Genomic DNA, 230,686 nt, shown 5'->3' with positions numbered 1-230,686 from the left:
ACCGTATTGCCTGATGGCGCTACGCTTATCAGGCCTACAATCCTCCGCGAATCAATCCTCCCATGCCACGGCGCTCCATAAAGGCCGCCACCTGATGGCGTACTTCTGTCGCCATCTGCGCTTCCAGGCTGCGCTGAGCCAGCGTTTGCGCCTCATCAAAATCGATGTGGCGCAGTAGATATTTAACGCGAGCCACTGAACGACCGTTCATTGATAAATGGCGAAAACCCAGGCCAATTAGAATGGCCACGCACATCGGGTCGCCCGCCATTTCACCGCACAAGCGCAAATCGATGCCGCTTCTTTCGGCTTCCTGTGCAATCATCGCCAGTGCGCGTAACATCCCCGGATGCAGGCTGTCATAAATGCTGGCTACCCGCGTATTGTTACGATCGACAGCCAGAATGTACTGGGTGAGATCGTTGGTCCCAACCGAGATAAAATCGATCCTGTTTGCTAAATGCGGCAGCATAAACACCATCGACGGGACTTCCAGCATGATGCCAATGCGTGGTTTTGGGATCTCGTAGCCGATCATCTCTTCCACTTCGCGTCCGGCACGTTCTATCAGGCGTCGCGCTTCATCCACTTCATCAATACTGGTCACCATCGGCAGTAAAATGCTCAGGTTTCCGGTTGCCGCATTCGCGCGCAGCATGGCGCGAACCTGGATCAAAAAGATCTCCGGTTGATCGAGCGTGATGCGGATCCCACGCCAACCAAGACACGGGTTTTCTTCGCTGATGGGCATGTACGGCAGTTGTTTATCGGCCCCGACATCCAGCGTACGCAGGGTCACGGGCTTGTCGTTAAACATTTGCAGCATGCCCTGATACTGCGCAACCTGCTCTTCTTCCGAAGGAAAACCGCTTTGCAGCATAAACGGAATTTCAGTGCGATACAGGCCAATGCCGTCGATCCGGCTACCCAGCTTCTCTTCATGTTCAGGGCTGAGACCCGCATTGAGCATCACCTTCACGCGCTCGCCGCTTTTCAATTGTGCTGGCTGGTTGACATCGTCTTCCGCCAGGCGGCTCAGTTCAACTTCTTCACTGATAAGACGCTGATATTCCTGGATCAATACCGGTTCCGGATCGACCAGCAATTCACCGCGATAACCGTCCACCACCAACGTACGGCGATGCAACACCGACGGCTGGATATCAGCCCCCATTACGGTCGGGATCCCCAGCGCACGAACCATAATTGCCGCATGAGAGTTGGCTGCGCCATCCCGGACAACCACGCCGACTAACCGGTCCTGAGGAAGTTCCGCCAGCGTGGTCGCGGAAAGCTCATCTGCCACCAGCACAAAGCGTTCCGGCCAGGCGTTCGGTCCCTGGATCGCGTCATCAAGATGGAACAGCAGACGCTGGCCCAGCGCGCGCAAATCCCCGGCTCGCTCTTTGAGATAGTTATCGCTCAGCGCGGCGAACTGTTCGGCAAACTTTTCGATAATCGTTTTAACGGCCCACTCGGCCACCGAACCATTATCCACTTCCGCAAATAACTCGCGGCGCAAACGGGTATCGGAGAGCAGGTGCGAATAGAGATCAAAAATTGCCGCCGTCTCTTTCTGTGCCCCGGCAGCAAAACGCTTACTATAGCGGCGAAATTCATTCGCGGCTTCTTCCAGTGCGCCAGTCAGACGTTCACGCTCAAGCACCGGATCCAACGTTGAAGCCTGATACACCTGCTCCATCAGCGGCAGCGTGGCATCCTGCCAGCCTTCCGCGATCGCCACACCGGGTGCTGCAGGCAATGCGCGGATACGCGTTTGCCGGTATTGCCCAAATAGTGCGGTTAACTGCGACTGAGACAGAATAGCGGCCATTTGTGTGGCAAGCGTGACCAGAAATGATTCTTCGCTTTCGTCGTACTGGCGCAACTCACGTTGCTGTACCACCAGGACGCCTAATAACTGGCGTCGCTGGATGATCGGTACGCCTAAGAACGCACGAAAGCGTTCTTCTTTCACCGAAGGAATATATTTAAAGCTGGGGTGTTTTTGCGCATCGGCAAGGTTGATAGGTTCCGCCAGCCTGCCAACCAGGCCAACGATCCCTTCATCAAACGCCAGTGCAACAGTGCGACCGCGTGGTTTTTTCAGTCCTCGGGTCGCCATGAGGTAATAACAGCGTCGGTCGTGATCGGCCAGGTAGACCGAGCAGACCTCTGTATCCATCGCAAGACAGATGTCAGTAACCAGAATATTCAACGCCTCATTGAGACGTGGAGCACTGGCCACCTTTTCGACTATTTCGCGCAGGCGGGTGAGCATAATTTGCGTAGCTTAACCTCTTTTACGTCTGTACGCAGGTGCGCTTTGCGGCTTAGGAGTGCTCTCCTGAAGCGCCATCACAACACTTGCGAATTCTTTCATCACCCTGCGATAGACATCGCGTTTAAATGACACCACCTGTCGAACCGGATACCAGTAACTCACCCAGCGCCAGCCGTCGAACTCAGGTGTACTGCTGGTTTGCATATTGATTTCAGCATCGCTGCTGACCAACTGCAGAAGAAACCATTTTTGTTTCTGGCCGATACAAACCGGCTTTGTGTCCCAACGCACCAAACGTTTCGGTAACTTGTAACGCAACCAGTTACGAGTAGAAGCAAGGATCCGCACATCTTTACGGCTCAGACCTACTTCTTCAAAGAGTTCCCGGTACATCGCCTGCTCTGCTGTCTCTCCTGCATTTATCCCGCCTTGCGGGAATTGCCAGGAGTGCTGACCAAATCGCCGGGCCCACATGACCTGCCCCTGGCGGTTACAAATTACTATCCCTACATTCGGGCGGTAGCCATCGTCATCAATCACCGGACTACCTCAACATAAACCTTATATACAAACGATTGTTTCACACTCCAGAGGGGCGGTAAACCACTCTGTTAAGAGCGCGATATTCTAATAACAATTGAATAACTCACAGCAAAGGGCCGAGTTATAAACAGAAGATACGCTACATAGGCGATTTTATTCACCTTTTCTGTGGATATAGTTGTGAAGAAGTACGGAATTACTATGGGAAAACCCGGAACAGTCTGAATAAGACATCCGTCACAATCCAAAAATAGTCTTATATATTCATTAAGTTAAAAGTAATAACTGTAGCTAAACCTGCAGAAGTGTGATGCACATCACGCATACGATCTTCGAGCTGATGAAAGATCGACCAGCGTTGGTTTTATCCACAGATTATGCCAATAAGTTAGGCACAATTTGTGTGAAAATTCGATTTTCGTCGCACGTCAAGGCTGTAAATTGAAACAGTAGTGGGGGTTTTTCACAGTTATCCCATCTTTCTGTGGATAACATGGTGTAAGATCCTGTTCATTGTCAGTGACCAGAATTGGAAAACCCGGCTTTCTGTTGCGCAACCCTCTACATCAAAATATAAAAACCACTATAAATCATGCAATTGGATAAAATATGTGGAAAAAGATAAACTCTGTCCACACGGTGTAAAATCATTGCTCATTTTTTAACCCAAGGGTAACCCTGATGCCAGAACTCCATCCATTGCTTTCTCCTCCAGAATCCGAAGCCCAGTTGCTGCACCAGGCACGGCAACTTTCGGGCTACACGCTGGGAGAACTGGCGGCGATGGCAGGACTCGCCACGCCAAAGGATCTGAAGCGGGACAAAGGTTGGATTGGCGTGCTGCTGGAAATTTGGCTTGGGGCCAGTGCGGGCAGTAAACCGGAGCAGGATTTTGCCGCGCTGGGCGTGGAGTTAAAAACGATCCCTGTAGATAGCCTTGGCAAACCGTTGGAAACGACCTTTGTCTGCGTAGCACCGTTAACCGGCAATACTGGCGTGACCTGGGAAACCAGCCATGTTCGACACAAGCTTAAACGCGTGTTGTGGATACCCGTAGAAGGTGAACGCAGCATCCCTGTGGCTGAACGGCGCGTTGGCTCTCCACTACTGTGGAGTCCGAATGAAGAGGAAGATCGACAGTTACGTCTGGACTGGGAAGAGTTGATGGACATGATAGTGTTAGGCCACGTCGAACGTATCACCGCCCGTCATGGTGAAGTTTTACAACTACGCCCAAAAGCCGCCAACGCCCGGGCGCTTACCGAGGCCATTGGCGCTCATGGCGAACCCATCCTCACCCTGCCCCGCGGTTTTTACCTGAAAAAGAACTTCACCCGCGCATTGCTGGAACGGCATTTTCTATTCCAGGCTCAATAACACACCCTGACCTTTCGCCCGTCGCGTTACGCGCCTATAATTACCGCTTCTTTTTTTTGGCAGGACTTTGTTCGATGTTATTTGCATGGATAACCGATCCTAACGCCTGGCTGGCGCTCGGTACGCTGACGCTGCTGGAGATCGTTCTCGGGATCGACAATATTATTTTCCTTTCTCTGGTTGTAGCAAAACTCCCAACAGCACAACGCAATCATGCCCGACGAATCGGGCTGGCGGCAGCGATGGTGATGCGTCTGGCGCTGCTGGCATCCATCGCATGGGTAACGCGGCTCACGAACCCGTTATTCGAACTGTTTGGCGAGGCGATTTCAGCGCGCGATCTGATCCTTCTGCTCGGCGGATTGTTCCTGATCTGGAAAGCGAGTAAAGAGATCCACGAGTCCATTGAGGGTGAAGAGGAAGGGCTGAAAACCCGCGTCTCTTCTTTCCTGGGCGCGATTGTGCAGATCATGCTGTTGGATATTATCTTCAGTCTGGACTCTGTAATCACCGCAGTAGGCTTGTCCGATCATCTGTTTATTATGATGGCAGCCGTCGTGATTGCCGTGGGCGTAATGATGTTTGCAGCCCGCCCAATCGGTGAGTTTGTTGATCGTCACCCTTCGGTAAAAATGCTGGCGCTCTCTTTCCTGATACTGGTTGGCTTCACGCTAATCCTGGAAAGCTTCGATGTCCATGTGCCGAAAGGATACATTTACTTCGCTATGTTCTTCTCTATCGCTGTAGAGACCCTGAACCTGTGGCGCAATAAAAAAAATCCGCTCTGACTGACACTCTCGCTCCCCGCATGGGGAGCGAATACTCCCCGCGCACCTTCCTTCTCTCACAGATTAAGATTTTACTGCTTTCGCCCTGCACAACTTCGCGTTATTACTAAACTAGTGTCAGACGCAGGCCATTGAGGATAAGCAGATGAAAAAATGGGCAGTTTTAATTTCCGCCGTCGGGCTGGCTTTTGCCGTTTCCGGATGCAGCAGCGATTATGTGATGGCAACAAAAGATGGGCGAATGATCCTGACCGATGGTAAACCAGAAATTGACGATGATACCGGTCTGGTGAGTTACCACGATCAGCAAGGCAATGCGATGCAAATTAACCGCGACGAAGTCTCTCAAATCATTGAGCGTTGATGGTTAAGGTCAGCCACGCTGCTGGCCTTAACAATTTTGCTTCCCTTTTTCCCTTCCCTCAGCCATTTTTATAATCCTTATGTCGTGATTATAAAAAGGAAACGGCTATGCAATATCACCGTATACCCCACAGCTCGCTGGAAGTCAGTACACTGGGGCTGGGCACAATGACGTTTGGTGAACAAAACAGCGAAGCCGACGCACATGCACAGCTCGACTATGCCGTTGCACAAGGCATAAATTTAATCGACGTTGCCGAGATGTATCCGGTACCGCCGCGTCCAGAAACCCAGGGACTCACCGAAACTTACGTGGGCAACTGGCTCGCCAAACACGGCAGCCGCGAAAAACTGATTGTTGCCTCTAAAGTTAGCGGCCCGGCGCGTAACAATGACAGCGGTATTCGACCGAATCAGGCGCTGGATCGTAAAAACATCCGTGAAGCACTGCACGACAGTCTGAAAAGACTGCAGACCGATTATCTCGATCTCTATCAGGTCCACTGGCCGCAGCGTCCGACAAACTGCTTTGGTAAGCTGGGATATAGCTGGGCGGATTCCGCGCCGGTCGTTTCCCTGCTGGATACGCTGGACGCGCTGGCAGAGTTTCAGCGTGCAGGTAAGATTCGTTACATCGGTGTTTCCAACGAAACGGCGTTTGGCGTAATGCGTTACCTGCACCTGGCAGACAAACATGACCTGCCGCGTATCGCCACCATCCAGAACCCGTACAGCCTGCTAAACCGCAGCTTTGAAGTTGGACTGGCCGAAGTGAGCCAGTATGAAGGCGTTGAGCTACTGGCCTACTCGTGCCTTGGTTTTGGCACCTTAACCGGTAAATACCTGAACGGTGCGAAACCTGCCGGCGCACGCAATACGTTGTTTAGCCGCTTCACGCGCTACAGCGGCGAGCAAACGCAAAAAGCCGTCGCAGCCTATGTGGATATCGCCAAACGCCATAACCTCGATCCTGCGCAGATGGCGCTGGCATTCGTGCGTCGTCAGCCGTTTGTCGCCAGCACCCTGCTGGGCGCCACGACGATGGAGCAGCTAAAAACCAACGTTGAAAGCCTGTATCTGGAGTTGAGTGAAGAAGTACTTGCAGAGATTGAAGCGGTGCATCAGGTGTATACCTATCCTGCACCATAATTTTTAGTGCCTGATGACGCAGCGTTTATCAGGCCTACAAATTGTTCGTCCTGTAGGCCGGATAAGACGCTTGCGTCGCCATCCGGCAATGTTACCGGCGGCGCTGCCAAATCCACAGCGCCGCAATCGCCAGCGCAAACAGCGCCCCAAACCCAATACCAATCGCGACCGCCGGGATCCCCACCAGCACCGCCAGTGAGTAAATACCCAGCATCAGCAACATCGCACTGTTTTCGCCCAGGTTTTGCACCGCAATCGCATTGCCCGCGCCGACGCTTTTCTTGCCCCGCTCCTGCAGTAACGCATTTAGCGGCACAACAAAGAACCCACCACACACGCCGATAAGCAGCAGCAACACGTAGGCCGGAAGCAGCGAATGTTGAAGAGAGAAAATCAGCACCACGATGCCGATCAGTATCCCCGCAGGCATACAGCGCGACACGGTTTCCAGCGTCACCAGTTTCGCAGCCGCCCCCGCGCCGACAACAATCCCGATCGCGACCATGGCATTAAGGTAGGTCGGCGTGGCGTTATCGGTGATGCCGAGCGCCACCGGAACCCACAGCACCAGCAGAAAACGCAGCGTAACACCCGCACCCCAGAAAAGGCTGGTTCCGACCAATGAGAAACGCGTTTCACCGTTGCGCCACAGTGAGGAGGCGGCACAGAAAAAACTGCGCGTCATTTTGCCCAGATGCCACGACTGACCGGGGCGAGCCGCAGCCAGTTTCGGGATATACAGGTTAGCCACCACGGCACCAGCATAAGCCAGGGCGCAGGCGGAAAGCGCAGCAATGACATGCCAGTCGGCCAGCACACCACCAGCAACAGAACCCAACAAGATAGCGGCAATGGTTGACGCCTCCATCAGGCCATTCGCTTTCACCAGTTTATCGCCGGTCGTCAACTCACCCAGGATGCCATACTTGGCCGGAGAATAAGCCGCTGCACCAATACCCACCAGCGTATACCCCAGAAATGGGTTAACGCCAAAACAGATACTCGCCGCCCCCAGTAGCTTGAGACCGTTGGCGAACATCATCACTCTGCCTTTCGCAAAGCTATCCGCGACCTGCCCGACAAAAGGAGCAAATAGAATGTAAGCACCCACAAACACCATTTGCAGGATTGGCTGGCTCCAGTCCGGGTAGAACTGCGCCTTGAGCAAAGCCAGGGTAGCAAACAACAACGCGTTATCGCCAAACGCTGACAAAAACTGCGCGGCGATAACGGACATCATCCCTTTTGACCAGATTGAAGTGCTAGTGTGTACTGACTCACGCATGTTGTTTTTCCGGTTCATCGACCCAGTTTTTCAGTGTCACAAAATCTGGCTTACCGCTGCCGAGCAGAGGGAGTTGTTTCAGGTGGCGGATATCACGCGGTACGGCAAGCTCTGGAATGCCGTGGATGCGCGCATACTGGAGTAATTTTTCACGGGTCAGCTCGCCGTCGGTAGTAAACAGCACCAGCGCTTCCCCTTTATTGGCATCGCTCTTGATAGCCGTGGCATGCATTTTTTCAGCAGATACCGCCAGCGCCAGCTGTTCAACCATCTCCAGTGACACCATCTCACCGGCAATTTTGGCAAAGCGCTTGGCACGTCCCTGAATCTGTACAAAGCCATTTTCATCAAAGCGTACAACATCACCGGTGTCGTACCAGCCGTGTTCTATCTGACCCTGCGCATTTTCTGCGGTTGGGACTTCCAGTACACCAGGTTTTTCGACGCGCAGATAGCCGCTCATAATATTAGGGCCTTTCAGCTGTAAACGCCCGCCATCTTCAATACCAGGCACCGCCAACAGTCGGGCATCCATACCAGGCAGAATGCGCCCTACCGTTCCCGATTTCGCCGCCATCGGTACGTTGATAGACACCACCGGCGCACATTCCGTCACGCCATAGCCTTCAAGGACGCGCAGGCCAAATTTCTCCTGCCACAACTGTTTCGTGCTGTCCTGCAGTTTTTCCGCTCCCGCTACCACATAGCGCAGACGGTGGAAATCGTACGGATGAGCAAACCGCGCGTAGTTGCCGAGGAACGTTGACGTACCAAACAACACGGTGCAGTTCCTGTCGTAGACCAGCTCCGGCACAATGCGGTAATGCAGCGGACTGGGGTACAAAAACACTTCAGCACCGGTCAGTAATGGCGTGAACAATCCTACCGTCAGGCCAAAAGAGTGGAACAGCGGCAGCGCCGACATAAAGCGGTCATCGGCGGTGAAATCGGCAATCGTCTTAATCTGCTCGACGTTCGCCAGAATGCTCTTATGGCTGTGTACGACACCTTTCGGGTGGCCTTCTGATCCCGAGGTAAAGAGGATCACCGCAGCCTCTTCCGGCTGCTGCTTCACCTGTGCCAGGTGTGGAGCCAGCAGATGTGAAAAAATCCACAGCTTATCGCCAAAGGTCACATCGGCCTTCAAGTCCTCCAGATACACCCAGCGCACTTGAGTAAGTTGTTCCGGTAAATGCCAGAGTTTGCCTTTATCGAGAAACTGCCGGGAAGTGAAGATCGTTTTGATTTCAGAGGCAGTAATGGCGCTGGTCAATCCCTTCACGCCCGCGGTGTAATTCATCATGGCCGGAATGCGTCGACGCGCAATGGCGCCAAAAATAACCGCCGCGCTGATTCCCGCATTTGGCAGCATCAGGCCGATTCTTTCACCCTCGGTGCTGTATTTTTCCAGAATACGCGCGACAAACAGCGTTTTCGTCAGCAGTTTGCGATAGCTGTCCGGAGTGAAATTAATATCTTCAATGCAGTTTTTGCCTGCGCCAAACCGATATTTTGCCGCCAGCAGAGACTCGTATAACGTTTCACGCGGGCGTACCGCCATACGCGCTTCCATCATAATCTGGTGCAACATTTCACCGGCGATTTTGCGGCGTTCGCGCGCGCGCGGCGCTTCCGGCATCGGCAATACCGTTGGCGGTAGAATATGGAGTCTGATTTGCGGAAAGAAGCGCTGTTTAACCAAACCTTTCAGACGGCTGAAATGGGTCAGTTCTGCACCTTCTATACGCACAGGCACCACCGTCGCCTTTGATTTTGCGGCAACGAACCCGGCACCGTCGTAGATTTTCATCAGTGAACCGGTGGTAGAAATACGTCCTTCCGGGAAAATAACCACCGGGCGCCCCTGTTCGACCAGACGAACCAGATGCTTAATCGACATCGGTTTGGTTGGGTCTAACGGCACGAAATCAATCAGCGGGGTTAGCCAGCGCATATACCATTGCTGACTAATAGAGGTGTAAACGGCAAACACAGGGCGAATCGGTAAAAAGAGCGCCAGCAGGATACCATCGATAAATGAGACATGGTTGGGCGTGATTAAGACGCGTTCTCCCCGTAGCGCGCTGACATCGCCCGTAACGCGAACACGAAACAGCACGCGAAACAGATTTCGAAAAAAGCCAAATAGCATCTCAACTCCCTGTGCCATTAATTATATAACCATCAATGGTGGGAGAGTATACGAGTTGGAGAAGGGGCGCGACAGATAACGGGTAAATAGAGTCCGAAAAAAAACCTGCGCATCCGCGCAGGTCGGTGCAAGAGACAGGTACGAAGTGCGTACCGAATAATCTCACCAATCAATACCTCTGGGATCTTGATTGTGGTCGTCACCGCGCCGTTCCGCCAGTTGGAAAACGCAAAGGAATGAACCCAAGTGCAACGAGTTGTGTAAATTATCGGTTACTGTTACAGATACGCTGGACGCAAAAAAAAACCTGCGCATCTGCGCAGGCTGGTGTAAATTTTGTGATCAACCCGAAAGTTGATTTCACCTATCAATACCTCTGGGATCTCAACTCTATCAATCCGCTCTCTCACCTCACCAGCGAACAATCGCAACAGCACATCGCAAAGTGTAAGCAAAGGTTTTCATTTTCTATTTTCTGTCTTACTTCGCTCGTGTCCGCTCACATTTGCGACGTCCTGACGGGCAATCTGCTTGAACAGGCAGCCGTTTTCCGTAACACTGGCGAGATGTAAGCGTTTACCCACAACAGGTACTATCATGGCGACCATAAAGGATGTAGCCCGACTAGCTGGTGTATCAGTCGCCACCGTTTCTCGAGTGATCAATGACTCCCCCAAAGCCAGCGACGCATCGCGTCTGGCTGTAATGAGTGCAATGGAATCACTCAGCTACCACCCCAACGCCAACGCGCGGGCGCTGGCACAACAATCTACTGAAACCGTCGGTCTGGTAGTCGGTGATGTGTCCGATCCGTTCTTTGGGGCAATGGTTAAAGCTGTCGAGCAGGTGGCCTATAATACCGGTAACTTTTTACTGATTGGCAACGGCTACCATAACGAGCAAAAGGAACGTCAGGCGATTGAGCAACTTATTCGCCACCGCTGCGCAGCCCTCGTGGTCCACGCTAAAATTATCCCGGATGCCGAGCTGACATCATTGATGAAACAAATCCCCGGAATGGTCCTGATCAACCGAATTTTACCGGGATTCGAACAACGCTGCGTTGCGCTGGACGACCGTTACGGTGCCTGGCTGGCAACCCGTCATCTTATTCAGCAGGGCCATACGCGCATCGGTTATCTGTGTTCCAACCACAGCATTTCAGATGCGGAAGATCGTTTGCAAGGCTATTACGACGCGCTGGCGGAAAGCAATATTCCGGTAAACGATCGACTGGTCACGTTTGGCGAGCCCGATGAAAGCGGCGGCGAGCAGGCAATGACTGAGCTGCTTGGTCGCGGCAAAAACTTCACGGCTATCGCCTGCTATAACGACTCAATGGCGGCGGGCGCTATGGGTGTATTAAATGATAACGGCATTGATGTGCCGGGAGAAATCTCGCTGATTGGTTTTGATGATGTACTGGTTTCACGCTACGTGCGTCCACGGCTGACGACGGTACGCTACCCTATCGTGACGATGGCAACCCAGGCCGCCGAACTGGCGCTGGCGCTGGCCGAAAAACGCCCGGTCCCGGAAATCACTCACGTCTTTAACCCAACGCTGGTACGCCGGCATTCCGTTTCGGCGCTGACTGAGCCGGGAAATTCTTCGTCAAACGATTAATCAGGATTGCGTCATGACAACGATGTTAGACGTTTCACGACATGCTGGCGTATCGAAAGCGACCGTTTCACGCGTACTTAATGGTACGGGGCAGGTAAAAGAAAGCACGCGCCAGAAAGTCTTCAACGCCATGCAGGCACTCGATTATCGGCCCAATTTTTTAGCGCGCTCACTGGCAAACCGCACCAGCAACAGCATTGGTCTGGTGGTATCTACATTTGATGGATTCTACTTTGGTCGTTTGCTGCAACAGGCATCGCGCCAGACGGAGTCTCACGGCAAACAGCTGATTGTCACCGACGGCCATGACACACCAGAGCGAGAGCAGGAAGCCGTTCAAATGTTGGCCGACCGACAGTGCGACGCCATTATTCTCTACACTCGCTACATGAGCGAAAAGGCGATTATGTCGCTGATGACCCGCATTGATATGCCCTTGCTGGTCATTAACCGCGACGTCAGCCAGGCCCGCGACCGCGCGATTTTCTTTGAACAGGAAGACGCGGCGTTTCAGGCAGTCGATTACCTCATCTCGCAAGGACATCGTGATATTGCCTGCATCACCGTACCCGGCCATACGCCAACCGGTAAATCCCGGTTGATGGGATATCGTAAAGCGCTGGAAAAAAACGGTATTCCCTGGGAACCCGCCAGGGTCAAATACGGTGATTCAACGATGACCAGAGGCTATGAAGCCTGTCGTGAACTATTGGATGAAGGGGTGATATTCAGCGCGCTGTTCGCCTGTAACGATGATATGGCGTTAGGTGCATCGAAAGCATTACATCAGGCTGGACTAAAGATCCCCGAAGATGTTTCGTTGTTTGGTTTTGATGATGCGCCCAGCGCGAAATGGCTGGAGCCAGGACTCTCTACCGTCTATCTGCCGATCGATACCATGATAACCACGGCAATCGATCAGGCTATTCGTCTGGCTAATGACGAAGACGTTGAACCCATTCCGCCGTTTACGGGCACCCTGGTGTTGCGGGAATCGGTGACAACAGGGCCGTATTATAAGTAATTCTTAATCAGATGCCGGATGGCGGCTTCGCCTTATCCGGCCTAAAGACCCCACCGTTAATTTCGTAGGCCGGATAAGCGTAGCACCATCCGGCATGCAATCAGATAAGCTCCAGCGCTAACAGCTCTTCAATGGTCTGACGACGACGAATCAGTCGCGCCACGCCGTTATCAAACAGCACTTCCGGTAACAGCGGGCGGCTATTGTAGTTCGACGACATCGACGCGCCATACGCACCGGTATCATGCAATACCAGGTAATCTCCCGGCACTACCGCAGGTAATAGACGGGTTTCGACTTTACCGCCTTCCTGTTGGGTAAAAACATCGCCCGATTCGCACAGTGGACCGGCAACCACCGTCTCAATCTGCGCCGCATTATCCAGCGAGCGGCCATCCCCGGCCAATGCGGAGATATGGTGATAGCTGCCGTACATTGCTGGCCGCATCAGATCGTTAAAGCCAGCGTCGATCAACACGAAGTGGCGACTGCCCATCTCTTTCACACTGCGCACCTGCGCCACCAGCACACCCGCTTCCGCCACCAGAAAACGTCCTGGCTCGATCTCAAGCTTCACCGGATGCCCCAGATGTTTGGCTATTTGATCGCGTGCCGCGCTCCACAAACCAACGTAGTGATCGGTGTTGATCGCCTCTTCTCCTTCGCGATACGGGATCGACAAACCTCCACCCGCAGATATAGCTTCCAGATCCTGACCTAATTCAACAACCTGACGCACCATCGCGCCACACACTTGCTCCAGATGGCCGTAGTCCACACCGGAGCCGATATGCATGTGAATGCCCACCAGTTTCAGTTGATAACGCTGAATCACCTCCAGCGCCGCCGGAAGGTCGCTATACCAGATACCGTGCTTGCTGTTCTCGCCGCCGGTATTGGTTTTCTGGCTATGCCCGTGACCAAAACCCGGGTTGACGCGCAGCCATACACGATGCCCTGGCGAAACCTGGCCCAGTTGTTCCAGCATATCAACCGACCCGGCGTTTACTGGAATACGTAGCTCATGCACCCGGGCCAGCGTCGCCTGGTCAATCATATCGGCGGTAAAGACGATCTCATCATTCTCCGGCACAAAACCTGCCGCCAGCGCACGTTCAATCTCACCCAGCGAGACGGAATCCACCTTCACGCCCTGCTCACGCATCAGACGCAAAATATGAATATTCGAGCAGGCCTTTTGGGCAAAACGCACCACATCAAACTGACTCAGTTTGGCTATCTGCGCGCGGATAATCTGCGCATCGTAAACCCATACCGGACAGCCGAATTCGGCGGGCAGACGCAGCAGGTTATCTGCGGTCAGGTCAGTATCAGTGCTGTTGAGTGGACGTGGCATGGTGTGCTCCGGTATTGGCTTTTTTATGATTACGCCACAGCACGAAGAGAATAAAAAATATCGTTTTATCGCGAGTCTATGCAAAAATGATATGGGATGTTTATTTGAGGATCGCCAATGCCCGCCGTTAACTTGCGCCACATTGAAATTTTTCACGCCATTATGACAGCAGGCAACCTGACGGAAGCCGCACGGATGCTGCACACGTCGCAGCCTACCGTCAGTCGCGAGCTGGCAAGATTTGAAAAAGTTCTGGGGTTAACACTGTTCGAACGTACGCGAGGCCGGCTGCATCCTACAGTGCAAGGGCTACGCCTGTTTGAAGAGGTGCAGCGATCCTGGTATGGCCTGGACCGGATCGTCAGCGCCGCCGAAAGCCTGCGTGAATTTCGTCAGGGCGAGCTGTCGATTGTCTGCCTGCCAGTGTTCTCACAGTCCTTTTTACCGCCGTTGCTGCAACCCTTCCTCACCCACTACCCGCAGGTTAACATTCAGATTGTGCCGCAGGAGTCGCCGCTGCTGGAAGAGTGGCTATCAGCACAACGTCACGATCTCGGGTTAACTGAGACCCTGCATACCCCCGCCGGGACTAAACGCACTGAATTACTGTCGCTGGATGAAGTTTGCGTGCTGCCGCAGGGACATCCCCTGACCGGGAAAGCAGTATTAACACCGCAGGATTTTCAGGGGGAAAACTATATCAGCCTGTCGCGCACCGACAGCTATCGCCAGTTGCTGGATACCCTGTTTAATGATCATCAGGTCAAGCGCCGAATGGTCATAGAAACGCACAGTGCCGCATCAATTTGTGCGATGGTACGTGCCGGCGTGGGGATCTCAGTAGTAAACCCGCTGACCGCCCTGGATTACGCAGGCAGCGGGATTGTAATCCGGCGTTTTAGTGTTTCGGTGCCTTTTACCGTCAGCCTGATTCATCCACTGCATCGCCCGGCATCCGCGCTGGTTGATACTTTTACAGCACATCTACAGTCCCATCTCCACCGGCTTACCGACCCGCTGGAGGCTATTTTGCAGTCTCAGGTGAAAGCATAAACGTCACGGCATCCTGCGCATGGATCGCCGCGGTATCGAAGACCGGCAACGGGCTCATTTCAGTGGGAACCAGCAGGCCAATTTCGGTGCAGCCGAAGATCACTCCTTGTGCCCCCTGACGGGCCAGTTGCTCAATCACGCTCAGGTAATAATCACGGGATGTTTCGCTAAATTCACCAAGGCACAGTTCCTCGAAAATAATCTGGTTTATTTTCTGTCGGTCGTCAGCATCAGGGATTAGCGTGCTAATGCCAAATTCCGTCTGTAAACGCCCACGATAGAAATCCTGTTCCATGGTGTAACGCGTGCCCAACAGCGCGACGTTACTCATCTTCTGCTGTTGTATGGCTCGTCCTGTTGCATCGGCAATGTGCAAAAACGGGACATCGCAGGCCGTTTCAATGGCCTCGGCCACTTTATGCATGGTGTTAGTACACAGCACAATTCCCTCAGCCCCCGCTTGCTGTAGCCCCACCGCCGCCTGCGCCAGGATCTCCCCTGCCCGCGGCCAGTCACCGTTCGACTGACACGCTTCAATCTCATGGAAATCGACGCTATGCAGCAGAATTTTCGCAGAATGCAGACCGCCCAGACTCTGCTTAACCCCTTCATTAATCAGACGATAATAGGGAATAGTGGATTCCCAGCTCATTCCGCCTAACAGACCGATCGTTTTCATCATTTGCCCTTATTCGTGGTTGTCCTCCCAGTGAACCAAAGATGTGATCAACTTTCCACATCTGTCGGCGCACATTTCCTTTTTTCATTTTCTGATATAAATTTAATGAAATAATGTTTCATTTTACTGCGGGAATACCGAATGTTTATTTTTCATAAAGAAACCGCGCTTGAAGATCTGGGTAACGGCGTTACCCGGCGTATTCTGGCTCACGATGGCAAAATGATGGCCGTGGAAGTTAATTTCGAGCAGGGCGCAGTTGGCCCAATGCACAACCATCCGCATGAACAACTCACGTACGTTTTATCGGGTGAGTTTGAATTTACGATTGGGGAAGAAAAGCATGTCGTCCATGCAGGTGACACCCTGTACAAGCAACCCAATATCATGCACGGCTGCGTCTGTTTACAGCCGGGGACATTGCTCGATACCTTCACCCCGGTGCGCGAAGACTTCCTGCAGGCGTAATCTCTCCATTCTCAAACCTTGTTATACAAAAATGCCGGGTATCGCTTACGCTTACCCGGCCTGCACAAGACGTCATCCGACACTGCGTCTCACTATTTACACCCCAATATCTCTTAACTTCTCGCCAGCCATCAGCTTACGTTCGATATGCTCAAGCGTAACGTTTTTGGTTTCAGGAATAAGCCAGAAGGTAATACCAATAAATACGACGTTCAGTGCGGTATAAAGCCAGAACGTACCCGCGGCGCCAATACTGTCGAGCAACGTCAGGAAGGTTGCGCCGATAATCATGTTCGACACCCAGTTGGTGGTGGTGGAGCAGGTGATGCCAAAATCGCGACATTTCAGCGGCTGGATTTCCGAACACAGGATCCACACCACCGGTGCGGCGCTCATTGCATAACCGGCAATACACATCATGGTCATGCCGACTGACAGCCAGGAAAGTCCACTGGATGCGGTGCCGTTATCAAACTGCATCAGGCAATAGCCGAGCACCAGCGTCCCAATGGCCATCACGCTGAAACCAATTTTCAGCGCCGGTTTACGCCCGGCTTTATCTACTGTAAAGACAGCGATAAAAGTCGCGAACATAAACGTTAAGCCAACCACCAGCGTGGCAATCATCTGCTGCTCTGTGGTGGTAAAACCGGCCATTTTAAAAATGCGCGGCGCGTAATACATAATGATGTTCATCCCGGTGAACTGCTGCATTGCCTGCAACAACATCCCGAGGAAAACCGCGCGCCGTACGTTACGGTTAATTTTAAACAACGCCCAACCGCCCTGCTTCAGCTTCAGGCTTTCACGAATTTCATTCAGCTCATCGCGGGCTTTTTCTGACGTATCACGCAGCATACGTAATACTTCTTCGGCTTCGATGTGGCGGCCTTTCTCCGCCAGCCAGCGCGGGCTGTTAGGTAAGAAAACGACCAGAGCAATCAGCAACACCGCCGGGAGCGCCAATACACCCAGCATAGCGCGCCAGTTACCGCTGTAGCTAAACGCGGTATCGGATAAAAAGGCCAGCACAATGCCCAACGTAACCATCAGTTGATACATACTGATCATCTTGCCACGCACATTCTCACTGGCCATTTCAGACAAATAGAGTGGCGCAGTGTAGGAGGCGATACCTACGGCAACGCCCAGTACCACGCGGGCAAAAATGAGCATTTCCACGCTGGAAGCAAATGCCGACCCCAGGGAACCGACGACAAACAGGATCGCCCCGGCCATCAGGCTGTATTTGCGTCCCAGTCGGAATGACAACCAGCCGTTAAACAGCGCACCAATCGCCGCGCCAAGCATCATACTGCTCACCACCCACTCCTGCAGACGGCTGGTCAATACAAAGTGATCGGTGATAAAAGGCAACGCGCCGGCAATTACGCCGATATCGAGGCCAAATAACAACCCTGCGACAGCCGCAGAGATCGAAACAAACATATTCATACGTCGCGTATCGCGCACAGTGCGCGGCGCTAAAGCAGCATCATTATTTATTGAGACCATTTTTTCCTGCCAGATACAGAGTAAGCCATGTCGATGAAAGTAAGGGATCCCTTGCAGGAAGCGTCAGGCGGGAAACGGCAAAAACATGGATAAAATTGCTGCACCACATCGTTATGTGATGGATATTCCAATTTTAAAATTTACCGCTAATTACTCAATTAAATTTAAAGCAATGATATTAAAGAATATTAAAAATAAAGAATCCATATACAGGGAAATAAATATGGAATAATTTATAACCACAATATGGATTTTAATGATCCAAATATGAAAAAAAACCCTGCCAGATGGCAGGGTTTATCGGTGCTGGAAGGCGGATTAACGCGCCAGCCAGCCGCCGTCTACCGCTACGGTATAACCGTTGATGTAGTCAGAGGCGCTGGATGCCAGGAACACGACAGGCCCCATCAGGTCACTCGGCAGCCCCCAACGACCCGCCGGGATACGATCGAGGATTTCGGCGCTACGCTGTTCATCAGCACGCAGCTGTTGAGTGTTGTTCGTCGCCATGTAACCCGGGGCGATCGCATTCACGTTGATATTATGTTTTGCCCACTCGTTGGCCATCAGACGCGTCACGCCCATTACGCCGCTTTTTGACGCGGTGTAAGACGGCACACGGATGCCGCCCTGGAAGGAGAGCATAGAGGCGATATTAATAATTTTACCGCCGTTACCCTGGGCAATGAAGTGCTTCGCCGCCGCCTGAGACATGAAGAACACGCTCTTAATGTTCAGGTTCATCACGTCGTCCCAGTCTTTTTCGCTGAAGTCGATCGCATCTTCACGACGGATAAGACCGGCGTTGTTCACCAGAATGTCGATATGACCGAATTCTGCGACCGCACGCTCCAGCAGTGCCGGAATACCATCAATTTGACGCAGATCGGCGGTCAGGCTTAAAAAACGGCGGCCCAGTGCGGTAACACGTTCGATGGTTTCAGTCGGCTCAACAATGTTGATACCCACGATATCACAACCTGCTTCCGCCAGACCCAGCGCCATCCCCTGACCCAAACCGGTGTCACAACCCGTCACAACGGCGACTTTACCTTCAAGAGAGAATGCATTCAAAATCATTGTAAATCCTTATTTTTTATAATGCCCGTCACAGACAGGCTGAGTAGCCGCCCGCGACTAGCGCAGATCTTTGACTGCAACGTGGTCCATATCATCAAAGACCTGATTTTCGCCAACCATACCCCAAATGAAGGTATAGGCTTTCGTACCAACGCCAGAATGGATAGACCAGCTCGGAGAAATTACCGCCTGCTCATTGTGCATCACAATATGACGCGTTTCCTGAGGTTGCCCCATCATGTGGAAGACACAGGTGTCTTCTTCCATATTGAAGTAGAAATAGACTTCCATACGGCGTTCATGGGTATGGCACGGCATGGTGTTCCACAGGTTGCCCGGCGCCAGTTCGGTCAGGCCCATGCTCAGTTGGCAGGTTTCCAGTACGTCCGGCACAAAATACTTGTTGATGGTACGGCGATTACTCGTGAGATCATCACCCAACGTCACTGGCGCAACGTCGGCTGGGGTCACTTTTTTGGTTGGATAAGTCATGTGTGCCGGCGCGCAGTTATAATAGAACTTGGCGGGTTTTGCTGGGTCAATGCTTGCAAAAACCACTTCTTTGGCCCCTTTACCGACATACAGCGCATCGCGATGACCAATTTCATAGCACTGGCCGTCAACAGTAATCGTGCCCGGTCCACCGATGTTGATCACGCCTAACTCACGACGCTCGAGGAAGTAGGTTACGCCCAGCTGTTTGCCAACTTCACCACCTACAGAGACGGTTTTACCCACTGGCATAATGCCGCCAACAATAATGCGGTCAATGTGGCTGTAGACCATGGTGTATTCGTCAGCAACAAACACTTCTTCTACCAAAAACTCATTACGCAGCGCCTGGGTATCCAGGGTTTTAGCATGCGCACTATGGATGCTTTGTCTTACGTCCACATTTACCTCCAGTGATAAATTGACCGTGAATTCTTGAGCGATAGCAAAACGCCGTTCCGTTTTACCTAATGCGTTCATGATATCCCTCCCGGAACGGGTTTTCAATTATAACTAAAACGATGTTTCACTTTTTCCGCATCTTATTATCAAAAGTGTAAGTGCGATCACGTCAGCGCGTATAAATAGCGAAATGTGTTTAAATAAAATGATTTAATAACAATAAGATAAATTGATTCATTCATTAGAGGTGGGGATAAAAAATGAAAAATTCAGCCGAGATCATCGGCCGATAAGACACCTTTTCTAACAAAGTGCGCAGTTAATCACATGAAATGAAACAATGTTTTGATAAGTTAACGGTGTTTAGAGTGTATGTTTCTGTAACTGGCCTTGCCCTCCTGCTGGAGGGCTTTTTTACAGGTGCAGCGAAAACACTTAGAAAGGCGTTTAAGACGGTAAATCTAAGATCGTTAATCTCGTTCGATAGCGAGTGCCACACCCTGGCCACCGCCGATACACAGCGTTGCCAGGCCTTTGTGCGCCCGACGTTTCACCATTTCATGCACCAGTGAAACCAGAATCCGGCAGCCTGATGCGCCAATCGGGTGACCGAGCGCAATGGCTCCGCCGTTCACATTCACCCGCCGTTCATCCCACTCCAGCATTTTCCCAACGGATAATGCCTGCGCGGCGAAGGCTTCATTGGCTTCAATCAAATCGACATCCGCCAGTTGCCAGCCGACGCGCTCAAGGCAGCGACGCGTCGCGTACACTGGCGCAATCCCCATGAGCGCGGGGTCAACGCCGACACTGGCAAAGGCGCGAATGCGCGCCAGTATGGGTAAATTCAGCGCCTGTGCTTTGGCTTCGCTCATCATCATCACCGCGGCGGCACCATCATTGATAGATGACGCGTTGCCCGCCGTAACCGAACCAAGTCTGTCGAAGGTAGGATCCAGGCGCGCCAGCCCTTCGGCGCTGGCATCGGTGCGCGGCTGCTCGTCGGTATCCACCACAAAGGATTGCCCATTACGCTGGGTCACCACCGGCACGATCTCATCTTTAAAGCGCCCGGCATCAATTGCCATCCGCGCTTTATGCTGCGAATGAAGCGCGTAGGCGTCCTGTAATTCGCGGCTGATACCATATTCCCGCGCCAGATTTTCTGCAGTGACGCCCATATGATAATCGTTGAAAGCATCCCACAGCCCATCATGCACCAGGCTGTCGACCAGTTGACTGTTACCCAGTTGCGCCCCGGTGCGGCTGTCGGTGAGGACATGCGGCGCGCGGCTCATATTCTCTTGCCCGCCCGCAATCACAATGTCAGCTTCGCCGCACTGGATAGCCTGGGTCGCCAGATGCAGCGCTTTCAGACCCGAACCGCAAACATCGTTAATGGTGATAGCGGAAACGGTATTGGGCAACCCACCATTGATGGCGGACTGACGCGCCGGGTTCTGCCCGGCACCTGCGGTAAGCACCTGACCGAGGATCACTTCATCCACAGCGTGAACGTCCACGCCCGTGCGTTCCAGTAACGCCCTGACCACCATACTACCTAATTCAACGGCAGAGTGGCGCGCCAGTGTCCCCTGGAAGCAGCCAATCGGTGTCCTTAACGCCCCGACTATCACAACCTCTTTCATCACCACCTCAGCGCAAAATAACACCGCAATAGTAGATGATTGTTAAAAAGAGTTATCAAGGTTGTTTAAAAACGGTGATTTTTATCACAAAGGAAATTCGTATCATTTATTGGTCATCTGAACGCCACTCTGCTGTAAATGGTCGCGCAGCCAACTTCCCGCCACGCCAGGCGGGGATTTCTTATTCCACAACAGATCGATAGAGATAGCCTTTGGCCAACCGGGCAGCGTCAATGGAACCAGCGGCTTTTCTGCCGCAAATTCTTCTACCAGCGCGCAAGGCAGCGCGCACCAGCCGAATCCCTGAACCGCCATACTCAGCAGTAACAAATAGTTGGGAGCAGACCATACGGGGCCGCGCGCCACGTTGGTGCGGCTTTCCAGATAGGTATTCAGACGCAGCTCGCGCCAGGTGTGGAGCTGTTCCCACTGCAGTTTTTCCTGGCCCGCCAGCGGATGCGAAGCCGCGACATATAATCCCATCCAGGTTTGCATCGGCAGACGCGTGACGCCCATGTCGGTCGGGTAATCCTGCCGCGCTTCGATCAACCCCACCTGAGCACGTCCTTTTTGCAGCAGATCGATCACGTCCTCGTCTTCACCAATCAGACATTCAAACTCGGTATGGGGAAACTTGCGGTCAAACTGCACCATCAGTTCTTCCAGCACATCCGGATGCAGCGTATCTGACAACACGAAGGTCAGACGCGCTTCCGTTTCACCCGACAGCGAAATCGCCGCTTCGTCCAGACGATCGCTCGCCGACAGAATCGCCTGCACATAACCCAGCACCCGCTTACCTTCTTCGGTCAGCGTTGGCTGGCGTGATGAACGGTCAAACAGCGCAAAACCAAGGTCGGCTTCCAGATGCGCAATGGCCGTACTGATGGTGGACTGGCTTTTGCGCAGTCGCCGGGCCGCAGCCGAAAATGAGCCGCAGGAGACGGTCTCTACAAATGCCGTCAACGCTTCAGGAGAGTAACGCATGAACTATCTACTTTATCGATGGATACTATCTTTTAGATATCACATAAAACGATAAAATTGCCACCATTCCGTTATCCAGGCATCAAAGAAGGTTTAGGTTATGCAACACGATACAGTCCAACGTCGCTCGTTAATGGAGCGCATTTTTCATGCCGTCTGCTTTGAAGGCATTGCCACCGCGATCCTCGCACCAACCACCGCATGGTTAATGCAGCGCTCGGTGCTGGAAATGGGCGGACTGACTATTATTCTCGCTACCACGGCGATGATCTGGAATATCATTTATAACGCCCTGTTTGACCGCTTATGGCCGTCACATCTGGTGAAACGTACGGCAAAAGTCCGCGCATTCCACGCCTTAGGTTTCGAGAGTGGTTTTATCGTCATCGGGGTAAGCATCGTGGCGTATGTGCTGAACGTCAGCCTGCTTCAGGCATTCACGTTGGAAATAGGTTTCTTCCTCTTCTTCCTGCCGTACACCATGTTCTATAACTGGGCGTATGACACATTGCGCGAGCGCGTAATGAAGCGTCGTCAGCAGCGCGTTACTGCCTGATAATTCAAACAATAGTCGGAATTTTCTCAATTCCGGCTATTCATCCATTCACCAGCCCACTTGTTCACACTTCCCCCAGCCCCTCTCATTTGTGGTAAATTGCGCTTCTTTTTGTTTATTTTATAGTTGATACGTTCAAATAATGTCGAAATTTTGGTCAAAAGAAGAGACTCTCTGGAGCTTCGCACTATATGGGACTGCCGTCGGCGCAGGAACCCTCTTCCTTCCCATACAGCTGGGTTCTGCAGGCGCGGTGGTGCTGTTTATCACCGCACTCGTCGCCTGGCCTTTAACCTACTGGCCGCACAAGGCGCTGTGCCAGTTTATCCTGTCATCAAAAACCTCTGCAGGTGAAGGGATCACCGGCGCGGTCACCCACTATTACGGCAAAAAGATAGGTAGCCTGATTACCACCCTCTATTTTGTTGCTTTCTTTGTGGTGGTGCTGATCTACGCCGTGGCGATAACCAATTCACTCACCGAGCAGCTGGCAAAACATATCGCGATAGATCTTCGCGTGCGTATGCTGGTCAGTCTGGGCGTGGTGCTGGTACTGAATTTAATTTTTCTGATGGGTCGACAAGCCACCATCCGGGTGATGGGCTTTCTGGTGTTCCCGCTCATCGCGTATTTTTTATTCCTTTCGCTGTACCTGACCGGAAGCTGGCAGCCGACGCTACTCACCGGCCAGATGTCTTTCGATCAGCACACGTTACATCAGGTATGGATCTCTATCCCCGTGATGGTTTTCGCTTTTAGCCATACGCCCATTATCTCCACGTTTGCCATCGACAGACGTGAGAAATACGGCGAGCAGGCCATGGGTAAATGCAAAAAAATCATGAAGGTCGCCTACGTCATCATCTGTCTGAGCGTACTGTTTTTCGTCTTTAGCTGTCTGCTTTCGATTCCGACAAACTATATCGAGGATGCAAAGAATGAAGGCGTGACCATCCTGTCAGCACTGTCGATGATGCCAAACGCGCCGGCCTGGCTGTCAATCTCCGGGATTATTGTTGCCGTCGTGGCGATGTCAAAATCGTTCCTCGGCACCTACTTTGGCGTGATTGAAGGGGCGACAGAAGTCGTAAAAACGTCGCTGCATCAGGTGGGTGTGAAGAAAAGCCGGGCCTTTAACCGCGCCCTGTCCATTATGTTGGTCTCAAGCATCACGTTTATCATCTGCTGCATTAACCCTAATGCCATTTCAATGATTTACGCGATCAGTGGGCCGCTGATTGCCATGATTCTGTTTATCATGCCGACGTTATCGACCTATCTGATCCCGGCGCTGAAGCCGTACCGTTCAGTGGGTAACCTGATAACGTTGATTGTCGGTCTGTTGTGCGTATCCGTGATGTTTTTTGGCTAAATGACGTTATCAACGGCTCATTCATCAGCGCGTGGATGAGCCGCACTCCGCCTTACTTGATGTAAGAATCCAATACCTTCAGGACAACGTCCAAATCCTCTTCACGCTTTATTTCATCGCCCTGATGCACAATATGCTCGGTCAGATGGCCTTTAATCACCTCACGCATTAATCCGTTTACCGCACCGCGGATCGCCGCAATTTGCTGCAATACAGCCGCGCATTCATGCGGTTCATCCAGCATGGTTTTCAACGCCACTACCTGGCCCTGAATCTTACTGGCACGGGCTTTCAGCTTTTGTTTGTCGCGGATCGTATGTGACATAGCATTACCTTAATTAACGTAAATCCGTAGCGACAATACCATCGACATTCTACTGGGGGGTAGTATTTGATACTGGGGGGGAGTAGAATCAGGCAAAATTAGACAACTAAGAATCATTCTCATGGGTGAATTTTCTACGCTTCTTCAGCAAGGCAACGCCTGGTTCTTCATTCCCAGTGCAATTTTATTGGGGGTGTTACACGGCCTGGAACCGGGGCATTCGAAGACAATGATGGCGGCGTTTATTATTGCCATAAAGGGGACTATCAAGCAGGCGGTGATGCTGGGGCTGGCGGCTACCCTGTCGCATACGGCCATAGTATGGCTGATTGCACTTGGCGGAATGTATATCAGTAAAGCGTTCACGGCCCAGGCCGTCGAACCCTGGCTACAGTTTGTCTCGGCGATCATTATTTTAGGCACTGCATTCTGGATGTTCTGGCGGACATGGCAAGGCGAGCAGAACTGGCTGACTCAGACACATCACGACCATCATCATGATCACGATCATAACCACGATCACCACCACCATCACGAACATGACCACCACCACGACCACGATCATAACCATGCCGCGTTGGCAGGGCTGAGCGAGGGTTCGAAAGAGTATCAGGACGCGCACGAACGCGCACATGCCAACGATATCCAGCGCCGCTTTGCGGGCAAAGAGGTCACCAACGGGCAAATTTTGCTGTTTGGTCTGACCGGTGGTCTGATCCCGTGTCCTGCGGCTATTACCGTCTTACTGATTTGTATCCAGCTCAAAGCCTTTACGCTGGGGGCAACGATGGTGCTGTGCTTTAGCCTCGGACTGGCGATAACGCTGGTAACGGTAGGGGTTGGCGCGGCTATCAGCGTACAGCAGGCGGCAAAACGCTGGAGCGGATTTAACACGCTGGCGCGTAAAGCACCCTATTTTTCCAGTGCACTCATCGGCATGGTCGGCATATATATGGGGATTCACGGCTATCTGGGGATCGCCGGTTAACGGTAACAGCGCGCAGCAGCAATTGCCGCTGCGCGGAAAACCAAACTAGCTTGCGACATTCCCCCACACCAGTTGGCCTTTATGGAAGGTCGCGGTGCGAGGGGAAATCCTCGCGACCGCTTCCGCAGAGCAGGACGCATCGACCAGCACAAAACTCGCGTCATCCTGTGCTTTCGGCCACACACGTTCGCCTTTATCGTTGAGCGGCAGCACATCGCCAGTGGCGAGGAACAGCGCTCGCGACAGGTTAAGCTCATTAGGGCGAATATAGAGCTGCGCGTACAGATTCGCCTTCTCCAGCATGTCTCCCAGGCCATACGGCGACCAGTGGTCAATTACGCTGTCGGTGCCGGTAATCACCTCCACGCCTTTATCGCGCAGCTGTTTCAGCGGCATGTGCATCGTGCCAATCGGCACCGTCGAAGCAATGGTAATTTGCTGCGCCGCCATGCGGGTTGCGAGTTCATCCACCTGCTGTTCGTTCAGCGTAGACAGCGCAAACGCGTGGCTGATGGTCAGTTTTCCCTTCAACTGCGGGGTTTTCTCTACCGTCTCCACCATGTAATTCACCGCCGCCACGCCCGCCGGACTGGTTTCATGCAGATGAATATCCACGCCTTTGTTGTAATCCAGCGCAATCTGGAACATGGTGTCGAGGGATTTCTCCATCGCCCCGTCCACACTGGTTGGGTCCAGGCCGCCGACGTAATGCGCCCCCGCCTGCATCGCTTCACGCATCAGCGGTTCAGACTTCGATAACAACAGGCCATGTTGTGGAAACGCCACGATTTCGCAGGCAAAACCCGGCTGACGACGCGCCAGTACCGCCTGCAGGTTTTCCAGGTTTTTCAGCCCGGAAACTGGCTCAATATTGCAGTGGCTGCGGGCAATCGATGTCCCTTTTGATTGCAGCAGATCGATAAGCTTTTCCGCCCGCTCCTGAGTATAAGGCTGCAGCTCGGGTAGCAGCTTTTGTTCCAGGCGGATCATATCCTGAATGGTGGTGCCCGCCGGACGGTTCAGAGAACGCCAGGGGCCACCGTAAAAGGTTTTATCCAGATGGATGTGCATGTCGCGCATGGCGGGCAACATCAGCTTTCCACCCGCATCGTAGTGCGGCAGCGTCGCATCCGGATGCTGCTTATTCTCGCGTAGCGCAACAATCTTCCCATCCTGAATTTCAACGGTTTGCAGTGCAGTACGGGTATGTACCACCACGGCATTTTCGTAATCAAATCCCGCTTCCAGCAGAACGTTATCGAGGTAGTAGTGTTTATCGTTAATCGTCATCGTGCTCTTCGACCCGCAGGTGTTCCCGACAGGATTAGCAGCATACGTGACCGGAGCCACTGCGCCAAACAGCGCAGCAGCAGTGACCATTTTTCCGCTCTGACTTAAAAACTCGCGGCGGCTGTTACTTTCCTTCATTCGCATCTCCTCTCAGGAATGGACAATGTGGGTACCCGTTTCACCGCGCAGTGCGGCGGGCAGGCATTCCGGCGTAGTGATGATCACCCGCTTACCGCCACGTGCCAGGAACGTCAGGCTGGCGATAATTTTGGGTAGCATGCTGCCCGGCGGGAAGTGACCTTCCTGCATGTAGCGGGTCATTGTCGCAATATCCACAGTATCCAGCGCCTGCTGGTTGGGCTTACCGAAGTGAATACACACTTTCTCTACGCCAGTAGTGATCACCAGAATGTCAGCGCGGATCTCCTGCGCCAGCAGCGCAGTGGAGAGATCTTTATCAATCACCGCATCCACGCTGTGATAATCCCCGTGCTCGCTACGTACAACCGGGATCCCACCGCCGCCCGCGCCAATCACCACAAAACCTTGCTGAGTCAGCGTTTTGATCGCCTCTGCTTCAACAATACGTTTTGGTTCAGGGGAGGCCACAACCCGGCGGTAGCCGCGTCCGGAATCTTCCACAAAATGCCAGCCCGGATTGACCCGCAGCAGCTCATCGCGCTGCGCTGCGCTAAAGAAGGCGCCAATCGGCTTGGTTGGATTCGCAAACCCTGGATCGTTCTTATCGACCTCTACCTGCGTGACCACCGTCACCGCCTTCTGCTCACCGCGTCGCGCCAGGCGGTTATTCAGCGCCTGTTGGATCAGGTAGCCAATACCGCCCTGAGTATCAGCGACGCAGTTTGCCAGCGGAGTGAGCGGCAAACCTTCACGTTCGTGCGCGATTTCAGCACGCCGGAGATCCAGCCCCACCTGCGGTCCGTTACCGTGTGTCAGCACAATGTTGTAGTCCGATGCCAACATCTCCAGCACCGTGTCCGCCACCGCTTTTACCGCTTCAGCCTGGTGCTCAATCGACTGGCTGGCGTTATCTTTGATAATGCTGTTGCCGCCAATGGCAACGACCACAAGTTCTTTCATAGTGTTATCTTCCGCTTACAGGCGATTCAGGTCGTTTTCGTCGGTTCCTGCTCAGGCGCAGTCACCGCTTCACGGCTATCAAGAACATGCTTGAGGACAAACATGCCGCTCATCATCAGGTAGGCCACAACAAACATCATCGAGCTGCCCTCAGCAAAGCCGACTGCCGGGGAGTGAATCACACCAAACAGCGACAGCAGTGCACCGAAGGCAGCGGCAATCGCCCCACGTAACGGCTTGTTCATGATGGCGAAGATAGCGACGCAGCCCCACAGCATACTGGCCAGCGGCGCACCGCTTCCCAGATGCACCAGTCCGTCGTAATAGACACCTTTGCTGTGCAGCAGATCGCTCCCCAGTTTCCCCGCAGATGTTCCGGCGGCCCCCATCACGCTGTTAACGATGGTCAATGCCCAGTTGGCAATCCACGGGAACAAGCAGATGAAGATAACGGGAACCTCGACTTTGGGCGTTTCTCGTACCACCTGGTTAGCGGTCACCACGCCGATAAACACCAGAATCGGCACGATCGCGGTCATCGGAATAATGGCGAGCATAAATGCGCCCAGGCCAAACAGCGGTACCAGGAACATGGTGATACCAGATGCCAGGGTATAACCGATGCTGGCGCCCATTGCTTTCCAGCCCGCATGCCCAACATACACGGTCACCGGGAACGGGTTGCCCAGCATGCAGCCAAGCATGGAGGCAAAACCGTTCGCCATCATCACCTTACGGGTGTTGTACTCATCCCCCGCCGCGTGCGCACTTTCAATGTTCTCAAGGTCAAAAATATAGTTCGCCAGACCCAGCGGAACTGCAGAAGCCAGATACGGCAACGCATGCGGTAATCCTTGCAGGAAGCTGTCGACATGAATTTCCGGCGGGTTGAAGCCAAAGGAAGACATCGACGCTTTAATGGCTTCCGGGCTTTGTAAACCGGAGATCCACGCCAGGGCCGTACCGGCAATCAGCAACAGCAAACCGGTAGGAATGCGAGCAAAAATCGGCTTCTTACCGAACCAGTTGATGAAAATCAGCAACAGGACGATGAAAGAAACGGTCGGCGCTTCAAACGCCTGCAGCATGGGGTTCATCGCCAGCAGCAACAGTCCCAGGCCGGACAGACAAGAAAGCAGTACCGTACGTGGAATCATCTTGCGGATGGTCTCGCCCAGGAAGGAGCCGCCCACCAGGATCAACGCTTCCACAAAGCACCATACCAGTGCTATCTGGATGGCGAAGTTGGCATCTTTGGTTTGCTGATAAACCGGCATCAGCACCAGGAACGTCACGGTAAAGATTGACGGTGCGCTGGGCCCGGACGGCAACGCCGTCACATCATTACGGCCGGTGTGTTTTGCCATCTGCAAGCCAAACCAGGCATAGCAGACGCTGGCCACCAGCACCGCCAGACCAAAGGCTGGCGCAATGCGGCCGTAAACTATTTCAGTCGGGATGCCGACAACAAAAATGAGCAGCCCCATCATTGTCAGCAGGTTAGTCAGGTTGTTGGTCATCAGCCCGAAGTAAGCCGCCCAGTCACCACGTTTCCATTCTAGTTTTATGCTGTTCATGGAATATCCTTCACAGGTTAAGCATCGTTTGCGATCTCAGGGATCGCCCAGCCCTGCAGGTAAGCAACGTTTTTCGCTTCGCTACCGTGGGGCTAACGCAGTTAGCCCCGATTGTTGTTATTGGCAGTAGCGGTCGCGCCAGTTGAGGATCGCCTTTTCAAAACAGGCGAATGGCGGGTGGACTATTCCGGCGCCGATCATGCCGATCCCCGCGTCTTTATGCGCAATTGCGGTGTTAATCACCGGCAGAATACCGGTGCTGCACACGCGCGTAATATCTATCGCGGTCGGTACGCCCATAAAACCCAGCAGTGGAATGGTGACGTTGGGGTTTTCACCGAGGGTGATTTCACGCATCTGGCGAGAGAAATCGACCGCTTCTTCAACTGTTCCCCCCACCAGCGCCACGATAGCTGGTGCCGTCGCCATGGCGAAACCGCCAATGCCGTAGGTTTCGGTAATCGCGCTATCGCCGATGTCACGACCGGAATCTTCCGGCTTATAGCCCGCAAACATCGGACCTATCACCTGTTGCGCCGGACCGGTAAACCACTGACCCGGTAAGCCGCTGATGCGCAGACCAAACTCAACGCCGTTACGCGCCATCGTCGTCACCACGGTGCTGTATTCGATACCGTGGGCGGCGTCCATCGCCGCTTTACACATCGCCATCCAGGTCGGCCCGGAGAAGTAATCGCTGCTGAGGACGAATTCAAACACTTCCCGCTGTTGCTCAACCGGATAACCGGTCTGAATGATCCACGGCGTCAGCGCCTGAATCAGTAGCGCAGTCCCGGCATTGTTGCGGTTATGACACTCATCCCCCATGTGCAGCGCCTGCGCCAGCATCAGGCGCAAGTCGATTTCTCCCGCCAGCTTCATGGCATCGCGCAGCATTGGGCCCATCACATCACGCATCCAGTTCAGACGATCGATAACGCTTTGATCGTTCGCCCCCATGCGCAGGATCTTCGCCATCTGCTCGCTCATATTGGTATATGCGCGGTTGCCGTAGGTTTTGTTCTCAACGACGTGCATAAACATGGATGCTGACGTCACACCCGCCATCGAGCCAACGCAGTCATGCTCGTGGCACGGAGAGAAGATGATTTCGCCAGAAGCCGCCAGTTCTGCGGCTGCATCCAGATCTTTCGCCAGCCCTTCAAACACCAACGCACCGGTGACTGCGCCCTTCATTGCGCCGCACATGTTTTCCCAGCGGATCGGCGGCCCGGCATGCAGGATGGTGTTGCGGGTCATCCCCGGCACGACATTGATTGCCTGGTCATAGCCAATCAGCACCGGATGCGACTGGATAATGCGTTCCAGCGCCAGCTGATTAGCGGCAGTAATTTTGTCTGCCAGCGGAGAATCGGCAATCTGATCCAGTGCAGCAACCACCTGCATGTTGCCCTGGCCCGGCGGCGTCCAGTCGAGTTGGGTCACAGGTACGTTTTGCTTTTTCAGGTCATCGCTGAACATCGCAATGCCAACGTTAATCACATTCAGCGGCTGGTTAAACAGCGTCTGGCTCATCAGGCTTCCTCCCCTTTACAGATAAATTCACGCGCCAGCAATCCGGTGTTGGTGCTACTGCTCGCCCAGATAACCCCGGCATCGGTCAGCATCTGGCACTGTTTTTCCAGCGACGGCGTATCCTGATCGGTTCCCAGCACATAGCCGAGGATCTCCAGCGGACGCCCCTCTGCAGCGGCGATCGCTTTGGCTTCAACGATCGCGTCGAGCATCACGCCGACCGGATCTTCATGCGATCCAAAGCCGAGGACGAAATCCATCACGATCACGCCGACTTCAGGATCGCGCGCCTCCTGCAACAGACGACTAATGCGGTTGGTGGGATCGATCATCGGGTGCGGTTTACCGTTGGTGAAATCATCATCACCGAAATCGAGGAAGGTATGCGCGACGCTGCGGTTAAGATCCTGCAGGCGGAACGCCGGATCCGGATGGATGTTGCTGTACACTTCGGCATGTTTTTCCATCGCGGTAAACATCGCTTCATCGCACAGTGTGCCGCCGCAGAACAGCCCACGAATGTACTTTTGCTGTGGCGTCAGACGGGCGCGAACCTCTTCAATCAGCGGCCAGTTGAGCGGATGCAGATCCAGGCTCTCTTTTTTCACGCCGGTCAGCAGCACTGCTTTCAACGCCGCCTCTTTAGTACCGCGTGCAAACTGCAGGCCTTTTTCATCCGCAGGCGCAGCTTCACGTCCAAGGAAACACACCACAACAGGCTTATGGCAAGCGCGCGCGCGTTCCAGCACCTTGCGAGCCACCGCTGGCGCAGGCGGTTTGGAGATAAGCGCAATGATCTCGGTTTGTGGATCGGCTTCCAACATGCCAATCGCGTCAAGCATCATCAGACCACCAATTTTCTCGCTTAGATCGCGTCCACCCGTGCCGATCAGTTGGGAAACACCGCCGCCAAACTCATGAATACGCACGCTCAGTTCCTGGCTACCGGTACCGGATGCCCCCACAATACCAATGTTGCCGCGACGTACTGCATTACCAAAACACAGCGCCGCGCCGTTAATAATGGCGGTCCCGCAGTCTGGCCCCATCATCAACAGTCCTTTTTCGTGTGCCAGCTGCTTAAGCGCCAGTTCGTCCTCAAGAGAAACGTTGTCCGAGAACAGCATCACATTGAGGTTATTTTGCAGTGCCTGACGTGCCTCACGTGCGGCAAACAGACCGTTAACCGAGATAACCGCCAGGTTACTGTCAGGTACGTGCTTTTTAGCACTGGCAAGCGTGGCGTAGCGCGCTTCATGCTGGCCGCCCTGCTCTTTATGCGTGAACAGATCCTCAATCGCTACCAGCGTCTGCTCGTTCGCCGCTTCACTCGCGCCTTTAATGACAATCATCAGATCGCCACTCTTCGCGTCTTCCAGCTCAGGCGTGAGCAAGCCAAGATTCTTCAGCACGCCCTTGTTCATTTCTGTCGCCATTGCCACGAACGCCTGCTCCACACCATCGAGCTTATTTGCGCGTGTTGAAATAGACATCAGTGAGACAGAATCAAAATACGTATTCTTTTTAACAACTATCCTGATCGACATAATTCCCTCCGGACCTGTGGCTCAGGGCGCAGGCATCCGCCATGCCGTATAGCATGTCGCAGCCAGAACTTGAGCCGATATTTTTAATATCAGTTATATATTGCGTAGAAACGGGTTGTTGCTCATTAATAATATGGTTCAGCAGTCGTGCGACACTTTCCCGATAGCGCTGATGAAAAGCCTCCTCCAGCGTAATTTTACTGAGCAATGTCGTATTATTTCCGTCACGCTGCAAGGCGGCGAAAAACTCTCCCCGATATTTTCCCAGCGGGTGTCCTGGAATAAATAAGATGGTACTTAGACCCACTAAATAATCATCGGATGATGGCGTCAGCCCAATACCCAGGCCAATTAAACGGCTGACGGCAGCAGAGATATTTTCTCCTGTGTTCAGCGCCGTCATTAATGTCTGGCGACGCTGGAGTAGTTCACGGGTGATTTCCTGATAAAACGGGTTGTCACCCTGGTACAGAAATAAGGTGTCGTCGTTTTTAAGCTGTTGGCGGAGACACTCTTCCCAGCGATGCCACCGAATAGCCGCAAACGCTGTTGCATCTGGCGTCCACTGTGGCATTCGCCACGGCAGGCACCCGGAAGTCTCTATCCACTTATCCTTACCAACGACAATCCCTGATTCGGTAAAACTGACCGGCTCACCGGGATGAAACAGGTCTTCACAATGCGTCAGCGCCAGCCGACAGCTATTGGGCGCGTTATCACAGCCTTCACTCAGTAACGTCAATAATCGCTGCTGCTCGGGTATGAACAGATTCACCGCGCGGGAAAAAACCTGTTCGACTCGCCCGGTACCCCGGAATGAAAGAAACGCGCCGTCAGCGGTTAGCGCCCGAACGCATCGCCGTGATGGCGTGGCGATAGCGGCGCTCCTCTGTCAGGCTCCGGCGGCAATCAGCAGCTCGGCGATTTCGTGATACCCCTTTTCCCTCGCCAGCTCTAGCGGGGTTTTACCGTATTTATCCGTCATGTGCGGGTTCGCGCCATGGTCGAGCAACAGCTTGACGATCTCCTGCTGCTTCGCGCCACCGTCGTTAAGTACGATAGCTTCCAGCAGCGGCGTCCAGCCAACGAAATTGGTGTGGTTGACGTTAATATCGGTACGCAGCAGCAGCTCGCGCACGATCTCTACATGACCTTTCTCACTGGCAGGCGTAATGCCGACACCGCCAAAACGACTCAGGCGCTCAAGATCCGGGTTAGCCGGTAATACCGTGCGCAGCAGTGTTAAATCATTTGTCAGGCAGCTAATCAGAAATGGATTAAAACAGGTTTGATCTTGTTTATTAATATCAGCACCGGCAGCAATCAATAAAGAAACGCAGTCATAATGTTTATTCAGGCTGGCAATAATAATGGCAGTACGGCCCTGGCGGTTGGTGGCATTAATATCCACATTTTTTTCCAGACAGGATTTTAATCCTTCGGCGTTACCCTGTTCTGCCGCCAGCAGAAATTCAGTAATAAGTTCTTTCTCTGACATAATCACTCTCCTGCAGTTTTTTAGACTCTTCATATTTCCGATAACCTGAGAATAGCAACAGAGTTTAGAGAATAACATCCGCTTAAATTTCATTCATCGTAAGCGTGTCGATTGTTGAATCAAATTTAATAATGAGGGTAAAACGTGCTGTAGTGCAATCTTTCCCTTATGACGGAAGCCGTTTTAGCGATGAATCAGAGCCTGGGGAAATCAGGCGGTATGCAGCACGGATAGTGGGTCGCAACTAAAATACAGAAGTGTGATTGCCTTCAAATCAAATGTAACTCTAGTGTTAAATTCTGTTCAAAACTGATTGCTCTCGATAAGGATTACAAATACATTCAACAATCATCGTATCGTGGGCATCGCAGCATGGCCTGAGGGGAGAACGGATGAATTCAATTTTTACCGAGGAAAACCTGCTGGCCTTTACGATGGCAGCGCGCTATAGCAGTTTCAGCAAGGCCGCAGAGGAGCTTGGCTTAACAACGTCGGCCATCAGCTACACCATCAAACGCATGGAGATGGGGCTCGATGTGGTACTGTTTACTCGCAGTACCCGCAGCATTGAGCTCACCGAGTCCGGTCGCTACTTCTTTCGCAAAGCAACCGACCTGCTGAATGACTTCCACGCCATCAAGCGCAGCATCGATACCATCGCCCAGGGTATTGAAGCCAGGGTACGCATTTGCATTAACCAGTTGTTGTATACCCCACAGCATACTGCACGGCTGTTACAGGTACTCAAAAAGCAGTTTCCGACCTGCCAGATAACCGTCACCACCGAGGTGTATAACGGCGTCTGGGATTCGATCATCAACAACCTCGCCAACATCGCTATTGGCGCGCCCGATACCCTGCTGGACGGCGGCGGGATTGATTACACCGAAATCGGTGCGATCCGCTGGTCGTTCGCTATCGCACCGGATCACCCACTGGCGTTTATGCCTGAGCCGATTTCAGAAAGTCAGTTGCGTCTGTACCCGAACATTATGGTGGAGGACACCGCGCACACCATCAACAAGAAGGTCGGCTGGTTGCTGCACGGGCAGGAGTCGATTCTGGTTCCTGATTTTAATACCAAGTGTCAGTGCCAGATTCTGGGTGAAGGCATCGGTTTTCTGCCGGACTATATGGTGCGCGAGGCCATGGAAAAGTCGCTGCTGGTCACGCGACAGATCCATAACCCTCGTCAGGATTCACGCATGCTGTTGGCAACCCAGCACGCGGCAACCGGTCGCGTAACGCAGTGGATTAAAAAAGAGTTTGGCCCACAAGGGGTACTGACGGGGATTTATCAGGATCTGCTGCATCGGCAGTGATGTGCCGGATAAGACTATCCGGCGAAAATCAGTCTTCAGGCGCGAATATCGTCGTACTCGCGAGTTTTATCAAACTCATGCCGGGCAAACGGACACAGCGGGATCACTTTGCGGTTTTCGGCGCGCATTTTCTCCACCACCTTCGCCACCAGCAGCTTACCCACGCCCTGACCTTTCAGACTAGGGTCGACATCAGTATGCTCAATGATGCTCAGATGCTCGCCCGTCGGCACAAAAACAATCTCGGCGACCTGCCTGCCTTCAGCATCGTTAACATAAAATTTGTTGTGGCCTGCAAGAATTTCCATGGTTCCCTCACTTATTTCTGGCGATACTTCAGTGCACCACTCGGACAGGTATCAATAACCCTGATAACCGTCGCAACATCGACTTCATCCGGGATGATCCACGGTTTACGCTTCAGGTTGAAAAGTTTTGCGCTTCCTCGTACGCAATTGCCTGAATGTTGGCACATCCCCGTGTTGAAATAGACATCAATCTTCTCGCCGGTATAGGCCCGGTAACCTGCATCCAGTAGTTCCTTATCCACGACATTGCCTAACATTTTTTTATTGTCTGGGTCTAATCATAGACCGATGCGAGGCTGAAGGAAGCCGCTGAAAGCAGAAATATCACTCAGACCGTCTCTGCCACGACGGCTGCTGCTCTGGTGGCAAATACTCCAGCATCGCAGGCGTCGGTGGCGGCAGACGGTTATCGGCGATATCCCTGTCCACATCGATATGACTGATCTCACCACTTTCATGATGGTGAACCGTCAGCACCCTCGCCTTGTTCAGCTCTGTCACCAGCTCGCGGGTAATGCGTAAACTTTCCGCCAGCTCATGATCTTCCAGACCCGGTCTGCGACTGCGGCGTTCCACCCGGAAACGAAACTGGTTGTACTTAGCCCAACCAATAAGCACCAGACCATTGACCAGGGCAATAAGAATGTAAAACGTCACCGTATCCAGGGTCGTGAAAAAGGGGCGAACCCCCATATGCGGTGAATGCGCCAGTGCGACGATCAACCCTTTATAAATCAGGTATAAGAACCCAATCCAGGCAACAAGCGTCAACACGACGTCGATCACCCGCGGCAGCAGACGCCGTTCGGTAAAAATCAGCGGTTGGTTCATGATTCAATCCTCCCGATACCACGATCAGGACTGACCCAGCGTGCCCTGCCGCGTTTGCGTTTGAGCATCACTTTGGGGAACGCCACCAGCGTGGTGAACAGACTCAGCATCCAGTACACCACCGGGAACCAGATGATCCAGAACAATGAGGCCCCAATCCCTTTTTCATAGCGCCGTTCAATCATCAGGCTCACCGCGAACTGCAACAAGCAGACTACGCCGAGGATAAGCCCAGTGAAGGCTGGCGGGAACAGATGCTGAACATACAGCGTGTCTGGCATCGGGAATAGCAGCCCTAACAGGAACAGCACGATACTAACCGCATACGCAAATGCCCAGGCGGTAGAGAAACAGAACTCAAGGAACAGTGGCCACATACGGCGGAATTCCCACGACCACAGGCGGCGCATGTTAACGATAAACACCTCCGCACCACCTTGTGCCCAGCGCAGGCGCTGTTTCCACAGTCCTTTCAATGTTTCAGGCATCAGGATCCAGCACAGGGCACGCGGCTCAAAGAATACCGACCAGTGGCGCAATTGCAGCTTCCAACTGATGTCGATATCTTCGGTGATCATGTCCGGGCTCCAGTAGCCAACTTCAGCCAACGCCCGGCGACGAAACGCGGCAACAACACCTGAAACGGTAAATATCTGCCCGTAGACTCGCTGAGTTCGCTTGATCAAGCCGATAATCGACGAGAACTCGCCGACCTGTACACGGCCAATTAACGTCGAGCGGGTACGAATACGCGGGTTACCGGTCACCGCACCAACGCGCGGGAACTGGATCAATGGGGCCACAATATAGGCGACAGCATCACGATCCAGTAACGCATCCCCATCGATGCAGACCAGGTAATCACTGCGCGCTGCAGCTGCACCGGTTTTAAGAGCCAAGGCTTTCCCCTGGTTTTCCGCTAAGTGAATCACTCGCAGGCTTGGGTACTCTGTTGCCAGCTGTTCCAGAACATCGTGCGTGTCATCTGTCGAACCATCATTGATGGCAATAACTTCAATATTCTTATATCGCTGAGCCAATGCAGCCTCGATCGTCTCGCGCGCGTTGATCCCTTCGTTAAAACACGGGATCAAAATCGAGACCAGCGGATTTCCCTCCAGAGTTGGCGGCGGCGTTTCATCTCCCCATTTCCAGTGACGCTCACGGTAAAACCAGAAATAGACCCCGCCGCTTATCCACAATGCAGACATGAACAAGGGCCAGAAGAAGACAAAGTTCAACATCACTTCACCCGTGAAGACAACAGCCACGCCAAACGGCAGGCTGAACATCAGGCAAAGTATCAGGAAAGCAATTATGCGATCGGTCATTTTTGCGGGTACCAGTATGAGGAGAACGTCGAACGAATCTCTGACATCTCAGGTTTATCGCTGATGAAATCATCCGGGTAATAGCCGTAGTTGCCTGCGCCGCTTAACTTAAGCTGACGCATCCATTCGGCGAGTTGTTTACCGCTGATTTCGGCCTGTTCCCCGGATTTACGCCAGTCGCGTGCCTGCAGTTCAAACACGGTTTTATCCAGCGCGCCGGGCGTCTGTGCGACAGCATTCACCAGTCGATCAAGCCAGGCATTAGCATCATTGGCCGGAATTTTCTCCATGAATGGCATCGCCATGGGGGCTGTCCAGTCATAGGTATTCAGGAAATCATTCAGGTTTTGCGCAAACCAGGCTTCACTTTCAGGTTCCAGTACCGGCATAGCATAGATATTACGGGCGGTTTGTACCTGCGGACCGCGAATATTGCGTACCGATTGCGTCAACTGCTTAGTGAAGTCGATCAACATCTTACTTTTCAGGCGAGTCCAGCGCTCAAACGCCTGAGGGTTATTACGGATTTGCTCAATGCTTCCCGGAAGTCCTGCGGCACGGTAGGCGGCTAACGCCTCCGGCGACGCATCTTCAAAATCCGTCAGGAAGGCATCGTCATGGAACAAGATGCCTTTGAAGCTGGCGTGCTTCGCCAGGTCTTCGTAGATCTCGGTAATGCGCTGACGCGCTTCACTGCTCCAGGGTGAAAGACGGACATAGTTCTCGCGGTTGATCGCGGTACGTCCGGTTTTCGGATCCCATGCCGTTACACGCGGAATTGAGGCGTCCAGATCGAAAGCCAGCACCGGCATCCAGGCGTACACGGTAACCCCTGCACGGGTTTGTAACTGCCAGGAGATATAGTTAAACAGATCGGCGCGCATCGGCAGCCAGCGGTTAGGGAAATAGACCTCGCGAATATTCCCGTCGCCCTGCGGATCGGCATACGCCTGCAGGAAGACATGAGAGATACGCATGTCATAGACACGCTGAATCAGCTTATCGATGTTTCTCTTTTGCTGGGCGGGGTCTTTGTCATAGACGTAATCCAGATCGACATGCATCACGCGCATCGTCTGCGGCTCACGCACCTGAGCAACCTGACTGGCAAAACGCTTGAGCGATGGGTTATCAGAAATCAGTACACGCGGGATATCATCAAGGAATGCCGCATTCGCCAGCCCTTCATTGAGCGTAAACGCCATCTTATAACCTTGCTCTTTGGCCAGATTTAAGGTTGTACCGCTGGCGGCACCGTAAGGCCAGACCCACGCACGTGGCGATTTCCCCGTTACCGCTTTAATTTTATTGGTGATCAAAGAGATATCGGTATTAATACGGCGATAGTATTGCTCGTCCGTTTCGTAATTGCCGGTTTTCTTATCGTAAAGACGGTTTGCCACAGCAGGTTCTTTACTTCCTTGCGGGTTCGCCTCAGCACCGAAGTGCGAGTTCCAGGTATGCGCGCCGATTTCCACCAACGGCGATTTGCCCATTTCCTCGACCATCTTCCAGGTGGCGAATTTGTCGCGCGCCGTCATCAGGCCACCAAAATCGACTTTTTTGTCCGCAGGGGCATCCACCCAACTTCCAACAGGTGCCCAAAGGGCTGGCCAGTTGTAGGCTTTCAGCAGCGGCCAGACACGGGTATAGAAACTGCTATATCCATCATCAAAGGTGAGCAGCACCGCTTTTTCCGGCAACACGATTTTACCGTCATGAGCATCCAGAATTTGCTGAACGCTGATCGGGTTATAGCCATTATCACGGAGCCAGGCTATTTGATCGCTCAGCGCGCTGGTTCGCACAGAGAGGTAGCGCTGATCGGCTGCATCATCTTCTACATCGTGATAGCCCAGAACCAAAAAACTATTTTTCGGCCACGGGTGATCTGCCGTCAGCGGCGTTCTCTCATCAGGAGGAACATAGCGAGGCGTCGTATTGTGCGCACTGCTGCACGCGGTAATCATCAACCAGCCAGCGATGAGTGCGCTAAGCCATAGGCATCTTTTCAGCATGAACAATCCTTAAAACCTGACATTCAAATCGAAAGCGAGGGAGATATTCCGCTCACGTTTACCGTCGTAGGGGCGTTTATCCCACACCAGCATCACCCCGCCATCTACGACGTTGTTCCATTTAAGCCGTTGACCGTAACCCAACTGGACGATAGCCCCCGCGTCTTCACCTTGTTGCCAGTAGCCGCCCACGCCAGCCACTCCCTGCTGTGTCCACACGGTGTCATAGTGTCGGTAAAGCACCTGCTCCGCGGTTAAGCCAGGTACCACGGAGAAATCACTTTTGGGGTTGTAATACGGCACATTCTCTTTGGTGTTGGTGCTACCGCCGATACCCGGGGTAAAGTCCAGCGTGAAGCGCGGTGTCGTCCACATACGCTCTTTTCCGCTAAGCCCGTATTCGATACGATCGTTACCATCCGAGAAATGTGAGGCTGCAAACGACAATTGATACTCTCGCCGTTCGTTTTGGTACCAGCGGACATACATATCGCCGCCGTTTGCATATACGCCGCTACGCAGCGCACGCAGTGGCGTATTGCGGGAAAGACGCTCTGCTGACCCACCCACACGCCAGTTATCATTGAAGTCATGCCAGGCTGAAAGACGGCCCCCCATTTTCTGCCCGTCGCCATAATTACGGCCAGACAGTTCCATTTCGGCCCAGTAATCACGTGAAGTCCATTCAGCACCAGCCGCCAGATCGCGGCTGATGCCTTTTCCTTCTTCAAACTCGCCGGTGGCAAAGTTGAAACCGGTAAACAGTCGCCAGTTGTCATTAATCGGCGGGCTGTAAATCGCAGTATTGATGTTAAAGTCATTCTTACCGCTGACCGGACTATCGGAGGAAATCCCCTGCGTACCGCTGATACGCAATTCCGACATTTTGTGCACATCACGAATACGCGCCAGACGCAGGGTCGCTTCATCATCCGGGCTACGGACGATGACATCATCGGTCAGCTCGTCGGCCTGCTTCCACTCCTGAAGATCCAGCGCCACATAGGCCTGCTGACGCTCCAGCTCCAGGTTGCTGGGCTCAATCACTTCCGCAAGCTTTAGCTCTTTTTCCGCCGCATGTGGCAATCCACGGGCTTCCAAAACGGAGGCATAAGTTATGCGCAGCCCCTGGTTACCGGACCCCGTTCGTGCCAGATGTTCTGAGAGTTTTTCTGCCTCTGGCAGTTCATTGGCAGCAAGATGATATTGCGTCAGCAGCGTCTGCCCGAGCAGCCAGTTATCGTTAGGCTGTGGCGTTGGCGAGCCATAGATACGGCGCAGGTACGGGCTATCTTTGATCAAGTCATCGACTTGTTTTTTAGCGGCATCAAAGTTTTCATTATCAATATGCGCATAGAACAGATCCTGTTGATCTTCAGGACTGAGCGGCGTCACAGGGATAGGTCCGTTCGGGTAATAGATGCTCGTCAGCATTGCTTCGGTCTTTTCCGGCTGACGTTCGCTGAGCCACGCCGAAGCCACCCAACGTTTGGCATAGTTGGGCACTTCACCGTCCGCTGAAAGGGATTCGTACTCCTGAATCACGTCGGCAGTACGCTTACGCACCAGCAGGGCGCCCATGCGGTCAATTCTCGCCCGACGCACATCGCCCTGGGCTGCGGGATCATCTTTCCAGGCTGCCAGCAACTGGTCATAGCGAGCAAGCGCTTTATCCGCCACGATAAAACGCTCATCTTCATTTCGTGCAGAGGTATAAGAAGCGCGCACCTTTTCGGCTGCAGCATCAAGCGCCAGACGCCGCTTAACGGGATCAGATGTCGGAACCACTTCCGTCAGCCCCAACGCCGGTTCAGCTACACGGTTGGCTGACAGCGCTGACAACAGCGTGGATTTCGCATTTTTGTTACCCGGATCGACTTCATCCGCCTCGCTGGCGACTAACAGCGCATCCCAGTTTTTACCCTGTGAATGATACACATAGGCAAGCAGTGCATCAGATTCAGCCCCCGGATGCGCGCGTGCCCATTTATTCGCTTCAGTCAGGGCCTGCTGATTGTAACGTGCATCCGCCAGCGTCATGATCCAGCCAGTACGCACATCGGCGTTTTCAGGCTCTTCCTGTACAACGCTTTCCCAGAGGGCTAATGATTCATTCCAGCTCTTCTGATTGCGGTACGCACGTGCAGCGGCCACTTTGCCACGTGCGGGCACTTCCATCTGCCCATGATACCTTTGCCAGATATCAATGGTTGCTTTATCGTTGTTATCAACCCAACTGGATACCTGCAGCCAGTCAGCCACCTGATTTGGCGTTAACGCACTTTTCTTTCCCTGCTCCTCAAGGTAGCGCAATAGCGGTGTGCTATTACCACCTCGCGCTTCAATAATCAACGCATCATAATCTGATACTGCTGCAGAGGCTTGCATTGGGAAAAGAACGCTTGCCGTAAATAAACAGGTTACTGACTTGAAGCGTTTAATAAAGTTGGCATGTCGACGCATACTGAACATATCTGCCCTTATATCTTACATCATAGTAAAAATAAGCGTTTTCAATAAGTTATAGTCATTCCCTGACGGTTGCCGACCATGTAAAGTGCACTGCCGCTTATTTCGTAATATGGCTAAAAATCATTTAATTCTTTCGCCTTATTGACTCCCTGTGACTCGTCCACTCGTCGTTGAGAGGCTGGCGAAAGCTCAGGAATTTTATCACTCAGTGTGGGGTCTTGCTATGTTATAAGAAAACTCTTAGGCAAAAAAAGTATTTTAAACCAAATTATCCTAATACTCTTGGGATCGAATACTGGATTTAGATTAAGTTTCCGTGACGAAACCACGTAACGATGATAACTATTATCAGCAAATATAGAAACACCAGGTAACTGTTTGCCTGATAAGCATTTTGAAAATTGACAGGAAAAAACTGATAATTAACAGTAACTGATAACACTATAAATAACATCAGTTAATTTTAAACGGCTAAGTTTCAGGGTTAAATGGGCAACATGACACCAGGCAAAAAGAATTAGATAAAGATATAACAAAATGAAACTAAAGGGCTTTATGAACAGTAAGTTTATCACCTACCAAAAATGGCATTGTGGAATACCTCAATGAACGACCACAGGTAATTGTTAATTCCACTACGCCCTGGTGTATTTATCATTCCGCAAAACTGTACTTATCTATTTGTTAAATTATTGGCGATATCAACGACAATCAATTTTTACCCTTACAAAATACAAGCCTAATGTTATTGAATGATGTCCATTGAACCATAAGCTTTTACGCTTACCCTTTGCGCATTCTTTCAGGTAATCTGGCAAAAGACGCCAATGGGAGCTGGGAGCTGGGAGCTGGGAGCTGGGAGCTGGGAGCTGGGAGCTGGGAGCTGGTCAATGAAAATCGTTAACGCAGAAGAAAAGCACATCCCCGCTATCCATACTATCTACGCACATCATGTTCTTCACGGGACGGCCAGCTTTGAGACTGACCCGCCAGATACTCGCGAAATGCTTGTTCGCCTGACTAAGATCCGCGAGCTGGGGTTGCCGTGGGTTGTGGCCCTGCAGGACGAAAAAGTCATCGGTTACTGTTATCTCACCCGCTACCGTGAACGCTATGCCTATCGTTATACGCTCGAAGACTCGATTTATATTGATCCGACAGCACAACGTCAGGGCGCGGGCAAAGCGCTACTACACCATGTTATTACATGGGCAGAAATACACGGCTACCGACAGATGATTGCCATCGTCGGCGACAGTAATAATCAGGGATCGCTGAAAGTCCACCAACAGGTCGGATTTACGGAGGTCGGCACGCTAAAGAATATTGGCTTCAAGCATGGTCGCTGGCTCGATACCGTATTGCTACAACGTAATCTGGGTGAAGGTAACAGCACACTGCCGCCCGATACTGGCGTGATACTTTGAGGGAAAACGGAGGCCCCCCCCTTAATACTTATTTCAGTCGTTTACCTGCTTTATCTACCAGCTACTCGCCATCTTCCTTTACGAAAGTGCCTTTTTGCGCATTCGGGAGGATTTCCAGCACTGAAGTGGTTTACTGAATTTGGCCACCTGAATAGAGGTGATATGCTAAATCTTCGCATTGCAGCCCACAGCCCCGCAAGAACCAGGGCTACCATGCTCTGAAACGTGGGGTAAGGGCATAGCTCACAGGCTGTTACGCTGGCATACTGCGGGATTATGGAAAAGATATTGAAGACGTATTCCAGACTATCGACTACTGATGACCGTTTACGATTTTGCTATGCAAATCGCAACGCGACTATTGAGACTACTACTTTGAAGAAAATTTTACTTTTTGTGCTGGTCCTGCTGCCGCTGGCGGCTCATGCAGGAAAAATAACCATGAGCAACCCAGACGAACAGGAATTACAGGGAGGGAAGCGTCTTTGCACTTATGAAAACAGCATTTACCTGTTTACGCTGGTGACGCGCTCGCAGTCCTGCCCGTACTCTCGCACGTTCTCCACCTCGGACAGCGAAAAGTAAATGGCACAATGCCCGACTTAGTCAGGCAGTATTACGAGAAAATCCATACCACCTTCAGAGTTTTTGTTCACTTTATCTACAGAAAATCCTTTTTCATCGATAAACTTCAATAAGCCTTCATCAGTATAAAACCCCTGAATTCGTTCTTTGGTCTCAGCACTGACTAAGAAGAATTTCTTGGCTATATTTTGAGTCTCGTTCTCCGCAACTTTTTTAGGTTGAGTATTTGATGAGAGAGACCAAACCAAACAGACTAACCAACCAAGAAAGGTCCAGCCAAGGAAGATATTTAAAGCAAAAATAGGCTTAAAGTTTCTGTGCCATCTTCTGTAAGCAATAACAGATGGGATGAGATAAAGAACCAGCAGTACAGCAAGAAACATAAATCCATTAAGCGAAGAATAATCGTTCATCCAAAAAATCTCGTCAAATTATGTTATCAAGTATTAGCTTACTTAATTTCTCTTAGTTGCAACAGCATCATTTGCTGATGATGTGGCTACAGGCTTTGAGAGGATAGTCGTGAACGTTTCAAGGGTGTGTTACGAATTTCAGGGTGTTAAGAAATGTTGTAACAGATAGATTGGATAGCAGCGTTCATGGTAAACCACTCCGGCGCATCAAATCTCCTGGCAATAATTTAAGGTTTGGTATTGGACATTTTGTTACCCTCAACCATTTGCCAGATCAGACACTATGAAGAAGGTTTAAAAAGAATTTGGGGTACTGCTACCTTTTTTAAGCTGTCCAAAACTTAGGCCGGTGCGGGCGTAGAACAATGGGTAGTTTAAGTTGTACCTGCTAAGGTGGGGTAAACGTTACTAACTGATAAATCATAACTTGTTGATTTATAAGGAAATTGGAGCGGGCGAAGGGAATCGAACCCTCGTATAGAGCTTGGGAAGCTCTCGTTCTACCATTGAACTACGCCCGCGAAGAGGTGCGTGGGTCATTATAGACCTTACGCACCCTCTGACAAGCCCAAACTATGCTAACTGCTGATAAAATAGCCTTTTAGCACTTAGGTTTACTCCCCTGCGGCGGTAAATAACGCAGCGGATCAATCGCCGTTGCACGATAGCGAATCTGGAAATGCAGGCGTACAGATGCCGCATCTGTACTACCCATGGTGGCAATTTTCTGCCCAGCCTTCACGCTCTGCCCGTTGTTCACCAGTAGCGTATCATTATGCGCATAAGCGGTAATGTAATCCTCGCTGTGCTTAATCATGATGAGGTTGCCATAGCCCCGCAACTGGTTGCCGACATATACTACCTTCCCTGCCCCCGCCGCATAAACCGGTGTGCCGCGCGCAGCTGAGATATCAATACCCTTGTTGCCGCCATCCGCCGTTGAATAAGGCAGGATCACTTTTCCGCTGGCTGGCCACAACCAGCAGCGTTGTCCCACCGGCGGCCAGGATGACTGCGGTACGGAGGACGACGGTCTGACTGCCGCTGTTTTTGTGGAAGATTTTGTGGTGGTCTTGCCGGAAGTCGGGCTGGTTTTCGTGCTACCGCTAAGCTTCAGCCTTTGCCCTACTTCGATGGTATAGGGAGGAGATATATTGTTGAGACGGGCGAGATCCCTGACGCTGGTACCGGTAGAGCGCGAAATCGCGTACAGCGTGTCACCACGCTTCACGGTATACGTAGAGCCGGAATTAGATGAACTGGAACATCCTGCAACGATCAGGCTGCCCACCAACATTATCAAGATAGAAAAGCGTTTACTCATCAGACATTCTGCACTAAACACGAACGTTCACCTCCAAACCAGAGGCAATTATCATACCAGCCAGCCGGACGATCCCCAATCGCTTCGGTTCAACCTGGTGTATTAAACGGATATCCCTGCGCAATAATATCCATCAGCGCGGGTAAATCAGGCATGGACGGTAATTTCACTAGCGTCGGATAAAATATTTATGGCGAAGGGAATACATCCACCACGTAGCACTGGCTGAATTTATCCGCGTCGACTTCTGAAGAGGGTAGCAATGCCGCGGCTTCCAGGCCGGACTCCAGCCAGTCGAGGATCACCCCGGCAGTGGATATGCATGATCATCCAGGCGTTCACACCAGAGTTACACGGTGATGACCATTGCTATCCCGCAAATTATTATCCAGGTCGCGCTGGCGATGCTGGCGGTGGTTATTCTGCCGATGATCGCCCCAGACATGATGGCGGATTGCTAATGGTCGCGACCGGATTGCGCATCTGCAACATTAAACTATTTCCGGTCGCCAACATGCTGCCAGGGCTTGTTTTGATAATGCCTTTGTCCCATTTATGGGCTACCCTAGTGGCCTGAGTACATGACCCGGCGGGTTTGTACCGGGTTATTTTTTCTTTTCAGGAGTTGTCATGGCCGGGGAACATGTCGTTTTGCTGGATGAGCAAGATATACCTTCAGGTATACTCGAGAAGTATGCCGCCCACACCCACAATACCCCTCTACATCTCGCGTTTTCCTGTTGGATTTTTAACGACCAGGGCCAGCTGTTAGTTACCCGTCGTTCACTGCACAAAAAAGCCTGGCCAGGTGTCTGGACAAACTCGGTGTGCGGTCATCCACAATCAGGGGAAACAACTGAAGATGCCATTATCCGTCGCGCCCGCTTCGAGTTGGGTGCTGATATTCGCGCACTCACGCCCGTATACGCGGATTTTCGCTATTGCGCAGCAGATCCGAGTGGAATTGTGGAAAATGAAGTTTGTCCGGTATATGCCGCACAGCTAATCAGCACGCTGCAGCCGAATGCGGAGGAAGTGATGGATTATCGGTGGAGCAATCTTGAGGATGTGTTATGCGGGATTGACGCTACACCGTGGGCCTTCAGCCCATGGATGGTAATGCAGGTTTCAGACGATAAGGCGCGAAAATTGTTGCGCGCATTTTCCAGCGGCCATTAATTAATTGCCGGATGACAACGCAAACGCGTTTTATCCGGCCTACGAATAGTCTTCCCCGTAGGCCGGACAAGGCATCAGCCGCCATCCGGCAGTTCACATCTTACTTAACCGGACGCATTGCCGGGAACAGGATCACATCGCGGATGGTGTGGCTGTTGGTGAACAGCATAACCATACGGTCGATACCAATACCCAGGCCCGCAGTCGGCGGCAAACCGTGTTCCAGAGCGGTAACGTAGTCTTCGTCGTAGAACATCGCTTCGTCATCACCCGCATCTTTGGCGTTAACCTGATCCTGGAAACGCTGCGCCTGATCTTCGGCATCGTTCAGCTCGCTGAAGCCGTTACCGATCTCACGTCCACCGATGAAGAATTCGAAGCGATCGGTGATTTCCGGGTTTTCATCATTACGACGCGCCAGCGGAGAAACCTCTGCCGGATACTCGGTAATGAAGGTTGGTTGAATCAGGTGCGCTTCCGCCACTTCTTCAAAGATCTCGGTCACAATACGACCCAGACCCCAGCTCTTCTCAACCTTGATGCCGATAGATTCAGCAATCGCTTTCGCTGAGTCGAAGTTATCCAGATCGGCCATGTTGGTTTCCGGACGGTATTTCTGAATCGCTTCGCGCATGGTCAGTTTTTCAAACGGCTTACCGAAGTCGAAGACTTCTTCACCGTAAGGCACTTCAGTCGTTCCGAGAACGTTCTGCGCCAGAGTACGGAACAACGATTCAGTCAGTTCGATCAGATCTTTGTAGTCCGCATAAGCCATGTAGAGTTCCATCATGGTGAACTCTGGGTTATGGCGAACAGAGATTCCTTCATTACGGAAGTTACGGTTAATTTCAAATACGCGTTCGAAACCGCCAACCACCAGACGCTTGAGGTACAGTTCCGGCGCAATACGCAGGTACATGTCCAGATCCAGCGCGTTATGGTGGGTGATGAACGGACGTGCTGCCGCACCGCCGGGGATCACCTGCATCATCGGGGTTTCAACTTCCATAAAGCCACGGCCCACCATGAACTGACGGATACCCGCCATGATCTGTGAACGCACTTTAAAGGTGTTGCGGGATTCATCGTTAGAGATGAGATCCAGGTAACGCTGGCGATAGCGCGCTTCCTGATCCTGCAGACCATGGAATTTATCCGGCAGCGGACGCAGGGCTTTGGTCAGCAGACGCAGTTCGGTGCAGTGGATAGACAGCTCACCGGTCTTGGTCTTGAACAACTTACCTTTCGCGCCGAGGATATCGCCCAGATCCCATTTTTTGAACTGCTCGTTGTAGACGCCTTCCGGCAGGTCATCGCGAGCAACGTACAGCTGAATACGGCCGCCAACATCCTGCAGCGTAACGAATGATGCTTTACCCATAATACGACGGGTCATCATGCGGCCAGCAACGGATACCTCAATGTTCAGCGCTTCCAGCTCTTCGTTTTCTTTCGCGTCGAAGTCAGCGTGCAGTTGGTCTGAGGTATGATCGCGACGGAAATCGTTCGGGAACGGGATCCCCTGCTCACGCAGGCTCGCCAGCTTCTCACGGCGCGTTTTCAGTTCATTGTTAAGGTCGGCTACCGCGTCAGCGCCCTGTACGTGTTGTTCAGACATGTTGGTTCCTCATAACCCTGCTTTCAAACTTGCTTCGATAAATTGATCCAGGCTGCCATCCAGCACCGCCTGCGTGTTACGGGTTTCAACCCCGGTACGCAGATCTTTGATGCGGGAGTCATCAAGGACATAAGAACGAATCTGGCTACCCCAGCCGATATCTGACTTGGTGTCTTCCATCGCCTGTTTCTCGGCATTCTTCTTCTGCATTTCCAGTTCATAAAGCTTCGCTTTCATCTGCTTCATGGCCTGGTCTTTGTTCTTGTGCTGGGAACGGTCGTTCTGGCACTGCGTCACAATCCCGGTCGGGATGTGGGTAATACGCACCGCAGATTCCGTACGGTTAACGTGCTGACCGCCCGCACCCGAGGCGCGGTAAACGTCAATACGCAGATCCGCTGGGTTGATATCGATATCGATATCATCGTCAACTTCCGGATAGACAAACGCAGAACTGAACGACGTATGGCGACGGCCGCCGGAATCGAACGGGCTCTTACGTACCAGACGATGTACACCAGTTTCCGTGCGCAACCAACCGTAAGCATATTCTCCAGCGATTCTGATGGTCACGGATTTAATACCCGCCACTTCACCTTCAGACTCTTCAATAATTTCCGTCTTAAAGCCGCGCGCTTCAGCCCAACGCAGATACATACGCATCAGCATGCTTGCCCAGTCCTGCGCTTCGGTACCGCCGGAGCCAGCCTGAATATCGAGATAGCAATCCGCGCTGTCATATTCACCGGAGAACATACGACGGAATTCCAGCTGGGCCAGTTTATCTTCCAGCGTATCGAGTTCTGCTACGGCTTCGTTAAAGGTTTCTTCGTCGTCGGCTTCTACAGCCAGTTCCAGCAGGCCGGAGACATCTTCCAGGCCCTGGCTCATCTGATCGAGCGTATCAACGATGGCCTCAAGGGAAGAACGTTCTTTACCCAGCGCCTGAGCGCGTTCGGGTTCGTTCCACACGTCCGGCTGTTCCAGCTCGGCGTTTACTTCTTCCAGACGCTCTTTCTTGGCATCATAGTCAAAGATACCCCCTAAGAACGTCTGAGCGCTCCGTGAGGTCCTGAATGCGGTTATTTACCGGATTAATTTCAAACATGGTCTGATTTCTTTTATTGGACTAGTCAAAATGCGGTGATAAGAGCGGGATTGTACCGGATCCCGGCTCAATTTTATACACACTAAATTCGTCAAACTGGCCAGATATTATCGATAATAATCTGCAGGCTGCGGTTGCCACGAAACTCGTTAATATCCAGTTTGTAGGCAAGCTGAACTTCGCGAACACCGTTATCCGGCCAGCAGGTGGTATCGACATTAAACGCAATTCCGTCCAGCAGTGGGCCGCCGCCAACAGGCTCCACCATCACTTTCAAGTGACGCTCACCGACCAGGCGCTGCTGAAGCAGTCGGAAGTGCCCGTCAAACAGCGGCTCCGGGAACATTTGTCCCCACGGACCGGCATCGCGCAGCATTTGCGCGACCTCCATGGTCATCTCTGCCACACTCAGCGGACCATCAGAGACTACCTCACCCTGTAATAAAGCGGGGTCAAGCCACTCGGTTACCAGTTCGCCAAAACGCTGCTGGAAATGCTCGAACTGCGCTTCTTCCAGCGACAGACCTGCTGCCATCGCATGTCCACCAAACTTAATGATCATGCCGGGATAAAGCGTATCCAGACGCTCCAGCACATCACGCATATGCAGTCCCTGGATCGAACGTCCGGAACCTTTTAAGGTGCCATCCCCCGCAGGAGCAAAGGCGATTACCGGACGATGGAAACGCTCTTTAATACGCGATGCCAGAATGCCGACCACCCCCTGGTGCCATTCGGGATGATACATCGCCAGGCCCCCCGGGAGTGTGTCACTACTGCGCTCCAGTTTTTCACACAGGGCCAGTGCTTCTGCCTGCATCCCCTGTTCAATCTCTTTTCGCGTCTGGTTGAGAGCATCCAGTTCATTGGCCAGCATACGCGCTTCACCAATGTTGTCGCACAGCAGCAGCGCCACGCCGACGGACATATCATCCAGACGACCTGCCGCGTTCAGCCGAGGGCCAAGCGCAAAACCTAAATCACTGGCGGCCAGTTTGAGCGGGTCACGATTGGAAATCTCCAGCAGCGCTTTAATGCCAGGGCGGCACTTTCCAGCACGAATGCGGCTTAAACCTTGCCACGTCAGGATACGGTTATTGGCATCCAGCGGCACCACGTCTGCTACTGTGCCCAAAGCAACCAGATCAAGCAAATCGGCCAGGTTCGGCGGTGCAATGCCGCGTTCATCAAACCAGCCTTTGTCACGCAGGAAGGTGCGCAACGCCAGCATCAGGTAGAAGGCCACACCAACGCCTGCCAGCGATTTCGACGGGAATTCACAGTCGGGCAGGTTAGGGTTGATGATAGCCTCTGCGCCCGGCAGCGTGTCACCGGGCAGGTGGTGATCGGTCACAACGACCGGGATCCCCAACGTTCGGGCATGTTCAACGCCCGCGTGGGACGAGATACCGTTGTCCACAGTAACGATCAGCTGAGCGCCCCGGGCATAGGCCTGATCCACCACTTCCGGGCTTAAACCATAGCCGTCTTCAAAACGATTAGGCACCAGGTAGTCAACGTTGCTGCAGCCCAACGCACGCATCGCCAGGATGCTCAGCGCCGTGCTGGTCGCACCATCGGCATCGAAATCCCCCACCACAATGATGCGGGTTCCTTCGCGAAAGGCGTTATAGAGGATCTCAACCGCTTTTTCGACGCCGTTCAAATGCTGCCACGGCAACATCCCTTTCACGCTACGTTCAAGCTCCTGCGCATTGCGCACGCCACGACCAGCGTACAAACGACGCAACAAGGGAGGCAAATCCGCTGGCAGTTCGGCTGTCTCGTCGGCTTCGCGCCGACGGAGTTGTATCTGTTGTTTCACGCGAATTATTTACCGCTGGTCTGTTTTTCGTGTGCGTCGAGGAATTCTTTCATCTCTTTCGGCCCCTGATAGCCCGGAACAACATAGCCGTTGCTCAGGACAATCGCCGGTGTGCCACTGACGCCAAACTGCACGCCCAGTGCATAATGATTCGCGATATCCACATCACAGGTCGCCGCTTTCACGTCTTTGCCCGCCATTGCATCGTCAAAGGCTTTGTTTTTGTCCTTCGCACACCAGATAGACTTCATGTCCTGCTCCGCCTGGCTTTCCAGCCCTTGTCGAGGGAAGGCCAGATAACGGACGGTGATCCCTAACGCATTGTAGTCTTTCATCTCTTCATGCAGCTTGTGGCAGTAGCCACAGGTGATGTCGGTGAAAACGGTGATGACGTGTTTTTCTTGCGGCGCTTTGTAGACGATCATCTCTTTTTCCAACGCATTCAGATGCTTCATCAGCAGTTGATTAGTGACATTCACCGGACTTGCGCCACTTACGTCATACATCGGCCCCTGAATAATATGCTTGCCGTCTTCAGTCACGTACAGCACACCGCTATTGGTCAGTACGGTTTTCATGCCCGCAACCGGAGCAGGTTGAATTTCGGTGCTCTGCACGCCCAGCTTCGTTAATGACTGGCGAATAGCTGCATCGTCTGCATGCACCATGCCCGAAAACGCTGTAGCCAGCAGGGTGAGCATCATAAAACGTTTCTTCATAACCTATCCTTTACTGTCAGCACTCACGCTCGTGGGTGATGCTGTTGATGTAGTTGACGCAAGCGCTCCGTTGCGACATGTGTATAAATCTGCGTAGTCGAGAGATCGCTATGCCCCAGCAGCATCTGCACCACGCGCAGGTCAGCACCGTGATTGAGCAGATGCGTGGCAAAAGCGTGCCGCAATACGTGCGGTGATAGTTTCTCGCTGTCGATCCCTGCTAACACAGCATAGTGTTTAATACGATGCCAGAAAGTCTGACGGGTCATCTGCTGCGCACGCTGGCTGGGAAACAGTACGTCAATCGATACGCCGTTGAGCAACCATGGACGACCGTGTTCCAGGTATGTTTCCAGCCAGTACACGGCTTCTTCGCCTAACGGCACCAGCCGCTCTTTGTTGCCTTTACCAATCACCCGCACAACGCCCTGGCGCAGACTAATATCGCTCATCGTCAGCCCCACCAACTCTGATACGCGCAACCCCGTGGCGTACAAAACCTCCAACATCGCTTTGTCGCGTAGCTCAAGCGGTTGGTCAATAAGCGGGGCCTGCAGCAGCCGTTCTACCTGCGCTTCGCTAAGATCTTTTGGTAAACGCTGCGGAAGTTTAGGTGAAGCAAGCGAGGCGCTCGGATCGTCTTCGCGAAATTTTTCGCCGTAAAGATGCTGAAAAAAACGCCGCATGGCACTGAGCAAACGTGCTGAACTGGTGGCTTTATACCCGCCATCCATCCGCTCAGCCAGCAATGCCTGCAAATCATCGCTCTGCGCCGTCGCCAGTGAAATGCCACGATGGTGCAACCATTCAACAAGCATTGTCAGATCGCGACGATACGCACTTAACGTGTTCTCTGCCAGATTTCGTTCCAGCCACAGTGCATCAAGAAACTGCTCGATGCGCGCCAGATCCTGTTCCACTCGCGCCCCTTATTCCACTCTCATTTTTGATGCATTATGCCTCATTGTGCCGAGAATGCGGCGATTCTGTTACACTACCCGCAACGCTACAGCAGAATTGAGATGTTTACGTCATGAACATGGGTCTTTTTTACGGTTCAAGCACCTGCTACACCGAAATGGCAGCAGAAAAAATCCGCGATATCCTGGGTCCCGAACTGGTGACACTGCACAATCTCAAGGATGATTCCCCAGCCCTAATGGAGCAGTATGACGTGCTCATTTTGGGTATTCCAACCTGGGATTTCGGTGAAATTCAGGAAGACTGGGAAGCGGTCTGGGATCAACTGGACAACCTCAACCTGGAAGACAAGATTGTCGCGCTTTACGGCATGGGCGATCAACTGGGGTACGGTGAGTGGTTCCTTGATGCACTGGGTATGCTGCATGATAAACTGGTCACCAAAGGCGTTAAGTTTGTCGGTTACTGGCCAACAGAAGGTTATGAATTCACCAGTGATAAACCCGTGATTGCCGATGGGCAGTTGTTTGTCGGTTTAGCACTGGATGAAACTAACCAATACGACCTCAGCGATGAACGTATCCAGGCATGGTGTGAGCAAATTCTCGGTGAAATGGCCGAACACTGGTCCTGATAACTGTGTTGCCGGATGACGGCGTGAATGCTTTCTCCGGCTTACATAGCGCGCTAAACCGTAGCTGCTCGCCATCAGTCATTTGCCGGCGTTAACCCTGCTTCGCCTGTTGCAGCATTAACCGCCGCAAATCCCGCCACTCTGCGTCATCCATGCTGTCCGCTGCCAGCCACAAATGCTGACGTTTTCCCGCATCGGAACGCAAACGCAGCATCATGCCCGTTTTAATCATCCAGGGTGTACAAACGATAGACCACTCCTGCCCCTGCCAGCGCAGGCGACCGTCCATTAACAGTCTAATATCTCCCTGACAAGCGTTAATGCGACGCTGACTGCGTACGCTATCAAACACCACCAGAGAGAGCAGAACCAACCATAATGGGGTGTAGCTCAATGGCCAGGGCATCAATAAAATGAATACCGCAACCAGCCCATGAATGAGCAGAGAGAGCCACTGTGCGCGCCATGAAACGCGTAAATCAGATTGCCACTGGACCACGTTCCCGATTCCGTGTCTGGATGAGTCGCACCATCTGCTCCAGCTGCTCATCAGCCGGTTTCCCATGATTCATCAACCAGTTAAATAAGTCTGGATCATCACATTCCAGCAGGCGGATAAAGATGCGTTTTTCTTCGTCACTTAAGTTGTCATACTCATGTTCGAAAAACGGCATGATAGAGATATCCAGTTCACGCATACCGCGGCGGCATGCCCAATGAATACGTGCTTTGTTGTTAATATCCATGTTCTTTTCCCTGTCTCGCGAAAACGAAGTATCCGGCTATTGTAACGTGTTTTTCACGCTCTTTTACGGGAATATCAGTAAACGGAAGCGCGATCGCTAAATAAAACCACATTAAGTCAAAGGGTTCACTTTTTTGGATGTCTCCTCGCAAAGCTTAATATAAGGCACAAACAGGATGTTTAAACCGCTTGCAATAGCCCATAGCTCTTTTACCATTAGTCATTATTACCGCGTTAAGCAAATCAGGACATTATTATGGCTTTTACATCGTTTCCTCCTCGCCAGCCGTTTGCGTCGGCACGTTTGCCTCTGACGCTAATGACGCTCGACGACTGGGCTCTCGCCATCATTACCGGTGTCGACAGTGAAAAGTACATCCAGGGCCAGGTCACCGCTGATGTCAGCCAGATGACCGAACAGCAACACCTGCTGGCAGCTCACTGCGATGCCAAAGGTAAAATGTGGAGCAACCTGCGCCTCTTCCGTCAGGCTGATGGTTTTGCCTGGCTTGAACGCCGTAGCCTGCGTGATGCCCAATTGACCGAACTGAAAAAATACGCCGTCTTCTCGAAGGTCGTGATTGCCCCGGATGACGAGCGTGTCCTGCTGGGCGTGGCGGGCTTCCAGGCGCGTGCTGCACTAGCTAATCTCTTTAGCGAACTGCCAACCAGCGATAAGCAGGTCGTTACCCACGGCGCTTCCACCCTTCTGTGGTTCGAGCATCCATCTGAACGCTTCCTGCTGATCGTTGATGTCGCAACAGCTGAGATGATTACAGAGAAACTGCGTGGTGAAGCTGAGTTAAATAACAGCCAACAGTGGCTGGCGCTGGATATCGAAGCAGGTATCCCGGTGATCGACACCGCCAACAGCGGTCAGTTTATTCCTCAGGCCACTAACCTTCAGGCTCTGGGGGGTATTAGCTTCAAAAAAGGCTGTTACACCGGCCAGGAAATGGTTGCCCGCGCAAAATTTCGCGGTGCCAATAAGCGCGCAATGTGGACCCTGGCGGGTACTGCCAGCCGGGTACCAGAAGCGGGTGAAGATCTGGAACTAAAAATGGGTGAGAACTGGCGTCGTACCGGTACCGTTCTTGCTGCCGTGCAGCTGGCCGATGGTCAGGTGTTAGTACAGGTCGTGATGAATAACGATATGGAAGCAGACAGCGTGTTCCGCGTGCGTGATGATGCGAAAACGCTGCATATTGTGCCGCTGCCGTATTCACTGGAAGAGTAAAAGATTAACGCCGGATAGCGCTACGCTTATCCGGCCTACAGGCACATTTTGTAGGCCGGATAAGGCGTTAGCCGCCATCCGGCATCAAGGGTTACGCCTGTCCAACATACAAATAAATCGCCAGGAAGTGGCAAACGCTGCCACCCAGCACAAATCCATGCCAGATCGCGTGGTTGTAGGGAATGCGCTTACAGACGTAGAAAATTACGCCCAGCGAATACACGACGCCGCCAACGGCCAGCAACGTCACACCACCCGCCGCCAGTTTAACCGCCAGTTGATACACCACAATCAGCGATAGCCAGCCCATTGTCAGGTAGGTTACCAGCGACAGAACCTTAAAGCGGTGCGCAATAGTCAGTTTGAATAAAATACCGATTAGCGCCAGGCTCCAGATAACAATCATCAGTCCGCGTGCCAGCGGCGAATCCAGCCCCACCAGCAGAAACGGCGTGTAGGTCCCGGCAATCAGCAGATAAATCGCGCAATGGTCGAATTTTTTCAGCCAGATTTTCGCTCTCTGATGGGGGATCGCATGATACAAGGTTGAGGCAAGGAACAGCAGGATCATGCTGCCGCCGTACAGGCTATAGCTGGTAATGGCCATAGCGCTGGCGTTGGTATCCACTGCCTGAACCAGCAACAGCACCAGTCCGACAATCCCAAACACCAACCCGATACCATGGCTGATGCTGTTGGCTATTTCCTCTGCCAGCGAATATCCCTGCGCGATTAATGGCTTCTGAACCATAAGTTACTCCCCAGAAACGAACACTTTCGTTATTGCGTCTCTAGCGTAACTGAGAATAGTTCCAGTGAACACCTGTTAGCTAAAATATTTATCAAAAATAAAATAATTAATTAAAATCATATAATTATATTTTACATTTCAGCTAACAGCTGTACCTGTAAAGTTAAAGGCATTTAAAATCAATCACATAAAATTGCGTTTGATCCGGGTAAATCTCGGCAATCACCTGTTTAAGTTCTTCAAGCGTCATGTTTTCCTGCTGGGCATGTTTATCCGTTAGCGTATCCAGCGTGACGGTTGAGGTACCAACAACCTCAATCGTGCAGAAGTAACCCTCATCTTCAAAGCGTCCGACCCGCAGAATGTCCCCGGCTTTGAAGTGTGATTCGGACTCGTCACGAATGGTGATGGTTTTGCGTCCGGCCAGAATGTCATCCTGGAAACGCTGAAAAAAAGTGATGTCATTTGGCTGCATGTTATTATTCCCTGTAGATGAAGTCTGATGAGTGAGTTTTGCCATTGTGAGTATGTTCTCCCACGCTGCCATCGCCAGTCTCAACAATCTTGAGATGCTGGTCTACAACTATGTCATCAAAAACCGTGACAAAGTCATGTACATGACCATTCGCGAACTGGCTGATGCCGTGGGCGTTTCCACTACCACCGTACTGCGCTTTTGCCGCAAGCTTAAATGTGAAGGTTACTCAGAATTTCGCGTGCGCTTCAAATTATATTTAGAGCAGAATGAACCGCAACAGGCTAATTTCGGTGCCAGCGAAATTATCAGTTTCTTTAAAGGCGTCAATAACGACGAGTTCGATAAACTGCTCGATCAGGCTGTTGATATTATATTATCGTCCGAACGTATTATATTCGTCGGAGCGGGAACGTCTGGAGCGCTGGCGAAATATGGCGCACGTTTTTTCTCAAACGTCGGTAAATTCAGTAATCACATTGATGATCCTTATTTCCCGGTAACCAACGATATGGCCAGGAACGCGCTGGCGATCGTGCTTTCCGTTTCTGGTGAAACAGAAGAGATCCTGCGCTTTGCCAGTCAGTTCAGCCTGCACAACTGTAAGGTTCTGTCGGTCACCAGCCATGAACACTCTCGTCTGGCGAAGCTGGCCGACTTTAACCTCTCCTGGCACGTACCGCAAACCCGCATAGCGGGGGTCTATGATATTACCACGCAAATCCCTGTTATTTATATTCTGGAATCACTCGGCCGCAAGCTGGCGAAAAGAATAGCGTAAAAAAACAACCTGTTTTTTTGATGTAACAAATCACATTTACGCTATTTTGTTATATAGTGACATTTATCTTTCCTTTGTTAGACTCAAAATCAGATTGTATTAATTTGAGACTGAGCGCAGATGAAAAAACTTACCTTACCAAACGATTTTTTATGGGGCGGCGCGGTGGCGGCGCATCAGGTTGAAGGCGGCTGGAACAAAGGTGGCAAAGGCCCCAGCATTTGCGACGTCCTGACCGGTGGGGCACACGGCGTTCCGCGAGAAATCACTCAGGAAGTTGAGTCCGGTAAGTACTACCCCAACCACGAAGCTGTCGATTTTTACAGTCATTACAAAGAAGACATCAAGCTGTTTGCCGAGATGGGATTCAAATGCTTCCGTACCTCAATCGCCTGGACCCGTATCTTCCCCAAAGGGGACGAAACCCAACCGAATGAAGAAGGGCTAAAGTTCTACGACGACATGTTCGATGAACTGCTGAAGTACAACATTGAACCAGTCATCACCCTTTCCCACTTTGAAATGCCGCTGCACCTGGTTCAACAGTACGGTAGCTGGACCAATCGTAAAGTCGTCGATTTCTTTGTCCGTTTTGCTGAAGTCGTTTTTGAGCGCTATAAGCACAAGGTCAAATACTGGATGACCTTCAATGAGATCAACAACCAGCGTAACTGGCGCGCACCGCTGTTTGGTTATTGCTGCTCCGGCGTGGTGTATACCGGGCATGAAAACCCTGAAGAGACTATGTACCAGGTGTTGCATCACCAGTTTGTCGCCAGCGCGCTGGCGGTAAAGGCGGCACGTCGCATCAACCCGGAAATGAAAGTCGGCTGCATGCTGGCGATGGTGCCACTGTACCCGTTCTCCTGTAAGCCTGAAGATGTGATGTTCGCGCAGGAATCGATGCGTGAGCGCTACGTTTTCACTGACGTTCAGCTGCGCGGCTACTATCCATCATATGTACTGAACGAGTGGGAACGCCGCGAATTCAACATCCGAATGGAGGCCGGCGATGAGCAAATCCTGCGTGAAGGCACCTGTGACTATCTCGGATTCAGTTACTACATGACCAACGCGGTAAAAGCGGAAGGCGGCAGCGGCGATGCCATTTCTGGTTTTGAGGGCAGCGTACCGAACCCGCACGTAAAAGCATCCGACTGGGGCTGGCAGATTGATCCCGTCGGTCTGCGCTATGCTTTATGTGAGCTGTATGAACGCTACCAGAAGCCGCTGTTTATCGTTGAAAACGGGTTTGGCGCTTACGACAAAGTGGAAGAAGACGGCAGCATCAACGACGACTATCGCATCGATTATCTGCGTGCTCATGTCGAAGAGATGATGAAAGCGGTGACCTATGATGGCGTAGATCTGATGGGCTACACGCCGTGGGGCTGCATCGACTGCGTGTCATTCACCACTGGCCAGTACAGCAAACGGTATGGCTTTATCTACGTAAACAAACACGACGACGGCACCGGCGATATGTCGCGTTCGCGTAAGAAGAGTTTTGAGTGGTATAAAGCGGTGATTGCCAGCAACGGCGAGAATCTGTGATTTTTTGCCGGATGGCGCTGCGCTGATCCGGCCTACGGAGACTTCATCTGTAGGCCGGATCAGGCGTTTACGCCGCCATCCGGCAAACAACTCATTACCTTCCGCCAGCCAGTTCCAGAAAACTCCCCGTCACGTAAGACGCTTTCTCGCTCAACAGCCAGATAATCGCCTGCGCGACCTCCTCCGGCTGTCCGCCGCGCTGCATAGGTAACAGTGATTTCACGCGATCGACTCTTCCCGGCTCGCCGCCTGACGCATGCATTTCAGTGTAGATCAGACCAGGTCGCACGCAGTTTACGCGGATCCCTTGTGCCGCAACCTCCAGCGCCAGGCCGGTGGTGAGCGTGTCCACAGCCCCTTTCGATGCGGCATAATCAACATATTCGAAAGGTGCGCCAAGCCGTGAGGCCGCTGAAGAAACATTAACAATCGCCCCACCTTGCCCCCCGTGCTTGAATGACATCCGTTTTACTGCTTCGCGACAGCACAGAAAATAGCCGGTAACATTAGTCGCCAGAACGCGATTAATTCTTTCGGCGGTTAGGCTTTCCACCGTGCTCTGTTCAAACAAAATCCCGGCATTATTCACCAGGGCAGTCAGCGGCTCGCCTTCACGGTCAATAGACTCAAACATTGCTACCACCTGGCTTTCATCGCTGATATCTGCCCGCAAAGCAAACGCCTTCCCGCCTGCAGCGACGATGCTGTTCACCACCTCCGTTGCCGCACGAATGTTGTGATGAAAGTTCACCGCGACCGTGTAGCCCTCTTGCGCCAGTTGCAGCGCGGTTGCCCGACCAATGCCACGACTGCCGCCCGTCACCAATGCGATTGCCATAACGTTTCTCCCAAAAAATAAAGGCGCCGAAGCGCCTTTAAAAGATAGTTGAATCAGCAGATTACTGATATTCGCTCATCGGTACGCAGGAGCAGAACAGGTTACGGTCACCGTAAACGTCATCAAGGCGTTTCACGGTTGGCCAGTATTTGTTCGCCACACCCGCCGGGAAGACGGCGATTTCGCGGCTATAACCGTGGTTCCACTCCGCCACCAGCTCGTTTTGCGTGTGCGGTGAGTTAACCAGCGGGTTATCTTCCAGTGACCATTCACCGGCTTTCACGCGATCGATCTCAGCGCGGATGGCCAGCATCGCATTGATAAAGCGATCCAGTTCCACTTTGCTTTCCGATTCGGTCGGTTCAACCATCAGCGTACCCGCTACCGGGAACGACATGGTCGGCGCATGGAAACCGTAGTCAATCAGACGCTTGGCAATATCCAGTTCGCTGATGCCGGTTTCTTCTTTCAGTGGGCGAATGTCGAGAATACATTCATGCGCCACGCGACCATCACGACCGGTATACAGCACCGGATAGGCATCTTTCAGACGGCTGGCAATGTAGTTGGCATTCAGAATAGCTACCTGGCTTGCCTGCTTCAGACCTTCTGCGCCCATCATACGGATGTACATCCAGCTGATTGGCAGAATAGATGCGCTACCGAACGGAGCGGCAGAAACTGCGCCCTGACGGGTGAGCATCCCTTCAATCTGTACCACACTGTGACCCGGAACGAACGGTGCCAGATGCGATTTCACGCCGATCGGTCCCATGCCCGGGCCGCCGCCGCCGTGCGGAATGCAGAATGTTTTATGCAGGTTGAGGTGCGAGACATCCGCGCCGATAAAGCCCGGCGTAGTGATCCCAACCTGAGCGTTCATGTTCGCGCCATCAAGGTAAACCTGACCGCCAAACTGGTGCACAACGTCGCACACTTCACGGATCGTTTCTTCATACACGCCGTGGGTGGATGGGTAGGTCACCATGATGCAAGAGAGGTTGTCGGCACGTTGTTCTGCTTTTGCACGCAGATCGTCCAGGTCGATGTTGCCATTCTTATCACAGGCGACTACCACCACCTGCATCCCCGCCATTTGTGCGGAAGCCGGGTTAGTACCGTGGGCGGACGCCGGGATCAGGCAGATATCACGATGGCCTTCGTTACGGCTTTGGTGATAATGGCGAATCGCCAGCAGCCCCGCATACTCACCCTGCGCACCGGAGTTCGGCTGCATGCAGACTGCGTCATAACCGGTCAGTTTTACCAGCCACTCGGAAAGTTGGCCGATCATCTGGTGATAACCTTCCGCTTGCTCAGGTGGGCAGAACGGGTGCAGTTCGGCAAATTCCGGCCAGGTGATAGGGATCATCTCGGCAGCGGCGTTGAGCTTCATGGTGCAGGAGCCCAGCGGGATCATCGCCTGGTTCAGCGCCAGATCTTTACGCTCCAGCGAGTGCATGTAGCGCATCATCTCGGTTTCGCTGTGATAGCGGTTGAACACCGGATGGCTGAGGATCGCATCGTCACGCAGCATGCTTTCCTGAATAGAACGGCTGTCGAGCGCCACGTCTTTATCCAGCGTATCGATGTTCAGAGCGTGACTGTCGCCCAGCAGAACATTGAACAACTGCACCACATTTTCGCGGGTGGTGGTTTCATCGAGGGTAATACCTACCGCGTTATGGATGTCGCTACGCAGGTTGATTTCTGCCGCTTCGGCCCGCGCCAGTACTGCGGCCTTATCGGCAACTTCAACACACAGGGTGTCGAAGTAGTGCGCATGACGCAGCTTCAATCCTTTCTGTTGCAGACCGGCTGCCAGGATATCAGTCAGGCGGTGGATGCGATTAGCAATGCGTTTCAGGCCAACCGGGCCATGATAAACGGCATACAGACTGGCGATATTCGCCAGCAGGACCTGCGAGGTACAAATGTTGGAGTTCGCTTTCTCGCGGCGGATATGCTGCTCACGAGTCTGCATCGCCATACGCAGTGCGGTATTGCCCGCCGCATCTTTCGATACGCCGATAATACGGCCAGGCATAGAGCGTTTGAATTCATCTTTAGCGGCAAAGAACGCGGCATGCGGACCGCCGTAGCCCATCGGTACGCCGAAACGCTGCGCAGAGCCGAACACAATGTCTGCGCCCTGTTTACCCGGAGCGGTCAGCAGAACCAGCGCCATAAAATCAGCCGCGACACTGACCACAACTTTACGGGATTTCAGCTCGGTAATCAGTTTGCTGTAGTCATGCACTTCACCGGTGGTGCCAACCTGCTGCAACAGCACACCAAACACATCCTGGTGATCCAGTGCTTTCGCCGCGTCATCAACAATGACGTCAAAACCAAAGGTTTGTGCACGAGTACGCACAACATCCAGCGTTTGCGGATGAACATCAGCGGCCACAAAGAAGCGGTTGGCGTTTTTCAGTTTGCTGACGCGTTTTGCCATCGCCATGGCTTCAGCAGCAGCGGTAGCTTCATCCAGCAGAGAAGCGGAGGCCATGTCCAGGCCGGTCAGATCCAGCGTCACCTGCTGGAAGTTGAGCAGCGCTTCCAGGCGACCCTGAGAAACTTCTGGCTGATACGGCGTGTACGCAGTGTACCAGCCCGGGTTTTCCAGCATGTTGCGCAGGATAACCGGTGGCAACTGCACGGCGGTGTAGCCCATGCCAATGTAGGACGTGAAGCGCTTGTTACGCCCGGCGATGGCTTTTAATTCAGCCAGCGCAGCGTATTCGGTCGCCGCCTCACCCACCTGTGGCGGGGTTGCGAGCTGAATGTCTTTCGGCACAATCTGGCCGATCAGCGCATTTAACGACTCGGCGCCAACCGCATGCAGCATCTCTTGCTGCTGTGCGGCGTCCGGTCCGATGTGGCGTTCAATGAAAGCGCCGCTGTTTTCAAGCTGGCTTAACGTCTGTGTCATGGGCGATGGTTCCTGAAACGTGCAGTGAATCGTGATTGTCTCTGTTTACGAGTCCGGCAGCGCTAGCGCTTACCGGGCCTACGCATGCTTTGTAGGCCGGATAAGCGCAGCGCCATCCGGCAAAAGCGTATTTACTCGTCTTCTAACAATGCTTCATATGCGGTCGCATCCAGCAGCGATTCAATTTCGCTTTCATCGCTGGCTTTGATTTTGAAAATCCAGCCGCCCGCATACGGCTCGCTGTTGACCAGTTCCGGGGAGTCGCTGAGCGCGTCGTTAACCGCCACAATCTCACCGCCTACTGGCGCATAGATATCGGAGGCCGCTTTTACGGACTCCGCAACGGCGCAGTCATCGCCCGCGCTAACGGTTGAGCCAACTTCTGGCAGGTCAACGAAAACCATGTCACCTAACAGCTCCTGAGCGTGTTCGGTGATACCCACGGTGTAAGAGCCGTCAGCTTCTTTGCGCAGCCATTCGTGTTCTTTGCTGTATTTCAGTTCTGCAGGTACGTTGCTCATCAATCAATCTCCAAAAAAGGATGAATTACGCGACGGCTTTGCCGTTACGCACAAAAACAGGTTTAGTCACTTTTACAGGCATTTCGCGGTTACGGATCTGGACGATCGCGGTCTCACCGATGCCCTCCGGGACACGTGCCAGCGCGATGCTGTAACCCAGGGTTGGGGAGAATGTCCCGCTGGTGATAATTCCTTCCTGCTGGTTGCCGGAAGCATCGGTGAAACGCACCGGCAGTTCATTACGCAGCACGCCTTTCTCAGTCATTACCAGCCCGACCAGCTGTTCGTGGCCTTTTTCACGCTGCATTTCCAGCGCATCCCGACCGATAAAGTCGCGATCGGTCGGTTCCCACGCTATAGTCCAGCCCATGTTGGCCGCCAGCGGCGAAATGCCTTCGTCCATCTCCTGACCGTACAGGTTCATGCCTGCTTCCAGACGCAGCGTGTCACGCGCCCCCAGACCACAAGGTTTAACGCCTGCTTGTACCAGCGCATGCCAGAAATCTGCCGCCTTTTCATTCGGCATGGCAATTTCATATCCCGCTTCGCCGGTATAACCCGTGGTCGCGATAAATAAATCACCCGCCTGAACGCCGAAGAACGGTTTCATACCTTCAACAGCATGGCGTTGTTCGTCAGTAAACAGGGTGGCAGCTTTTGCCTGCGCGTTTGGTCCCTGCACCGCGATCAGTGACAGGTCATCACGAACAGTGATGTCAATGGCGTAAGGTTCAGCGTGTTGGGTAATCCAGGAGAGGTCTTTTTCACGGGTGGCGGAGTTTACAACGAGGCGGAAGAAATCTTCAGTGAAGTAATAGACAATCAGGTCATCTATCACGCCGCCCGACGCATTGAGCATGCCGGAGTAAAGGGCTTTACCCGTCTTCGTTAGCTTCGCGACGTCGTTTGCCAGCAGATAACGCAAGAACTCCCGGGTGCGGCTGCCGCGCAGGTCGACGATGGTCATATGCGACACATCAAACATACCGGCATCGGTGCGGACAGCATGGTGCTCATCGAGCTGAGAACCGTAATGCAGTGGCATCATCCAGCCATGGAAATCGACCATGCGCGCGCCACATAGCGTGTGTTGTTCGTACAAAGGAGTCTGTTGAGCCATCTTTTCCTCGTTGAATAAGCGGGGCTATCAACTCTTTCGTGGTGAAATCTTCGCCACGAAACCCAGCACCACAGCCGCTCCAGGGGCTGCGACGCAAACGTTCTCTTTGTCCTGAACTTACCACCGAAACAGACGCTAAACCATAAGGCAAAATTAACCATCACATTAGCTTATGACCAAAAACAGCCAGATCGTCGACAGAATAAAAATCCAGAACTATGGCAACAAATCAGAATAACAAATAAAGACAAGCTGAAATTAGCCGCATCAACCAACATTAAATGTGGAAAAAATGTCAAAAATGGCGTTATGAAAAAAACGTAATATAAAAAAAACTAATGCGAAAAAAGGCGTGGAATTAGATTATTTCAAATGAGAGAAGCATCCCGGCGCGCAGGCCGGGAGAGGAAAGTGTGACGGGTCTCAAACTCTTAAGATTGTCCTTACGGACGCTAGCGCAACCACTCAGGAAGATCGTTCAGTCCCATCGCCTGGCGGATGAGCTGTGGTTTTACGCCTGGCAGGGTATCGGCCAGTTTCAGACCAATATCACGCAGTAATTTCTTCGCCGGATTTTCCCCGGCAAACAGTTCACGGAACCCTTGCATTCCAGCCAGCATCAGCGCAGCACTGTGCTTACGGCTACGCTCATAACGGCGCAGATAGAGGTACTGACCGATGTCTTTCCCCTGGCGTTGCAGGCGCTTAAGTTCATCAATCAACTCCGCCGCATCCATAAAACCGAGGTTCACGCCCTGTCCTGCCAGCGGATGAATGGTATGCGCCGCATCACCCACAAGGGCCATACGATGGGCGGCAAACTGACGAGCATAGCGTCCAGTCAGCGGAAACGTCTGGCGTTCGCTTTCAAGCTGGCATAACCCCAGGCGATTATCAAAAGCGATATTCAGCGCCTGATTGAATTCGTCTACACTTACCTGCTGCATACGTTCAGCATCCTGCGGCGAGAGCGACCAGACAATAGAGCACAGGTTCGGGTCACTGAGCGGCAGAAATGCCAGGATCCCCTCACCGTGAAACACCTGACGCGCAACCGCGCCGTGGGCTTCCTGCGTACGGACAGTCGCTACCAGCGCATGATGACGGTAATCCCAGAACGTCAGCGGAATATCCGCTTTGTTGCGCAGCCACGAGTTTGCACCGTCAGCACCGACGACCAGGCGAGCGGTCAGCATAGAGCCATCTTTCAGCGTCAGGAACGCCTCGTTTTCTCCCCAGGCCACCTGCTGTAACTCAGCCGGTGCCATCAGCGCGATATCCGCTGAACGCTGCGCTTTTTGCCACAGTGCGTAGTGAATCACCGAGTTTTCGACGATATGCCCCAAATGACTGTAACCCATACTCTGGTCATCAAACGCAATTCGTCCAAAGCTGTCTTTGTCCCAGACTTCCATGCCGTGGTAGCAGCAAGCGCGACGGGCGACAATATCGGACCAGACGCCAAGACGGGTCAGCAGTTTTTCGCTGGCGGCATTAATAGCCGATACGCGAAGCTGAGGAGGTGCATCCGCCGCCAAAGGCTGCGGAACATGTTGTTCCAACACCGCAACGCGCAACCCGCTGCCCAGCAAGCCGCAGGCAACCGCCAGCCCCACCATGCCGCCACCCACAATTGCTACATCAACACTTTGCACTGTTTATACCTCGAAACCTGTAATCCGTAGGCCTGATAAGCGCAGCGCCATCAGGCATTTTTGCGGAGACCCTTGCCGGATGGCGGCGTTGCCTTATCCGGCCTACAGGTCATATTTATCGCGCAACCCAACCGAGGGTTCGCTCCGCCAACGCATCGCGCGCGGGTGTGAATAATTCCATCGCCATCAGCCCGGCATTACGCCCAACGACCAGCGGAGCCCAGCGATTGGCAAACAGATACACCAAATTGTTGGTCACGCCAATCGTCGTTTCGCGATCGCGTTCGCGGCGCTGCTGATAGCGTGCCAGCACCGCATAATCACCGACATCTTCCGCGCTGTTCTGCGCCTGGGCCAACGTTTCAGCCAGGCTCATCACATCACGCAGACCAAGGTTGAAACCTTGTCCGGCAATGGGATGCAGCGTCTGGGCTGCGTTCCCTACCAGCACGGTACGATGGGTAATCGCTTTTTGCGCCGAGGTTAACGAAAGTGGATAGGCGCTGCGTTTACCAGCATGGGTAATACGTCCCAGTCGCCAGCCAAAAGCGGTTTGTAGTTCACGGCAAAAACGTTCGTCGGACCAGGCCATAATCTCATCACGCTGCTCCAGCGGATGGCACCACACCAGCGAGCAGCGACCGTCAGACATCGGCAGCATTGCCAGCGGGCCATATTGCGTGAAGCGTTCAAACGCTCGACCCTCGTGCGCAACGGAGGTCGTGACGTTGGCAATTACCGCCAGTTGCTCATAGGGCTGTTGCAGCCAGTCAACGCCGCAGGCGGTAGCCAGTGCGGAGCGCGTACCGTCGGCGGCCACCAGCAGGCGACCATCGATCATTTCGCCATTTTCCAGCGTAACTTCTACGCGCTCCTGCGTGCGTGACACGCTGGCTACGCGGTCGGGGCAGTGCAGCGTGACGCCCGGCGCTTTACGCAGCAGCGCAAACAGACGTAGCCCCACATCATGCAGTTCTACCACCTGACCGAGCGCTGAAATATGGTATTCCTGCGCATCCAGCGTTACAAATCCGGCATGGCCACGATCGCTGACGTGAACGGTTTTGATCGCCGTTGCGCAATCGGCAATCGCCTGCCATATGCCAATTCGCGCCAGCTGTTGGCAGGTCCCTGCCGCCAGCGCGATCGCCCGGGCATCAAACCCGGGATGGCGATCATTGTCAGGCGCGCTCGCTTCTATCAGATGAACCGGCAGCGTCCCATGGCTAAGCTCGGAAATAGCCAACGCCAGCGTCGCACCAACCATACCACCACCGACGATAATCACGCTCATTGCAGTCGCGCCGTAGCCATCAGAGCTTCAATGTCATCCGCCTTCTTCACCACGCTGGCGGTCAGATTTTCATTACCGTCTTCGGTAATAAGGATGTCATCTTCAATTCGAATGCCGATACCACGGTAGGCAGGCGGTACATCGGCGTCGGGCGCGATATAGAGCCCCGGTTCAACCGTGAGCACCATTCCCGGCTCCAGAATACGCGAACGATCCTGACCATAAACGCCAACGTCATGGACATCCAGACCCAGCCAGTGGCTAAGACCATGCATAAAGAATGGGCGATGCGCATTTTCGGTAATCAGTTGATCGACCTCGCCGTGCAGAATGCCAAGCCTCACCAGACCCGTAATCATGATACGCACTACTTCGCTGGTGACTTCCTGGATGGACGTCCCGGGACGATACAGGCGCAGGCTGGTCTCTAAGGATTCCAGTACGATATCGTAGATTTCACGCTGTGCTGGGGTAAATTTACCATTTACCGGGAAGGTACGCGTAATGTCGCCCGCATAGCCTTTGTATTCGCATCCGGCATCAATCAGCACAAGATCGCCATCGCGCATTTCACTTTCATTTTCGGTGTAATGCAGGATACAGCCGTTTGCACCGCTGCCAACGATGGTGTTATAGGATGGGTAACGCGCGCCGTGGCGGGTAAATTCGTGATGAATTTCCCCTTCCAACTGGTACTCAAACATCCCCGGACGGCATTTTTCCATCGCTCGGGTATGCGCCAGCGCGGTGATCTCTCCGGCACGGCGCATGACCGCTATTTCTTCCGCTGATTTGAACAGGCGCATTTCATGCACCATAGGACGCCAGTCGATGATCGCGGCGGGCGCGTGCAGATTTTGTCTGGAACCTTTACGCAGTTTATCCAGCGCCGTACAGACAATCTCGTCTGCCCAGGCATATTCGCCCTGTGCGTGATACACCGCGTCCAGGCCATTGAGTAAAAGGTGCAGCTGTTGGTTGATTTCGCTGAAAGCCAGCGCCCGGTCAACGCCGAGTTTTGCCGGTGCGGCATCCTGGCCAAGACGGCGGCCAAACCAGATTTCCGCCGTCAGATCGCGAACCCGATTGAACAAAACGCTATGGTTATGAGTGTCATCGCTTTTAATCAGCACCAGCACGGCTTCAGGTTCGTTAAAACCGGTGAAGTACCAGAAATCACTGCTTTGGCGGTACGGGTATTCACTGTCCGCGCTGCGCGTCGCTTCAGGCGCGGCAAAAATCAGCGCGGCGCTGCCGGGCTGCATTTGTGCCAGTAAAGCCTGGCGGCGGCGCTGGAATTCTAGCTGAGATATTTCGCTCATCACACTCTCCTTGGCGTTTTGTTCTTAATGCAGAGTCGGTTTACGGACTTCAGGCGCGGTCGGCTGCTGACGCGTAAACGTGTCATGGCACAGCAAGGCGGCTACGCGCACGTATTCGATGATCTCTTCGAGCGACATTTCCAGCTCTTCCTGATCTTCGTCTTCGTCATATCCCAACTGAGCGATATTGCGCAGGTCGTCAATCGCTTCCCCGGTTTCACCTGTCACCTTGTCGAGCTTCGGTTGTGTCACACCGAGGCCCAGCAAAAAGTGGTTAACCCACCCCGCCAGCGCATCGGCGCGATCAAACACGCTAACGTCATCGCCTTCAGGCAGATAAAGCTGAAAAAGGAAGCCATCATCTTCCAGCGCATCGCTGGTGGCAGAGTGCATTTTCAGCAGCGCCTGAGCCAGCTCGTGACCGAAGGCCAGACCTTCGTTCGTCAGGTCGTGCAACAGCGGCTGCCATGAGCTGTCGTTGTTGCCACCGCAAATCATCCCGCTGATCAAACCGTGCATTTCGGCGGGGGTCAATCCGGCCCCTTGTTGGTTCAAAAACTGGCTAACTTCGTTGTAACCAGGCATTTCGTTCTGTATAGACATAAGCATTCGTCATCAAAGGGAGGATATTCATGATATGCTACCACTTTGGACCCTGGTGAACCAGAAAAGGGCTTGTATCTTGATACCAGGGTAGCTATAGTGTCGCCCCTTCGCGGACCCACGGTCTGGAGACGAAGGCAGCGCAGTCAATCAGCAGGAAGGTGGCATGTCTGCACAACCCGTCGATATCCAAATATTTGGCCGTTCACTGCGAGTGAATTGCCCGCCTGAACAAAGGGATGCGTTGAATCAGGCTGCGGACGATCTGAATCAGCGATTGCAAGATCTGAAAGTTCGCACTAGAGTCACAAATACTGAGCAGTTGGTTTTCATCGCCGCGTTGAACATCAGCTATGAATTAACTCAGGAAAAAGCGAAGACGCGTGAGTACGCGGCGAGCATGGAACAACGTATTCGGATGCTACAACAGACCATCGAACAAGCGTTGCTTGATCAGGGTCGCATAACCGAAAAAACGGGCCAAAACTTTGAATAACACTTTTCGGTTTACTGTGGTAGAGTGACCGTGAAGACAAAATTTCTCTGAGATGTTTGCAAGCGGGCCAGTCCCCTGAGCCGATATTTCATACCACAAGAATGTGGCGCTCCACGGTTGGTGAGCATGCTCGGCTCGTCCGAGAAGCCTTAAAACTGTGACGACGCATTCACCTTGAACCAAGGGTTCAAGGGTTACAGCCTGCGGCGGCATCTCGGAGATTCCCTTCTACCTGGCAACAGCCATGACACTACTTTCTGAACTCCCTTTATCCCGGCAAGAAATTCGTCAACTGATTCGTCAGCGTCGACGTGCGCTTACCTCTGAGCAGCAGCATCAGTACGGTCAGCAGGCCGCGACCCGAATGCTCAGCTTTCCCCCTGTTGTACTCGCTCATACGGTGGCAGTATTCCTCTCGTTCGATGGCGAACTCGATACCCAGCCGCTAATAGATCAGCTGTGGCGAGCGGGCAAGCGCGTTTATCTTCCGGTTCTTCATCCCTTCAGCGCCGGTAATTTGCTGTTCCTGCACTATCATCCGCATAGCGACCTGGTAACCAATCGCTTAAAGATCCAGGAACCACGACTTGATGTACGTGACGTATTACCGCTGTCACGGCTGGATGTACTGATTACGCCGTTAGTGGCGTTTGATGAATATGGGCAACGCCTGGGCATGGGCGGCGGATTTTATGACCGCACGCTACAAAACTGGCAGCAGCATAAGATCCAGCCCGTAGGCTACGCGCACGATTGTCAGCGAGTAGAAAAGCTGCCTGTTGAAGAATGGGATATCCCGCTGCCTGCGGTGGTGACGCCATCAAAAGTATGGGAATGGTAGCTTTTTTGTCGATTGACAGCGCCGTTTTTTTAAACTAGCTTTCTCGGTGAAGGGTGAGGGAGGCGAACCTCCCTCCTGCGTACTCTCTGTTAATATGCTGGCGAAGCGATGATTAACAGGATCAGCAGCATGATGACGTATCTCATCATCGTCCCTTTCCTTTTTAAAGCCCCTGCTTCGGTAGGGGCTTTCCCGTTTCAGCACGATGCTGAGCCCCTGGCGTAAATTCCTTTTATTGATGTACAACGCAGAGCGCAGCCTTTAATTACAAATTGCGGCAAGGCTCGAAAACGGAATGTATGCGTTACACAAAGAGATAGTAAGGCAGGATAATCAGAGGAAAGATGGGCAGGCCAGCAGCCTGCCCGTTAAAAGGAAATCAGTACAGCAGACGAGCGCGAATGGTTCCCGGAAGAGCTTTCATCGCCAGCAACGCTTTCTCCGCCACATCTTCATCCGCTTCAATATCAATAACCACGTAACCTACCTGTGCGGAAGTCTGCAGATACTGCGCGGCAATGTTGACGCCCTGCTCGGCAAAAATCTGGTTCAGCGCCGTCAGTACGCCGGGACGGTTTTCGTGAATGTGCATCAGACGACGACCACCATGCAGCGGCAGCGATACTTCCGGGAAGTTCACGGCAGACAGCGTAGAACCGTTGTCGGAATACTTCGTCAGCTTACCCGCTACTTCAAGGCCGATGTTTTCCTGCGCTTCCAGCGTTGAACCACCAATATGCGGCGTCAGGATCACGTTATCAAAATCACACAACGGCGAGGTGAAAGGATCGCTGTTAGAAGCTGGCTCCGTTGGGAAGACGTCGATGGCCGCTCCCGCCAGATGTTTCGTTGCCAGCGCATCACACAGCGCAGGAATATCGACAACCGTACCGCGTGCGGCGTTGATCAGCAGTGCACCTGGTTTCATCAGCGCAATCTCATGCGCACCCATCAGATTTTTGGTGGAGGCATTTTCCGGCACGTGGAGGCTAACCACATCGCTCATATTCAGCAGGTCGGAAAGATGCTGTACCTGCGTGGCGTTGCCCAGCGGTAGTTTATTTTCAATATCATAGAAGTAGACGTGCATCCCCAGCGATTCCGCCAGAATGCCCAACTGAGTACCAATGTGGCCGTAGCCGATAATCCCCAGTTTCTTGCCACGCGCTTCAAACGAGCCGGTAGCCAGTTTATTCCACACGCCGCGGTGCGCTTTGGCGTTCGCTTCGGGTACACCGCGTAGCAGTAGAAGCAGTTCGCCAATCACCAGTTCGGCAACAGAACGCGTGTTAGAGAATGGCGCGTTAAACACAGGGATCCCGCGCTTTGCCGCAGCGGTCAGATCAACCTGGTTGGTGCCGATACAGAAGCAGCCAATCGCGACCAGTTTCTCTGCGGCGTCAATCACATCTTCAGTCAGATGGGTACGGGATCGCAGGCCAATGAAGTGGGCATCACGGATGGACTCTTTCAGCTGTTCAGTGTCCAGAGCGCCTTTATGAAACTCGATGTTGGTATAACCTGCTGCACGAAGGCTTTCGAGTGCTTTTTGATGCACGCCTTCAACCAGCAGAAATTTAATCTTCTCTTTCTCCAGTGATACCTTTGCCATTTCCCCGACCCTGTCTTTTTTGTTCAAACTAATGTGTTGTGTGTGGGATTTTCATCCTCCTCTTCAACATATCAAAAAATAATATTGCGGCAATATGAACGTTTGCGTCGTCATGCTGAGGAAATGTCATTCAGCGGGAATTGTCAGAGGAAAATACTGGCGATAAGTTTTTCTTTGGAGGGATCGGCAGGACAATATTATAAACGTGACACAAGTCACCAAATTTGCCCTGCCAAAATTTTTTTAACGGGAGAAGACGCTCCCGTCAGATCATTTTACGATAGTTTTCACGCCGTCCGGTGTGCCAATCAGCGCCACATCCGCACCACGATTGGCGAACAGACCTACGGTTACTACGCCCGGAATCGCATTGATGGCGTTTTCCATGGCCACAGCGTCAAGGATCTCCAGGCCGTGCACATCGAGGATCACGTTACCGTTGTCCGTCACCACGCCCTGACGGTATTCAGGACGGCCGCCCAACTTCACCAGTTGACGCGCGACTGCGCTGCGCGCCATTGGGATCACTTCCACCGGCAGCGGGAAGTTACCAAGAATATCGACTTCTTTGGACGCATCGGCAATGCAGATAAATTTCTTCGCCACCGAAGCAATGATTTTTTCACGGGTCAGCGCTGCACCGCCGCCCTTGATCATCTGCATGTGGCCGTTGATTTCATCCGCGCCGTCAACGTATACGCCAAGGCTGTCCACCTCGTTAAGATCGAACACGTGGATACCGAGGCTTTTGAGTTTTTCGGTCGAGGCGTCCGAGCTTGACACTGCGCCTTCAATCTGACCTTTCATTGTGCCCAGCGCATCAATAAAGTGTGCGGCTGTTGAACCGGTACCTACGCCCACAATGGTGCCGGGCTGTACATACTGAAGTGCCGCCCATCCTACTGCTTTTTTCAGTTCATCCTGCGTCATGATCGTTTCGCCTGTGGTGTGAATATGGTGGAAAAATTCATGCGCATTATAGAACATTGTGCAGAAAAATGTCCCCACACCCGCTCGCAAGCGGCGGATTTCGTCTTTACCCAACCTAAATTTGTGTCATAGTGCAGAACAAGCAAAAATTTCAGGAGTGCGTCAAAGCAATGAAACGTCCGGACTACAGAACACTACAAGCACTGGATGCGGTTATTCGTGAACGGGGATTTGAGCGCGCGGCGCAAAAGCTGTGCATCACGCAATCCGCAGTTTCACAACGCATAAAACAGCTTGAGAATATGTTCGGACAACCGCTGCTGGTGCGTACCGTACCACCACGCCCTACCGAACAGGGGCAGAAACTGCTGGCACTTTTGCGTCAGGTTGAACTGCTGGAAGACGAGTGGTTGGGCGATGAACAAACCGGCTCGACGCCACTGCTGCTCTCGCTGGCGGTGAACGCCGACAGTCTGGCGACGTGGTTACTTCCGGCGCTGGCCCCGGTACTGGCCAATTCACCGATTCGCCTGAACCTGCAGGTTGAAGATGAAACGCGCACCCAGGAACGTCTGCGTCGTGGTGAAGTGGTCGGTGCGGTGAGTATTCAACATCAGGCGCTGCCAAGCTGTCTGGTGGATAAACTTGGCGCGCTGGACTACCTGTTTGTTGGCTCTAAACCATTCGCCGAGCGTTATTTCCCTAACGGCGTCACCCGCTCCGCCCTGCTGAAAGCCCCGGCGGTAGCGTTTGACCATCTTGATGATATGCATCAGGCGTTCTTACAACAAAACTTCGACCTGCCGCCGGGCAGCGTGCCGTGCCACATCGTTAACTCGTCTGAAGCTTTCGTCCAGTTGGCGCGTCAGGGCACTACCTGCTGCATGATCCCACACTTACAGATTGAGAAAGAGCTGGAAAGCGGCGAGCTGATCGACTTAACGCCAGGCCTGTTCCAGCGGCGGATGCTGTACTGGCACCGCTTTGCGCCGGAAAGCCGCATGATGCGCAACGTTACCGACGCGCTGCTGGAATACGGACACAAGGTGTTGCGTCAGGATTAATTCATCGCACGAATGCCGGATCGGCTTTGCCAATCCGGCATGTATGACTCTATCGACTTTTCATGCTATTCCCGCCACGTCTTTGAAATAAATCACAAAATAAAACACGCCACGCGGCAAAAAACGACGTCCTGTTGGCTATTTTTTGCTGGCGACAAGCCAAATGAAAAAGCACACCGTATTCGCAAAGATTCAACTTATTGCGTAATACGGAGCAGAAAATGGCAAACGTGCAGGAGTGGCAAACACTCGCCAACAAAGAACTCAGTCGACGGGAAAAAACCGTTGAGTCGCTGGAAAGACAGACGGCGGAAGGGATTGCCATCAAGCCGCTGTACACCGAAGCGGACCTCGATAATCTGGAAGTAACAGGCACCCTCCCCGGTCTGCCGCCTTACGTGCGCGGCCCACGCGCCACCATGTATACCGCGCAGCCGTGGACCATTCGCCAATACGCCGGTTTCTCTACCGCCAAAGAGTCCAACGCCTTTTACCGCCGCAACCTCGCCGCCGGGCAAAAAGGGCTTTCCGTCGCCTTTGACCTTGCCACCCATCGCGGTTATGACTCAGACAACCCGCGCGTGGCGGGTGACGTCGGCAAAGCGGGTGTGGCGATCGATACCGTCGAAGATATGAAGGTGCTGTTCGATCAGATCCCGCTGGATAAGATGTCGGTATCGATGACCATGAACGGCGCGGTGCTGCCGGTGCTGGCGTTTTATATCGTCGCTGCTGAAGAACAAGGCGTAACGCCGGAACAGCTCACCGGAACCATTCAGAACGATATTCTGAAAGAGTACCTGTGCCGCAACACCTATATTTATCCACCAAAACCCTCCATGCGCATTATCGCTGACATCATCGCCTGGTGCTCCGGCAACATGCCGCGTTTTAACACCATCAGCATCAGCGGTTACCACATGGGTGAAGCTGGGGCGAACTGCGTACAGCAGGTGGCATTTACGCTGGCAGACGGAATTGAATACATCAAGGCCGCGCTTTCCGCCGGGCTGAAAATTGATGACTTCGCCCCACGCCTGTCGTTCTTCTTCGGCATCGGTATGGATCTGTTTATGAACGTCGCCATGCTGCGCGCGGCGCGGTATTTGTGGAGCGAAGCGGTCAGCAGTTTTGGTGCGACTAACCCGAAATCTCTCGCTCTGCGTACCCATTGCCAGACGTCCGGCTGGAGTCTGACTGAGCAGGACCCGTACAACAACGTGGTGCGTACCACCATTGAAGCGCTCGGCGCCACGCTTGGTGGCACTCAGTCCCTGCATACCAACGCCTTTGATGAGGCGCTCGGTCTGCCCACCGATTTTTCCGCCCGTATTGCGCGTAATACGCAGATCATCATTCAGGAAGAGTCAGAGATCTGCCGCACTGTTGATCCGCTGGCCGGATCGTATTACGTGGAGTCTCTGACCGATCAAATCGTGAAGCAGGCGCGCACGATCATCAAGCAGATAGATGAGGCTGGCGGCATGGCGAAGGCGATCGAAGCCGGATTGCCTAAACGGATGATCGAAGAAGCCTCCGCGCGTGAACAATCGCTGATCGACCAGGGTAAACGCGTCATCGTCGGCGTGAATAAGTACAAGCTGGATAAAGAAGACGAGACGTCGGTGCTGGAGATCGACAACGTGAAGGTGCGCAACGAGCAGATTGCCTCACTGCAGCATATCCGCGCCACCCGCGACAGTGATGCCGTTAACGCCGCGCTATCCGCGCTGACCCACGCCGCGCAGCATAATGAAAACCTGCTGGCAGCCGCCGTCAACGCCGCCCGCGTTCGCGCCACGCTCGGTGAAATCTCCGACGCGCTGGAAGCCGCCTTTGATCGCTATCTGGTTCCCAGCCAGTGCGTCACCGGGGTGATTGCGCAAAGCTATCACCAGTCTGATAAATCCGCCGATGAGTTCGACGCCATTGTTGCGCAAACCGAACAGTTCCTCGCAGAAAATGGCCGCCGCCCGCGCATTCTGATCGCCAAGATGGGTCAGGATGGCCACGATCGCGGCGCAAAAGTGATCGCCAGCGCCTACTCCGATCTCGGTTTCGATGTCGACCTCAGCCCGATGTTCTCCACTCCAGAGGAAATTGCCCGTCTGGCGGTAGAAAACGATGTCCATGTGGTTGGCGCATCATCGCTGGCGGCGGGTCATAAAACATTGATCCCAGAGCTGGTCACCGCGCTCAAAAGCTGGGGACGCGAGGATATTTGCGTCATCGCCGGAGGGGTAATTCCGCCACAGGATTACGCTTTCCTGCACGAGCATGGCGTGGCCGCTATTTATGGCCCCGGCACGCCAATGCTCGACAGCGTCCGCGATGTGTTAACCCGTATCAGTCAGCATCATGATTAACGCCGCCACGCTTGAGGATACCGTCCGTCGGTTGCGACTTGGCGAACGGGCTACGCTCGCCCAGGCGATGACGCTGATCGAAAGCAGCCACCCGCGCCACCAGCCGCTCAGTACGCAATTGCTCGACGCGATTATGCCGTTCACCGGTAACGCCCTGCGTTTGGGGATAACCGGTACGCCGGGCGCGGGGAAAAGCACCTTTCTGGAAGCCTTCGGCATGCTGTTGATTCGCCAGGGGTTACGCGTGGCGGTGATCGCCGTCGATCCCAGCAGCCCGGTCAGCGGCGGCAGTATTCTCGGTGATAAAACCCGCATGACGGAACTGGCACGCGCCGAATCTGCGTTTATTCGCCCGGTACCTTCCAGCGGGCATTTAGGTGGCGCCAGCCAGCGCGCCCGCGAATTAATGCTGCTGTGCGAAGCGGCGGGCTTTGACGTGGTGATTGTGGAAACCGTCGGCGTTGGACAGTCAGAAACCGAAGTCGCAGGTATGGTGGATTGCTTTATCTCACTGCAAATCGCCGGCGGTGGTGACGATTTGCAGGGCATCAAAAAAGGCCTGATGGAAATGGCTGATCTGGTCGTCATCAACAAAGACGACGGTGATAACCATACCAACGTTGCCATCGCCCGCCATATGTACGAATCCGCCCTGCATATTCTGCGCCGCAAATATGACGAGTGGCTGCCGCAGGTTCTGACCTGTAGTGCGCTGGAAAAACGCGGTATTGAGGAAGTTTGGCAGACGATAACCGACTTTAAAACGTGCCTTACCGCCAGCGGTCGACTTGAAAAAGTCCGCCAGCAGCAGGCGGTGGACTGGTTACATCGTCAGGCTGAAGAAGAAGCACTGCATCTGCTGTTTGCCCGTACTGATTTCGACCGTTATTTCCAGCAGACGCTACAGGCCGTCAAAAATAACGATCTGTCGCCGCGTACCGGTCTGCGGCACATCAGCGAATTTATCCAGCATCATTACTTTCACTAAAGAGAACATTATGTCTTATCAATACGTCAACGTGGTCATCATCCAGAAAGTCGCGGTTATTGAGTTCAACTACGCCCGCAAGCTCAACGCCCTGAGCAAAGTGTTTATTGACGATCTGATGCAGGCGCTGAGCGACCTCAATCGTGCGGAAATTCGCTGCATTATTCTGCGCGCCCCGAGCGGGGCCAAAGTGTTCTCTGCCGGGCATGATATTCATGAACTCCCCACCGGACGCCGCGATCCGCTCTCTTATGACGATCCGCTGCGTCAGATAACCCGCATGATCCAAAAATATCCGAAGCCGGTGATCTCTATGGTCGAAGGCAGCGTTTGGGGCGGCGCATTTGAGATGATCATGAGTTCCGATCTGATCATCGCTGCTGAAACGTCCACCTTCTCGATGACCCCGGTCAACCTCGGCGTGCCGTATAACCTGGTCGGCATCCACAACCTGACCCGCGACGCCGGTTTTCACATCGTGAAAGAGCTGATTTTTACCGCTTCGCCCATCACCGCTCAACGCGCCATGGCGGTCGGGATCCTCAACCATGTTGTTCCCGCCGAGGAACTGGAAGATTTCACCCTGCAAATGGCGCACCACATCTCGGAAAAAGCGCCGCTGGCAATCGCCGTCATCAAAGAAGAACTGCGCGTGCTGGGGGAAGCTCACACCATGAACTCAGACGAATTTGAGCGCATTCAGGGTATGCGTCGCGCGGTATACGACAGCGAGGATTATCAGGAAGGGATGAACGCGTTTATGGAAAAACGTAAACCTAATTTTGTCGGCCATTAATCACGTCCGAGGAAGGAGACGGCCATGAAACGGATGAACGCCGAACAGGCGGCAGAAATTATCCAGCACGATGATATGGTGGCGTTCAGCGGCTTTACCCCCGCGGGTTCGCCAAAAGCGTTACCCAGCGCAATTGCCCAACGCGCCTGCGAGCAACATCAAACCGGGCAGCCTTTTCAGATCCGTCTGCTGACCGGGGCATCAATTGGCGCCGCCGCTGATGATGCCCTGTCTGCGGCGGATGCCGTTTCCTGGCGTGCGCCTTATCAAACATCATCTGGCCTGCGTGAGAAAATTAATCAGGGCCAGGTGAGGTTTGTCGATCTCCATTTGAGCGAGGTCGCACAGATGGTTAATTACGGCTTTTTTGGCGAGATCGACGTTGCCGTTATTGAAGCCTCCGCGATTGCGCCAGACGGCCGGATTTGGCTTTCCAGCGGCATTGGTAACGCGCCCACCTGGCTGCTGCGGGCGAAAAAAGTCATTATTGAGTTGAATCATTATCACAATCCCCGCGTGGCAGAGTTTGCCGACATCGTGATACCTGGCGCGCCACCGCGGCGTAACAGCGTACCCATTTTTCATACCATGGATCGCGTAGGTAGCCAGTGTGTGCAGATAGACCCCAGGAAAGTGGTCGCGGTGGTGGATACCGAACTGCCCGATGCCGGAAATGCGTCGGATAAAACCAATCCGGTCAGCCAACAAATTGCCGATAACGTGGTCACCTTTCTGCTGGCAGAAATGGCGCACAAACGCATTCCAGCTGAGTTTCTGCCCTTACAAAGCGGCGTGGGTAATATCAACAACGCGGTGATGGCGCGACTGGGGGAGAATCCGGATATCCCGCCCTTTATGATGTATTCGGAGGTGCTACAGGAGTCGGTGGTGCATCTGCTGGAAACGGGCAAGATAACCGGTGCCAGCGCTTCCAGTCTGACCATTTCAGCCCCGTCGCTACAGAAGATTTACGACAACATGGACTTCTTCGCCAGCCGGATTGTGCTGCGCCCGCAGGAGATCTCCAATAACCCGGAAATCATTCGTCGGTTGGGCGTCATTGCGCTCAATGTTGGTCTGGAGTTTGATATCTACGGCCATGCTAATTCCACGCACGTTGCGGGCGTCAACCTGATGAACGGCATCGGCGGTAGCGGCGATTTCGAGCGTAACGCCTATCTGTCGATTTTTATGGCTCCGTCGATTGCCAAAGGCGGGAAAATATCCACTATCGTGCCGATGTGCAGCCATGTCGATCACAGCGAGCATAGTGTGAAAGTGATCGTCACTGAACAGGGCATTGCCGATCTGCGTGGTTTATCTCCGATGCAGCGGGCGCACACGATTATCGATAACTGTGCGCATCCGCTTTACCGGGACTACCTGCACCGCTATCTGGAAAAAGCGCCCGGCGGGCATATCCATCACGATCTCAGCCATGCGTTCGATCTGCATCGCAATCTTCTCGAAACAGGCTCGATGCTCGGTTAACTTGCCGTACCGTCACGATCTTCAGCAATATGCTGGAGCATGGTGGCGGTATAGCGATGATTTTTCAGCGAATACAGAAACTCCTGCATATACATTGGGTTACCGGGCGCATCGAAATATTTCAGCGTCGACGGGTTCACCAGGCGCCAGGCGAAATACGGGATCACCGTCAAAAACTGCCCACGCTCCACCGCGCTAATCTTCGCCATAAAGCTGTACGGACGATAGATAATCGTCGGGTTGATCCCACAGGGTCGCATGTAAGCATCCAGCATCGCCTCAAAGTTGGCGCGATTCTGGAAACGCATTTGCAGCCAGGGCAGCTCGCGCAACAGATCCTGCGGCTGTTTTTCTTCGTAGCGCCGGGAAACGAGAAAGCCCAGACGCAGCGGAGGCAGTTCGCTGATCGCCATATTTTCCAGCCCCTGCACGCGGGGGGAAACGTGCTGCGGCGAGATAATAAAATCCAGTTTGCGATCGAACAGGTTATCAATCACCCCATTTTCGCTGAATTCAACGGCCTGAGCCGTCACGCCGTCATACTTATCGCCAAGGCTGATCAACTGGTCAAAAATAATCGTTGGGTAGGTATTGTCGATGCCGATGACGATTTCCCGCGAGCGGCGAGAGGTGTTATGGATTTCGTTATCAATGGCAGAAAGGCGCTGATAGACGGGAAACAGCTTCTGATACAACTCTTGTCCGGCTTTATTCAGGCTGATGTTGTTATCTTTGCGGGTAAATAACGTATAGCCGATTTGATCTTCCAGTGCGGCAATGCTTTTACCGAAAGGTGATGCGGTCATATGTATTTTTTCTGCCGCTCTGGCGATGTTATTGGTTTGCGCCAGCAGAATGAAATTACGCATCTTTTTTGAGATAAAAATATCCATAGCGTCCCCTTAAAAATCGCTATGGCCTATCCTCATTACGGCGAAAAAAAAGACCGGATGTGAAGTCTCATTTTTACAGTTGCTCACAGAAAAAACCCGGCTGGAAAGCCGGGTCTGAAAAGATTACTGCGTTTTGGCAGGCGCTGCTGCTGGCTGACCCGCCGCGGGTTCGAGCTGGAAGACCACATCAACCTGATCGTCAAACTGAATAACTGGCTGTTCGTAGGTTTCCTGAGCAGAGGCAGCAGGTGCGGCATCTGCTTTCATCATCCGAACCATCGGGCTCGGCTGATAATTGGAAACGTGGTAGCGCACGCTGTAAACGGGACCCAGTTTACTGTTAAAGCCCGCGGCCAGCTGTTCAGCCTGATGAATTGCATCATCAATTGCCGCTTTACGCGCTTTATCTTTGTAAGCATCCGGTTGGGCAACGCCCAGTGATACCGAACGGATCTCATTCAGACCCGCTTTCAGCGCGCCATCGAGCAGAGCGTTAAGTTTGTCCAGTTGGCGCAGCGTGACTTCAACGGTGCGCACTGCACGATACCCTTTGAGGATACTTTTACCATTCTGGTAGTCGTAGTCCGGTTGGGTACGCAGGTTGGCCGCGCTAATGTCTTTCTTCGCTATCTGGTTCTGTTCAAGGAAAGACAGATATTGCGCCACGCGCTCATCAGCCTGCTTCTTCGCTGACGCCGCATCCTTGGCAGCAACGTTCACTTCAATTGCCAGCGTGGCGATGTCTGGTGTCGCATCCACGCTTGCCGTTCCGGAAGTCACGATGTGCGGTCCATTTGGCAACTCATTTGCCTGTACCGATAGTGCGCTGAATCCGATTAATGCCGCCAGGGCCATTATTTTGAACTTCACGGTCGTTCCTCCATGTTTCAATAATTACCCCGAAACTCAGGGCACATGCAGGCAAGCTTAGCCGATCTCGCTGCGTTGTCCATCAGACAACACTTAGTTGAACAACGCTTGAACGTGCGCAACACCTTCTTTTGCCAGTTGAAAAGCAATAAACCACATCACTAATCCTACCAGCGTATTGATGATGCGCTGCGCTTTAGCAGTGCGCAGACGCGGAGCCAGCCAGGCCGCCAACAATGCCAGACCGAAGAACCACAGGAACGAAGCGCTGACGGTTCCTAGCGCAAACCAGCGCTTCGGCTCAACGTCCAGTTGCCCCCCCAGACTCCCCAGCACCACAAAGGTATCCAGGTAAACATGGGGATTGAGCCAGGTCACCGCCAGCATAGTAGCGATGATTTTCCAGCGCCCCTGCTTCATTACTTCAGCGCTGGCCAGTTCCAGATTGCTGCTCATCGCCGTTTTTAACGCACCAAAACCGTACCAGAGCAGAAACGCCACTCCGCCCCAGGTGACCAGCGCCATCAACCACGGCGACTGCATCAGCAAGGCGCTACCGCCAAAGATCCCGGCACAAATCAGCACTAAATCGCTGATAGCACAGAGTAAAGCAATCATGATGTGATACTGGCGGCGAATGCCCTGGTTCATCACGAAGGCGTTTTGCGGGCCAAGCGGAAGTATCATGGCTGCACCAAGCACAAGCCCTTGAAAGTAATACGATAACACGTTAATCATCCCGAACTGTTTCTCTTAGGAGCAGACTATAGCGCGGGAAAATCATTAGCGGAAATTGATAATTTTAATCGCAGATTAGGGAAATTAATGGAAAGGACGTTTTGTCGGCCCGGAAAGCGATAGCGCCTCCGGGCGCGTAATTACTCTGCCGTACTCTCTTTCACACGCTTGAAGTTCACATCCATCTGCGGATACGGGAAGCTGATGCCGTTGGCATCGAACTCACGCTTAATGCGTTCCAGTACATCCCAGTAGACACTTTGCAGATCGCTGCTGTTGCTCCAGACGCGTACGACAAAATTAATTGAGGAAGCCCCCAGTTCATTCAGGCGCACCGTCATTTCACGGTCTTTAAGAATGCGATCTTCCGACTGGATAATATCGGTGAGGATTTTTTTCACTTGATCGATATCGGAATCGTAGGCTACACCGATAATAAATTCGTTACGACGAACCGGTTCACGAGAGAAGTTAATGATGTTCCCGGCGATGATTTTACCGTTCGGGATCACGACAATCTTACCGTCAACGGTGCGCATAGTGGTGGAGAAAATCTGCACATTGAGCACGGTTCCGGCCACGCCACCGAGATCGACATACTCACCTGCACGGAACGGACGGAACATTACCAGCAGGACACCTGCGGCGAGGTTAGACAGCGAGCCTTGCAGCGCCAAACCGACGGCTAAACCTGCGGCACCGAGCACGGCGATCACGGAGGCCGTTTGCACCCCAACGCGGCCCAGAGCGGCAATCAGCGTGAAAGCGATAATACCGTAACGCACCAGTGCAGAGAGGAAGTCGGCAACGGTGGCATCAATTTTACGCGCCAGCATCAGGCGGTTAACGGTATTTGATACAATGCGCGCCACGATCATACCGATAATGACAATCGCGATGGCCGCAACGATGTTGACGGCATAGCTCAACAGCAGTTCCTGGTTACGCACCAGCCAGGTGCCCGCACCGTTTATGCTGTCGACAACATTCAAATCTTCCATTCACTATTCCTTTTTTGCTTACCCAAACGGGAGAAATAAAGCCGCCCTGACGGGACTGGCAACCTGACAAGGGTAAACAATAAACCTGGATTTTGCCAAACAGATCACAGAATTCTCTGCCAGCAGCACGTTGACATAACAATAAAAAAGGCCCGCATTTGCGGGCCTCATGTCACGTGGAACGACGTAAATTACAGAACGTCAACCGCGTTCAGTTCTTTGAAAGCCTGTTCCAGACGGGTGATCATGGTTGCCTGACCAGCACGCAGCCATACGCGCGGATCGTAGTATTTCTTGTTCGGCTGATCTTCGCCTTTCGGGTTACCCAACTGGCCCTGCAGGTAAGCTTCGTTTGCTTTGTAGTAGTTCAGAACGCCTTCCCAGGTAGCCCATTGGGTATCGGTGTCGATGTTCATTTTCACTACGCCGTAGCTTACGGAGTCTTTGATTTCCTGAGCAGTAGAACCGGAACCGCCGTGGAAGACGAAGTTCAGGCTGTTGTGCGGCAGGTTATGTTTCTTAGAAACATAGTCCTGAGAGTCGCGCAGGATGGTCGGGGTCAGAACGACGTTACCCGGCTTGTAAACGCCGTGTACGTTACCGAAGGAAGCTGCGATGGTGAAACGCGGGCTGATTTTGCTCAGCTCGGTGTATGCGTAATCAACGTCTTCCGGCTGGGTGTACAGTGCAGAAGCGTCCATGTGGCTGTTGTCCACGCCATCTTCTTCGCCACCGGTGCAACCCAGTTCGATTTCCAGAGTCATGCCCATTTTGGACATGCGCGCCAGGTATTTGGAGCAGATTTCGATGTTCTCTTCCAGAGACTCTTCAGACAGGTCGATCATGTGAGAAGAGAACAGCGGTTTGCCGGTTGCTGCGAAGTGTTTTTCACCCGCGTCCAGCAGACCGTCGATCCACGGCAGCAGTTTCTTCGCGCAGTGGTCAGTGTGCAGGATAACCGGAACACCGTAGTGTTCAGCCATCTGGTGAACGTGATGCGCGCCAGAGATAGCACCCAGGATTGCAGCGCCCTGAGGAACGTCGGACTTCACGCCTTTACCCGCGATGAAAGAAGCACCACCGTTGGAGAATTGTACGATTACCGGCGCTTTAACTTTTGCAGCAGTTTCCAAAACGGCGTTGATGGAGTCGGTACCCACGCAGTTAACAGCTGGCAGAGCAAAGTTGTTTTCTTTAGCTACCTGGAAAACTTTCTGTACGTCATCACCAGTGATTACGCCTGGTTTTACGAAATCAAAAATTTTAGACATTTTACGAGTCCTGTATCTTCGGCCTTGGAAAGGGCGCGCGCCCTAAAGCGCGCTAAAATAAGGGCAGGTTTCCCTGCCCATTAAATTCTTACTTTTTAGCACGCTCTTCGAGCATGGCTACTGCTGGCAGCACTTTGCCTTCCACGAATTCGAGGAACGCGCCGCCGCCAGTAGAGATGTAGGAGATTTTGTCAGCAATGCCGAACAGGTCGATTGCTGCCAGGGTGTCACCGCCGCCTGCGATAGAGAATGCTTCGCTGTCTGCGATGGCATTAGCAACGATTTCAGTACCTTTGCGGAAGTTCGGGAATTCGAACACGCCAACCGGGCCGTTCCACAGAATGGTTTTCGCATTCTTCAGGATGTCAGCCAGTTGCTGTGCAGAAGCGTCGCCGATATCCAGGATCTGCTCGTCTTCTTTTACATCGCTAACGGATTTCAGGGTAGCCGGTGCGGTTTCAGAGAATTCAGTCGCTACGCGAACGTCGGTCGGAACCGGGATGTCGCAAGTGGTCAGCAGACGCTTAGCTTCGTCAACGAGATCTGCTTCGTACAGGGATTTACCCACGTTGTGACCTTGAGCAGCAACGAAGGTGTTCGCGATACCACCGCCAACGATCAGCTGGTCAGCGATTTTTGACAGAGAGTCCAGAACAGTCAGTTTGGTAGAAACTTTAGAACCACCAACGATAGCAACCATCGGACGAGCAGGTTCTTTCAGCGCTTTACCCAGTGCATCCAGCTCGGCAGCGAGCAGCGGACCTGCACAAGCGACATCGGCGAATTTACCGATACCGTGAGTAGACGCCTGCGCACGGTGAGCAGTACCGAAAGCGTCCATAACGAATACGTCGCACAAAGCAGCATATTTTTTGGACAGCGCTTCGTCGTCTTTCTTCTCGCCTTTGTTGAAGCGAACGTTTTCCAGAACAACCAGTTCACCGGCAGCGACTTCAACGCCGTCCAGGTAATCTTTTACCAGGCGAACCGGCGCAGACAGTTTGTCTTTCAGGTAGTTAACAACCGGCAGCAGAGAGAATTCTTCGTTGTACTCGCCTTCGGTAGGACGACCCAGGTGGGAAGTTACCATCACTTTAGCACCCTGTTTCAGTGCCAGTTCGATGGTCGGCAGGGAAGCACGGATACGTGCATCGCTGGTTACTTTCCCTTCTTTAACTGGTACGTTCAGGTCCGCACGGATAAAAACGCGTTTACCAGCCAGATCCAGATCGGTCATCTTAATTACAGACATGGTGAATCCTCTCGTTGATTCATAAAGTTTTGTCGACGCTCAAGCGTCGAGCCTGAAACCAATAGCAGCCATCGCTAACGTCGTGTCGAGCATACGGTTAGCAAAGCCCCATTCATTATCACACCAGACCAGCGTTTTGATCAGGTGAGCGCCACTCACGCGCGTTTGCGTGCCATCAACGATGGCGCTGTGCGGGTCGTGGTTAAAATCTACTGAGACCAACGGTAATTCCGTATAGTCAACTATACCATGAAATGCACCTTGTGCTGCTTTTTGCAGCAACTGGTTGACTTCACTGGCTTTTACTGGTTTTTTCACCGTCACGCTTAAGTCGATCGCCGTCACATTTATGGTCGGTACACGCACCGCTATCGCCTCAAAACGATCGTTAAACTGCGGGAAAATTCGCGTGATGCCCGCCGCCAGTTTGGTATCAACCGGAATGATCGACTGGCTGGCCGCTCGCGTGCGACGCAGGTCAGGATGATAAGCATCAATAACCTGCTGATCGTGCATCGCGGAGTGGATCGTGGTGACGGTACCAGACTCAATGCCGTAAGCATCATCCAGCAATTTGATGACGGGTATTATGCAATTCGTGGTGCAGGAGGCATTGGAAACGATCCGGTGCTCAGCGCGCAGCTGATCCTGATTAACGCCAAACACAACGGTTGCGTCGATGTCGTGACTACCAGGATGTGAAAAGAGCACTTTCTTTGCGCCGGCGGCAATATGCGCCTCGCCGTGTTCGCGACTGCCGAAGACCCCTGTACAATCCAGCACAACGTCGACACCCAGTTCGCGCCATGGAAGCGCATCGAGCGTTCGCTCATGCAGAATGCGGATCGCGTCATCGCCAACGATGAGCTGGTCTCGTTCCTGACGAACATCCCAGGCAAAACGCCCATGGCTGGTGTCATATTTCAACAAATGCGCCATGCCTGCAGCATCCGCCAGTTCGTTGATTGCCACCACGGTGATTTCCGCCCGACGCCCGGATTCATACAAAGCACGAACCACGTTGCGTCCGATGCGACCGAAACCATTAATCGCTACGCGTACGGTCATAGGTCTCCTGCAAGGATTTCTCAGAAACGATGTGGCAGACAGAGTAATGCAGCAAATCGCTCAGGGAAACCTTACCTGTCGCAAACTGCGACTAATTGGTTAATTGTCGAACATTTAGTCTACTGAAACGCTTCAGCTAGAATAAGCGAAACGAGGAATAAAAGGAATGATTGTCCAGCAACAGAACACAGTTATCTGACTTACGTCACATTTTAATGTCCTTCAACACGACTTTTATTCCATATTCCAGAATTACGAATAACCGTAGCAAGATTATTTCGTTGCCATGTCACAAATCCTGATTAATATCAGAAAGCTCCCTAAACCGCGTCTATATTATCAGCGCAACGTCCGAGTCTCGGAGTCCCTCAACTATGGCAACATTCTATCCCCAACCATCTGAAGCTCGCTTTCATGCGCTGCGTTTATTACCGGGCCAGGAAGTCTTTTCAGCGCTACACGCGTTTATCCAGCAGCATCAACTCCAGGCAGCCTGGATAGCGGGTTGTACCGGCAGTTTGACCAATATTGCTCTGCGCTTCGCCGGACGTGAAGAAACCACACTACTTACGGGTACGTGGGAAATTATCTCTCTGAACGGCACGCTGGAACTTACCGGCGAGCATCTCCATCTGGCGGTTGCTGACCCACGCGGCGCAATGCTGGGCGGGCACATGATGCCGGGCTGTACCGTGCGAACCACGCTGGAACTGGTGATTGGCGAGTTGACGTCTCTGGCATTCAGCCGTCAGCCCTGCGCCGTTTCCGGTTATGACGAACTGGTTATTTCATCCCGCTAACGCTTCACTTATACGAGGTCTTTTATGGCGCGTCGCCAATTTTCCAGCCAGTCTCTGGTACTTATTGTCATTGCTATCGCCATCAACATGATCGGTGGGCAGCTTATCAGCATGTTGAAATTGCCTATTTTTCTCGACTCGATTGGCACGTTGATCAGCGCGGTGCTGTTAGGTCCGGTTGTGGGGATGCTAACCGGATTACTCACTAACCTGTTGTGGGGGTTACTGACCGATCCGATCGCCGCCGCCTTTGCGCCCGTCGCCATGGTTATTGGACTGGTTGCCGGTTGGCTGGCACGAGCGGGATGGTTTCGCACCTTACCCAAAGTCGTGGTCAGCGGCGTAATTATCACGCTTGCCGTGACCCTCGTTGCCGTGCCGATTCGCACGACTCTGTTTGGCGGTGTCACTGGCAGCGGCGCCGATCTTTTTGTCGCCTGGATGCACTCGGTCGGTCAGAACCTGGTGGAGTCCGTCGCCATCACCGTCATCGGTGCGAATCTGGTCGATAAAATCCTCACGGCAATCATCGTCTGGGTGCTGCTGCGACAACTTCCGCTGCGCACCACGCGCCATTTCCCTACGATGTCTGCCGTGCGCTAAATGCATCCGTTTACGTCGTTAACTCTGTGGGCGCTTGCCGCCTGCTCCACGCTCCTGCTGCCAGCCGGAGTGCCGCTGAGCTTGTACAGCGCCGCGACGTTTGTCGGTTTGCTATGTATGAAGGCTACGCGGTCGCGGGCGAAATACGTACTCTGGCTGATGATCCCCTTAGGACTGGGGCTATGGCTGGTGCACGGCGGATGGCTTACCGAGTGGATTAGCGGGCAGTCGCGCGCACCAGAACGCTGGGCCGATGCCGTTACGCTCTGGCTGCGGATCCTGGCCATTGTGTCGACATCGCAGATGTGGATGCAGTACGTACCGGTTTCGCGCTTTATGCGCGCCCTGTTTGCTTCACGCCTGCCGCCAGGCGTTGCCTACCTGTTCGCAGGCCCGCTGCTGGTGGTTGAACAACTCAAACGCCAGTTGGCGATTATTCACGAGGCTCAGCGCGCACGCGGCGTACCACTGGACGAGTCCTGGTACCAACGTTTACGCGCCATGCCTGCATTGATTGTGCCGCTCACCCATAACGCGCTCAATGACTTAGCCGTTCGCGGTGCAGCGCTCGATATGCGCGGATTTCGACTGCATCGCACTCGCACCACGCTGTGGGCGCCGCCAGACAGCACCCTACAACGTCTGGCCCGCTACGGTATGGTGGTTCTGATGGCAGTTGAGACAGGAGTCTGGATATGGTTACGTTAGAGCAGTTTCGCTATATTCCGACGCACGCTATGCGGCCATCCGCCTGTTACAACTTCCATTACGCCAGGCCTGGTATGGTGGCTATTTTTGGTGAGAACGGCAGCGGGAAAAGTACGCTGGCACAGCTGATGGCTGGCTGGTACCCCGATTTCCTTCCGGGAGAAATTGAGGGCGCAGGCACGCTGCTGGGTAATCCCATCGGGCGACTGTCGCTGGTAGAGCAGTCGAGTACCATCCAGCTTGTGCAGCAGTCACCTTACCTGCAGCTTTCAGGTTGTACTTTCAGCGTGGAAGAAGAAGTGGCGTTTGGCCCGGAAAACCTCTGTCTGGACGAGGCTGAAATTATGCAGCGCATAGATGCCGCCCTGACGCTGACGGAATGTCAGCCCCTGCGTCATCGTCATCCCGGCACCCTTTCCGGCGGGGAAACCCAGCGGGTAGTCATTGCCAGCGCACTCGCCATGCAGCCGAAAATATTGATTCTGGATGAAGCGTTCAGTCGCCTGACGGCGCAAGCCACGGCAATGCTGCTGGCGCGACTGCAACAGTGGGCACAGGAACAGCATGCTTTGGTAATACTTTTCGAACGCAACCCTTCACCTTTTCTCAGCTACTGCCAGCAGGCATGGCAGCAGCGCGACGGAGCATTGTCACCACTATGCTAACGCTAAACCAGGTCAGTTATCGCTGGCCGAACGCCGCCGATGACTGTTTACGCAATATTTCGCTGGAACTCCAGGAGGGGGAATGGCTGGCACTAACGGGCGATAATGGCGCAGGAAAATCCACGCTTTTGCGCATCATGGCCGGGCTACTGACGCCTTCATCCGGCACAATAACCCTGCAGAGCCGTCCGATTGCGCAACTGAAAAACCGGGAGCGTGCCAGGGTGCTCGGCGTCCTGTTTCAGGAAGCTGAAAATCAACTTTTTCACAGCAAGGTGGCAGAGGAAGTGGCTTTTGGATTACGGCTACAGAAGCATCCGGCGACTGAAATTGCGCAACGCACGATGGCGGCGCTGCGATTATGTCAATTAGAGGATGTCGCCGACGCGCACCCGCTCGATCTGCATACTGCACAGCGACGTATGGTTGCCGTCGCCAGTCTGGAAGCCCTCGAACCTGCTATTCTACTGCTGGATGAGCCCAGCCGGGACTTTGATGCGCACTGGCTTGGCGTCTTCGAAAACTGGCTGGCAGTGTGTCGTACGCGTGGCGCCAGCGTTGTAGCGATCAGTCATGACGCTGCATTTACGCAGCGCCATTTTTCGCGCGTAGTACGGCTACACAACAAAAATCTCATGCCGTCCGATATGCCCCCTCAAGCGTCATCTCCAGCATAAGGTCTGCTGGCAGGCTATCTTCCAACACCCGACGAACATTCGGTCCGTCGGTACGCTCATAAAATGCCTCAGCGTCAACTTGTGAGAGTCCGCCAGCCAGTTTACGGCCTACCAGTCGCGTACGCAGCGCATTGGCTGGAGCGCGAATAAACAACGAGTAATCACAAAACTCAGCTAACGCTCGCCATCTTTCATCATCGCGCAATAGCCAGTTTCCCTCCACAATCACCATCGGCGCAGTCACCCGTATGGCCTCTTCGACCGGATCGTGTTTTTGCCGATCGTATTGCGGCCAGAAGCCTTCCCCTTCCCTTATCTGGCGTAGATTCTGCGCAAGCTTATCCACATCAAAGGTTTCCGGCGCACCTTTGTATGTCCGCAGATTATGGGCATCCAGCCAGTTGTTGTAGTGATGAAAGCCATCCATCGGCAGCGTCTGGATCTTCGGCAGACAAGGATCCTGAGCGCAGAGATATTCCCAGAAGGTGGTCAGCGTCGATTTACCCGTACCCGGTGGCGCGCAGAGAAAAACTATCGTACGTCGCTGCGGGTTAGCGGCCTGTATTTTTGCCAGTTGCTGTAATAACGGTTTGTGGACGTTCTCTATCTCATCATCATGGTAATGTGCTTCAACCTGGAGCCCATTCACCGTTAGTTCGATTTTCACGGCGTTAATTCCTTTAAAATCGCCGTCACCGCCAGCGTCATTGCCGTCTTGACCATTGCGCTAAAGCGCACCTCGGACCACGCAGCAAAGTCGGCAAATTTCATTGACTCCAGCGCGCCGTAGAGCGTTGCGTTGCGGGTAATACTGTTCACGTTGCTAACAAAATCCCAGGTGATGTCATCGGCAAAACCGGGGATAGTATCCTGCCCGTTTAAGTACTGATAAAACTGGGAAAAATGGGTGATATCGGCGTAAAGCCATTTATCCATTTTTCCCAGCGCATAAATCAGACGTAGCGCAACGTCGATATCGTCAAGCGGTCCACTCTGGGCGAGCAACGGCTTCACTGCATATTCCACGATCTCTTCATCGTTATTAACGAACAGCGACGGCAGAAAGCGCTTAATGCCCTGGAGCAAAATGTTATGTGCCGTCGTCATAAACGAAAGTAAATTATTTTGAGCATCCAGTTGCTCAAGCACATCGTCTTCTGTCAGCGTCGTCATTAGTTACCCGATAAATCACCATGAATGCAGAGAGTCTATTATATTACACGTTCGATCCGCGCCGCCGATCAGTAAAGTTTGCGTGCGCACACCATTCGCAACCTGTTGGATCCCTTTCACAAGATCGCCGCCCGTAACACCCGTCGCGCTGAAGAGGATCTTATTTCCCCCTACCAGTTCGTCGAGCTCATAGATACGGTTGATCTCAACGCCCATTTCCATGCAGCGCTGACGTTCCTGTGCCGCAATCAGACGATTATCTTCGCTATCACCTTTCGCCTCGCAAAAATCAATCAGTTCAGCCTGCATGTCGCCCCCCAGCGCTTTAACTGCGCAAGCTGAAATAACCCCTTCAGGTGCCCCGCCAATGGTGTACATCAGGTCATAGGGATTTTCCTGCATACAGGCCAACACGCTGGCAGCCACATCGCCATCGGGCAGCGCAAAGACTTTGACGCCCAGTCGTGTCGCTTCGGCAATCGCCGGTTGAAGACGCGGTTTATCCAGCGTCACCATCCGCAGTCGCTCCAGCGGTTTGCCCAGTGCCTCAGCCACATTGCGCAGATTGTCTGCCAACGGCAGTGCCAGATTAATCGCCCCTTTTGCATACCGATTAACAACCAGTTTTTTCATGTACATATCAGGGGCGTGTAACAAACTGCCGCGAGGGGCAAACGCCATGACAGCCAGCGCATTGCATTGCCCCATCGCCACCATTCGTGTGCCTTCAATAGGATCGACGGCGATATCGACCTCAGGTCCGGCGCCGGTTCCCACTTCCTCACCAATCCACAGCATCGGGGCACGATCAATCTCCCCTTCGCCAATGACGATTCGCCCGCGGATGGCAATACTGTTCAATGCTTCGCGCATTGCCGTCACGGCCAGACCATCAATCTTGTTTTTATCGCCGCACCCGGTTTGCGGCCAGGCTGCCAGCGCAGCCTGCTCCGTGATACGAAATAGCGGCCATGCCAGCGACATCATATCGCCGCCTCCCCGATATCAACGCCGAAGTGTGCCAGCAGGTATTTTTCTGCCTTTTCATTCCAGATGCCGTGAGTTTCCTCCACCAGCAGCGCCAGCTCTTTGAATAATGGGTCAGTTTTCCCTTTCTCGGCAAAATCAGCAATAGCGGTTAGCGGCATGGTAACGCCGTTATAAATCAGCTTTTTACCGCCGGGAATTGCCGGTAAATTCAATACGGTTTCCGGAACCGCATCAAGGCCGCCAATGTGCGTTACCATAAACGACGGCTGTAGCTGTCCGGTTGCACTGAGTGCAATAGCCTCTTTCATATCATCCGTTGATCCGCCGGAGGTCCCGACCACGTGAGTGCTGTTGTAGTGCACGTTATAAAAATTAAACGGCACTTTGAAGTTGCTGTCCGTCGGCCCGGCAAAGAAATTCAGGCAACCATCTTCCGCAAGTAAATCGTCAGCCATTTCAATGACGGCTGGCACTGCCGCATACACAAAGACATCATCAAAACCTGCGTCATTGGTAAGGGCGCGCAGCATCACGGTCGGAGAGTCCATGCCGGAGGTATTCACATAGATAAGCTCAATCCCTTTTTCTGCCGCCAGCTCAATCGGCAACAGTTTTTTAGCCTGCGCCAGTCGTGCTTCATCAATGTCAACCACCACCACGCGTGACGGCTGAATACTGCCGTTAATGGCATAATCTATTGCGCCGATACCCATCGGCCCGGCGCAGGCCAGAAGCGCAATGCTTCCCCCCGGCTTAATCCCCATGCGATGCTCATAAACGTAAGGCGTGGTATGAAAATTCGCGTTATACGCACCAATAATGCAGCACATCGGCTCTGCCAATGAGGCGGCGGCAAAATAAGAGCCGTGGTAAGGTAGAACGCATCCTAGGTTAATCGCCACTTCCGGGATAATCATATATGTCGCATTGCCGCCAAAATATTCGTAGCTGTATCCCGCGGAATATCCACTTGGCAATCCCATCGCGGGTTGCAACACAAAACGCTGACCTTTCTTATATTTATCCGTCAGGTTTTTTCCTACCTCAACAATGATACCTGCACATTCATGTCCGGTAATAACCGGATGATTTTCCAGATCGTCCGGTACGCGTTTATGATCGCTCCCCAATGCCGCCGCTTTCCAGGTGGATAAACAAACGCTATCGGATATTACGCTTACTAACAATTCATTATCTGTAATTGCAGGCAGTTCAAATTCGCGGATACGAATATCCTGCTTGCCATATATGGCAGCCACTTTCGTTTTCATACTTACTCCAAAAATAGAAGAAGGCTAGTTCGCAGTGATGCGTTTAAATAAATCGTCCAACAGTGGGTCACCAATATAGTTCTTAATCAGCACTAATGGCTTTTCACTCACTCGTTTAACACGACCTTCAAGACTGGCGTGGGTGACAATAATATCGGCATCTTGCGGAACGTTTTCGATGGCATAATGCGTGACATTAATATTCAATCCCGCTTTCTCCAGACGCTTACGAAACGAGGTTGCCCCCATCGCACTGGAACCCATTCCCGCATCACAGACGAAAGCGACGCGTTTAATATTTTTATAAGAGAACTTACCTTCCTGCTTCATCGCTTTGACGGTTCTGGCTGATTCAGCAAAGTCATCCTCACTTTCCGTTTCTACGCTCTTTTCCATTTTCAGGATTACAGAGGTAATCACAAAAGTAACAACGGTTCCCGCTGTAACGCCTGCAATGGTCGCGAGGAAAGAACCTTTTGGCGTTAATGCCAGATAGGCGAATATTGATCCTGGGCTCGGTCCTGCAACCAACCCACCGTCCAGCAAGTGAAATACCCACGTCCCGGTCATTCCCCCGGCAATCATCCCAATCAGGGTTAAAGGCTTCATCAGCACATACGGGAAATACAGTTCATGAATACCACCGAGGAAGTGGATAATCATGGCGCCTGGCGCGGATTTTTTACTCATCCCTTTGCCAAAGATGGCAAAGCCGAGTAACAGGCCTAATCCCGGCCCCGGGTTGGATGCCACCATGAAGAAAATCGATTTTCCCGTTTCAGAGGCTTGCTGCATTCCCAACGGATAATAGACGCCCTGATCGATAGCATTATTCAGAAAGAGGATTTTCGCAGGCTCATTGATTACAGATAGCAACGGCAGATAACCTGCATGAACCAACGCTTCAATACACTCCTTCACAAAATTATTGGCAATGAGAACCGCCGGGCCAATAACTTCGAACCCCAGCAAACATAAGAGCATTCCCGCAATACCCAGGGAGAAGTTATTGATAACCATCTCGAAACCAGCGGGGATGCGTTTTTCCAGCAGGCGGTCGATATGCTTAATCACCCAGCCGCCAAGCGGCCCCATCACCATCGCGCCAAGGAACATTGGGATATCCGCGCCCACAATAACGCCAATAGAACCAATGCCTCCCATTACCGCGCCACGTTTTCCGCCAACCAGATGCCCCCCTGTGGAGCCAATCATGACGGGCAGTAAATAGGTAATCATCGGACCGACAATTTTGGCGAAATGCTCATTCGGCATCCAACCGGTAGGAATAAACAATGCGGTTATAAAACCCCAGGCAATAAAGGCACCGATATTGGGAATGACCATTGCAGTCAAAAACCCACCAAAAGCCTGGACTTTGGCACGAGCAGACTTGTTTTCCATAATAATATCCTGAAAGGAAACGATGAATTATGCGAAGGCGATAATATCCGCCAGTTGTTTTTCTGATTTAGCCGCTAACAAAGCGGTTAGCGCTTCCTCTTCACATAATAATTCGCTTAAGGCCTGAATAGCGCCAATGTGAGAGTCAGCATTTGCCGCCGACAACCCGATTAATAATTTGATACCTTCATCATCATCGGCAAATTTCACTTCCTGTTTAAGAAGAGTTAATGACATTCCGGTTTTTAACGCGCCACATTCCGGCCGAGCGTGTGGCATGGCGACGCCAGGCGCTAAAATATAATAAGGGCCATTGTTAATCGTTGAGTCTTTGATCGCCTGAATATAATCTGAATTGACATAATGATTGGCGAGTAAGGATGACATAGAAAAGTCAATTGCTTCCTGCCAGTTCTTTGCTGAATCTTTTATTGAGATAGATGATTCGGGAAAGTAATCAATCAACCGCATACATTTTCCTTATTTTATTATTAGGGTACGAGTTAGCGTTAAAAATAAAATACGCGTGCGGCAACATGAAATCAATCGAGTGGGGAAATACGTATGGTGCGGAATGTCTTTTCGTGAAGTCTTTAAAAACAATGAATTGAGACATTAAAAATAAAAAGCAACACTAATTGTGTGACTCATACTGCAAATATCAAATAACATTAAATATCACATTTGTGATACAGATCTACAATTACAGGTTGCGCGGAGTAAATTAAATTCAATCAAATTAAAAAACGGGCCGCCTGAGCGACCCGTTTTCACCTGTAATCGAAATTACAGCAGTTCTTTTGCTTTCGCGACTACGTTGTCGACGGTGAAGCCGAACTCTTCAAACAGCAGTTCTGCCGGTGCAGACTCACCGAAGGTGGTCATCCCGACGATTGCGCCATTCAGACCCACGTATTTGAACCAGTAGTCCGCAATGCCTGCTTCGATAGCGACGCGAGCAGAGACGGCTTTCGGCAGTACGGATTCACGGTAAGCCGCATCCTGCTTGTCGAATGCATCGGTAGACGGCATGGAAACCACACGCGCTTTCACGCCTTCAGCGGTCAGTTTGTCCCACGCAGCCACAGCCAGTTCAACTTCAGAACCAGTAGCGATGAAGATCAGTTCCGGCTGACCGTCGCAGTCTTTCAGCACGTAACCACCGCGAGCGATGTTTGCCAGTTGCTCGGCGGTACGTTCCTGCTGCGCCAGGTTCTGGCGAGAGAGGATCAGCGCGGTCGGGCCGTCCTGACGTTCAACGCCGTATTTCCACGCAACGGCGGATTCAACCTGGTCACACGGACGCCATGTGCTCATGTTCGGGGTCACACGCAGAGAAGCAACCTGCTCTACCGGCTGGTGAGTCGGGCCATCTTCGCCCAGACCGATGGAGTCGTGGGTATAGACCATCACCTGACGCTGTTTCATCAGCGCAGCCATACGCACCGCGTTACGGGCATATTCCACGAACATCAGGAAGGTAGAGGTGTACGGCAGGAAACCACCGTGCAGGGAAATACCGTTTGCGATAGCGGTCATACCGAATTCACGTACACCGTAATGGATGTAATTACCGGCAGTATCTTCGTTGATGGCCTTAGAACCAGACCACAGAGTCAGGTTAGAAGGCGCGAGGTCAGCGGAGCCGCCGAGGAATTCAGGCAGCAAAGGACCGAAGGCTTCAATCGCGTTCTGAGACGCTTTACGGCTGGCGATTTTCGCCGGATTAGCCTGCAGCTTAGCAATGAACTCGTTGGCTTTCGCGTCGAAGTCAGACGGCATTTCACCTTTCATACGACGGGTGAATTCAGCAGCTTCCTGCGGGAAAGCTTTGGCATAAGCAGCGAACTTCTCGTTCCATGCGGCTTCTTTTGCCTGGCCGGCTTCTTTCGCATCCCACTGTGCGTAGATTTCAGACGGGATTTCGAACGGCGCGTATTTCCAGCCCAGCTGTTCGCGGGTCAGTGCGATTTCTGCATCGCCCAGCGGCGCACCGTGAGAGTCGTGAGTACCGGCTTTGTTCGGGGAACCGAAACCGATGATGGTTTTGCACATCAGCAGGGACGGTTTGTCAGTCACTGCGCGTGCTTCTTCAACGGCGCGTTTAATCGCGTCAGCATCGTGACCATCTACGCCACGAACCACATGCCAGCCGTAAGCTTCGAAACGCTTCGCGGTGTCATCGGTGAACCAGCCTTCAACGTGACCATCGATAGAGATGCCATTGTCATCATAGAACGCAACCAGTTTACCCAGTTTCAGCGTACCGGCCAGGGAGCATACCTCGTGAGAGATACCTTCCATCATGCAGCCGTCGCCCATGAACGCATAGGTGAAGTGGTCAACGATGTCGTGACCAGGACGGTTAAACTGCGCCGCCAGCGTTTTTTCAGCGATAGCCATACCCACTGCATTCGCAATGCCCTGACCCAGAGGACCGGTCGTGGTTTCAACACCCGCGGTGTAACCCACTTCAGGGTGACCCGGCGTTTTGGAGTGCAGCTGACGGAAGTTCTGCAGCTCGGACATCGGCAGATCGTAGCCGGTGAGGTGCAGCAGGCTGTAAATCAGCATTGAGCCGTGGCCGTTAGACAGCACGAAGCGGTCACGGTCAGCCCAGGACGGGTTAGTCGGGTTGTGGTTCAGGAAATCACGCCACAGGACTTCGGCAATGTCAGCCATGCCCATCGGGGCACCCGGGTGACCGGATTTGGCTTTCTGTACTGCGTCCATGCTCAGCGCACGAATAGCATTGGCAAGCTCTTTACGTGAGGACATTTTGACTCCAGATCGGATAATGAAGGCCACGCCCTAAACGACTTGACGACAGCGCGTTTTGGGCTACGCCGGAAAAAAGTGCCAACAATGTAACCCAAGCCGCGTGTCATGTACATGGAGCATCCTTTTGCCGCTTCAGAAATCTCTGGATCATGCGCGCAAGTTGCGCAATCTTCTCGCCCGCTTATTGTTCTTTTCTTTATACTTAGGCCGAGCGTCGGTTCACCTGTAAACGACGCATTTTTTAGAATAATCCTGACCTTGTGCGGAAGAGAAAAAATGAAAATTCGCGCTTTACTGCTTGCTACGAGCATGGCAGCGGCTTTGACCGGCTGCCAGAACATGGACTCAAACGGGCTACTTTCCTCAGGCGCAGAGGCTTTTCAGGCCTACAGTCTGAGCGATGCGCAGGTAAAAGCGCTGAGCGATCAGGCCTGTAAAGATATGGACAGCAAGGCTACTATCGCCCCGAGCGGCAGCGAGTATGCTACGCGCCTTGGCAAAATAGCCGCCGCGCTTGGCGATAACATTAACGGCCAGCCGGTGAACTACAAAGTGTATATGGCGAAAGATGTGAATGCCTTTGCCATGGCGAACGGCTGTATTCGTGTATACAGCGGCCTGATGGATATGATGACCGACAACGAAGTCGAAGCGGTGATCGGCCACGAAATGGGTCACGTTGCGCTGGGTCACGTGAAAAAAGGGATGCAGGTTGCGCTGGGTACGAACGCCGTGCGGGCAGCAGCAGCATCCGCTGGCGGTATTGTCGGCAGCCTGTCGCAGTCGCAATTGGGCGATCTTGGCGAGAAACTGGTGAACTCGCAGTTCTCTCAGCGTCAGGAATCCGAAGCGGATGATTACTCGTATGATCTGTTGCGCAAACGTGGGATCAACCCGGCTGGCTTAGCCACCAGTTTTGAGAAACTGGCAAAACTGGAAGCAGGACGCCAAAGCTCAATGTTTGACGATCACCCGGCATCCGCAGAACGTGCGCAACATATTCGCGATCGCATGAGCGCAGACGGGATCAAATAATCTTCGAACAGTGTCGGATGGCGGCGCGAACGCCTTATCCGGCCTACAGAATGACAAATTTAGTCCAGCGATCGGGCGTTATTGGCGAAGCCAGTTTGAGACCGGACAGCGCACAGCCACCGGAGCGTACACGTAGTACGTGAGGATGGCGAGCACTGCCCGGGTTCAAAATGGCGAGTAAAATAGCCCGAAACCGTTACTCGCCTTTTTTCGCCGCCTGGATATAGAGCATTTCTAATGCCAGCGTTGCCGCCGCCAGTGCGGTGATCTCTGACTGGTCGTAGGCCGGAGCCACCTCAACGACATCCATCCCGACGATGTTCAGATCTTTCAGACCACGTACCAGTTTAATCGCGCGATCGGAAGTCAGGCCGCCGATCACTGGCGTACCGGTACCTGGGGCAAACGCCGGATCCAGACAGTCGATATCAAAAGTCAGATACACCGGCATATCGCCAACGATCTGCTTAACCTGGGCGATAATGTCATCTACGCCGCGATCGTTGACCTGGCACGCATCCAGCACGGTAAAGCCGTTGTCTTTGTCGAACTCGGTACGAATACCGATCTGCACAGAGTGATTCGGATCGATCAGACCTTCGTTTGGCGCAGTGTAGAACATGGTGCCGTGGTCGAATTCGCAGCCGTTAGCGTAGGTGTCGGTGTGGGCATCAAAGTGCACCAGCGCCATTTTACCAAAGTGTTTAGCGTGCGCGCGCAGCAGCGGCAACGTAACAAAGTGGTCGCCGCCAAAAGAGAGCATACGCTTTCCGGCAGACAGCAGCTTCTCAGCATGCGCCTGCAGTTTTTCACTCATTTCACGCGCATCCCCGAACGCATAAACCAGATCGCCGCAGTCCACCACGTTCAGGCGCTCGCGCATATCGAAGTTCCACGGGAAGCGGTTGTGCTCCCAGGCCAGGTTGGTGGATACCTGACGGATCGCCGCCGGGCCATGGCGGCCGCCCGCGCGACCTGACGTTGCCATATCAAACGGTACGCCGGTGATCACCCAATCGGCGTCGCTGTCGTAAGGCATGAAGTTCATCGGCAGACGCAAAAAACCAAAGGCGTTAGAAACCAGGGAGTTGTCGTATTGATGACCTAAGGTGCTCATGTACTGACCTCTTATAAAATCGGTGAAAAAAAATCCCCTCCGCGTCGTTAAGCCCGACGAGGAAGGGATTGATTTACGAGACTACTTGTATGGGCGAATTATCGCCGTTAATTTGCCCAGGTTCAAGCGAACCCGAGCAGCCTTACTCGTCTTCGAGATAAGTGTATCCGTACAACCCTGCTTCGAACTCTTCGAGGAATTGCTGTTGCAGCTCAGCATCCAGATCGGTTTTTTTCACCTGGTCACGGAACTGCGTCAGCAGAGTGTTCGGATCCAACTGCACATACTGCAGCATATCCGCCACGGTATCGCCTTCATCAGAAAGCTCTACTTCCACGCTGCCGTCAGGGAAGACGAACACGTCAACCGCTTCGGTATCGCCGAACAGGTTGTGCATGTTACCGAGGATCTCCTGATACGCCCCCACCATAAAGAAGCCCAGCATCGGCGGGTTTTCCGGGTCGTATTCCGGCATCGGCATGGTCGTCGCAATCCCGTCGCCGTCAACGTAATGGTCGATAGCACCATCGGAGTCACAGGTAATGTCCAATAGCACCGCACGACGCTCTGGCACCTGATTCAGTCCTTCGAGCGGCAGTACCGGGAACAGCTGATCGATCCCCCATGCATCCGGCATCGACTGGAACAGGGAGAAGTTGACGTAGATCTTATCCGCCATACGCTCTTGCAGCTCGTCGATAATCGGACGGTGCGCGCGGTTGCTCGGGTCGAGCTGTTTCTGCACGTCATGGCACATGTTCAGATAGAGCTGCTCTGCCCACGCACGCTCCTGCAGACTGAAGGAGCCTGAAGAGTAGCCCACATGTATATCATGCAGATCCATCTGGCTGTCGTGCAGCCATTCGCGCAGCGAACGACGGGTTCCCGGCTCGTGCATCTCTTGCCAGGTTTCCCACATGCTTTGCAGGGCGCGCGGAGCATCTTCAGCCGGAGGTGTGGCTTCGGTGTGTTCGCTACGCTCAACGCCGATAATGTTCGACACCAGCACAGTATGATGCGCGGTCACCGCGCGACCAGACTCGGTGATGACCGTCGGATGCGGCAGACCATGTTCTTCACAAGCATCGCCAATGGCCCAAATGATATTGTTCGCGTATTCGTTCAGACCGTAGTTTACGGAGCAGTCAGACTGCGAACGGGTACCTTCGTAGTCCACGCCCAGACCACCGCCAACGTCGAAGCACTGGATATTCACGCCCAGCTTGTGCAGCTCAACGTAGAAACGCGCTGATTCACGTACGCCGGTGGCAATATCACGAATGTTCGCCATCTGCGAGCCGAGGTGGAAGTGCAGCAACTGAATGCTGTCCAGACGACCGCGCTCGCGCAGAATTTCCACCAGTTGCAGCACCTGATTCGCCGCCAGGCCGAATTTTGATTTCTCGCCGCCGGAGGACTGCCACTTGCCGGACCCCTGCGATGCCAGACGCGCACGCACGCCCAGACGCGGAACCACATTCAGACGTTCAGCTTCATCCAGCACGATAGCGATTTCAGACATCTTCTCGATGACCAGATAGACCTTATGGCCCATCTTCTCGCCAATCAACGCCAGACGGATGTATTCACGGTCTTTATAGCCGTTACACACGATCACGCTACGGGTCATTCCGGCATGGGCCAAAACGGCCATCAGTTCAGCTTTGGAACCGGCTTCCAGCCCCAGCGGTTCGCCGGAGTGGATCAGCGATTCAATCACGCGACGATGCTGGTTGACCTTGATCGGGTAAACGAGGAAATAGTCGCCGTTGTAACCGTAAGATTCACGGGCGCGTTTAAACGCGGCGTTAATCGAACGCAGTCGGTGTTGCAGGATCTGCGGGAAGCAGAATAATGCAGGCAGACGCTGGCCCTGCGCTTCACGGGCTTTCACCAACTCAGCAAGGTCAACGCGCGCTTCTGGTACGTCCGGATCCGGGCACACGCTGATGTGGCCCAGCTCATTGACGTCATAGTAGTTATTACCCCACCAGGCAATATTGTAAGTACGCAGCATCTTGCTGGCTTCCTCGGAACTCATTGCAACCTCCTGCATGGAGCGTAGTACACCGTGTTCGCCTGCTGACGAAGGCGAACCCAAAGAAATGTCGTCAGACATAGCGAACCTCAATTTTATTAACAAGTGTAAAACAGTTGACTACTATCGCAATCCATAGACGCGATAACAACCCAAATACAGGCAGAATTTCCAGCAGATAGTGCTGACGCTCCGACTGTGCGACCGGTTTCTTTTTCATATCAATGTAAACACGTAACCGAACTTAATGCTGACGGTTCGGCGAAACCACGAGAAAACTCTTGTTTACCAAGAGCGCCCTTGTTCAGTTCTTAGTGACCGTTACCGGCTCTTGAGTCCTGAGAAGCGCCGAGATGGGTATAACATCGGCAGGTATGCAAGATGCAGATTGCGGGGGACATATGTACACCAGAACGGTGCGACAGATTCAGCAGAATACAACGGTTCATTATCTCGTATCACCTCCACGGTTGCTCCTGACGGAACGAACCCACAAGCCAAAGCTAAAGTGTTAACCCGGCTGGAAGTGGCAACACGATGAAAACGTCGTGTGCTTTTGTATGAGCCGCGCGCCGCGTTTTATACCCATAAGGAAGTCAAAAAGCAAAAGATAAATGCGCGCATTGCCAGCACCGTCAGGAAAAATTTCCAGTTACATTTTCAGTACAATGCGACCTCAATCAAAAAAAGCTGGAAATCAGGCGAAGAACTGTCCTAAAATAGCCGTCCAGATGTTAATCCATCTATACCGATTAACACTCAGACTGCCAGTGTCCGTCATCTGCAGACTCATGGTAGAATCTTCTACACATGGCTATTCCACTCGACAGTTTGAGCTAACTAAATATTCCTTAGGTGAAATTAAATATGGCAAAACACCTTTTTACGTCCGAGTCCGTATCAGAAGGGCATCCTGACAAAATCGCTGACCAAATCTCTGATGCCGTGCTGGATGCAATCCTCGAGCAGGATCCGAAAGCACGCGTAGCCTGCGAAACCTATGTCAAAACCGGTATGGTTTTAGTTGGCGGTGAGATCACTACCAGCGCCTGGGTAGATATCGAAGAGATCACGCGTAACACGGTTCGCGAAATTGGCTATGTGCATTCCGACATGGGCTTTGACGCCAACTCCTGCGCGGTTCTGAGCGCCATCGGTAAGCAGTCTCCGGATATCAACCAGGGTGTTGACCGCGCGGATCCGCTGGAACAAGGCGCTGGCGACCAGGGCCTGATGTTTGGTTATGCAACCAATGAAACCGACGTGCTGATGCCAGCTCCAATTACCTACGCGCATCGTCTGGTACAGCGTCAGGCTGAAGTACGCAAAAACGGTACTCTGCCGTGGCTGCGCCCGGATGCAAAAAGCCAGGTTACCTTCCAGTATGACGACGGCAAAATCGTCGGTATTGATGCCGTGGTTCTGTCGACTCAGCATGCTGAAGATATCGACCAGAAATCTCTGCAAGAAGCCGTCATGGAAGAGATCATCAAGCCGGTACTGCCGACTGAATGGCTGAGCGCTGCGACCAAATTCTTCATCAACCCGACGGGTCGTTTTGTGATCGGCGGCCCGATGGGCGACTGCGGTCTGACCGGTCGTAAAATCATCGTTGATACCTACGGCGGCATGGCGCGTCACGGCGGCGGTGCATTCTCTGGTAAGGATCCATCTAAAGTTGACCGTTCTGCAGCCTATGCAGCTCGTTACGTCGCGAAAAACATTGTTGCCGCTGGTCTGGCTGACCGTTGTGAGATTCAGGTTTCCTACGCCATCGGCGTGGCTGAACCGACCTCTATCATGGTAGAAACGTTCGGTACTGAAAAAGTGCCTTCTGAGCAACTGACCCTGCTGGTGCGCGAGTTCTTCGACCTGCGTCCGTATGGCCTGATTCAGATGCTGGATCTGCTGCACCCGATCTACAAAGAAACCGCAGCTTACGGTCACTTTGGCCGCGAACATTTCCCATGGGAAAAAACCGACAAGGCGCAGTTGCTGCGTGACGCTGCCGGTCTGAAGTAATTAACTGAAGACTGTCCGCTTAGTAAGACCAGCCTCGTGCTGGTCTTTTTTTATACCCCAATTTCCCCCCTACGCCTCGTCACCTGAACAATGCAGTGAAGCTTTCCTTTTAACAATAATGGAAGCGATTACATAGCTCCGTTTTTCTATCCACAACAAGTTAACATCTCTTTTCCGTCACGCTTGCGCCAATGTTACATTACTTTTCAGGATTGTCTTAATTTCAGGCAATTAACCATATTTAGTCGTATTATAAAGTGTTAATTTTCAAACAGTTAATTAATATTAGTTATGAATGCTAGTGTAACCGATTACACTAATGTGATGTGATTCGCATTTTTTTACCCCGTACTCACCTACCCTTAACATCAACAAAACTAGTTACCCAACCGGAGGGCATCATGCCTGACTATAAAAAAGCGGGGCGTTCCAACAAAGCCATGACATTCTTTGTCTGCTTCCTTGCCGCCCTGGCAGGATTACTTTTTGGCCTGGATATCGGTGTTATTGCGGGTGCTTTACCTTTCATCACCGATGAGTTCCAAATTACCGCACACACTCAGGAATGGGTGGTGAGCTCCATGATGTTTGGTGCAGCTGTCGGCGCTATCGGTAGCGGTTGGCTCTCCTTCAAACTGGGTCGTAAAAAGAGTCTGATGATCGGCGCAATCCTGTTTGTTGCCGGTTCACTGTTCTCTGCCGCGGCGCCTAACGTGGAAGTACTGCTGGTTTCTCGCGTACTGCTGGGCCTGGCTGTCGGCGTTGCGTCTTACACCGCGCCGCTGTACCTGTCTGAAATTGCCCCGGAAAAAATTCGCGGCAGCATGATCTCCATGTATCAGTTGATGATCACCATCGGTATTTTGGGTGCGTATCTTTCCGATACCGCGTTTAGCTACAGCGGCGCATGGCGCTGGATGCTGGGCGTTATCATCATACCGGCGTTATTACTGCTGGTTGGCGTTATCTTCCTGCCGGACAGCCCGCGCTGGTTTGCTGCTAAACGTCGCTTTGTCGATGCCGAGCGCGTCCTGTTGCGTCTGCGTGACACCAGCGCAGAAGCCAAACGCGAGCTGGATGAAATCCGTGAAAGCCTGCAGGTAAAACAGAGTGGCTGGGCGCTGTTTAAAGAAAACAGCAACTTCCGCCGCGCGGTGTTCCTGGGCGTACTGTTACAGGTGATGCAGCAGTTCACCGGGATGAACGTCATCATGTATTACGCACCAAAAATCTTTGAGCTGGCGGGTTACACCAACACCACCGAACAGATGTGGGGGACGGTTATTGTTGGTCTGACCAACGTGCTGGCAACCTTTATCGCCATTGGTCTGGTTGACCGCTGGGGCCGTAAACCTACACTGATCCTCGGCTTTATCGTCATGGCCGTCGGTATGGGCGTGCTGGGTACGATGATGCACGTGGGTATTCACTCGGCGGCCGCGCAATACTTCGCTGTACTGATGCTGCTGATGTTTATCGTTGGTTTCGCCATGAGTGCCGGTCCGCTGATTTGGGTACTGTGCTCTGAAATCCAACCGCTGAAAGGCCGCGATTTCGGTATCACCTGCTCTACCGCAACCAACTGGATTGCCAATATGATCGTCGGTGCAACCTTCCTGACGATGCTGAACTCGCTGGGAAGCGCCAATACTTTCTGGGTCTACGGTGGTCTGAACGTCCTGTTCATCTTCCTGACCCTGTGGCTGATTCCGGAAACAAAAAATGTCTCTCTGGAACACATTGAACGTAACCTGATGAAAGGTCGTAAACTGCGCGAAATTGGCGCACACGATTAATCACCTCATCGCTTCCTCCCGCTGGGAGGAAGCCTTCCTCTTGCAGTCCCTTCCCTGTCGCACTATCCTCTGGCGTTATGAAAACCTCCCGTCTTCCCATCGCTATCCAGCAAGCCGTTATGCGCAGCCTGCGGGAAAAACTCGCCCAGGCCAATCTTAAGCTCGAGCGTAATTACCCGGAACCTAAGCTGGTGTACCAACAGCGCGGAACCGCCGCGGGTACCGCGTGGCTACAAACCTACGAAATTCGTCTGAATCCCGTCCTGCTGATGGAGAACGTTGACGCGTTCGTTAACGAAGTGGTGCCCCATGAACTGGCGCATTTACTGGTGTGGAAATACTTTGGCCGCGTGCCGCCGCACGGCAAAGAGTGGAAATGGATGATGGAAAGCGTGCTGAGCGTCCCGGCCCGACGCACGCATCAGTTCGAACTGCAATCCGTGCAGCGTAAGACCTTTACTTACCGCTGCTCGTGTCAGGAACACCAACTGACCGTTCGTCGCCATAACCGCGTGGTACGTGGCGAAGCCATCTACCGCTGCGTCCACTGCGGTGAGCCGCTGGTTGCAGAATAATCTTCAGAATTATCAGGAACTTTTCTGTTCCAGCTGATTGCATACAGGAACAACTTTCGCTACGTTGCGGGCTCGTTTTGACACGGAGCTCGTGATGTACCGTAATCTTTCATTTGCAGCAGCCTTGTTGGCCGCTGCGTTCTCAGGCACGGTGTTCGCCGAAGGTATCAACAGTTTTTCTCAGGCAAAAGCCGCTGGCGTCAAAGTTAACGCCGATGCGCCAGGCGATTTCTATTGTGGTTGCAAAATTAACTGGCAAGGCAAAAAAGGGGTCGTGGACCTCGAATCCTGCGGCTATAAAGTGCGAAAAAACGAAAACCGAGCCAGTCGAATTGAATGGGAACACGTTGTCCCCGCCTGGCAATTTGGCCATCAGCGCCAGTGCTGGCAGGACGGAGGGCGTAAAAACTGTGCGAAGGATCCGGTCTATCACAAGATGGAAAGTGATATGCATAACCTGCAGCCTGCGGTAGGTGAAGTGAATGGCGATCGCGCAAACTTTATGTACAGCCAGTGGAACGGCGGCGAAGGCCAGTATGGACAGTGCGCGATGAAGGTTGATTTCAAAGAGAAAGTTGCCGAGCCGCCTGCCCGCGCCCGTGGCGCCATCGCGCGTACCTATTTTTATATGCGCGACCAGTACAACCTGACGCTCTCCCGCCAGCAAACCCAGCTTTTTAACGCCTGGAATAAGCTGTATCCGGTCACCGACTGGGAGTGTGAGCGCGACGAACGCATCGCGAAGGTACAGGGGAATCATAACCCCTATGTGCAACGCGCTTGCCAGGCGCAAAAGAGCTAACCTACACTAGCGGCAATATTTTTAACCATGCCCTGGCCTGTTGCAGCCCAGGGCCATGACGCGGATGTTTAACTATGCGCATTCCTCGCATTTATCACCCACAGCCACTCGCTTCCGGTAGCCAAATTTCACTATGTGAAGATGCTGCCAACCATATCGGCCGCGTACTACGTATGGGGCCAGGCCAGGCGCTGCAGCTATTTGACGGCAGTAATCAGGTATTTGACGCCGAAATCACCCACGCCAGTAAGAAAAGCGTGGAGGTGAAGGTGCTTAACGCTGAACCCGACGATCGGGAATCGCCGTTGCATATCCACCTGGGCCAGGTGATGTCGCGCGGTGAAAAAATGGAATTTACTATCCAGAAATCGATCGAACTGGGTGTAAGCCTCATTACGCCACTTTTTTCTGAGCGTTGCGGCGTTAAACTGGACAATGAACGCCTGAACAAGAAGCTCCAGCAGTGGCAGAAAATCGCCATTGCCGCCTGCGAACAGTGCGGTCGTAATCGGGTGCCTGAAATTCGCCCGGCAATGGATCTGGAAGCATGGTGCGCAGAACAGGACGAAGGACTGAAGCTCAATCTGCATCCTCGCGCCAGCGCCAGCATCAACACGCTGCCGCTCCCGGTGGAGCGCATCCGCTTGCTGATTGGCCCGGAAGGTGGGTTGTCGGCAGATGAAATTGCCATGACCGCACGGTATCAGTTTACTGATATTCTGTTAGGACCTCGCGTTCTGCGTACTGAGACAACTGCGCTCACCGCCATTACCGCGCTACAGGTGCGTTTTGGCGATCTGGGCTAAGGCATAAACGGAGAAGAACATGATCAAGCTCGGCATCGTGATGGATCCCATCGCAAGCATTAACATCAAGAAAGATTCCAGCTTCGCTATGCTGCTGGAAGCACAACGTCGCGGTTATGAACTTCACTATATGGAGATGGCCGATCTTTATCTTATCAACGGTGAAGCCCGCGCCCATACGCGTACCCTGAGCGTAGAGCAGAACTACGACAAATGGTATGAATTTAAGAGCGAACAGGATCTCCCGCTGGCAGACCTGGACGTTATTCTGATGCGTAAGGATCCGCCGTTTGATACCGAGTTCATCTACGCGACCTATATTCTGGAACGTGCAGAAGAGAAAGGAACGCTGATCGTCAACAAACCGCAGAGCCTGCGCGATTGCAACGAAAAGCTGTTCACCGCATGGTTTGCCGACCTGACGCCGGAAACGCTGGTCACGCGTAACAAAGCGCAACTGAAAGCCTTCTGGCAAAAACACAACGACATCATTCTCAAACCGCTGGACGGCATGGGCGGGGCCTCTATTTTCCGCGTGCAGGAAGGCGATCCAAACCTTGGCGTTATTGCGGAAACGCTGACCGAGCACGGTACCCGCTACTGCATGGCGCAGAACTATCTGCCAGCCATTAAAGACGGCGATAAACGCGTGCTGGTGGTCGATGGCGAACCTGTTCCATATTGCCTGGCGCGTATTCCACAGGGCGGAGAAACCCGTGGCAACCTGGCCGCAGGGGGTCGTGGCGAGCCGCGTCCATTAACCGACAGTGACTGGGAAATTGCCCGTCGCATTGGGCCGACGCTGAAAGCGAAAGGTTTGATTTTTGTCGGTCTGGATATCATTGGCGATCGTCTGACGGAAATTAACGTCACCAGCCCAACCTGTATTCGCGAGATTGAAGCGGAGTTCCCGGTTTCGATTACCGGTATGCTGATGGACGCCATTGAGGCCCGTCTGCAGAAGTAAATACGTTGCCGGATGGCGACGACTTCGCGTCTAATCCGGCCTACAATTGCACCCCGTAGGCCGGATTAGGCAAAGCCGACATCCGGCAAGCTATTTTCAGAGGGTGACATCTTCGCACTTTGCCCACATACTGGGCGCTGTTGCTTTTTTGAACCAGGAAACAGAACCTCTGACAATGAATTTACAGCATCACTTTCTAATTGCCATGCCTGCTCTCCAGGATCCAATTTTCCGCCGTTCCGTGGTGTATATCTGCGAACACAATGAGAACGGAGCAATGGGGATTATCGTCAATAAGCCTCTGGAAAACTTACAAATTGAAGGGATTCTGGAAAAGCTGAAGATTACTCCAGAAGAACGCGATCCGGCCATTCGTCTGGATAAGCCCGTGATGCTCGGCGGCCCGCTGGCAGAAGACCGTGGATTTATTCTCCATACCCCACCGTCGCGCTTTGCGTCCAGTATTCGCATTTCTGATAACACCATCATCACAACTTCCCGCGATGTATTAGAAACGCTGGGCACGCAGGAGCAACCGTCCGAAGTGCTGGTGGCATTAGGCTATTCATCATGGGAAAAAGGCCAACTGGAACAAGAGCTACTGGATAACGCCTGGCTCACCGCCCCCGCCGATCTCAACATTTTGTTTAAAACACCGATCGCCGATCGCTGGCGCGATGCGGCAAAACTTATCGGCATAGATATTCAGACCATGCCCGGCGTGGCGGGGCATGCCTGATGAGCGGAACATTACTCTCGTTTGATTTTGGTACCAAAAGTATTGGCGTCGCCGTGGGTCAGCGCATTACCGGCACCGCCAGGCCGCTGCCTGCCATCAAAGCGCAGGACGGTACGCCAGACTGGAATCTGATTGAACGTCTGCTGAAAGAGTGGCAACCGGACGAAATCATTGTCGGCCTGCCGCTCAACATGGATGGCACCGAACAACCCCTTACCGCGCGCGCGCGTAAATTCGCCAACCGCATTCATGGTCGCTTTGGTGTAACCGTAACGCTACACGATGAACGTTTGAGCACCGTCGAAGCCCGCTCAGGCCTGTTTGAACAGGGCGGTTACCGGGCGTTGAATAAAGGCAAAGTGGACTCCGCTTCTGCCGTTATTATCCTGGAAAGCTATTTCGAGCAGGGCTATTAAAGCCGCCCCTGCGCCTGGCGCTGCTGCAAACTTTGTGCGAACGTCTGCATACCTGTCTGCTGCCCGGTTTGTATCACGCCGGGTAGCTGATGCGTTTTCCCTTCGCGGATCAAATTGCCCACGGCGGGCGTGTTGACGAGCAGCTCGAATAGCGCCACGCGTCCCCCCTGCTTATCCTCCTCCAGTTTTTGCGAAATAACCGCCCGCAGGCTATCCGCCAGTTGATTACGCACGGGATCTTTTTCTGATGCCGCAAAGGTGTCTACCAGCCGCGCGATGGCCTGCGCCGCACCTCGCGTATGTAACGTTGCCAGCACCAGATGTCCGGTCTCCGCCGCCGTCAATGCCAGCCGAATGGTTTCCACGTCGCGCAGCTCGCCCAGCAAAATAACGTCGGGATCTTCGCGTAGCGCACCGCGCAAACCGGCGGCAAAAGAGGTGCAGTGTACGCCCACCTCCCGCTGTTGAATCAGACAACGTCGGCTGGTGTAGCGATATTCAATAGGATCTTCCAGCGTCAGAATATGCCCCTCAATGTGTTGATTGAGATAGTTCACCATCGCCGCCAGGGTCGTAGATTTACCGCTGCCGGTAGCGCCCGTCACCAGAATCAATCCGTTTTCACTGTGCAGCAGTTCAGGTATGACCGCGGGAGGCTGGAGATCGTCTAAAAGAGGACATTCCAGCGGTAGCAGTCTTAGCGCCAGCGACATTCCCTGTTGATGGGTAAATGCGCTGGCGCGCAGCCGTCGGGAGTCCATTAGGGTAACGGCAAAATCAATCTGCCCTTGCTCCCGCCACTGTACCTGTTGTTGCTCACTGAGCCAGCACATCAGCAGATTCTCTACGTCAGGCGCGGTAAACGGTGCGCTTTCGACTTTTCCGCGTATGCGCCAACGCGCAGGCCATGCATTGCACAGGTGTAGATCCGACACGTTATGCTTTACACTAAGGGCCACTATTTCTTCCATATTCATATGAACATCCTCGGAAAATGAACGATATCGCGCATAACCTGGCACATGTCCGGGACAAAATCTCAGCCGCCGCGACGCGTTGCGGGCGGTCTTCAGAAGAAGTTACGTTGCTTGCAGTCAGCAAAACCAAACCTGCGAGCGCCATCGAAGAAGCCATTACCGCAGGGCAGCGTGCCTTCGGTGAAAACTATGTCCAGGAAGGGGTGGATAAAATCCGCTACTTTCAGGAAAAAGGCGTCAACGATCTGCAGTGGCACTTTATCGGCCCGCTACAGTCCAACAAAAGTCGTCTGGTCGCTGAACATTTTGACTGGTGCCATACGATTGATCGTCTGCGCATCGCTGCCCGTCTGAGCGAACAGCGCCCGGCAGACCTGCCGCCGCTGAATGTGCTGATCCAGATTAATGTCAGCGATGAGAACAGTAAGTCAGGGATTCCGCTGGCAGAGCTTGATGCCCTGGCCGCTGAAGTCGCTGCGCTGCCGCGCATTACCCTGCGTGGTTTGATGGCGATTCCCGCGCCTGAGTCAGATTATGTAAGGCAGTTTGAAGTTGCCCAGCAAATGGCGGTAGCATTTGCCGGGTTGAAAACACGCAACCCAAATATCGATACGCTCTCACTGGGGATGTCTGATGATATGGATGCCGCTATCGCGGCGGGTAGCACGATGGTGCGCATCGGCACTGCCATTTTTGGTGCTCGTGATTACACTAAAAAATAAGGAAAATTAAGGAACACCATGAATACGTTGACCTTCCTGCTCTCAACGGTAATTGAGCTGTATACCATGGCGCTGCTGCTACGCGTGTGGATGCAGTGGTCTCGCTGCGATTTCTACAACCCGTTCTCGCAGTTTATTGTGAAAATCACTCAGCCCATTATTGGGCCGTTACGCCGTATTATTCCTCCGATGGGGCCCATTGACAGCGCATCAGCATTAGTCGCGCTCGTTCTCAGCTTTATCAAAGCCATCGTGCTGTTTAAGGTGGTCACGTTCCAGCCGATCATCTGGATCGCCGCCGTGCTGATTGTCCTGAAGACCATTGGACTGCTGATTTTCTGGGTGCTGCTGGTGATGGCGATTATGAGCTGGGTCAGCCAGGGTCGCAGCCCGGTGGAGTACGTGCTGATTCAACTGGCGGATCCGCTGCTGCGCCCTATCCGTCGTATTCTTCCGGGAATGGGTGGGATCGATTTCTCTCCAATGATCCTGGTTCTGCTGCTCTATGTCATTAACATGGGGATCGCGGAAGTGTTACAGGCGACAGGCAACATGCTGCTGCCGGGGCTGTGGATGGCACTATGAGTGCCGTAACCCCCTGCGATGACGGTCTGGTTTTACGGCTCTACATTCAGCCGAAAGCCAGCCGTGACAGTATTGTGGGTTTACATGGCGACGAGCTAAAAGTCGCCATTACCGCCCCGCCGGTTGATGGACAAGCCAACAGCCATCTGGTGAAGTTTCTCGGCAAACAGTTCCGCGTAGCGAAAAGCCAGGTCGTTATTGAGAAGGGCGAGCTTGGCCGCCATAAACAGGTTAAAATTATTCATCCGCAACAGATCCCGCCCGAAATTGCGGCACTAACTGATTAGGTATCCCATGCAAAAAGTTGTCCTCGCGACCGGCAATGCCGGTAAAGTGCGTGAACTCGCCTCTCTTCTGAGTGATTTCGGTCTTGATGTTGTTGCCCAAACGGATCTGGGTGTTGATTCCGCAGAAGAGACCGGACTGACGTTTATTGAGAACGCCATTCTGAAGGCGCGTCATGCCGCGCAAATTACAGGTTTGCCAGCCATTGCTGATGACTCTGGTCTGGCGGTTAACGCCCTTGGCGGCGCGCCGGGAATTTATTCAGCCCGCTATTCCGGCGAAGACGCGACTGACAAACAGAACCTGGAAAAACTGCTGCACACCCTGCGGGATGTCCCGGATGACCAGCGTCAGGCGCAATTCCACTGCGTGCTGGTGTATATGCGCCATGCAGACGATCCCACGCCTTTAGTGTGCCACGGAAGCTGGCCGGGCGTGATTACCCGTGAACCGGCCGGAAACGGTGGTTTTGGTTACGACCCCATCTTTTTTGTGCCGTCGGAAGGGAAAACCGCTGCTGAGCTGACCCGCGAAGAAAAAAGTGCGATTTCTCACCGCGGGCAGGCGCTGAAGCTGCTGCTGGATGCCCTGCGTAATGGTTAAGCTTCCGCCGTTAAGTCTTTATATTCACATCCCGTGGTGCGTGCAGAAATGCCCGTACTGCGACTTTAACTCGCATGCACTCAAGGGCGAGGTTCCTCATGACGACTATGTCCAGCACCTGCTGAGCGATCTGGGTTCTGAGGTGGACCACGCCCAGGGACGTGAAGTAAAGACGATTTTTATCGGTGGTGGTACGCCGAGCCTGCTTTCTGGCCCGGCAATGCAAACGTTGCTCGACGGCGTGCGCGCACGGCTGAATCTGGCCGCAGATGCAGAAATCACAATGGAGGCGAATCCCGGGACGGTGGAAGCTGATCGCTTTGTTGATTATCAACGCGCTGGCGTAAACCGGATCTCGATTGGCGTACAGAGCTTTAGCTCCGCCAAGCTCGAACGTCTGGGACGTATTCACGGGCCGGAAGAAGCCAAACGCGCAGCACACCTGGCGAGTGGTCTGGGGCTACGCAGCTTTAACCTCGACCTGATGCATGGTTTACCGGATCAGACGCTGGAAGAGGCGCTGGGCGATTTACAGCAGGCCATCGCGCTCAATCCGCCGCATCTTTCCTGGTATCAGTTGACCATCGAACCCAACACGCTGTTCGGGTCCCGACCGCCGGTATTACCGGATGACGATGCGCTGTGGGATATTTTTGAGCAAGGCCACCAGTTGCTGACCGCCGCCGGTTATCAGCAGTACGAAACCTCAGCCTATGCTAAGCCGGGCTATCAGTGTCAGCACAACCTTAATTACTGGCGTTTTGGTGACTATCTCGGTATTGGCTGCGGTGCGCATGGCAAAATCACGTTCCCTGACGGGCGCATTCTGCGCACCACCAAAACGCGGCATCCGCGCGGATACATGCAGGGGCGTTATCTCGAAAGCCAGCGTGATGTCGCCGAGGCCGATAAGCCGTTCGAGTTCTTCATGAACCGTTTCCGTTTACTGGAAGCCGCGCCTCGCGCGGAGTTCACGCAATATACCGGGCTTAGCGAAGACGTTATTCGTCAACAGATCGATGAAGCTATCGCCCAGGGCTACCTGAGTGAATGTGATGAATACTGGCAGATTACCCAACACGGTAAGCTGTTTTTGAATTCCCTGCTGGAGCTGTTTCTGGCGGAGTGATACGGCAATGATCCAGGCCTTATCCGGCAATTGCCGGATGGCACTGCGCTTATCAGGCCTACAGGGTTAGGTCGATAAGCGCAGCCACCTTCAGCCATTAATACTGATTAAACATTTCCTGGATCTGTTTAGGATCTTTGGTCTGCGTCAGCGCCAGCTGCAGCAGCACGCGGGCTTTTTGCGGGTTCAGCGAGCCTGACGCCACAAATCCGTATTTCGCATCATCCACTTCCGCATCCTGGGTAGTTGCCCCCGTCGGTACACGAGATGAACGTACGACTACCGTACCTTTATGCGCGGCAGTTGCCAGCGTATCAAAAATGGTTTTATACAGGTTGCCGTTACCAACACCCGCACTGACGATCCCGGCGTAACCGGCATCAACCAGCGCTTTTGCCGGCAGGTCAGAAGCATTCGCGTAGTTGTAAACAATCCCCACTTTCGGCAGCTCGGTCAGCTTAGACACATCAAACGGAGTCGATGTGGTGTGCTTACGCGCAGGCGTACGCTGGTAATCGATTTTTCCGTTATGGATATAACCCAGCGGGCCATAGTTAACGGATTTGAAGGTAGCGACATCGGTGGTATTGGTTTTGGTCACGTCGCGACCATCCATAACGGTGTCGTTCATCACCACCAGCACACCGCGGTTAGCTGAGGCTTTATCTGCGGCGGTTACCACTGCGTTATACAGGTTGAACGGGCCATCGGCGCTCATACCCGTAGACGGACGCATTGCGCCGACCAGTACCACCGGCTTGTTGCACTTGACGGTCAGGTCGAGGAAATAGGCGGTTTCTTCCATGGTATCCGTACCATGCGTTACCACGAAGCCGTCGGTTTTATCACACTCGGTATTAATCTTCTTCGCCAGCGTTAACCAGACTTCGTCATTCATATCCTGGGAGCCGATGTTCACCACCTGCTCACCTTTCACGACCGCAATGTCTTTCAGCTGAGGCACTGCATCTACCAGGTTTTCTACACCAACTTTACCCGCCGTGTAGTTAGATTTTGTCGCGGAATCACCACCGCCGGCAATCGTCCCGCCAGTCGCTAAAATGGTGATATTAGGTAATGCCAGCGCTGCACCGCTGAAACCCATAACCAGTGCTGCCAGTGCCGTTTTTCTGAAAAACTCCATGTTATTTCTCCAGTTACTTGAATTTGCTGCATTATGTCCATCCCACAGATGAATAATGTGATGCAATCCAATTAACCAGATTTATATCTCCATCAAATTGTCATTCTTAGAGATGGATATCAAAAAAGAAGATAAACACAAAATAAAACGGCACAGAAATGTTTCTGTGCCGTTAAAAAGAGGTGAAGATTATTTCAGACTACTAACCAGCGTTTTACGATCGTTTTCCAGCGTCACGACGCGGGCGCAAACATCTTTGCCAAACTGCTGGAAGTCTTGTTCCTGATTCTTCCACTCATTCTGAATTGACGTTTGCAAACCGCCCAGACTACCGAGCACACCCTGCAGCGGATTACCGCCGCCTTTGAGCACGGCTTTAGCACCCATTTCGTTAATGCTATCCTGCAAAATGCCGCCCATCGCCTGATTGACCAACTGTTGGCCATCAGCACGCACCTGATCGATTGCCTTATAATGAAAGGTCAGACCGTCTGTACGGTGCTCGATGATACGATTCATCTGCTCTTTTAATTGCGCATCAAGCTTGGTTAAGCGGCCGCGCATGTTGCTGCTTTCACCCACTTCTTTGGCGATGATTTTATCCAGCGCCACGCGTCCTTTTTCCACACGCGCTCTGGCTCCCTCATCAATCCATGGCAGACTGCTTCGCAATGCCGCCTGATAATCTTTGGCCTGCTCACGCTGTGCAGCATTCAGGGTGTACTGTTTGCCGTTGAAGGTGACGTTGCCAGCCGGCGTGATAACCAGATCGCCGTTTTCGCCTTTCACCTGCACCGTTTGCGGGCTCAAAATCACATCGTCACGTGGGGTGACGCTGCACTGATAATCTGCATGTGCGGCCATCGCCGTGAACGTGAGGACTGCCGCCAGCAGCGTTTTGCGCATCATATCTATCCCTCAATACAAATCGGGCCGGCATTTGCCGACCCTGTGCTACTTAGTCCCACCAAACATCGAAAAGTTCGCTGGTGCGCACTTCTTCGAGTTTGTGCTCTTCCAGCCACTTACGCACGATTGCCTGATGTTCTTCGGTGCATTTGCCGATTTCCTGCAGACAGATCAGACCTTCCCAGGCCAGATAGCCGCTGCCGTCAAAAGCCAGCTTGTTCGGTTCGATAACTTCATTGATAAAGTCATCAACGATTTGATCGACCTGCTCTCCAGATGTCCCTTCCGGGAAACGCCATGCAACCGAAAATCCTACTTCCTGGAATTCTTCGATGTGCATCTTTTTACGCAGACGACGGCTACGGTTCTTTGCCATTATTTCACCCTCTCGAACATTAAGTCCCATACGCCGTGGCCAAGACGATGACCACGTTGTTCAAATTTGGTTACCGGGCGCGATTGTGGGCGCGGTACATAATCGTTACTCTCGGACTGGTTTTTATACCCGTCAATGGAGGACATCACTTCCAGCATATGTTCCGCATACGCTTCCCAGTCGGTTGCCATGTGGAACACTCCGCCCAGCTTCAGCTTACTTAAGATATGCTCAGCAAACGGTACCTGAACGATACGGCGTTTATTATGACGTGCTTTATGCCACGGGTCAGGGAAAAACAGCTGAACCATAGATAAAGAATTGTCAGGAATCATTTTATGCAGGACTTCAACGGCATCATGGCACATGACACGCAGGTTCTCGACGCCCTCTTCATGGGCTGAAGCCAGACACGCACCAACGCCCGGCGAGTGAACCTCAATGCCGAGGAAATTCTGTTCCGGACGCGCTTTCGCCATTGCGACCAGCGACGCACCCATACCAAAACCGATTTCCAGCGTGACTGGCGCATCACGGCCAAACAGTTCTGCGAAATTTACAGGCTCTTCGCTGAACTCAACGCCCATCACCGGCCAGTAGTTTTCCAGCGCGTGTTCCTGCCCTTTCGTCAGTCGCCCCTGGCGACGAACAAAACTACGAATCCGGCGCAGAGGGCGGCCGTTTTCATCAAATTCCGGTGAAATGACGTCGTTCTTCATAAAAGTTTAGTCTGCTGTGTTTGAGTTCTGAAAACGGGCATTATCCAAAGTTAGTTGCCGGATGCAAGTAAAGGAAGAAAGTGAGCAGCGGAAAGTTCCGGTTTACACCCCGTTGCCGCTGTGCTGCAATCTTGCCCCCGGCAATAATGAAACGGTAATCATGCAAGCGTCTCAATTCTCGGCTCAGGTGTTGAGCTGGTACGACAAATACGGGCGGAAAACGCTACCCTGGCAAATTGACAAGACGCCTTACAAAGTATGGCTCTCTGAGGTAATGCTGCAACAAACTCAGGTTGCGACCGTTATCCCTTATTTTGAGCGTTTTATGGTGCGCTTCCCAACGGTAAGCGATTTAGCTCATGCGCCGCTGGATGAAGTTCTGCATTTATGGACAGGGCTGGGCTATTACGCCCGGGCGCGTAATCTGCATAAAGCCGCACAGCAGGTTGTGACGCTGCATGGCGGCACATTCCCACAAACCTTTGATGAGGTGGCTGCTCTGCCAGGCGTAGGACGTTCAACCGCAGGCGCGATCCTTTCTCTTTCTCTGGGTCAGCATTTTCCGATTCTCGACGGTAACGTCAAACGCGTGCTGGCTCGCTGTTATGCTGTAAGCGGCTGGCCGGGTAAAAAAGAGGTCGAAAAGAAGCTGTGGGAGTTGAGCGAGCAGGTTACACCTGCCCATGGCGTTGAGCGGTTTAATCAGGCGATGATGGATTTAGGCGCCATGGTCTGTACGCGCTCAAAACCTAAATGTTCGCTGTGTCCGTTAGATAATGGCTGTGTGGCCAGCGCCAATGCAAGCTGGGCGCTGTACCCGGGTAAAAAACCCAAGCAAACGCTGCCGGAACGGACGGGCTATTTTTTACTGATGCAGCATAATGACGAAGTATTGCTCGCACAGCGACCGCCCAGCGGCTTATGGGGTGGTTTATACTGTTTTCCGCAGTTTGACGATGAAAACGGACTGCGCAACTGGCTGGCGCAACGACAAATTAACGCAGATAATCTGACCCAACTTAATGCGTTTCGCCATACCTTTAGCCATTTCCACTTAGACATTGTGCCTATGTGGCTTCCAGTGTCTTCATTCGGCTCATGCATGGATGAAGGCAACGCGCTCTGGTATAACTTAGCGCAACCGCCGTCGGTCGGACTGGCGGCTCCCGTGGAGCGTTTGTTACAGCAATTACGTGCCGGTACACACGTTTAACGTACCGGTCGAAAGAGAGGATTTTATATGAGCAGAACGATTTTTTGCACTTTCCTGCAACGCGAAGCAGAAGGCCAGGACTTCCAGCTGTACCCGGGCGAGCTGGGGAAACGCATCTACAACGAGATTTCTAAAGAAGCATGGGCGCAATGGCAGCATAAGCAAACCATGCTGATTAACGAGAAGAAGCTTAATATGATGAACGTTGAGCATCGTAAGTTACTGGAACAGGAGATGATTAACTTCCTGTTTGAAGGCAAAGATGTGCATATTGAAGGCTATACACCAGAGTCTTAAGAACCGTTGCCGGATGGCGCTGCGCTTATCCGGCCTACGATTTGATCTGGTCCTTGCAAATAACAAACACAACACGCACTCCCGGAATGATGAAAAAATTTCTCGCGCTTGCCGTTATTGCGCCGTTGCTCATCTCCTGTTCCAGTTCGACCAAAAAAGGCGATTCTTATAACGAAGCCTGGGTCAAGGATACCAACGGTTTTGATATTCTGATGGGGCAATTTGCCCATAACATTGAGAATCTGTGGGGATTTAAGGAAGTGCTGATTGCGGGTCCAAAGGACTACGTAAAGTATACCGATCAGTATCAAACCCGCAGCCATATCAACTTTGATGACGGTACGATAACCGTCGAGACCATTGCCGGGACAGATCCCGCCGGGCACCTGCGTCGGGCGATTATCAAGACATTGCTGATGGGTGATGATCCGGGTTCTATCGACCTCTATTCCGATGTCGACGACATTAAGATTTCCAAAGAGCCGTTCCTGTACGGGCAGGTGGTCGATAATACTGGCCAGCCAATTCGTTGGGAGGGACGCGCCACCAATTTCGCTGACTATCTGCTGAAAACACGCCTGAAAAGCCGCAGCAACGGTATTCGCATCATCTATAGCGTGACCATCAACCTGGTACCGAACCACCTTGATAAGCGCGCGCATAAATACGTCGGCATGGTGCGTCAGGCTTCGCGTAAGTATGGCGTCGATGAGTCGCTGATTCTGGCCATCATGCAAACCGAATCCTCATTTAACCCGTATGCGGTCAGCCATGCCGATGCGCTGGGGCTGATGCAGGTGGTGCAACACAGCGCCGGGAAAGATGTGTTTCGTTCGCAGGGGCGCTCCGGCACGCCGAGCCGTAGCTTCCTGTTTGACCCGGCCAGCAACATTGATATCGGTACCGCTTATCTGGCAATGCTTAACAACGTCTATCTGGGCGGTATTGATAATCCAACCTCCCGTCGCTATGCGGTCATCACGGCATATAACGGCGGTGCGGGCAGCGTGCTGCGCGTTTTCTCGAACGATAAAATTCAGGCCGCGAATATTATCAACAGTATGACCCCGGGGGACGTTTATCAAACGCTGACTACCCGACATCCGTCTGCTGAATCACGCCGATACCTTTACAAGGTCAATTCCGCGCAAAAATCATATCGACGCCGCTAATATATCCCTCTTCTGTCCCGGTAAACGGGGCCCGGAAGAGGGTAAAGTGTTAACCCCGTCACTATTTTGCTTTGCAATTAGAAATTGTTTGCAAATATTTGTCACAGGTAACAAAAAAAGAGTGTCCCTCGTTGATAGAATCACATCATCAAGCCCCGGCAAATGTGCCTTTTAAAACATTCATCCGCATTACGGTGTGAGGAAATTAACATGAATCTTAAGCTGCAGCTGAAAGTGCTCTCGTTTCTGCAGTTCTGCTTATGGGGTAGTTGGCTCACTACCCTCGGCTCCTATATGTTTGTCACCCTAAAATTCGATGGTGCATCCATTGGCGCAGTGTATAGCTCGCTGGGGATCGCCGCCGTGTTTATGCCTACGCTGTTAGGGATTGTGGCCGACAAATGGATCAGTGCGAAATGGGTGTACGCCATTTGTCACCTGGTCGGCGCAGCAACACTGTTCGCCGCAGCCGAAGTCACCACCCCAGGCGCCATGTTCTTTGTGATCTTGCTTAACTCTTTGGCCTATATGCCAACGCTCGGGTTAATCAACACCATCTCTTACTATCGCCTGCAGTCAGCCGGGATGGATATTGTCACCGACTTCCCGCCAATCCGTATCTGGGGCACCATCGGCTTTATCATGGCGATGTGGGGCGTGAGCTTCTCCGGCTTCGAGCTGAGCCATATGCAGCTGTATATCGGTGCAACGCTGTCCGTTGTTTTGGCACTGTTCACGCTGACGCTGCCGCATATTCCGGTGGCTAACCAGCAGAAAAACCAGAGCTGGACATCCATGCTCGGTCTGGACGCCTTCGCGCTGTTTAAAAACAAGCGCATGGCGATTTTCTTTATCTTCTCAATGATGCTGGGCGCTGAGCTGCAGATTACCAATATGTTCGGTAATACCTTCCTGCACAGCTTCGATAACAACCCGCTGTTCTCCGGTAGCTTCATCGTTGAACACGCCTCGGTGATGATGTCGATCTCGCAGATTTCCGAGACGCTGTTTATCCTGACCATCCCGTTCTTCTTGAGCCGTTACGGTATTAAGAATGTGATGCTTATCAGTATTGTGGCGTGGATGTTGCGCTTCGGCCTGTTTGCCTACGGCGATCCAACGCCGTTCGGTACCGTGCTGCTGGTTCTGTCGATGATTGTTTACGGCTGCGCCTTCGACTTCTTCAACATCTCGGGCTCGGTGTTCGTGGAGAAAGAAGTTCGCCCTGAAATCCGCGCCAGCGCACAGGGTATGTTCCTGATGATGACCAACGGCTTCGGTTGTATTCTGGGTGGTCTGGTGAGCGGTAAAGTGGTTGAGTACTACACGCTGAACGGTATTACCGACTGGCAGACCGTGTGGCTGATCTTCGCTGGCTACTCGCTGGTACTGGCTTTTGCCTTCGTGGCGCTGTTTAAATACAAACACGTACGCGTTCCGACAGGCACGCACACTATCGCACACTAACGTTTACACAGAGAAAAGCGGGTTGCCAAAAGGTAACCCGCTTTTTTTGCGCTTACTTCACAACATATCCATACAGACGCTTAATACCGTCCGCATCAGTCTCACTGTAAACGCCCTGCAACTCCGGCGAAAAGCCCGGCAGCAGGTTTACGCCCTCTTCCAGCGCCAGGAAATAACGTTGCACCGCCCCGCCCCAGACTTCACCCGGTACCACGCACAGCACGCCCGGAGGATAAGGCAGCGCACCTTCTGCCGCAACGCGGCCAGCGGCATCACAGATCCGAACCAGCTCAACATCACCACGGATAAAGGCGCTGTTCGCATCCTGCGGGTTCATCGCCACGGCAGGCAAACTCTCCTGGCGGAACATCGCTTTTTGCAGATCCTTGACATCAAAGCTGACGTATAAATCGTGCATTTCCTGACACAGTTCACGCAGCGTGTAATCCCGGTAACGTACCGGATACTTGTTGAAGATGGAGGGCAACACGTCCGCCAGCGGCGTATCGTCCTCAATGTGCTGCTCAAACTGCGCCAGCATTGCCACCAGTTGCGCCAGTTTCTCGGTGCTTTCTGCCGGGGTCAGCAGGAACAAAATCGAGTTAAGGTCGCATTTCTCCGGAACAATGCCGTTTTCACGCAGGTAATGCGCCAGAATCGTCGCCGGAATACCAAACTCAGTATATTGCCCGGTTTGCGCATCAATGCCCGGAGTGGTTAACAACAGCTTGCAGGGATCAACGAAATACTGGTCGCGCGCGTAGCCGGAAAAACCATGCCATTTAGCACCCGGTTCAAAGCTAAAGAAGCGGCGCTCGCTGGCAATCACCGGCGTTGGATAGCTTTCCCACGGTTTGCCATCGACTACCGGGGGAATAAACGGCTGAATCATCTTACAGCGGGCAATAATCGCTTTACGGGCCTCGATCCCCAGCGCCACACACTCCGCCCATAGCCGACGACCGCTCTCGCCTTCATGGATTTTGGCGTTCACGTCCAGCGCCGCAAACAGCGGGTAAAACGGACTGGTGGAAGCATGCAGCATAAACGCATTGTTCAGACGCTTATGCGGGCAGAATCTCGCCTGCCCACGAATATGGTTATCCTTTTTGTGGATCTGCGAAGTTTGTGAGAATCCGGCCTGTTGTTTGTGTACCGACTGGGTGACAAAGATCCCCGGATCGTTAGCATTAAGATCCAGTAGCAGCGGTGACCCATCGGCCATCATCGGGATAAACTGTTCGTAGCCAACCCAGGCAGAATCAAACAGGATGTAATCGCACAGGCTACCGATCTTGTCGATCACCTGTCGGGCGTTGTAGATCGTCCCGTCATAGGTACCGAGCTGAATGATCGCCAGACGGAACGGACGCGGCTGGTCAGCCTTGTGCGGCGCAACTTCACGCAGTTGCTGGCGCAGATACGCCTCATCAAAGCAGTGCTCATCAATACCGCCAATAAAGCCAAACGGATTACGCGCCGCTTCCAGGTAAACCGGCGTCGCCCCCGCCTGGATCAGCGCACCATGATGGTTGGACTTATGGTTGTTGCGGTCAAACAACACCAGATCGCCACGCGTCAGCAGCGCATTGGTCACCACTTTATTCGCCGCAGAAGTCCCGTTCAGTACAAAGTAGGTTTTATCCGCGTGGAAAACTTTCGCGGCAAATTTCTGCGCATGTTTCGCTGATCCCTCATGAATCAGCAAATCGCCCAGCTTAACGTCAGCGTTGCACATATCCGCGCGAAACAGGTTCTCGCCAAAGAACTCGTAGAAATGTCGGCCCGCCGGATGCTTCTTAAAAAACTCACCGTGCTGGTGCCCCGGACAAGCAAATGTGCTGTTCCCCATTTCGACATACTGGGTGAGCGTGTCATAGAACGGCGGCAGCAACTCTTCCTCATACTGACAGGCAGCAGACTCCAGCTCCAGCCAGTCCTGAGCCTGACCGTGAATCACCGCATTAACGCCCGCAGGCACATCGACATCAGACTCTGCGAACAAAAACACCGGTATATGAAAACCGGTACGTTTCAGCAAGGCCAGGATCCCACTGCGGCTGTCCGCAACGGTAATGACGACTGCCGCGACGTCAGTAAAATCGGTGCTGTCCAGTGACACCACCTGACGATGGCTGGAAAAACGAGAAACCAGTTCACTACTGGCGGCAATTTTCATTGATTTCATAAGCGCAATAACCCGTTTCGGGAAAATCAAAAGTCCCGGACAAAGCCACATTGCTTTGCCCACGAAATGACAGGTCAAACTGGTTACCAGCCCCGACCGCCAGACATCAGTAAAAGCAGATAGCCTCTGATTTTACTGTTATCCTGCAGTGAGCGTGCGCTGCCCTCACCGCATGGTGAGAGCGTGAAGATAAGTTGCAGAAAGGGGCAAACGTCGCGCAAAAAGGCGATGTTGAAGGCGATGTAGGGGGAGTAATATCATCCCAGGCAACCCCATTCAGACAGGAGAAAATTCGCGCAATCATGGCACCTTTCACCTACAGGCGCAAGATAAAATCCTGTGCTTAAACCTCACAGATAAACAAACATTTCGTCTGAAAATAGCGGCATAATAATGCAATCTGAAACATAATTTCACCCAGACAATTGCCTTTAACATCAAGACGATAATAGGTATGCAGGAGCGAACGTGGTAATCGGACCCTTTATTAATGCCAGCGCCATTTTATTAGGTGGTGTTCTCGGCGCGCTGCTCAGTCAGCATTTACCCGAACGTATTCGGATCTCAATGACCTCAATATTCGGGTTGTGCTCGTTGGGGATTGGTATCTTGCTGGTTATCAAATGCGTTAACTTGCCGGTGATGGTGCTGGCGACGCTGGTCGGTGCATTAATTGGCGAGTTCTGCCATCTGGAAAAAGGAATCAATGCCGCGGTTGCCAAAGCTCAGCAGCTTTTCACCAAATCGGATGTCAATGCAACACACGAATCTTTCATCCAAAGCTACGTGGCTATCATCGTGCTGTTTTGCGCCAGCGGAACCGGGATCTTCGGGGCAATCCATGAAGGGATGACCGGCGACCCGAATATTTTAATCGCCAAGTCATTTCTGGATTTCTTCACCGCTATTATCTTCGCCTGCTCGCTAGGGATCGCCGTGTCTGCCATTTTTATACCGATGCTGGCAATTCAGTTGACGCTCGCCACCTGCGCGGCTCTGATTTTACCGCTGACAACCCCAGCCATGATGGCCGATTTCAGCGCGGTAGGCGGACTGCTGTTGCTGGCGACGGGTCTACGTATTTGCGGAATCAAAATGTTTGCGGTGGTGAATATGCTTCCCGCCCTGCTGCTGGCAATGCCGCTTTCCGCAGCATGGACGGCATTTTTTGCCTGAGAATGCGTGCAATACCAGCAATGTGGTGATAGATTGTGCAGTCTGCATTGATTTGAAGAAATTTCGTTGACGAAACGAAGTGAATCGGGTTTAATGCGCCTCGTTGCCCGGATAGCTCAGTCGGTAGAGCAGGGGATTGAAAATCCCCGTGTCCTTGGTTCGATTCCGAGTCCGGGCACCACTATTTAGAAAAACCAGCCCTAGGGCTGGTTTTTTGCTTTTGGGGATTCGACAATTCGGATCCTTATCTCTTATCTGGCTGGGCATAGCGCGAAGGCCAGATTTTTTCCGGCGCAACATCCAACTCCTCCGCGATCAATCTTTCTCCCTTCGGCCAGTGTTTTATCAACGCGTTTGCTAAAGTAGAGGACGCCAGCCCAGATTTGCGGGAAACGGCGGATAACGACGTTCCGCGTTTTTTCAGCGCCGCGATAATGTCGGCGGGATGCCAGTCCAGTTGCATCATGCTCATGCCGCTACCCCGTCAATAAACTTCACACCGTCGGTAGTGCGTAACCAGCGCGGGGCTTTCATTTCCGCGGCGAAGTAGTTGATCAGGTCATACAACAGCCAGCTAAGCAATTTCTCCGTTTCCGAGGAAAATCCCTGCCCCGCCAGCGTCTGTGTCAGGGCAAGGCAGTAGCTGCAAAGTTCGGTACATTCTGGCCCAAACTGAGGGGCGTTTGCGGGGAGGGTATCAACGGTCAGGCTTTCAATAAGATGCGACGGGACGGGTTCTAACAGCGTGGGCTGGAGCAGCGTCAAAGCGGCGTTGAGTCTGCCGCAGAGCGCCATTTTTAACGCGATATCTTTACTTTCAATCAGGGTTTCGGCGAAGTTTTCGCAGTGGCTGGCAAGGACGGTGAAATCCGTGGCGGCATTGAAGGGAACGGTGAGTAACGGGTGTGTCTGGATGGGGATCGTAGCCATAGTGGCAGCCTCCAGTAAGTGATTAATTGAACCACCACCGAAGAGACCAATCTTGCGGGTGGTGGAACCGGACGGAGTTGGTCTTACCGGCCTTACTGGACACCGGCGCGTCTTGCGACGCCTCCGCCCGGCCCACCATTGAGATGTAGCCGGATGAACGACATAAAAAAGACGCAAAGCGCGTCATATGTCGCCAGTAAGGAATATCTTCAGGAGACCAATCCCGGCACCTGAATTTGCAGGTGCTTGTAAACGATACCGCGATTGACTCACTGCGGCAAGGCCATTTTTTTGAAGTCAGATCGCAGAAATGAACAAACCACAGCACTAAGCTCATACAAAAATATGGTATGCTCAAAATCGTATTCTGATTCTCTCAGAAAGGAAAATAGACGTGGAAAAAATCTAAAACGATATTGATACGCTTTTAGTTTTTATGAACGATGATCTAGAAAACCAAGGGATGACGATTCAACAAGCATATTTTGACTTTACCGAAGAGGCTGGTGATTTTATTTCTTTCACCGCAAAAAACGACTGGAGTAAAGACGACCTCTACAAAATTATTAAAATATGTATAACACGCTCTCTTATTAAGAACGATTATGGAAATACTTTTTGTGAGATCAAAATTACAGAAGAAGGTCAAAGCAGAGCGATTTCCGTAAAGCATGGTAAAAAACGCGCTTATGAACTCGGAGCAAGTATGCAAATAGCAACACTTAACGTTAATGGCCCGGCTCAGGTTGGAAACGGAAACACTCAGAATTTCAACATGGTGTTTCATGAACTGGAGCAAAAAATTGATGCCTCTAGTGCTTCTGATGAAGAGAAAAAAGAAGCAAAAAGCCGACTCGCTAAATTACTCGAACACCCTCTGGTCTCAGCAATTGCCGGCGGGATTGCTGGTGGTATCTCTGGCATAGCCGGATAAAAGTGGCAAGCGCATGGACGAACTAAGAAAAAATATCAGTCTGCATTGTACATTTTGTCATTCTACACAATTCGCAATTCCCTATGATGGTTATGAACCTCATCATGGTAGTTTTGTTATTTGTGCACAATGTGGGCGTGAAAATGATTTCACGTCTTTATTGCTCATCGTTAACTCTAAAGGAATGGATATGGCTAAGGAGTATGCTGAAAAAGTTATTGAGGATATGAAAAAAGAGTTAATTAAATCTTTTAAAGGCAGTAAATTTATAAAAATAAAATAAACTGTTAGAATCCTCCAATGATTAACACATCATTAATTTCCGGATAACTATTTCAATAATCATATGCAACTATTAAAAAGCCCCCGAGGGGGCTTGTCGTTAAAATAGTTTATTCTACCGCTCGGGTTTTATACATTAAGAGGCAACGATACCTGCGGCTGTAAAGGAATCAAAATTTGATTATATGCCCTTAATATTTCATTATATAAATCAGCATGTTTAGAAGCCTTAACTGTAATAATTAATGCGTATTTGATTTTCTCCGGTTTTGAAGCCATGCCACCACAATCTCTTGCATTATAATGAATATCGAACACTGGATTTTTAAGAGAAGATCCTCGCATATTTTTACTATTATGCAAAACCGTCTCCCATTTTCCCATATCAGAACGACGCTCACTCTCAGTGGCATATTTTTTTAGCTCAAAAAAGCCCTTACTATCGGCGTTTGTTTGCCCTTCTGATTTGCTTTTATCTTCATTAGGTCGGAAAGAAACCTCTAAACCGGCTTTAGTATAAGATGCTGAATCTTGCGGATCTGTTGCCGAGGCATAACAAAAAGTAGCAGAGAGAGATATACTTCCATTTAACGTACCATTTGGTAATGGCAATGGAGCCCTGAGATATTTTCCAGGCTTAAGCTCTCCCTGATAAACGATTCGCGCAACACCATCAGGGCTAGTAATGATATCATTTAGATTTTCAGGTATTTTACCCCAACCTACTTCAGTAACATGATGCCCATTAGTATTTGCAGCATGCACTAACAACGCTTTAATTGCCAGTGGAGACAACTCTTGCCCCATAATGGAACGAATACCAACAGCACTTCTCAACGCATAGGGTGCAGAAAAACTGGTTCCCATTTGTGGCGTAATAACAGGGGAACTACCTTCTGCAATAACATGGAAATATCCATCAATATCCCCGCCAAATGCTGTCAGATCGGGTTTTATTATCCCTGGACTTCTGCCTGGTCCAAATGCACTGTACTCTGCACGTTGCCAGTTTTTTTCGTCTTGTGAGTTGGCGGCACCAATCGCCACAGCATTTACACAATCTGAAGGGACTTGAATTCTTGCATTGCCTGATTCTCGATCTCGTCCACCATTATTTCCTGCCGCAACAGTCATAAACGTTTCGCCGTCACTTAGCAAATCATCAATAACTGCCGTCCAAGCATGTACTTCAGTATCTTCAATGGGTAAGTCTGGCCCAAGGCTTAAATTTAAGAATTGATATTGACGAGACAGCAGAACTTCTTCAATAAACCCTAATGTCCTATATAATTCAAGGGGATCTTCGTCCTCAATATTCTTATCTAATATTCGAAGATTATCGACATAAGAATATGGCCTCTGAACGGCATTTTTAGGGGATATCGGACCAAATAAAAATGCCGATGTTACTGCCAAGCCATGTGCCAATCCCCCCTCGTCATCTTCTGCGTTATCATCCAAAACACGGTAAGATTTAATCCATTTATTTAAAGAGTGAACAGCGGGTAAACCGCCATCTAATATCGCAACCTTTGGTTCGGAAGATATCGGCTCAGCGTTCGGCAATACACATGGTATATTTATGCTGGACACACGTTGCATAGGCCTCATTCCACGTAACTGAGGAACAGGCCTAATAACTCTGATAAAAGAAAATTCAGATAATTTGCTCAATTGCTCTTCAGAACATTTTACAGGAGTAAACCATAATCCACCTGCAACAAAGGTTAACTTTGTGTGTACCTCAACGTTAAGAGAGTCAGCATATTTTAAAAAAGACTGCTGAACAACATCACGACCATTATCAGGAAGAAGGTGAATACCTACCTCATAAAACCCACCATTTTCTGTTTTGCTGCTAATGATCCGCTCTTGAGAAAGATAAGGGGTAATTTCTTCAAAACGAGCAAAATCTATTGCTTCATCCGTTCCTGATAAAAATGACTCAGCCAAATCAGGCAATGCTCTGAAAGCATTTCTTTTTCCAGCAACAAAAATTTCCGTAGTCGAACTCTCTGTTACCTGTGCTTTTTTTTTCCATTTTTCAGGCTTAATTCTTACGGTTCTACTACCCACAGACGATAACCCAGCTTCACGTAAGAAACTTACAGGGTAGTATGAACGGGCGATGAAACTAGGGTTGAGCGTGAATTTTGCGATCGCAAAATCATTAGGACAAGCCATATTAGGTAATGAATCTAATGATTTTGAAGTAATCTCTATTTGAGGAATAAGGCGTTCTTGAGCCTCACGTAATGTATACACTTCTTTAGGCATCGGAGGTCGACGAGGTCCCTTAACGTCATAGGTTAATAACTCTCCGCGACCGATTAGGAAATTATTTTTGTTCATTAATCAATCCTTCCATCTAAGTTAAAATTATTACGCTGAGGCCAAACGTTTTCTGATGGTATCTCGGCTAACGCCAGTCAATCCAGAGACCACATGTTGTGATAATTTTTTAGTCTTCGATAATGAGACTGCCATATCTATACGTTTAGGTCGGGGCATTTGCTCTATTTTATTTTTTACAAAATCTTCAATTATCTCGGCATCCGAGGCTATGCCCAAAGCAATACTACGCCTAATTCTATTTATTGATCTCTCAATATCGCTGAAAGACTCACCCTCGAAAATCATTGCCAGAATGTCAGCCCAAATTGCAAAAATAGCAAAATCAGCCCCCATAAATCTTTTTACTGCCTCATGAATGGCAGCTCGGTTAGGAGTTTGAAATTCCACAACCAGATCAAATCTCCGCCACAAAGCAGGATCGATCAAGTCAGCATAGTTTGTTGCAGCTAAAAGCAAACCCGTCGAAGGCCATTGGTCAACTTCTTGCAGGATCACGGTAACTAAACGTTTCAACTCCCCGATATCAGCATCATCGCTTCTTCTCTTAGCAATAGCGTCAATTTCATCTAACAACAGAACACAAGGGGATTTTTTTGCAAAATCGAGTGCTGCTCGTAAGTTATTGCCACTTTTCCCCAGAAGGCTGCTCATGACAGCGGTTAGATCCAAGACATAGAAAGGAACATTCAATTTTTGAGCAAGCCATTGAGCTGTCATGGTCTTTCCTACACCCGGAGGACCTACAAATATTGCCGACTTCGTGGGACTCAGACCTAGCTTATTGAGTTTTTGGACATTTTTCCGTTCAAGGATTATTTGATCCAAACTATCTTCAATTGTTTGAGAAAGCATCGGTTTTTCTAAATTTTTCTGTTCATCAAATACTTTCAGCAGATTCATTCGAGAATCTTCATCTACTGGTACTACTGGTGGCACGCCCTGTGCCGTAGAAAATTTTCGCAACGCCGGAGCCGAGCGATGAGGCTTATTACGCAAATATAGATCAAGTTGTTCGGCTAGCAACGGTGCGGTATCACGATACTTCCGTACTAAACGAGCAACATATAGACGAACATCATCATACTGTTCAGTTAACACCAGCCGAACAAGCTGGGCTAAATCCGCCTGAATTCCACTCAATTCGTCCATCATAAAAACAACCTTTTGATTTTATTTGAAATTTTACATTAGTTTAATGGGCTAAAATCATTATCTCACCTTTCAAATGTAATGAAAAGGGGACGTTTATCTGTACACATGCCACTAGACTCGAAAAACTACTGTTTATATATCCAATACAATCACATATCGCGTAAACAAATTTTGAAAACGAGAACGGTATCTTTAATGTCTCACCTCACCTGAGATCATTTAGCCTGTAGCACTGGCCGCAACGCCTTACAGGCAATGATTTCGACACACCGCTATAGAATATGACTGGAAGTAAAGGTTGCTGGAGAGTAACAGCAAGATAGCTACGCTCTTAGAGGCATGGGCATAGGGCAAAAACTAGCTGGCTGCTGGCTGCCCCTCGGAGAAAATGCTTCCACATAAGCCCAAAATCACAGCCCTTTAATCGACAATACAATTCAGTTGAGTCACTTATCAATTGACTACTCTGGTCTCTGAGAACATTATTTTAGTGACAAGGAATCAGAAGGTTATGTGTATGAGTCACTTAATGTTAAACGTACCATTCAATGAGAAAGATGAAGTAAAGCGGAAAGGTGCTCGATGGAATCCAGAGCTAAAAAAATGGTATGTACCAGACGGTAAGTCCAGCTTGCAATTTATTCCATGGATTCAAGAATTGAAAGATAGCACAAAATATCAATTATATAATGAATGCTATTTCATTGGCGAAAACGAACGCCTGTGTTGGAAATGTGGAGAGCCAATTAGCCTCTATGCATTCTGTCTGCCTCGAGGACATAAGTACCTGACTGTCGATTACCTTGACCCGGATGATGAGGCTGCCACGGAAAACCCTAATGAATGGCAGTATTACGACAGCTCTCTTTTCCGTTATGAAAACGATGGCACATGTTATTCATGGTCTGAAAGCCCCTGCTTTTCTGGTATATCAAACATTACTGACGTCGATTCTCGTTCACTGAGCCAGATAAGGCACTTTGCTCCCACCTGGCGTCCCGGATACAGTAAAACTGCCGGATATAGCTATTATGCTAATCATTGCCCGCACTGCGCACGATTACAGGGGGATTTTATGATTTTCAGTGAGCCCGGAGGAGCCTTCCTACCTGATTCATCCCAACAGGCAGCAAAAATCAAATTATATAAAATAGATGAACCTGTTTTTTTAAGTGGAGGTAACTGTTTTACTACCTGCGATTTTTATGAGGATATGACTCATATGCCTTAGTTGGGCTATATTGAGGCTGATATAACCGCCACACAAACGCTGAAGTTTGTTATTGAATATTATCCTGAACGACCATTTACTAAAAGTTAGCGTGCTCAGGAGGAAACCCCTTCTCCTGTTGTATATAAGTACCCCCCACACATAACGAAGCCCCCACTCTTAAACAACGATTTTTCGTGATAACCCTCACAAAAATAAAGCGATTTTTTATGGGGGCTTTAGTGGGGGCGCTGTTTGTGAGAAATACCAGTAAAACCAATAACAAACAGCACCTTAATCGTGGATGTGATTCCGAGTCCGGCACCACTAATTTAAAGAACCCGCCCACAAGGCGGGTTTTTGCTTTTGTTTGATATAATTTACTCCCTCCCCATGGCGCTTTGTTTCAATAGCGCATAACGATTAAGAAGCTGATTAAGCCGCATATCGAGCTGCTGATACAACGCGGGTGATACACTCCCCTGCTGGCTTAATTCCTCATCGATTTGACGCAATAACTCTTCTGTCGGCGGTGTTTGGTCAAGCTGGCGGCGGATAGTGAAAATGGCTGATTTCAGCTCCGACCCCGTCAGATATTTCCCTTTGCGTTCATCGAGTGCATTTAGCTGAGTGGTTAACGCTTCCAGCCCCTGCTGGGCATGATGCCAGTTTTGCAGTGCGCTTTCCGGCAACGCTTCCGTGATTAACTGTTTTTGTAATCCGCTTGAGAATTCCGTCGTCAGCGATTCTTCCGGCCACAGGGTGGCTAACTGCTGCGCTAATGATGCGGCATACTCCCTCGACCATAGAGGTGACAGGTCATGTAAAACGTCCAATTGCCCTTGCGTTGCGGCAATTATTTCCTGTTTCTGCTCCTTCAAATCTGAAGATTGCCTCAACGTGGACAATTGCTCTGGCGACAGCATCTGCGGCAATGGCTTCACCAGTTCATATCCGTCGGCGCGCATATGCATAATACCAAGAAAAGCGCCTGTAGTTACGCACGCAGTCACCATGGCACCGATAGCAAACCCCAGCCACATCCGTCGGGTTCCATGACCGGTTTGAGTAGCAAAAACCGTTGCGCTCGATTGCTCTGGTGACACGGGTTCATTAACCACAAAGACCAACTGTGGCAAAGACGTCTCAACGTTAATGGTCGCACCTGAAGCCGGTATCATCACAGCGCCCGCTCCCGAATCCGCTTCAGCTTTCTCCAGACGCAAAGCAGCATTGTGCATCCAGGTAACAACCGCCTCCAGTTTACTCAGCGCTTTCAACTCAAGCCGTTGCAGCACTTCGCAGACATGTTTTAAACTCTGCTCAACCCGATACACCATTGATAAATCAGCATATGACAGCGTCAGCGTACGCAATTCTTGCTGTATCCTCAATGTCCTCCACCACGACACGCCCATCACGCAGCGGGTGTGATGCCTGCAAGTCATCGCCAGGATCGGTCATTTCGGTTACCAGACTGCGCAACCAGTTATTAAGTTCAAGCTCAAGCAAGCGGCGATCTTTGGTCGTACCAATATTTTCTCGCTGCAGGATTTTCAGGTAGTGAGCGATACGAGAAAGCAGGAAGATATACGGCAGACGTGAGTTAATCCGGCTGTTAGCCGTCGCTTCCGGAGTATCAAACTGCGCAGGTTTCTGAGCCGAGTTAGCAGAGAAGAAGCAGGCGTAATCACGATTCTTATAATAAGAAAGCGGAATAAAGCCAAGGTTGGCGAATTCAAACTCCCGGGTTTCCGGAATCATCACCTCAGACGGGATCTTCACCTGATTACCGGTACCCAGATCGTACAAATGGATAGGCAAATCTTTCACCGCGCCGCCCGCCTGCGGCCCACGGATCTGGACGCACCAGCCATTCTTGATAAAGCTTTTCACCATATTCACAGCGAAAGAGAAAGATGCGCTGGTCCACAGATATTTTTCGTGATCCGGCCCCTTAACTTCTTCAACATAGTTAAAACTGCGTACCGGCACGGTATCAGGACCATACGGCAGACGACCCAGCACACGCGGCATAGTCAGCCCGATATAGCGTGAATCGTCGCTATCACGAAATGCTTTCCACTTGATGTATTCAGCACGTTCAAAATAATCATTGATATCTTTTATGGCCGCGACTTCTTCCATATTTTCTTTCAGGAAAAATGTCGGCCCAACGGAACCAATGAACGGCATATGACAGGCTGCCGACACGCCAGAAATATTGCGCAGCAGTGAAATATCCTGCGGGCTGTTATCAAATTCGTACGCTGAAATCATTGCCGCAATGGGTTCACCGCCTGGCTGATCATATTCTTCAATATAAACATGGCGGTATAACCCGCTCTGGATAAGCTCCGGCGCGTCGTCAAAATCATCACGTAACGCATCCTTGCTGATATCCATCATTTCTACCCGGACATTTCGACGAAAATCGATGCCAGTGATCATCGAATGTAAACCGCGCCAGAGCGATTCTTGCTTCTGAAACTCCGCATGATGCATGACTTCATTTACCTGATCGCTAATCTGCTTATCAAGGCGAGCAATTTGTTCATCAAGCAGCGTTTTATCCAGGCGCTCTACTGGCTGTGCGGCGTCCGCCAGACATGAAACCAGAACCTGAATAGCGGCGGTCACGCGTTCAGCCGGAGCGGCATCAGATAGCGCTTCATCGCTCTGCCACGCATCGACATTTTTTAATGTCGAAACCGGGGCAAGATTAATTTTATCAAAGAGGGATTGATAAACGCTACGTTCACTGGTCGTGGTGGTCGCGGCTGAAGAGGTATGTTCCTGAACAGACATCAACATATTCCTTTTATGATCCTTTACTATTCCTGCCGATTAAGCGGAGGAAACCCTGTATAGCCTTAAATCTCTTCCGGCATCATAGTTGCCAGCTCATCACGCAGTTCCTGACTCAGGGCTGGATCCTTAAGGATGGTTTCCAGCTCGCGACGAAAAGCCGCGTTATCGAGTAAGTTAGATTTCAGGTCACGAAGTAAGTTACGCATAGCCAACAGAACGCGTAATTGTGGGATATTCCTGGCTACCTGCTCGGGCTCAAAATCGCGGATATTTTTAAAGGTAAGATTAATATCGTCTTTTCTACCATCACCAGCTAACGTATTTTTAACATTCAGATTAACTACTGGCGAGAACTTAGCTAACACATCATTGAAATTATTTTTATTATATATCAACCTTTTCGCGTTCCGATAGTGGTCGTTGTTCTCTACCATTACTGAAATCACCCACGGTCAAAAGTTTTAACGGCAATTCAACCTTTTTCTGAACGCCTCCGGTATGTAAATCTAACTTGATATTAACACGTGCCGTCGGCACTTCATTCTGAAAACTGTCACCCATACATCCCTCTCAGACCGGCGATTCCTGCCGATATTTTGCATTTCCTAACGGAGCATTTTCCAATCGCTCAACGAGTTTCATACAACGTCATTTCTGTGGGCAGTCAACAACGACTGTTAATGACAATTAATGATTATAATTAGTGTGGCGATGCAATCCGATATATTCTCTAATATAAAACATGATCAATATCATCGATTAACCAAATAATACATCAGTATTATTTATTTAAAAGAGAGATCAAGAAGCTCTTTGTCTAATACAAATAACAGGAATTAATTAATGTTAAATACATTCACTAAATAAATATATTTTTATTATGAAATATCACCAAGGGGAATATCCATCATTATACATATAGACCACGTCATTTATTAAAACATAATCGAAATCAATTTAACTATAAATAAAAAAGCCGAAGATATACTTCGGCTTTTCGCACCTCATTCCTGAGCACGCAGAAAGATTACGCTTCCTTCACCACAATCAACGGCTCAATATCGCTCTCTTTTTTAATCACCAGCGATTCGTCACCGCGCAGGCAAGTCCCGCCGTAGTTACCACCTACGGTGAACGTACAAACCTGAATATATTTACCGGCAACCTTCGGCAGACACCAAAGCTGCTGATAAATGTTCTTCTGCTCGGCAAACTTACCACTGGTTTTATCCAGCAGCTCTTCCTGATGACTCACCAGATCGATGTTGCTGCCACAACGTCCTGCAATAGGTTTCACCGCATAACCGGTTTGCGCCAGCTCTTCATTAACAGTGAAATCGGTATCAAGCAGATAGCGGTGGTGCGGGAAAAGCTGCCAGAGGATCGGCAAAATCGCTTTGTTGCCAGGGATCACCGTCCACAGAGGTTCGAACACCAACACTTCCGGGCGCAGCAACACGTCGATTAAACGCACTTCCTGCTGGGTATGCCCGGTACGAATCGGCACCGCGGCATATTCAGTTTCACTCACCTCACGCACCTGCTCAATCGCAGTTTCCCACGCCCAGGTTTTCCAGACGCAGTTCACCAGGCGACCGTCACCGTCAATCAGTTGGCCAGCGTCATCCCAACGTAGCTCATCGAGGCCACGCAGAATTTTGCTGTCAAACCCGGCCTGACGCAGCGCCTGCTGCATAAACTGCGCGTGATAGTTTTCTTCGATATCCTTATCCTGCATGATGTGGACAAACGGACGTGCGCGGCTGTGCTTCCAGGCACCCGCCAGTTCGTTGATCAACCCTTCAGCCGGGTTGTGTCCCTGCCCTGCGTAGCCCCGCTCAGCCCATCTTTCGAGGATCAAACCGGCTTCGGTATGGCACGATGCGGAATCGGCGTTGTACTCATACACCTTCAGTCCGCGTTCATCCATACAGAAATCCATACGACCCGTAATCATATGATGCCGACGCCGCTGCCAGGAAAGGCGCAGACGCGGCCAGAGGATTTTCGGGATATCGAACAGCGCCAGCAGATTATCGTCTTTCAGCACCTTGTCGGTCGCGTGCAGATACATCAGGTGCAGCTCGTTGGTCGCTTTAATCAGCTCCTGCTCGGCACTTTCGGTAATCGTGAAGTACTGATGCGGATCCTGATTAATGACGTGGCCGTTCGCCAGCACGTAGGCTTTTTGCAGCGGATCCTGCTCATCGAGCCACTTACCGTCAAACTGTCCGTTATCTTCCAGTCGCGCGCTGCCAATTTTCAGCGAGTCATTGGCGATCTCCGGCTGCGGCAGGCTGTAACGGGTATCCTCGGTCTGGATCATCCAGCCAAGGATGGTGGTGTCGTCAAAGGTATCCCGCAGGGTGTAGCAACCGTTTTCAACCACCATCTCCAGCTCGCGGGTCCACTGCTGCCCTGGCGGCAGCGGCGTATGGAGCACGTTCTGTTCGGCAATACGGATTTTGTTTTCCAGCAACTGGGTGACGACCGCCACATGACCGGTGTCTTTAAATTCGCCGCCTTTCTGCCAGATAAGCAGAGCACCTGCAACCGGCGCACGGGGCGAACCATTCGGAAATGCCTGTAACGGCAGGATATTGTCATTCACCACTTCACGCAGGAAGCGCAAGGAGAAGATCTCCCATGCCATGCCCACATCGGTGAAGACCATGCCATAGTTTAGGAAGAGAAAGCGGCGTGCAAATTCTACGCACTGCCATTTGTGGCCCATGTATTCGTCGTCGATATAGCTACGAAAAGCAGCATCATCGTCGTAGTCCCGTGGGTCGAGGGAGCTGTAATCTGAAGAGTAGATTGCTACGCCGCCTGGGGCGTAGCCCAATAATGTCCCGAATGGGGCATCCTGACTGGTCGTTCCTTTGCTCATGCACCTTACCTCAAAACAATACAGCCTGAGCAGGTTGGCGTGAATTTTTCGCTCTGATTGCCTGCTCTGCGACACTAACCGGACAGAGGTTGACATCATCATACACCTCAACGCAGCGGCTGGCGCTCAGAGGCGAAAAATTCACAGCAGGAACTACGCCTGGGTAAGGATGACCGGCACGCTTTTATACGCCGGAGTTAAGCTTTGTGTGTCCACCGCATCCAGCGACAGCAGGACATTCGCTTCCGGCAGATACGCCCCAATTGAACCCGCCGCCATGTTGTAAATCACCACCGTTAACCCGTACATCACGCGATCGGCACAGGGAAGCCCGTTATCGTCCAGCGCCTGAACGTTGACCACATCCCCCTGACTCAGCCCGCGAGCCGCTGCTTCCTGGGCACTCAAAAACACCACGTCGCGCCGACCGGTAATGCCACGATAGCGGTCGTTCATGCCATAGATAGTCGTATTATATTGATCGTGACTGCGCAACGTAGCCAGAACCAGCGCATCCGCAGGTTGGTTTTCCCGCACCACGGCCCGTTGGCGGCTGACGATAAAGTTGGCTTTGCCATTCTCCGTTCGCCATTCACGCCGCGAAGCAGGCGTATCCATACGAAATCCGCCTGGCTCGGCAATACGCGTGTTGTAGTTGTGGAATGCCGGAATCACAGCTTCAATGGCATCGCGGATCAGCGCGTAGTTCCCGGCTAACGTCTCCCAGTTGACCGGCGAGTGAGGCAGAGTGGCGCGTGCCATTGCCGCCACAATTGCCGGTTCAGACTTTAACCACCGCGAAGCGGGTTTCAGCCCACCACAGGAAGCGTGAACCATCGACATCGAATCTTCGACGGTGACTGACTGAATCCCCGTCGCCTGCATGTCGCGCTCGGTTCTGCCCAACGCGGGGAGCAGGTAGTTATGTTTTGCCAGCAGCAGGTGTGATCTGTTCAGTTTGGTCGCAACGTGAACCTGCAGATCCAGCTTTTTCATCGCCGCAAAGGTACGCTGCGGCTGCGGCATCGCCACCGCAAGGTTTCCCCCCATGCAGATAAGCGCTTTTGCCTCTCCCCGCTCGATGGCCCGAATACTCTCCACACTGGAACGGCCATGTTTGCGCGGAACACGGATAGAAAAATACGTCTCAAGGCGTTGCAGGAAATCTTCGGATGCCGCTTCGTTGATCCCTACCGAACGATCTCCCTGCACGTTAGAATGACCGCGCAACGGGCAAATCCCCGCCCCCAGCTTACCTATATTGCCTTTCAGCAGCAGCAGGTTTACCAGCTGCTGGACGTTCTCAGTGCCGTTTTTATGCTGGGTGATGCCCAGACCATAGCAAACAATCGTGGCGCGGGATTTACTGTAGCTGTGCGCCAGATCTTCCATCTGACTACGCATCAGTCCCGAGTCCTGTTCCAGCTCCGCCCAACTACGCTGGCGTAAGTCATCATACAGCGCGGCATATCCGGCGGTGTGCTCATCGATAAACGCATGATCGAGCGTCGGCTGCTGATCCAATAAGATCCGCGCTTCATCCATCTCGATCAGCGCCTTCATGATGCCTTTGAGCAGCGAGGCGTCACCGCCCATTTTGACCTGGTAGTATTCGCTGCTCAGTTCCGTCGCCTGACCGGTAAACATCTCTTTCGGACTTTGCGGGAAGCTAAAGCGCTCAAGCCCCCTTTCGTTCAGCGGATTAATGGAGATAATTTTAGCCCCGCGTCTGGCAACGTCGCGTAAGGTAGTCAGCATGCGCGGATGGTTGGTGCCAGGGTTATGCCCGATACAAATCACCAGATCGCAGTGGTCAAAATCCTCAAGTTCAACGGTTCCTTTTCCAAGGCCAATGGCCGGCGTTAGTCCTGCACTGGTCGGCCCGTGGCACATGTTTGAGCAATCAGGGAAGTTGCTGCTGCCATATTCGCGGGCAAACAGCTGATACAAAAACGCTGCCTCATTTGACGTTCTGCCGGAGGTGTAAAACTCAACCTGCCGGGCTGAATCATAACTGCGCAGACGCTCACCGATCTCATGGAAGGCGGTATCCCAATCCACCGCCTGCCAGGTATCTGACGCTGCATCGTATTTCATCGGATGCGTTAAACGACCGATATTTTCCAGCTCATAATCGCTGTAGTGCCAGAGTGTGGAAACCGGGTGACGGCTGAAAAATTCCGGTGACGCTTTCTTGCGGGTTGTCTCCCAGGAGACCGCCTTAACGCCGTTTTCGCACAGCTCCATTGGCGCGCGATGACCCGGGTCCGGCCACGCACAGCCCGGACAATCGAACCCTTTCACCTGGTTCATTTTGAACATCGCGATAATGTCGCGTACAACAGCCTTTTGCGAAAACAGCGAAGCAGTGACGGCTTTTACCGCGCCCCACCCACCCGCCGGGCCCTGATAACCGCTTACTCCTGGAACACCCTTTTTCATTATTACTGCTTATTCACCGCCAATTTTTGATGGTGAATACGGTAGCAATTTCCGTCCAACATTGATTTCCTCTTCATGGAGTACGGGCCAGGTACAATGAACGGGTTAGATTTATCTTCCCCTTTCAGCACAAAACGGCATAAAGTCCCAATCTGTTAAATTGAGTTCTACCTGGCTGCTACACTGCATCAAACAACCACTCAGAAGGCAGGTCACTATGTCAGACAATACCTATCAGCCCGCGAAAGTCTGGACGTGGGAAAAATCGAACGGCGGCGCATTCGCCAATATCAACCGCCCTGTTTCCGGCGCTACACACGAGAAAACGCTGCCGGTTGGCAAGCATCCGCTGCAGCTCTATTCTCTGGGTACGCCAAACGGGCAGAAAGTGACGATTATGCTGGAGGAGTTGCTGGCGCAGGGCGTGAAGGGCGCGGAATACGATGCCTGGATCATCCGTATTGGCGACGGCGATCAGTTTTCCAGCGGCTTTGTGGAGGTGAATCCGAACTCGAAGATCCCGGCGCTACGCGATCACTCGCAAAACCCACCGGTTCGCGTATTCGAATCTGGCGCAATCCTGCTCTATCTGGCAGAAAAATATGGTTATTTCCTGCCGCAGGATTTGGCTAAACGCACCGAAACGCTGAACTGGTTATTCTGGCTACAAGGCGCAGCCCCATTCCTCGGCGGTGGCTTTGGCCACTTCTACAACTATGCGCCAGTGAAGATTGAATACGCGATTAATCGCTTCACCATGGAAGCCAAGCGCTTACTCGACGTGTTGGATAAACAGTTAGCGCAGCATCAGTTTGTCGCCGGAGATGAATACACCATTGCCGATATGGCGGTCTGGCCGTGGTTTGGCAATGTGGTATTGGGCAACGTGTACGACGCGGCAGAGTTCCTTGACGCCGGAAGTTACAAGCACGTGCAGCGCTGGGCAAAAGAGGTGGCAGCGCGTCCGGCGGTTAAACGTGGTCGGATTGTAAACCGCACTAACGGACCGCTGAACGAGCAGCTTCATGAACGCCATGACGCCAGCGACTTCGATACCCATACCGAAGATAAGCGCCAGGCTTAAAATGCCTGATGGCGACGCCGGGGTGTCTTATCTGGCCTACAAAGACGCCCTGGCGTAGGCCGGATAAGGCGTTTGCGCCGCCATCCGGCATAAAATCATGCGCTGGTGACGTCATACTCCATGCGGCGAAGTGCATCCAATGTGAATTTAGCTTCATCTTCATCAATGATGCTCATGGCGAACCCTACGTGCACCAGCACCCATTGCCCGACCAGTTCGGCAGGCTCGCCTTCACATATCAGGGCAATATTGACATCACGCTTGATGCCGCACACTTCAACCTGCGCAAGCTGGTGAATATCTTCACCAACGGCCAGAATCTGACCAGGGACTCCAATACACATATCTGACTCCGCCCCATAGCAACCTATGGGCTATTCGACTTCAATACTTTTCACTTTCAGTGAATCGCCCGCATCAACTCGCAGACGATCCCCCTGACAATGTGGACACTGCGCATCATGCTGGGTGATTTCCACAACCTGACTGCAATCCCAGCACCACGCCTGGGCAGGTTTGTAATCAATATGCAGCTCACATCCTTGCGCCAGCGTACCCTGACAGACGATGTCGAAACTGAAACGGACGGCACTCTCCTCAACGCAGGAGAGCGCGCCAATTTCCAGCCAAACGCCGGTTACACGTTTGACACTGTGCTGCTCTGCCTGCTGTTGAACAATCTCAACCGCGCTCTGACACAGGGACAGCTCATGCATTTTCGCAGTTCCGCCGGCCCAGCAGCAGCGCGCGGCGGTTGAGCTGCGGCGCATTTGGATCGCTCACCGGCAGCGATAACAGCATTCGCGCACAATCGTCAGTCAGGCGCACACCTTCTTGCGCAGACATGCTGTGCGAAAGCGGCGACATCAGCGAGCAGGAGAGGTATTGCGATACACCCTCCAGTTCACCCACGGTAAAGGTCATTTCGCCATAAGGCAGACGCAACCCGATTTTTTCGCTGACTTTACGCACCGGCCAGACCTGATCCGGCCCAGGGAAAATCAGCGCGCTGAGCATCCAGGGTGTGATAACACACCCCGTCCACTGTCCTTCAAACAGCGTAAAATCAGAGACATACACCGGCATATTCGGATGCAGAAAAGAAAGATCGTGCATCGAACGCCGGGCAACCTCTTCAAACGCGGCCTGAATTTGCTGCTTCGGGGCTGTCTGAAAGCCTAAGAACTCCTCAGACATGTGCCTTCTCCCGTGGAATCGCTTCAACGCCAGACTCGCGCAGCGCAGCAAGAACCTGCTCAAGCGCAGGTTCAATCATCGCTTCAACCGTTGGCGTTAGCCCGATATGCGGCTCCAGCGATTCCGGAATAACGCCGACTAAAGTCAGCTTTGTCGGGAACTCGCCGGTGAAACGCAGGGCCGACAAAACGTCGGCCAGGCCAAGCTGGTGCGGTGAGATTTTGTTGGTAAACAGCGCCGGGATCTCTTCATCCCGCAGGACCATCATCGTTCCTGGCGTGTTTTTCTTCGACACAATGGCGTCAGCAATGATCAGATGATCTCTGTTCGCCATATCGCCAAGAAGCTCCATCCCAGCCGTACCACCGTCCAGAACATCAACAAAGTCTGGCAGGATGTACCGTTGCTCTAATGCCTCAACGATACGTACCCCGATGGCTTCGTCGGTCAGCAAAATATTGCCGACCCCTAAGACTAATATCCGCATTACAGAACCTTAACTGAGACCACTTCGTTCCCGTCAACGTCCACCACATGCACCGCACATGACATACAAGGGTCGAAGGAGTGAATGGTACGAACCACTTCCAGCGGTTTGTTTGGATCGGCAATCGGCGTACCTACCAGCGAGCGCTCATACGGTCCCACTTCATCATTAAAGTTACGTGGGCCAGAGTTCCATGTTGACGGTACAACCGCCTGGTAGTTGCTGATAATGCCATCTTTAATCACCATCCAGTGAGACAGCATACCGCGCGGTGCTTCGAGGAAACCAACACCTTTGAATTCGCCTGTTGCCGGAATATCCGGTTTCACGAAGGTGGTGTGGTCGCCTTTACCGATGTTCACGATCAGCGCGTTGTACTGATCCTGCAGAACGTTCTGCAGTTCACAGCAGTGAACGGTACGACCAATGATACGGCCCAGCGTAGAGTGCAGCTGCGACACTTCGATAGTTTTACCGGTCAGCCTGGTGTAAATCGCGATGATTTCATTCAGCTTGGCATGGGTAGACTCGCGTTTGGCCGCCAGTTTACACAGCATGTTAGCCAGCGGACCCACTTCAACCGTTTTACCGTAGAAGGTCGGCGCTTTAACCCAGGAGTACTTGCCGTCATCTGACCAACCGGTGTAATCAGGAACCGTTGTGCCTTCCCACGGAGCCTGCGGCGCTTCGTCTTTGTACCACGCGTGTTTCGCACTCTCCTGAATCCCTTTGATCAGGTACTCATCGGAGTGAGAGGTGATCGGACGATAGGTCGACAGATCTTCATTAGTGATGTAACCGCCCGGGAACAGGAAGCTGCCGTTTTTACCGTCAGTCGGGAATTCCGGCGCGCTCAGATAGTTAACCGCGCCCTGACCACGTTCCAGCCACTCCGGATAGAACGCAGCAATGACCGCGGTATCAACCTTGTAAACCTGCTCAACGAAGTCGCTCAGCTTATCAATGAAAGACTTGATGTACATCAGGCGTTCAAGGTTCAGCACACCAAGACCGTCGAGGTTAATCGGGTTAGCAACCCCACCTACCGCCAGGTTCTGGATGTGCGGCGTTTTACCGCCCAACAGCGCCACAACGCGGTTGGCATCACGCTGGCATTCCAGCGCCTGCAGGTAGTGAGCGACCGCAATCAGGTTCACTTCCGGCGGCAGCTGCATTGCCGGGTGACCCCAGCAACCGTTGGCAAAAATACCTAACTGACCGCTGGCAACAAGGTCTTTGATCTTGTTCTGAACCTTAGTGAACTCTTCTGCACTGTTCAGGTGCCAGGAGGACACGCCGTTCAGCATGGCAGACGCTTTCGCTGGATCGGCCTTCAGCGCAGAGGTGATATCCACCCAGTCCAGCGCAGAGAGCTGATAGAAGTGAACAATGTGGTCATGCGTGGTGTGTGCGGCCAGAATGATGTTACGGATGTACTGTGCGTTTACCGGAACATCAATATTCAGCGCGCTTTCAGCTGCACGAACAGAAGAGATAGCGTGAGTTGTGGTGCAAACACCACAAATACGCTGCACAATCATCCAGGCATCGCGCGGATCGCGATTTTTCACGATCTCTTCCATGCCGCGCCACATGGTACCGGAAGCCCATGCTTTAGATACCACGCCATTTTCGATTTCGCAGTCGATGCGTAAATGACCCTCAATACGGGTTACCGGATCAATAGTAATTCTCTGGCTCATGCTTTGCTCGCCTCATGACGATTTTGATCGTTTTGTTTTAAAGGAGGAAGTATCGGCAGTAGACGAATGAGTACGATGTATGCACAAATCTCAATAGCCACAAAACCAATAGAAATCAACAGTTCTTCCCAGGTCGGGAAGTAGTGGTAGCCACCACCAGGATTGAATGCCACCAGCGAATAGGACAGACGCCATGTTGCACAACCCAGCAATGCGCTCAACGCGGACAGATACAGCATACGCGAGTCATTGCGCAGCTTCGTGACACGCAGCACCACCAGCGGGAAGACCATCAGCACGACTTCAATCCAGAACATCACGGAGTAAAGATCGCCTGCAAACGCATACGACAGCTTGTCGCGGTAGATCAACTCGCCAAAGCGCAGAACCACGAAAATCGCCAGCAGCACGCTGATGGTGTTCGTCAGCTTGATGAACAAACTTTTCTCGTCCGGACCGTTACCTTTCAGACCCGCTTGTACCAGTGAGCCTTCAAAAATGACGATAGAGAAGCCCATTATAAAGGCGGTTAATACCGAGAAAAGTGGCAACATTTCATAAGCTTGCCATAGCGGATGTACTTTATAGCCCGCAGAAATCATCAATGAACCCATTGAAGACTGGTGCATGGTCGGCAGCAGCGCGCCGAGAGCGATAATAAAGAACATCACTTTATTCAAACGTTTGAGCGATACTTTCCAGCCCAGACGTTCAAACAAGGCCGGAGCAAATTCCAGCGCCATGATACCGATATAGATGGTCATACAGACCGCCGTTTCAAACAGTACCGAGTTCACGTTGAAGTGACCCGGAATGTAGAAATACGGCAGGTTCCAGTAACGACCGACGTCAATGGTGATCGACAAACCACCCAGCGAGTAACCAAACAGGCTGGCCAGCAGCGCCGGACGTACCAGTGGATGGTATTGTCCTCTGTTGAAAACATACACCGCCCACGCCAGCGCCCAACCACCACACGCGAAACCGGTACCGATCAACAGGTCAAACGCGATCCATACGCCCCACGGGAAACCGCCGTTCAGATCGGAGACTGAACCCAGTCCGAAGACCAGACGTTTTACGATCAGGAGCATACACAGGACGATTAACGGCCCAAAAATAATGACCGGTTTGCTGATTATTCTTCCGCCCAGCGGTTTAGGATCATGACTCATGATCGTCTCCTCCATCGTGATGGTCGTTTTTCGTATTACGACGAACCAGCACGGTTAAGCCCGCCAGCGCTGCCAGGGGTAAAATCATGCCCTTATACAGGGAATGTTGAACATGTTCGGAACGCGCACCGGTTGACAGGTCATCCAGTTTTGGCAGATCCAAATCCTCGTAAGGAACACCCGTCAGCACCATAACCTGCGTACCACCGCCTTCCTTTTCACCGTACAGGTGCGGGTAGTACTTCGGTACCGTATGCAGATAGGTATCACCAGCGTTCACTGTCTGACGCGGATAGTGGTATTCGCTGCCAGGCTTCAGTGCGAGACGTTTTTTCGCCTCAGCCATCAGCTCTTCACGCGTACCAAAAATCACTGCACCGGCAGGACACACTTCAACACACCCCGGTAAACCACCTTTGTCCAGACGTTCAACGCCTTTCTGGTTACACAGTTCACATTTATGCAGCGCACCAAACGGGTTGTTGTAGTCGTATTTAGGGACGTTGTACGGGCAGGCAACCATGCAATAACGGCAGCCGGTACAGACATCTTTGTCATAGTGGACGATGCCGGTTTTCGGGTCTTTCTTCAGCGCGGAAACCGGGCAAACGGAGACGCAGTTCGGATCGACACAGTGCATGCACTGTTTCTTAATGTATGCGTAGCCATTTTCTTCCTGGTCTTTGTTAACGCCAGTTCCGCTACGCCATACCTGGATGATGTTATTGGTATACGGAGACAACTTGTCGTTGTTCGACCAGGTCTGCTCGCCTTCCGGATTACGCGCCGGGAAGTTGATATCCTGACACTTGGTGACGCAGGCCTGGCAGCCTACGCACAGCGTCGAATCATAGAGCATCCCAAGAGAACCCGGGATCGGCGGACGGTTTTCTGCAGCCGCATGGCTGATGGACGGCGCGGCGCCCAACAGCAATGCCCCGCTGGAGGCTGCTTTAATAAAGTTACGTCTGTTCACGGTTATTCTCCCCGTGAGTCAGCGTTATCTTTCTTCTGCTGACGCCCCAGTTCACGAACCGCCATCACGCTGACACCGGCAACCAGTCCTACTACGCCACCAAGCAGCCCAATCGCTCCGGCAGAAACATTGCCGCCTTCTTTCATATTGACATCTGGCTTCTCGGAACGCGGCGTTTGGTTTTCCACATGAGCAAGCTGGTGAATACCTTTATGGAAACCGACGCCTTCTTCGTTACAGCCGTAGCAAGGGTGACCAATAGCCACCGGCCATACGCCGCCAACGTCGCAGAATTGCAGCGTTGAACAGTTGCCATAGGTTTCGGGTCCTTTACAGCCCAGATGGTAGAGGCACCAACCTTCACGGTGGCCTTCATCGCCGAACTCTTTCGCAAAACGACCGGCATCAAAGTGCGGGCGACGTTCGCAGTGTTCATGAATCAAACGGCCATAGGCGAATGTCGGACGGTTTTTGGTATCCAGCTTCGGCGGCTTACCGTAAGTGATGATATGCGCGACAGTCGCGAGGAAGTTATGCGGGTTAGGCGGACAGCCTGGGATGTTGATGATGGTTTTGCCTGGCAGAACTTCTTGCAAGCCGACTGCCCCCGTTGGGTTCACGCCAGCGGCAGCTACACCACCCCATGCGGCACAAGAGCCGATAGCGATGATAGCTGCTGCACCTTCGGCCGCTCTGCGGATGTGATCCACAATTGGCTCACCGGCAACCATGCAGTAAATACCATTATCTTTTAGTGGTATAGAACCATCTACCACCAGAACATATTGCCCTTTGTACTTCTCCAGAGCGTTATGTTTGTTCTCTTCGACCTGGTGGCCAAAGGCGGCAGAGAGCACCTCATGATATTCAAGAGAGATCGTCTCCAGAACGAGGTTTTCCACTGTAGGGTGTGTCGCACGAAGCAGCGATTCAGTACAACCCGTACACTCCTGAGCACCAATCCAGATAACCGGTGGGCGCTGAGGACGAGAAACTGATTCGGCCATTTCTGCGGCGGCTTTGCTACTGAGCCCCATGGTAGCGGCCAGTGCTGCACAAAGCTTCATGAAATCACGGCGATTGATGCCGTTCGAATTGATGAGAGAATTATCTCCAGTCATTTTATTGTTATTCCGTTGCGAAGACCTGGCTTTTATTTTGCACCATTCGCATGTTGCTTATTGCGATCGGCGCGCCATTACCACACTTTTTATATGGTTATGTGCATTATAATACTTCGGCGGAGCAACAAAACGAAGGCGTAGGTCAATAGTGTAATTAATTAAAGCAAGATAATACCCCTTTTGGATCAAGCTTCGAGCCGATAGCCGGCCATGAAAAAACGAATTGTTGTACTCGACTGGTTCTCTTTGAAGAAATCCATCACCATCTCTTTATCCAGCCCGTAACGACGCGTCAGGATCCCCGCTTCCCACGCGCTGAGCTGTCGGTCACCCGTTTTTTCAAACATTCGATGTGAAAAACCCAGAACAAAACCGCGCTTATAATCTGCACAAAAATTCGCCACTGAACGAGCACTGTCCGCACTTGAGGCGTTCAATCCGGCCATCAGGCCCTTACCAAAATGGTTGTCCATGCATAACCTCCAATCGCTATATAATAAATTATATAGCGATTTTTTAAGCAAAGGCCAGAGGTATCACGCACTTTTTGTGCCAGATTAAAAGGACACCCACTCGTCCGTTTTAGGCGCTGCAGCGGTTCTGTCTTCAGCGGAAGGGGAAGCAGTATTGGCAGCGGCGTATTGCACATCGTTGGCTGAAAGCCGGAATTGTTGTACAGAGCGTTGCAGCTCTTCCGTTTGCCGTTCCAGCGCCACTGCAGCAGCGGATACTTGTTCTACCAACGCGGCATTCTGTTGCGTCACGCTGTCCATCTGAGTGATCGCAACACTGACCTGCGAGATACCTTTATTTTGCTCTTCAGAAGCAGAGGCAATTTGTTTCATGATAACGGTCACTTCGGTCGCGCCGCGCAGAATTGCCTCCATCGTTAACCCGGTCTCTTTAACCAGACGAGCGCCCTGATCGACACGACGCGACGATTCACCAATCAGCGTCTCAATCTCTTTTGCCGCACCGGCGCTACGGCTGGCAAGGTTACGTACTTCACCAGCAACGACGGCAAAACCACGTCCCTGTTCACCAGCCCTGGCCGCTTCAACGGCGGCGTTGAGCGCCAGAATGTTGGTCTGGAAAGCAATGCTATTAATGACGGAGGTAATTTCTGCGATCTGTTTAGAACTGGCAGCAATACCGTCCATGGTGTCAACCACTTCAGAAACCAGGGTGCTGCCTTTACCCGCCGTCTCTGTCGCCGTATCGGCAAGCTGGCTGGCCTCACGCGCATTTTCGGCGTTAAGTTTTACCGTGGCGGTCAGTTGCTCCATGCTGGCAGCGGTCTCTTCCAGCGCCGCGGCCTGCTCCTCAGTACGGGAAGAGAGATCGTTATTACCGCTGGAAATCTCCGTTGCGCCTCGCCAGATATTGTCACTGCCTGAACGAATCGTACTTACGGCTTCACGCAGGCTGTCCTGCATTGCGCACAATAAAGGGACCAGTTGGCCCACGCAGTTACGCCCAAAATCTTCAATCGGATGGCTGAGATCGCCCTGGGCAATCTGGCGGAACTGCTGGCGAATGCGATCGAGAGGTTTCACCATCATGGTAACGAGGTAACGATCGGTGAAGAACAGGAGGGCGATCCCGAGGATAACGGCAGTAATAATCAGTGTCCGAATGATCGACGTTTTACCGTCTACCATAATACGCGTCGCATCAAGTCTCTTTCCGGCGGTGGCATCAAACCGTTCAGCGCTGGCACCAAATTCACGGCTCAGTGCGGGCGTAATCGTGCTGGCATGTTCCGAAAACGCCGTAAGCGAGCCCTGCTGCGCCAGTTGCATTTGCGGTATCACACCTTTATCCAGCAAAGCTTGCCACCTGGCCAGCACTGCTGCTGAAATTTCCGGGTCCATAGGGCCTGGAGACAATGTTTTCATCTCCTGGAGCTTTTGGCTCAGATTATCCAGCGATTGCTGGGCAGGTGTAAAATCAGGCGTTCCACCGCCAATTTTGACATCCACAGCACGGCTCAGGCGTGTCACAAAGCGAAAGTACTGATCGTTCCCCTGACTCAGCACCGTCATCTGTTTGACGAGATGGCGGTCAATATCATTCCCTTCTGATATTTTTGATAAAGCATGCAGACTGAATAAACCCACGCCCGACCAGAGCAGGCAAAAAAGTCCCAGTATTGCCAGCATGACAATACGAATAGTGAAGTTTTTCAGCAAATACATAATAATTTCCTTGCCATTGATGAGGAATTCGCCATCAGGCGATACTTCCCCTTGTTATCGGCAGGCAATGAAGAAGATATAATACGTTCTTTATTTTTTTACTTTTTTAAGTCTATCTATTATTCCTGCTGGTCATATCAATATGAATGTTAATGAAATTAGGTAGCATTATTATTCAGATAATTAACCTAAAGCTGTAAATAATGCGTTGTTTTTCATAACAAATATTTATCAAACCAGGCAAGAGTGCGTTCCCAGGCTAAATCAGCAGCTGCTTTATCATAACGGGGGGTCGAATCGTTATGAAAACCATGATTAACACCGGGATAGATATATGCTTGATAGATTTTCTTATTCGCTTTGAGTGCGGCTTCATAAGCGAGCCAGCCTTCATTAATTCGTGTGTCTAGTTCTGCATAGTGTAATAATAAAGGCGCATTAATTTTAGGGACATCGGAAGCAGGAACCTGACGCCCATAAAAGGGCACCGCACAGGCCAGTTCAGGGAAAGCAACAGCCGCTGCATTCGCCACACCACCACCGTAGCAAAATCCAGTGATCCCCACCTTTCCCGTCGCCATCGAATAACGCTGCATAAACTCAATAGCGGCAAAAAAATCATTCATCAGCTTAACGGGATCAACCTGCTGCTGTAATTCCCGGCCTTTATCATCATTGCCGGGATAACCTCCCAGTGAACTTAATCCATCGGGTGCCAGCGCAATATAACCCGCCTTCGCCACCCGCCGTGCTACATCCTCAATATACGGATTCAGCCCACGATTCTCATGTACCACTACCACCGCCGGAACCTTCCCCGTCACCTTCGCGGGTTTCACCAGATAACCTCGCACATCACCATGCCCATCAGGCGATGGATAGGTAATGTATTCTGCCAGAATATCGGGATCGGTAAATTCTACCTGCGTTGCCAGGGCATAGTTCGGTTTCAGCAAATTGAATAGCGCCAGTGCCGTCATACCACCTACCGCATATTTCGCCGCCAGATTCAGAAACTCGCGTTTCGTAATTTTGCCATGGGCGTAATAGTCATAGTAAGCGAGTAACTCCTGCGGAAAGTCTTTAGCAGTCAAACGCGGCATGGTCGCACTCCTGAGTGATGTTTTTTTAAGCAAAGCACAGTGATCTGTTTTTGCCCAGTTTTTCATCCCAGTGTGACCTGGTGAACGGGATATTCAGTGGGAACTCGCTAGAATAGAAACGTTGTTTCGAAATTCACCTGCACTAAGGAGATCTCATGGCCTGGTTTGCCAATCCTGAACGTTATGAGCAAATGCTCTATCGCTACTGTGGGCGCAGCGGCTTGCGCCTGCCCGCGCTGTCGCTGGGCTTATGGCACAGTTTTGGACACGTTCACGCTCTGGATTCACAACGAGCACTGCTGCGAAAAGCATTTGATTTAGGGATAACACATTTTGATTTAGCCAATAACTACGGGCCGCCTCCGGGCAGTGCTGAAGAGAATTTTGGTCGATTGTTGCGCGAGGATTTTGCACAATATCGTGATGAATTGATCATCTCAACCAAAGCGGGTTACGACATGTGGCCGGGGCCGTACGGTTCTGGCGGCTCACGCAAGTATCTGCTGGCCAGCCTCGACCAGAGCCTCAAGCGCATGGGTCTCGACTACGTCGATATCTTCTATTCGCACCGCGTTGACGAAAATACACCGATGGAAGAGACTGCTTCCGCGCTGGCCCATGCCGTGCAAAGTGGCAAAGCACTGTATGTCGGCATCTCATCTTATTCGCCAGAGCGCACGCAGAAGGTGGCCGAACTGCTGCGGGAATGGAAAATTCCGCTGCTTATCCACCAGCCATCCTACAACCTGCTTAACCGCTGGGTAGACAGCAGCGGCTTGCTGGATACGCTGGAATCCAACGGGATGGGCTGTATTGCCTTCACCCCGTTGGCGCAGGGGCTCCTGACAGGGAAATACCTCAACGGTATTCCTGATGGTTCCCGTATGCAGCGTGAAGGGAAAAAAGTCCGTGGACTGACGGAAAATATGCTAACGGAAGCAAATCTTAACAGTCTGCGTTTGCTCAATGAGATGGCCCAACAACGTGGGCAGTCGATGGCGCAAATGGCGTTAAGCTGGCTACTAAAAGATAACCGGGTCACATCGGTATTAATTGGCGCCAGCCGACCTGAGCAGTTGGAAGAGAACGTTCAGGCACTGGCAAACCTGACTTTCAGTGCCGAAGAACTGGCACAGATCGATAAACATGTCGCGGACGGTAAGCTCAATCTGTGGCAAGCCTCATCAGACAAGTAACGATCTGACCATTACGCCGGGTGTAGTCCTACCCGGCGTAATGGCCTGCTGATGAGAGTGGGCAAGTAAATCTCGCCTCACACCTCGTCCTCTTTAATCAACGGACGCTGGTATTCCGGCCATACCAGGGCGACAAGTGCAGGATAGGCTTCAAGGCTGAACTCCCTGAAGCACTGCCGCAAGTTAAGCACATCCAGATCGGCGTGCGGGACTTTCTCCCCGCTGAGGCAGCGCTTTTTAATATTGTCATAATACTTATAAACCGCAGAGTTAAGATCGCTACAGCGCCGCTGCGCGTCAAAGAGCCCCGGCGTTTCATTCAGCTCCACCATTGTCATCCGCTTGACTGTGGAGTGGATAAAATCAATATATTCGTGATTGACTCGCCAATACCATACCGGAGTAATCGAATTCATCAGGGCAGAAAAATGATCTTCTCCCTCTTCTTTACTTAGCATTTCTGGCTGGTACTGTGCGTTAACATCTTCTGTATAACGGTTTTTATTTGCACTACGCATTAGCAAAAGTACCCCGCAGGTCAGCAATAGCAGGGTAATAACAGAATAAAATATACTGTTCATAGCGGGCTCCATTTTTTTTGATTTTAAAATTACCCCATGCTATTGTCAACGCGGCCTACCTTATTAAAAACATCATATTATTGGCAGCAAAGGATATTTCAACATGCTTCCCGAGCATCTTGTTCCCTCTCGTTTTCATTTATCCGCAACCCCGAACAATACAAACACCACAGAAAATAGTGAAAATTTGACTCAGGGGAAGATAACGCTAAGTGATTACGAATCAGAAATTTTGATTAGTTCCGCAGCTACCGGCCAGTCCCGGAATATGTTATTTGAAGAGTGTGATCGTCATTTAAAAGAGCGTCTTTTCCGCGCTGCAAAAATTGAGTCATTTACTCGTCTGCTCAATTCATTACAGGCGGAAGGCGACATTAACGCCCAGGAATTAAGTAAAATTTTGGCCAAAAAAACAGCCATGATAAATGAACAAGGCAACAAAATTTGGCTTAATTTAATTACTCGCGAAACCAACGATCCTATTTTTTATTCTCTGGAAGAGAAATAAAATGAAAGATGTTGAAGATAATAATGTTTATTTGGCTTTAGATAACCACAAAAGCGATGAGTTTGTCTTAAAACAAAATCTGTCTGTGTTGATAGCCAATAAAAACGCGACGCTGGAAAGCCTTGCTCAAGAGATGGTTTCTATACCCGCCGCGCTGGTGCGGATGAAATGGCAAAATCGTCATGAAATCTACGCACTGCAAGCCAAAGAAGAGATTTACGGTGCCACTATCGAGGCCATCATCGCTCAGCAACCAGAATTGCGGGACAAAATCATGGCCCGTCTGGAAAGCACATACCAGCATCTGCTTGCACGTGAAACTGCCACACTGCGCCTGACCCGTAAGCTATCCGAAGGGAATTACGAACCCACAAAAATCACTACGGTAGCGCTGGACGAGAACAGATAAGGCAAAAGATTTGCAGGGAAATGATATCAGGAGAAGCTTGCCGGGTAAGGTCAAACCTGTACCCGGCAACAAGGATTATTTGGCTTTCACGGTCTCTTCACCGACCAAACCAATCTTCAGGTAGCCCGCCTGATGCAGCGTATCCATAACCTTCATCATGGTTTCGTAGTCAACGGTTTTATCTGCCCGGAAGAAGACAGTAGTGTCTTTCTTGCCTTCAGTTAGCGCGTTTAGCTCGTTAATCATCGTCTCATCGGTGACCTGATCGTTACCAATAAACATGGTGTTATCGGCTTTTACTGACAGGTAAACCGGTTTTTCCGGACGCGGTTGCGGCGTACTGGTGGATGCAGGAAGATTGACCTTCACATCCACGGTTGCCAGTGGCGCTGCCACCATAAAGATGATCAATAATACCAACATGACGTCGATAAACGGTGTCACGTTGATATCATGCATTTCACCGTTATCGTCCAGGTTTTCATTAAAGCTCATTGCCATGGAACATTATCCTACACGTAATTTCTGCGCAGCACGTACCGGGTGTGCAGACGCGCTTGCACTCAGGTCCAGGTCACGACTTTGCAGCAACAGCACCTGCGCAGCGACATCGCCCAGCATCGCTTTATAGCTGCCAATCTGACGAGCAAAAATGTTGTAGATAACCACAGCAGGGATTGCCGCGACCAGACCGATCGCCGTCGCTAACAGAGCTTCTGCAATACCCGGCGCAACAACAGCCAGGTTGGTGGTTTGGGTTTGCGCGATACCGATGAAGCTATTCATGATGCCCCATACTGTACCAAACAACCCGACAAATGGAGAGATAGCCCCGATGGTTGCCAGGTATCCATTACCCCGCCCCATCTGACGTCCAACGGCGGCAACGCGACGTTCCAGACGGAAACCGGTACGCTCTTTGATCCCTTCGTTGTCATCACTGCCTGCTGACAGTTCCAGTTCATTCTGCGCTTCATTAATCAGCAGAGAACCCAGGCTTTTGGCATCGAATCCAGCGGCAATCTCACTTGCCTGATCTAAAGAGCGGGCATCTGCCAGCATGCGCTGTTCACGCTTAAGACGGCGCTTCTGCGTAAAGAACTCAAGGCTCTTACTAAAGAAGATAGCCCAGGTGACCACTGACGCCAAAATCAGCCCAATCATCACGCACTTAACCACGATATCGGCGTGCTGATACATACCCCAGACGGAAAGGTCCGTCTGCATCAAATTATTACCCACTCTGTATCTCCAGAACGCAAATCACAAAATCTGAGCGTAATCATATCAAAACGACGTCGAATTGATAGTCGTTCTCATTACTATTTACATAGTGCCGCACCTTTGGTTTCTTTTCCTTGCGCTCACGCAGTAAAAAAGTTACCAGAAATCGATTTGAGAATATTTTGTACTTTATGACTATTCTGCAGGACGCGGCAGATGCGATTCATGCTAGTTTAGACATCCAGACGTATAAAAACAGGTCGAACAACATGGCAGATAAACAACTTGAAACCAAACTCGTGCACGCAGGACGCAGTAAAAAGTACACGCTGGGTTCGGTAAATAGCGTGATCCAGCGCGCTTCTTCGCTGGTTTTTGACTCCGTAGAGGCCAAAAAACAAGCCACCCATAACCGTGCTAACGGCGCGCTTTTCTACGGACGTCGCGGCACGCTGACGCATTTCTCCCTGCAGGAGGCGATGTGCGAACTGGAAGGCGGCGCGGGCTGCGCCCTGTTCCCCTGCGGTGCAGCAGCCGTTGCCAACACCATCCTTGCCTTTGTTGAACAAGGCGATCATGTGCTGATGACAAACACCGCCTATGAACCCAGCCAGGATTTCTGCACTAAGGTGCTGGGCAAGCTTGGCGTGACAACCGGCTGGTTCGATCCGCTGGTCGGCGCGGATATTGTGAAGCATATACAACCGAATACTAAAGTCGTTTTTCTTGAGTCTCCAGGTTCTGTCACCATGGAAGTTCATGATGTTCCAGCCATTGTTGCCGCAGTCAGAAGCGTAGTGCCTGACGCGATCATCATGATTGATAACACCTGGGCTGCCGGGGTGCTGTTCAAGGCGCTGGATTTTGGCATCGATATTTCTATTCAGGCAGGCACCAAATATCTGATTGGTCATTCTGACGGCATGGTTGGGACAGCGGTATCCAATGCCCGTTGCTGGGATCAACTGCGTGAAAACGCCTATCTGATGGGACAAATGCTGGATGCCGATACCGCCTATATGACCAGCCGCGGATTGCGGACGTTAAGCGTTCGCCTGCGCCAACACCATGAAAGCAGTTTAAAAGTCGCCGAGTGGTTGGCTGACCATCCGCAGGTTTCCCGCGTGAATCACCCGGCACTTCCCGGCAGCAAGGGACACGAGTTCTGGAAACGCGACTTTACCGGTAGCAGCGGTCTGTTCTCATTTGTTTTGAATAAGAAGCTAGATAGTGCAGAACTGTCTGCTTACCTGGATCACTTCAGCCTGTTCAGCATGGCCTATTCCTGGGGCGGTTTTGAATCACTGATTCTGGCTAACCAACCGGAACATATCGCGGCAATCCGTCCGCAAGGCAAAGTGGACTTCAGCGGAACGCTCATCCGTTTACACATCGGTTTAGAAAATGTTGACGATCTGATTGCTGATTTAGCCGCAGGATTTGCCCGCATCGAGTAAAATTGCCATAGATGGACATATATGCAGACACTTCTGGTGGAAAAGTCTGCAATTGTTGCGTCCGGGATCAAGGCATCCCGGACAATTCAGGAGTACAATCCACCCATAAACGCTGTTCCACAGGAAAGTCCATGGTAGTCATTCAAGATATTGTCTCCGCGCTCTGGCAACACGATTTTGCCGCGCTGGCGGATCCGCATGTTGTGAGCGTAGTGTACTTCGTTATGTTCGCCACACTGTTTTTAGAAAATGGCCTGCTGCCCGCCTCCTTCTTACCCGGAGACAGCCTGTTATTGCTGGCAGGGGCGCTGATCGCTCAGGACGTGATGAGTTTTTTACCTACCATAGCTATTCTGACTGCCGCCGCCAGTCTCGGTTGCTGGCTGAGCTACATTCAGGGACGCTGGCTGGGCAACACACGGACGGTAAAAGGCTGGCTGGCGCAATTACCTGAAAAGTATCATCAGCGCGCCACCTGTATGTTTGACCAACACGGGCTGATGGCGCTGCTGGCCGGACGTTTCCTGGCATTCGTTCGTACCTTGCTGCCAACCATGGCGGGGATTTCGGGGCTGCCTAACCGTCGCTTCCAGTTTTTTAACTGGCTGAGCGGTCTGCTGTGGGTCACTGTGGTCACCAGTTTCGGCTATGCGCTCAGTATGATCCCGTTTGTTAAACGCCACGAAGATCAGGTAATGACCTTTTTAATGATCCTGCCAATCGCCCTGTTAACCGCAGGTCTGTTGGGAACGCTGTTTGTGGTGATCAAAAAAAAATACTGTAGCGCCTGAACCGCATCCGTAGGCCGGATACTCTCCGGCATTTCGCCATATGGCGCACAGCGTTTAGGCCTACGGGATACCTGTCAGGCCGACAAGAAATCAACTCCCCTGCATCATCCGAATTCTGGCTGCATCCTCTCCAGGCGTTACGCCAAAGTAACGTTTGAACTCCCGACTAAACTGCGATGCACTCTCATAACCCACGCGCATTGCCGCCGCACTGGCTTTCATCCCGTCATGAATCATCATCATCCGCGCTTTATGCAATCGATAGCTCTTCAGATACTGCAACGGTGAAGTACTGGTCACCGATTTAAAATTATGATGGAACGCCGACACGCTCATATTGGCTTCTGCCGCCAGCTGTTCTACATTGAGATTTTCGGTGTATTTGGTTTCAATCCGCTTCAGCACACGGCTTATCAAACTGAAATGTGTCTGGCGACTGACCAGCGCCAATAACGCCCCTCCACGCGGCCCGGTCAGCACATGGTAGAGGATCTCACGAATAATCTGTTTTCCCAGAATACGTGCATCCAATGGCCGTTCCATCACATCCAGCAGGCGTTCCGCTGCACAGAGAATTTCATCGGATAGCGTCGCGGAGTTGATCCCGCTTGCCGCCATTGCGGGCTGGAACAGTTCATCCTCCCCAATATCCATCAGCAATTCCTGCAATTGCAGGATATCGACGTTCAGGCGGATACCAGCCAACGGAACGTCCGGTGTCGCATAAGTTTCACATTCAAAGGGTAAAGGTACTGTGAGCAGTAAGTATTCGTTGGCATCATAGCGAAAGACACGCTCGTTGATATAACCAATTTTATATCCTGAAAAGAGAAATATAATGCCAGGCTGATACATCACTGGTGTGCGCCCCCCAGGTTCAGAGCCATACAGTAAGCGAATATCAGGCAGCAGATCATTTAATTTATTTTCATTATTTTTCAGCTGGTTAATTTTATCTGTCAGCAGGAGACAGATCTCATCACGGTTCATAGGGCACCATTTCATCATTGATTTGCAACCCTGATATAGTGCGCACTTTTATCCATTTTCTCCAGTAGTCTGTAGAAATGGGCAAGACATCGGCAGAAATGAGCATTGAGAGGAACGCTTCTGACGACCACAATGTTCACCATCAGGCAGGCACTCGCCTACCCTCTTTTTTACCCACACAAGGTAACGAGCAATGAACAACTTTAATCTCCATACCCCAACCCGCATTCTGTTTGGTAAAGGCGCGATTGCAGAACTGCGCGACCAAATCCCACAGAATGCTCGCGTACTGATTACCTACGGCGGTGGTAGCGTGAAAAAAACCGGCGTTCTGGCACAGGTTCAGGATGCACTGAAAGGCCTGGACGTGCTGGAATTTGGCGGTATTGAGCCGAACCCGTCTTATGAAACGCTGATGAACGCGGTAAAAATTGTCCATGATGAGAAGGTGACATTCCTGCTGGCGGTAGGCGGCGGTTCTGTTCTTGATGGCACAAAATTCATCGCCGCAGCGGCACATTATGCTGACGGTGTTGACCCGTGGCGCATTCTGGAAACCCACGGTAACGACGTACAAAGCGCCATCCCAATGGGCTCGGTACTGACCCTGCCGGCAACCGGCTCTGAATCTAACTCCGGCGCGGTAATTTCGCGCAAAACGACTGGCGACAAACTGGCCTTCATGACCCCGTTTGTCCAGCCCGTATTTGCTGTGCTCGATCCGGTTTACACCTATACCCTGCCGCCGCGTCAGGTTGCCAACGGCGTGGTAGATGCTTTTGTTCATACTGTAGAACAATATGTGACTTATCCGGTAGACGGGAAAATTCAGGATCGCTTTGCCGAAGGCATTCTGCTGACGCTGATAGAAGACGGTCCAAAAGCGTTGCAGGAGCCGGAAAATTACAACGTACGTGCAAACGTCATGTGGGCAGCCACTCAGGCGCTGAACGGCCTGATCGGCGCAGGCGTACCGCAGGACTGGGCAACCCATATGCTGGGTCACGAGTTGACGGCGATGCACGGACTTGACCACGCTCAGACACTGGCAATCGTCCTGCCTGCATTGTGGAATGAAAAACGCAATACCAAGCGTGCCAAACTGCTGCAATACGCAGAACGCATCTGGAATATCACCGAAGGCTCCGAAGACCAGCGCATTGATGCCGCGATTGCCGCCACCCGTCAATTCTTCGAACAAATGGGTGTACCGACTCGCCTGTCTGACTACGGTCTGGATGGCAGCTCCATCCCGGCACTGCTGGAAAAACTGCAAGCGCATGGCGGCACGAAACTGGGTGAACATCAGGATATTACTCTGGACGTCAGCCGCCGGATTTACGAAGCTGCCCGCTAAGGTTTTTTAACCTCCGACTTTCGTTTTTGGCTATTTATACCAGGCTTAAGTCACACCTAACTCACCGGGGGCTGCTCCGGTGAACTCAATTTACACCCAATCATTCATGATGCATCGAGGCGGCAATTGAGTGAATCCCCGGGAGCGTACATAAGTACGTGACTGGGGTAAACGCAAGCAGCCAACAAAGAGGCAGCCTGAAGGATTAAGTGTAGGGGGGAATTATGACCGGTCCAACCATTATCAAGCTACAGGATGGTAACGTCATGCCGCAACTGGGCCTGGGGGTCTGGAAGGCAAGCAACGAAGAAGTCATCACCGCCATTCATAAAGCGCTGGAAGTAGGGTATCGCTCAATTGATACCGCTGCGGCGTACAAAAACGAAGAAGGTGTCGGCAAAGCAATACGCGATGCGGGCGTGCCACGCGAAGAGTTATTCATTACCACCAAGCTGTGGAATGATGACCAGAAACGCCCACGGGAAGCGTTGCTCGAAAGCATGGAGAAACTCCAGCTCGATTACCTCGATCTCTACCTGATGCACTGGCCTGTCCCGGCGATCGATCACTACGTTGAAGCGTGGGAAAACATGATCGACTTGCAAAAAGAGGGGCTGATTAAGAGCATCGGCGTGTGCAACTTTCAGATCAACCATCTCCAGCGGCTGATGGATGAAACAGGCGTCCCGCCGGTGATTAACCAGATAGAACTGCATCCACTGATGCAGCAACGCCAGCTGCACGCCTGGAACGCCACACATAAAATCCAGACCGAATCCTGGAGCCCGTTGGCGCAGGGCGGTAAAGATGTATTCGATCAAAAGATCATTCGCGACCTCGCTGAAAAATATGGTAAATCACCGGCGCAGATTGTCATCCGCTGGCATCTGGATAGCGGCCTGGTGGTGATCCCGAAATCCGTCACCCCTGCCCGTATTGCCGAGAACTTCAATGTCTGGGACTTCCGCCTGGACAAAGATGAACTCGGTGAAATCGCAAAACTCGATCAAGGGAAACGCCTGGGCCCTGACCCGGATCAGTTCGGCGGTTAATCTCTCCTCTCCAGCCCGGCATTCCCGTCGGGCTTTTCCCTTGCCGAAATATTAAGAAACAATAAACGCACAACTATAGATGTATTTATGGCACATCCACGTGCAGCATTACGCAATATAACTTACTAATTATTCAGTAATAATATTGTTTTCATGAATACATCACAAATGTCTATAGGTGCGTGACCATGGTGGAAAAAACACAGCAAGGCGTCAAATGGCTCCCATTGATTCTTATACTATTTATTTGTGCCGGGCTCTGGCAGCTTACCCCACCCAGTGGGTTAAGTGCGCCAGCCTGGCATTCAGCCATTATCTTCGTTGCTACCATTGCTTCTATCGTGGCAAAAGTTCTGCCTATTGGCGCAGTCGGCATTATCGGTATTACCGTTTTTGCCCTCGCTTATGCTGCCGGGGATAAAACCGCCAGCGGCGCTATTACCACCGCACTGAGCGAACTGAACAGTTCGCTGATCTGGCTGATTGTCGTCGCCTTTATGATTGCCCGCGGGTTTATCAAAACGGGACTCGGACGACGTATTGCGCTGCAGATGATTCGCCTGCTCGGCAAGCGCACGCTGGGACTCGCCTACGGGCTGGCGTTTGCGGACCTGATACTGTCCCCCGCAATGCCAAGCAATACGGCACGCTGCGGCGGCGTCATCTATCCAATTGCCGACTCCCTGGCGCGCAGTTTCCATTCGAACCCGGAAGATGAGTCCCGCAGTAAAATCGGTACCTTTCTTATCACCTGTATTGGCAACGTCAACGACGTCACCGCCGCGCTCTTTATGACTGGCTATACCGGCAACCTGTTGGCAGTGAAACTGGCGGCCAATGCGGGGGTCACACTCACCTGGGGCAGTTGGTTTATGGCGGCGCTGCTGCCTTGCCTGGTTTCCTTACTGCTGGTTCCATTACTGGTCTACTGGATTGTGCGTCCGGAAATTAAACACACGCCGGATGCCCCTAATCTGGCGCGTAAAGAACTGGCGGAAATGGGCCGTATGTCACGCGGTGAATGGCTGATGCTGGCTACCGTCGGCGTCCTGCTGGTGCTGTGGATTTTTGGTGATACCCTGGGCGTCGACGCCACCACCGCCTCATTTGTTGGTTTATCCATCTTGCTGCTCAGCGGCGTTCTAAGCTGGGAAGATGTCAAAAGCGAGAAAGGTGCGTGGGATACACTGATCTGGTTTGCCGCACTATTGATGATGGCAAATCAGTTGAAAAAACTGGGCTTTACCACCTGGTTTGGCAACCTGATTGGCGATAGTCTGAGCAGTACCATGCATGGGACCAGTTGGGTGGTTGTCCTGCTGCTGCTCAACGCCGCCTACTTTTATACCCACTACTTTTTTGCCAGCGGTAATGCGCAGATTGCGGCGCTGTACGCCGTTTTCCTTGGCGTCGGCCTGCATTTGAATATTCCTGCAGCCCCTACGGCGTTGATGCTGGCCTTCACCAGCAGTCTGTACTGTTCCCTCACTCAGTACACTCACGCTCGCGGGCCGATTCTGTTTGGTGCCGGGTACGTACCGACGGGGGTCTGGTGGCGAACAGGATTCATCATCAGCCTGTTTAATCAAGCCGTCTTTATCACTGTAGGGCTGATGTGGTGGAAGATACTGGGTCTATACTAAACTCACTGCGTCCTGACGAAACGTCTTATCTACGGAGAAAAGGAATGACCTGTATTTTCTGTCAAATTGTTGAAGGTAAAGCGCCCTGCCATAAAGTCTGGGAAGACGAGCATCACCTGGCCTTTCTGTCGATTTTCCCGAACACCGAGGGGTTTACCGTGGTGATCCCGAAAAAGCACTACCCAAGCTATGCATTTGATATGCCGCCACAGGCGCTGGCAGACCTGATGCTGGCGACCCAAAAGGTGGCGAAAAAACTGGATAATGCTTTCCCGGATGTCAGTCGTACGGGGATGTTTTTCGAAGGGTTTGGCGTGGATCATGTGCACAGTAAGCTCAGCCCTATGCATGGCACAGGTGATTTGACGCGCTGGAAACCGATCGAGTCCCGGCAAACTAAATTTTTCGAGCAGTATGAAGGGTATCTGTCGTCACATGACCACGAACGGGCTGACGATGAAAAACTGGCCGCATTAGCGGCCAGAATTCGCGAAGCATAAATACTGAGCACGTCTGCCGGATAGCGGTGCAAGCACCTTATCCGGCCTACGGTCTGTCAGGCCCGGTAAGCATTCCACTCCCGGATCTGACAGATTAGCGCCCCGCGACTTTCCCGCGTTTTTTATTCGCCGCAGGCGTCTGACGCTGGTGCGCGACTGGCGTATGCTTGGTCAGTGCCGGACGGGTATGGCGGTTCTGACGACGTGCTTCACGCATCTCTTCCAGCGTCGGGGCCGGAACCAGACATTCGCGGCGACCGCCAATCAGATGCTTTTTCCCCATATCTTCCAGCGCCTGACGGATTAACGGCCAGTTAGCAGGATCATGGTAACGCAGCAGTGCTTTATGCAGACGGCGCTGTTTATCACCTCTTGGCACTACCACATCTTCACTCTTATAACCAATTTTGCCCAACGGGTTTTTCCCGGTGTAATACATGGTTGTAGAGTTTGCCAGCGGTGATGGGTAGAAGTTCTGCACTTGATCCAAACGGAAACGACGCTGTTTCAGCCACAGCGCCAGATTCACCATATCCTCATCACGCGTACCCGGGTGCGCGGAGATGAAGTACGGGATCAGGTACTGCTCTTTACCGGCCTGTTTAGAGTAGGTATCAAACAGCTCCTTAAAGCGGTCGTAGCTGCCCATACCCGGCTTCATCATCTTCGACAATGGGCCTTCTTCGGTATGCTCCGGCGCAATCTTCAGGTAGCCACCCACATGGTGAGTTGCCAACTCTTTAATATAGCGCGGGTCCTCAACGGCGATGTCATAACGCACCCCGGATGCGATAAGGATCTTTTTAATGCCTTTCAGATCACGCGCGCGGCGATAGAGATTAATCGTCGGTTCGTGGTTAGTATCCATATGCGGGCAGATATCCGGGTAAACGCAGGACAGACGACGACAGGTCTGTTCTGCACGCGGAGACTTACAGCGCAGCATATACATGTTTGCCGTTGGACCGCCGAGATCGGAAATCACGCCGGTAAAGCCCGGAACGGTATCGCGAATGGCTTCGATCTCATTGATGATCGAATCTTCAGAACGGCTCTGGATAATGCGCCCTTCGTGCTCGGTGATCGAACAGAACGAGCACCCACCAAAACAGCCTCGCATGATATTGATCGAGAAACGGATCATCTCATAGGCGGGAATACGGCTGTTACCGTACGCCGGATGTGGTACGCGCTTGTACGGCAGTGCAAAGACGCTGTCCATTTCTTCAGTCGACAACGGGATCGCTGGCGGGTTAACCCAAATATAGCGATCGCCATGCTTTTGCATCAGCGCACGCGCGCATCCTGGGTTGGTTTCGTGATGCAGAATACGTGACGCATGGGCGTACAGAACTTTGTCGCTCTTCACTTTCTCGAAAGACGGCAACAGTACGTAGGTTTTTTCCCACGGCTTCGGACGCGGCGGCTGTACGGTTACCGCTTTCGCTTCTTGTTTTTTCGGCGCCACGGGTTTGTTGTCAGCACACGGCAAATCTTCGCCGTACGGATGCGGAATAGGGTCAATTTTCCCAGGCATGTCCAGACGCGTGGAATCCACCCCGCTCCAGCCCGGCAGCGCTTCTTTGACCATAATCGCGGTATTACGCACGTCGCGGATCTGATCAATGGTTTCGCCCATCGCCAGACGGTGTGCGACTTCCACCAATGGGCGTTCGCCGTTGCCAAACATCAGCATGTCAGCTTTTGAATCCACCAGCACGGAACGACGCACGGTATCTGACCAGTAATCATAATGCGCAGTACGGCGCAGGCTGGCTTCAATACCGCCGAGAATAACCGGCACATCTTTCCAGGCTTCTTTACAGCGCTGGGTATAAACCAGCGTCGCGCGGTCCGGGCGTTTACCCGCCACGTTGTCCGGCGTATAGGCATCGTCATGGCGCAGTCGGCGATCGGCGGTATAACGGTTGATCATCGAGTCCATGTTGCCGGCGGTTACGCCGAAGAACAGGTTCGGTTTACCCAGACGCATAAAGTCATCTTTGCTGTTCCACTCCGGTTGGGCGATGATCCCCACGCGAAAGCCCTGTGCTTCCAGCATACGGCCGCAAATAGCCATGCCGAAGCTCGGGTGATCGACGTACGCATCGCCGGTAACCAGAATGATGTCGCAGCTATCCCAGCCAAGTTGATCCATTTCGTCGCGTGACATCGGCAAAAATGGTGCCGGCCCAAAGCAGGCGGCCCAGTACTGCGGCCAGGAGAAAAGGTCTCTGTCCGGTTGGATCAGGGATATTGCGCTCATAATGCTTCCAAAAAAATGGTAAAAAAATAATCAAAGGCCGGGGATTATACGCTGGATCAACAGGGGAAATGAAGGAGTATTGTAAGGATGTTAAATTTCATCTCTGCTGGTGCTACGCTGACCGTTCCTGTGCTTTCGCACGGCCCAGGCCGGGTTAGGCGAAGCCGCCACCCGGCACAGGAATATCCATTACGGTGCCGGGTTCACCAGCATCTGGCCAATAGAACCACGGTCTGCCATTTCCAGCGTCTGGCTGTTGAAGTAGAACGGAAAATGCGCCCAGGAAGGCTGCCCATAATAGACCAGCAACTCCACTTGCCCATCAACCCATACGGTATCTTTCCAGCCACGGTCTTCCGGGAACGGCATCGCGCCATTCACATTACGGATCAGGAAAGAGACGCCTTCAATATGGAACGACTGCGGCATATCGGCGCGCACCGTCCAGCGCTCCCAGGAGCCCTGCTGCGCCGTGATATCCATGCGATTAACATCCCACAGTTGGCCATTGATTCCAGGATCGTCATCAAGGCTAATATCACGGCTGCGAATCGGCGAGCCGCTCAAAATTTCGGTGGGTAACAGACGCATTGGCAGGCTATCCGTTACCAGCGGCAGAAGGCCGGTTGGACGCAGAGTCAGTACCAGCGTGGAGATCAGGATACTGGAAGGTTCAAAGAAACCACGGATCCTGTCAACAATACTGGCCGCCTCGCCGCAGGTAATCGAAACTTCATCACCGTTGGTCATATCGACCAGAATCTCACGACGCTCGCCTGGCGCCAGCGATAGCTGCTTCACCGAAACCGGCGCGGGTAAAAACCCCTGATCGCCAGAGATAACATGCAGCGCGCGACCATCGCTCATTTTCAGCAGATATCGACGCGAATTTGAGGCATTCAGCAAACGCAAACGCACCCAGCCGCGGGACACTTCGACATACGGACTTTGCGCCCCGTTGACCAGAAGAGTATCCCCCACAAAACCCCCACTGCCCGGTTCGCTATATTCTGGCGTACCGAAATTATCCAGCCGCTTATCCTGAATAATGACTGGAAAATCATCCACGCCATAGTGGTTAGGGATCGGCAGTGATTTACTCACTTCATCTTCAACCAGCCACATCCCGGCAAGGCCGTTATAGACCTGCTGGGCAGTGCGATTTGGCGTGTTGGCGTGATACCACAAGGTTGCAGCACTCTGGCGAATCGGCAGCACGGGCGCCCAGTCCGCATTAGGCGACATCATACGCGCCGGCCCCCCCATAAGAGGACCCGGGACCTGTAATCCGGCAACGGTCATTGAGACATTTTCTGTCAGACGGTTGCTGTAGATAAGCTTGACGTCATCACCTTTCCAGACGCGGATTGTCGGCCCCAGGTAGCGCCCGTTAACACCCCAGACGGGTGCGCGCGTGCCCGGCGTAAACGACCAGTGCGCACGTTGCAGCGTCATAAATAGCGGCTGTCCCCGACGGGACTCCAGCAGGGGGGGAACAGGTAGCGGTTGTTGCTGACCGGCAGCATTAGCCTTCAGCGGAACAGCACCTGCACACAGTGCGATCCCCGATGCCTGAATGAACTGACGCCGACTGAATGACATATAAGCTCCATGAAAAACTGGCGATTAACACGCAGGAAATCATTTCCTGTAACAAACCCGAAATGAGCGAATCAAACCTTACCGGCAGTTTCCCGCTCAGCAACTTCTTTATCGAGTTCTGCGATTTTTTGTTCCATCAGCGTGCGGCAATGCGCTGCCAGTTCACGAACCTGATCTTTACCAAAATGACTGATATCCACTGGCGGCAGCATCTCTACAATCGCCAGCCCATTATTGAGTCGGTTCAATTTGATCTTATTAGAGGTTGTTGAAACGCAAACAGGGATAACCGGGACACCCGCAGCAATTGCCGCATGGAACGCACCTGTTTTAAACGGCAGCAGACCACGGCCACGGCTACGCGTTCCTTCAGGGAACATCCAGATAGAGATACGACGCTTTTTAAAGTGGTTCACAACCGCCGCAATGGTGCTGTGCGCTTTGGCGCGGTTATTTCTGTCGATCAACAGATTACCGGTGAGCCAGTACAGTTGTCCGAAGAAAGGGATCCACAACAGGCTTTTTTTACCTACTGTAACCGTCGGTGGCTGAACGATATTTGCTGCGGTAACCATGTCATAGTTATTCTGATGGTTACAAATATAGATAGCATTACCATAGTTCTTCGCGTCAGGCGGCATGCGACACTCAACCTTCAGGCCATACAGGGGAGCCAGGCGACCAAACATATGGCCGAACGTCGCAACGTGTTTTGGATTTCGTGGGCTGAACAGACAGTATATGCAACCGAAAATACAGACCAAAATGCAGTAAATAACAGTAATAATTAAACGAAAAATATATAGCATAACAACCTCTAAAGGCCTAAGAGCCTGGCATTCTACGTCACCTGATTCCGAACACTGCATCAGGTTAGGGCATTGTTAAGAGTGGCTCTCTGGAAAAGCGTATTGTTAATCGCAACGCACGAATAAACAACGGTTTCACGGGAATTTTTAAAACCAGCTCTCCCTGTGCGAAAACAGGGAGAGCCAGACGCTGGCGTTATTCTTCGCTGTCGCCGTGACGGGCGCGTCGAGGCGAGTCAATCTCAACACGGTCGATGCGTTGCAGACCGCGCATGAGCGTACCGCGACGACCACGCTCGCCGGTTACTTTCTGCAACTCTTCAGGACGCAGTTTAATTTTGCGCTTGCCGACGTGAATAGTCAGCGTGCTTTGTGGCGGCAGCACGTAGAGCAGCGCCAGGCCATCTTCACCTTTCGCTGCTTCCGCTGAAGGGATGTTGATAATCTTGTTCCCTTTACCTTTCGACAACTGCGGCAAATCGCTCACCGGGAACATCAACATGCGGCCCGCATGGGTAATCGCCAGCAGCATATCGGTTTCATCTTCAATCACCACCGGCGGCATAACATGTGCGTTTTCCGGCAGCGTAATCAATGCCTTGCCCGCACGGTTACGCGCAACGAGGTCATTGAAAGTGCAGACAAAACCGTAACCAGCATCAGATGCCATAAGCAGTTTCTGATCGTCGCCTTCCATCAGCATATGCTCAACCGTCGCGCCCGGTGGCAGCGTGAGCTTACCGGTCAACGGTTCCCCCTGACCCCGTGCAGACGGCAGCGTAATTGGGTCGATAGCATAGCTACGCCCGGTTGAGTCAACGAATACAACCGGTTGGTTACTCTTACCCTTCACAGCCGACTTAAAGCTGTCGCCCGCTTTATAGCTTAAGCCAGGCGCATCAATGTCGTGGCCTTTCGCACTTCGCACCCAACCACTCTGGGACAGCACAATGGTCACCGGCTCAGACGGCAACATGTCGTGCTCGCTCATCGCCTTCGCTTCTTCACGCTCCCGCAATGGAGAACGGCGATCGTCACCATAAGCATCCGCATCAGCCTGCAGTTCTTTCTTCAGCAGGTTACTCATTTTGCGCTCAGAGGCCAGAATGCCCTGCAGTTGATCGCGCTCTTTCGCCAGTTCGTCCTGCTCACCACGGATTTTCATCTCTTCCAGTTTGGCAAGGTGACGTAATTTCAGCTCAAGAATGGCTTCCGCCTGAGTTTCTGAAATACCAAACCGCGACATCAGCTCAGGCTTTGGTTCATCTTCATGACGAATAATTTCGATCACTTCATCAATGTTGAGGAACGCTATCAGCAAACCTTCAAGAATGTGCAGGCGTTTGAGTACTTTCTCCAGGCGATAGTTCAGGCGACGGCGCACGGTATCGCGACGGAACGTCAGCCATTCGGTGAGGATCTCCAGTAGGTTTTTCACCGCCGGACGACCGTCGAGGCCAATCATGTTCAGGTTAATGCGATAGCTTTTTTCCAGATCGGTAGTGGCAAACAGATGGTTCATCACCTGTTCCATATCCACGCGATTCGACCGCGGGACAATTACCAGACGAGTCGGGTTTTCGTGATCCGATTCATCGCGCAGGTCGTCTACCATTGGCAACTTTTTATTGCGCATTTGAGCCGCAATCTGCTCCAGTACTTTTGCGCCGGAGACCTGGTGCGGCAGCGCGGAAATCACCACCGCGCCATCTTCTTTCGTCCATACCGCACGCATGCGAACGGAGCCGCGACCGTTTTCGTAAATCTTACGAATCTCCGCACGCGAGGTAATGATCTCTGCTTCGGTCGGATAATCCGGCCCCTGTACAATATCCAGCAGTTGATCCAGCGTCGTTTTCGGCTGTTCAATCAGCGTAATTGCCGCTTTGGCCACTTCACGCAGGTTGTGCGGCGGAATGTCCGTCGCCATACCCACGGCAATCCCGGTCGTGCCGTTTAGCAGGATATTCGGCAGACGCGCAGGCAGCATTTTTGGCTCCTGCATGGTACCGTCGAAGTTTGGCACCCAATCCGACGTTCCCTGACCGAGTTCACCCAGCAGGACTTCCGCATATTTCGACAGGCGGGATTCCGTGTAACGCATCGCGGCGAAGGATTTCGGATCGTCTGGTGCCCCCCAGTTCCCCTGCCCGTCAACCAGCGGATAACGGTAAGAGAAGGGCTGGGCCATCAGCACCATCGCTTCATAGCAGGCGCTGTCGCCGTGCGGATGGTATTTACCCAATACGTCACCGACGGTACGGGCGGATTTTTTAAATTTGGCGCTGGCATTCAGCCCCAGTTCGGACATCGCATAAACGATGCGACGCTGAACAGGTTTCAGACCATCACCAATAAACGGTAACGCCCTGTCCATGATGACGTACATGGAGTAGTTCAGATAGGCGTTTTCCGTGAATTCATGCAGCGCCAGGCGCTCTGCCATATCGCTCATTAATCGTGGTTCCTCAACTTATACCCGTCTATTGAAGGGCAATATTGCCGCAGATACTACCCTATCTGGCGTGTTGAGTCACAAAGAAAAGGGCCGCGAATACGGCCCTGATGGGGATTATTTGGCAACTTTGGTAATCTGTTTCACGTCGATTTCAACGGAGTTCCAGTCTTTATCCACTTCACCCTGGATTTCAACCACATCCTGCGGCGTGACGGTTACGCCGTTCCAGCGCTTGTGGTCAATATCTACATTCACTGTGCCGGTCGCATCTTTAAACACATACAGGTCGTCGGAAATACGCTCAACGATGTTCCCGCGCAGGGTAACCCAGGTGTCATCACGCAGCGATTTGGCGCTTTCTACCGTCGTGCTGCTACCGTTTGGGCCAACAAAGCCGCCGTTTTGGCTTTGCGTTGTCGTCGTCGGTCCAGAGAAGCCGCCCTGCTGCGCTGCCAGAACAGGTGCGGAACACAGTGCCATTACAGCAACCATTGCAGCTAATTTTTTCATCGTCATGTCTCCCTTTCATGTTGGTTTACGACTATTAAATAAGTTAATCCTTAACAAGTTCTTAAGGCAAAAAAAGATACTTTTTTTACTGTACAGAGGCTGTAGCCACAGGTTTACTTGACGGTAATGAGAGCGACCGCAGGGAAGAACATATGCGTATTTTACTGGTAGAAGATGACACGCTGATTGGCGATGGCCTTAAAACAGGTCTGAGTAAAATGGGTTTCAGCATCGACTGGTTTACCGAGGGTCGCCAGGGGAAAGAAGCGCTTTACAGCGCCCCTTATGATGCGGTGATCCTTGACCTGACGCTACCTGGTATCGACGGGCGCGATATCCTGCGCGAATGGCGGGCAAAAGGTAAGCAAGAGCCTGTGCTGATTCTGACGGCTCGGGATGCGCTGACAGAACGCGTTGAAGGCCTGCGCCTGGGCGCGGATGACTATCTGTGTAAACCCTTTGCACTCATCGAGGTTGCCGCCAGACTGGAAGCATTGGTACGCCGCGCCAGCGGCCAGGCCACCAGCGAACTGCGCCATGGTCAGGTCTCGCTTAATCCCGGCGCGCTGGTCGCGACAGTCGCAGGTGAACCTTTGTCACTCAAACCCAAAGAGTTCGCCCTGCTGGAGCTACTGATGCGTAATAAAGGCCGCGTGCTGCCCCGCAAACTGATCGAAGAAAAACTGTATAACTGGGACGAAAACGTTTCCAGCAATGCCGTTGAAGTGCACGTCCACCACTTACGCCGTAAGCTCGGCAGCGACTTTATCCGCACTGTACATGGCATTGGCTACACCCTGGGTGACGCATGAAACTCACACAACGCCTGAGTCTACGCATCAGACTTACGCTTATATTTATCATTTTGGTTTTGGTAACCTGGTTGATTTCCAGTTTTGTTGCATGGAAACAAACCACCGATAACGTTGACGAGATGTTTGACACGCAACTGATGCTGTTTGCCAAACGGCTGGTCACGCTGGATCTTGATGAACTAAAAGCTTCTGAGCGCATCGCGCAGACACCGAAAAAGTTCAAACATGGCCATATTGACGACGATGTACTGACCTTTGCGGTCTACACGCCGGATGGGAAAATGGTTCTTCATGATGGTGACAATGGTCAGTACATTCCCTATAGCTATCGTCGGGAAGGGTTTGACGATGGTTATCTGAACGGTGATAACGATAAATGGCGCTTTATCTGGCTAACTTCAGCGGATAAAAAGTACCGGATCGTGGTCGGTCAGGAGTGGGAATATCGCGAAGATATGGCCCTGGCGATCGTGACAGCCCAATTGGTGCCGTGGCTGGTCGCCCTGCCGCTGATGCTGCTGATCCTGATTGTCCTGTTAAGCCTTGAACTTAAGCCGCTAAAAAAGCTGGCGCAGGCCTTACGTGTGCGGGATCCGGAATCTGAAGAACCACTGAGCCTAAAAGGTATTCCTGGCGAGGTTCGCCCGCTGGTTGAGTCGCTCAATCAACTGTTTATCCGCACACACTCGATGATGGTTCGCGAACGGCGCTTTACCTCTGATGCCGCCCACGAACTGCGCAGTCCGTTGACGGCACTGAAGGTACAGACCGAAGTCGCGCAGTTGTCCGACGATGATCCGCAGGCACGACAAAAAGCGTTAATGCAGATGCAGACGGGAATTGACCGCGCTACCCGACTGGTTGATCAGCTCCTGACGCTTTCGCGCCTCGACTCCCTCGACAACCTTCAGGACGTGGCTGATATCTCGCTGGAAGAACTATTGCAATCCGCTGTAATGGATATCTATCACCCAGCGCAACAGGCACACATTGATGTGCGTTTGCAGATTAACGTCCACGATATCAAGCACATGGGACAACCCTTGTTACTCAGCCTGATGGTGCGGAATCTACTGGATAATGCGATTCGCTATAGCCCACAGGGTAGCATTGTAGAGGTGACGCTTAACTCCCGCTATTTTAGCGTCAAAGATAACGGTCCGGGCGTTGCGCCGGAAGTCCTGACGCACATCGGTGAACGCTTTTATCGTCCGCCGGGACAAAGTGTTACCGGCAGCGGTCTCGGCCTGTCGATTGTCCGCCGTATCGCGACGTTGCATGGAATGTCAGCCTCGTTTGGCAATGTGCCGGAAGGTGGCTTTGAAGCGAAAGTCAGTTGGTAACTGGGTTATTATTGCTCAAATAGCAAAAGACTTTGCACATTTTGCTAATTTCACCGCACCGCTGGTGGGAGTAAAATCGTCCTCAAACGTATTTCCTTGAGGACACAACATGAGCAACATTCTGATTATCAATGGGGCGAAAAAATTCGCTCACTCTAACGGTCAGTTAAACGACACCCTGACCGAGGTCGCGGATGGTATCCTGCGCGACCTCGGGCATGATGTTAAAATCGTGCGTGCAGATAGCGATTACGACATTGAAACGGAAGTGCAGAACTTTGTCTGGGCTGATGTGGTTATCTGGCAAATGCCGGGCTGGTGGATGGGTGCACCGTGGACGGTGAAAAAATACATCGATGATGTGTTTACCGAAGGTCACGGTACGCTGTATGCCAGCGATGGTCGTACACGTTCAGATGCCTCTAAAAAATACGGCTCAGGCGGGCTGATTCAGGGCAAAAAATACATGCTGTCCCTGACCTGGAACGCGCCAATGGAAGCCTTCACTGAAAAAGACCAATTCTTCCATGGTGTTGGCGTTGATGGTGTGTATCTGCCGTTCCATAAAGCAAATCAGTTCCTGGGAATGGAAGCGCTGCCGACGTTTATCACCAATGACGTGATTAAAATGCCAGATGTTCCGCGTTATATCGCAGAATATCGCAAGCATCTGACCGAGATTTTTGGTTAACTAGTCACCTGGAATTAGAAGGAGTTAACCATGCTTACTGTTATTGCAGAAATCCGTACACGTCCAGGTCAACATCACCGCCAGGCGGTACTGGATCAGTTTGCTAAAATCGTTCCGACCGTACTGAAGGAAGAAGGCTGCCACGGCTATGCGCCGATGGTGGATCATGCTGCGGGTGTGAGTTTTCAGACCACAGCACCAGACTCAATCGTGATGGTTGAACAGTGGGAAAGCATCGCGCATCTTGAAGCGCATTTGCAGACCCCGCATATGAAGGCCTACAGCGAAGCCGTGAAAGGCGACGTGCTGGACATGAATATCCGTATTCTGGAATCGGGTATTTAAGTTATCGTCATGGCCGCCGGGCCAGATAAGCGCAGCGCCATCGGGCATAATGACCTTGCCGGATGGCGGTATTAACCGCCTTATCCGGCCTACATACCCATATCCCTTAGCCTTCGAGATCCGCCAGGTCACCTTTCTCCTGCAACCAGTTGCGACGATCCTCTGAACGTTTCTTGGCCAGCAGCATATCCATCACCGCATTCGTACGCTGATCGTCCTCATCATCAATGATGAGCTGCACCAGACGACGCGTATTGGGATCCAGCGTCGTTTCACGTAACTGCATCGGGTTCATTTCACCCAGACCTTTAAAGCGTTGTACGTTCGGTTTCCCTTTCTTGCGCTTTAACTGCTCCAGCACGCCCGCTTTTTCTTCTTCTGTCAGAGCGTAATACACTTCTTTGCCGAGATCGATACGGTACAACGGCGGCAGCGCCACATAGACGTGGCCGTGTTTCACCAGCGTACGGAAGTGTTTCACAAACAGCGCGCACAGCAGCGTCGCGATGTGCAAACCATCGGAGTCCGCATCCGCCAGAATACAGATCTTGCCATAGCGCAACTGGCTCAGATCGTCGCTGTCCGGATCGATGCCGATCGCCACCGAAATATCATGCACTTCCTGCGAGGCCAGCACTTCATCAGAAGAGACTTCCCAGGTATTGAGGATCTTACCTTTCAGCGGCATGATCGCCTGGAATTCACGATCGCGCGCCTGTTTGGCGGAACCGCCTGCGGAGTCACCTTCGACGAGAAACAGTTCGGTGCGGTTAAGATCCTGTGCAGTGCAGTCCGCCAGTTTGCCCGGCAGCGCCGGACCGCTGGTCAGCTTTTTACGTACGACTTTTTTCGCCGCACGCAGGCGACGCTGGGCACTGGAAATCGCCATCTCAGCCAGCAGTTCGGCTGACTGTACGTTCTGATTCAGCCACAGGCTGAAGGCATCTTTCACCACGCCAGAAACAAACGCCGCACACTGACGCGAAGAGAGGCGTTCTTTGGTTTGACCGGCAAACTGCGGATCCTGCATTTTTACCGACAGCACATAGGCGCAGCGATCCCAGATATCTTCAGCAGACAACTTCACGCCGCGCGGCAGAATATTACGATACTCGCAGAATTCGCGCATTGCATCCAGCAGACCCTGACGCAGACCGTTGACATGCGTCCCACCCTGCATGGTTGGGATCAGGTTCACATAGCTTTCGGTCAGCAGCTCGCCGCCTTCCGGTAGCCAGAGCAGCGCCCAGTCTACGGTTTCTGTTTCACCGCTGAAATTACCGATAAACGGTTTTTCCGGCAGCGTCGGCAGGCCATTTACCGCTTCGCTCAGGTAGTCATTCAGACCGTCCTGGTAGCACCAGCGCTGCTCGCTGTTGTTAACTTCATCTTTAAAGGTGATCTCTACGCCCGGGCACAGCACCGCTTTGGCTTTCAGTACGTGCGTTAAGCGAGAAACAGAGAAACGCGGGCTGTCAAAGAAGGTTTCATCCGGCCAGAAGTGTACGCTGGTACCGGTATTGCGTTTACCGCAAGTACCGACCACCTGCAGATCCTGCACTTTGTCACCGTTTTCAAACGCGATATTGTACACCTGACCATCGCGACGCACGTTCACTTCTACACGTTTTGAAAGCGCGTTGACCACGGAGATACCTACCCCGTGTAAACCGCCTGAAAACTGGTAGTTCTTATTAGAAAATTTACCGCCTGCATGCAGGCGACAGAGGATCAGCTCGACCGCCGGAACGCCTTCTTCTGGGTGAATATCCACCGGCATGCCGCGTCCGTCGTCAATGACTTCCAGCGATTGATCGGCATGTAAAATCACATCCACGCGTTTCGCGTGGCCAGCCAGTGCTTCATCCACACTGTTATCAATCACTTCCTGTCCAAGATGGTTAGGACGGGTCGTGTCAGTGTACATCCCAGGGCGACGGCGTACCGGCTCAAGCCCAGTGAGTACCTCAATGGCATCAGCGTTATAAGTTTGCGTCATGGTTTAAATTAGCAATTCGAATTGATCGTCAGAAACTGTGCAGTCCAAGGAAATCGACAATCGGGTTGAAATAATCTTCGAAGCCCGTGAATGCGTGGTTTCCGCCCTCAATAACTGTCTGACGGCAGGAGGCGTAATACGCCACCGCCTGGCGGTAGTCCAACACTTCATCGCCCGTTTGTTGAAGCAGCCAGATCAAATCCGGCGCTTCCAGCGGGTCAATCTGCATGACTTTAAGATCGTAAATATGGCGTGACTCTAGCACATATTGCTGCCCCGTGTAGGGGTTCTCGTTTTGACCGAGATAGTCGACCAGCAGTTCATAAGGCCGTACAGCAGGGTTCACCACCACTGCCGGCAGCATAAAACATTGCGACAGCCAGGTGGCGTAATAGCCTCCTAATGAGGAGCCGACAATCCCCAGCGACTCTCCGCCATGTTCAAGAATGATCGATTCCAGCATCTCTGCGGCCTGGGCCGGATACGGCGGCAACTGCGGCACGATCATCTCAACGTGCGGATGGTGCTCCGCCAGCCAGTTTTTCAGCAAGCACGCCTTCGCCGAACGAGGAGAACTATTGAATCCATGAAGATAGAGAAGCGTAGACATCAGTAGCCTTCTGAAGCGGTATCAGGGTGGAAACGATTACCCTGCAGACGGCGAACCTGAGTCTGCAACGTCCCGTCAGCAAAAAGCTCCAGCGTCCGCCAGCCGGGGCTGATGGTATCTAACGTGAAGTTGGAACAATGCGGCTTAAACTGCACGCAGGTCGATGGCGTCGCCAGTAGCCGGCGACCGTTCCAGTCCAGATCCAGTTCCTGATGAATATGCCCGCACAGCAGATACTTCACGCGCGGATAATTCACCAGCACGTTGTCGAGCTCCGCCGCATTGCGCAGGCTGTGCTGATCGAGCCAGCTGCAGCCCGCAGGCAAAGGATGATGATGCAGCAGCAGCAAGGTATTGCGCTCAGGCGCATCGGCAAGTTTACGCTCCAGCCATTCGAGCTGAAATTCACTTAATTCACCGTGGGGAACGCCGAACACCTGGCTGTCGAGCAACAATATTTGCCACTGTTCGCCGATGAAAACGCGCTTGGCAGGGGAAATTCCCGCGTCCTGTAGCGCGCTGTACATTGCCGGCTGAAAATCGTGATTGCCCGGTAGCCAAACGCAGGGCGCACGAAAGCTTGCGATGCCCTCAGCAAAATGCTGATAGGCAGCAGCGGATTGATCCTGCGCCAAATCCCCCGTCGCGACGATCAGATCGTACTCTGGCGACTCTGCATGTATGGCATCCAGTACGGATTGATAACTGTCCCAGGTGTTCACACCCAGCAGCGTTTCATGCTTTTCGGCAAACAGGTGAGTGTCTGTAATTTGTAAGATCCTGACTCTGGCCTCACCAGCCAAAGGAAGGGTTAACAGGCTTTCCAAATGGTGTCCTTAGGTTTCACGACGCTAATAAACCGGAATCGCCATCGCTCCATGTGCTAAACAGTACCGTAACCAGTCGGCCAAAAACTGATTAATTTGATGCTTTTCGTCGCGTTGATGCAACTTTTTATTTGGATAATCATACCGCGCTTTGAAGCGAAAGATCTGCTGACTTGAACACACTTCAGCCACCCTCGCATCATGATACAGGCGCACAGTCAGCGACGGCAGGCTCCAGTAGGTAACCGCTGGTGCCGTCTGTTCGATCGCGACAAGCGTAGTGTATCGGGTCGATTCCACGATCGTTAATCGATATTGTGCGTTTGCAACCTGATAGCTCACTGTTTCACCGGCTGCATCATTGCGTGGCAACAGGCGGCGCAACTGCGAAAAATTGGTTTCGCACAGGCGCATCATTTCAGGGAAGTCAGGTGTGTAACGCTTCATTTTTTCCACTCAGTTTTTAACTCTTGATAGTGCAGCTGTAACCATTGCAAAGCGATGACAGAAGCCGCGTTGTCGATTATCCCCTCTTCTACCCATTGATAAGCCTGTTCCCGACTCACCACATGAACACGAATATCTTCGTTTTCATCCGCCAGACCGTGGATACCATTTGCGGTCGAAGCGTCCACTTCACCTACCAAAATAGACAGGCGCTCACTGGTGCCGCCAGGGCTTGCCAGATAACTCAGCACGGGTTTCGTACGTTTAACGTCCAGTCCGGCTTCTTCCATTGCTTCACGACGGGCCACATCTTCAACGGTTTCGCCTTCTTCAATCATTCCGGCTACCATTTCCAGTAGATACGGCGTTTCGCTGGTGTCATAGGCCGCGATGCGGATCTGTTCAACCAACACAACTTCATCCCGCTCAGGGTCAAAGGGTAGCAAGACTGCCGCGTGTCCGCGCTCAAAAATTTCACGCTTCACTTCACCGCTCATACCACCGTTAAACAGGCGATGACGGAAGCGATAAAGATCCAATGAAAAAAAACCGCGGTATAGTGTTTCTCGTGCAATAATTTCTACATCATTTTTAGTGAATGTCATTGGCAAGTTGTCTGGTTTACGCATTGTGCTGTCCTGGTACCAATAGTGATTAAAATGTGAATTTCAAGGTCGTTTGACTGCTGTTTGAGCGCCCTTGTGTTAAATTGATGCAAATTAACGCCGTATGGCACGTAACGCCAACTTTTTGAAGTGGCGGATTCTGCTAGAATCAGCAATTATTTTTACAATTTGATCAGCGCTAAATACTGCTTCACAACAAGGAATGCAAATGAAGAAATTGCTCCCCATCCTTATCGGCCTGAGCCTGTCGGGGTTCAGTACTCTGAGCCAGGCAGAAAACCTGATGCAGGTTTATCAGCAAGCACGCCTGAGCAACCCGGAATTGCGTAAATCCGCCGCCGATCGCGATGCTGCATTCGAAAAAATTAACGAAGCGCGTAGTCCTTTACTGCCGCAACTGGGCTTAGGTGCCGATTACACCTACAGCAATGGCTACCGTGATTCAAATGGTATCAACTCCAACGCCACCAGCGCGTCATTACAATTGACTCAGACGCTGTTCGATATGTCAAAATGGCGTGCCCTGACGCTGCAAGAAAAATCAGCGGGCATCCAGGACGTGACCTATCAGACCGATCAGCAAACGCTGATCCTGAATACCGCCACGGCCTATTTTAACGTATTGAACGCGATTGACGTGCTGTCTTATACCCAGGCACAAAAAGACGCCGTTTATCGTCAGTTAGATCAGACGACCCAGCGTTTTAACGTTGGCCTGGTTGCTATCACTGACGTACAGAACGCCCGTTCACAGTACGATACTGTGTTGGCGAATGAAGTTACCGCGCGTAACAACCTGGACAACGCCGTTGAACAGCTGCGTCAGGTCACCGGCAATTACTATCCGGAACTGGCTTCGCTGAATGTTGATGGCTTTAAAACCAACAAACCGCAGGCGGTGAATTCACTGCTGAAAGAAGCAGAAAACCGCAACCTGACGTTATTGCAGGCACGTTTAAGCCAGGATCTGGCGCGTGAGCAAATTCGTCTGGCACAGGACGGTCATCTGCCGACGCTGGGTTTAACCGCCTCTACTGGTGTTTCTGATACCTCTTACAGTGGTTCTAAAACTAACACCTCTCAGTATGACGACAGTAACCAGGGCCAGAATAAAATTGGTCTGAACTTCTCGCTGCCGCTGTACCAGGGCGGGATGGTTAACTCGCAGGTTAAACAAGCACAGTACAACTTTGTTGGCGCCAGCGAGCAACTGGAAAGCGCGCACCGCAGCGTAGTACAGACCGTTCGTTCGTCATTCAACAACATTAATGCGTCTATCAGTAGCATTAATGCGTACAAACAAGCCGTTGTCTCTGCGCAAAGTTCACTTGACGCGATGGAAGCGGGTTATTCTGTCGGTACACGTACCATCGTGGACGTGTTGGATGCCACTACCACGCTGTACAACGCTAAGCAGCAGTTGGCAAATGCGCGTTATACCTATCTGATCAACCAGTTAAACATCAAGTCTGCGCTCGGTACGCTTAACGAGCAGGATCTGGTGGCGTTGAACAATACGCTGGGCAAACCTATTTCCACCGCACCTGACTCCGTTGCGCCGGAAAACACCCAGCAAGACGCCGCAGCAGATGGTTATACCGCCAACAGTGCGGCGCCGGCGGTCAAACCGGCAGCAGCACATACATCCAGCAGCAGTAACGGCAACAACCCGTTCCGTAATTGATGTTGATGACGGGGCTTCGGCCCCGTCTGAACGTAAGACAACGTAAAGATCCGCCCCTTCCTGCGCATTCTCGCCTCTTCCCGCTTCAATTTCGACCAGTCATCCTCTATCCTGAGCATTATTTACTGTGTTTACCACTGGGTCCTGGAAGACAAAAATGAAACGGACAAAATCGATACATCATGCTTCGTTCCGCAAAAGCTGGAACGCGCGCCATCTGACTCCTGTCGCCCTGGCAGTTACCGCTGTGTTTATGCTCGCGGGCTGTGAAAAGAGTGACGAAACGGTTTCGCTTTATCAGAATGCGGACGACTGCTCTGCGGCGAATCCAGGTAAAAGCGCTGAATGTACGACCGCATTCAACAACGCGCTGAAAGAAGCTGAACGCACGGCGCCAAAATACGCCACGCGCGAAGACTGTATTGCCGAGTTCGGTGAAGGTCAGTGCCAACAGGCACCTGCCCAGGCAGGTATGGCACCGACCGGTGAAGGCCAGGCTCAGGCGCAGAATCAAAGCAGCGGCAGCTTCTGGATGCCGCTGATGGCTGGCTACATGATGGGCCGCATGATGGGCGGCGGAATGGGCGCTCAGCAGCCGCTGTTCAGCTCGAAAAACCCGGCCAGCCCTGCATACGGCAAATACACTGACGCCGGCGGCAAAAACTACGGCGCAGCAACGCCGGGCCGCACCATGACCGTACCAAAAACCGCCATGGCACCGAAACCAGCCACCACGTCTACCGTAACCCGTGGCGGATTTGGTGAGTCAGTCGCCAAACAGAGCACCATGCAGCGTAGCGCAAGCGGCACCACCACACGTTCAATGGGTGGCTGATCGTCATGGAAAGAGTCAGTATTGTTGAGCGCCCGGACTGGCGCGATAAGGCCACCGAATACGGTTTCAACTTTCACACCATGTACGGCGAGCCGTACTGGTGTGAAGACGCATACTATAAGCTGACGCTCGCTCAGGTCGAAAAGCTGGAAGAGGTCACCGCAGAGCTGCACCAGATGTGCCTCAAGGTGGTTGAGAAGGTCATTGCCAGCGACGAGCTGATGACCAAGTTTCGTATTCCGAAGCATACCTGGGGCTTTGTCCGCCAGTCCTGGCTGACACAGCAACCGTCGCTCTATTCCCGCCTCGATCTGGCGTGGGATGGTACCGGTGAACCCAAGCTTTTAGAAAACAACGCCGATACGCCAACCTCATTGTATGAAGCTGCTTTTTTCCAGTGGATCTGGCTGGAAGATCAGCTTAATGCGGGCAACCTGCCGGAAGGCAGCGATCAGTTCAACAGCCTGCAGGAAAAACTGATCGAACGTTTCACTGAGCTGCGCGAGCAGTACGGTTTTCAGTTGCTGCACCTGACCTGCTGTCGCGATACGGTCGAAGATCGTGGAACGATCCAGTATTTGCAGGATTGCGCGGCTGAGGCTGAAATTGCCACTGAATTTCTCTATGTCGAAGATATCGGTCTTGGCGAAAAAGGTCAGTTCACGGACATGCAGGACCAGGTGATCGCCAACCTGTTCAAGCTATATCCGTGGGAGTTTATGCTGCGTGAAATGTTCTCCACCAAGCTGGAAGATGCCGGCGTTCGCTGGCTGGAACCAGCATGGAAAAGCATTATCTCCAACAAAGCACTGTTGCCGCTGCTGTGGGAAATGTTCCCGGATCATCCGAATCTGCTACCGGCATATTTCGCCGAAGACGACTATCCGCAGATGGATAAGTTTGTCGTGAAACCGATCTTCTCGCGTGAAGGCGCTAACGTTTCCATCATTGAGAACGGTAAAACGATCGAAGCCGTGGAAGGCCCATACGGTGAAGAAGGCATGATCGTGCAGCAGTTCCATCAGTTACCGAAGTTTGGCAACAGCTATATGCTGATCGGCAGTTGGCTGATTAACGACCAACCGGCCGGGATCGGCATTCGCGAAGACCGCGCCCTGATCACGCAGGATCTCTCCCGTTTCTATCCGCATATTTTTGTCGAATGATTGAGAGTGCCGGGTGGCGGCTCCGCCTTACCCGGCCTACGGCACGAACTTAATGCCCGATAAGCGTAGCGCCATCGGGCGTTCATCACCCAACCTGCACCGACAACATACTTAAACTTCCCATCTCGATACCATCTACAGGGATCGTAACAGACTCTTTACCATCCCATGCCCCGAGAACATACAGCAGCGGCAGATAATGATCTGGCGTCGGGTTCGACAGCGATCCGCCTTCATGATCCATATAGTTAACCAGCGGGTGCTGTTCAACCGGTCCCTGCCATGTGAGGTTTGCTTTAACATAATCGTTAAATGAGGTCGCCCACGGATACGGCGTATTTTCGCCGTGCCAGCGCGCAGTACGCAGGTTATGCACCACGTTACCGCTGGCTACCAGCATAATGCCCTCATCACGCAGCGCCGCCAGCTTACGACCCATTTCGAAATGCCAGGCCGCAGGTTTGGTGCTATCGACACTCAACTGCACCATCGGGATATCTGCGTTCGGGTACATCTTGATCAGCACACCCCATGAGCCGTGGTCAAATCCCCACGCCTCTTTATCTAACGTGACTGGCACTGGAGAAAGCAGATCCACCAGATGCTGAGCCAGTTCAGGAGACCCCGGGGCCGGATAATGCGTGTCATACAGCGCCTGCGGAAAACCACCAAAGTCATGAATCGTTTTCGGTGCTTCCATCGCGGTTACGCCAGTGCCGCGCGTAAACCAGTGCGCTGAGACCACCACGATGGCTTTCGGACGTGGCAACGTTTCCCCCAGCTGCTGCCAGGCACGGGTATAAACGTTATCTTCCAGAACATTCATCGGGCTGCCGTGGCCCAAAAACAATGCTGGCATACGAGTTGAAGACATGATGATATCCTTACTGAGGGAGTCATTTTGATATCACCACAATACGCTTTTTCGGTTGATGAAGAACTCAGATAACCATGATGAAGATCATCAGTTATTTTGACGAACCGCCCCGAATAGCAGATTGATAAGGAGCTTTATTTGTCGATGTCAGTACCTTTACTTCTGACCTTACTGGCAGGCGCCGCCACATTTATCGGTGCATTTCTTGGCGTGCTGGGACAAAAACCCTCTAACCGCGTTCTCGCATTTTCTCTGGGTTTTGCCGCAGGTATCATGTTGCTAATCTCCCTGATGGAGATGTTGCCAGCCGCACTGGCAGCAGAGGGAATGTCTCCGGTGCTGGGTTACGGGATGTTTATCGTTGGTTTGCTGGGCTACTTTGGCCTGGATCGTTTGCTGCCGCACGCTCACCCTCAGGATTTAGTCCAAAAAACCACACAGCCGTTACCCGGTTCCATTAAGCGTACTGCGATTTTATTAACTCTGGGTATCAGCCTGCATAACTTCCCAGAAGGGATTGCGACTTTTGTTACCGCCAGCAGCAACCTCGAACTGGGCTTTGGTATTGCGCTTGCCGTCGCATTACACAATATTCCTGAAGGATTAGCCGTTGCAGGTCCGGTCTATGCAGCCACGGGTTCAAAACGTACCGCTATATTCTGGGCAGGGATCTCGGGAATGGCGGAAATATTAGGTGGGGTACTGGCATGGTTAATTCTGGGCAGTTTGATTTCACCCGTGGTGATGGCGGCAATTATGGCCGCGGTCGCCGGAATTATGGTGGCGCTGTCAGTCGATGAATTGATGCCACTGGCAAAAGAGATCGACCCGGATAATAATCCCAGCTATGGGGTGCTTTGTGGCATGTCAGTTATGGGGTTAAGCCTCGTCATCCTCCAGTCTATGGGAATCGGATAATCCTGAGGGCGGATGCCACCCTGCTATTTTACAGCATCCGCTCATCCATAGCAGAACGTGAAGGACTATTCCTGTTCCTTAATCACGCTGTTATCTTCACCAGAACGACGGAAGAGTTTGTTTCGCGCCTCGAGCAATGCGTCTCTGTCTTGTCGGAATGCCCGACAATAACGCTTCATATGGCAATAATAACCCAATGCAACGAGTGCAATTAATACGATCCAATACCAGGCAATAAACATTCTTTTACCCTTAACATTTAACATCATTAAACATTTAACGTTAAAATTTTACACAAGCTTATTCTGACATACCCCTATAGTGGCATATTCCAGAAACAAATATATGATTTCGATCATATAAACCAGCAGCTATGCCAATAGCTAAAACACTTATAAAAAATAAAACTGTGTCGACGAGATCACACTAATCAATAATAAATATTGTCCTTAAAATACCTCACTCATACTATCCAGCAAATAACAAAAATTAGATCTTGCAGAATAATACACTTCATAAATATTTATATACCCACAATAAAAATGACATCAGTAGTACTATTTTCATTTTTAGCCATATCGTAAAAACATAATATATTCATTGAGATTATATTTAAAATTAATATAAGGAGATATATCCATGTTTAGACAATATCGAAAAACGCTACTCGCAGGCACTCTGGCACTGACGTTTGGATTAACGGTCGGAAATTCTTTTGCTGCGGGCTTTCAACCCGCCCAACCCGCAGGAAAACTGGGCGCAATAGTCGTTGATCCTTATGGAAACGCCCCACTTACCGCGCTGGTTGAATTAGACAGTCACATTATTTCAGATGTTAAAGTCACCGTTCATGGCAAAGGCGAGAAAGGCGTTCCTGTTACTTATACTGTTGGCAAAGAGTCGTTAGCAACCTATGACGGCGTGCCTATTTTTGGTCTTTATCAAAAGTTTGCTAATAAGGTCACCGTTGAATATAAAGAAAATGGCAAAGCCATGAAGGATGATTATGTGGTGCAAACGTCCGCCATCGTTAATTACTACATGGATAACCGTTCAATTTCCGATTTACAGCAAACGAAAGTTATTAAGGTAGCGCCTGGTTTTGAAGACCGTCTGTATCTGGTGAATACCCATACCTTCACTGCACAAGGGGCGGAATTCCACTGGCATGGTGAAAAAGATAAAAATGCCGGCATCCTGGATGCGGGTCCGGCGGGCGGGGCATTACCCTTTGACATTGCCCCCTTCACCTTTATCGTCGATACGGAAGGTGAATATCGTTGGTGGCTGGATCAAGATACCTTCTATGATGGCCATGACATGGATATCAATAAGCGCGGTTACTTGATGGGGATTCGAGAAACGCCGCGCGGCACCTTCACTGCCGTGCAGGGCCAGCATTGGTACGAATTCGATATGATGGGGCAGATTCTGGCCGATCATAAGCTACCGCGCGGCTTCCTCGACGCGTCGCATGAATCGATCGAAACAATCAACGACACCGTGTTGCTTCGCGTGGGCAAACGCGATTATCGCAAAGAAGATGGCATCCATGTGCAAACTATCCGCGATCAGATAATTGAAGTAGACAAGTCCGGTCGAGTGGTTGACGTGTGGGATCTGACAAAAATACTCGATCCGATGCGTGATGCGCTGCTGGGTGCGCTGGACGCAGGTGCGGTATGCGTCAACGTTGACCTCGCTCATGCCGGTCAACAGGCGAAACTGGAGCCAGATACACCTTACGGTGACGCCCTCGGCGTGGGTGCGGGTCGTAACTGGGCGCACGTTAACTCCATTGCCTATGATGCCAAAGATGACTCCATTATTATCTCTTCCCGCCATCAGGGCGTCGTCAAAATCGGTCGCGATAAACAGGTGAAATGGATCCTCGCTCCGTCGAAAGGCTGGAATAAGACGCTGGCAAGTAAGCTGTTAAAACCGGTTGATAGCAAAGGCAACGCGTTAAAATGTGACGAAAACGGCAAGTGCGAGAATACCGATTTCGATTTTACCTATACACAGCACACCGCATGGCTCTCGAGCAAAGGGACATTAACCATCTTTGATAACGGCGATGGTCGTGGGCTCGAACAACCGGCATTGCCGACGATGAAATACTCCCGTTACGTCGAATATAAAATTGACGAGATAAAAGGTACCGTTCAGCAAATCTGGGAATACGGCAAAGAACGCGGTTACGATTTCTATAGTCCCATCACCTCGGTTATCGAATATCAGAAAGACCGTGACACCATGTTTGGCTTTGGTGGTTCAATTAATTTATTTGAAGTTGGACAACCAACCATTGGCAAAATCAATGAAATTGACTACAAGACCAAAGAAGTCAAAGTTGAGATAGATGTCCTTTCAGATAAACCAAACCAAACTCACTACCGTGCATTACTGGTCCGCCCACAACACATGTTTAAATAATCGCGTTAGCTTAAGGATTAATTATGTCATCTAAATGGATTACTTCATTATTTAAAAGCGTGATATTAACCGCAGCGCTTACCTCGTCGTTTGCCGCCTCCGCTTTTACAGAAGGCACTGATTATATGGTTTTAGAGAAACCGATTCCTAATGCTGATAAGACGTTAATAAAAGTATTCAGCTACGCCTGTCCGTTCTGTTATAAATATGATAAAGCCGTGACTGGCCCGGTTTCTGAAAAAGTGGCTGATCTCGTCACCTTCACACCATTTCATCTGGAAACCAAGGGTGAATATGGTAAACAGGCCAGTGAAGTTTTTGCGGTAATGATTGCTAAAGACCAGGCCGCAGGGATTTCATTGTTTGATGCCAAATCACAGTTCAAAAAAGCGAAATTCGCTTATTACGCTGCTTACCACGACAAGAAAGAGCGCTGGTCAGATGGTAATGATCCGGCCGCATTCATTAAAACAGGCCTGGATGCTGCAGGTATGAGCCAGGCAGATTTTGACGCCGCGCTGCAAGATCCCGCCGTTCAGCAAACGCTGGAGAAATGGAAAGCGGCATATGACGTCGCCAAAATTCAGGGGGTTCCGGCTTACGTCGTTAACGGTAAATACCTGATCTACACAAAAAGTATCAAATCCATTGACTCCATGGCAGAGCTTGTCAGAGAACTGGCGACAAAATAAACAGGGACCAGGCTATGGCTTTCATAAAAGGATTGTGGCGGGACTTACGTACCACGCCGGTTGATACGCTGGTGAGATGGCAGGAACGGCGCTCTCTGTGGCTACTGATGGTCTGCGCGATGGGCGGGTTAATAATACTGGCGCACTCATTCTTTCAAATCTACCTCTATATGGCCCCCTGCGAGCAGTGTGTCTACATTCGCTTTGCCATGTTTGTAATGGTTTTCGGTGGATTGATCGCGGCAATAAACCCTAAAAATGTTGTTCTGAAGCTTATTGGTTGCATCGCGGCATTTTATGGCAGCATCATGGGCATTACGTTCTCCATCAAACTTAACGGTATTCATTATGCTGTACATAACCCGGACCCGGATTCGTTGTTTGGTGTCCAGGGATGTTCCACAGATCCGATATTCCCTTTCAATTTGCCGCTGGCAAACTGGGCTCCGGAGTGGTTTAAGCCCACAGGGGATTGCGGCTATGACGCCCCCGTGGTTCCCGATGGCGTAGCGCTCAGCAGTACGCAAAAGTGGTTTATCGATCTATACCAACAGTCTGAAGGCTGGTATCTGCTCCCGCCGTGGCATTTTATGAACATGGCACAGGCCTGTTTGCTGGCCTTTGGTTTATGTTTATTGCTGTTGGTGACAATGAGCGGTGCCTGGGCTTTAAAACTGGCCAGAACCAGGTAATTGGGAGCAAAAAACAAAAAAACCGAAGCCTGGAATATGGCTTCGGTTTTTTATGCTTACCAAAACTAACGTGGTAATAGTCTATTAGCTGGCTTTGCGCTCGTGCGCCTGGCGGTAAGCCACCAGGTCTTCAATAGTGACCACCGCCATATTGTGCTTGCCGGCAAACTCAATGCACTGTGGCGCACGCGCCATGGTGCCATCGTCATTGGTCAGCTCACACAACACGCCTGCCGGTTTAAACCCTGCCAGCGTCATCAGATCGATGGTGGCTTCGGTGTGGCCACCACGAGTTAACACACCACCAGCCTGAGCACGCAGCGGGAACACGTGCCCCGGACGGTTCAGATCGGAAGGTTTTGCGCCATCCTTAACTGCCGCGCGTACCGTAGTAACACGGTCCGCTGCGGAAACACCGGTGGTCACACCTTCTGCAGCTTCAATGGTCACGGTAAAACCGGTACCGTAAGCACTGGTGTTATTTTCCACCATCATTGGCAGATCGAGCTGTTTGCGGCGGTCTTCGGTGATGCACAGGCAAACAATACCGCTGCCGTGACGGATGGTCAGCGCCATCTGTTCAACGGTCATGGTCTCGGCCGGGAAAACCATATCGCCTTCGTTTTCACGATCTTCGTCGTCAAGCACCATCACACCGCGTCCTTCACGCAGCGCAGACAGCGCATGTTCAACACGTTCGAAAGGCGTACCAAAAGAGGAAAGTAGCGTCTGATTCATGGTAAAAAAACCTCACTAAAATTATGGTTACCAGAATCAGGGCAGTCTTAGGAGTACCGTCTAAGCGGCAAAAAAATAACGTGAGCGGGTCCATGCCCGACTGGATCGTTACTCTCTCCCATCCGGACTCTAACCGTCGGCCCCGGAATTACACCGGATCTGCTGACCTTTGAGTTTGCACCCAAAGCGCTCGCGGGCTTTCAACCTGAGTTGATTTACCGCCGGTGGGGAATTTCGCCCCGCCCTGAGAATAAGCGAGTTAACTATAACGCTATTGATTACCTTCATCAACGCCTTTGCTCATCTTAGCTTCACACAATTCTGGTTTATGCCTGGGACAGTTCGCACTACAATAGGCAGCAACACGTACCAGTTCAGGGAAACCATAATGATTGACCCGAAAAAAATTGAGCAGATTGCTCGTCAGGTTCACGAGTCGATGCCGAAAGGGATCCGCGAGTTTGGCGAAGACGTCGAGAAGAAAATTCGCCAAACGCTGCAATCACAGCTGACCCGTCTGGATCTGGTAAGCCGCGAAGAGTTTGACGTACAAACCCAGGTTTTACTGCGTACCCGTGAAAAACTGGCGCTGCTTGAGCAACGTCTGACGGAGCTTGAAGCGCGCGAGAAAGCGGCGGAAGTCAAGTCTGCGCCCGCAATCCCGCCAGTCGATCCACTGGTATAAAAACGACAACGGGCCGCAAGGCCCGTTAATATGTTAGTGTTCCAGTTCTAATTTTTTCGCCTCTGTTGCCTGCTGGCAGTAAAGTGCATAGCGTTTGCAAAACCAGCTGCGATGTTCTTCATCCATATTTCCAGTTACAGCCTGGATATCAACGGGTCGGCCCTCAGCCTGCATTCTGGCAAAACTCCGCGCCAGGAAATCGAAATTATTCAATGAATACATACTACTGTTCATGAGCATACCCTCCAGTTATTGAATATCTGTTAAGGCCATATGCTTTTTCTGATTTCAGTATTTCCCTGGATGCGAAGATATTCTGCACATATTGTGCGCAAAAAAATCACCAGCTTCACAGTTTCCTACGAAATCTAAGATGGATGATGTTTTTGGTATGTTACCTTACCGCCGTTGTGGCGGTGGTCGTCTTATTAATTATCGGGATTATCTTTGCCCGTCTGTATCGTCGCGCGTCTGCTGAACAGGCGTTTGTACGTACCGGACCTGGCGGGCAAAAAGTGATGATGAGCGGCGGCGCAGTCGGTGAAGTGAGCGCAGGTGGAAATTTGGCTGAGCAGGCATTATCCGCCGTCCTTGCCTATCGCACACAAGCGCCGCTGATTGATTCGCTGTTAAATGAAATTGGCTTATCCGGCGGTTCGCTAAATGCGCTGACCACGACGACAGTCGACGTTAACCCGCAGACAACGGTAAAAGAAGAATAACCACTTCTGCATCATTCCCCTATCCCTGGCCGTAAAGCCGGGGATTTTTTATTCTGCAGCAGCGTTTTGCGTGGATGCTCCAGCAATAAGAAATCGGAGGGAGAAAGCCCTTGCCCCTGTCAGGAGGCTCACTAACAATCGCCTTGTCAGCAAGGGGCTGCAACGAGAAAGCCCCTCTCGAAGAAGGGGCTTTAATAAGGAAAGGGTTATGATGAAGTTCGTCATCATACTGGTTGTGCTGTTATTGATAAGTTTCCAGACCTATTAACAGTCAATCAGAGGGGGGAGAAATCCCCTCTCACCCTTATTCCTGTACTTTAGGTCGAAAAAACAGCAGCGTCAACAGCGGGAAACGCACCAAAACGAAAATTTCGACGCGTTTCCAGCATTTGCTATTTATCGCTGTCTTTCTGGATCTTCCTGATGATATTGGTCGTTGAGCAGCCATCTTCAAAGTTCAGCACCAGCACTTCACCGCCGTTCGCCCAGACCTCTTTGCTGCCCGCAATATCTTCTGGCTTATAGTCGCCGCCTTTGACCAGCAGATCCGGCAGGATGCCGGCTATCAGACGCTGCGGTGTATCTTCTTCAAACGAGACCACCCAGTCGACGGATTCCAGCGCGCCCAGCACGATCATGCGCTGTTCCAGCGGGTTGACCGGACGCGTTTCGCCTTTCAGACGTTTGGTCGACGCATCGCTGTTTACCGCCACGATCAGGCGATCGCCCAGCTTGCGTGCATTCGCCAGATAGGAGACGTGGCCCGCATGCAGGATGTCGAACACGCCGTTGGTCATCACCACTTTCTCACCGCGCTTGCGGGCGCTGGCAACGGCCTGTTTCAGCTCTGCTTCTGTCATCACGCCAAAACCGGTATCCGCGCGACCGCGCACGGCGTTTTCCAGCTCAATAGGCGACACGGTGGAAGTTCCCAGTTTACCGACCACAACACCGGCAGCAGCATTAGCAAAATAGCACGCCTCTTCCAGTGAGTTACCCGCCGCCAGCGTCGCCGCCAGCACGCCGATTACCGTATCGCCCGCACCGGTCACGTCATACACTTCCTGCGCCTGCGTCGGCATATGCAGTGGCGATTTGCCCGGTTGCAGCAACGTCATACCCTGTTCTGAACGGGTAATCAGCAGTGCGGAAAGGTCGAAATCAGCAATCACTTTCATGCCGCGCTCAACCAATTCATCTTCGCTTTTGCATTTACCGGCTACCGCTTCAAACTCAGACAGGTTCGGCGTTAGCAGCGTTGCGCCGCGGTAACGTTCAAAATCGATCCCTTTCGGATCGATAAGCACCGGCACGCCAGCCTTACGCGCCAGAGCAATCATCTGCTGCACGCTTGCCAGCGCGCCTTTGGCGTAGTCGGAAAGCACCAGAGCGCCGATAGAACCCAGCGCCTGATTAATACGCTCGTGCAGCGGTTGCGGATCCACGCCTTCAAAACCTTCTTCGAAATCCAGGCGAATCAACTGCTGGTTACGGGAAAGCACGCGCAGTTTGGTGATTGTCGGATGCGTCGGCACGGAAACGAAGTCGCATTTTACGTTCACATCCGCCAGCGTTTTGCTCAGCGCCCGCGCCGCGTCGTCGATACCGGTCAAACCCACCAGACGGGAATTTGCGCCCAGAGAGGCAATGTTCATCGCCACGTTTGCTGCGCCACCGGGACGTTCTTCGATGGTATCGACCTTCACCACCGGAACCGGCGCTTCAGGTGAAATACGGCTGGTAGGGCCGTACCAGTAGCGATCCAGCATCACATCACCGACAACCATGACTCCTGCACGTTCAAACTCTGGCAGCGTTACTTTCATTCCTGTCTCCTGAGAGATTCTCTGAGGGTCTTAAAATTTGCGCGCGATAATAGCACACTTCACTCGGCAACCAGCCACTTCTGCCAGCTGTCACGCACCAGCGTACGTTCAGCGCTGAAGAGCTCCGGCGCGACATGACCCGGAAGTTCCTGCAACGCAAGATGGTGAAGTTCGTCGCGCAGCGTTGTATAAGCGCGGGTAAGCGCCAGCGCTTCCTGCTCATCCATAATGTCGTTTTGCGCCAGCAATTCCAGAATGCGCACGTTATCCGACCAGCGCGTCAGCTTCGGTTTTTCATGCGCATAGCGCAGCACCAGATATTGCGTAATAAACTCAATGTCGGTAATGCCACCCTCATCCGCTTTAATATCAAAGCGATCGCGATGCTTATTGCCTAAATGGGCGCGCATTTTCTCACGCATTTCACGCACGTCGGTCTGCAAGGTTTTCCCATCACGGACGAGGATCATGATATCGCGACGAATCACATCAAACTGAGAGGTCAACTGCGGGTCGCCATATACCACACGAGCACGTACCAGCGCCTGATGCTCCCATGTCCAGGCTTCGTTGCGCTGGTAATCGGCGAAAGCCTCGGTTGATGTCACCAGCATTCCCGCCGCGCCGGATGGACGCAGCCGCGCATCCACTTCGTACAAAATACCGGACGAGGTGCGGGTGCTGAAAAGGTGCATAATGCGCTGCGACAGACGCAGATAGAACTGTCGCCCGTCAATCTCACGCTCACCATCCGTCATCACGTCCATCGGACAATCATGCAGGAAGATCAAATCAAGATCCGAACTGTAGCCCAGTTCCCAGCCGCCCAGTTTGCCATAGCCGACGACGGCAAAACCGCGCCCCTCACGTTCGCCAAGATGGGTAGGTTGCCCGTAGCGAGCAACCATCTGCGTCCACGCCTGCTGGACTACCGCATCAATAATCGCTTCTGCCAGCCAGGTTAAGTGATCGCTCACCTTCATCACCGGCAGCGTACCGGCAATATCGGCTGCCGCGATACGCAACAGTTGCGTTTGTTTAAACTGGCGCAGCGCTTCCAGTTGCTGTTCTTCGTCATCCTCCGGTACGCGCAGCAAATACTGGCGCAGCTCATCACGGTAGGCATCCGTCGCGGTGGGTTGATACAGGGTGTTCGGATCCAACAGTTCATCGAGCAACAGTGGATAGCGCGCCAGCTGGCTGGCGACCATCGGAGAAGCCGCGCAGAGCGAAATCAGGTGCTTAAGCGCGCCGGGGAATTCGCTCAGCAGCTCCAGGTAGGTCGTGCGGGTCACGATGCCCACCAGCAGCGGTGTGATACGCGACAGCGGTATTGAGGCGTCGTCACGCGTACAGACATCGCTCAGCAGGTGCGGCATTAAATGATCCAGCACCTGACGTCCGCGTGGGCCAATGGTGCGTTTATCCAGCTCTTTGCGGAAATCAGCAATCAGAGACAGCACGCGCCGGCGATCGTCATCCGCCAGATGCGTCAATACCGGCGTGGTATCATCTTCCTGTAATGCGTCCTGCCACAGTTCGCGCCACTGCTCAGAGAGCGACTCTTCCTGGGTTTCAGCTTCGTCATCGCCAATCAGCTCGTTGAATACCCGGCGCACATTGTCCATATGATTGGCCAGCACATCGGTTAACTGCTGCCAGTCATCAACGTTCATCCCCCACGCCAGTCGCGCGCGATTCAGTTCATCGCCCGGCAACGTCTGGGTCTGCTCATCATTGATACTTTGCAGCAGGTTTTCCAGGCGGCGTAAGTAGAGATAGGCTGCGCGCAGTTGTTCCGCGTCGGTATCAGACAGCAGGTGCAATTCATTGATGGCACTGAGCGTGGGTAACAGCGAGCGGGATTGCAGCGACGGCTCGCGCCCACCGCGAATAAGCTGGAATACCTGCACGATAAATTCGATTTCACGAATACCGCCCGCCCCCAGCTTGATGTTGTCTTTCAGGCCACGGCGGCGCACTTCACGGGCAATCATCCCTTTCATGTTTCGCAGAGACTGGATCACGCTGAAATCAATATAGCGGCGGAAGACAAATGGCCGCAGCATCGCGCGAAGTTCACTGACGTAAGTGCCGTCGGAATCGCCCATAATGCGGGCTTTGACCATCGCATAGCGTTCCCAGTCGCGCCCTTGTTCCTGGTAATAATCCTCCAGCGCAGAGAAGCTCAGCACCAGCGGGCCGCTATCGCCAAACGGGCGTAAACGCATGTCCACCCGGTAGACAAACCCATCCATTGTGGGCTGATCCAGCACCTTGATAAGCCGCTGGCCCATGCGAGTAAAGAACTGCGCGTTATCCAGCTCGCGACGCCCGCCCTGCGTGCTGCCGTGCTCCGGCCAGGCAAAAATCAGGTCAATATCCGAGGAGAAATTCAACTCGCCGCCGCCGAGTTTTCCCATGCCTAAAATCAGCAGCGGCTGCGCAACACCGTCAGAATTACAGGGCGTTCCCCACTCACGACAGCAGGCGTCATACAACCAGTCGCGTGCGGCAATAATCAGCGTTTCAGCCAGATGGCTTAACTGCTGCAAAATACTCTCTTCCGTCACCCGCGACAGCGTCTGCGCCCAGGCGATACGCACCATGATGCGGCGGCGAAACAGGCGCAGCTCGCGCATCAGCGTGTTTTCATCGCCGACGTCAACCAATGCTTGCTGCAACCACTCGGCATAGTGTTGCCATTCATCCGCCTGAGGTGGCGTACTTTCCAGCTCAGCCAGCCATTCGGGATGGGCAATAATGCTGTCGCGGACAAAATCACTGAATGTAAGCACTGACTTCGCCTGCACGCTAAGCGAGGACTCAGAGATTGCTGCTGGCAGCCGCTCAACAACGGCCGGCCAGTACTGCTGTAACGGTGAAGAGAGCTGCTTCATGTATGGGACATCCTTTGCGTATTGAGGCTCATGGTATGGCCTCGTAGGCCTGATAAGCACTGCGCCATCAGGCATCCCGGCCTCAACCCTGATTATCGTTTTCCGCTGTGCAGCCAGAACGGTTCCAGCGCGATCGCCTCGTTGCGGAAATGTTCAATTTCAATATATTGGTTGGCCACAATGGCGCGACGTAAGCCCTGCCAGTTGGCGATCCATTCCGATGCAACATTTTCGTCGTAGTATCCCGACAGCATCAGCATGCTATCAATGTTGCGCGTCAGGCGCGGCAGCTGATCGACGTACTTATCGCCCAACGGCTGAGCAAAAGTGGTTTTCAGTTCAGCGGCATGGCGTGAGAGATGCGTATCCGAGAAACGCTTAAAGGAATCGGCAATTTTGCCCTGCGCCTTCGCATCAAGGAACGGCTGCCACCCTTTGGTCACCAGCCATTCGGTCAGCGCCAGTTTGGCCATTGCCGTTTCTGTGCTGTAAACCGCCGAAACGGCAGAGGCATCAGACGCGATGATCGCTTCCGACCGGGTCAGCAAATCACGTAAGTGAGCGCTCGCTTTTCGTGGCACATTACCGCCAAACAACATCAGAATGTGACGCACCAGCCCCATTGCCGCTAGCACCTCGGCTTTCGCCCCTTTGACGCCGCGTACCCACAGCTCTTCGTGGTACTGCCACTGTGATAATGCCAGCTCCAGCGCCGCTTCCAGCCCCTGCTCAATGCTCGCCTTCGCCGGAACCTGTAAAATGCGCGTCGGTTTGAGTTCACGCGGCGCATTCCCCTGAGCCAGATGATAGCCGCGCGCGGCTTTGCTCAAACTGCCCTGGCGTAAACCGGTTTGCGAAACCAGCTGGTTTGCCAGCTTCAGTACCGCACGGGTATCGCCGCTTAGCAGCTCAAGTTCAAGCTCACAGAGAGGTTCAGCACATTCGCCCGCTTTTACTTCCCCGAGATCGAGGGCGATTTCGATACGGCTGCCGTCAACATCAAGGCGCCATTTCTCACGGTAAAAATCGGTACTGAACAGCGGCTGCACCTGAGAGTCAAGCTCAGCGGGCAGTTCGCCATCAGGCCAGACTTCCGTTGGGAACAAGGCAAGATCCAGCTCAGGCGCGTCCAGCGCAACGTTAAATTCCGGTCGCTGATGCAGGCCGCCCGTCACGCGTCCGGCAATTTTCATGGTCATTTCGTAATGACCGTTTTCACCGCGAATACGCAGCCCCATATCGTGACCACGCAACCACGCATCCGGCGTTTCGTAGTAAATATTCAGCAACTGGCTGGGGGCATAATGCTCTCCCCCCAGCGTATTCAGACGTTCACGCAGCGCATCTACAGCGTCACTATTGACGATAAATTTTAATTCGATTTCCTGGGCCATGGTCTTGTACTTATGGGTTATGTCACAGTTGAGAAAACTGACTGCGAACTAAGTTCGTTCTTTATGGTCAGTAGATAGTATTTTGCGCCAAATTGCCATGCAACGAGCAATTTGACGGGCGTAAAAGTTTCGGGTGGTGGCAAAAAGGACACAGATGATTCCGATTGATGTCGAATGCTTTGCGTAGAGACACTGATGCCACTACTATCGTTCCACTTTCTATGACAATAACGACAGCCTGATGCCAAAATTACGCCTGATTGGATTAACTTTACTCGCACTTAGCGCCACTGCAGTCTCTCATGCCGAAGAAAAGCGCTATGTCTCTGACGAACTGAACACCTGGGTCCGCAGCGGTCCGGGAGATAATTATCGCCTCGTGGGTACGGTTAACGCCGGCGAGGAAGTCACGCTATTACAGACCGATGCCAACACCAACTACGCTCAGGTGAAAGACAGCACCGGACGTACCGCCTGGATCCCACTGAAAGAGCTGAACAGTACGCCGAGCCTGCGTACCCGCGTTCCCGACCTGGAAAACCAGGTTAAGACACTGACCGATAAGCTCAATAATATCGATACCACCTGGAATCAACGCACCGCCGATATGCAGCAAAAAGTATCGCAAAGCGACAGCGTGATCGACGCGTTGAAGGAAGAAAACCAGAAGCTGAAGAACGAGCTTATCGTGGCGCAAAAGAAAGTCAGCGCCGCTAACCTGCAGCTTGATGACAAGCAACGTACTATCATCATGCAATGGTTTATGTATGGCGGCGGCGTGCTGGGACTCGGCCTGCTGCTCGGTCTGGTTCTGCCGCACATGATCCCGAGCCGGAAGCGCAAAGATCGCTGGATGAACTGAATCGCCTTCTCCGTCACACTGACATATGATTAAGGAATACTGTTTTTCAAAAGGAATGTGGCGTGAAGATTTATCTGGTCGGTGGTGCTGTTCGGGATGCGTTATTAGGGCTACCGATTAAAGATAAAGATTGGGTCGTTGTCGGCGCCACGCCGCAGGAGATGCTTGACGCGGGCTATCAGCAGGTAGGTCGCGATTTCCCCGTGTTTCTCCACCCACACACCCGGGAAGAGTATGCGCTGGCGCGCACTGAACGTAAATCAGGTTCGGGATATACCGGATTCACCTGCTACGCCGCGCCAGATGTGACGCTGGAGGCCGATCTTCAACGCCGCGACCTGACTATCAACGCAATGGCCCGCGATGACAACGGGGAGATTATCGACCCGTATAACGGACGCGACGATCTGGAAAACCGCCTGCTGCGTCATGTATCCCCTGCTTTTAGTGAAGATCCGCTGCGCGTTCTGCGCGTGGCGCGCTTTGCTGCCCGCTATGCACACCTTGGCTTTCGTGTTGCTGATGAAACCATGATGCTGATGCGCAACATGGCCGCCGCAGGAGAGCTGGAACACCTGACGCCAGAACGCGTGTGGAAAGAGACAGAAAGCGCCTTAACCACCCGTAATCCACAGGTATTTTTCCAGGTCCTGCGCGATTGCGATGCACTGCGCGTGCTGTTCCCGGAAGTAGATGCTCTGTTCGGCGTCCCCGCGCCCGCGCAGTGGCACCCGGAAATCGATACCGGCATTCACACGCTGATGACGTTGTCGATGGCGGCCGTGTTAAGCCCGGAGGTCGACGTGCGTTTCGCCACGCTGTGCCACGATCTTGGCAAAGCATTAACGCCTAAAGCACTATGGCCGCGCCATCACGGCCACGGTCCGGCAGGCGTTAAGCTGGTTGAGCAACTGTGCCAACGCATGCGCGTACCCAATGACATCCGCGACTTAGCCAAACTGGTGGCCGAGTTCCACGACCTGATTCATACCTTCCCGATCCTGCAACCGAAAACCATCGTTAAGCTGTTTGATTCCATCGATGCATGGCGCAAACCGCAGCGCGTGGAGCAAATCGCCCTGACCAGCGAGGCCGACGTGCGTGGGCGAACCGGTTTTGAAGCGGCGGATTACCCGCAAGGCCGACTGTTACGCGAAGCCTGGCTGGTTGCACAGGCGGTTCCCACGAAAGATGTTGTGGAAGCGGGATTCAAAGGTCAGGCAATTCGTGAAGAACTGACCCGACGCCGCATCGCAGCAGTGGCCAGTTGGAAAGAACAGCGTTGTCCGAAACCAGCCCATTAAACTGACGTTGCCGGATGGCGGCATAAATGCCTTATCCGGCCTACATATTGCGCCCGTAGGCCGGATAAGCGCAGCGCCATCCGGCATTTAAGGCGATCAGAAAAAAACCACATAGACGGCGGCAGCAACAATAAAGCGGTAAATCGCAAACGGAATGAACGAAATACGCTTAATCAGTTGCAGGAAGGTTTTGATCGCCACCAGCGCCACAACAAATGCCGTCACGAAGCCGACAGCAAACATCGGAATATCTGCTGCAGTCAGAAACGACCAGCTTTTGTAGAGATCCAGCGCCGTCGCGCCCATCATCATCGGCACCGCCAGCAGGAATGAAAACTCAGAAGCCGCGTAACGGCTCACGCCCATCAGCATACCGCCAGAAATCGTCGCCCCGGAGCGAGAAAAACCCGGCCATAGCGCCAGACACTGAAAACAGCCAATCATAAACGCCTGGCGATACGTCATATCATCCAGACCCGGCGCACGCGGCTCTTTCGGCTTCAGGCATTCTGCGGCAATCAGCAGCACGCCCCCTACCACCAGCGCATACATCACGTTGATCGGGTTAAACAGCGATTTGATGGTGTCGTGGAATATCAGCCCCAGTACCACGGCTGGAATCATCCCCAACAGGATATGCCCCAGCGTCAGCCGACCTTTACCAGTACCTTCATGCGGGGTCTTGCCAAAGTGAATGCCAATTAAACCAAACAGACGTCGCCAGAACATCACCACTACCGCCAGAATGGAACCCAGTTGGATCACGACTTCAAACGTTTTTGCGGTATCGCCCTCAAAACCTAACAAGTGGCCAACAATTATCATATGGCCGGTACTGGAAACGGGTAGGAACTCCGTCAGCCCTTCGACCACACCCAAAATTGCCGCCACCAGCAGCGAGTGCATATCACTCATTAATAAACCCCTAGATAGAGAAAGCACGGCAAAAAAGAGCCGACGAAAGGACTCTTTTATACCTGTTTGATTTAGAAATTATTAAGTTAATTATTTTCTTTCAGATTATTGCCACGCTCAATGATGACCCCGACGTTTGCCGCACGGGCCACCGCACCAGGTTTGCTGAGTTTGATGCGCACCCATGGAGACTTAAAGCGGCTAAGCAGCAGATCCGCCACCTCTTCCGCCACACGTTCTACCAGCGCAAAACGCCCACCTTCCACATGATTAACAACTGTTTGAGCAATATCAGCATAGCTCAGACAATCAGCGACATCATCACTTTTGGCAGATTGACGGTTATCCCATGCCATTTCGATATCGAACACCAGTTTTTGTTCGATAGTTTGTTCCCAGTCATAAACACCGATAGTGGTGATTACTGAAAGTTGCTCTATAAATACAATATCCATCACGACCTGCCTGCTTTTTGGCTAACCCGGATACCACTTCCGGCGAAATATGCGTATTATCCACAGAAGTAGCGTTTTACACGACATTTTCAAAACGGAACAGCTTATGAGTGCAATCGCGCCTGGAATGATCATCTTCGCGTACCTCTGCGGCTCAATTTCCAGTGCTATTCTGGTATGCCGCCTTGCTGGATTGCCGGACCCGCGTGACAGCGGCTCCGGCAATCCGGGCGCGACGAACGTATTGCGAATCGGTGGCAAGGGAGCCGCCGTCGCGGTGCTGATTTTCGACGTCCTGAAAGGTATGTTACCCGTCTGGGGCGCCTATGCGCTAGGCGTCAGCCCCTTCTGGCTGGGATTGATCGCAATCGCCGCCTGTCTCGGACACATTTGGCCGGTATTCTTCGGCTTTAAAGGTGGGAAAGGCGTTGCCACCGCCTTTGGCGCAATTGCGCCGATTGGCTGGGACTTAACCGGCGTGATGGCCGGAACCTGGCTGCTAACCGTCCTGTTAAGCGGCTATTCGTCGTTAGGCGCTATCGTCAGCGCGCTGATCGCCCCTTTTTACGTCTGGTGGTTCAATCCCCAGTTCACTTTCCCGGTGTCCATGTTGTCGTGCTTAATCCTACTGCGTCACCATGACAACATTCAGCGTCTGTGGCGTCGTCAGGAGCCGAAAATCTGGACCAAGCTAAAGAAAAAACGCGAAAGAGACCCCGAGTGATTTTATTGTCGGATAGCGACGCATCGGCGTCTTATCCGGTCTCGGGGATGTGATACCCTTCCACCGGCTTGCCTAATCGACGCTGACACCACCCCGCCAGAAACTCCACGCACACGCGAAGCTTCACGCTGCGATACAGCGGCTCCTGATAAACCGCCCAGATATTGGCGCTTTGCGCATAATCCGGCAGCACACGCACCAGTTCACCGCTAACCAGAAATGGCTGCAGATCCCATTCGGAACGCAGCATAATCCCTTTTCCCTGCAGCGCCCACTGCAACACAATCTCACCGCTGTTGGAGGAAAGATGTCCCGCCACCTTAATCGACTTTTTCTCCTGGCCGTTATCCAGTTCCCACACCCCGTGAGTCATATCCCGTTCTTTGGTAACCAGGCAATCATGCCGACTTAATTCCTGTAGCGTCGTCGGCTCACCGTATTTTTGTAAATACGTCGGCGCTGCGCATAATATCCTTTTATTTTTCGTTAACAAATGCGCAATATAATAATCAGGAATCTCATCATTGATACGAATATCCAAATCGATATTATCCTGCGCCAAATCAATTTGCCGATCGTAAAGTTCAAAATGTACCTGTAATTCAGGATAGCTGTGCATCAATTCTGTAATTGCCGGGGCAATATAACTGCGCCCAAAGCCAAAGCTACAGCCGATACGAATCATCCCTGCCGGACGCGTTTTGATTTGTGTGACGTCATCCACCAGATGCTGATAACGGGCAAGGATCTCCAGCGCATGTTCATAGCAACGTTGACCACTCTCCGTTAGCGCCACGCCGCGCGCCGAGCGGCTTAGCAACGTAGCCCCAAGCGTGGACTCAAGGATCTGAATGCGCTTCGTCACAAACGCTGGCGTCTGGCCCAGCGTCGCGGCGGCGGCGCTAAAGCTGCCGCTATGAACAATTTCAACCAGCACCTGCAGGTCTTTCGCCAGGGGATACGTGTTCAGCATGATCGGTAATCCGTAATGTTGTTAACCGCAGTGTAATTCTCCCATACGTATTAAACCCTGCCCTGGCGCAATTTTTATTGCCTTATCTGGACATCATTCACGAACTGTTAATTAGATATTCACAGTGCCAAATAATATAAAACCACATTTTTAGTGGTAGTTTGTGGCGGAGAATTTATTTCCAGATAAATAAAAGAACTGGAGTTAATAAGATGAGCAATCAAAATAACCAAAATGCGATAACTACGCTGACGAACATTGTCGCCGACTTTACCGCCATGATTTCTACCCGCATGCCTGACGATGTTGTGGATAAATTAAAGCAACTGCGTGAAGGCGAGACCTCACCGATGGGTAAAATCATCTACCACACCATGTTTGACAACATGCAGAAGGCGATCGACCTGAATCGTCCGGCCTGTCAGGACACCGGTGAAATCATGTTTTTTGTGAAGGTTGGTTCCCGTTTTCCGCTACTTGGCGAACTGCAAAGCATTCTGAAACAGGCCGTTGAAGACGCCACGGTAAAAGCGCCGCTGCGCCATAACGCAGTTGAGATTTTTGACGAAGTGAATACCGGAAAAAATACCGGCACCGGTGTGCCGTGGGTCACCTGGGATATCATCCCTGACGGCGACGATGCAGAAATCGAAGTCTACATGGCGGGCGGCGGGTGTACGCTGCCGGGGCGCTCGAAAGTGTTAATGCCTTCTGAAGGCTACGAAGGCGTGGTGAAATTTGTCTTCGAAAATATCTCCACGCTGGCAGTCAACGCCTGCCCGCCGGTGCTGGTGGGCGTGGGTATTGCCACCTCCGTAGAAACCGCTGCCGTGCTTTCTCGTAAAGCGGTGCTGCGCCCTATCGGATCACGCCATCCAAACCCAAAAGCGGCAGAACTGGAACTGCGCCTGGAAGAAGGACTTAACCGTCTGGGCATTGGGCCGCAAGGGTTGACCGGGAATAGCTCGGTGATGGGCGTACATATCGAATCCGCCGCACGCCATCCGTCGACTATCGGCGTTGCCGTCTCTACCGGCTGCTGGGCGCATCGTCGCGGCACGCTGTTGGTTCATGCCGACCTCTCCTTCGAAAACCTGTCTCACACCCGGAGCGCGTTATGAAAAAGATCCTCACCACCCCGATCAAAGCCGAAGATCTGGCAGACATTCGCGTTGGCGATGTCATTTACCTGAGCGGCACGCTGGTGACCTGCCGTGACGTTTGTCACCGCCGCCTGATCGAACTAAAGCGCCCGATTCCTTATGACCTGAACGGCAAAGCCATTTTCCATGCGGGCCCGATCGTTCGTAAGAACGGTGAAAAATGGGAGATGGTCTCCGTCGGCCCAACCACCAGCATGCGTATGGAAGCCTTTGAGAAAGAGTTCATTGAGCAAACAGGTGTGAAACTGGTAGTCGGTAAGGGCGGTATGGGGCCGTTGACGGAAGAAGGCTGCAAGCAGTTCAAAGCGCTGCACGTCATTTTCCCGGCTGGCTGTGCGGTCGTCGCGGCAACCCAGGTTGAAGAGATCGAAGAAGTGCACTGGACGGAGTTGGGCATGCCGGAATCTCTGTGGGTATGCCGGGTAAAAGAGTTCGGCCCGCTGATCGTTTCCATCGATACTCACGGTAATAACCTGATTGCCGAAAACAAAAAGCTGTTCGCTGAACGTCGCGATCCTATCGTCGAAGAAATCTGCGAGCACGTGCACTACATCAAATAACCCTCCCGGAGAGGCGTAATGCCTCTCCCTCTTCGCAGGGATACAACAATGGCACCTTTAGCTGGTTGGTGGCGATACCTGGTTCCGCTGGTAGTCATCGCCATTATTGCTGTTCTGCCCGTCCCCACCGGTCTTGAGAGTCATACCTGGCTCTATTTTGCCGTCTTTACCGGTGTGATTGTCGGGCTTATTCTGGAGCCTGTACCGGGCGCGGTGGTGGCGATGATTGGCATTTCGATCATCGCCGTCCTTTCACCGTGGCTACTGTTCAGCCCGGAGCAGCTCGCGCAGGACGGTTTTAAATTTACCGCCAAATCGCTGTCGTGGGCGGTATCGGGCTTTTCAAACTCGGTCATCTGGCTGATCTTCGCGGCCTTTATGTTTGGTACCGGCTATGAAAAAACCGGGCTCGGTCGGCGTATCGCGCTGATGCTGGTGAAAAAGATGGGGCACCGGACGCTGTTTCTCGGCTATGCGGTGATGTTCTCTGAGCTGATCCTCGCCCCCGTCACGCCTTCCAACTCCGCGCGCGGAGCCGGAATAATCTACCCGATTATCCGCAACCTGCCGCCGCTGTATAATTCACAGCCCAATAGCGCCAGTTCACGCTCCATTGGCTCGTACATTATGTGGATGGGCATTGTCGCTGACTGCGTCACCAGCGCCATTTTCTTAACGGCGATGGCGCCGAACCTGCTGCTGATCGGCCTGATGAAAGGCGCATCCCACACGGCGCTGAGCTGGGGCGACTGGTTCTTAGGCATGCTGCCGCTGAGCATTTTGCTGGTGCTGATCGTGCCGTGGCTGGCGTATGTATTGTATCCACCGGTACTGAAATCCGGCGATCAGGTTCCACGCTGGGCGGATACAGAGCTAAAAGCGATGGGACCGCTGTGCGCTCGCGAGAAAAAGATGCTGGTGCTGATGGTCGGCGCACTGGTGCTGTGGATTTTCGGCGGCGATTTTATTGACGCCGCGATGGTCGGATACAGCGTGGTGGCGTTGATGCTGGTATTGCGCATCATCAACTGGGATGACATCGTCAGTAATAAAGCCGCGTGGAACGTCTTTTTCTGGCTGGCCTCGCTGATAACGCTCGCCACCGGACTGAACAACACCGGCTTTATCTCCTGGTTTGGCAAACTGCTGGCGGGAGGACTGAGCGGCTATTCGCCGATGATGGTGATGGTGGCGCTGATCGTGGTGTTCTACCTGCTGCGCTACTTCTTTGCCAGCGCCACGGCGTATACCTCTGCCCTCGCGCCGATGATGATTGCCGCCGCGCTGGCGATGCCGGAAATCCCATTACCGGTCTTCTGCCTGATGGTCGGTGCCGCCATTGGTCTGGGCAGCATTCTGACCCCGTACGCCACCGGTCCTAGCCCTATCTACTACGGCAGCGGCTATTTGCCGACGGTGGATTACTGGCGGCTTGGCGCTATTTTTGGCCTGATTTTCCTCGTGCTGCTGGTGATCACCGGTCTGGTCTGGATGCCCCTCGTTTTACTGTAATCTCCCATTGGGCGGCATATTGTCGCCCCTTAATCCATAAGCTTCTCATATGATCGGTTTCCCGATGCGCTGAGGCATACTTTTTTGCATGCAAACACCCTCATGCTGATAAGGGAAACGCTCTGGATACGGTTGCGCACGAGACACTCACACGGGGCTGGCAGGCCGAACTGGATCTGCACTTTACCTGCACCGGGCACAAAACGGTGCTGGCCTCGGCGCGTCATCATGGTCCATTGACGGTCCAGCGCCCGTTTTACCCGGAAGAGGACGTCTGTCATCTCTATTTGCTGCATCCACCTGCGGGAATCGTTGGTGGGGATGAGCTTCATATCGCCGTCACGCTCGACGAAAACAGCCATGCGTTAATCACCCAGCCCGGCGCGGGTAAGTTTTATCGCAGCCGTGGGCCACAAGCGTTGCTGCGCCAGCATTTCACGCTAGCTTCGCATGCCACGCTGGAGTGGCTGCCGCAGGATACGATCCTCTTTCCCGGCGCCAACGCTGTTATTCAATCCGTCTTTCACATCGCATCCGCAAGCCGCTTGCTGGCCTGGGATCTGTTGTGTCTTGGGCGACCGGTTATGCAGGAAACTTTCAGCCACGGCGTGCTGCAAAATCGCCTGGAAGTGTGGCGAGATGGGCAGCCGCTGCTGATAGAACGCTTGCAGTTGCAGGAGGGGAATCTGAGCGGCGTCGCGCATCACCCCTGGGTCGGCACGTTGCTGTGTTATCCGGCCAGCGAACACATGCTGGAGGGCACGCGCGAGCGGCTTACACCGCTTGGCGATTACGCCGGAGCAACGCTTAACGACTCGCTGCTGACAATCCGTTTTCTTGCTAACGACAACCTGGTTGTTCAGCGCGTGATGCGTGACATCTGGCAATTCCTGCGCCCGCTGCTTACGCAGAAATCTCCCGTACTCCCGCGAATCTGGCAAACCTAAGAGAACCCTTATGGAACTGACTCCCAGAGAAAAAGACAAGTTGTTGCTGTTTACCGCCGCGCTGGTGGCGGAACGTCGCCTGGCCCGCGGGCTGAAGCTGAACTACCCGGAATCGGTGGCGCTGATTAGCGCTTTCATCATGGAAGGCGCGCGCGACGGGCAAACCGTAGCCGCCCTGATGGAAGACGGGCGTCACGTGCTGCGTCGCGATCAGGTGATGGAAGGCGTACCGGAAATGATCCCGGATATTCAGGTTGAAGCCACGTTTCCGGACGGATCGAAGCTGGTCACCGTCCACAACCCGATCGTCTAAGGAGCGGTAATGATCCCAGGTGAATATCAGATCGCAAAAGGCAATATCACGCTTAATCAGGGGCGGGAGATCTGCACGATCGTGGTGGAAAATCATGGCGACAGGCCCATCCAGGTGGGATCGCACTATCACTTTTACGAAGTGAACCCGGCGCTGCGCTTTGACAGGCTGGCCGCACGCGGCTTTCGTCTGAACATTGCTGCGGGCACAGCGGTGCGTTTTGAGCCGGGACAAAAACGCGAAGTCGAACTGGTGCGCGTCGCTGGCGCACAAAGGATCGTGGGTTTTCGCAGTGAAGTGATGGGCGCGCTGGAGGCAGATAATGAGTGAAATTTCCCGGCAGGCGTACGCCGATATGTTTGGCCCAACCACCGGCGATAAGGTACGCCTGGCAGATACTGACCTGTGGATCGAAGTAGAAAAAGATTTCACCACCTACGGCGAAGAGGTCAAATTCGGCGGCGGAAAAGTGATCCGCGACGGCATGGGCCAGGGGCAAATGCGCGCGCAAGCGTGTGTGGATCTGGTAATAACCAACGCGCTGATCGTCGATCACTGGGGGATCGTGAAAGCAGATATCGGCATCAAAGCCGGCAGGATCTTCGCCATCGGCAAAGCAGGTAATCCCGATATTCAGCCCAACGTCACGATCCCGATAGGCGTGGGAACTGAAGTCATCGCCGGGGAGGGCAAGATCGTCACCGCGGGCGGCGTGGATACGCATATTCACTGGATCTGCCCACAGCAGGCGCAGGAGGCGCTGGTTTCCGGCGTAACGACGATGATCGGCGGCGGCACCGGTCCGGCCGCGGGAACTCACGCCACCACCTGTACGCCGGGTCCGTGGCACATCGCGCGCATGCTGCAGGCGGCAGACGCATTGCCGGTTAACATCGGTTTACTGGGCAAAGGTAACGGCTCAAATCCTGACGCCTTGCGCGAGCAAATCACCGCGGGCGCAATTGGCCTGAAAATCCATGAAGACTGGGGTGCCACGCCCGCCGCTATCGACTGCGCGCTGACCGTGGCCGACGAAATGGACATCCAGGTCGCGTTGCACAGCGACACGTTGAATGAGTCTGGATTCGTCGAAGATACGCTGGCGGCGATTGGCGATCGCACTATTCATACCTTCCACACCGAAGGGGCGGGTGGCGGCCATGCGCCGGATATCATCACCGCCTGCGCACATCCGAATATCCTGCCCTCCTCTACGAACCCGACGCTGCCCTATACCCTCAACACCATCGACGAGCATCTCGACATGCTGATGGTTTGCCACCATCTCGATCCGGATATCGCCGAAGATGTGGCCTTTGCCGAATCACGCATTCGCCGGGAAACGATCGCTGCCGAAGATGTGCTGCATGACATTGGCGCCTTTTCCCTGACCTCGTCCGATTCACAGGCAATGGGGCGCGTGGGCGAAGTGATTCTGCGCACCTGGCAGGTAGCACACCGTATGAAGGCGCAGCGTGGCACCCTGGCAGAAGAGACCGGCGACAACGACAACCTGCGCGTTAAACGCTACGTCGCCAAATACACCATCAACCCGGCGCTAACCCACGGTATCGCTCATGAAGTCGGCTCCGTTGAGCCTGGCAAACTGGCCGATCTGGTGCTGTGGTCACCGGCATTCTTTGGCGTAAAACCGGCAACGATCGTTAAGGGCGGGATGATTGCCTGCGCGCCGATGGGCGACATCAACGCCTCGATCCCGACTCCGCAGCCGGTGCATTACCGCATGATGTTCGGCGCACTTGGCGCGGCGCGGCATCACACCCGGTTGACCTTTATTTCGCAGGCCGCTGATGCGCAAAACATCGCGCAGCAGCTCAACCTGCAAAGCGCCATCGCCGTCGTTAAAGGCTGCAGAACAGTGAAAAAGGCCGACATGATCCACAACGACCTGCAACCCCATATCACCGTCGATGCTCAGACCTACGAGGTGCGTATTGATGGCGAACTGATTACCAGCGAACCGGCAAACGTTTTGCCGATGGCACAACGCTATTTTCTGTTTTGAGGAGTGACGATGATCTACCTGACCCGACGCCTTGACCACGCTCACCGCGTCACCGCAAGCGTCACGCTACCCATTGATATGCGAGTAAAAAGTCGTGCCAGAGTGGCGCTGAACGACGGTCGCGAAGCCGGGTTGATGCTACCGCGCGGTTTGCTGTTACGCGGTGGCGACCTGCTGACCACCGACGATGGCAGCGAGGTGATCGAAGTGATCGCCGCGCCGGAGTCGGTTTCCGTGGTGCGCTGCGCCAATCCTTTCCTGCTCGCCAAAGCCTGTTATCACCTCGGCAATCGCCACGTTCCGCTACAAATTCTGCCGGATGAGCTGCGCTACCACCACGATCATGTGCTGGACGCCATGCTGCGCCAGTTCAACCTCGAGGTGACGTTCGCCCAGTTGCCGTTTGAACCGGAAGCAGGCGCTTATGCCAGTGAATCACACGGGCATCATCACGGCCATGCGCACTGATGCATAACACCCAACAACTGCGTCTGATGCAGCTCGCCAGCAGCGCACTCCCGGTGGGGTCGTTTACCTGGTCCCAGGGTCTGGAGTGGGCGGTGGAGATTGGCTGGGTGAAAAGCGTCGATGACTTCTCTGCCTGGCAAATTCAGCAGATGGAGCAGAACTTTTTTACCGTCGACCTACCGCTGCTGGCGAGACTGTATCGCGCCTGCGAGCAGGACGATCTCGACGCCGCACGCCGCTGGAGCGCTTACCTGTTAGCCTGTCGCGAAACCCGCGAACTGCGGGATGAAGAACGCAGTCGGGGCGCGGCGTTTACGCGGCTGGTCACCGACTGGGAGGCGGATTGCTCGCGAGAGTGGCGCACTCTCTTCGCCGACAGCCAACTCTGCGGCATGGCCTGGCTGGCCGTGCGCTGGAGAATTCCCCTGACCGAACTGGCGTTAAGCCTCGGCTACAGCTGGATTGAGAGCGCTGTGATGGCTGGCGTCAAACTGGTTCCCTTTGGGCAACAGGCGGCCCAGCGCTTGATTATTGCGCTCTGCGGTCGCTATGCGCAGGGTCTGGCACAAGCGCTGGCGACGCCTGACGCCAGTCTCGGCTCCGCAACGCCGCTGGCTGCAATCGCCTCTGCCCGGCATGAAACGCAATATTCCCGATTATTCCGCTCCTGAGGAGAAAAAATGAGTAACTACAAGCATCCCCTGCGTGTGGGCGTTGGCGGCCCGGTCGGTTCCGGCAAAACGGCGCTGCTGGAAGCGTTATGCAAATCCATGCGCAGCAGCTATCAACTGGCGGTAGTGACTAACGATATCTACACCAAAGAAGATCAGCGCATTCTCACCGAGGCGGGCGCACTGGAGCCAGACAGGATCGTCGGTGTGGAAACCGGCGGTTGCCCGCATACCGCCATCCGCGAAGATGCATCGATGAATCTGGCTGCCGTAGAGGCGTTAAGCGAGAAATTCGGCAATCTGGATCTGATTTTTGTGGAAAGCGGCGGCGATAACCTGAGCGCCACCTTCAGTCCGGAATTAGCGGATCTGACGATCTATGTGATCGACGTTGCCGAAGGCGAGAAGATCCCGCGTAAGGGAGGCCCGGGGATCACTAAATCCGATTTTCTGGTTATCAATAAAACCGATCTGGCGCCTTACGTCGGCGCCTCGCTGGAGGTGATGGAACGCGATACCCTGCGCATGCGCGGCGAGCGTCCGTGGACGTTCAGTAATTTAAAATCCGGAGAGGGTCTGGAAAAAATTATCGCGTTTCTGGAAGAGAAAGGAATGCTGCGGATGTAGCGTCTTGCCCGGTAACATTGCGTCACCGGGCAAAAAATCACGCCGCCGGTAATTCCGCCAGCGGCCAGCGTGGGCGCACGGTTACGCCAAGATCCGCCGTTGCGCCTGCTTTAAAACGCACCATGCCCGCGTAGGCGATCATCGCCCCGTTGTCGGTACAAAATTCCGGACGCGCGTAAAATACTTCGCCACGACGTTTTTGCATCATTTCAGCCAATTTTGCGCGCAGCGTACGGTTCGCGCTCACGCCCCCCGCCATCACCAGACGTTTAAAACCGGTTTGATCCAGCGCGCGTTTGCACTTGATCATCAGCGTATCCACTACCGCATCTTCAAAGGCACGGGCGATATCTGCGCGCGTCTGATCGTCATTTTCGTTATTACGAATGGTATTCGCGGCAAAGGTTTTCAGCCCGGAGAAGCTGAAATCCAGCCCCGGACGGTCGGTCATCGGGCGCGGGAAGACAAAACGTTTTTCAACGCCTTGCGATGCCAGTTTTGACAACATTGGGCCGCCAGGGTAATCCAGCCCCAGCAGCTTGGCCGTTTTATCAAACGCTTCGCCAGCGGCATCATCAATCGATTCGCCCAGCAATTCATACTGACCGATACCGGTGACGCTAATCAGCTGCGTGTGACCGCCGGAAACCAGCAGCGCGACGAACGGAAAAGCAGGAGGATTATCTTCCAGCATCGGCGCCAGCAGATGCCCTTCCATATGGTGTACAGGAATTGCCGGCACGCCCCATGCGAACGCCAGCGAACGTCCTACGGTGGCGCCAACCAGCAGCGCGCCAACCAAACCAGGACCTGCGGTATACGCTACCGCATCAATCTCTTTTGCCGTCAGTCCCGCCTCTTTCAGCGCGGCCTGGATCAGCGGTACGGTTTTACGTACGTGATCGCGCGAGGCCAGTTCTGGCACTACGCCGCCGTAGTCAGCGTGTAATTTCACCTGACTATACAATTGGTTGGCTAAAAGACCTTTTTCATCGTCGTAAATGGCGATGCCGGTTTCATCGCAGGATGTTTCAATACCCAGTACACGCATGACTTGTTTTACCTCGCTCTATTACCGCGCAGTGTAGGACCAATGCGGGTTGATGTAAAACTTTGTTCGCCCCAGGAGTTCCGCTCGTGTATACTCCTTGTCCTTATAAAAGTCCCTTTCAAAATCGCGTCGGTGCTTTACAAAGCAGCAGCAATTGCAGTAAAATTCCGCACCATTTTGAAATAAGCTGGCGTTGATGCCAGCGGCAAACCGAATTTATTAAAGGTGAGAGTTACATGCCGGTAATTAAAGTACGTGAAAACGAGCCGTTCGACGTAGCACTGCGTCGCTTCAAGCGTTCATGCGAAAAAGCAGGTGTTCTGGCGGAAGTTCGTCGTCGTGAGTTCTATGAAAAACCGACTACCGAACGTAAGCGCGCTAAAGCTTCTGCTGTGAAACGTCACGCGAAGAAACTGGCTCGCGAAAACGCACGCCGCACTCGTCTGTACTAATCTATTGAGAGCCAACGCTCTCAATTCAGACTGAGTTGTAGTTGTAAGGCCGTGCTTCCGGAAGGAATGCGCGGCTTATTTTCGTTTATGCATTGGCATATACACAAAATCATTCAGTATGCATCAAGGCGGCAAGTGAGTGAAGCCCCGGAGCTTACATAAGTAAGTGACAGGGGTGAGCGAGCGCAGCCAACACAGAGGCAGGCTGAAGGATGAAGTGTATAAAAGGGGCATATGGCTGGACGAATTCCACGCGTATTTATCAATGACCTGCTGGCAAGAACCGACATCGTCGATCTCATCGACGCGCGGGTAAAGCTGAAAAAGCAGGGCAAAAATTATCACGCGTGCTGTCCGTTCCATAACGAAAAAACCCCCTCTTTCACCGTAAACGGTGAAAAACAGTTTTATCACTGCTTTGGGTGTGGCGCGCATGGCAACGCCGTCGACTTTCTCATGAACTACGACAAGCTCGAGTTTGTGGAAACCGTCGAAGAACTGGCCGCAATGCACAACCTTGAAGTGCCCTATGAAGCAGGCAGTGGCCCCAGTCAGATAGAGCGCCATCAACGGCAAAGCCTTTATCAATTGATGGACGGCCTGAACACTTTTTATCAACAGTCTTTGATGCAGCCCGCCGCTACCCCTGCGCGCCAGTACCTGGAAAAGCGAGGATTAAGTAGCGACGTAATCACCCGTTTTGCTATTGGTTTTGCGCCCCCCGGTTGGGACAACGTCCTGAAACGGTTTGGCGGCAATGCTGAGAATCGCAAATCGCTGGTTGATGCGGGGATGTTGGTCACCAACGATCAGGGACGCAGTTACGATCGCTTCCGCGAACGGGTGATGTTCCCCATCCGCGACAAACGTGGTCGGGTCATTGGTTTTGGTGGACGCGTGCTGGGCGATGCCCTGCCAAAGTACCTCAACTCCCCGGAAACCGATATTTTCCATAAAGGTCGCCAGTTGTATGGCCTTTATGAAGCCCAGCAGGATAACGCCGATCCACAGCGCCTGTTAGTGGTAGAAGGCTATATGGATGTGGTGGCGCTGGCGCAATACGGAATTAACTACGCCGTGGCATCCCTTGGGACGTCAACCACCGCCGATCACATCCAACTGTTGTTCCGCGCGACGAACAACGTAATTTGCTGTTACGACGGCGACCGTGCCGGACGCGACGCAGCATGGCGCGCGCTGGAAACCGCACTGCCTTATATGACAGACGGCCGCCAGCTACGTTTTATGTTTTTACCTGACGGCGAAGACCCCGATACGCTGGTGCGTAAAGAAGGGAAAGAGGCCTTTGAAGCCCGGATGGAGCAGGCGCTGCCGCTCTCCGCGTTTTTATTTAACAGCCTGTTGCCGCAGGTCGATTTGAGTACCCCAGACGGGCGCGCACAGCTCAGTACGCTGGCGCTACCGCTGATCACTCAGGTACCAGGTGAAACGTTACGCATTTATCTGCGACAGGAGTTGGGAAACAAGCTCGGCATTCTGGATGACAGCCAGCTTGAACGTTTAATGCCAAAACTGGCAGAAAATGGGGCTTCCCGCCCTGTTCCACAGCTAAAACGTACGACCATGCGTATACTGATAGGGTTACTGGTGCAAAACCCGGATTTGGCTCCGCTGGTTCCGCCGTTAGGCGCTCTGGATCGAAATAAGCTGCCTGGACTTGGCTTATTCAGAGAACTGGTCAACACTTGTCTGTCTCAGCCAGGTCTGACCACCGGACAACTTTTAGAGCACTATCGCGGTACAAATGATGCTGCGACCCTTGAAAAACTGTCGATGTGGGACGATATAGCAGATAAAGATATCGCAGAAAAAACCTTCACCGACTCACTCAACCATATGTTTGATTCGATGCTTGAACTGCGCCAGGAAGAGTTGATAGCTCGTGAGCGCACACACGGTTTAAGCAGCGAAGAACGCCGGGAACTCTGGACACTAAACCAGGAACTGGCCAGGAAATAACAGAAAGACAAAACAAAGACAAAATCATTCGCGTTGTATCAAGGCAGCAAGTGAACGAACGCCTGGGAGTGTACATAAGTACATGACCAGGATGACAAATCCGCCGGGAGCGGATTTGAACGCTGCTTGCGGCGGCCCCGTAAGGGGCGAGGCTCAGGATGAGCCGAGTAACGAACGCAGCTAACGCAGAGACAACGTGAAAGATGAAGTATTTAACGGCTTAACTGCCGAATATCGTTCGGGAAGCCCCCGACAGCCGCACGGAGAGGCAGCGGCAAAATATAAGTATGCCCTCGTTTTGCCGTTGGCGGTTTTACCGCCCAACACCAATCAAACGAATTAAGTGTGGATACCGTCTTATGGAGCAAAACCCGCAGTCACAGCTGAAGCTTCTTGTCCAACGTGGTAAGGAGCAAGGCTATCTGACCTATGCCGAGGTCAATGACCATCTGCCGGAAGATATCGTCGATTCAGATCAAATCGAAGACATCATCCAAATGATCAATGACATGGGTATTCAGGTGATGGAAGAAGCACCGGATGCCGATGATCTGCTGCTTGCTGAAACCTCCAACAGCACCGATGAAGACGCGGAAGAAGCGGCTGCCCAGGTTCTGTCCAGCGTTGAGTCCGAAATCGGCCGTACAACTGACCCGGTTCGCATGTACATGCGTGAAATGGGTACCGTTGAACTGTTAACCCGTGAAGGCGAAATCGACATCGCTAAACGCATCGAAGACGGGATTAACCAGGTTCAATGCTCCGTTGCAGAATACCCGGAAGCCATCACCTACCTGCTTGAGCAATACGATCGCGTAGAAGCTGAAGAAGCACGTCTTTCCGATCTGATCACCGGCTTTGTCGATCCGAACGCAGAAGAAGACATGGCGCCAACCGCGACCCACGTCGGCTCTGAACTTTCTCAGGAAGAGATGGATGATGACGAAGACGAAGATGAAGAAGACGACGACGACAGCAGCGACGACGATAACAGCATCGACCCTGAATTAGCGCGCGAGAAATTCGGTGAACTGCGTACTCAGTACGAAATCACTCGCGACACCATTAAAGCGAAAGGCCGCAGCCATGCTGCCGCGCAGGAAGAAATTCAGAAGCTGTCTGAAGTGTTCAAACAGTTCCGCCTGGTGCCGAAGCAGTTCGACTACCTGGTAAACAGCATGCGCGTCATGATGGACCGTGTGCGTACTCAGGAACGTCTGATCATGAAGCTCTGCGTTGAGCAGTGCAAAATGCCGAAGAAAAACTTCATCACCCTGTTCACTGGCAACGAAACCAGCGAAACCTGGTTCAACGCGGCAATCGCGATGAACAAACCGTGGTCTGAAAAACTGCACGATGTGGCAGATGACGTTCACCGCGGCCTGCAGAAACTGCAGCAGATTGAAGAAGAAACCGGCCTGACCATCGAGCAGGTTAAAGACATCAACCGTCGTATGTCCATTGGTGAAGCGAAAGCCCGCCGTGCGAAAAAAGAGATGGTTGAAGCAAACTTACGTCTGGTTATCTCCATCGCTAAGAAATACACCAACCGTGGTCTGCAGTTCCTGGATCTGATTCAGGAAGGCAACATCGGTCTGATGAAAGCGGTTGATAAGTTTGAATACCGTCGTGGTTACAAGTTCTCCACCTATGCAACCTGGTGGATCCGTCAGGCGATCACCCGTTCGATCGCGGATCAGGCGCGTACCATTCGTATCCCGGTACATATGATTGAGACCATCAACAAGCTCAACCGTATCTCCCGTCAGATGCTGCAAGAGATGGGGCGCGAACCGACACCGGAAGAACTGGCTGAACGTATGCTGATGCCGGAAGACAAGATCCGTAAAGTGCTGAAGATCGCTAAAGAGCCTATCTCCATGGAAACGCCGATCGGCGACGATGAAGATTCGCATCTGGGTGATTTCATCGAGGATACCACCCTCGAGCTGCCGCTGGATTCTGCAACTACCGAGAGCCTGCGTGCCGCCACGCACGACGTCCTGGCTGGCCTGACCGCCCGTGAAGCAAAAGTTCTGCGTATGCGTTTCGGTATCGATATGAACACCGACCACACGCTGGAAGAAGTCGGTAAACAGTTCGACGTTACCCGCGAACGTATCCGTCAGATCGAAGCGAAGGCATTGCGTAAACTGCGTCACCCGAGCCGTTCTGAAGTACTGCGTAGCTTCCTCGACGATTAATCGTTTCTGTTATTAAGAAGCTCCCTCCGGGGAGCTTTTTTTTTGGGATTTTCCGCAGTGTACAAAAATTGGTAGGGGCATTGCCTATACATGCAATTGTAAATGATATTTATTTTCATTATCATTTTTCTTTTCGTAAACAACTGTAAAGAAAAATGACATGAATTTCAAAACATTAAAAAATAAGTCCCTCTGCGCGCTTGCGATTTCACTGGCACTTTATGCCGGTTCAGCCCTGGCAAAAGACTTTACTGAGGATCAGTTCGCCTCTCAGACGCTTGGTCATGGCGTTTACGAACTGGCTTATGACGCCGGACAACAGGCTATCTATGCAGCCTCTGCCCCCTCTTTCGACAAAGATAAAACCGCCGGTGAAGTGTTCCTGTTTTCAACTGAATCATTAAAAGTCGATGAGCGGATCGCCACCGAACGCCGTCCTTTTGCGGTCTCACTGGATGAACCTAACCACATTCTCTGGCTAGGTAATGCGCTGGATGGCTCACTGACCCTGCTGGATACCCGCACCCATAAAGAAGTGAAAATGCTTCAGCTTGCAGACGAAGAAAATAAAGCCCACGTTCGTGAAGTGGTGCTCGACAAGAAGCACCACCGTCTGTATGTCTCCGGTATTGGCAGTGAAAATAAAGGTGTGCTGTGGGTTGTCGACACACATAACCAGAAACTATTACACGCTCTCAAAGGGATGGATCCGGTCGGTTTCGCCGTTGATGAAGCTGGCAATAAAGTTTACGCCGTCACCGGCAAAGGCGAACTGGTTACCCTGGATGGCAAAACGTCGCAGGTTCTGTCGCGTGTGAAGGTTGACCCCTCCGAGCCGAAGCATTACTTCCTGAACATCGCGTTGAACACGGCCAAAGGCGTCGGATTTATCGCCGATACCAACACCGCCGACGTGCTGGTAGTTCAACTGGACAACGGTAAAATTGTTCACCGTGTTCCCACGCCAAACTCTATCGCTGCGGTCTATAACCCTGCCCGCAACGAAGTGTATGTTACCCATCGCAATGCCCGTCAGATTAGCGTTATCGATGCCAACACTTACAGCCTGAAGCACACCATCAAAACGGCAGCAATGCCAAACAGCATGGTGCTTTCTCCTGACAGCAAAACGCTCTTCGTTAGCGTGAAGCAGGATGAAAAAGCCAACAAGGCTGACTATGTACTCAAGCTCGATTTAACCCAGTTCTGAGGAATGCGTTGTGATTAACCAGACTCGTACCGCGCTGGCGATTTCGCTCGCCCTTGCCAGCCTCCCGGCGACCGTTTTCGCCGAAGAAACCACACCAGATAATGAAGATCAACTGGTGGTCACCGCCACCGGTTTCGCACAGGAACGCCGTGAGGCACCGGCGACCATCTCCGTCATCGGCGAGAAAGAACTGAACACCCGCTCGAACCAGAACGTCACCGAAGCCCTTCGCGAGATGCCCGGCGTATTGGTGGGTAATGGCAACGGTAGCCTTGCCACAGGCGATGTGCAGATGCGCGGAATGGACTCGACCTATACCTCCTACATGGTCAACGGCATCAAACAAGGCACCCGCGAATCGCGTCCTTACGGACACCATATCGGGACAGAGGCTGCCTTTTTACCGCCGCTTGCTGCTATCGAGCGAATCGAGGTGATTCGCGGACCGATGTCCTCACTGTATGGCTCTGACTCCATCGGGGGCGTGGTCAACGTCATCACCAAAAAAGGCTACAACCTCGATAAATGGACGGGTGTGCTGGAAGATAACTACTTCCTGCAAGAGAAGAGCGAGTACGGTAACACCAACCAGACCAATGTCTTCCTGATGGGGCCAATTATCCCCAGCAAGCTCGGGGTGAGCGTAGCGGCGGATTATCTTGATCGCCGTGATGACGACAGCATCTCCGATGAGCGCTTTGTGAAGCACCAGGCTGGCAATCTGGATGCCACCATCAACATGTCGCCGACCGACACCCAACTGTGGGATTTGAACGTCGTCAAAGGGCATCAGGTAAAATCACACAATGATAAAGCCTGGCAATGGGACTTTGACCGCGATGCCGCTTCACTTGCGCAGCATGCCTGGTACGGCGACGATCTGCTGGAAGTGAAGAACTTCATCAGCTACGAGAACGCTAAAACCGAGTATCGTGTGCCGGGCATGAGTTCGCAGTTCATTAAGCAGAAAAACTATGAAGCCAACAGCGCGAACACCTTTACACTGGGCGACCACAAGCTGACGCTGGGGATCAACTTCACCCGTAATGAGCTGGACGACACTTTCGGCATCGAAAACAAAGAAGTGCCGGGCATAACGCCTGTCAGCAAGATCACCCGTGACGGCTGGGCCATCTTCGCGGAAGATGCCTGGATGATAGTTCCGGACTTCACCCTCACCACCTCGGCGCGTCTCGATCACGACAGCTACTTTGGCTACCACGTCACGCCAAAACTCTACGGTAACTGGACGATTGACGAAAGCTGGGCGCTGAAGGGCGGCGTATCGGCGGGCTATAAAAAACCGGACCTGCGTGAGAACAATGAAGGTTTCACCAGCGTCTACGGTTCGTATCCGTATTCCTTCATTGGGATCGGTAACGATGACCTGAAACCTGAGCAGAGCGTCAACACCGAGCTGGGCGTCTACTGGCAACAGGACACACTGGCGCTGGATGCAACCGTGTTCTTCACCAAATTCAAGAACAAGATCAGCGACTACACCATCTGTACCGCAACGGCCACGCAGAAGTGCATTTACAACGGGTATGAAGCGGAAGAGGTCTCGCAGTATTTCAACGTCAGCAACGCGGAAATCTATGGCCTGGAGCTGAACGGCGACTGGCAGGTCACTGCCGCGCTGAAAGCGAATGCGAACTACACCTATACCCACAGCGAGCAAAAGAGCGGTCAGTACAAGGGCGAGGCACTGAACGAGTTCCCGACGAGCATGGCCAACCTGTCTCTGACATGGAATGCACTTAACGATCTTGAACTGTGGAGCAAAGCCAGCTGGCGCAGCAATACGCCGGACATCGGCAAATCAACGTCAACCGACGCCTATGCGCTGGTCGATTTAGGGGCACGCTACCATCTCAACAAGAGCATCACATTGATGGCGGGGGTTTATAACCTGTTCGACGTGAACCCAATCTACAAAACGTCCTATAACCAGTCTTCCATCCTGGAAGGACGCCGCTACAACATGGGCGCACGCTTCGAGTTCTGACAGTGACGCCGGAGCCTAAGGCTCCGGCAGTTACAGGCCGCGCGCCTTCAACGCCACATTCACTTCCCGATACGCCTCCACCAGTTTATCCAGCGTGATCCGGCTTAACCCACTGGGGTTCGGCAATACCCAAATCTGCGTCGCACCAATGGTCAGCGTCTGTTTCCCCCACTGCGCGCCACGTTGACTGAACCCCTGCTCAAACGCCTGCTTACCAAGGATAGCGAGCGCGGCGGGCTGATACTCTTCTATTTTCTCAATGAGCAGACGACCGCCGTTACGCATCTCCTGGAGCTTCACTTCATTGGCTTGCACCGTTGGTCTGTCGACAAATTTCGTCACGCCGCAGCGGAAGTCCAGCAGGTGTTGCGCCTCTTCGGGTTTAAGCTGACGATCGGTAAATCCCGCCTGATGGATGACCTTCCAGAAGCGATTAGCGGGGTGTGCAAAGGGGAATCCTGTCCCTGCGGAAGACAGCCCCGGATTGATGCCGCAAAACACCACCCGCAGCCCCGGCGCCAGTATGTCCTTAACCATAATTACTCCGAACAATACATCAAGGGACAAGTATAACGAACTGAAAATACATTGTTTATAAAAACAGCATCCGTACGCTTATGTCTGGATTGCAACGCGGAGTTACTTTATAATCCACCGCCACGGCCCCTTAGCTCAGTGGTTAGAGCAGGCGACTCATAATCGCTTGGTCGCTGGTTCAAGTCCAGCAGGGGCCACCAAATTTCAAGGACTTGCGAGAAATCGCAGGTCCTTTTTGTTATGGGAAATATATTCAATTGTTGGCAAACCAACAATTGAGTAGTTCAGGATGTGTAATGGTCTCTGGGAACACGCCATGCGGGGAATAAGGTATATCATGCGATACGCCAGCCCATATTGCTGGCATGCCATTAGGACGCTGCCATCAGGGATGGAAACGTCCGTTAGCGTTTTATTCGATAGTCAGCTCACACGAGTTCTTTGAGCTGCTCCTGCATATAGGTTGAAAAATACTCTGGGTTCTTGATAAGGATGCGGTTACCGGAGGCGACTTTTTCTGCCCATCCGGCTACTTTTTTCGTGAACTCAGGATTCCATCCCTCCTGCTCACCCCGTGCCATTACAACTTCCGGACTCGCTGGCACACCTAAGTCATGCAAATACTTTAGGATTCCCTTAGCGGTACTTTCATCCATTGAATGGGGTACTGACACTGAGGTGTTCATACCACCAATAAAATCCAATGCTTTCTCAATTGCTGTTGGCATGCTCTTATCCTTAAAATTAACCACGTGAGAGACACATTTATACTATGTACCCAACTCAGCCGGGATATCAAAGAGAACGTTGCCTTTATTTGATTTACCCCGCAGCTAAACGCTTGCGGCGGCTGTTTTCTGCACGATTAATTCGCCATTCCGGCCAAAACCAGCCCGGTCGCCACCGCATTACGCGGCCCTTCGGTACCACGAATGTTGCCCTGTCCGGCGACAACCCCGTAATGTGCCAGCGCGTCGGTAATCATCTGTGGGATTTCGAAATCCAGCGATGAGCCCCCCACCAGCACCACAAAAGTGATATCGCGAATGGAGCCGCCGGGTGACACCTGGCGCAATGCACGCAGACAGTTCGTCACAAAGACCTTCTCCTTAGCCTGACGTCGCACCAGACGAATTTTTTCCAGCGAAGTCTGGTTATCCACGGGGATCAGCTCGCCGTCTTTCAGATACACCACTTTGGCAAACACCGACGGGCTGAGTGGTTCGCGGAAAAACTCCACCACACCGTTCTCATGGCGAATACTGAACAGGCTCTCTACTTTCGCCAGCGGGTATTTTTTTATTTCCTCGGCCAGAAACGGATCGCTCAGACCCAGCTCCGTCTGAATCAACAGGCTGACCATATTCCCCGCGCCGGCCAGATGTACCGCCTTGACTGCACCTTCGCTATTGATGATGGCTGCATCAGTGGAACCTGCGCCTAAATCGAGGATCGCCAGCGGCGCAGCACATCCAGGCGTCGTTAACGCGCCAGTCACGGCCATATTGGCCTCTACACCACCCACTTCAACAGCGGTGTTTAATCGCGCGCTCAACTCGCTGGCAATAGCCTGCATTTGTAAACGATCGGATTTCACCATCGCCGCAATGCCGACAGCATTTTCCATCGAACACTCTCCGGCGATGCCGCCCTGCACCTTGCGCGGAATAAACGTATCAACCGCCAGCAGATCCTGAATATGCACCGCGTTCATATCATGCCCGGACAGCGATGCCATCACCTTACGCACGCGTTCCAACATACCGCCTGCGTGCGTTCCCGCTTCACCGCGAATGTCACACACTGGTGCACAGGCGCTCATCGCCTGCATGATAGCCTGCGCCCCTTGCGCCACGTCAGCCTCGTCGCCGCGCCTTTCTCCGCGGATAAAGATCTTACCCGCCGGGATCACCCTTGAGCGCACATCACCCTGCGGCGTTTTCAGCACCACGGCGGAGCGGTTACCAATCAGCGCCCTGGCAATAGGGACGATGGCTTGCGTTTCCTCCGACGTCAGGGCAAAGAACGTGGCGATGCCGTAGGGGTTAGACAGCGCACGAACAACCTGGCCCGCGGCTGCGACTTCGACCGCCGCCAACACCCCCTCCGGCACTTTTTCCAGCAGCGTGACTTCATCAACCACCGGCATAGTTCGCCGCAGACGATTGTTCACCAGCACGCCATCATCTTTTTTCAGGATTGCCGCCACCACGTGGATTCCGCGATCCAGTGCCTCATTGATAAGCCAAACGGCTTCGAGGAAATCCATCTCCTCGCCGACCAACGGGATCCAGCCCTGGCCAAACCGATCTTCGCTCAACGCCGCCAACTTCTCCACCGCGATGGTGGTTCCCATGCCCACGCCAACGCCGCCGGGCGTTTGCGGGTTATGCCCAATCATTGTTGATTCGGTAATAATGGTTTCCGTGATCGTTTCCATCGCCACATCACCAATCACCGGCGCGGCCTCATTGATACAGATTTTCGCCACATCGTTAAGCGACCATGGCGTTTTTTCCAGCGCCTGCTGCAGGGAAGCGACCACCCCGGCAATATTGTCCCGCGTTCCTTTCATGCCCGTGGTCGCGACAATCCCGCTGGCGATAAACCGGCCATGCTGCGCCAACGCCACTTCCGTGGTGGCGTTGCCGATATCAATCCCTGCGATTAACGGCATATTCCCTCCGTCACTGGCTGCCTTTACGCAGCTTGTTTCTCTGCTGATACACCTCTGCCGACTCACGCACAAATCCGGCGTTCACCGTCGCGTGCCAGGTATGTTCCAGCTCATCAGCGATCGCCTGTAACTCCGCGAATGAAGAGCGGAACGGACGTAGTGCGTTGTAGATTTCCAGAATGCGGGTATCCGGGATGGCAATCAGTTCGGCCGCGCGGCGGAAGTTGCGCGCCACGGCGTGACGTTGCATCTGTTCGGCAATCTGCGCCTGATACTCCAGCGTTTGCTGAGAAATACGCACATCCTGCGGCCCCACATGTCCCGCCAGCACATTCTCAAGGGTGATATCGGTTAGCGGTTTCCCGGTGGGGGTCAGAATTTTCTCCGGGCAGCGGGTAGCTAAAGGATAATCCTGCGCGGTCATGATGTTGTCGTTCATTGTCATTCCCTTACTAATGCAATATGCAGCGTGACAGGCGCAGCATCCTGCACCACATGCTTGGTTTCTTTAATGTGAAACAGCGCGGCTTTGGCCATAAATTTAGGGCGCACCATCTGGTCATTGACCACCGGAACCGGCGAGGGTGACTCTTTGCGTGCATAGCGCGCAGCGTTCTTTCCAATCTGGCGATAGGTTTCCAACGTCAGCAGCGGGGCCTGAGAGAAGAGTTCAAGGTTACTCAGGGGCAACAAATCACGCTGATGAATAACTGTGGTTCCCTTTGACTGAATACCAATCCCGATGCCGGAGCCGCTGAGGTTCGCCGCATCCCACGCCATAAAAGAGACATCCGAGGTGCGCAGAATTCTCACCACCCGCGCATGCAGTCCCTCTTCTTCAATCCCTGCCACCAGCTCTTTCAGAATCGCGTTGTGCGGCATATCAATCAGGGTCTTATGCTGGTGCTTGCCAAAGGCCGGCCCGACACCAATCACCACTTCGTCAGCGCGATCGTCTGCTTTTGCCGCATCGCCTTCACTGACCTGCAAGGTAAAAACGGGCTTACGTTCAGTTGTGCATTCCACGGTGTACCGCCTTATTCAATCGAGCTGGGCTGAACCACGCCCGCAATATTTTTAATTTCTGCCCAGCGTTCGGCACTGATGCGATAGCCGGTGCCGGGTCCCTGATAATCATTGATATCGTTCACGGCGCTGACCACGTCGAACTGACGATCCAGAATGGCCGATGTTTGCAGGTAATCACCGGTCACGCGCTGTCTCAACATATTGAGAATATTGCTGGCGATATCTTCAAATCCGCTACCGCTTAGCGCCCCGACGATATCCAGCCCGGTAATGTTGCGCTTCATCATCTCTTCCACTGCCGCCAGATCTTCCACCACATTTCGCGCAGGCATGTCTTTGCTGCCGTGAGCGTAGGTGGCAGCCTCCACTTCCTCATCACTGATTGTCGGCAGACTCAGTTCGCGGAATACCGCCTGAATAGCCCGCGCCGCCTTGTTACGGATGGCGATGGTTTCTTCTTCGGTTACCGGGCGCAGGCCGCCGTCAACCATCAGATCACGTTGCAGTATGTTGTAATCATCGAAGTCTTCAGCATCGAAGTTAGAACCAGCAAACATGTTGTCGTAGTTGGGGACGGCGCTATAACCAGAGAAGATAAAGTCGGTGCCGGGCAGCATCTGCATCAGGGTGCGGGCGGTACGGCGAATATCAGAGTGTGAGAAGGTCTGGTCATTGGCCGAGGCCACTTCAAGGTCGAGCATCGACGCAATCAGGTTTTCTGCCAGCACGGCGCGAATACCCGACGGCACTGCGCCGGTCATGCCGATACAGCTGACCGCGCCGTTTTGCAGCCCCTGCACGCCCGCACCCTTAGTAATGAAAATGCAGCGGGATTCCAGGTACAACATCGATTTACTCTCGGAATAGCCCATCAAGGCTTCCGAACCGGTACCGGAGGTATAGCGCATCTTCAGGCCGCGGGACGCATAGGCCGAGGCGAGAAACGCTTTTGACCACGGCGTATCGTCGCCGTCAGTGAAGACCGATTCCGTTCCGTAGACCGACACCGTTTCGGCGTAGCTGGTTAACCCACGCATTCCCAGCTCCAGCTCAGTAGCCTCTTCAACAGAACATTGTGTCAGTACGCCAGGGCGACCACACTGAGAACCGACCAACAGCGCAAGGGCGTTAAACGGCGCATAGCGGGCAATCCCGACTGTCGTTTCCTGCTCGGAAAAACCACGAATCCCCGCTTCAGCGGCATCAGCGGCAATCTGCACCGGATTATCTTTCAGGTTGGTCACGTGGCACTGGTTAGAAGGGGTGCGTCGGGCGCGCATTTTTTGCAGCGCCATCATCATCTCTACCACGTTCATTTTCGCCATCACCTCCACCGCTTTCGCCGGGGTAATAGCAGTGGTAATGGCAATGATCTCTTCGCGACTGACGTGGATATCCACCAGCATTCTGGCGATCTCCAGTGCGTCGAGCTGCATGGCGCGCTCGGTTTCAGCCACGTTTATCGCGTAGTCGGCGATAAAGCGGTCAATCATGTCGAACTGTGCGCGGCTCTTGCCGTCCAGTTCAACAATACGACCCTTTTCCACCTTCACAGAAGAGGCCGGATCGTAGGGACTTTCCATGGCGATCAGACCTTCTTCCGGCCATTCGCCAATAAGCCCATCCTGATTTACAGGGCGCTTCGCAAGGACTTCGAATCGTTTTGATCTTCTCATAGTTTATGGACTCAAAAGATAAAGAATAGGGACGCCAGGCTGTATCGCTGGTGCTCTCCCCCCCAGCAATCGCCTTTATCAGCAATAGCAGAACTTTAAATGAGCAGGCCGATAAAAAAATAAAATTAATTACGTTCCAATTTGGTACCTAATAAAAACGCATCGTTTCATATTGAAACGCAATTCAGGAATATCCATCGTGAATTGTGACGAGGTTAAATGATCATTATCAATAAACGCAAAACCGGGAAGGTGAATTTAATATCTTTGAAATTTTCGCCCTATTGACTTAATAACGCACGGCGAGAAAATAAGGTAAAGCCAATGATAAAAATAGCTGTTGCGCGATATGTTTCGTGACCTCAGCCCTACAACCTTGTCAGGAGAAACTGTGAATAAGAGCCAACAAATTGCCACCATTACGCTGGCGGCTGCAAAAAAAATGGCGCAGGCCGTTGAGGCTAAAGCGCTTGAGATCAGCGTTCCGGTGGTCTTTTCCGTGGTGGATCGCGGTGGGAATACGCTGCTAATGCAACGCATGGACGAGGCGTTTGTCACCAGCTGTGATATCTCTCTTAATAAAGCGTATACCGCCTGCTGCCTGCGCCAGGGTACCCATGAAATTACCGATGCAGTACAACCAGGTGCTTCTCTATATGGTTTACAGCTTACCAACCAACAGCGCATTGTTATTTTCGGCGGCGGTTTACCCGTCATATTAAACGGTAAATTAATTGGTGCCGTTGGCGTTAGTGGCGGCACCGTGGAACAAGACAGATTATTAGCAGAAACCGCACTGAATTGTTTCTCTGAATTATAATTTAAATCTAAGAAGGTATATTATGAGCTATCGTATGTTTGATTACCTGGTGCCAAATGTGAACTTCTTTGGCCCCAATGCTATTTCCGTTGTCGGCGAACGCTGCAAACTGTTAGGCGGTAAAAAAGCGCTGCTGGTCACCGATAAAGGTCTGCGGGCGATAAAAGACGGTGCGGTAGATAAAACGCTGGCACATCTGCGTGAAGCCGGGATTGAGGTGGTCGTATTTGACGGCGTAGAGCCGAACCCTAAAGACACCAACGTGCGCGACGGTCTGGAGGTCTTTCGTAAAGAGCAGTGCGATATCATCGTTACCGTCGGCGGCGGTAGCCCGCATGACTGCGGTAAAGGCATTGGTATCGCGGCGACTCACGAAGGCGATCTCTACAACTATGCCGGGATTGAAACCCTGACCAACCCGCTGCCGCCGATTGTCGCGGTGAATACCACTGCCGGTACGGCCAGCGAGGTCACCCGCCACTGCGTGCTGACCAATACCAAAACCAAAGTGAAATTCGTGATCGTCAGCTGGCGTAACCTGCCGTCGGTTTCCATTAATGACCCGCTGCTGATGCTCGGTAAACCTGCCCCACTTACCGCCGCAACCGGGATGGACGCTCTGACTCATGCCGTGGAAGCTTACATTTCCAAAGACGCCAACCCGGTCACCGATGCCGCCGCTATCCAGGCGATCCGTCTGATCGCCCGTAATTTACGTCAGGCTGTCGCGCTGGGCAGCAACCTGAAAGCCCGTGAAAACATGGCCTACGCTTCGCTGCTGGCCGGTATGGCTTTCAACAACGCCAATCTCGGCTACGTTCACGCCATGGCGCATCAGCTTGGCGGTCTGTACGACATGCCGCACGGCGTGGCAAATGCCGTACTGCTGCCGCACGTGGCGCGCTATAACCTGATCGCCAACCCGGAAAAATTTGCCGACATCGCAGAGTTTATGGGCGAAAACACGGACGGACTCTCCACCATGGATGCTGCCGAACTGGCCATTCACGCCATCGCCCGTCTTTCCGCCGATATTGGCATCCCACAGCATTTGCAGGAGCTGGGCGTCAAAGAAGCCGATTTCCCTTACATGGCGGAAATGGCGCTGAAAGACGGCAACGCGTTCTCGAACCCGCGTAAAGGGAACGAGAAAGAGATCGCTGAGATCTTCCGTCAGGCTTTCTAATCCAAAGGGGGCGCGATGTCACTTTCATCACCGAGCGTACATCTGTTCTATCACCCACGCTGGCAGGATACCCGCGCGCTTGATGAGCTGTGCTGGGGACTGGAAGAACAAGGCGTCCCATGCCGGACGGTCTGTTGCGACGGGAATGACTGTGCGCTGGCCTTGAGCAAACTTGCGGCCAAAAGCTCAACGCTGCGTGTCGGTCTTGGTCTTAACGCCACGGGTGATATTGCTTTAACCCACGCCCAGTTGCCCGAGGATCGGGCGCTGGTCGGTGGTCATATTACCGCCGGAATGGCGCAGATCCGCACGCTTGGCGCCAATGCCGGTCAACTGGTCAAAGTGCTTCCTTTCAGCGAGATAACATAAATGTACCGTATCTATACCCGCACTGGTGATAAGGGCAAGACCGCGCTGTTTGGCGGCAGCCGTATCGACAAAGACGATATCCGCGTGAATGCCTATGGCACCGTGGACGAACTGATTTCCCAGCTTGGCGTATGCTACGCCAGCACGCACCTGACAGAGCTTCGCCAGGATTTACATACCATCCAGAAGATGCTGTTTGTTCTCGGCGCGGAACTTGCCAGCGATGAGAAGGGTCTTGCTCGCTTAACGCAGACGATTAGCCCCGAGGATATTCAGGCGTTGGAGCTGCTTATTGATCGCAATATGACGCAAAGCGGCCCGCTAAAAGAGTTTGTTATTCCGGGGAAAAATCTCGCATCGGCACAGTTGCATGTTGCGCGCACGCTGGCGCGTCGGCTGGAGCGACTCCTCATCGCCATGGACAGAACGTTGGCGCTGCGTGATGAGCTTAAGCGTTACATCAATCGTCTGTCAGATGCGCTGTTTTCGATGGCCAGAATCGAAGAAACTACTCCAGATGTTTGCGCTTAAACTGGCTGGCATCGATGTCGTACTGCTTCATCTTGCGCCACAAAGTTGTGCGGCCAATATTCAACAGTTGCGACATTTCCTGCACACGTCCGCTGGTGACGCGGGCGGCATGGATAATCGCCTCTTTTTCGATGGCGGTAAACGTCAGACTGGCTGGCAGCAGTGAAGACGCCGTCTCCAGACCCGGACGTTCGGCAAACAGATAATCCGGCAAATTACTCAGGCGAATATGGCCATTGTCGCTACTAATGGCGATATTTTCGATAATGCTGTTGAGCTCAAAATCATTGCCCGGCCACGAGTAGGCCACCAGTTGCGCCAGCGCGTCGTCATCAATTTTCAGGCTGGTTGAAAAGCGTTTTTTCAGGCTATTCAGCCGCGTATAAATCAGCGAGGGAATACTGTTACGCCGCACCCGCAGTGGTGGGATCACTATCTCAAAAGAGTGCAGCGCATAATACAGCTGACGGCTAAAGCGGTTTTGTTCTACCAGGTTGGCGAGATCAACCGTGGTGGTGGCGATCACCTTAACATCTACCGGGATCAGGCGGCGGGCATCAAGGCGTGTCAATACGCCCTGCTTGATAACCTGCAACAACGCGGATTGCAACTCTGGTGCCAGGTACTCAATTTTTTCCAGAAACAGCGTACCGCCGTTCGCCAGTTCAAGACGGCTCAGCCGACCGTTTTCATCATCGGTTGGCGCACTGCCCATAAAATCCTGCCCCAGCACGCTGTTAGCATACAGCTGGCAGTTCACGGCGATATACGGCCCGCTGGCACGTTCACTTTCATTGTGAATAGCCTGGCTCAATAGCTCTTTACCCACCCCCTCTTCACCACACAACAGAATGGGGAAACTCCCTCTCGCCGCCTGGCGACCAAAATGGATCAGCCGACGGGTTTCCGGATCATCCGTCGACATCTGTTCAAAGGTGTGGCTGACTTTCCCGAGCTGGCTGGTCATCAACTGACGCATTTGTTCGACCGGGTGCAGCAGCAGAATAAAGCTGTTGCCCTGCTCTTCAACAATCGGCTTCAGGGTAATGACGGCATCAACAAACTGGTGCTGGCTTTCGAAAGTCACTTCGACGTGATTCAGGCCACGGGCATGTTTGATCGCCCGGCGCAGCAGCATGGGCAGATTGAGCAAGTCGTTAATGTTTTTTCCCTGGCTGGCCTGCACGTCTAGATGCAAAAGCAGCGCCGCGCGCGCATTGAGGAACTGCAACACGCCCTGTTCGTTCCACGCCATCACGCCATCATCCATGCTCTCCAACAGCCCATACATCTGATTCAGATGGCGGTTAGATTCGGCCAACAGACTGTCGGTCAGTAAAGAGTTGCCGACTTCTCTGGCAATCGCCAGCGTCAGGGAGAGATCAGAAACGGACTCATGCTCCACCAGGCAGCACAGGGAAATAGAGCCAAACAGCCGCCCATGGTTATCGAAGACCGGGGTAGAGCAGAACGACCACGGATGCAGCGCCTGCTTAAAATGCTGATCGCCAGAGGTTTTTGTCGGCTGCCCTGGCATCGTTGCCAGCGATAGCGCACAACTACCGATAATGCTTTCCGCACAGTAGCTGCCGTCACGAAACCCAAGCTCCGCCAGCTGTTCCACCGTCTGCGGATCGCCGCATCGGCTGAGAATACAAGCCGATTCATCCAGAATCAGCAGCGCGCACGGACGTCCATCCATAAACTCCCAGGCATCTTCCAGCGCGGCCTGCCCAATCGTCAGCAACGCAGTCTTACGGCGACAAATCGACGCAAAAGTCAGTCCCTGCGCCTGATGCGGTGCCTGCCAGGTTTCCCGCTGCATAAACTTGCTGCAACGATGCCATGACTGAGCAATGACCGAAGAGACTTCCTTCCCGATGCCATGAATGTGCGCCGTCATATCCATTTCCGCTGTTTTACCATAGACAACCCCTCCGGCAGAGACTGCCAGAGGGGGAGAAGATGCCGAATAAAAGGCTTACCGACGTCTGATTAACGCGCCAGCCACTGCTGTCCCAGCAGGTCTGCCGTCAGAATAGCGGCATGGACGCTTTCAGGCGTCACCGGGAACGGCATATTGTGAATGGTTTCACCTTCCGCGCAGGTGGCTTTCGCAACGGCCATAATCTTAGCGTCGATGCCGTCTTTCACACCCATTTGCGCCAGCGTTACCGGCAGATCCACTTTCTGGCAGAAGTTCAGCACCGTTTCGATCTCTTCCATCGGGCTGTTCTGCAGCACCAGTTGCGCCAGCGTACCAAACGCCACTTTTTCACCGTGGTACAAATGGTGACACTCTTCCAGAATGGTGAAGCCATTGTGGATGGCGTGTGCGCCCGCAAGACCACTGCTTTCAAAGCCAATGCCGCTGAGATAGGTGTTCGCTTCCACGATACGTTCCAGCGCGTCGGTCACCACGCCAGCCTGCGCCGCCAGACGAGCCTTTTCACCTTCTGCCAGCAGCGTATCATAGCACAAGCGCGCCAGGCTCAGGGCCGCCGCCGTGGACTGCCCCCCCGCCATGCTGGTCGCTCTGGCATCAAAACACGCTTTTGCTTCAAACCAGGTCGAGAGCGCATCGCCCATCCCGGCCACCAGCAGACGTACCGGCGCTTTGGCGATAATTGCCGTATCCATGACAACCATATCCGGATTTTTCGGGTAGATCAGATACTCTTCGAACTCACCGGCTTCGGTATAGATAACAGACAGCGCACTGGTTGGCGCATCAGTTGAGGCGATAGTTGGAATCACCACCACCGGCAGTTTCTGGTAGTAGCCAATCGCTTTGGCTGTATCCAGCGTT

The 230,686-nt window shown here is 52.5% G+C and carries 221 protein-coding genes, 3 tRNA genes, 1 other RNA gene, 4 pseudogenes and 1 riboswitch (1 of these 230 cut by a window edge); of the genes and pseudogenes, 104 read left to right on the top strand and 125 right to left on the bottom strand.

The genetic code is table 11. The features are described from left to right. Positions 1 to 34 precede the first annotated feature (34 nt). Together ptsP and rppH are read right to left on the bottom strand one after the other, a co-directional pair. Positions 35 to 2,281, bottom strand: a complete 2,247-nt coding sequence (ptsP, locus tag IB196_RS04275; RefSeq protein ID WP_005123415.1) for a phosphoenolpyruvate--protein phosphotransferase — start codon at positions 2,279 to 2,281, stop codon at positions 35 to 37. A 12-nt stretch (positions 2,282 to 2,293) separates the two neighbouring features. After that, positions 2,294 to 2,824, bottom strand: coding sequence for an RNA pyrophosphohydrolase (gene rppH, locus IB196_RS04270; protein WP_003825602.1), 531 nt, complete (start codon positions 2,822 to 2,824; stop codon positions 2,294 to 2,296). 684 nt (positions 2,825 to 3,508) lie between these two features. Here rppH and mutH point away from each other — a divergent pair. From mutH to IB196_RS04250, 4 genes are all read left to right on the top strand, one after another. Beyond that, positions 3,509 to 4,204, top strand: a complete 696-nt coding sequence (gene mutH, locus IB196_RS04265; protein ID WP_005123413.1) for a DNA mismatch repair endonuclease MutH — start codon at positions 3,509 to 3,511, stop codon at positions 4,202 to 4,204. A 74-nt stretch (positions 4,205 to 4,278) separates the two neighbouring features. After that, entirely contained in the window at positions 4,279 to 4,992 is a 714-nt protein-coding gene (locus tag IB196_RS04260; protein WP_040232169.1) for a TerC family protein, read from the top strand. A 145-nt stretch (positions 4,993 to 5,137) separates the two neighbouring features. Then, positions 5,138 to 5,356: a lipoprotein YgdR gene (gene ygdR, locus IB196_RS04255; protein ID WP_005123410.1), complete on the top strand. Its 219-nt coding sequence runs from the start codon at positions 5,138 to 5,140 to the stop codon at positions 5,354 to 5,356. Between the two features lie 107 nt (positions 5,357 to 5,463). Further along, on the top strand, positions 5,464 to 6,504 hold the full coding sequence (locus IB196_RS04250) for an NADP(H)-dependent aldo-keto reductase (protein ID WP_040232167.1): 1,041 nt from the start codon (positions 5,464 to 5,466) through the stop codon (positions 6,502 to 6,504). Positions 6,505 to 6,595: 91 nt separating this feature from the next. Here IB196_RS04250 and lplT read toward each other — a convergent pair whose 3' ends face one another. After that, entirely contained in the window at positions 6,596 to 7,789 is a 1,194-nt protein-coding gene (lplT, locus tag IB196_RS04245; protein ID WP_149692338.1) for a lysophospholipid transporter LplT, read from the bottom strand. Then, complete coding sequence (aas, locus tag IB196_RS04240; protein ID WP_040232164.1) at positions 7,782 to 9,941, bottom strand: bifunctional acyl-ACP--phospholipid O-acyltransferase/long-chain-fatty-acid--ACP ligase; 2,160 nt, start codon at positions 9,939 to 9,941, stop codon at positions 7,782 to 7,784. Before aas ends, lplT begins: the two co-directional genes overlap by 8 nt. A 597-nt stretch (positions 9,942 to 10,538) precedes the next feature. Between aas and galR the strand changes: the two genes are divergently transcribed. Together galR and IB196_RS04230 are read left to right on the top strand one after the other, a co-directional pair. Beyond that, positions 10,539 to 11,567, top strand: a complete 1,029-nt coding sequence (gene galR, locus IB196_RS04235) for an HTH-type transcriptional regulator GalR (RefSeq protein WP_149692339.1) — start codon at positions 10,539 to 10,541, stop codon at positions 11,565 to 11,567. 13 nt (positions 11,568 to 11,580) lie between these two features. Continuing rightward, positions 11,581 to 12,591 (top strand): LacI family DNA-binding transcriptional regulator, encoded by a 1,011-nt coding sequence (locus IB196_RS04230; RefSeq protein ID WP_137378446.1) that lies wholly within the window; start codon positions 11,581 to 11,583, stop codon positions 12,589 to 12,591. Positions 12,592 to 12,691: 100 nt separating this feature from the next. On the opposite strand, the gene lysA is transcribed toward IB196_RS04230, so the two are convergent. Then, positions 12,692 to 13,948, bottom strand: coding sequence for a diaminopimelate decarboxylase (lysA, locus tag IB196_RS04225; protein WP_005123401.1), 1,257 nt, complete (start codon positions 13,946 to 13,948; stop codon positions 12,692 to 12,694). Between the two features lie 117 nt (positions 13,949 to 14,065). On the opposite strand from lysA, the gene IB196_RS04220 reads away from it, so the two are divergent. Next, positions 14,066 to 15,001 (top strand): LysR family transcriptional regulator, encoded by a 936-nt coding sequence (locus IB196_RS04220; protein WP_005123398.1) that lies wholly within the window; start codon positions 14,066 to 14,068, stop codon positions 14,999 to 15,001. Here IB196_RS04220 and IB196_RS04215 read toward each other — a convergent pair. Next, positions 14,973 to 15,680 (bottom strand): aspartate/glutamate racemase, encoded by a 708-nt coding sequence (locus tag IB196_RS04215; protein ID WP_005123397.1) that lies wholly within the window; start codon positions 15,678 to 15,680, stop codon positions 14,973 to 14,975. The genes IB196_RS04220 and IB196_RS04215 overlap by 29 nt on opposite strands. 141 nt (positions 15,681 to 15,821) lie before the next feature. Between IB196_RS04215 and IB196_RS04210 the strand changes: the two genes are divergently transcribed. After that, on the top strand, positions 15,822 to 16,148 hold the full coding sequence (locus IB196_RS04210) for a cupin domain-containing protein (RefSeq protein ID WP_005123396.1): 327 nt from the start codon (positions 15,822 to 15,824) through the stop codon (positions 16,146 to 16,148). 96 nt (positions 16,149 to 16,244) lie between these two features. Here IB196_RS04210 and araE read toward each other — a convergent pair whose 3' ends face one another. Next, positions 16,245 to 17,663, bottom strand: coding sequence for an arabinose-proton symporter AraE (gene araE, locus IB196_RS04205; protein ID WP_188231922.1), 1,419 nt, complete (start codon positions 17,661 to 17,663; stop codon positions 16,245 to 16,247). Positions 17,664 to 17,748: 85 nt separating this feature from the next. On the opposite strand from araE, the gene IB196_RS04200 reads away from it, so the two are divergent. After that, positions 17,749 to 17,895, top strand: a complete 147-nt coding sequence (locus IB196_RS04200; protein ID WP_156135321.1) for a hypothetical protein — start codon at positions 17,749 to 17,751, stop codon at positions 17,893 to 17,895. Between the two features lie 86 nt (positions 17,896 to 17,981). Here IB196_RS04200 and kduD read toward each other — a convergent pair whose 3' ends face one another. The 4 genes from kduD to IB196_RS04180 all read right to left on the bottom strand — a co-directional run bounded on the left by kduD (position 17,982) and on the right by IB196_RS04180 (position 22,273). Beyond that, on the bottom strand, positions 17,982 to 18,743 hold the full coding sequence (gene kduD, locus IB196_RS04195; protein ID WP_005123393.1) for a 2-dehydro-3-deoxy-D-gluconate 5-dehydrogenase KduD: 762 nt from the start codon (positions 18,741 to 18,743) through the stop codon (positions 17,982 to 17,984). A 57-nt stretch (positions 18,744 to 18,800) separates the two neighbouring features. Further along, positions 18,801 to 19,637: a 5-dehydro-4-deoxy-D-glucuronate isomerase gene (kduI, locus tag IB196_RS04190; RefSeq protein ID WP_005123391.1), complete on the bottom strand. Its 837-nt coding sequence runs from the start codon at positions 19,635 to 19,637 to the stop codon at positions 18,801 to 18,803. A 470-nt stretch (positions 19,638 to 20,107) separates the two neighbouring features. Next, positions 20,108 to 21,286, bottom strand: a complete 1,179-nt coding sequence (locus IB196_RS04185; protein ID WP_005123390.1) for an acetyl-CoA C-acetyltransferase — start codon at positions 21,284 to 21,286, stop codon at positions 20,108 to 20,110. A 102-nt stretch (positions 21,287 to 21,388) separates the two neighbouring features. Further along, positions 21,389 to 22,273 (bottom strand): LysR family transcriptional regulator, encoded by an 885-nt coding sequence (locus IB196_RS04180; protein ID WP_005123388.1) that lies wholly within the window; start codon positions 22,271 to 22,273, stop codon positions 21,389 to 21,391. 100 nt (positions 22,274 to 22,373) lie between these two features. Here IB196_RS04180 and IB196_RS04175 point away from each other — a divergent pair, with 100 nt between their 5' ends. Together IB196_RS04175 and IB196_RS04170 are read left to right on the top strand one after the other, a co-directional pair. Then, complete coding sequence (locus IB196_RS04175; protein ID WP_040232158.1) at positions 22,374 to 22,829, top strand: multidrug/biocide efflux PACE transporter; 456 nt, start codon at positions 22,374 to 22,376, stop codon at positions 22,827 to 22,829. 142 nt (positions 22,830 to 22,971) lie between these two features. Then, entirely contained in the window at positions 22,972 to 24,201 is a 1,230-nt protein-coding gene (locus IB196_RS04170; RefSeq protein WP_040232157.1) for an amino acid permease, read from the top strand. A 52-nt stretch (positions 24,202 to 24,253) separates the two neighbouring features. Here IB196_RS04170 and rcnR read toward each other — a convergent pair whose 3' ends face one another. Further along, entirely contained in the window at positions 24,254 to 24,526 is a 273-nt protein-coding gene (gene rcnR, locus IB196_RS04165) for a Ni(II)/Co(II)-binding transcriptional repressor RcnR (protein ID WP_005123385.1), read from the bottom strand. Positions 24,527 to 24,647: 121 nt separating this feature from the next. On the opposite strand from rcnR, the gene IB196_RS04160 reads away from it, so the two are divergent. Next, positions 24,648 to 25,514 carry a nickel/cobalt efflux protein RcnA gene (locus IB196_RS04160; RefSeq protein WP_005123383.1) on the top strand — a complete coding sequence of 289 codons (867 nt, stop codon included), beginning with the start codon at positions 24,648 to 24,650 and terminating at the stop codon, positions 25,512 to 25,514. A gap of 45 nt (positions 25,515 to 25,559) precedes the next feature. Here the strand turns inward: IB196_RS04160 and IB196_RS04155 are convergent, their stop codons facing one another. The 7 genes from IB196_RS04155 to IB196_RS04125 all read right to left on the bottom strand — a co-directional run bounded on the left by IB196_RS04155 (position 25,560) and on the right by IB196_RS04125 (position 34,063). After that, complete coding sequence (locus IB196_RS04155; protein ID WP_188231921.1) at positions 25,560 to 26,942, bottom strand: amidohydrolase family protein; 1,383 nt, start codon at positions 26,940 to 26,942, stop codon at positions 25,560 to 25,562. Positions 26,943 to 26,954: 12 nt separating this feature from the next. After that, complete coding sequence (locus tag IB196_RS04150) at positions 26,955 to 27,905, bottom strand: carbamate kinase family protein (RefSeq protein WP_005123380.1); 951 nt, start codon at positions 27,903 to 27,905, stop codon at positions 26,955 to 26,957. Between the two features lie 26 nt (positions 27,906 to 27,931). Continuing rightward, entirely contained in the window at positions 27,932 to 29,482 is a 1,551-nt protein-coding gene (locus IB196_RS04145) for a hypothetical protein (RefSeq protein WP_003825560.1), read from the bottom strand. Positions 29,483 to 29,599: 117 nt separating this feature from the next. Continuing rightward, entirely contained in the window at positions 29,600 to 31,018 is a 1,419-nt protein-coding gene (locus IB196_RS04140; protein ID WP_188231920.1) for a DUF1116 domain-containing protein, read from the bottom strand. After that, entirely contained in the window at positions 31,018 to 32,565 is a 1,548-nt protein-coding gene (gene fdrA, locus IB196_RS04135; RefSeq protein WP_188231919.1) for an acyl-CoA synthetase FdrA, read from the bottom strand. The genes IB196_RS04140 and fdrA overlap by 1 nt, the downstream gene beginning before the upstream one ends. Then, the gene (locus IB196_RS04130; RefSeq protein WP_188231918.1) at positions 32,543 to 33,340 is read right to left on the bottom strand and encodes a DUF2877 domain-containing protein; all 798 of its coding nucleotides are present in this window, start codon (positions 33,338 to 33,340) and stop codon (positions 32,543 to 32,545) included. Before IB196_RS04130 ends, fdrA begins: the two co-directional genes overlap by 23 nt. A 117-nt stretch (positions 33,341 to 33,457) precedes the next feature. Beyond that, positions 33,458 to 34,063 (bottom strand): ankyrin repeat domain-containing protein, encoded by a 606-nt coding sequence (locus tag IB196_RS04125; protein ID WP_005123373.1) that lies wholly within the window; start codon positions 34,061 to 34,063, stop codon positions 33,458 to 33,460. Positions 34,064 to 34,455: 392 nt separating this feature from the next. On the opposite strand from IB196_RS04125, the gene IB196_RS04120 reads away from it, so the two are divergent. Then, the gene (locus IB196_RS04120) at positions 34,456 to 35,385 is read left to right on the top strand and encodes a LysR substrate-binding domain-containing protein (RefSeq protein WP_005123372.1); all 930 of its coding nucleotides are present in this window, start codon (positions 34,456 to 34,458) and stop codon (positions 35,383 to 35,385) included. 35 nt (positions 35,386 to 35,420) lie between these two features. Here the strand turns inward: IB196_RS04120 and IB196_RS04115 are convergent, their stop codons facing one another. From IB196_RS04115 to pgaA, 6 genes are all read right to left on the bottom strand, one after another. Beyond that, entirely contained in the window at positions 35,421 to 35,693 is a 273-nt protein-coding gene (locus tag IB196_RS04115) for a GNAT family N-acetyltransferase (RefSeq protein ID WP_005123370.1), read from the bottom strand. An 11-nt stretch (positions 35,694 to 35,704) separates the two neighbouring features. Beyond that, positions 35,705 to 35,935 (bottom strand): 4Fe-4S mono-cluster protein YjdI, encoded by a 231-nt coding sequence (yjdI, locus tag IB196_RS04110; protein WP_005123368.1) that lies wholly within the window; start codon positions 35,933 to 35,935, stop codon positions 35,705 to 35,707. An 82-nt stretch (positions 35,936 to 36,017) separates the two neighbouring features. After that, entirely contained in the window at positions 36,018 to 36,524 is a 507-nt protein-coding gene (pgaD, locus tag IB196_RS04105) for a poly-beta-1,6-N-acetyl-D-glucosamine biosynthesis protein PgaD (protein ID WP_005123367.1), read from the bottom strand. After that, positions 36,521 to 37,855: a poly-beta-1,6-N-acetyl-D-glucosamine synthase gene (pgaC, locus tag IB196_RS04100; RefSeq protein WP_040232145.1), complete on the bottom strand. Its 1,335-nt coding sequence runs from the start codon at positions 37,853 to 37,855 to the stop codon at positions 36,521 to 36,523. The genes pgaD and pgaC overlap by 4 nt, the downstream gene beginning before the upstream one ends. Beyond that, the gene (pgaB, locus tag IB196_RS04095) at positions 37,852 to 39,873 is read right to left on the bottom strand and encodes a poly-beta-1,6-N-acetyl-D-glucosamine N-deacetylase PgaB (RefSeq protein WP_040232143.1); all 2,022 of its coding nucleotides are present in this window, start codon (positions 39,871 to 39,873) and stop codon (positions 37,852 to 37,854) included. Before pgaB ends, pgaC begins: the two co-directional genes overlap by 4 nt. Before the next feature lie 9 nt (positions 39,874 to 39,882). Then, positions 39,883 to 42,345: a poly-beta-1,6 N-acetyl-D-glucosamine export porin PgaA gene (gene pgaA / locus IB196_RS04090; protein ID WP_188231916.1), complete on the bottom strand. Its 2,463-nt coding sequence runs from the start codon at positions 42,343 to 42,345 to the stop codon at positions 39,883 to 39,885. Positions 42,346 to 43,235: 890 nt separating this feature from the next. Between pgaA and IB196_RS04085 the strand changes: the two genes are divergently transcribed. Both IB196_RS04085 and IB196_RS04080 read left to right on the top strand, forming a co-directional pair. Beyond that, positions 43,236 to 43,772: a GNAT family N-acetyltransferase gene (locus IB196_RS04085; protein WP_005123363.1), complete on the top strand. Its 537-nt coding sequence runs from the start codon at positions 43,236 to 43,238 to the stop codon at positions 43,770 to 43,772. Between the two features lie 441 nt (positions 43,773 to 44,213). Continuing rightward, the gene (locus IB196_RS04080) at positions 44,214 to 44,357 is read left to right on the top strand and encodes a hypothetical protein (RefSeq protein ID WP_338079054.1); all 144 of its coding nucleotides are present in this window, start codon (positions 44,214 to 44,216) and stop codon (positions 44,355 to 44,357) included. Positions 44,358 to 44,374: 17 nt separating this feature from the next. Here IB196_RS04080 and IB196_RS04075 read toward each other — a convergent pair whose 3' ends face one another. From IB196_RS04075 to IB196_RS04060, 4 genes and pseudogenes are all read right to left on the bottom strand, one after another. Next, entirely contained in the window at positions 44,375 to 44,770 is a 396-nt protein-coding gene (locus tag IB196_RS04075) for a superinfection immunity protein (RefSeq protein ID WP_082031738.1), read from the bottom strand. 447 nt (positions 44,771 to 45,217) lie between these two features. Further along, positions 45,218 to 45,291 (bottom strand) — tRNA-Gly (locus tag IB196_RS04070). Between the two features lie 80 nt (positions 45,292 to 45,371). Then, positions 45,372 to 46,094, bottom strand: a complete 723-nt coding sequence (actS, locus tag IB196_RS04065; RefSeq protein WP_149692346.1) for an amidase activator ActS — start codon at positions 46,092 to 46,094, stop codon at positions 45,372 to 45,374. An 89-nt stretch (positions 46,095 to 46,183) separates the two neighbouring features. Continuing rightward, positions 46,184 to 46,402, bottom strand: a pseudogene (locus IB196_RS04060) (LysR family transcriptional regulator); the annotation flags it as partial. A gap of 42 nt (positions 46,403 to 46,444) precedes the next feature. Between IB196_RS04060 and IB196_RS04055 the strand changes: the two are divergent. Both IB196_RS04055 and idi read left to right on the top strand, forming a co-directional pair. Beyond that, positions 46,445 to 46,671, top strand: a pseudogene (locus IB196_RS04055) (DUF554 family protein); the annotation flags it as partial. Between the two features lie 53 nt (positions 46,672 to 46,724). Next, entirely contained in the window at positions 46,725 to 47,273 is a 549-nt protein-coding gene (gene idi / locus IB196_RS04050; protein ID WP_005123358.1) for an isopentenyl-diphosphate Delta-isomerase, read from the top strand. Positions 47,274 to 47,373: 100 nt separating this feature from the next. Here the strand turns inward: idi and lysS are convergent, their stop codons facing one another. From lysS to xerD, 5 genes are all read right to left on the bottom strand, one after another. Next, positions 47,374 to 48,891, bottom strand: coding sequence for a lysine--tRNA ligase (gene lysS / locus IB196_RS04045; protein ID WP_005123357.1), 1,518 nt, complete (start codon positions 48,889 to 48,891; stop codon positions 47,374 to 47,376). A 9-nt stretch (positions 48,892 to 48,900) separates the two neighbouring features. Beyond that, a protein-coding gene (prfB, locus tag IB196_RS04040) for a peptide chain release factor 2 (protein WP_096878465.1) occupies positions 48,901 to 49,999 on the bottom strand; the annotation gives its coding sequence in 2 pieces (ribosomal slippage) (positions 48,901 to 49,923 and positions 49,925 to 49,999; 1,098 coding nt in all). Between the two features lie 91 nt (positions 50,000 to 50,090). Then, complete coding sequence (gene recJ, locus IB196_RS04035; RefSeq protein ID WP_005123356.1) at positions 50,091 to 51,824, bottom strand: single-stranded-DNA-specific exonuclease RecJ; 1,734 nt, start codon at positions 51,822 to 51,824, stop codon at positions 50,091 to 50,093. Between the two features lie 5 nt (positions 51,825 to 51,829). Further along, positions 51,830 to 52,543 (bottom strand): bifunctional protein-disulfide isomerase/oxidoreductase DsbC, encoded by a 714-nt coding sequence (gene dsbC / locus IB196_RS04030; RefSeq protein ID WP_005123355.1) that lies wholly within the window; start codon positions 52,541 to 52,543, stop codon positions 51,830 to 51,832. A gap of 23 nt (positions 52,544 to 52,566) precedes the next feature. Then, a complete protein-coding gene (xerD, locus tag IB196_RS04025) occupies positions 52,567 to 53,463 on the bottom strand; it encodes a site-specific tyrosine recombinase XerD (RefSeq protein ID WP_005123354.1) in 897 nt (298 codons plus the stop codon). 113 nt (positions 53,464 to 53,576) lie between these two features. Here xerD and fldB point away from each other — a divergent pair, with 113 nt between their 5' ends. Next, positions 53,577 to 54,098 carry a flavodoxin FldB gene (gene fldB / locus IB196_RS04020; protein WP_149692349.1) on the top strand — a complete coding sequence of 174 codons (522 nt, stop codon included), beginning with the start codon at positions 53,577 to 53,579 and terminating at the stop codon, positions 54,096 to 54,098. Between the two features lie 91 nt (positions 54,099 to 54,189). On the opposite strand, the gene IB196_RS04015 is transcribed toward fldB, so the two are convergent. Then, a complete protein-coding gene (locus IB196_RS04015; RefSeq protein WP_005123352.1) occupies positions 54,190 to 54,597 on the bottom strand; it encodes a protein YgfX in 408 nt (135 codons plus the stop codon). Further along, complete coding sequence (gene sdhE / locus IB196_RS04010) at positions 54,578 to 54,844, bottom strand: FAD assembly factor SdhE (protein WP_005123351.1); 267 nt, start codon at positions 54,842 to 54,844, stop codon at positions 54,578 to 54,580. The genes IB196_RS04015 and sdhE overlap by 20 nt, the downstream gene beginning before the upstream one ends. A gap of 255 nt (positions 54,845 to 55,099) precedes the next feature. Between sdhE and ygfZ the strand changes: the two genes are divergently transcribed. Continuing rightward, entirely contained in the window at positions 55,100 to 56,080 is a 981-nt protein-coding gene (ygfZ, locus tag IB196_RS04005; RefSeq protein ID WP_005123350.1) for a tRNA-modifying protein YgfZ, read from the top strand. Positions 56,081 to 56,171: 91 nt separating this feature from the next. Here the strand turns inward: ygfZ and IB196_RS04000 are convergent, their stop codons facing one another. After that, entirely contained in the window at positions 56,172 to 56,831 is a 660-nt protein-coding gene (locus IB196_RS04000; RefSeq protein ID WP_003838267.1) for a hemolysin III family protein, read from the bottom strand. Between the two features lie 163 nt (positions 56,832 to 56,994). Then, positions 56,995 to 57,306, bottom strand: a complete 312-nt coding sequence (gene yqfB, locus IB196_RS03995; RefSeq protein WP_040232132.1) for a N(4)-acetylcytidine aminohydrolase — start codon at positions 57,304 to 57,306, stop codon at positions 56,995 to 56,997. Between the two features lie 52 nt (positions 57,307 to 57,358). On the opposite strand from yqfB, the gene IB196_RS03990 reads away from it, so the two are divergent. Together IB196_RS03990 and bglA are read left to right on the top strand one after the other, a co-directional pair. Continuing rightward, positions 57,359 to 58,087 carry a MurR/RpiR family transcriptional regulator gene (locus IB196_RS03990; RefSeq protein ID WP_003838265.1) on the top strand — a complete coding sequence of 243 codons (729 nt, stop codon included), beginning with the start codon at positions 57,359 to 57,361 and terminating at the stop codon, positions 58,085 to 58,087. Between the two features lie 120 nt (positions 58,088 to 58,207). After that, positions 58,208 to 59,641: a 6-phospho-beta-glucosidase BglA gene (bglA, locus tag IB196_RS03985; protein ID WP_182289903.1), complete on the top strand. Its 1,434-nt coding sequence runs from the start codon at positions 58,208 to 58,210 to the stop codon at positions 59,639 to 59,641. Positions 59,642 to 59,735: 94 nt separating this feature from the next. On the opposite strand, the gene IB196_RS03980 is transcribed toward bglA, so the two are convergent. The 8 genes from IB196_RS03980 to IB196_RS03945 form a co-directional block, all read right to left on the bottom strand. Then, complete coding sequence (locus IB196_RS03980; protein WP_040232130.1) at positions 59,736 to 60,479, bottom strand: SDR family oxidoreductase; 744 nt, start codon at positions 60,477 to 60,479, stop codon at positions 59,736 to 59,738. 61 nt (positions 60,480 to 60,540) lie between these two features. Then, entirely contained in the window at positions 60,541 to 63,414 is a 2,874-nt protein-coding gene (gene gcvP, locus IB196_RS03975; protein ID WP_149692352.1) for an aminomethyl-transferring glycine dehydrogenase, read from the bottom strand. Positions 63,415 to 63,545: 131 nt separating this feature from the next. Beyond that, positions 63,546 to 63,935, bottom strand: a complete 390-nt coding sequence (gene gcvH, locus IB196_RS03970) for a glycine cleavage system protein GcvH (protein ID WP_005123344.1) — start codon at positions 63,933 to 63,935, stop codon at positions 63,546 to 63,548. Between the two features lie 25 nt (positions 63,936 to 63,960). Further along, complete coding sequence (gene gcvT / locus IB196_RS03965; RefSeq protein WP_040232126.1) at positions 63,961 to 65,055, bottom strand: glycine cleavage system aminomethyltransferase GcvT; 1,095 nt, start codon at positions 65,053 to 65,055, stop codon at positions 63,961 to 63,963. Between the two features lie 452 nt (positions 65,056 to 65,507). Continuing rightward, positions 65,508 to 66,710, bottom strand: coding sequence for an FAD-dependent 2-octaprenylphenol hydroxylase (ubiI, locus tag IB196_RS03960; RefSeq protein ID WP_005123341.1), 1,203 nt, complete (start codon positions 66,708 to 66,710; stop codon positions 65,508 to 65,510). A 115-nt stretch (positions 66,711 to 66,825) separates the two neighbouring features. Continuing rightward, a complete protein-coding gene (gene ubiH / locus IB196_RS03955) occupies positions 66,826 to 68,004 on the bottom strand; it encodes a 2-octaprenyl-6-methoxyphenyl hydroxylase (RefSeq protein ID WP_005123340.1) in 1,179 nt (392 codons plus the stop codon). Continuing rightward, positions 68,001 to 69,326, bottom strand: coding sequence for a Xaa-Pro aminopeptidase (pepP, locus tag IB196_RS03950; RefSeq protein ID WP_040232124.1), 1,326 nt, complete (start codon positions 69,324 to 69,326; stop codon positions 68,001 to 68,003). The genes ubiH and pepP overlap by 4 nt, the downstream gene beginning before the upstream one ends. A gap of 24 nt (positions 69,327 to 69,350) precedes the next feature. Then, entirely contained in the window at positions 69,351 to 69,929 is a 579-nt protein-coding gene (locus IB196_RS03945) for a YecA family protein (protein ID WP_003026978.1), read from the bottom strand. Positions 69,930 to 70,095: 166 nt separating this feature from the next. On the opposite strand from IB196_RS03945, the gene zapA reads away from it, so the two are divergent. The 3 genes from zapA to IB196_RS03930 all read left to right on the top strand — a co-directional run bounded on the left by zapA (position 70,096) and on the right by IB196_RS03930 (position 71,266). Then, entirely contained in the window at positions 70,096 to 70,425 is a 330-nt protein-coding gene (zapA, locus tag IB196_RS03940) for a cell division protein ZapA (protein WP_003026980.1), read from the top strand. A 41-nt stretch (positions 70,426 to 70,466) separates the two neighbouring features. Beyond that, a non-coding RNA gene (gene ssrS / locus IB196_RS03935) (6S RNA) lies at positions 70,467 to 70,650 on the top strand. A gap of 19 nt (positions 70,651 to 70,669) precedes the next feature. After that, positions 70,670 to 71,266, top strand: a complete 597-nt coding sequence (locus IB196_RS03930; protein ID WP_040232121.1) for a 5-formyltetrahydrofolate cyclo-ligase — start codon at positions 70,670 to 70,672, stop codon at positions 71,264 to 71,266. 379 nt (positions 71,267 to 71,645) lie between these two features. Here the strand turns inward: IB196_RS03930 and serA are convergent, their stop codons facing one another. Together serA and rpiA are read right to left on the bottom strand one after the other, a co-directional pair. Beyond that, a complete protein-coding gene (gene serA, locus IB196_RS03925; protein ID WP_005123335.1) occupies positions 71,646 to 72,878 on the bottom strand; it encodes a phosphoglycerate dehydrogenase in 1,233 nt (410 codons plus the stop codon). A 270-nt stretch (positions 72,879 to 73,148) separates the two neighbouring features. Further along, positions 73,149 to 73,808 (bottom strand): ribose-5-phosphate isomerase RpiA, encoded by a 660-nt coding sequence (gene rpiA / locus IB196_RS03920; RefSeq protein ID WP_003026986.1) that lies wholly within the window; start codon positions 73,806 to 73,808, stop codon positions 73,149 to 73,151. Between the two features lie 170 nt (positions 73,809 to 73,978). On the opposite strand from rpiA, the gene argP reads away from it, so the two are divergent. The 5 genes from argP to IB196_RS03895 all read left to right on the top strand — a co-directional run bounded on the left by argP (position 73,979) and on the right by IB196_RS03895 (position 80,513). Then, the gene (gene argP, locus IB196_RS03915) at positions 73,979 to 74,872 is read left to right on the top strand and encodes a DNA-binding transcriptional regulator ArgP (protein WP_003026988.1); all 894 of its coding nucleotides are present in this window, start codon (positions 73,979 to 73,981) and stop codon (positions 74,870 to 74,872) included. Positions 74,873 to 75,093: 221 nt separating this feature from the next. After that, entirely contained in the window at positions 75,094 to 77,238 is a 2,145-nt protein-coding gene (scpA, locus tag IB196_RS03910; protein ID WP_005123334.1) for a methylmalonyl-CoA mutase, read from the top strand. Further along, positions 77,231 to 78,226, top strand: a complete 996-nt coding sequence (gene meaB / locus IB196_RS03905) for a methylmalonyl Co-A mutase-associated GTPase MeaB (RefSeq protein WP_005123333.1) — start codon at positions 77,231 to 77,233, stop codon at positions 78,224 to 78,226. The genes scpA and meaB overlap by 8 nt, the downstream gene beginning before the upstream one ends. Positions 78,227 to 78,236: 10 nt before the next feature. After that, positions 78,237 to 79,022 (top strand): methylmalonyl-CoA decarboxylase, encoded by a 786-nt coding sequence (gene scpB / locus IB196_RS03900; RefSeq protein WP_005123332.1) that lies wholly within the window; start codon positions 78,237 to 78,239, stop codon positions 79,020 to 79,022. A 24-nt stretch (positions 79,023 to 79,046) separates the two neighbouring features. After that, on the top strand, positions 79,047 to 80,513 hold the full coding sequence (locus IB196_RS03895) for an acetyl-CoA hydrolase/transferase family protein (RefSeq protein ID WP_040232117.1): 1,467 nt from the start codon (positions 79,047 to 79,049) through the stop codon (positions 80,511 to 80,513). Here the strand turns inward: IB196_RS03895 and IB196_RS03890 are convergent. The 7 genes from IB196_RS03890 to epd all read right to left on the bottom strand — a co-directional run bounded on the left by IB196_RS03890 (position 80,510) and on the right by epd (position 87,606). After that, positions 80,510 to 81,406 carry a LysR family transcriptional regulator gene (locus IB196_RS03890; protein ID WP_040232116.1) on the bottom strand — a complete coding sequence of 299 codons (897 nt, stop codon included), beginning with the start codon at positions 81,404 to 81,406 and terminating at the stop codon, positions 80,510 to 80,512. The genes IB196_RS03895 and IB196_RS03890 overlap by 4 nt on opposite strands. 123 nt (positions 81,407 to 81,529) lie before the next feature. After that, positions 81,530 to 82,276, bottom strand: coding sequence for an oxidative stress defense protein (locus IB196_RS03885; protein ID WP_005123328.1), 747 nt, complete (start codon positions 82,274 to 82,276; stop codon positions 81,530 to 81,532). Between the two features lie 93 nt (positions 82,277 to 82,369). Further along, positions 82,370 to 83,005: an arginine exporter ArgO gene (gene argO / locus IB196_RS03880; RefSeq protein ID WP_040232272.1), complete on the bottom strand. Its 636-nt coding sequence runs from the start codon at positions 83,003 to 83,005 to the stop codon at positions 82,370 to 82,372. A 149-nt stretch (positions 83,006 to 83,154) separates the two neighbouring features. Further along, positions 83,155 to 84,015: a small-conductance mechanosensitive channel MscS gene (locus IB196_RS03875; RefSeq protein WP_040232115.1), complete on the bottom strand. Its 861-nt coding sequence runs from the start codon at positions 84,013 to 84,015 to the stop codon at positions 83,155 to 83,157. Between the two features lie 191 nt (positions 84,016 to 84,206). Next, on the bottom strand, positions 84,207 to 85,286 hold the full coding sequence (gene fbaA, locus IB196_RS03870) for a class II fructose-bisphosphate aldolase (protein ID WP_003027029.1): 1,080 nt from the start codon (positions 85,284 to 85,286) through the stop codon (positions 84,207 to 84,209). Positions 85,287 to 85,374: 88 nt separating this feature from the next. After that, positions 85,375 to 86,538, bottom strand: coding sequence for a phosphoglycerate kinase (gene pgk / locus IB196_RS03865; protein ID WP_003027032.1), 1,164 nt, complete (start codon positions 86,536 to 86,538; stop codon positions 85,375 to 85,377). Positions 86,539 to 86,577: 39 nt separating this feature from the next. Next, a complete protein-coding gene (gene epd, locus IB196_RS03860; protein ID WP_003027035.1) occupies positions 86,578 to 87,606 on the bottom strand; it encodes an erythrose-4-phosphate dehydrogenase in 1,029 nt (342 codons plus the stop codon). Positions 87,607 to 87,980: 374 nt separating this feature from the next. On the opposite strand from epd, the gene IB196_RS03855 reads away from it, so the two are divergent. Genes IB196_RS03855 through IB196_RS03835 form a run of 5 tightly spaced genes read left to right on the top strand, consistent with a single transcriptional unit; the run spans position 87,981 to position 91,059 of the window. Next, positions 87,981 to 88,406, top strand: coding sequence for a PPC domain-containing DNA-binding protein (locus IB196_RS03855; protein ID WP_005123323.1), 426 nt, complete (start codon positions 87,981 to 87,983; stop codon positions 88,404 to 88,406). Positions 88,407 to 88,430: 24 nt separating this feature from the next. Continuing rightward, positions 88,431 to 89,009, top strand: a complete 579-nt coding sequence (locus tag IB196_RS03850; protein ID WP_005123322.1) for an ECF transporter S component — start codon at positions 88,431 to 88,433, stop codon at positions 89,007 to 89,009. Beyond that, positions 89,010 to 89,717, top strand: coding sequence for an energy-coupling factor transporter transmembrane component T (locus IB196_RS03845; protein WP_188231915.1), 708 nt, complete (start codon positions 89,010 to 89,012; stop codon positions 89,715 to 89,717). After that, positions 89,705 to 90,382, top strand: coding sequence for an energy-coupling factor ABC transporter ATP-binding protein (locus IB196_RS03840; RefSeq protein ID WP_040232112.1), 678 nt, complete (start codon positions 89,705 to 89,707; stop codon positions 90,380 to 90,382). The genes IB196_RS03845 and IB196_RS03840 overlap by 13 nt, the downstream gene beginning before the upstream one ends. Further along, on the top strand, positions 90,376 to 91,059 hold the full coding sequence (locus tag IB196_RS03835; protein ID WP_040232111.1) for an ATP-binding cassette domain-containing protein: 684 nt from the start codon (positions 90,376 to 90,378) through the stop codon (positions 91,057 to 91,059). Before IB196_RS03840 ends, IB196_RS03835 begins: the two co-directional genes overlap by 7 nt. Here the strand turns inward: IB196_RS03835 and IB196_RS03830 are convergent. The 7 genes from IB196_RS03830 to tkt form a co-directional block, all read right to left on the bottom strand. Continuing rightward, entirely contained in the window at positions 91,016 to 91,726 is a 711-nt protein-coding gene (locus IB196_RS03830) for a nucleoside/nucleotide kinase family protein (protein WP_040232110.1), read from the bottom strand. The genes IB196_RS03835 and IB196_RS03830 overlap by 44 nt on opposite strands. Beyond that, entirely contained in the window at positions 91,723 to 92,232 is a 510-nt protein-coding gene (locus IB196_RS03825; protein WP_040232109.1) for an MltR family transcriptional regulator, read from the bottom strand. Before IB196_RS03825 ends, IB196_RS03830 begins: the two co-directional genes overlap by 4 nt. Before the next feature lie 15 nt (positions 92,233 to 92,247). Continuing rightward, complete coding sequence (gene glpX / locus IB196_RS03820; protein WP_188231914.1) at positions 92,248 to 93,219, bottom strand: class II fructose-bisphosphatase; 972 nt, start codon at positions 93,217 to 93,219, stop codon at positions 92,248 to 92,250. Continuing rightward, the gene (locus IB196_RS03815; protein ID WP_040232104.1) at positions 93,216 to 94,493 is read right to left on the bottom strand and encodes a zinc-binding dehydrogenase; all 1,278 of its coding nucleotides are present in this window, start codon (positions 94,491 to 94,493) and stop codon (positions 93,216 to 93,218) included. Before IB196_RS03815 ends, glpX begins: the two co-directional genes overlap by 4 nt. 24 nt (positions 94,494 to 94,517) lie before the next feature. After that, a complete protein-coding gene (locus tag IB196_RS03810; RefSeq protein ID WP_188231913.1) occupies positions 94,518 to 95,897 on the bottom strand; it encodes a PTS mannitol transporter subunit IICB in 1,380 nt (459 codons plus the stop codon). 27 nt (positions 95,898 to 95,924) lie between these two features. Then, entirely contained in the window at positions 95,925 to 96,368 is a 444-nt protein-coding gene (gene cmtB, locus IB196_RS03805; protein WP_149692367.1) for a PTS mannitol transporter subunit IIA, read from the bottom strand. Positions 96,369 to 96,683: 315 nt separating this feature from the next. Continuing rightward, complete coding sequence (gene tkt, locus IB196_RS03800) at positions 96,684 to 98,675, bottom strand: transketolase (RefSeq protein WP_149692368.1); 1,992 nt, start codon at positions 98,673 to 98,675, stop codon at positions 96,684 to 96,686. A 279-nt stretch (positions 98,676 to 98,954) separates the two neighbouring features. On the opposite strand from tkt, the gene IB196_RS03795 reads away from it, so the two are divergent. Continuing rightward, the gene (locus IB196_RS03795) at positions 98,955 to 99,713 is read left to right on the top strand and encodes a M48 family metallopeptidase (protein WP_005123315.1); all 759 of its coding nucleotides are present in this window, start codon (positions 98,955 to 98,957) and stop codon (positions 99,711 to 99,713) included. A gap of 196 nt (positions 99,714 to 99,909) precedes the next feature. On the opposite strand, the gene speB is transcribed toward IB196_RS03795, so the two are convergent. From speB to IB196_RS03775, 4 genes are all read right to left on the bottom strand, one after another. Further along, the gene (gene speB, locus IB196_RS03790; protein ID WP_005123314.1) at positions 99,910 to 100,830 is read right to left on the bottom strand and encodes an agmatinase; all 921 of its coding nucleotides are present in this window, start codon (positions 100,828 to 100,830) and stop codon (positions 99,910 to 99,912) included. Between the two features lie 142 nt (positions 100,831 to 100,972). Continuing rightward, entirely contained in the window at positions 100,973 to 102,949 is a 1,977-nt protein-coding gene (gene speA, locus IB196_RS03785) for a biosynthetic arginine decarboxylase (RefSeq protein WP_072041463.1), read from the bottom strand. Then, positions 102,942 to 103,088 carry an acid stress response protein YqgB gene (gene yqgB / locus IB196_RS03780; RefSeq protein ID WP_005123310.1) on the bottom strand — a complete coding sequence of 49 codons (147 nt, stop codon included), beginning with the start codon at positions 103,086 to 103,088 and terminating at the stop codon, positions 102,942 to 102,944. Before yqgB ends, speA begins: the two co-directional genes overlap by 8 nt. A 91-nt stretch (positions 103,089 to 103,179) precedes the next feature. After that, on the bottom strand, positions 103,180 to 103,317 hold the full coding sequence (locus IB196_RS03775; protein ID WP_269149342.1) for a hypothetical protein: 138 nt from the start codon (positions 103,315 to 103,317) through the stop codon (positions 103,180 to 103,182). A 418-nt stretch (positions 103,318 to 103,735) separates the two neighbouring features. Between IB196_RS03775 and metK the strand changes: the two genes are divergently transcribed. From metK to ruvX, 8 genes are all read left to right on the top strand, one after another. Next, a complete protein-coding gene (metK, locus tag IB196_RS03770) occupies positions 103,736 to 104,890 on the top strand; it encodes a methionine adenosyltransferase (protein WP_040232098.1) in 1,155 nt (384 codons plus the stop codon). 401 nt (positions 104,891 to 105,291) lie between these two features. Beyond that, positions 105,292 to 106,686, top strand: a complete 1,395-nt coding sequence (gene galP, locus IB196_RS03765; RefSeq protein WP_005123305.1) for a galactose/proton symporter — start codon at positions 105,292 to 105,294, stop codon at positions 106,684 to 106,686. Between the two features lie 77 nt (positions 106,687 to 106,763). After that, positions 106,764 to 107,261, top strand: coding sequence for a SprT family zinc-dependent metalloprotease (locus tag IB196_RS03760; protein WP_188231912.1), 498 nt, complete (start codon positions 106,764 to 106,766; stop codon positions 107,259 to 107,261). Between the two features lie 94 nt (positions 107,262 to 107,355). After that, positions 107,356 to 108,063, top strand: coding sequence for a deoxyribonuclease I (gene endA, locus IB196_RS03755; protein WP_188231911.1), 708 nt, complete (start codon positions 107,356 to 107,358; stop codon positions 108,061 to 108,063). A 74-nt stretch (positions 108,064 to 108,137) separates the two neighbouring features. After that, positions 108,138 to 108,869: a 16S rRNA (uracil(1498)-N(3))-methyltransferase gene (gene rsmE, locus IB196_RS03750; RefSeq protein ID WP_040232093.1), complete on the top strand. Its 732-nt coding sequence runs from the start codon at positions 108,138 to 108,140 to the stop codon at positions 108,867 to 108,869. Positions 108,870 to 108,888: 19 nt separating this feature from the next. Continuing rightward, positions 108,889 to 109,836: a glutathione synthase gene (gene gshB, locus IB196_RS03745; protein WP_188231910.1), complete on the top strand. Its 948-nt coding sequence runs from the start codon at positions 108,889 to 108,891 to the stop codon at positions 109,834 to 109,836. Between the two features lie 175 nt (positions 109,837 to 110,011). Then, positions 110,012 to 110,575: a YqgE/AlgH family protein gene (locus IB196_RS03740; RefSeq protein WP_003027086.1), complete on the top strand. Its 564-nt coding sequence runs from the start codon at positions 110,012 to 110,014 to the stop codon at positions 110,573 to 110,575. Next, positions 110,575 to 110,991, top strand: a complete 417-nt coding sequence (ruvX, locus tag IB196_RS03735; RefSeq protein ID WP_006686843.1) for a Holliday junction resolvase RuvX — start codon at positions 110,575 to 110,577, stop codon at positions 110,989 to 110,991. The genes IB196_RS03740 and ruvX overlap by 1 nt, the downstream gene beginning before the upstream one ends. On the opposite strand, the gene IB196_RS03730 is transcribed toward ruvX, so the two are convergent. Then, positions 110,988 to 111,968 carry a type IV pilus twitching motility protein PilT gene (locus tag IB196_RS03730; protein ID WP_040232091.1) on the bottom strand — a complete coding sequence of 327 codons (981 nt, stop codon included), beginning with the start codon at positions 111,966 to 111,968 and terminating at the stop codon, positions 110,988 to 110,990. The genes ruvX and IB196_RS03730 overlap by 4 nt on opposite strands. A gap of 17 nt (positions 111,969 to 111,985) precedes the next feature. Between IB196_RS03730 and IB196_RS03725 the strand changes: the two genes are divergently transcribed. The 5 genes from IB196_RS03725 to hemW are packed head-to-tail and all read left to right on the top strand — an operon-like array spanning position 111,986 to position 115,292. Continuing rightward, the gene (locus tag IB196_RS03725; protein ID WP_188231909.1) at positions 111,986 to 112,690 is read left to right on the top strand and encodes a YggS family pyridoxal phosphate-dependent enzyme; all 705 of its coding nucleotides are present in this window, start codon (positions 111,986 to 111,988) and stop codon (positions 112,688 to 112,690) included. Between the two features lie 18 nt (positions 112,691 to 112,708). Further along, positions 112,709 to 113,275, top strand: a complete 567-nt coding sequence (locus tag IB196_RS03720) for a YggT family protein (RefSeq protein ID WP_003825417.1) — start codon at positions 112,709 to 112,711, stop codon at positions 113,273 to 113,275. Then, positions 113,272 to 113,562, top strand: coding sequence for a DUF167 family protein YggU (gene yggU / locus IB196_RS03715; RefSeq protein WP_005123286.1), 291 nt, complete (start codon positions 113,272 to 113,274; stop codon positions 113,560 to 113,562). The genes IB196_RS03720 and yggU overlap by 4 nt, the downstream gene beginning before the upstream one ends. Positions 113,563 to 113,569: 7 nt before the next feature. After that, a complete protein-coding gene (locus IB196_RS03710) occupies positions 113,570 to 114,163 on the top strand; it encodes an XTP/dITP diphosphatase (RefSeq protein WP_005123283.1) in 594 nt (197 codons plus the stop codon). Further along, complete coding sequence (gene hemW / locus IB196_RS03705; protein WP_188231908.1) at positions 114,156 to 115,292, top strand: radical SAM family heme chaperone HemW; 1,137 nt, start codon at positions 114,156 to 114,158, stop codon at positions 115,290 to 115,292. Before IB196_RS03710 ends, hemW begins: the two co-directional genes overlap by 8 nt. A gap of 97 nt (positions 115,293 to 115,389) precedes the next feature. Here the strand turns inward: hemW and ansB are convergent, their stop codons facing one another. The 4 genes from ansB to trmB all read right to left on the bottom strand — a co-directional run bounded on the left by ansB (position 115,390) and on the right by trmB (position 118,440). Further along, a complete protein-coding gene (ansB, locus tag IB196_RS03700; protein WP_149692375.1) occupies positions 115,390 to 116,436 on the bottom strand; it encodes an L-asparaginase 2 in 1,047 nt (348 codons plus the stop codon). Positions 116,437 to 116,625: 189 nt separating this feature from the next. Continuing rightward, entirely contained in the window at positions 116,626 to 117,345 is a 720-nt protein-coding gene (locus tag IB196_RS03695) for a DUF2884 domain-containing protein (protein ID WP_005123277.1), read from the bottom strand. 49 nt (positions 117,346 to 117,394) lie between these two features. Continuing rightward, the gene (locus tag IB196_RS03690; RefSeq protein WP_040232081.1) at positions 117,395 to 117,721 is read right to left on the bottom strand and encodes a YggL family protein; all 327 of its coding nucleotides are present in this window, start codon (positions 117,719 to 117,721) and stop codon (positions 117,395 to 117,397) included. Then, a complete protein-coding gene (trmB, locus tag IB196_RS03685) occupies positions 117,721 to 118,440 on the bottom strand; it encodes a tRNA (guanosine(46)-N7)-methyltransferase TrmB (protein WP_003027117.1) in 720 nt (239 codons plus the stop codon). Before trmB ends, IB196_RS03690 begins: the two co-directional genes overlap by 1 nt. Positions 118,441 to 118,600: 160 nt before the next feature. Here trmB and mutY point away from each other — a divergent pair, with 160 nt between their 5' ends. From mutY to IB196_RS03665, 4 genes are all read left to right on the top strand, one after another. After that, complete coding sequence (gene mutY, locus IB196_RS03680; RefSeq protein WP_040232270.1) at positions 118,601 to 119,653, top strand: A/G-specific adenine glycosylase; 1,053 nt, start codon at positions 118,601 to 118,603, stop codon at positions 119,651 to 119,653. 27 nt (positions 119,654 to 119,680) lie between these two features. Next, positions 119,681 to 119,950 carry an oxidative damage protection protein gene (locus IB196_RS03675; RefSeq protein WP_040232080.1) on the top strand — a complete coding sequence of 90 codons (270 nt, stop codon included), beginning with the start codon at positions 119,681 to 119,683 and terminating at the stop codon, positions 119,948 to 119,950. Between the two features lie 86 nt (positions 119,951 to 120,036). Further along, entirely contained in the window at positions 120,037 to 121,122 is a 1,086-nt protein-coding gene (mltC, locus tag IB196_RS03670) for a membrane-bound lytic murein transglycosylase MltC (protein ID WP_188231907.1), read from the top strand. Between the two features lie 210 nt (positions 121,123 to 121,332). Continuing rightward, positions 121,333 to 122,589, top strand: a complete 1,257-nt coding sequence (locus tag IB196_RS03665) for a nucleoside permease (RefSeq protein WP_005123262.1) — start codon at positions 121,333 to 121,335, stop codon at positions 122,587 to 122,589. Positions 122,590 to 122,641: 52 nt separating this feature from the next. Here the strand turns inward: IB196_RS03665 and IB196_RS03660 are convergent, their stop codons facing one another. Then, positions 122,642 to 124,777, bottom strand: coding sequence for an ornithine decarboxylase (locus IB196_RS03660; RefSeq protein WP_188231906.1), 2,136 nt, complete (start codon positions 124,775 to 124,777; stop codon positions 122,642 to 122,644). 468 nt (positions 124,778 to 125,245) lie between these two features. On the opposite strand from IB196_RS03660, the gene IB196_RS03655 reads away from it, so the two are divergent. Further along, complete coding sequence (locus IB196_RS03655) at positions 125,246 to 125,953, top strand: DUF554 domain-containing protein (RefSeq protein ID WP_005123255.1); 708 nt, start codon at positions 125,246 to 125,248, stop codon at positions 125,951 to 125,953. A 105-nt stretch (positions 125,954 to 126,058) separates the two neighbouring features. Beyond that, a tRNA-Phe gene (locus IB196_RS03650) sits at positions 126,059 to 126,134 on the top strand. 63 nt (positions 126,135 to 126,197) lie between these two features. On the opposite strand, the gene IB196_RS03645 is transcribed toward IB196_RS03650, so the two are convergent. Continuing rightward, a complete protein-coding gene (locus IB196_RS03645) occupies positions 126,198 to 126,419 on the bottom strand; it encodes a helix-turn-helix transcriptional regulator (RefSeq protein ID WP_040229952.1) in 222 nt (73 codons plus the stop codon). A gap of 2 nt (positions 126,420 to 126,421) precedes the next feature. After that, on the bottom strand, positions 126,422 to 126,883 hold the full coding sequence (locus IB196_RS03640; protein ID WP_188231905.1) for a hypothetical protein: 462 nt from the start codon (positions 126,881 to 126,883) through the stop codon (positions 126,422 to 126,424). A 463-nt stretch (positions 126,884 to 127,346) separates the two neighbouring features. Between IB196_RS03640 and IB196_RS03635 the strand changes: the two genes are divergently transcribed. Both IB196_RS03635 and IB196_RS03630 read left to right on the top strand, forming a co-directional pair. Further along, on the top strand, positions 127,347 to 127,817 hold the full coding sequence (locus IB196_RS03635) for a hypothetical protein (RefSeq protein WP_223236874.1): 471 nt from the start codon (positions 127,347 to 127,349) through the stop codon (positions 127,815 to 127,817). A gap of 13 nt (positions 127,818 to 127,830) precedes the next feature. Beyond that, positions 127,831 to 128,100, top strand: coding sequence for a hypothetical protein (locus IB196_RS03630; RefSeq protein ID WP_188231904.1), 270 nt, complete (start codon positions 127,831 to 127,833; stop codon positions 128,098 to 128,100). Positions 128,101 to 128,228: 128 nt separating this feature from the next. On the opposite strand, the gene IB196_RS03625 is transcribed toward IB196_RS03630, so the two are convergent. Further along, entirely contained in the window at positions 128,229 to 130,451 is a 2,223-nt protein-coding gene (locus IB196_RS03625; RefSeq protein ID WP_188231903.1) for a S8 family peptidase, read from the bottom strand. 30 nt (positions 130,452 to 130,481) lie between these two features. After that, positions 130,482 to 131,603 carry an ATP-binding protein gene (locus IB196_RS03620; protein WP_188231931.1) on the bottom strand — a complete coding sequence of 374 codons (1,122 nt, stop codon included), beginning with the start codon at positions 131,601 to 131,603 and terminating at the stop codon, positions 130,482 to 130,484. Between the two features lie 520 nt (positions 131,604 to 132,123). On the opposite strand from IB196_RS03620, the gene IB196_RS03615 reads away from it, so the two are divergent. After that, entirely contained in the window at positions 132,124 to 132,837 is a 714-nt protein-coding gene (locus IB196_RS03615) for a DUF5710 domain-containing protein (RefSeq protein WP_188231902.1), read from the top strand. A 359-nt stretch (positions 132,838 to 133,196) separates the two neighbouring features. Here the strand turns inward: IB196_RS03615 and IB196_RS03610 are convergent, their stop codons facing one another. From IB196_RS03610 to IB196_RS03590, 5 genes and pseudogenes are all read right to left on the bottom strand, one after another. Beyond that, entirely contained in the window at positions 133,197 to 134,210 is a 1,014-nt protein-coding gene (locus tag IB196_RS03610) for a VasL domain-containing protein (RefSeq protein ID WP_223236873.1), read from the bottom strand. Beyond that, positions 134,164 to 135,624 (bottom strand): type VI secretion system contractile sheath large subunit, encoded by a 1,461-nt coding sequence (gene tssC / locus IB196_RS03605; protein ID WP_188231901.1) that lies wholly within the window; start codon positions 135,622 to 135,624, stop codon positions 134,164 to 134,166. Before tssC ends, IB196_RS03610 begins: the two co-directional genes overlap by 47 nt. A 65-nt stretch (positions 135,625 to 135,689) precedes the next feature. Then, positions 135,690 to 136,188 (bottom strand): annotated as a pseudogene (gene tssB, locus IB196_RS03600) (type VI secretion system contractile sheath small subunit). Positions 136,189 to 136,654: 466 nt separating this feature from the next. Continuing rightward, the gene (gss, locus tag IB196_RS03595) at positions 136,655 to 138,517 is read right to left on the bottom strand and encodes a bifunctional glutathionylspermidine amidase/synthase (RefSeq protein WP_149691770.1); all 1,863 of its coding nucleotides are present in this window, start codon (positions 138,515 to 138,517) and stop codon (positions 136,655 to 136,657) included. A 153-nt stretch (positions 138,518 to 138,670) separates the two neighbouring features. Beyond that, entirely contained in the window at positions 138,671 to 140,959 is a 2,289-nt protein-coding gene (locus IB196_RS03590; protein ID WP_188231900.1) for an FdhF/YdeP family oxidoreductase, read from the bottom strand. 217 nt (positions 140,960 to 141,176) lie between these two features. Here IB196_RS03590 and yghU point away from each other — a divergent pair, with 217 nt between their 5' ends. Beyond that, the gene (yghU, locus tag IB196_RS03585; protein ID WP_005123150.1) at positions 141,177 to 142,043 is read left to right on the top strand and encodes a glutathione-dependent disulfide-bond oxidoreductase; all 867 of its coding nucleotides are present in this window, start codon (positions 141,177 to 141,179) and stop codon (positions 142,041 to 142,043) included. Positions 142,044 to 142,138: 95 nt separating this feature from the next. On the opposite strand, the gene hybG is transcribed toward yghU, so the two are convergent. The 11 genes from hybG to yghX all read right to left on the bottom strand — a co-directional run bounded on the left by hybG (position 142,139) and on the right by yghX (position 152,006). Further along, complete coding sequence (hybG, locus tag IB196_RS03580) at positions 142,139 to 142,387, bottom strand: hydrogenase maturation factor HybG (RefSeq protein WP_005123149.1); 249 nt, start codon at positions 142,385 to 142,387, stop codon at positions 142,139 to 142,141. Positions 142,388 to 142,417: 30 nt separating this feature from the next. Continuing rightward, positions 142,418 to 142,759: a hydrogenase maturation nickel metallochaperone HypA gene (gene hypA, locus IB196_RS03575; RefSeq protein WP_188231899.1), complete on the bottom strand. Its 342-nt coding sequence runs from the start codon at positions 142,757 to 142,759 to the stop codon at positions 142,418 to 142,420. After that, entirely contained in the window at positions 142,752 to 143,240 is a 489-nt protein-coding gene (gene hybE, locus IB196_RS03570; RefSeq protein WP_005123148.1) for a hydrogenase-2 assembly chaperone, read from the bottom strand. Before hybE ends, hypA begins: the two co-directional genes overlap by 8 nt. Beyond that, a complete protein-coding gene (locus IB196_RS03565) occupies positions 143,233 to 143,727 on the bottom strand; it encodes a HyaD/HybD family hydrogenase maturation endopeptidase (RefSeq protein WP_005123147.1) in 495 nt (164 codons plus the stop codon). Before IB196_RS03565 ends, hybE begins: the two co-directional genes overlap by 8 nt. After that, a complete protein-coding gene (gene hybC, locus IB196_RS03560; RefSeq protein WP_005123146.1) occupies positions 143,727 to 145,430 on the bottom strand; it encodes a hydrogenase 2 large subunit in 1,704 nt (567 codons plus the stop codon). Before hybC ends, IB196_RS03565 begins: the two co-directional genes overlap by 1 nt. Further along, entirely contained in the window at positions 145,427 to 146,605 is a 1,179-nt protein-coding gene (gene hybB, locus IB196_RS03555; RefSeq protein ID WP_005123144.1) for a Ni/Fe-hydrogenase cytochrome b subunit, read from the bottom strand. Before hybB ends, hybC begins: the two co-directional genes overlap by 4 nt. Continuing rightward, positions 146,595 to 147,581 carry a hydrogenase 2 operon protein HybA gene (gene hybA / locus IB196_RS03550; protein WP_005123143.1) on the bottom strand — a complete coding sequence of 329 codons (987 nt, stop codon included), beginning with the start codon at positions 147,579 to 147,581 and terminating at the stop codon, positions 146,595 to 146,597. The genes hybB and hybA overlap by 11 nt, the downstream gene beginning before the upstream one ends. A gap of 2 nt (positions 147,582 to 147,583) precedes the next feature. Then, positions 147,584 to 148,702 carry a hydrogenase 2 small subunit gene (gene hybO / locus IB196_RS03545; RefSeq protein ID WP_040233985.1) on the bottom strand — a complete coding sequence of 373 codons (1,119 nt, stop codon included), beginning with the start codon at positions 148,700 to 148,702 and terminating at the stop codon, positions 147,584 to 147,586. Positions 148,703 to 148,890: 188 nt separating this feature from the next. Then, positions 148,891 to 149,178 carry a DUF2623 family protein gene (locus tag IB196_RS03540; protein WP_003024490.1) on the bottom strand — a complete coding sequence of 96 codons (288 nt, stop codon included), beginning with the start codon at positions 149,176 to 149,178 and terminating at the stop codon, positions 148,891 to 148,893. An 84-nt stretch (positions 149,179 to 149,262) separates the two neighbouring features. Further along, positions 149,263 to 150,903: a methyl-accepting chemotaxis protein gene (locus IB196_RS03535; RefSeq protein WP_005123140.1), complete on the bottom strand. Its 1,641-nt coding sequence runs from the start codon at positions 150,901 to 150,903 to the stop codon at positions 149,263 to 149,265. A 215-nt stretch (positions 150,904 to 151,118) separates the two neighbouring features. Further along, entirely contained in the window at positions 151,119 to 152,006 is an 888-nt protein-coding gene (gene yghX / locus IB196_RS03530) for a YghX family hydrolase (protein ID WP_188231930.1), read from the bottom strand. Positions 152,007 to 152,161: 155 nt separating this feature from the next. On the opposite strand from yghX, the gene IB196_RS03525 reads away from it, so the two are divergent. After that, positions 152,162 to 153,202: an aldo/keto reductase gene (locus IB196_RS03525; RefSeq protein ID WP_188231898.1), complete on the top strand. Its 1,041-nt coding sequence runs from the start codon at positions 152,162 to 152,164 to the stop codon at positions 153,200 to 153,202. Positions 153,203 to 153,279: 77 nt separating this feature from the next. Here the strand turns inward: IB196_RS03525 and IB196_RS03520 are convergent, their stop codons facing one another. Further along, positions 153,280 to 153,783 (bottom strand): hypothetical protein, encoded by a 504-nt coding sequence (locus tag IB196_RS03520; protein ID WP_005123136.1) that lies wholly within the window; start codon positions 153,781 to 153,783, stop codon positions 153,280 to 153,282. 103 nt (positions 153,784 to 153,886) lie between these two features. Between IB196_RS03520 and IB196_RS03515 the strand changes: the two genes are divergently transcribed. Continuing rightward, positions 153,887 to 154,291: a hypothetical protein gene (locus IB196_RS03515; protein WP_040233982.1), complete on the top strand. Its 405-nt coding sequence runs from the start codon at positions 153,887 to 153,889 to the stop codon at positions 154,289 to 154,291. A 1-nt stretch (position 154,292) separates the two neighbouring features. Continuing rightward, on the top strand, positions 154,293 to 154,700 hold the full coding sequence (locus tag IB196_RS03510; protein WP_005123132.1) for a hypothetical protein: 408 nt from the start codon (positions 154,293 to 154,295) through the stop codon (positions 154,698 to 154,700). A 75-nt stretch (positions 154,701 to 154,775) separates the two neighbouring features. Here the strand turns inward: IB196_RS03510 and exbD are convergent, their stop codons facing one another. Further along, positions 154,776 to 155,201: a TonB system transport protein ExbD gene (exbD, locus tag IB196_RS03505; protein ID WP_005123131.1), complete on the bottom strand. Its 426-nt coding sequence runs from the start codon at positions 155,199 to 155,201 to the stop codon at positions 154,776 to 154,778. Between the two features lie 6 nt (positions 155,202 to 155,207). Further along, positions 155,208 to 155,942, bottom strand: coding sequence for a tol-pal system-associated acyl-CoA thioesterase (gene exbB / locus IB196_RS03500; RefSeq protein WP_188231897.1), 735 nt, complete (start codon positions 155,940 to 155,942; stop codon positions 155,208 to 155,210). A gap of 251 nt (positions 155,943 to 156,193) precedes the next feature. Here exbB and metC point away from each other — a divergent pair, with 251 nt between their 5' ends. Together metC and yghB are read left to right on the top strand one after the other, a co-directional pair. Further along, the gene (gene metC, locus IB196_RS03495) at positions 156,194 to 157,381 is read left to right on the top strand and encodes a cystathionine beta-lyase (RefSeq protein ID WP_005123128.1); all 1,188 of its coding nucleotides are present in this window, start codon (positions 156,194 to 156,196) and stop codon (positions 157,379 to 157,381) included. Between the two features lie 131 nt (positions 157,382 to 157,512). Then, positions 157,513 to 158,172, top strand: a complete 660-nt coding sequence (gene yghB, locus IB196_RS03490) for a DedA family general envelope maintenance protein YghB (protein ID WP_003024510.1) — start codon at positions 157,513 to 157,515, stop codon at positions 158,170 to 158,172. Between the two features lie 90 nt (positions 158,173 to 158,262). On the opposite strand, the gene IB196_RS03485 is transcribed toward yghB, so the two are convergent. Then, positions 158,263 to 159,162 carry an AraC family transcriptional regulator gene (locus IB196_RS03485; protein ID WP_005123124.1) on the bottom strand — a complete coding sequence of 300 codons (900 nt, stop codon included), beginning with the start codon at positions 159,160 to 159,162 and terminating at the stop codon, positions 158,263 to 158,265. A gap of 193 nt (positions 159,163 to 159,355) precedes the next feature. Between IB196_RS03485 and yqhD the strand changes: the two genes are divergently transcribed. The 4 genes from yqhD (at position 159,356) to IB196_RS03465 (ending at position 163,714) form a co-directional block, all read left to right on the top strand. Next, positions 159,356 to 160,519, top strand: coding sequence for an alcohol dehydrogenase (gene yqhD, locus IB196_RS03480; protein ID WP_149691764.1), 1,164 nt, complete (start codon positions 159,356 to 159,358; stop codon positions 160,517 to 160,519). Between the two features lie 224 nt (positions 160,520 to 160,743). Continuing rightward, positions 160,744 to 161,571, top strand: coding sequence for a 2,5-didehydrogluconate reductase DkgA (gene dkgA, locus IB196_RS03475; protein WP_040233977.1), 828 nt, complete (start codon positions 160,744 to 160,746; stop codon positions 161,569 to 161,571). 188 nt (positions 161,572 to 161,759) lie between these two features. Next, entirely contained in the window at positions 161,760 to 163,214 is a 1,455-nt protein-coding gene (locus tag IB196_RS03470; RefSeq protein WP_005123117.1) for a DASS family sodium-coupled anion symporter, read from the top strand. Positions 163,215 to 163,258: 44 nt separating this feature from the next. Further along, positions 163,259 to 163,714 (top strand): HIT family protein, encoded by a 456-nt coding sequence (locus tag IB196_RS03465; RefSeq protein ID WP_005123115.1) that lies wholly within the window; start codon positions 163,259 to 163,261, stop codon positions 163,712 to 163,714. Between the two features lie 94 nt (positions 163,715 to 163,808). On the opposite strand, the gene IB196_RS03460 is transcribed toward IB196_RS03465, so the two are convergent. The 5 genes from IB196_RS03460 to IB196_RS03440 form a co-directional block, all read right to left on the bottom strand. Further along, positions 163,809 to 165,980, bottom strand: a complete 2,172-nt coding sequence (locus tag IB196_RS03460; RefSeq protein ID WP_040233974.1) for a YgiQ family radical SAM protein — start codon at positions 165,978 to 165,980, stop codon at positions 163,809 to 163,811. A gap of 189 nt (positions 165,981 to 166,169) precedes the next feature. After that, a complete protein-coding gene (gene ftsP, locus IB196_RS03455) occupies positions 166,170 to 167,582 on the bottom strand; it encodes a cell division protein FtsP (RefSeq protein ID WP_005123112.1) in 1,413 nt (470 codons plus the stop codon). A gap of 71 nt (positions 167,583 to 167,653) precedes the next feature. Continuing rightward, complete coding sequence (gene plsC, locus IB196_RS03450) at positions 167,654 to 168,391, bottom strand: 1-acylglycerol-3-phosphate O-acyltransferase (RefSeq protein ID WP_188231896.1); 738 nt, start codon at positions 168,389 to 168,391, stop codon at positions 167,654 to 167,656. Between the two features lie 196 nt (positions 168,392 to 168,587). Next, positions 168,588 to 170,846, bottom strand: a complete 2,259-nt coding sequence (parC, locus tag IB196_RS03445; protein WP_188231895.1) for a DNA topoisomerase IV subunit A — start codon at positions 170,844 to 170,846, stop codon at positions 168,588 to 168,590. A 117-nt stretch (positions 170,847 to 170,963) separates the two neighbouring features. Beyond that, positions 170,964 to 171,359: a YgiW/YdeI family stress tolerance OB fold protein gene (locus IB196_RS03440; protein ID WP_005123105.1), complete on the bottom strand. Its 396-nt coding sequence runs from the start codon at positions 171,357 to 171,359 to the stop codon at positions 170,964 to 170,966. A gap of 152 nt (positions 171,360 to 171,511) precedes the next feature. On the opposite strand from IB196_RS03440, the gene qseB reads away from it, so the two are divergent. The 4 genes from qseB (at position 171,512) to IB196_RS03420 (ending at position 174,553) form a co-directional block, all read left to right on the top strand. Next, positions 171,512 to 172,171: a quorum sensing response regulator transcription factor QseB gene (qseB, locus tag IB196_RS03435; protein ID WP_149691761.1), complete on the top strand. Its 660-nt coding sequence runs from the start codon at positions 171,512 to 171,514 to the stop codon at positions 172,169 to 172,171. Next, on the top strand, positions 172,168 to 173,517 hold the full coding sequence (qseC, locus tag IB196_RS03430) for a quorum sensing histidine kinase QseC (RefSeq protein ID WP_182289815.1): 1,350 nt from the start codon (positions 172,168 to 172,170) through the stop codon (positions 173,515 to 173,517). The genes qseB and qseC overlap by 4 nt, the downstream gene beginning before the upstream one ends. Positions 173,518 to 173,626: 109 nt before the next feature. Further along, positions 173,627 to 174,208 carry an NAD(P)H-dependent oxidoreductase gene (locus IB196_RS03425; RefSeq protein ID WP_040233968.1) on the top strand — a complete coding sequence of 194 codons (582 nt, stop codon included), beginning with the start codon at positions 173,627 to 173,629 and terminating at the stop codon, positions 174,206 to 174,208. 30 nt (positions 174,209 to 174,238) lie between these two features. Further along, on the top strand, positions 174,239 to 174,553 hold the full coding sequence (locus tag IB196_RS03420; RefSeq protein ID WP_003024557.1) for a putative quinol monooxygenase: 315 nt from the start codon (positions 174,239 to 174,241) through the stop codon (positions 174,551 to 174,553). A 106-nt stretch (positions 174,554 to 174,659) separates the two neighbouring features. Here IB196_RS03420 and parE read toward each other — a convergent pair whose 3' ends face one another. From parE to nudF, 5 genes are read right to left on the bottom strand one after another with little or no spacing between them, the layout of a single operon-like run. Beyond that, entirely contained in the window at positions 174,660 to 176,552 is a 1,893-nt protein-coding gene (parE, locus tag IB196_RS03415; protein ID WP_040233967.1) for a DNA topoisomerase IV subunit B, read from the bottom strand. A 28-nt stretch (positions 176,553 to 176,580) separates the two neighbouring features. Further along, entirely contained in the window at positions 176,581 to 177,162 is a 582-nt protein-coding gene (yqiA, locus tag IB196_RS03410) for an esterase YqiA (RefSeq protein ID WP_003024575.1), read from the bottom strand. After that, positions 177,162 to 177,989: a 3',5'-cyclic-AMP phosphodiesterase gene (gene cpdA / locus IB196_RS03405; RefSeq protein ID WP_003838143.1), complete on the bottom strand. Its 828-nt coding sequence runs from the start codon at positions 177,987 to 177,989 to the stop codon at positions 177,162 to 177,164. The genes yqiA and cpdA overlap by 1 nt, the downstream gene beginning before the upstream one ends. 24 nt (positions 177,990 to 178,013) lie before the next feature. Beyond that, positions 178,014 to 178,436, bottom strand: a complete 423-nt coding sequence (locus tag IB196_RS03400) for a DUF1249 family protein (RefSeq protein ID WP_005123087.1) — start codon at positions 178,434 to 178,436, stop codon at positions 178,014 to 178,016. Continuing rightward, positions 178,433 to 179,065, bottom strand: a complete 633-nt coding sequence (gene nudF / locus IB196_RS03395) for an ADP-ribose diphosphatase (RefSeq protein WP_040233966.1) — start codon at positions 179,063 to 179,065, stop codon at positions 178,433 to 178,435. Before nudF ends, IB196_RS03400 begins: the two co-directional genes overlap by 4 nt. A 199-nt stretch (positions 179,066 to 179,264) precedes the next feature. Here nudF and tolC point away from each other — a divergent pair, with 199 nt between their 5' ends. The 3 genes from tolC (at position 179,265) to IB196_RS03380 (ending at position 182,747) form a co-directional block, all read left to right on the top strand. Continuing rightward, positions 179,265 to 180,746, top strand: a complete 1,482-nt coding sequence (gene tolC, locus IB196_RS03390; RefSeq protein ID WP_149691759.1) for an outer membrane channel protein TolC — start codon at positions 179,265 to 179,267, stop codon at positions 180,744 to 180,746. A 157-nt stretch (positions 180,747 to 180,903) separates the two neighbouring features. Next, complete coding sequence (locus IB196_RS03385) at positions 180,904 to 181,581, top strand: DUF1190 family protein (RefSeq protein WP_005123080.1); 678 nt, start codon at positions 180,904 to 180,906, stop codon at positions 181,579 to 181,581. 5 nt (positions 181,582 to 181,586) lie between these two features. Beyond that, positions 181,587 to 182,747 (top strand): glutathionylspermidine synthase family protein, encoded by a 1,161-nt coding sequence (locus tag IB196_RS03380; protein ID WP_188231894.1) that lies wholly within the window; start codon positions 181,587 to 181,589, stop codon positions 182,745 to 182,747. Between the two features lie 85 nt (positions 182,748 to 182,832). Here IB196_RS03380 and ygiD read toward each other — a convergent pair whose 3' ends face one another. Then, complete coding sequence (gene ygiD / locus IB196_RS03375) at positions 182,833 to 183,621, bottom strand: 4,5-DOPA dioxygenase extradiol (RefSeq protein WP_188231893.1); 789 nt, start codon at positions 183,619 to 183,621, stop codon at positions 182,833 to 182,835. A gap of 147 nt (positions 183,622 to 183,768) precedes the next feature. On the opposite strand from ygiD, the gene zupT reads away from it, so the two are divergent. Further along, positions 183,769 to 184,542, top strand: a complete 774-nt coding sequence (gene zupT / locus IB196_RS03370) for a zinc transporter ZupT (protein ID WP_188231892.1) — start codon at positions 183,769 to 183,771, stop codon at positions 184,540 to 184,542. 65 nt (positions 184,543 to 184,607) lie between these two features. Here the strand turns inward: zupT and IB196_RS03365 are convergent, their stop codons facing one another. Continuing rightward, entirely contained in the window at positions 184,608 to 184,784 is a 177-nt protein-coding gene (locus tag IB196_RS03365) for a hypothetical protein (RefSeq protein WP_003838138.1), read from the bottom strand. Positions 184,785 to 185,181: 397 nt separating this feature from the next. On the opposite strand from IB196_RS03365, the gene IB196_RS03360 reads away from it, so the two are divergent. Genes IB196_RS03360 through dsbI form a run of 3 tightly spaced genes read left to right on the top strand, consistent with a single transcriptional unit; the run spans position 185,182 to position 188,362 of the window. After that, positions 185,182 to 186,978, top strand: a complete 1,797-nt coding sequence (locus IB196_RS03360) for an aryl-sulfate sulfotransferase (protein WP_188231891.1) — start codon at positions 185,182 to 185,184, stop codon at positions 186,976 to 186,978. A 23-nt stretch (positions 186,979 to 187,001) separates the two neighbouring features. Then, the gene (locus tag IB196_RS03355; RefSeq protein WP_040233962.1) at positions 187,002 to 187,670 is read left to right on the top strand and encodes a thiol:disulfide interchange protein DsbA/DsbL; all 669 of its coding nucleotides are present in this window, start codon (positions 187,002 to 187,004) and stop codon (positions 187,668 to 187,670) included. Positions 187,671 to 187,684: 14 nt separating this feature from the next. Next, the gene (dsbI, locus tag IB196_RS03350; RefSeq protein WP_188231890.1) at positions 187,685 to 188,362 is read left to right on the top strand and encodes a protein-disulfide oxidoreductase DsbI; all 678 of its coding nucleotides are present in this window, start codon (positions 187,685 to 187,687) and stop codon (positions 188,360 to 188,362) included. A gap of 84 nt (positions 188,363 to 188,446) precedes the next feature. Here the strand turns inward: dsbI and ribB are convergent, their stop codons facing one another. Further along, positions 188,447 to 189,100 (bottom strand): 3,4-dihydroxy-2-butanone-4-phosphate synthase, encoded by a 654-nt coding sequence (gene ribB, locus IB196_RS03345; RefSeq protein WP_040233959.1) that lies wholly within the window; start codon positions 189,098 to 189,100, stop codon positions 188,447 to 188,449. Between the two features lie 106 nt (positions 189,101 to 189,206). After that, positions 189,207 to 189,356: riboswitch (FMN riboswitch) on the bottom strand. Positions 189,357 to 189,488: 132 nt separating this feature from the next. Here ribB and ubiK point away from each other — a divergent pair. After that, positions 189,489 to 189,785 (top strand): ubiquinone biosynthesis accessory factor UbiK, encoded by a 297-nt coding sequence (ubiK, locus tag IB196_RS03340; protein ID WP_005120914.1) that lies wholly within the window; start codon positions 189,489 to 189,491, stop codon positions 189,783 to 189,785. A gap of 33 nt (positions 189,786 to 189,818) precedes the next feature. Here the strand turns inward: ubiK and glgS are convergent, their stop codons facing one another. After that, positions 189,819 to 190,025, bottom strand: a complete 207-nt coding sequence (gene glgS / locus IB196_RS03335) for a cell surface composition regulator GlgS (RefSeq protein ID WP_188231889.1) — start codon at positions 190,023 to 190,025, stop codon at positions 189,819 to 189,821. A gap of 133 nt (positions 190,026 to 190,158) precedes the next feature. On the opposite strand from glgS, the pseudogene IB196_RS03330 reads away from it, so the two are divergent. Together IB196_RS03330 and IB196_RS03325 are read left to right on the top strand one after the other, a co-directional pair. After that, positions 190,159 to 190,507: pseudogene (locus IB196_RS03330) on the top strand (flotillin domain-containing protein). Between the two features lie 208 nt (positions 190,508 to 190,715). After that, positions 190,716 to 190,775 carry a type I toxin-antitoxin system Ibs family toxin gene (locus IB196_RS03325; protein WP_199947192.1) on the top strand — a complete coding sequence of 20 codons (60 nt, stop codon included), beginning with the start codon at positions 190,716 to 190,718 and terminating at the stop codon, positions 190,773 to 190,775. A 124-nt stretch (positions 190,776 to 190,899) separates the two neighbouring features. Here IB196_RS03325 and hldE read toward each other — a convergent pair whose 3' ends face one another. The 3 genes from hldE to IB196_RS03310 all read right to left on the bottom strand — a co-directional run bounded on the left by hldE (position 190,900) and on the right by IB196_RS03310 (position 196,627). Further along, positions 190,900 to 192,333 carry a bifunctional D-glycero-beta-D-manno-heptose-7-phosphate kinase/D-glycero-beta-D-manno-heptose 1-phosphate adenylyltransferase HldE gene (hldE, locus tag IB196_RS03320; RefSeq protein WP_005120911.1) on the bottom strand — a complete coding sequence of 478 codons (1,434 nt, stop codon included), beginning with the start codon at positions 192,331 to 192,333 and terminating at the stop codon, positions 190,900 to 190,902. Between the two features lie 59 nt (positions 192,334 to 192,392). After that, positions 192,393 to 195,233, bottom strand: a complete 2,841-nt coding sequence (gene glnE, locus IB196_RS03315) for a bifunctional [glutamate--ammonia ligase]-adenylyl-L-tyrosine phosphorylase/[glutamate--ammonia-ligase] adenylyltransferase (RefSeq protein ID WP_040233955.1) — start codon at positions 195,231 to 195,233, stop codon at positions 192,393 to 192,395. Positions 195,234 to 195,325: 92 nt separating this feature from the next. Continuing rightward, entirely contained in the window at positions 195,326 to 196,627 is a 1,302-nt protein-coding gene (locus IB196_RS03310; protein ID WP_188231888.1) for an inorganic triphosphatase, read from the bottom strand. Between the two features lie 241 nt (positions 196,628 to 196,868). Between IB196_RS03310 and IB196_RS03305 the strand changes: the two genes are divergently transcribed. Together IB196_RS03305 and IB196_RS03300 are read left to right on the top strand one after the other, a co-directional pair. Further along, complete coding sequence (locus IB196_RS03305; protein WP_005120905.1) at positions 196,869 to 197,489, top strand: TIGR04211 family SH3 domain-containing protein; 621 nt, start codon at positions 196,869 to 196,871, stop codon at positions 197,487 to 197,489. A 62-nt stretch (positions 197,490 to 197,551) separates the two neighbouring features. Continuing rightward, positions 197,552 to 198,793, top strand: coding sequence for a multifunctional CCA addition/repair protein (locus IB196_RS03300; protein WP_005120904.1), 1,242 nt, complete (start codon positions 197,552 to 197,554; stop codon positions 198,791 to 198,793). Positions 198,794 to 198,889: 96 nt separating this feature from the next. Here IB196_RS03300 and bacA read toward each other — a convergent pair whose 3' ends face one another. Next, on the bottom strand, positions 198,890 to 199,708 hold the full coding sequence (gene bacA, locus IB196_RS03295; protein ID WP_040233952.1) for an undecaprenyl-diphosphate phosphatase: 819 nt from the start codon (positions 199,706 to 199,708) through the stop codon (positions 198,890 to 198,892). A gap of 86 nt (positions 199,709 to 199,794) precedes the next feature. Next, entirely contained in the window at positions 199,795 to 200,163 is a 369-nt protein-coding gene (gene folB / locus IB196_RS03290) for a bifunctional dihydroneopterin aldolase/7,8-dihydroneopterin epimerase (protein WP_005120902.1), read from the bottom strand. A 106-nt stretch (positions 200,164 to 200,269) separates the two neighbouring features. Here folB and plsY point away from each other — a divergent pair, with 106 nt between their 5' ends. After that, entirely contained in the window at positions 200,270 to 200,887 is a 618-nt protein-coding gene (gene plsY / locus IB196_RS03285; RefSeq protein WP_003828443.1) for a glycerol-3-phosphate 1-O-acyltransferase PlsY, read from the top strand. Positions 200,888 to 200,918: 31 nt separating this feature from the next. Here the strand turns inward: plsY and IB196_RS03280 are convergent, their stop codons facing one another. Further along, positions 200,919 to 201,860, bottom strand: a complete 942-nt coding sequence (locus tag IB196_RS03280; protein WP_188231887.1) for a LysR family transcriptional regulator — start codon at positions 201,858 to 201,860, stop codon at positions 200,919 to 200,921. 212 nt (positions 201,861 to 202,072) lie between these two features. On the opposite strand from IB196_RS03280, the gene ttdA reads away from it, so the two are divergent. From ttdA to ureG, 10 genes are all read left to right on the top strand, one after another. Next, positions 202,073 to 202,981 carry a L(+)-tartrate dehydratase subunit alpha gene (gene ttdA, locus IB196_RS03275; RefSeq protein WP_040233949.1) on the top strand — a complete coding sequence of 303 codons (909 nt, stop codon included), beginning with the start codon at positions 202,073 to 202,075 and terminating at the stop codon, positions 202,979 to 202,981. Then, on the top strand, positions 202,978 to 203,583 hold the full coding sequence (gene ttdB, locus IB196_RS03270) for a L(+)-tartrate dehydratase subunit beta (protein ID WP_005120898.1): 606 nt from the start codon (positions 202,978 to 202,980) through the stop codon (positions 203,581 to 203,583). The genes ttdA and ttdB overlap by 4 nt, the downstream gene beginning before the upstream one ends. Before the next feature lie 48 nt (positions 203,584 to 203,631). Further along, on the top strand, positions 203,632 to 205,095 hold the full coding sequence (locus tag IB196_RS03265) for an anion permease (protein ID WP_188231886.1): 1,464 nt from the start codon (positions 203,632 to 203,634) through the stop codon (positions 205,093 to 205,095). A gap of 122 nt (positions 205,096 to 205,217) precedes the next feature. Next, positions 205,218 to 206,042, top strand: a complete 825-nt coding sequence (locus IB196_RS03260; protein WP_223236887.1) for an urease accessory protein UreD — start codon at positions 205,218 to 205,220, stop codon at positions 206,040 to 206,042. A gap of 10 nt (positions 206,043 to 206,052) precedes the next feature. Then, positions 206,053 to 206,355, top strand: a complete 303-nt coding sequence (locus tag IB196_RS03255) for an urease subunit gamma (RefSeq protein ID WP_003024678.1) — start codon at positions 206,053 to 206,055, stop codon at positions 206,353 to 206,355. A 9-nt stretch (positions 206,356 to 206,364) separates the two neighbouring features. Further along, a complete protein-coding gene (locus tag IB196_RS03250) occupies positions 206,365 to 206,685 on the top strand; it encodes an urease subunit beta (RefSeq protein ID WP_188231884.1) in 321 nt (106 codons plus the stop codon). Continuing rightward, positions 206,678 to 208,381 (top strand): urease subunit alpha, encoded by a 1,704-nt coding sequence (gene ureC / locus IB196_RS03245; RefSeq protein ID WP_188231883.1) that lies wholly within the window; start codon positions 206,678 to 206,680, stop codon positions 208,379 to 208,381. Before IB196_RS03250 ends, ureC begins: the two co-directional genes overlap by 8 nt. A gap of 9 nt (positions 208,382 to 208,390) precedes the next feature. Further along, a complete protein-coding gene (gene ureE, locus IB196_RS03240; protein WP_188231882.1) occupies positions 208,391 to 208,849 on the top strand; it encodes an urease accessory protein UreE in 459 nt (152 codons plus the stop codon). Further along, a complete protein-coding gene (locus IB196_RS03235) occupies positions 208,849 to 209,520 on the top strand; it encodes an urease accessory UreF family protein (RefSeq protein ID WP_003024687.1) in 672 nt (223 codons plus the stop codon). The genes ureE and IB196_RS03235 overlap by 1 nt, the downstream gene beginning before the upstream one ends. A 9-nt stretch (positions 209,521 to 209,529) precedes the next feature. Next, on the top strand, positions 209,530 to 210,147 hold the full coding sequence (gene ureG / locus IB196_RS03230; RefSeq protein ID WP_003024692.1) for an urease accessory protein UreG: 618 nt from the start codon (positions 209,530 to 209,532) through the stop codon (positions 210,145 to 210,147). 37 nt (positions 210,148 to 210,184) lie between these two features. Here the strand turns inward: ureG and tsaD are convergent, their stop codons facing one another. Next, positions 210,185 to 211,198: a tRNA (adenosine(37)-N6)-threonylcarbamoyltransferase complex transferase subunit TsaD gene (gene tsaD / locus IB196_RS03225; RefSeq protein ID WP_003024694.1), complete on the bottom strand. Its 1,014-nt coding sequence runs from the start codon at positions 211,196 to 211,198 to the stop codon at positions 210,185 to 210,187. A gap of 236 nt (positions 211,199 to 211,434) precedes the next feature. Here tsaD and rpsU point away from each other — a divergent pair, with 236 nt between their 5' ends. From rpsU to IB196_RS03200, 5 genes are all read left to right on the top strand, one after another. After that, positions 211,435 to 211,650 (top strand): 30S ribosomal protein S21, encoded by a 216-nt coding sequence (gene rpsU / locus IB196_RS03220; protein ID WP_001144069.1) that lies wholly within the window; start codon positions 211,435 to 211,437, stop codon positions 211,648 to 211,650. Positions 211,651 to 211,884: 234 nt separating this feature from the next. Continuing rightward, the gene (dnaG, locus tag IB196_RS03215; protein WP_005131402.1) at positions 211,885 to 213,630 is read left to right on the top strand and encodes a DNA primase; all 1,746 of its coding nucleotides are present in this window, start codon (positions 211,885 to 211,887) and stop codon (positions 213,628 to 213,630) included. Between the two features lie 359 nt (positions 213,631 to 213,989). Next, positions 213,990 to 215,834, top strand: a complete 1,845-nt coding sequence (gene rpoD, locus IB196_RS03210; RefSeq protein ID WP_005131403.1) for an RNA polymerase sigma factor RpoD — start codon at positions 213,990 to 213,992, stop codon at positions 215,832 to 215,834. A 160-nt stretch (positions 215,835 to 215,994) separates the two neighbouring features. Further along, the gene (locus IB196_RS03205; protein ID WP_040230558.1) at positions 215,995 to 217,044 is read left to right on the top strand and encodes a YncE family protein; all 1,050 of its coding nucleotides are present in this window, start codon (positions 215,995 to 215,997) and stop codon (positions 217,042 to 217,044) included. A gap of 10 nt (positions 217,045 to 217,054) precedes the next feature. Further along, the gene (locus tag IB196_RS03200; protein ID WP_188231881.1) at positions 217,055 to 219,052 is read left to right on the top strand and encodes a TonB-dependent receptor; all 1,998 of its coding nucleotides are present in this window, start codon (positions 217,055 to 217,057) and stop codon (positions 219,050 to 219,052) included. Positions 219,053 to 219,082: 30 nt separating this feature from the next. Here the strand turns inward: IB196_RS03200 and mug are convergent, their stop codons facing one another. Next, the gene (mug, locus tag IB196_RS03195; protein ID WP_005131406.1) at positions 219,083 to 219,589 is read right to left on the bottom strand and encodes a G/U mismatch-specific DNA glycosylase; all 507 of its coding nucleotides are present in this window, start codon (positions 219,587 to 219,589) and stop codon (positions 219,083 to 219,085) included. 124 nt (positions 219,590 to 219,713) lie between these two features. Here mug and IB196_RS03190 point away from each other — a divergent pair. Next, a tRNA-Ile gene (locus tag IB196_RS03190) sits at positions 219,714 to 219,789 on the top strand. A gap of 228 nt (positions 219,790 to 220,017) precedes the next feature. Here IB196_RS03190 and IB196_RS03185 read toward each other — a convergent pair. The 5 genes from IB196_RS03185 to IB196_RS03165 form a co-directional block, all read right to left on the bottom strand. Further along, positions 220,018 to 220,341 carry a DUF1889 family protein gene (locus IB196_RS03185; RefSeq protein WP_071887391.1) on the bottom strand — a complete coding sequence of 108 codons (324 nt, stop codon included), beginning with the start codon at positions 220,339 to 220,341 and terminating at the stop codon, positions 220,018 to 220,020. A gap of 113 nt (positions 220,342 to 220,454) precedes the next feature. Continuing rightward, complete coding sequence (locus IB196_RS03180; protein ID WP_188231880.1) at positions 220,455 to 222,266, bottom strand: diol dehydratase reactivase subunit alpha; 1,812 nt, start codon at positions 222,264 to 222,266, stop codon at positions 220,455 to 220,457. 10 nt (positions 222,267 to 222,276) lie between these two features. Then, complete coding sequence (locus IB196_RS03175) at positions 222,277 to 222,705, bottom strand: glycerol dehydratase small subunit DhaB3 (protein WP_005131409.1); 429 nt, start codon at positions 222,703 to 222,705, stop codon at positions 222,277 to 222,279. A gap of 2 nt (positions 222,706 to 222,707) precedes the next feature. Then, entirely contained in the window at positions 222,708 to 223,292 is a 585-nt protein-coding gene (locus IB196_RS03170; RefSeq protein WP_188231879.1) for a propanediol/glycerol family dehydratase medium subunit, read from the bottom strand. Between the two features lie 11 nt (positions 223,293 to 223,303). Then, positions 223,304 to 224,971, bottom strand: coding sequence for a propanediol/glycerol family dehydratase large subunit (locus IB196_RS03165; RefSeq protein ID WP_188231878.1), 1,668 nt, complete (start codon positions 224,969 to 224,971; stop codon positions 223,304 to 223,306). A gap of 391 nt (positions 224,972 to 225,362) precedes the next feature. Here IB196_RS03165 and IB196_RS03160 point away from each other — a divergent pair, with 391 nt between their 5' ends. Genes IB196_RS03160 through IB196_RS03145 form a run of 4 tightly spaced genes read left to right on the top strand, consistent with a single transcriptional unit; the run spans position 225,363 to position 227,877 of the window. Then, positions 225,363 to 225,791: a heme-binding protein gene (locus IB196_RS03160; protein ID WP_005131412.1), complete on the top strand. Its 429-nt coding sequence runs from the start codon at positions 225,363 to 225,365 to the stop codon at positions 225,789 to 225,791. Positions 225,792 to 225,813: 22 nt separating this feature from the next. Then, positions 225,814 to 226,977: a 1,3-propanediol dehydrogenase gene (gene dhaT / locus IB196_RS03155; protein ID WP_005131413.1), complete on the top strand. Its 1,164-nt coding sequence runs from the start codon at positions 225,814 to 225,816 to the stop codon at positions 226,975 to 226,977. A 15-nt stretch (positions 226,978 to 226,992) separates the two neighbouring features. Continuing rightward, positions 226,993 to 227,346, top strand: coding sequence for a glycerol dehydratase reactivase beta/small subunit family protein (locus tag IB196_RS03150; protein ID WP_005131414.1), 354 nt, complete (start codon positions 226,993 to 226,995; stop codon positions 227,344 to 227,346). Next, positions 227,347 to 227,877: a cob(I)yrinic acid a,c-diamide adenosyltransferase gene (locus tag IB196_RS03145; RefSeq protein ID WP_188231877.1), complete on the top strand. Its 531-nt coding sequence runs from the start codon at positions 227,347 to 227,349 to the stop codon at positions 227,875 to 227,877. Here IB196_RS03145 and dhaR read toward each other — a convergent pair. Both dhaR and IB196_RS03135 read right to left on the bottom strand, forming a co-directional pair. Next, complete coding sequence (dhaR, locus tag IB196_RS03140) at positions 227,855 to 229,780, bottom strand: dihydroxyacetone kinase operon transcriptional regulator DhaR (protein WP_040230563.1); 1,926 nt, start codon at positions 229,778 to 229,780, stop codon at positions 227,855 to 227,857. The two genes, IB196_RS03145 and dhaR, sit on opposite strands and share 23 nt — an antisense overlap. A gap of 92 nt (positions 229,781 to 229,872) precedes the next feature. After that, positions 229,873 to 230,686 carry the 3' portion of a glycerol dehydrogenase gene (locus tag IB196_RS03135; RefSeq protein WP_005131422.1) on the bottom strand. It continues 284 nt past the right edge of the window, so 814 of the gene's 1,098 nt are visible here — the last part of the coding sequence; its start codon lies beyond the right edge, outside the window; it ends in the stop codon at positions 229,873 to 229,875.

The sequence above is a fragment of the Citrobacter sp. C6_1 genome, assembly GCF_014596835.2.
Taxonomy (GTDB): Bacteria; Pseudomonadota; Gammaproteobacteria; order Enterobacterales; family Enterobacteriaceae; genus Citrobacter; species Citrobacter pasteurii.
This window is presented reverse-complemented; position numbering and strand designations above follow the sequence as displayed.

Excerpts from the sequence above, each read along its gene's own strand:
- ptsP (WP_005123415.1), bottom strand. The coding sequence starts at position 2,281 with ATGCTCACCCGCCTGCGCGAAATAGTCGAAAAGGTGGCCAGTGCTCCA.
- mutH (WP_005123413.1), top strand. The coding sequence starts at position 3,509 with ATGCCAGAACTCCATCCATTGCTTTCTCCTCCAGAATCCGAAGCCCAG.
- IB196_RS04260 (WP_040232169.1), top strand. The coding sequence starts at position 4,279 with ATGTTATTTGCATGGATAACCGATCCTAACGCCTGGCTGGCGCTCGGT.
- ygdR (WP_005123410.1), top strand. The coding sequence starts at position 5,138 with ATGAAAAAATGGGCAGTTTTAATTTCCGCCGTCGGGCTGGCTTTTGCC.
- IB196_RS04250 (WP_040232167.1), top strand. The coding sequence starts at position 5,464 with ATGCAATATCACCGTATACCCCACAGCTCGCTGGAAGTCAGTACACTG.
- lplT (WP_149692338.1), bottom strand. The coding sequence starts at position 7,789 with ATGCGTGAGTCAGTACACACTAGCACTTCAATCTGGTCAAAAGGGATG.
- aas (WP_040232164.1), bottom strand. The coding sequence starts at position 9,941 with ATGCTATTTGGCTTTTTTCGAAATCTGTTTCGCGTGCTGTTTCGTGTT.
- galR (WP_149692339.1), top strand. The coding sequence starts at position 10,539 with ATGGCGACCATAAAGGATGTAGCCCGACTAGCTGGTGTATCAGTCGCC.
- IB196_RS04230 (WP_137378446.1), top strand. The coding sequence starts at position 11,581 with ATGACAACGATGTTAGACGTTTCACGACATGCTGGCGTATCGAAAGCG.
- lysA (WP_005123401.1), bottom strand. The coding sequence starts at position 13,948 with ATGCCACGTCCACTCAACAGCACTGATACTGACCTGACCGCAGATAAC.
- IB196_RS04220 (WP_005123398.1), top strand. The coding sequence starts at position 14,066 with ATGCCCGCCGTTAACTTGCGCCACATTGAAATTTTTCACGCCATTATG.
- IB196_RS04215 (WP_005123397.1), bottom strand. The coding sequence starts at position 15,680 with ATGAAAACGATCGGTCTGTTAGGCGGAATGAGCTGGGAATCCACTATT.
- IB196_RS04210 (WP_005123396.1), top strand. The coding sequence starts at position 15,822 with ATGTTTATTTTTCATAAAGAAACCGCGCTTGAAGATCTGGGTAACGGC.
- araE (WP_188231922.1), bottom strand. The coding sequence starts at position 17,663 with ATGGTCTCAATAAATAATGATGCTGCTTTAGCGCCGCGCACTGTGCGC.
- IB196_RS04200 (WP_156135321.1), top strand. The coding sequence starts at position 17,749 with ATGGATAAAATTGCTGCACCACATCGTTATGTGATGGATATTCCAATT.
- kduD (WP_005123393.1), bottom strand. The coding sequence starts at position 18,743 with ATGATTTTGAATGCATTCTCTCTTGAAGGTAAAGTCGCCGTTGTGACG.
- IB196_RS04185 (WP_005123390.1), bottom strand. The coding sequence starts at position 21,286 with ATGAAAGAGGTTGTGATAGTCGGGGCGTTAAGGACACCGATTGGCTGC.
- IB196_RS04180 (WP_005123388.1), bottom strand. The coding sequence starts at position 22,273 with ATGCGTTACTCTCCTGAAGCGTTGACGGCATTTGTAGAGACCGTCTCC.
- IB196_RS04175 (WP_040232158.1), top strand. The coding sequence starts at position 22,374 with ATGCAACACGATACAGTCCAACGTCGCTCGTTAATGGAGCGCATTTTT.
- IB196_RS04170 (WP_040232157.1), top strand. The coding sequence starts at position 22,972 with ATGTCGAAATTTTGGTCAAAAGAAGAGACTCTCTGGAGCTTCGCACTA.
- rcnR (WP_005123385.1), bottom strand. The coding sequence starts at position 24,526 with ATGTCACATACGATCCGCGACAAACAAAAGCTGAAAGCCCGTGCCAGT.
- IB196_RS04160 (WP_005123383.1), top strand. The coding sequence starts at position 24,648 with ATGGGTGAATTTTCTACGCTTCTTCAGCAAGGCAACGCCTGGTTCTTC.
- IB196_RS04155 (WP_188231921.1), bottom strand. The coding sequence starts at position 26,942 with ATGAAGGAAAGTAACAGCCGCCGCGAGTTTTTAAGTCAGAGCGGAAAA.
- IB196_RS04150 (WP_005123380.1), bottom strand. The coding sequence starts at position 27,905 with ATGAAAGAACTTGTGGTCGTTGCCATTGGCGGCAACAGCATTATCAAA.
- IB196_RS04145 (WP_003825560.1), bottom strand. The coding sequence starts at position 29,482 with ATGAACAGCATAAAACTAGAATGGAAACGTGGTGACTGGGCGGCTTAC.
- IB196_RS04140 (WP_188231920.1), bottom strand. The coding sequence starts at position 31,018 with ATGAGCCAGACGCTGTTTAACCAGCCGCTGAATGTGATTAACGTTGGC.
- fdrA (WP_188231919.1), bottom strand. The coding sequence starts at position 32,565 with ATGTCGATCAGGATAGTTGTTAAAAAGAATACGTATTTTGATTCTGTC.
- IB196_RS04125 (WP_005123373.1), bottom strand. The coding sequence starts at position 34,063 with ATGTCAGAGAAAGAACTTATTACTGAATTTCTGCTGGCGGCAGAACAG.
- IB196_RS04120 (WP_005123372.1), top strand. The coding sequence starts at position 34,456 with ATGAATTCAATTTTTACCGAGGAAAACCTGCTGGCCTTTACGATGGCA.
- IB196_RS04115 (WP_005123370.1), bottom strand. The coding sequence starts at position 35,693 with ATGGAAATTCTTGCAGGCCACAACAAATTTTATGTTAACGATGCTGAA.
- pgaD (WP_005123367.1), bottom strand. The coding sequence starts at position 36,524 with ATGAACCAACCGCTGATTTTTACCGAACGGCGTCTGCTGCCGCGGGTG.
- pgaC (WP_040232145.1), bottom strand. The coding sequence starts at position 37,855 with ATGACCGATCGCATAATTGCTTTCCTGATACTTTGCCTGATGTTCAGC.
- pgaB (WP_040232143.1), bottom strand. The coding sequence starts at position 39,873 with ATGCTGAAAAGATGCCTATGGCTTAGCGCACTCATCGCTGGCTGGTTG.
- pgaA (WP_188231916.1), bottom strand. The coding sequence starts at position 42,345 with ATGTTCAGTATGCGTCGACATGCCAACTTTATTAAACGCTTCAAGTCA.
- IB196_RS04085 (WP_005123363.1), top strand. The coding sequence starts at position 43,236 with ATGAAAATCGTTAACGCAGAAGAAAAGCACATCCCCGCTATCCATACT.
- IB196_RS04080 (WP_338079054.1), top strand. The coding sequence starts at position 44,214 with ATGAGCAACCCAGACGAACAGGAATTACAGGGAGGGAAGCGTCTTTGC.
- IB196_RS04075 (WP_082031738.1), bottom strand. The coding sequence starts at position 44,770 with ATGAACGATTATTCTTCGCTTAATGGATTTATGTTTCTTGCTGTACTG.
- actS (WP_149692346.1), bottom strand. The coding sequence starts at position 46,094 with ATGAGTAAACGCTTTTCTATCTTGATAATGTTGGTGGGCAGCCTGATC.
- idi (WP_005123358.1), top strand. The coding sequence starts at position 46,725 with ATGGCCGGGGAACATGTCGTTTTGCTGGATGAGCAAGATATACCTTCA.
- lysS (WP_005123357.1), bottom strand. The coding sequence starts at position 48,891 with ATGTCTGAACAACACGTACAGGGCGCTGACGCGGTAGCCGACCTTAAC.
- dsbC (WP_005123355.1), bottom strand. The coding sequence starts at position 52,543 with ATGAAGAAACGTTTTATGATGCTCACCCTGCTGGCTACAGCGTTTTCG.
- fldB (WP_149692349.1), top strand. The coding sequence starts at position 53,577 with ATGAACATGGGTCTTTTTTACGGTTCAAGCACCTGCTACACCGAAATG.
- sdhE (WP_005123351.1), bottom strand. The coding sequence starts at position 54,844 with ATGGATATTAACAACAAAGCACGTATTCATTGGGCATGCCGCCGCGGT.
- ygfZ (WP_005123350.1), top strand. The coding sequence starts at position 55,100 with ATGGCTTTTACATCGTTTCCTCCTCGCCAGCCGTTTGCGTCGGCACGT.
- IB196_RS04000 (WP_003838267.1), bottom strand. The coding sequence starts at position 56,831 with ATGGTTCAGAAGCCATTAATCGCGCAGGGATATTCGCTGGCAGAGGAA.
- yqfB (WP_040232132.1), bottom strand. The coding sequence starts at position 57,306 with ATGCAGCCAAATGACATCACTTTTTTTCAGCGTTTCCAGGATGACATT.
- IB196_RS03990 (WP_003838265.1), top strand. The coding sequence starts at position 57,359 with ATGTTCTCCCACGCTGCCATCGCCAGTCTCAACAATCTTGAGATGCTG.
- bglA (WP_182289903.1), top strand. The coding sequence starts at position 58,208 with ATGAAAAAACTTACCTTACCAAACGATTTTTTATGGGGCGGCGCGGTG.
- IB196_RS03980 (WP_040232130.1), bottom strand. The coding sequence starts at position 60,479 with ATGGCAATCGCATTGGTGACGGGCGGCAGTCGTGGCATTGGTCGGGCA.
- gcvP (WP_149692352.1), bottom strand. The coding sequence starts at position 63,414 with ATGACACAGACGTTAAGCCAGCTTGAAAACAGCGGCGCTTTCATTGAA.
- gcvH (WP_005123344.1), bottom strand. The coding sequence starts at position 63,935 with ATGAGCAACGTACCTGCAGAACTGAAATACAGCAAAGAACACGAATGG.
- gcvT (WP_040232126.1), bottom strand. The coding sequence starts at position 65,055 with ATGGCTCAACAGACTCCTTTGTACGAACAACACACGCTATGTGGCGCG.
- ubiH (WP_005123340.1), bottom strand. The coding sequence starts at position 68,004 with ATGAGCGTGATTATCGTCGGTGGTGGTATGGTTGGTGCGACGCTGGCG.
- pepP (WP_040232124.1), bottom strand. The coding sequence starts at position 69,326 with ATGAGCGAAATATCTCAGCTAGAATTCCAGCGCCGCCGCCAGGCTTTA.
- IB196_RS03945 (WP_003026978.1), bottom strand. The coding sequence starts at position 69,929 with ATGTCTATACAGAACGAAATGCCTGGTTACAACGAAGTTAGCCAGTTT.
- zapA (WP_003026980.1), top strand. The coding sequence starts at position 70,096 with ATGTCTGCACAACCCGTCGATATCCAAATATTTGGCCGTTCACTGCGA.
- IB196_RS03930 (WP_040232121.1), top strand. The coding sequence starts at position 70,670 with ATGACACTACTTTCTGAACTCCCTTTATCCCGGCAAGAAATTCGTCAA.
- serA (WP_005123335.1), bottom strand. The coding sequence starts at position 72,878 with ATGGCAAAGGTATCACTGGAGAAAGAGAAGATTAAATTTCTGCTGGTT.
- rpiA (WP_003026986.1), bottom strand. The coding sequence starts at position 73,808 with ATGACGCAGGATGAACTGAAAAAAGCAGTAGGATGGGCGGCACTTCAG.
- argP (WP_003026988.1), top strand. The coding sequence starts at position 73,979 with ATGAAACGTCCGGACTACAGAACACTACAAGCACTGGATGCGGTTATT.
- scpA (WP_005123334.1), top strand. The coding sequence starts at position 75,094 with ATGGCAAACGTGCAGGAGTGGCAAACACTCGCCAACAAAGAACTCAGT.
- meaB (WP_005123333.1), top strand. The coding sequence starts at position 77,231 with ATGATTAACGCCGCCACGCTTGAGGATACCGTCCGTCGGTTGCGACTT.
- scpB (WP_005123332.1), top strand. The coding sequence starts at position 78,237 with ATGTCTTATCAATACGTCAACGTGGTCATCATCCAGAAAGTCGCGGTT.
- IB196_RS03895 (WP_040232117.1), top strand. The coding sequence starts at position 79,047 with ATGAAACGGATGAACGCCGAACAGGCGGCAGAAATTATCCAGCACGAT.
- IB196_RS03890 (WP_040232116.1), bottom strand. The coding sequence starts at position 81,406 with ATGGATATTTTTATCTCAAAAAAGATGCGTAATTTCATTCTGCTGGCG.
- IB196_RS03875 (WP_040232115.1), bottom strand. The coding sequence starts at position 84,015 with ATGGAAGATTTGAATGTTGTCGACAGCATAAACGGTGCGGGCACCTGG.
- fbaA (WP_003027029.1), bottom strand. The coding sequence starts at position 85,286 with ATGTCTAAAATTTTTGATTTCGTAAAACCAGGCGTAATCACTGGTGAT.
- pgk (WP_003027032.1), bottom strand. The coding sequence starts at position 86,538 with ATGTCTGTAATTAAGATGACCGATCTGGATCTGGCTGGTAAACGCGTT.
- epd (WP_003027035.1), bottom strand. The coding sequence starts at position 87,606 with ATGACCGTACGCGTAGCGATTAATGGTTTCGGTCGCATCGGACGCAAC.
- IB196_RS03855 (WP_005123323.1), top strand. The coding sequence starts at position 87,981 with ATGGCAACATTCTATCCCCAACCATCTGAAGCTCGCTTTCATGCGCTG.
- IB196_RS03850 (WP_005123322.1), top strand. The coding sequence starts at position 88,431 with ATGGCGCGTCGCCAATTTTCCAGCCAGTCTCTGGTACTTATTGTCATT.
- IB196_RS03845 (WP_188231915.1), top strand. The coding sequence starts at position 89,010 with ATGCATCCGTTTACGTCGTTAACTCTGTGGGCGCTTGCCGCCTGCTCC.
- IB196_RS03840 (WP_040232112.1), top strand. The coding sequence starts at position 89,705 with ATGGTTACGTTAGAGCAGTTTCGCTATATTCCGACGCACGCTATGCGG.
- IB196_RS03835 (WP_040232111.1), top strand. The coding sequence starts at position 90,376 with ATGCTAACGCTAAACCAGGTCAGTTATCGCTGGCCGAACGCCGCCGAT.
- IB196_RS03825 (WP_040232109.1), bottom strand. The coding sequence starts at position 92,232 with ATGACGACGCTGACAGAAGACGATGTGCTTGAGCAACTGGATGCTCAA.
- glpX (WP_188231914.1), bottom strand. The coding sequence starts at position 93,219 with ATGATGTCGCTGGCATGGCCGCTATTTCGTATCACGGAGCAGGCTGCG.
- IB196_RS03815 (WP_040232104.1), bottom strand. The coding sequence starts at position 94,493 with ATGAAAACGAAAGTGGCTGCCATATATGGCAAGCAGGATATTCGTATC.
- IB196_RS03810 (WP_188231913.1), bottom strand. The coding sequence starts at position 95,897 with ATGGAAAACAAGTCTGCTCGTGCCAAAGTCCAGGCTTTTGGTGGGTTT.
- cmtB (WP_149692367.1), bottom strand. The coding sequence starts at position 96,368 with ATGCGGTTGATTGATTACTTTCCCGAATCATCTATCTCAATAAAAGAT.
- tkt (WP_149692368.1), bottom strand. The coding sequence starts at position 98,675 with ATGTCCTCACGTAAAGAGCTTGCCAATGCTATTCGTGCGCTGAGCATG.
- IB196_RS03795 (WP_005123315.1), top strand. The coding sequence starts at position 98,955 with ATGAAAATTCGCGCTTTACTGCTTGCTACGAGCATGGCAGCGGCTTTG.
- speB (WP_005123314.1), bottom strand. The coding sequence starts at position 100,830 with ATGAGCACCTTAGGTCATCAATACGACAACTCCCTGGTTTCTAACGCC.
- speA (WP_072041463.1), bottom strand. The coding sequence starts at position 102,949 with ATGTCTGACGACATTTCTTTGGGTTCGCCTTCGTCAGCAGGCGAACAC.
- yqgB (WP_005123310.1), bottom strand. The coding sequence starts at position 103,088 with ATGAAAAAGAAACCGGTCGCACAGTCGGAGCGTCAGCACTATCTGCTG.
- IB196_RS03775 (WP_269149342.1), bottom strand. The coding sequence starts at position 103,317 with ATGAACCGTTGTATTCTGCTGAATCTGTCGCACCGTTCTGGTGTACAT.
- metK (WP_040232098.1), top strand. The coding sequence starts at position 103,736 with ATGGCAAAACACCTTTTTACGTCCGAGTCCGTATCAGAAGGGCATCCT.
- galP (WP_005123305.1), top strand. The coding sequence starts at position 105,292 with ATGCCTGACTATAAAAAAGCGGGGCGTTCCAACAAAGCCATGACATTC.
- IB196_RS03760 (WP_188231912.1), top strand. The coding sequence starts at position 106,764 with ATGAAAACCTCCCGTCTTCCCATCGCTATCCAGCAAGCCGTTATGCGC.
- endA (WP_188231911.1), top strand. The coding sequence starts at position 107,356 with ATGTACCGTAATCTTTCATTTGCAGCAGCCTTGTTGGCCGCTGCGTTC.
- rsmE (WP_040232093.1), top strand. The coding sequence starts at position 108,138 with ATGCGCATTCCTCGCATTTATCACCCACAGCCACTCGCTTCCGGTAGC.
- gshB (WP_188231910.1), top strand. The coding sequence starts at position 108,889 with ATGATCAAGCTCGGCATCGTGATGGATCCCATCGCAAGCATTAACATC.
- IB196_RS03740 (WP_003027086.1), top strand. The coding sequence starts at position 110,012 with ATGAATTTACAGCATCACTTTCTAATTGCCATGCCTGCTCTCCAGGAT.
- ruvX (WP_006686843.1), top strand. The coding sequence starts at position 110,575 with ATGAGCGGAACATTACTCTCGTTTGATTTTGGTACCAAAAGTATTGGC.
- IB196_RS03730 (WP_040232091.1), bottom strand. The coding sequence starts at position 111,968 with ATGAATATGGAAGAAATAGTGGCCCTTAGTGTAAAGCATAACGTGTCG.
- IB196_RS03725 (WP_188231909.1), top strand. The coding sequence starts at position 111,986 with ATGAACGATATCGCGCATAACCTGGCACATGTCCGGGACAAAATCTCA.
- IB196_RS03720 (WP_003825417.1), top strand. The coding sequence starts at position 112,709 with ATGAATACGTTGACCTTCCTGCTCTCAACGGTAATTGAGCTGTATACC.
- yggU (WP_005123286.1), top strand. The coding sequence starts at position 113,272 with ATGAGTGCCGTAACCCCCTGCGATGACGGTCTGGTTTTACGGCTCTAC.
- IB196_RS03710 (WP_005123283.1), top strand. The coding sequence starts at position 113,570 with ATGCAAAAAGTTGTCCTCGCGACCGGCAATGCCGGTAAAGTGCGTGAA.
- hemW (WP_188231908.1), top strand. The coding sequence starts at position 114,156 with ATGGTTAAGCTTCCGCCGTTAAGTCTTTATATTCACATCCCGTGGTGC.
- ansB (WP_149692375.1), bottom strand. The coding sequence starts at position 116,436 with ATGGAGTTTTTCAGAAAAACGGCACTGGCAGCACTGGTTATGGGTTTC.
- IB196_RS03695 (WP_005123277.1), bottom strand. The coding sequence starts at position 117,345 with ATGATGCGCAAAACGCTGCTGGCGGCAGTCCTCACGTTCACGGCGATG.
- IB196_RS03690 (WP_040232081.1), bottom strand. The coding sequence starts at position 117,721 with ATGGCAAAGAACCGTAGCCGTCGTCTGCGTAAAAAGATGCACATCGAA.
- trmB (WP_003027117.1), bottom strand. The coding sequence starts at position 118,440 with ATGAAGAACGACGTCATTTCACCGGAATTTGATGAAAACGGCCGCCCT.
- mutY (WP_040232270.1), top strand. The coding sequence starts at position 118,601 with ATGCAAGCGTCTCAATTCTCGGCTCAGGTGTTGAGCTGGTACGACAAA.
- IB196_RS03675 (WP_040232080.1), top strand. The coding sequence starts at position 119,681 with ATGAGCAGAACGATTTTTTGCACTTTCCTGCAACGCGAAGCAGAAGGC.
- mltC (WP_188231907.1), top strand. The coding sequence starts at position 120,037 with ATGATGAAAAAATTTCTCGCGCTTGCCGTTATTGCGCCGTTGCTCATC.
- IB196_RS03665 (WP_005123262.1), top strand. The coding sequence starts at position 121,333 with ATGAATCTTAAGCTGCAGCTGAAAGTGCTCTCGTTTCTGCAGTTCTGC.
- IB196_RS03660 (WP_188231906.1), bottom strand. The coding sequence starts at position 124,777 with ATGAAATCAATGAAAATTGCCGCCAGTAGTGAACTGGTTTCTCGTTTT.
- IB196_RS03645 (WP_040229952.1), bottom strand. The coding sequence starts at position 126,419 with ATGATGCAACTGGACTGGCATCCCGCCGACATTATCGCGGCGCTGAAA.
- IB196_RS03640 (WP_188231905.1), bottom strand. The coding sequence starts at position 126,883 with ATGGCTACGATCCCCATCCAGACACACCCGTTACTCACCGTTCCCTTC.
- IB196_RS03635 (WP_223236874.1), top strand. The coding sequence starts at position 127,347 with ATGACGATTCAACAAGCATATTTTGACTTTACCGAAGAGGCTGGTGAT.
- IB196_RS03630 (WP_188231904.1), top strand. The coding sequence starts at position 127,831 with ATGGACGAACTAAGAAAAAATATCAGTCTGCATTGTACATTTTGTCAT.
- IB196_RS03625 (WP_188231903.1), bottom strand. The coding sequence starts at position 130,451 with ATGAACAAAAATAATTTCCTAATCGGTCGCGGAGAGTTATTAACCTAT.
- IB196_RS03620 (WP_188231931.1), bottom strand. The coding sequence starts at position 131,603 with ATGGACGAATTGAGTGGAATTCAGGCGGATTTAGCCCAGCTTGTTCGG.
- IB196_RS03615 (WP_188231902.1), top strand. The coding sequence starts at position 132,124 with ATGAGTCACTTAATGTTAAACGTACCATTCAATGAGAAAGATGAAGTA.
- tssC (WP_188231901.1), bottom strand. The coding sequence starts at position 135,624 with ATGTCTGTTCAGGAACATACCTCTTCAGCCGCGACCACCACGACCAGT.
- gss (WP_149691770.1), bottom strand. The coding sequence starts at position 138,517 with ATGAGCAAAGGAACGACCAGTCAGGATGCCCCATTCGGGACATTATTG.
- IB196_RS03590 (WP_188231900.1), bottom strand. The coding sequence starts at position 140,959 with ATGAAAAAGGGTGTTCCAGGAGTAAGCGGTTATCAGGGCCCGGCGGGT.
- yghU (WP_005123150.1), top strand. The coding sequence starts at position 141,177 with ATGTCAGACAATACCTATCAGCCCGCGAAAGTCTGGACGTGGGAAAAA.
- hybG (WP_005123149.1), bottom strand. The coding sequence starts at position 142,387 with ATGTGTATTGGAGTCCCTGGTCAGATTCTGGCCGTTGGTGAAGATATT.
- hypA (WP_188231899.1), bottom strand. The coding sequence starts at position 142,759 with ATGCATGAGCTGTCCCTGTGTCAGAGCGCGGTTGAGATTGTTCAACAG.
- hybE (WP_005123148.1), bottom strand. The coding sequence starts at position 143,240 with ATGTCTGAGGAGTTCTTAGGCTTTCAGACAGCCCCGAAGCAGCAAATT.
- IB196_RS03565 (WP_005123147.1), bottom strand. The coding sequence starts at position 143,727 with ATGCGGATATTAGTCTTAGGGGTCGGCAATATTTTGCTGACCGACGAA.
- hybC (WP_005123146.1), bottom strand. The coding sequence starts at position 145,430 with ATGAGCCAGAGAATTACTATTGATCCGGTAACCCGTATTGAGGGTCAT.
- hybB (WP_005123144.1), bottom strand. The coding sequence starts at position 146,605 with ATGAGTCATGATCCTAAACCGCTGGGCGGAAGAATAATCAGCAAACCG.
- hybO (WP_040233985.1), bottom strand. The coding sequence starts at position 148,702 with ATGACTGGAGATAATTCTCTCATCAATTCGAACGGCATCAATCGCCGT.
- IB196_RS03540 (WP_003024490.1), bottom strand. The coding sequence starts at position 149,178 with ATGGACAACCATTTTGGTAAGGGCCTGATGGCCGGATTGAACGCCTCA.
- IB196_RS03535 (WP_005123140.1), bottom strand. The coding sequence starts at position 150,903 with ATGTATTTGCTGAAAAACTTCACTATTCGTATTGTCATGCTGGCAATA.
- yghX (WP_188231930.1), bottom strand. The coding sequence starts at position 152,006 with ATGCCGCGTTTGACTGCTAAAGACTTTCCGCAGGAGTTACTCGCTTAC.
- IB196_RS03525 (WP_188231898.1), top strand. The coding sequence starts at position 152,162 with ATGGCCTGGTTTGCCAATCCTGAACGTTATGAGCAAATGCTCTATCGC.
- IB196_RS03520 (WP_005123136.1), bottom strand. The coding sequence starts at position 153,783 with ATGAACAGTATATTTTATTCTGTTATTACCCTGCTATTGCTGACCTGC.
- IB196_RS03515 (WP_040233982.1), top strand. The coding sequence starts at position 153,887 with ATGCTTCCCGAGCATCTTGTTCCCTCTCGTTTTCATTTATCCGCAACC.
- IB196_RS03510 (WP_005123132.1), top strand. The coding sequence starts at position 154,293 with ATGAAAGATGTTGAAGATAATAATGTTTATTTGGCTTTAGATAACCAC.
- exbD (WP_005123131.1), bottom strand. The coding sequence starts at position 155,201 with ATGGCAATGAGCTTTAATGAAAACCTGGACGATAACGGTGAAATGCAT.
- metC (WP_005123128.1), top strand. The coding sequence starts at position 156,194 with ATGGCAGATAAACAACTTGAAACCAAACTCGTGCACGCAGGACGCAGT.
- yghB (WP_003024510.1), top strand. The coding sequence starts at position 157,513 with ATGGTAGTCATTCAAGATATTGTCTCCGCGCTCTGGCAACACGATTTT.
- IB196_RS03485 (WP_005123124.1), bottom strand. The coding sequence starts at position 159,162 with ATGAACCGTGATGAGATCTGTCTCCTGCTGACAGATAAAATTAACCAG.
- yqhD (WP_149691764.1), top strand. The coding sequence starts at position 159,356 with ATGAACAACTTTAATCTCCATACCCCAACCCGCATTCTGTTTGGTAAA.
- dkgA (WP_040233977.1), top strand. The coding sequence starts at position 160,744 with ATGACCGGTCCAACCATTATCAAGCTACAGGATGGTAACGTCATGCCG.
- IB196_RS03470 (WP_005123117.1), top strand. The coding sequence starts at position 161,760 with ATGGTGGAAAAAACACAGCAAGGCGTCAAATGGCTCCCATTGATTCTT.
- IB196_RS03465 (WP_005123115.1), top strand. The coding sequence starts at position 163,259 with ATGACCTGTATTTTCTGTCAAATTGTTGAAGGTAAAGCGCCCTGCCAT.
- IB196_RS03460 (WP_040233974.1), bottom strand. The coding sequence starts at position 165,980 with ATGAGCGCAATATCCCTGATCCAACCGGACAGAGACCTTTTCTCCTGG.
- ftsP (WP_005123112.1), bottom strand. The coding sequence starts at position 167,582 with ATGTCATTCAGTCGGCGTCAGTTCATTCAGGCATCGGGGATCGCACTG.
- plsC (WP_188231896.1), bottom strand. The coding sequence starts at position 168,391 with ATGCTATATATTTTTCGTTTAATTATTACTGTTATTTACTGCATTTTG.
- parC (WP_188231895.1), bottom strand. The coding sequence starts at position 170,846 with ATGAGCGATATGGCAGAGCGCCTGGCGCTGCATGAATTCACGGAAAAC.
- IB196_RS03440 (WP_005123105.1), bottom strand. The coding sequence starts at position 171,359 with ATGAAAAAATTAGCTGCAATGGTTGCTGTAATGGCACTGTGTTCCGCA.
- qseB (WP_149691761.1), top strand. The coding sequence starts at position 171,512 with ATGCGTATTTTACTGGTAGAAGATGACACGCTGATTGGCGATGGCCTT.
- qseC (WP_182289815.1), top strand. The coding sequence starts at position 172,168 with ATGAAACTCACACAACGCCTGAGTCTACGCATCAGACTTACGCTTATA.
- IB196_RS03425 (WP_040233968.1), top strand. The coding sequence starts at position 173,627 with ATGAGCAACATTCTGATTATCAATGGGGCGAAAAAATTCGCTCACTCT.
- IB196_RS03420 (WP_003024557.1), top strand. The coding sequence starts at position 174,239 with ATGCTTACTGTTATTGCAGAAATCCGTACACGTCCAGGTCAACATCAC.
- parE (WP_040233967.1), bottom strand. The coding sequence starts at position 176,552 with ATGACGCAAACTTATAACGCTGATGCCATTGAGGTACTCACTGGGCTT.
- yqiA (WP_003024575.1), bottom strand. The coding sequence starts at position 177,162 with ATGTCTACGCTTCTCTATCTTCATGGATTCAATAGTTCTCCTCGTTCG.
- IB196_RS03400 (WP_005123087.1), bottom strand. The coding sequence starts at position 178,436 with ATGAAGCGTTACACACCTGACTTCCCTGAAATGATGCGCCTGTGCGAA.
- nudF (WP_040233966.1), bottom strand. The coding sequence starts at position 179,065 with ATGCGTAAACCAGACAACTTGCCAATGACATTCACTAAAAATGATGTA.
- tolC (WP_149691759.1), top strand. The coding sequence starts at position 179,265 with ATGCAAATGAAGAAATTGCTCCCCATCCTTATCGGCCTGAGCCTGTCG.
- IB196_RS03385 (WP_005123080.1), top strand. The coding sequence starts at position 180,904 with ATGAAACGGACAAAATCGATACATCATGCTTCGTTCCGCAAAAGCTGG.
- IB196_RS03380 (WP_188231894.1), top strand. The coding sequence starts at position 181,587 with ATGGAAAGAGTCAGTATTGTTGAGCGCCCGGACTGGCGCGATAAGGCC.
- ygiD (WP_188231893.1), bottom strand. The coding sequence starts at position 183,621 with ATGTCTTCAACTCGTATGCCAGCATTGTTTTTGGGCCACGGCAGCCCG.
- zupT (WP_188231892.1), top strand. The coding sequence starts at position 183,769 with ATGTCAGTACCTTTACTTCTGACCTTACTGGCAGGCGCCGCCACATTT.
- IB196_RS03365 (WP_003838138.1), bottom strand. The coding sequence starts at position 184,784 with ATGTTTATTGCCTGGTATTGGATCGTATTAATTGCACTCGTTGCATTG.
- IB196_RS03360 (WP_188231891.1), top strand. The coding sequence starts at position 185,182 with ATGTTTAGACAATATCGAAAAACGCTACTCGCAGGCACTCTGGCACTG.
- IB196_RS03355 (WP_040233962.1), top strand. The coding sequence starts at position 187,002 with ATGTCATCTAAATGGATTACTTCATTATTTAAAAGCGTGATATTAACC.
- dsbI (WP_188231890.1), top strand. The coding sequence starts at position 187,685 with ATGGCTTTCATAAAAGGATTGTGGCGGGACTTACGTACCACGCCGGTT.
- ribB (WP_040233959.1), bottom strand. The coding sequence starts at position 189,100 with ATGAATCAGACGCTACTTTCCTCTTTTGGTACGCCTTTCGAACGTGTT.
- ubiK (WP_005120914.1), top strand. The coding sequence starts at position 189,489 with ATGATTGACCCGAAAAAAATTGAGCAGATTGCTCGTCAGGTTCACGAG.
- glgS (WP_188231889.1), bottom strand. The coding sequence starts at position 190,025 with ATGCTCATGAACAGTAGTATGTATTCATTGAATAATTTCGATTTCCTG.
- hldE (WP_005120911.1), bottom strand. The coding sequence starts at position 192,333 with ATGAAAGTAACGCTGCCAGAGTTTGAACGTGCAGGAGTCATGGTTGTC.
- glnE (WP_040233955.1), bottom strand. The coding sequence starts at position 195,233 with ATGAAGCAGCTCTCTTCACCGTTACAGCAGTACTGGCCGGCCGTTGTT.
- IB196_RS03310 (WP_188231888.1), bottom strand. The coding sequence starts at position 196,627 with ATGGCCCAGGAAATCGAATTAAAATTTATCGTCAATAGTGACGCTGTA.
- IB196_RS03305 (WP_005120905.1), top strand. The coding sequence starts at position 196,869 with ATGCCAAAATTACGCCTGATTGGATTAACTTTACTCGCACTTAGCGCC.
- bacA (WP_040233952.1), bottom strand. The coding sequence starts at position 199,708 with ATGAGTGATATGCACTCGCTGCTGGTGGCGGCAATTTTGGGTGTGGTC.
- folB (WP_005120902.1), bottom strand. The coding sequence starts at position 200,163 with ATGGATATTGTATTTATAGAGCAACTTTCAGTAATCACCACTATCGGT.
- plsY (WP_003828443.1), top strand. The coding sequence starts at position 200,270 with ATGAGTGCAATCGCGCCTGGAATGATCATCTTCGCGTACCTCTGCGGC.
- IB196_RS03280 (WP_188231887.1), bottom strand. The coding sequence starts at position 201,860 with ATGCTGAACACGTATCCCCTGGCGAAAGACCTGCAGGTGCTGGTTGAA.
- ttdA (WP_040233949.1), top strand. The coding sequence starts at position 202,073 with ATGAGCAATCAAAATAACCAAAATGCGATAACTACGCTGACGAACATT.
- ttdB (WP_005120898.1), top strand. The coding sequence starts at position 202,978 with ATGAAAAAGATCCTCACCACCCCGATCAAAGCCGAAGATCTGGCAGAC.
- IB196_RS03265 (WP_188231886.1), top strand. The coding sequence starts at position 203,632 with ATGGCACCTTTAGCTGGTTGGTGGCGATACCTGGTTCCGCTGGTAGTC.
- IB196_RS03255 (WP_003024678.1), top strand. The coding sequence starts at position 206,053 with ATGGAACTGACTCCCAGAGAAAAAGACAAGTTGTTGCTGTTTACCGCC.
- IB196_RS03250 (WP_188231884.1), top strand. The coding sequence starts at position 206,365 with ATGATCCCAGGTGAATATCAGATCGCAAAAGGCAATATCACGCTTAAT.
- ureC (WP_188231883.1), top strand. The coding sequence starts at position 206,678 with ATGAGTGAAATTTCCCGGCAGGCGTACGCCGATATGTTTGGCCCAACC.
- ureE (WP_188231882.1), top strand. The coding sequence starts at position 208,391 with ATGATCTACCTGACCCGACGCCTTGACCACGCTCACCGCGTCACCGCA.
- IB196_RS03235 (WP_003024687.1), top strand. The coding sequence starts at position 208,849 with ATGCATAACACCCAACAACTGCGTCTGATGCAGCTCGCCAGCAGCGCA.
- ureG (WP_003024692.1), top strand. The coding sequence starts at position 209,530 with ATGAGTAACTACAAGCATCCCCTGCGTGTGGGCGTTGGCGGCCCGGTC.
- tsaD (WP_003024694.1), bottom strand. The coding sequence starts at position 211,198 with ATGCGTGTACTGGGTATTGAAACATCCTGCGATGAAACCGGCATCGCC.
- rpsU (WP_001144069.1), top strand. The coding sequence starts at position 211,435 with ATGCCGGTAATTAAAGTACGTGAAAACGAGCCGTTCGACGTAGCACTG.
- dnaG (WP_005131402.1), top strand. The coding sequence starts at position 211,885 with ATGGCTGGACGAATTCCACGCGTATTTATCAATGACCTGCTGGCAAGA.
- rpoD (WP_005131403.1), top strand. The coding sequence starts at position 213,990 with ATGGAGCAAAACCCGCAGTCACAGCTGAAGCTTCTTGTCCAACGTGGT.
- IB196_RS03205 (WP_040230558.1), top strand. The coding sequence starts at position 215,995 with ATGAATTTCAAAACATTAAAAAATAAGTCCCTCTGCGCGCTTGCGATT.
- mug (WP_005131406.1), bottom strand. The coding sequence starts at position 219,589 with ATGGTTAAGGACATACTGGCGCCGGGGCTGCGGGTGGTGTTTTGCGGC.
- IB196_RS03180 (WP_188231880.1), bottom strand. The coding sequence starts at position 222,266 with ATGCCGTTAATCGCAGGGATTGATATCGGCAACGCCACCACGGAAGTG.
- IB196_RS03175 (WP_005131409.1), bottom strand. The coding sequence starts at position 222,705 with ATGAACGACAACATCATGACCGCGCAGGATTATCCTTTAGCTACCCGC.
- IB196_RS03165 (WP_188231878.1), bottom strand. The coding sequence starts at position 224,971 with ATGAGAAGATCAAAACGATTCGAAGTCCTTGCGAAGCGCCCTGTAAAT.
- dhaT (WP_005131413.1), top strand. The coding sequence starts at position 225,814 with ATGAGCTATCGTATGTTTGATTACCTGGTGCCAAATGTGAACTTCTTT.
- IB196_RS03150 (WP_005131414.1), top strand. The coding sequence starts at position 226,993 with ATGTCACTTTCATCACCGAGCGTACATCTGTTCTATCACCCACGCTGG.
- IB196_RS03145 (WP_188231877.1), top strand. The coding sequence starts at position 227,347 with ATGTACCGTATCTATACCCGCACTGGTGATAAGGGCAAGACCGCGCTG.
- dhaR (WP_040230563.1), bottom strand. The coding sequence starts at position 229,780 with ATGACGGCGCACATTCATGGCATCGGGAAGGAAGTCTCTTCGGTCATT.